This is a genomic window from Streptomyces sp. FXJ1.172, from assembly GCF_001636945.3.
Lineage (GTDB): Bacteria > Actinomycetota > Actinomycetes > Streptomycetales > Streptomycetaceae > Streptomyces.
On sequence record NZ_CP119133.2, the window covers coordinates 1,493,314 to 1,719,338 of the forward strand.

Below are 226,025 nucleotides of genomic sequence, written 5' to 3' on the forward strand. Positions count from 1 at the left end.
TCGGCGGCCCGCGTTCGTTTCCGGTCCGGTCGAACGTCTACAAATATGTAGTCAGAGGTAGTTGATGGAAGCCGCAGAAAGCCGAAGAAAGGGCGTACGGCGATGGCCACTCCCCCACACCTGGCGTCGCAGCTCGCGGTCAATGTGCTCGACGCCCACTCGCTGCTCGCCGCCTTCGGCGTGCTCGGCGTCGGCGTGGTGCTCTTCGCCGAGACCGGCCTGCTGATCGGGTTCTTCCTGCCCGGGGACTCGCTGCTGTTCACCGCGGGCCTGCTGTGCACGGGAGCAGCCGACCGCGGGGTGCGCCTCTCCCTCGGTCCGCTGCTCGTCGCGGCGGCCGTCGGCGCCCTGGCCGGCTCGCAGTGCGGATTCCTGCTCGGCCGGAAGGCGGGCGGCGCACTGCTGGCCCGGACCCGGTCGGCGAAACTGCGCGAGGGCGCACAGCGCGCCGAGGAACTCCTCGAGCGGTACGGCCACGCCAAGGCCATCGTGCTGGCCCGCTTCGTCCCCGTGGTGCGCACGGTGCTCAACCCGATGGCGGGCGCCCTCGGTGTGCCGGCGAGAACCTTCACCGTCTGGCAGACGGTGGGCGGCCTCGTGTGGAGCCTCGGCCTCACCCTCGCCGGTTACGCGCTCGGCTCCTCGATCCCGAACGTCGACAAGTACCTCCTGCCGGTCATCGCGCTGATCGTCGTCGTGTCCCTGCTCCCGCTCGCCGCCGAGCTGCTGCGCTCCCGCAGGACCGCCAGGGAGGGAGCCTGCGGATGAACCTCGCGCTGAGGGACCCGTCCGCCGGACGGCTCCGCACGGACGTACTGGAGCAGCCGGGCGCCGGGCCGCGCCCGCTGCAGGTGTCATGAACCGCGCGAGGTTCACGGAGCACGCGGGCACCGTCGCCCTGGGCGCCTGGATGGCGTTCGCGGCGCTGGCCGCCGTGCTGATCAGCGACCAGGGCGCCCCGCTGTACCTGGACCGGGCCCTGTTGCACTGGAGCGTCGGGCACCGCCCCCCGGTGGCGGTCGCGGTGGCGCGCGGCCTGACCGATACGGGCACGGGTGCCGTGCCGTACGTCCTGGCCCTGCTGGCCGCGGTCATCGCGGGGCGCACCGTACGGCAGCGGCTGCTGGCCGCACTCCTCGGCGTGGTCTGCCTGGGGGCCGCCCAGGCGGTGCGCTACGGCGTGATGGACCTGGTCGCCCGGGCCCGGCCGCCGCAGTACGACTGGCAGACGCACGCCTCCGGCTGGTCGTTCCCCTCCGGCCACACCACCACGAGCGCCCTGACGGCAGGGCTGCTGATCCTTGCCGTCGGCATACGCGCCCCGCGGGGCCGGACCGTGCTCGCCGCGCTGGTCGCCGTGTGGGGGGCCGCGGTCGGACTGACCCGCGTCTACCTGGGTGTGCACTGGTTCACCGATGTGATCGGCGGCTGGCTGTTCGCCGCCGGCTGGCTCGCCCTGTCCGTCTGCGCGGTGGCCCGGTGGCTGCCCGCGCGTCATCTGCCCGGTGCCCCGTGGCCGGGCAGATCCCGTCCCAGCGATCCGGCCACCGGGCCGGTGGAGAGTCATGCGCCCAAGGATCCTCATCGTCGAGGACGATCACGCCCTGCGTGACGTGCTGCGCCGTGGTCTGCACGACGAGGACTTCGACACGGTCACGGCGCCCGACGGCGCCACCGCCCTGCGACTGGCGACGCCGGACGTGTCCGCCGTCGTGCTCGATGTCGGCCTGCCCGACGCCGACGGCCGCGACGTCTGCCAGGCGATGCGCGCGGGCGGATTCCACGCCCCGGTCGTCTTCCTGACCGCGCGGCGCGGGCTGACCGACCGGCTGTCGGGCTTCTCGGCCGGCGGCGACGACTACCTGCCCAAGCCCTTCCATCTCGCCGAGCTGGCCGCCCGGCTGCGCGCCGCCCTGCGCCGGGCCGCACCCCCGGCCGCGCCCACCGCCGCGGGCGGTCTGGTGCTGGACGCCGTCCGGCACGGCGCCACCGTGGACGGCAGCCGCGTCGACCTCACCCCCACCGAGTTCCGGCTGCTGGCCGCGCTCACGGCGGCGGGCGGGGAGCTGGTGCGCCGCCGCGATCTGCTGCGCGCCGGCTGGCCGGAGGGGGCTCAGGTCAGCGACAACACGCTGGACCAGTATCTGACCCGGCTGCGCCGCAAGCTGCGCGCGGCCGGCAGCGAGCTGACCATCACCACGGCCCGCGGCATCGGTCACCGCCTGACATGAGGTCCCCCGCACCCGTCCGCCCGCTCCGCGCCCGGCTCGCGCCGCGCACCCTGCGCGGGCGGCTCTCCCTGGTCGCGCTGACCACGGCCGCGCTGTTGATGGTGATCCTCACCGTGGTGTTCAACACCGTGGTCCGCCACCGCCTCCAGCGGGAGGCGGACGACGAACTGCACGCCCGGGCGGCGGCCGTGGCCGCCACCGTCGACGCGCGGCACGACCGGGTGCGGGTGCTGGAGACCTCCGGCGACCGGCTCCTGGACACCAACGCCTGGATCTACGCCGGCGGCCGGCTGCTGGAGCAGCCCCCGTCCGGGGCCGGTGAACTCACCCGCGCCGCCGGCACTCTGGCCGCCCGGGGCGGGCGCGACTGCCGCACGGTGCACGGCCCCGACACGGTACGGCTGTGCGCGGAGCCGGTGCCCGGTGCCGCGGCGCGGGCCACCGTGGTCACGGCACTGGACCTCGCGCCGTACCGCAGCTCGGCCCGGACGCTGCTGCTGGGCTCGTTCGCGCTGGACGCGGTGATGCTCGCCTGCACCTACGCGCTGACCCGGCTGGCGGTGCGGCGGGCGCTGCGGCCGGTGCGCACCATGACGGACCAGGCGACGCAGTGGAGTGCCGTGGGGTCCCAGGAGCGTTTCGCGGGCCGGGGCCGGCCGGCCGAACTGGCCGCGCTCGGCGCCTCGTTGGACTCTCTGCTGGACCGCATCCGGGCGGTGCTGCGGCACGAGCGGCAGCTGACCGGAGAGCTGTCCCACGAACTGCGCACCCCGCTCAGCCGGATCGTGGCCGAACTGGACTGGTGGCGCGCCCGCCCCCGTTCCGACGCCGAGACGAAGGCCTGCCTCGACGTCGTCGCCGAGGCCGCGCAGTCGATGCGCACCATCTGCGACACCCTGCTGGACGAGGCCCGCGAGGGCGTGCCCACGGCTCCCGGCACCGCCGACGTGCCGACCGTGCTGCACCGGCTGGCCGCCCCCGCGGACGGCTCCGGCGCGGTGCGGGCCGTCGTCCGGCACGGGCCCGGCCCGCTGACGGCAGGAGTGCAGCCGGCGCTCCTCGAACGGATCGTCAGTCCGCTGCTGGCCAACGCGGTGCGCTACGCCCGTACGGCGGTCACGCTCGCCGCGTCCCGGTCGGACGACGGCATCCGGATCGAGGTCACGGACGACGGCCCAGGCGTACCGGCCGCCTTCACCGAGCTGCTCTTCCAGCCCGGCACGCGGGCCGAGCCCGGCGACGGGCACGGCGGCGCGGGCCTCGGGCTCTCGCTCGCCCGGCGGCTGGCCCGCTCGGCCGGCGGCGAGGTCTCCCACGACCCCGGGCACCGGCCCGGGGCACGGTTCGTGGTCACCCTGCCCGCGGGCTGACCCCGCTCGGGCCGGCCGGCCCGATCCGAACGACACCCCCTAGAAGGGTCATGAAGATCTTGGGGTTCTGGCCCCGCCGCGTGAGCGGCGGGGCCAGACTCGTTTCGTGGTGATGGGGGAATGGGCCGGGGAGACGGTCGGACCGGATGTGTGGGAGACCTGCCGGGAGTTGATCCCGGCAGGGAGTGTGTTCGCGTTTCTGGCCGAGCACCGTGGTGCGCTGTTTCCGGCTGAGATGTTCGCGGACATGTACCCGTCGGCGAACGGGCGGCCGAGCATGCCGCCGCAGATCCTGGCCGCGGCGATCACGCTGCAGGCCCTGCACGGGCTGTCGGACTTCGAGACGGTCCAGGAACTGCGGTGTGACCTGCGATGGAAGGCCGCCTGCGGACTCGGTCTGCATGACATGGCGTTCGATCCGTCGTTGCTGGCCTACTTCCGGCGCCGGCTATCGCGTTCGCCCCGGCCCAACCGGGTGTTCGAGGCCGTGCGCGAGGTCGTGAAGGCCACCGGCGTGCTGAAGGGCAAGCACCGGCGGGCGCTGGACTCCACCGTGCTGGACGACGCGGTCGCCACCCAGGACACCGTCACCCAGCTCATCGCCGCCGTCCGCGCGGTGATCCGCGAGGTCCCCGGCGCGGCCGAGGTGGCCGCGGTGCAGTGCACCGCGCACGACTACACCGATCCCGGCAAGCCCCGTATCGCCTGGAACGACGAACAGGCCCGCGCCGCCCTCGTCGACGCCCTGGTCACCGACGCACTCAGGCTGCTGGGCCACCTGCCCGAGCAGGAACTGGGCGAGAAGGCGGCCAACGCACTCGGCCTGCTGGCCCTGGTCGCCGGGCAGGATGTCGAGCCGGCCGAGGACTCCGACGGCCGCGACGGACGCTGGCGCATCACCCAGGGGACCGCTCCAGGCCGCGTCGTGTCCACCGTCGACCCCGAAGCCCGCCACATCCACAAGACCCGCACCCACCAGCAGGACGGATACAAAGCCCACCTGGCCATCGAGCCCGAGACCGGCTTATACACCGCCGTGGCTCTGCGGCCCGGCGCCGGAGCCGAGCACCACGAGGCCACCGTCGGCCTGGACCTGCTGGCCGACGAGGAGAACCCGGTGGACGCCTTCGGCGACACCGCCTACTCCGCCGGCGACACGCGCCAAGCCCTCCACCAGGCGGGACACCGGCTGTTCTTCAAACCCGCCCCGCTACGGCCCGCCGTCCCCGGCGGCTTCACCCTGGACGACTTCACCATCAACACCACCGCCGCCCTCGTGACCTGCCCCGCCGGGCACACGGTCCCCCTGTCGGACCCCGGCGGACAGCACCACCAGCGCAAGGCCGCCTTCAAGGACCTGTGCACCCGATGCCCGCTGCGTGAGCGGTGCACCAAGGCCAAGGCCGGCCGCATCCTGACCATCCGCCCCCACCACGACCTCCAGGCCGCGGCCCGCCACCAAGCCGCCACCGACCCGGACTGGCAAGCCGACTACCGGCGCTGGAGACCCCCGGTCGAACGCGCCGTCGCCTGGCTCGTCCAGCACGGCAACCGCCGCCTGCGCTACCGCGGAACCATCAACAACAACACCTGGCTCCACACCCGAGCCGCCGCCCTCAACCTCCGCCGACTGATCAACCTCGGACTCACCCACACCGGCGGCCGCTGGCAACTCGCCCCGCCAACCGCATAGCAACAGGGGCTGCCCGGCCTCCGGCCGGACAGCCCCCCACCAAGATCTTCATGAGCCTTCTAGCCTTCGACTTCGATCGTGACCCTCCACCTGCCTCCTGCCGCGGTCGTGCTGGTCAGTACGGCCGTGCCGTCCGCGGCACCGACGAACATCGCGGGGGTGACGCCCATCGGCGCGGTCATCACACCGGTGTTCGCGGGCGCCAGTACGCCGTTCCCGCTTGCCTGGACCGGCTGCCACCGGTCGCGATTCTGGGCGGTCAGGAAGACGTCCACCCGCCGGCCGCGTGGCAAGCAGTACAACCCGCTGTGTTCCTGGGTCAGTTGTCCGGCCGAGTGCGGCAGTACGGCGGCCGGGAGCTTTGCGCAGGCGGGCGGTGCCGACGCGGGTGAGGTGGGTGCCGGGGTCGCCGCCACCGGACGTGTGCCGGTGGTGCAGGCGGACAGCAGGGCGGCGGCCACGAGCGTCAAGGCGGGCAGGGCTCGGTTCACGATCGTGCTCCTCGGGTGAGGCCGCAGGCCGGGCCCGCCCCGCTGAGGGGACGGGCCCGGCCTCCGGAACAGGATGCGCTGTCAGTGCTGGTTGCTCGCGCTGGTGTAGGAGACGACGCAACCGCCCGCGCCGCCATTGAAGTTGTTGCTCCACAACGACTGCACGGCGAAGTTCGTGCCGTTCAGGCCGACGATGGAGGACGCGCCCTGCCCGCTGGAGATCCAGGCGCACTTGTCACCGGTCTCGTAGCCGGTGCTGTCCGTCCAGCCGCTGCTGGGTGCCGGGTCGGTGAGGGTCTCGGCGTACTCGTGGCCGCCGACGATGGTGATCCCCTCGGTGGCGCCGTTGACCCCGGACGAGCCCGTGGAGACGAAGTTGGCACCGCACCCCGAACCGGCGTCCGTGATGTAGGGCATGTTGGTGTAGGGCAGGTCGGCCCCGGATCCGGTGGTGGTGTGGTCGTGCCAGGCGCAGTACTGCGTCTTGAAGCCGTTGGGCACGACCCCGTGCGGCAGGTCCACGATGACCTCGGCGTTGTCGCCGGAGACCCCGAAGTGGGCGGCGGCCTTGACCGCCTCGGCGGCTATCGCGGCATCGCTCGGTCGGTTGGCGACCTTGGCCGAGCTGTCGAGCCAGGTTCCGCCGACGGGGTTGGCGGCCGGGTGGCCCACTGCCGTGCCGGCGCCGTTGCACTGGGTGGTACCGGTGGCCACGCCCTGGCAGTACTGGGTCTGCGAGTTGGACCAGGTGTCACCGCTGCCGTAGGCGTGCTGGAAGAAGTTCAGCTGCAGCGCGGCCTCGCCCGAGGGGTCGTTGGTGACCGTGGAGCCGGTGCCCCACTGATTGCCCCAGTAGACGACGTAGATCTTCGGGCTGGTGACGACGTTGCCGCCACCGTAGGAGAGGTTGCCGGCCACGGCGGCCGCAGCCTGTGTGCCATGAGCCTTCATCCCGTGGTGGGGGGCGAGTTCGCTGGCCCCGGCAGGTGCGGCGGCGGCAAGACCGACGACGGCGAGCGCGGTGGCGCAGCCGGCGGCACGTACAGAACGAAGCACGGTGGTGCCCTTCTCTGTCGGTTGGACTTGCGGGAGGGCTGTGCAACGCCGCTGGCCAGACGGCTCGTTGGTGTCACCACGGTGGATGGTGCCTTGCGCCGCGAGACGTTAGGTGATCTTTCACCTGTCGTTCAATACTGTTTCATCAGCCTCAGAGCGAACTCAGAGGTTCGGGCGACACATCCGACCCCCTGGATCCGCGAGAACCTGCTCCGACGGGCCGCCGGCGGACGTCCTGCTGTGGAAGTCTGAGTCTTACAGGACGTGCGACAAAGGGTGTGCGACAGTCCTGTCACAGCGGGGCGGACCAGGAGGAGGAGCTGATCATGCCGAGGCCGCAGGACCGGGGCGACCGCGAGGGCGCCCGGCCGGACAGTCGCTGCACGGCAGCCGTGCCCGCCACCGCGCCGGCCGCCGCGACCGCCCTGGCACTGGCCGGCGCCGCCGCGGCACTCGGCCGCTTCCTGGAAGTGCCGCACCCGTGACCGGACCCGACACCACACCCCCGCAGGCCGCCGGACGCGGTCCGGCATGGCTGACCCGCAACGTCAAGGTGCTGTGCGGGGTCTCCCTCCTCCAGGACGCCGCCAGCGAACTGCTCTATCCGATCCTGCCGATCTTCCTGACCACCGTGCTGGGCGCCCCGGCCGCCGCCGTCGGCGCCATCGAGGGACTCGCGGAGGGCGCCGCCTCGGTCACCAAGGTCGCCGCCGGACGCCTGGCCGACCGCTTCGCCCGCCGCCCGCTCATCGGCGCCGGCTACGGCCTCGCGGCTTTCGGCAAGCTGCTCATCGCGCTCGCCACCATGTGGCCGCTGGTCCTCGTCGCGCGCGTGGTCGACCGGCTCGGCAAGGGCCTGCGCGGCGCGCCCCGCGACGCCCTCCTCGTAGGCGGCATCCCCGACGGGCAGCGCGGCAAGGTCTTCGGGCTGCACCGGGCGGCCGACACCGCGGGCGCCGTGGTCGGCCCGCTCGTCGGCCTGGCCCTGTACGAGGCGCTGGACCACCGTCTGCGCCCACTGTTCTGGATCGCCCTCATCCCAGCCATCGCCTCCGTCGCCCTGGTCGCCGCCGTCCGCGACCCGCGCCACGCAGCGAGTTCGGGCACCGGCCGCGGATCGGCCGCCCGTGTGCCGTGGCGCGCCCTGCCCGGACCGTACTGGCGGGTGCTGACGGTGCTGACCGCGTTCAGCCTCGTCAACTTCCCCGACGCGCTGCTCCTGCTGCGCGCCCACGACCTCGGCCTGACCACCGCCGGGGTGGTCGGCGCGTACGCGGTCTACAACCTCGTCTACGCCGCCCTGTCCTACCCTGCCGGAGCCCTGTCCGACCGGCTGTCCCGTCCGCTCGTGTTCACGGCGGGCCTGGTCTTCTTCGCCGCCGGCTACCTCGGCCTCGGCCTGATCCACGCCCCGTGGGCGGTGTTCGTGGTGCTGCCGCTGTACGGCGGCTTCAACGCCTGCACCGACGGAGTCGGCAAAGCCTGGATCTCCACCCTCGTCCCCGATCACCAACAGGGCACCGCCCAGGGCCTCTACCAGGGCATCACCGGCGCCGCCGTTCTTCTTGCGGGCCTGTGGGCCGGGCTCGCCTGGGGCGCTGACGGGCACGTTCCGCTTCTGGTGTCCGGCGCAGCCGCCCTCGCTCTGGCCGTCGCCCTGCCCGTCCTCGGCCGCACTCGGCATGCCGGCGGGTGACCACCACGTCCGCCGGCACGACTGTTGCTCCGACGGCGGCACCCGGGGAGAGGCGGTGCGGGGTTCGCCGGCGGGTCCGGCCGCCTCGGTGCATGCGGGTTCAGGCCGTGGTGGTGCGCAGGTTTCCACTGGGACGGGGGCCGATGAGGACGCGGGACAACACGCGTGGGTCGGCCAGCGTCAGGGGTCCGGCGGTCATGTGGAAGAGGCTGGAGAAGGCGGTGTAGACCTTCGGGTCGTGGGGGACCGTGTCGATCAAGCGGTTCATGAACCAGTTGCCGGCCTTGACCGGCCAGGCGGGGTGCGACTGTGCCCAGGCCCGGTCCGGGATCGTTGCCATCAGCCATGAGAAGGCGGTGACGCGAGCCAGCCGCTTCTGGAAGGCATGTCCGTCCAGGGGGGTCCGGGTGCGCCGGCTGCGGAGCATCTGCTCCAGGAGCCGGGCCTCGAGGGCGGCGACGGTCATGCCCTGGCCATAGGCGGGGTTGAAGGTGCACACCGAGTCCCCCAGAGCGATCAGTCCGTCGGGCCAGCGGGGCAGGCGGTGGTAGGCGGTCTTCTGGTTGAGGGTGCGGGCGTAGCGGCGCACGGCGGAGGCGGGGGTGAGGGAGGTGATGGTGTCGGCGATGGGGCCGCGCAGGGTTTTGGCGAAGGCGAGGAAGTCGTCGTCGCCGTGCGGTGGTTGGGTTCCGCCGCCTGCGTGCAGGGTGACGTGCAGTAGGTCGTCCTCGATCCGGATCGCGTAGCAGCCCCTGGGGAAATCGGGTGCCCGCAGGGGCTCCAGCAGGCCCATCCAGGAGGGCAGGGACTGTCCTGCCGGACAGGAGTAGGTGCGTGAGGCGTAGCCGATCTGCGCATCGACGGTGGTCTTGCGGGGGTCGGGCAGGCCGAGGGCGGCGAGCCACCGCGGCAGGCGGGAGGAGCGGCCCGAGGCATCCACCACGAGGTCCGCGGCGATCTCGTCCTCGCTGTCGCCGTCCTTCACGCGCACACCGACGACCTTGCCGGGACCGGTCGTACGCAGGCCGGTCACGGTGAGGCCGTCCCGGACGGTGACGGGTTCCAACGCCCTCACCCGCCGGCGGAGCACGTGCTCCAACAGGGGCCGTGAGAACGTCTGGGTCGGCATGTCCATCGGTACGGGCGGCGGTGAACCGCCGGGCAGCACGGCACGCAGGCCTTCGCCCCAGTCCCACACCGGCGCGCCGGCCTGTTGCAGCTCGGCCCGCAGCCCGGGGAAGTATCCCTCGAACACCTCGGCACCGAGGGCCAGGAGGCCATGCACATGATGCCCCTGCGGCACCCCGGCCCTGGGCCCGGGCGCACTCGGAAGCGTGTCGCGTTCGACGACGGTGACGGCCTCGAAGCTGTCGGCCAGCACACGAGCGGCGGCGAGACCCGCCATGCCCGCCCCGATCACCACCGCGTGCCGGACACCCGTACCCATGGGCATGCCGCTCCCTCCCTGCCGCGGGCCGAATCCCGCTGTTCCCGGGCCCCTTCACTGCCCCGAGCGGGCGGCACGTATGCCACAGCGGGCAAGCCGACGAGCACATTGAGTCACCGGGGTGACATTCCCCCGGTATCCGGAAATCCTTGCGGTGAACGTGAGTTGACGGGAACTGCGCCCTTGCCCGGAAAGACGCCGGGAGGAACGACGTGCGGGCTCAGGTTCTCCGTTGGAGACTGGAGCAGGTACGGGGCTGCCGGTGTACGAGACCAGGGCGCGGTGGGCATGAATCACGGCACGACACACTCCCCCGATGGGACGGACCTCGTTTTCACCCATTCCGTGTTCGGTGCGCCGTGCTGGGTGAGCCTGACCAGCCGCGATCTCGAGGCGACGCAGGAGTTCTACGGCGCCGTGCTGGGCTGGCGCTGGCGTCCGGCCAGGCTCGGCGACCACTTCCGGATCGCGATGGCCGGCGCGGTACCGGTCGCCGGGATCGCCGCGGTCGCCGCCTTGTGGCAGATGGCGGTGGCCTGGACGCCCTACTTCGCGGTCCCCGACGCCGACCAGGCCGCCGCCCGGGCCCGGGAGCGCGGCGGAACGGCAGCCGTCGGGCCGCTGCGGTTGCCACCCGGGCGCGTGGCACTGCTCGCCGACCGGGACGGAGCCACCTTCGGCGTCTGGGAGGGGGAACTCGTCGGCCGCTGGGAGTGCCGGCGGCGAGCGGCACCGACCTTCATCACACTGCACACCCGCGACGCCTTCGACGCCGCCATCTTCTACAGCGGGATCCTCGACTGGGCCTCGGACCTCCCCGGCTGCTGCGAGGTCGAGTACGCGGGAGGCGCGGTGCTGCTGCGCAGCCGGGGCGACATCGTGGCCCGTATCGAATCGGGCTCGGTCGAGGCGCCACCCGATCCTTCCGTCCGGCCGCACTGGCAGGTCCACTTCGCGGTCGCCGACGTGACGGCGTGCGCCCGGGCCGCGGAGAAACACGGCGGCAGCGTCCTGGACGAAGGTGAGCACGAGGCCACACTGCGCGATCACGACGGCGCCCAGTTCACGGTCACCTCACGCCGGGAACGCTGACGTCCGGCCGGGTGCCGTACCGGGCCGCGCGTCCGTCCGGTCACCTGGCGTCGTCTCCCCGTCACCTGCCGGGTCTTCGTCCGCGGCCACCTGGCCCGGGCACCTGCTCGTCGGTGCCGGCCGGGACGAGATCGTCCGGCTTCCGGAGAAATGAGGGGATTAAACGGTGCGAGCCTGCTCACCCGGGAGGCATGGCCCGGTCCAACGACGAGATCGCCGCCCTGTTCGCCGAGTACGCGGACCTGATCTCGATCACCGGTGGAGACGCGTACAAGGCGCGCGTCTACGAGAAGGCCGCCCGGTCGGTGGGCGGCCACCACGCCGATGTGTCCACCCTCGACGCCAAGGCTCTGAAGGAGATCCCGAACGTCGGCAAGTCGATCGCCGAGAAGATCACCGAGTACTTCCGCACCGGCACGGTGTCCGCCGTCGAGGAACTGCGGGCGAAGATCCCCGCAGGTGTACGGCGGTTGACCGCCATCCCGACCCTCGGCCCGAAGAAGGCGTGCGTCCTGTACGAGGAACTGGGCATCTCCTCGGTCGAGGAACTGGCCGACGCCATCCACGAGGAGCGGCTGCGCGACCTGAAGGGCTTCGGCCCGAAGACGGAGGAAAACATCCTCCACGGCATCGAACTCCAGCAGTCCTCCGGGGGCCGCGTCCTGCTGGACGTCGCCATGGACCTCGCCGACGACGTCGTGGGCGAGCTGTCCCGTGTCACCGGCTGCCGCACGTGCGCGTACGCCGGATCGCTGCGGCGGATCCGCGAGACCATCGGCGACATCGACGTCCTCGTGGCCGCGCAGAAGCCGGCACCGATCATGCGGGCGTTCACCGAGCTGCCGTACGTCTCGGAGGTCATCGCGCACGGCGAGAAGAAGACCTCCATCCGCACCACCAAGGGTCTCGCCGTCGACCTGCGGGTCGTGCCGCCGGACTCCTGGGGTGCGGCCCTGCAGTACTTCACCGGTTCCAAGGCACACAACATCCGCACCCGGGAACTGGCCGTGCACCAGAAGCTCAAGCTGTCCGAGTACGGGCTGTTCGACGCCGAGAGCGGGAAGAAGATCGTCTCCGAGACGGAGGAGGAGGTCTACGACCGGATCGGCCTGCCGTGGATCCCGCCGACGCTGCGCGAGGACCGCGGGGAGATCGAGGCCGGGCTGCACGGTGAACTGCCCGACCTGATCGAGGAGTCGGACCTGCGGGGCGACCTGCACACCCACACCGACCTCACCGACGGCCTCGCCCCGCTGGAGGAGATGGTCGCGGCGGCCGCCGCGCGCGGCTACGCCTACTACGCGATCACCGACCACGGCCCGAACCTGTACATGCAGCGGATGACCGACGAGCGGATGCTGGCCCAGCGCGAGGAGGTGCGCGCTCTCGACGGCGTCTACGGCAGACGCGGCCGGCGCAGCCGCGGCGGCGGCATGCGGCTGCTGCACGGGGCGGAACTCAACATCGGCCCCGACGGCGAAGTGGACTGGCCGCAGGAGTTCCTGGCCGGCTTCGACCTGTGCGTCGCCTCCGTGCACTCGCACTTCAACCAGTCCCGCGAGGCGCTGACCCGGCGGATCGTACGGGCCTGCGAGAACCCGCACGTCAACATCATCGGCCACCCCACCGCTCGCATCATCGGCAAGCGGCCGCCCATCGACGCCGACCTCGACGAGATCTTCGCCGCGTGCGCGCGCACCGGCACCGCCCTGGAGATCAACGCGCACCCGGACCGGCTCGACCTGCGCGACGAGGACATCCTGCGGGCCAAGCGCCACGGGGTGAAGTTCGCCGTCGACAGTGACGCCCACTCCACGCTCCACCTGGCCAACATGCGCTACGGCGTGGGAACCGCCCAGCGCGGCTGGCTCGCCAAGGACGACGTGATCAACACCTGGACGCAGGCAAGGCTGCGGCGCTTCCTCGCCAAGAAGGACAACAAGGAGGTGAAGCGACGGTCCGCGGCCTGAACCGCGGATCACCGAGGCTTCGAGAGCCGGCCGTGTGCGGCTACCGCTGGGGGATGGCGAGTTCACCGCCGCGGTAGAGACCTTCCCGCTCCTCGACCACGTACGGGGCCATGCCGGCGCGTCGCTGCGCCTCGGGCTCGGAGGCCCGCCAGGAGTCGCAGGCCTGCCTGGAGTCCCAGAACGACACCCCGGTGATCTCCTGTCCGTCCTCGGACCAGTACGCGAAGGCGCGGCGCATGCCCGGGGGGTGGGTGGCCGGCCGCCACGCCTTCTCGAAGTCCTCCAGGGTGCCCGGCCGAATGCGGCGGGTCGTCACCCAGACGAAGTGCTCTTCCATCGCGGCCTCCTGCGCTGCGGCTTCCGGTTCGCCTCGTCGGCACACTCCTTCGACCACCGTAGATCCACAGCCCCGATGGCGCCTGCCCGGCGATCGCCGGCGGCGAACCCCGTCCAGCGCCATGCAACGGCCTCACCGCAGTGAAAGGATCGGTGCCATGGGCACCGAGATGGACTGGGTGTACCGGGTCGACGAGCCGCACGGCTCGGCCGGCTGGCGCCCCTACAGTGACGACCCCGACCGCTGGCAGGGGACCGTCACCACCGACGACCCCGCCGAGAATGCCGAGTACGTCGCCGCCCTCGTCATCACCCACCTGGTGACCGAATGGAGGATGAGCGGAACCGGCCAGCAGCACGTGCGCGTGATCGTCTGGGAGGACGAGGAGGGCGTCGGCCCCGAGGACGCGGCCCTCACGGTGGAGATCCGGCCCCATGTCGACGAGGAGTGAACTGACGCCCACCGGGATCAGGGCGCCGCGTGCGGGCCGTCCGGGCGGTCGGTGCGGCGCAGGATCATCTCCCGGGTCAGTTCCTCCGTCTCCGCCTCCGGCAGCCGCTCGAAGCCGTCCTCGGTGATCAGCGCCACGACGGGGAAGATCCGGCGGTTCAGGTCGGGGCCGCCGGTGGCGGAGTCGTCTTCCGCCGCGTCGTACAGCGCCTGGAGCGCGGCGAGGACGGCCTCGCGGCGGGTCAGGCCCGGCCGGTACAGCTTCTTCAGGGCGCCCCGGGCGTACGGTGAGCCGGAGCCCTCGGCGTAGAAGTCGGACTTCTCGTACAGGCCGCCGGCCGGGTCGAAGCCGAAGATGCGGCCGCGTCCGCCGTCGGGTCCGCCGACGTCGTACCCGGCGAGCAGCGGGACGACGGCGAGGCCCTGCATGGCCTGGGCGAGGTTCTGCCGGATCATGGCCGCGAGCCGGGTCGCCTTGCCCGCGAGGGTCATAGGGGTGCCCTCGATCTTCTCGAAATGCGTCAGCTCGACCTGGTACAGGCGCACCATGTCGACGGCGAGGCCGACGGTGCCGGCGAAGGCGACGGCCGTGTAGTCGTCGGCGGGGTGCACCTTCTCCAGGTCGCGCTGGGCGATCAGGTTGCCCATGGTGGCCCGGCGGTCGCCGGCGATGAGCACGCCGTCGCCGTAGGTCAGGGCCAGCACCGTGGTGCCGTGCGGGAAGCTGTCGGGGGCTGTCCGTACGCCCTCGGGCAGCCTGGGCCGGGTGGGCAGGAGGCCGGGGCGGTGGGCGGCCAGGAACTCGGTGAAGGACGACGTCCCCGGTGTGAAGAACGCCTCGCTCGGCAGCCCTGCCGTGTCGTTCCCCGCCATGGCTCTCCCCCTCCTGTACGGCATGTCGACACCCGACTCCTACCTGATGCGGGCCCGCGGGAAACTCCGCGTCGCTCACAGGGCCTTGCGCCGCACCAGCGCCCCGAGCACCAGCAGGCCCGGGAGCAGGGGCAGCCACACCGTCAGCAGCCGGTAGCCGAGCACGGCGGAGGCGGCGGCCGCGCCGGGGGCGCCGGAGACGGTGAGGGCGAGGGCGAGGGCCGCGTCCAGGGAGCCGAGGCCGCCGGGGGTGGGCAGCAGGGCGGCGGCGCTGCTGGCGGCGAGGTAGAGCAGGGCCACCTGGAGCGGGGGCAGCGGCAGTGCGACGGCCTGGCCGACGGCGATGAGGACCGCGGAGTGCAGCGCGGCGAAGGCGAGGGAGCCGCCCCACAGGGCCGCCGCGCGGGCGGGACAGGCGTGCAGCGCGCGGATGTCGGCGAGTACGGCCGTGAGGGCGCGGCGGCAGCGCGGCCACCAGGGGGTCGCGAGCAGGGCGGCCGGCAGGACGGCGGCGGCCGCTGCGACGGCGAGGACGGTGGGCGAGAGGTGCGGCAGGTGCAGCAGGCCCGGGCAGGCGGGGGCGAGCAGCGCGATCAGCGCGAGGCGGACGACGGCTCCGGCGGTGGCCTTGACGGCGAGGGCGCTGGCGCTGCGGCCCGCGGGCAGTCCGCAGCGCATCAGGAACCGCAGGTTGACGGCGCCCGCGCCGAGCCCGGCGGGCAGCAGATGGTTCGCGGCGGAGGCGGCGAACTGGGCGGCGACCAGCCGTGGTCCGGGCAGCCGCCGGACGACCGCGCCCTGCTGGGCCAGTGCCGAGGCCGCCCAGGTGCCCAGGGCCGCCGTCGCGCCGACCAGCATCCAGCCCTGGTCGGCCCCGGCCAGCCGCCCGGCCCCGCTCTCGAGGGCGGGCCAGTGCCGGCGGGCCAGGAACAGCCCGCCGAGCAGGACGGCGAGCAGGACGCCCGCGTGCCAGTAGGCGCGGCGCCGGACGGGCGGCGCGGCGAGTTCCGCATCCGGTGCCGTCTCGGCGCTTGGAGCCGTCTGCGTACCGTGGGAGGTCATCGGCCGCTTCCGGGCGGGGGGACGGACGGCCGCCGGCCGCAGGGGGGCCCGGAAGGCCGGCCGCCGGTGTGCCCGCAGCGCGCGGAGTCCACGGGTGCCTGCGGTGCGGCGGGCAGGAGAGGGGGGCGGTGGTGCCGCTGTGCGGCGAGTGTGGCGTACGCGCTGCCGGCCATCATCACCCCTCCTGTCCCCGCGCCGTGCGGGTTCGCCGTCACCCTACAGCCTGTAGGGCAAAGCGGGAGTCGGGAAAAGACCGCCGAAGCACGGTAAAAGCACCGCCGGACCCAGGGGGAAACACTGCCAAACTACCCCGTATCGCGGCCTCTTGTCGGGTGGACGGGGCCATCCGGCCTACGCACTACGCGCTGTAAGGTTGGGGCATGGCTGGCACAGAGTCCCGCAGCAGGGCGGAGCGGCGCAGCGCCGGGGAGCTGGAGAGCGAGGTGCTGGCGGCGCTGTGGGCGACCGAGCGGCCGCTGACCCCGGCGGAGATCCAGGCGGAGGTCGACGGGGCACTGGCCTACAACACGGTGCACACGATCCTCAAGCGCCTGTACGACAAGGGGCTGGTGCTGCGGGACGCCGACGGGCGGCGCGGCGCGTACCGGCCGGCGAAGAACGCGGCCGAGCTGACCGCCGAGGCGATGCACGAGGCCCTGGACCGGGGCCCGGACCCGATCGCCGCGCTCCAGCAGTTCGTCACGGGGCTGAGCCCGGAGGAGGAGCGGGCGCTGCGCGAACTGCTCGCCGGAGGCGGCGCATGATGTTCGACGTGTACGGCCCGCTGGTGCTGTCGCTGCTGCTGGCCGTCGTCGGCCCGCTGATCGCCCGCCGGGTCGCCCCGGCGCTCGCCGCGCGCGTCCTGGCCTCGGCGGCCGTGGTGACGGCGGCGGCCACCGCCTGGTCGCTGGTGCTGCTGACCACCGCGCTGCTCGGGCACGCGCCGCCGGTGATCCGCGAGGCCCGCGAGCAGGGGCACCCGATGCCGGATCCGGTGCCGGCGGCGATCGGGCTCGGCGCGGCCGTGGCGCTGCTGGCCGTCGCCGTACGGGTGCACCGGGCCGTGCGGGCCGAGCGGTCCACGCGGCGGGCGCTGCGGCGGCTGTGCGCGGGCCAGCCGGCCGGCACCGAACTGATCGTGGCCGCCTCCGAGGTGCCGCGGGCGTTCGCGATTCCGGGCCGGCCCGGCCGGATCCTGGTGACCTCGGCGATGCTGAGCGCGCTGGCACCGGCCGAACGGCGGGTGCTGCTCGCCCACGAGCGGGCGCACCTGGCGCACCGGCACGGGGCACTGGTCACCGCGGTGACACTCGCCGCCGCGGCCAATCCGCTGCTGACGCCGGTGTGCAGGGCCGTCGCCTTCCTCGTGGAGCGGTGGGCGGACGAGCAGGCCGCGGCCGCGGTCGGGGACCGGCGGGCCACCGCCCGCGCGCTGGCCCGGGCCGCGCTCACGGCGGGCCGCGCCCGGGCCGGCTGCGCCCTGGGCTTCACCGACCACGCCGTCACCCGCCGGATCGCGGCCCTCCAGACGAGTCCGCCGCCACACCTGTGGTCCGCGGCGGCGGCCGTCCTCACCCTGGGCGCCCTGCCCGCCCTGCTCGCCGCCGACGCGACGGGCGACCTGATGGCGCTGCTGTCCGGCGTGCTGACCTGAGCCCACCGCCTGGCGGCGGAAGGCCCCCCGAGTGACCGCCGGCCGCGAGGGTCACCGGGTCTGGCCTCTCATCTGCTCGGCCCCCGCCCGCAGCTTCCTGCGGTCGTCCGGGGTCGTGGCGTAGCCGAACCGGGGGCACAACGTGTGCTGCGGGCTGCCCGGCATCGGGGTACGCATCAGGGCCACGGCCCGGTACTTCAGCGCGTGCATGTCGTGGACGGCGAGCAGCAGCGGGTCCTTGGACTGCTTGCCGCCGGGCGCGGCCTTGTTGCCGACTTCCTTCTGTCCGCCCGAGAAGGCGAGGTACAGGTCGTCGACGAGCTGCGTGTACGCGAGGTCGAACTCGTTGAGCGCGGCACCCTCGGGACCTCCCGTGGTGGCGCCGTTGGGCTTGACGAACTCGGCCGGGTGGACGGCCTCGTAGTCGACCAGCAGCAATGCGCCCGCCGGGGTCTGTCCCGCCGTCTGGGTGCTGCGGAAGCGGCGGCCGGTCTGCAGCTCGCGGAAGCGGGCGTAGTGCGAGTACATCTGCCAGCCGTAGCCCAGCCTGTCCTCGGTGGTGACCGTCTTGGCCGGCTGCTTCAGGGACTTCTCGGGCAGGCCTTCGCCCTGGTCAACGATTCTGTGAATCGCCGCCAGCGCGCTCCCTCGGTCCTTCACCTCGACCACCTCGCCCGCGCCGCCGTAGTACTGGGTGGCCTTCACCTGGTTGACGGCCTTGAAATCCGCGTCCTTGCAGATCTTCTTGTTCTGCAGCGCGGCGCTGATCGCGTCGTAGAACTCGCCGATGGTGGGGTAGCCGCCTTCGGGGCACTTGATCTCGGCGGGGCTGCTCGCACCGTGGTGGGGGTGCTCGATCCTGACGAAGCAGTCCACGGCCTCGGGCGTGAGCGGGCGCAGCGCGAGTTCCCCGATGCCGGAGACCAGCGGGCTGGTGAACGGGTACGCGGGGACCGGGTTCACCTGCCTGCCCCGGAACTCGACGGGCCCGGTACTCGGTTTCTCGCCGAGGCAGTTGAGGACGTTGGCGGCGAGTGCCATGTGGAGCATCTCCTCCATGACCACGCTGCGGATCGTCTGCGCCGCGTCCGGGTTGGTGCCGTCCTTGATGGAGTAGAGCGCGGTGAGGTAGACGGGGATGGTGCTCAGCTCCAGGCCCACGGCCAGTTGCAGGGCGGCCTTCAGCTCCGTGAGGTTCTTGATCGGTTCCGGGTTCCGTGCGCTCACTTGCTCAGCTCCTCGGCGATCTTGTCGCCCGTGCGCAGCGCCAGGGCGGTCATGGTGAGCGTCGGGTTGGAGGTGCCGAGCGTCGGCATGCTGCCGCATCCGGCGACGAACAGGTTGCGCAGGTCATGGCTGCGCTGGTGGCTGTCGACGACGGAATCCGTGGGGTCATCGCCCATCCGGTGGGTGCCCACGACGTGCCCCGCGCCGCGCACCCAGTAGGTCTTGCCCTTGTAGCGCACCTGCGCCGCGTCGCCGGCGTCGTAGTGCGAGTAGTCGCCGGTCTCGTACGTGGGCCGCCGGCGTTTCTCCGTCATGCCGAGCCGCGCGAACAGCTGTCTGCTCGCCTCGGCCGCCCAGGGCAGCGACGCCTTCACGTACTCCGACAGGTCGTACTCGATGACCGGCCGGTGCTTGCCCAGCGCGTCCTTGTAACGGTCGTCGATGGTGACGCGGTTGCGTGCCTCCGGGTCCTGCTCCAGTTCCCAGGCGATCCGGAACTGGCGGGGCAGGATCCTGCCGAGTTCCTTGCGCAGCTGTCTGCCGTAGCACTTCGCCCTGCCGTCCTTGCTGCCGCCGACCAGGTCGAGGACGGTGTCGTAGGGGGAGTTCTCCGGGAAGTTCCAGCCCCAGTTGCCGATCTCCACGCGGAAGGCCGTGCGGGTGTCGCGGAAGCCGCCGTCGCGGAACGCGGGGATGCCGGAGGTGGATCCGGGGCCCCGGTAGGCGCCGACGTTCTCCGGGAGCAGGCCCCAGGTGAGCAGCAGCGGGTGGTCCATCAGGTTCCTGCCGACCTGGTCGCTGCTGTTGGCGGCGCTGCCGGAGGCGAGCAGCAAGGTGGCGTTCTCGATGGCGTTGGCGGCGAGCACGTAGGCGCGGGCGGTCACCGTGTGGTCCGTCGCCGGGGAGCCGTCGTCGTAGTACGTCTTGTACGTGAGGCCGGTGACCGCGCCCGTGCTGTGCAGCACCTGCGTGACGACGCACTGGCTGCGGATGTCGACCCTGGCCCGCCGCCCCGGCTTCTCCCCGTCCCCGAGGGCGTACGGGTACCTGACGATCAGCTCGTAGAGCGTCTTGAGCGCGTTGTACTTGGCCTGGACGGGACAGATCGGGATACAGCTCGAGTTGCCCTCGCAGCGCTGGCCCCGGTCGGCGTTCCCGGCGGCGCCCACGACCTTGTAGTCCGGCCTGGCCGGGGTGGAGTTGCGGGCGACCGGGGTGTTGCTGATCCGGATGGTGAACTTGTGCTCCTTCTCGCCCGGGTACCCGGCGGGCAGCGTGACCGTCATGTCGTCGACGTGCTTGGCCAGGTACTGGTCGAGGTAGCTGGAGGGGATCTCCTCCATGGGGAAGCTGTAGGTGCCGCCCGGGAACTTGTCCACGTTCGCGCTCTTGAAGAACTTCCTCGGATCGCCCTTCTCGATGCCCGGGTAGTACTGGTGGCCCACGTCCGCCGCGACGCCGATGATGTCCCATTCGGCCCGCTCGTAATAGGGCTTCAGCTCGTCGTAGCCGATCGGCCAGTTGACGGACCTGCGGTACTTCTCCCGCATCCGGAAGTCGTTGGGCAGCATCCGCAGGCAGGTGCCCAGCCAGTGCAGGGTGGTGCCGCCGAGCGAACGGGCGTAGTCGCTGCCGAAGGGCATCGGGCCCTTCTGGACGAAGTACCCCTGGTCGCTGACGGCCGGCCTGCCCTGCGCGTCCTGGAGCGGCCTGATGTCCAGCACATCCGGCTGCGGCGCCGAACTGCTCGCGGGATAGGGGGCGTTGGGCACCTTGACGAGCGCCTCGTGGTACGCCTCCACATACGTGTCGTACTTGTCGGCGCTCAGGGCCGTGGCCCGGCCGGCCTCCAGGATCAGGATGCGGGGGAACTTCTTCTTCCTGGCGCACTGCTCGACGACCGTCTTGGCGATGACGGCCCCGCAGATGCCGCCGCCGACGATGACGAGGTCGTAATCGGGGGTGCTCATGGTGCTACCTCGGGGTCACAGGGACTGGGGGTCGAGCAGGGACGGCGGCTGGGCCCAGGAGCCGAAGCCCGGCGGCTTGCCGCCCATCGGGTGCGCTCCGGCGGCGACCCAGACCAGGCCCTCGCGGTAGCCCTGGCTGGAGACGACGTGTTCGACGTCGTCCGCGGTCGACCCGAAGCGGTCGCGGTACGCACCGGAGAGCGGGTACCAGCGGCCGAGGTACCAGAGCTTGATCAGGCTGACGGCGACGGACCCGAAGCGCGGATTCTCGATCACCGCGGCCCTGAAGGCCGCGCCGTCGTTCCTCGCCCCTTTGTCCTGGTCCTTCGCGATCGCTTCGCTCGCGTAGCGCAAGAGCTGCCCGGCCTCGCGTTCGCCGATCATCCTGAGCAGCGTGTCGTAGTACGTGTCAATCATGCCCGTGCCGGCCAGCTCCGCCCGGTCGAAGCCGGTGAGCTGCACGGAGATGTCGGTGAAGATCTGTTTCGGGGTGCGGGGGGTGTCGTTGCTGCCCATACGACTCTCTCTCGCACCAAAGAGGCGAAAGTAACCCGAGGCCCCCCTCGTGCCCCCGGCCTGTGCGAGGGACCGGAGAGGGGCTGCGACGTGCACAGACCGGCGCTGCGGGAGACGGCGCGACGATGCCGAGTTTCACTCGCCCGTAGCAGCGGCGCTCACCCCCCGTTCGGCGCCCGGTGCAGCGGCTGCCCGGGAGCGGGGCGGCGGGGCGGCGGTGGTACGGCGCGGACGGCCGGGTCGGCGGCGGTCACCGTCAGTGGCTCGCCGTGGTGGCTCAGGGTCAGCGGGGGGCCGTCCAGGAGCGCGTACGTCGCCTTGTCCGCGCCGATGTCCACGCGCAGCGTGCGGCCCCGGAACTGGACGTTGAAGGCGAGCCGGCTCAGCCGCCCGGGCAGCCGGGGCGCGAACCGCAGGCTCTCGCCGGCCCGCCGCATCCCGCCGAAGCCCGCCACCAGCGCCATCCAGGTACCGGCGAGCGAGGCGATGTGCAGCCCGTCGCGGGTGTTGTGCTCCAGGTCCTGCAGATCCATCAGGGCCGCCTCGGCGGTGTAGTCGTAGGCGAGGTCCAGATGGCCCGTCCGGGCGGCCATGACCGCCTGGCAGCAGGCGGACAGCGAGGAGTCCCGGACGGTCAGCGGCTCGTAGTAGGCGAAGTTCCGGGCGATCTGCTCCTCGGCCGCCTCCCCGTCGCCCTGGTCGAAGTGGTCGCCGCAGGTGTACATGGCCAGCACCAGGTCGGCCTGTTTGACGACCTGTTTGCGGTAGAGGTCGAAGTAGGGGAAGTGCAGCAGCAGCGGGTACTGGTCGGCGCGGGTGCCGGCGAAGTCCCAGCGCTGGTAGCGGGTGAATCCGGCGTGCTGTTCGTGGACGCCGAGTTCGGAGTTGTAGGGGACGTACATCGCCTCGGCGGCGTCCCGCCAGGCGGCGCTCTCCTCCTCGTCCACGCCGAGCCGGGCCGCCTCGCGCGGGTGGCGTTCGACGGCGTCGGCCGCGGCGAGCAGGTTCTGCCGGGCCATCAGATTGGTGTACGTGTTGTCGTCGGCGACCGCGCTGTACTCGTCGGGGCCGGTGACGCCGTCGATGTGGAAGGCGCCGCCGGTGTCGTGGTGGCCCAGCGAGCGCCACAGCCGGGCCGTCTCCACCAGCAGTTCCATGCCCACCTCGCGCTCGAACGCGCTGTCGGCGGTGGCCTCGACGTAACGGACGACGGCGTCGGCTATGCCGGCGTTCACGTGGAAGGCCGCGGTGCCGGCCGGCCAGTACGCCGAGCCCTCCGGTCCGGCGATGGTCCGCCAGGGGAACGCGGCGCCGCCGAGCCCGAGCTGGGCCGCGCGTTCGCGGGCCTCGTCCAGGGTGTTGTACCGCCAGCGCAGCGCCTCGGCGACGGCCGCGGGCGCGGTGTGGGTGAGCACCGGCAGCACGAACATCTCGGTGTCCCAGAAGGCGTGCCCGTCGTACCCGGAGCCGGTCAGGCCCTTCGCCGGAATGGCGCGCTGCTCGGCGCGGGTGCCGGCCTGCAGGACGTGGAACAGGGCGAAGCGGACGGCCTGCTGGATCTCCTCGTCGCCCTCCACCTCGACGTCGGCGCGGTCCCAGAAGTCGTCCAGGCAGGCCCGCTGGTCCGCGAGCAGTCCCTCCCAGCCGTCGTGCGCGGCGGCGGCGAGCGCGGCGTCGACCTGGTCGGCCATCGCGGGCAGCGAGCGGGTGCCGGACCAGCCGTGCGCGACCAGTTTCTCCACGCGCAGCGTCTGTCCGGGCTCCAGTACGGAGGTGACGGTCAGCCGGGCCACGTCGGTGCCGCTCTCGCTGCGGACGGTGGTGCGCTCCGGGCCGCTGACCACGTGGTCGGCGGCCACCGCGACCCGGATGCCGCTGCGCCGGGTGCGGTGCACCAGGCGCAGCCGGCCGCCGGAGGCGAAGTGGTCCTCCTGCTCCAGCGGGGACTGCAGGGCCATGGCCGCGCGCGGGTCCCCGTCGGCCTGGGGCAGGGTCTCGTTGGTGACCAGCTCGGACTGGATCACCACGCGGCTGCGGCAGCCGACGGCCTCCACCTCGTAGCCGACCGCGGCGACCGCGCGCTGGGTCAGCGACACCAGCCGGGTGGAGCGCACCCGGACCGTGGAGCCGGCCGGCGAGGTCCATTCGCAGGTCCGCTCCAGCACCCCGCGGCGCAGGTCCAGGACCCGCTCGTGGGCGACGAGCCGGCCGTAGCGCAGGTCGAACGGCTCGTCGTCCACCAGCAGCCTCAGGATCTTGCCGTTGGTGACGTTGATGACCGTCTGGCCGGACTCCGGGTAGCCGTATCCGGCCTCGGCGTACGGCAGCGGGTGCACCTCGTGCACGCCGTTGAGGTAGCTGCCGGGCAGGCCGTGCGGTTCGCCCTCGTCGAGGTTGCCGCGCCAGCCGACGTGGCCGTTGGACAGCGCGAACACCGACTCGCTCTGGGCGAGGAGGCCGAGGTCGAGGGCGGTCTCCCGGACGGCCCAGGGCTCCACGGCGTACGACCGGTCGGTGATCACTCCTTGCCTCCCAGTTCGGCGAGGTCCTGCACGACCGTGCTCGCGCCGTGCGCGTACAGCGCGTCGGCCTGGCCGGCCCGGTCGACGCCGACGACGTATCCGAAGCCGCCCGCGCGGCCCGCGTCCATGCCGGCCAGCGCGTCCTCGAAGACGGCCGCGCGGGACGGCTCGACGCCCAGGTCGCGGGCCGCGGCGAGGAAGGTGTCGGGGTGCGGCTTGCCCGGCAGGTGCCGCTCGGCGGCCACGACGCCGTCGATCCGCACGTCGAAGAAGTGCTCGGCGCCCACGGCCCGCAGCACATCGCGGCAGTTGGCGCTGGAGGAGACGATCGCCGTGCGCAGCCCCTCGGCGCGCACCGCCTCCAGATAGCGCAGGGTGCCCTCGTAGGCCTCCACGCCGCCGGCGCGGATCTTCTGCAGGAGCAGGTCGTTCTTGCGGTTGCCGAGGCCGTGCACGGTGTCCGCCCCGGGTGGGTCGTCCGGGGTGCCTTCGGGCAGGTGGATGCCGCGTGAGTCGAGGAAGGCGCGCACGCCGTCGGCGCGGGGGCGTCCGTCGACGTACTCGTCGTACTCGGCGACCGCGTCGAACGGCCGCCCCTGCTCGCCGTCGTAGTCGCGCAGGAACCGGTCGAACGTCTCCTTCCAGGCGGCCGCGTGCACGACGGCCGTCTTGGTCACGACCCCGTCGAGATCGAACAGACAGGCTTGGATTGCGTCGGGCAGACCGAGCTGAGTCATACCGGCACTCTTCCCCAGGATCGGCGTTCGATGAGTGGCGCACGCCACACTGGAGCGTACTTCTCGGCAAAGCTTGCGGCGGGGACGCGCGGACCGGGCGGAACTCATCGGTGCCACACTGTCCCGCATGCCGCTGACCTTCGACGATCTGATCGCCCGTGCCCGTGCCCTCGCCGCGGGCGGCCGGCGTGCCGTGCTCGGCATCGCGGGCGGTCCGGGCGCGGGCAAGACGACCCTCGCCGAGCACCTGGTGCGCGCCCTGAACGGCGACGGGCCGCCCTGGGCGGCGCACGTGCCGATGGACGGCTTCCACCTGGCCGACGCCGAACTGGACCGTCTGGGCCGCCGCGGCCGCAAGGGCGCGCCGGACACCTTCGACGCGGCCGGGTACGCGGCGCTGCTGCGGCGGCTGCGCGAGGAGGCCGGCGAGGTGGTGTACGCGCCCGGGTTCGAGCGGGTCCTGGAGCAGCCCCTGGCGGGCGCGATCCCGGTCCCGCCGGCCGCCCGGCTGGTGGTGACCGAGGGCAACTACCTTCTGCTGGCCGAGGGTTCGTGGGTGCGGGTGCGGCCGTTGCTGGACGAGGTGTGGTTCTGCGAGATCGCCGAGGACGAGCGGATCCGCCGGCTGGTCGCCCGGCACGAGGAGTTCGGCAAGGACCACGAGACGGCCGTGGCCTGGGTGCTGGGCACGGACCAGCGCAACGCCGAGCTGGTGGCGGCGACCCGGGGGCGGGCGGACCTGGTGGTGCCGCCCGCCGCGCTGCCCGCCGCCGTACTGCCCGAGGGCTGACGGCCGGGCGGGCGGCGCCCGGACTCAGCCGTGCAGGGTGAGTGAGGGCTCTGCCCGGCCGTCCCCGGCCGGGGGACCGACGACCGCCGTGAACGCCTCCGTGCGCACGGTGAGCCCGCCGTCAGGGCCCTGATCGAAGACGGGCGCGAAGGCTTCGCCGGGCCCGTACCGCACGGCGAACACGTGCAGCCCGTCCGGGGCGCCCGGCGCCGGGTCGGCCTCCAGGGCGGTGGAGGAGACCAGGTGGCTCCAGCCCTCGTCGGGGTTTCCGTAGCCGCGCGGGTCGGCGGCGAGCGTGAACGCGGCCTGTTCCTGGGTGAGTTCGGCGCGGGCGTCGAAGTGGTCGTCGCCCGGCGCCGCGGGGTGGGTGAGCCGCAGGGCACCGGCCGCCGTGACCTCGCCCTCGGCGGTGCGGCGCACCCGGTCGCCGTCGTCGGCGGCGTACGGCAGCCCGGACAGCAGGTAGGGCGCCCCGTCGAGCCGCTCCACGGCGACCGTCACCCACAGGCGCGTGCCGTCGGTGACGTACAGCGAGCGGACGTGGCGCAGGACGTGGTCACGGCCGACGACGGGCTTGGTGACCAGCTTGGCGGCGAGGCCGTCGGCGCGGACGTCGCGGACCCGTACCTCGCCCATCGGGCGGCACAGCAGGAAGCCGTCGGTGACCGGGCCGAAGCCGTGCTGGCGGCGCACGGCGGCGGGCAGGTAGTAGGTGCCGGCGGCCTCGATCAGGGAGGGGGTCAGCCGGCTGTCGAAGGCCACGGAGACCGTGCCCGAGCGCAGTTGGTGGCGGGCGGGGTGCGGGGAGGGGGTGCGGTGCCAGCGGGTGGGGTCCTGGATCTGCCAGACCAGCATGAAGGCGAAGTGCCCGTCGATCCGGCCGTCGCGCTGGACCGCGTGCCGGCCCCAGCGCGTGTCGCCGCGGTAGCGGCCCAGGTCGGCGCCGATGCGCGCGCCGAAGTACCTGAGACCCAGGACGGATTCGAAGCCGGAGTGCTGTTCGCTGTAGCGCGGTCCTCCGCAGTCGTAGCCGCCGCCGGTCAGCCGGGCGTCCAGGTAGCGGGCGAGGGTGTCGCCGTCCTCGGCGAACACCTCCGCGCCGCTGACCCGGTGGGCCTGGGCGAGGAAGGACAGGGAGATGGGGCCGTAGTTGTTGTCGTAGGCGCCGCCGTGCTCGGGCGGCAGCAGGGCGCCCCGGTCGCGGACCCGGTGGGCGCGGATCTTGTCGGCGTACAGGCTCAGCGCCCGCTCCCGCACCGGCTTGCCCTGTTCTTCGGGGAGATGGCGGGCGAGCATGAGGCCGCCGACGACGCAGCCGATGGCCTGGTTGCCGGCCTCCTGCGGGTTGAAGAAGGTCGCCTCGGTCAGCCAGCGCCAGTAGCCGTGGGCCAACTGCCGCAGTTCCGTGCGCTGTTCGTCGTCCAGGAGGCCGTCGGCGGCGTCGAGGACGTTGACGGCCTGGAGCAGCGCCCAGACGGTGCTGGGCCAGTCCCCGATGGGGTGGGCGCCGGCTTCGAGGACGTAACGGGCATACGGAAGGCCGGAGTTGGCGGTGCGCAGGTTCGGGTAGCCGGGGTTGTCCCCGGTGTGGACGCGCTCGCGCAGGTGGAAGGCGAGGCTGCGGCGGACGGCCTCGGGCAGCCGGGGGTCCTTGCCGCGCTGCCAGGCGAGGGCGAGCAGGGAGGTGATGCCGAGCGAGGTGTCGCCGATGTCGTCGTGGGCGCCGGGGTGTTCGAGACTGCCCTCGGGCGTGAGCCGCGCGAGGGCCTGTTCGGTCACGTCGGCGAGCACCGCGTCGTACGCCTGCGGGGTGTCCGGCAGGTCGTGCAGCGGGCCGCGCTGGTGGGGCAGGTGCACGCTGGGGTCAGCCCTTCATTCCGGTGGTCGCCAGGCCTTCGACCAGTCTCTTCTGGAAGACGAGGAAGCAGATGAGCGTGGGGGCGAGCGCGAGTGTCGACATGGCGAACATGGCGCCGTAGGAGGAGCCGCTGGTCTTGTCCAGGAAGAGGGTGAGGCCGAGCGGGACGGTGAAGCGGGCGTTCTGCTGGAGGTAGACGAGCTGGCTGAGGAAGTCGTCGTAGGTCCAGATGAAGGTGAAGATGGTCGTGGTGACCAGGGCCGGCTTCATCAGCGGCAGGATGATCTTCCAGTAGATCTGCAGGGGGTTGGCGCCGTCCATCATGGCGGCCTGGTCCAGCTCCCGGGGGATGGAGCGGATGAACTGCACCATCAGGAAGATGAAGAAGGCGTCCGTGGCGAGGAACTTGGGGACGATCAGCGGCAGGAAGGTGTTGATCCAGGTGAGGTTGTAGAAGATCGTGTACTGCGGGATCAGTGTGGCCTGCATGGGCAGCATGAGCGTGCCGAGCATCAGGCCGAACCAGATCTTCTTGCCCCGGAACTCGAAGCGGGCGAAGGCGTAGGCGGCCAGCGAGCACGAGACGACGTTTCCGGTCACCGCGCCGATCGTGACGATCAGCGAGTTGGTGATGTAGAGCGAGAAGGAGTTGCCCGAACCGCTCCAGCCCTCGGCGTAGTTCCGCGGGTGCACCCTGGTGGGGATCAGGCCGGGGTGGGTGAAGATGTCGGTGTCGGGCTTGAGGGAGCTGCTGAGCATCCACAGCAGCGGGTAGAGCATGACGAGCGCGACGCCGATGAGCAGGGTGTGCAGGAGGATGCGGCGGGGGCCGGTGAGCGAACGGAGTTTCTGGAGCGGCGCGGCGCTCGGGGTGAGGGCGGACATGATCGGACGGACTCCTCGCTCAGTCGATGTCATCGTCGTAATGGACCCAGTAACGGCCGGCGATGAAGTTGACCGCCGTGAAGCCCGCGATGACCAGGAACAGCACCCAGGCCAGCGCCGAGGCGTATCCCATCTGCAGGTCGGTGAAGCCCTTCTTGTACAGGTAGAGGGAGTACAGCATGGTCGAGTCGAGCGGTCCGCCGGTGCCGTTGCTCACGACGTAGGCGGGGGTGAACGTCTTGAACCCGTCGATGATCTGCAGGACCAGGTTGAAGAAGACGATCGGGGTGAGCAGCGGGAGCGTGATGCGGAAGAACCGGGTGAGCGTTCCCGCGCCGTCGATCGCGGCGGCCTCGTACACGTCCTTCGGCAGCTGTTTCAGTCCGGCGAGGAAGATGACCATCGGGGTGCCGAACTGCCACACGGCGAGCAGGATGAGCGTGTAGATCGAGGTGTCCGGACTCGATATCCAGTCCTGGCCCTTGATCCCGAACCAGCCGAGGAAGTCGTTGAACAGGCCGTCCCCGCCGAACACCTGGCGCCAGACGATCGCGACGGCCACCGCGCCGCCGAGCAGCGAGGGCAGGTAGAAGGCGGCCCGGTAGACGCCGATGCCTTTCAGCGGCCGGTTGAGCAGGATGGCCACGCCGAGCGCGAGCGCCAGTTTCAGGGGGACGGAGACGAGGACGTACAGCAAGGTGGCGTGCACCGAGTCCCAGAAGACCGGGTCGTCGGAGAACATGTGCGTGTAGTTCTGCGCGCCGATCCACTTCGCGGGCGTCAGCAGGTCGAAGTCGGTGAACGACAGGTACAGCGAGTCCAGCATCGGGTAGACCGTCAGCCCGAACAGGCCGGCGAACCAGGGAGCCAGGAAGAGGTACGGCCACCATCCCCCGCCGCGCCGTCTGGCGGCCCGGCGGCGCATGCGTTCGCGCTCGCGCGGACCGGCGGGGGTCGCCGGGGCCGCCGGCCTCTCCCCCACGGCCCCGTCGGTCTTGGCGGTGGTCATGCTCATCGTCTCCCTGGCCCTCTCCGGTGCCGGACTGTGCTGGGCGGGCACTCAGCCCGCGAGGATGGACTGCGCCTGGTCGAAGAACTCGCTCGCTTGCGCCTTGATGGTCTTCTTGCCGAAGGCGACGGCCAGGTTGGACTGGAAGAGCAGGTCCCAGATCTGGTCGGCGCCCCCCGGCGGGGGCACGGGCGCGGGCAGCGCGTCGGTGGCCTTGGAGACCCGCTGGGAGATGTAGTCGGCCATCGCCATGTTCAGCTTGTCGGTCTCGTTCAGCCCGGCCGAGATGAGCGAACGGGCCTTCTCGGTCGGCGGGATGCCGCGCAGCAGCCGCATGTCCTTGATGGCGGTGGGGTCCTGGGCGAAGAAGTCCATGATCTTCACCGAGTCGGCGGCCTTCTTGCTGGCCTTGGTGGCGCTGAGCAGCACACCGCCGTTGACGAAGTTGCCCTCGCGGGCGCCCGACCAGTCGCCCTGCGGGGTGGGCAGGAAGTCCAGCTGGGCGTCGGTGATCGAGCCGCCGGCGCCGTAGACGCCGGAGTCGAAGGTGAACAGGGCCTTGCCGATGACGACGGCGTTCTTGGTGAGGTCGTTGTGCGCGGCGGAGGTGACCGCGGGCGGCGGCGAGGCGTTGTCCCGCCGCATGCCCGCCCAGAACTCCCACCACTCCTGGAGGGTGTCGGCGCTGAAGCCGAGCTTCTTGCCGTCGTCGGAGAAGAACGGCTGGCCCTTCTCGCGGGCGAAGATCTCGAAGCACTGCAGGGTGGAGCCGCCTCCGTCGTCGACGCCGTAGATCTTGCCGCCGCTCTTCTTGTGGACCTGGGTGGCGACGGCCTTCAGGTCGTTCCAGGTCCACTCGCGCTCGGGCAGCTTCAGGCCGAGCTTCTCCAGGCCGGTGCGGTTGACGGTGAGCTGGTTGACGCCGATGCCGGAGGGGACGCCGTACAGCTTGCCGTCGACGGTGCCGGCGGCCAGCAGGGTCTTGGAGAAGCCCGTCAGGTCCAGGGACTTGCCGACGTAGGAGTCCAGCGGGGCGAGGATGCCCTTGCGGGCGTACTGGGCGACCAGCGCGGTGTCCATCTGGAGCAGGTCGGGGGCGCTGCCGCCGGCGACCTGGGTGTTGAACTTGTCGAAGTAGCCGTCGTAGCCCGAGTACCGGGTCTCGATCTTGATCTTCGGGTTGTTCTTCTGGAACGTCGCGAGCGCCTTCTTGTAGGCGGCGTGGCGTTCGTCGCTGCCCCACCAGGTCATGGTCAGGTCGCCGCTGTCGCTGCCGGCTCCGGTGCCGCCGGCGCAGGCGGTGAGCGTGGCGCCGAGGGCGCCTGCGGCGGCGAGCCCGCCCGCGGTGCGGAAGAGGGTTCTGCGCGAGATCTGGTGACCCACCGGGTCCTCCCTGAGGGTGCGTGACGGATCCCCGGCCGGTCGTTGCGGCACGGGTGCATGGGTGGTGGAGGCGCGCCTCGCGGGGGCGGCCTCGCCCGGCCGCGCCGCCTGCTGCACGGGGGTCTCCCCGGCCGGCCGGGCCGGTGCCGCACGAGCACGCCCTCGTGCGCTCGCCGTACGTCGCTCGCATCGCTCACGTCGCTCACGTCGCGTACGGCCAGGAGGCCACCTCGAGCCGGTGTCCCGACCGGCTTAGAAAGCGCTTGTCCGGACATTGGCAGAACGAGCCGGAAGCCGTCAATGCCTCCATCGCGCGGGCTCGGTCACGGTTCGGACACCTCGGGCCACCGCGAGCCGGGCCGCGCCCACGACGGTGCCCAGGTCCCCGACCGTGCTGCTGACCACCTCGGTGGGCCAGCTCAGCCGGGCCAGTTCGGCCCGCACCCCGGGCAGGAGCTGCGGGTCGGATCCGGTGCTGCCCCCGAGCACGATCAGCCCCGGATCCAGTACGGCGGCCACGGCGGCGGCCAGCCGGCCCACGTCGGCGGCGTGCCGGGCGACGACCGCACGGGCCGGCTCCCGCCCCTGGCCGGCGAGGGCGAACAGGCGCTCGGTGGTCTTCGGGCCCGGCCCGTGCCCCGTGTCCCGCCAGGCCCCGGCGGCGCGGCGCAGCAGGGAGCGCGCGCCCATGTACTCCTCCAGTGCCTCCAGGCGCGGGGCGCGGCCCTCGTCCCACGGGTAGGGCAGCCGGGCCAGCTCGCCGGCGGCGCCGTTCGCCCCGCGCAGCACGTGTCCGCCGACGACGATGCCGAGGCCGACACCCACGCCGACGCGCAGATAGCCGAAGGTGCCGCGGCCCCGGGCGGCGCCCTCGTGCAGCTCGGCGAGCGCGGCGCAGTTGACGTTGTTCTCCAGGTGGACGGGGACGCCCGGGGGCAGCGCGACGGCCATGGCGTCGAAGACCGGGCCCGCCTTGGCGGTGGCCGGACGCATCCCGGAGCCCTGCGCGGCGGGTGCGGTGACATCGCCGACGGCGACGACGATGGCTCGCAGCGGGGCGGTGGCGGGCAGGGCGCCCAGGGCCTCGCGGACGGCGTCCGCGGCCGCGGCCCGGGGGCCGGTGGCCTCGGCGAGCCGGGTCCCGTCCAGGGCGCAGCCCCGGACCCGGGTGAGGTCCGGACCGAGGTCGACGGCCAGGACGGCACCGGCGTTTGGCCCGAGCCGGTAGACGGCGGCGGTGCGGCCGGTGCCGCTGGAGGCGGTGCCGGAGTGGGCGGCGAGCCCGGCGCTCTCCAGCTCCGCGACGGCGGAGGACACCGTCGGTTTGGACAGGCCGGCCAGGCTTGCCAGTTGCGGCCGGGTCGCGCTGCCCGCTCCGGCGAGCACGGCGAACACCGCGCTCGCGCTCTCGGACAGGCGGGGCGCCGCCACCACGTCGTGTTCCACGGTTCTCCCACGGGTCGCGAGGACTCTTGACGCACTGTACTTCGTTAGTTAATTTCCTAACGAAGTACACGGTACTCGCCTGCCGTACTCCGCCCGAGGCCCGTCCCGGGGCCTCCCGACCGCCTCAACTCCCCATTCCCTCATTTCCCCATTTTCCAGGCACGGTTCGCCCGCCGTCGCAGCACCGCGCGCCCGAAGAAGGAGCGCACACGACGAAAGAGGTCCCGTGCCGGACTCCCTGCCCGTCCTGGTCGGCATCGACGTGGGAGGCACCAAGACACACCTGCGCGCCGTGGCCGGGGACACCACGGTCGCCGACCACGTCCGCCCCAGCAGCGGCTGGCGGCCGCACCACCCGGTGGCCGCCGCCGGCTGGCTGGCACGGCTGGTCGCCGGTGCCCTGCCGGCCGGACTGCGCCCGTCGGCGCTGGCGGTGGGCGGCCACGCCTGCGAGACCCCGCGCCAGTGCGCGCAGATACGCACCGCGCTCCGCCTCCACTTCGACGCGCCCGCGCTGGTCGTGGGCGATGCGGAACTCCTCGTACCCGCCGCCGGGCTGGACCGGGGGGTCGGCCTGGTCGCCGGGACCGGTTCGGTGGCGGTGGGCCGGCAGGCCGACGGCACGCCCGTGCAGGTCGGCGGGTGGGGCGCGGTCCTCGGCGACGAGGGCGGCGCGGCCGGGCTGGTCCGGGAGGCGGTACGCGTCTGCTGGGCCGCCCACGACCGCGGCGAGCCGCCCGAGGCACTCACCTCGGCGCTCCTCAGCGCGTTCGACGTGCCCGAAGTGCCCGCGCTGGGCGCGGCGTTGGAGAGTGCCGCCGACCCGTCCGCCGCATGGGGCCGGGCCGCCCCGGCCGTCTTCGCCGCCGCCGAGGCGGGCTCGGCGCTCGCCCGCGAGGTGATCGCCACCGGGGGGCGCAGCCTGGCCGCGCTGGTCACCCTCCTCGCCCGGCGCGGCGCGGCGGCCTCGGACGTGGTGGTCGCGGGCAGCACGGTCCTCGCCCAGCCGCCGCTGTACGACGCCTTCACCGCCGCGCTCGCCGAGTCCCTGCCGTCGGCCCGGCCCCGGCCGCTGCGGGTGCCGCCGGTGGCCGGGGCGGTGGTGCTGGCGCGTGCGGCATCGTGAGCCCGCCACCGGAACTCCGGTGCGCCGCGCGCCGGTTCTCCGGTGAGCCGCCTGTGGGATTCCGTGTGCCCGTCTCCCCGCGTTCACCCACGGAACAGACGCAGATCACCCGGGTCTCCCCGACGGGTCACACCCCGGCCCTAGATATTCACCCGTTCAACTTCTTCCCCCTTCTTCTCCATGGGACCGCACAACTCGGCACATCGCGCCGGGATTTCCCCGTGGCCCATCCCTGAGAGGCACAGGCATGCCGTCATCTGCCGGGCACCACTCCTCCGTGCTGAACCGGCGCGGGTTCCTCACGACCTCGCTGGCCGCGTCCGCGGGCGTGCTCGCCGCCCCGGCCGTCGCCGTCTGGCTGCCGGCGGCCGACGCCAAGGCCGAGGCCGCGCCGGCCGCGTTCGTGGACGACTACAAGACCAATGTCACGGGCAACCTGACACCCGAGACCAACGCGGTGGTCCGGATCCTCGGCGGCTTCGCCCAGGTGTGGAAGACCGGCTCCGCCTGGAACACCGGCAGCGCGCTGCGCCCCGAGATCCTCCGCGCCGACCTGCGCTACTGCGCCCGGACCACGGCCGAGCGCACGGACGCCCAGGCCAGGGAGGCCTTCGTCTACGACCGTCAGCACCAGAGCTACGCGATGATCGCGGGCCTCGGCCCGCTGGCCGGTCTCTACCGCACCGGCGCCAAGGCGGTCACCTCGATCACCGGCGCCCCCGACGGCACCCCGGCCACGACCGTCAGCGACGCCGTGCCCGCCGGCGCCCCGGCCGGCTCGGCGCTCGGCGCGGGCGCCCACGACTCCGCGCTCGGCAAGGTCGCCGAACTGGTCGACACCGTGCGCGGCCCGTACGCCTCCGGCAACCCCGCCAAGTACGCCTACCAGTACCCGCGTCCGTGGCGGCTCACCGAGGACAGCGAGGTCGTCGACACCGGGCGGAGCGACGCGTTCGGCTTCCCGGTGTACGACTCCCCCGTGGCCGTCGCCCCGCAGCTGCTGCGCCAGCGCGGCACCTCCGCCACCGACGACGGCGGCTTCCCGAGCGGCCACACCAACGCCTTCCATCTGGCCGCGCTGGCCTACGCCTACGCCGTCCCGGAACGCTTCCAGGAGCTGGTGACCCGCGCGGTCGAGCTGAGCCACACCCGGATCGTGGCGGGCATGCACCACCCCGTCGACGTGATCGGCGGCCGGATCATGGCCACCGCCCTCGCCGCGGCCACCCTCGCCGACCCCGCGAACGCCCCGCTGAAGGCCGCCGCCCGCGCCCAGGCCCTCGCCTACTTCACCGCGCAGACCGGCACCACGGCCGACGCGCTCTACGCCTACGCGCACACCGGCGCCGACGCGTACGCCGACCGGGACGCCAACGCCCGCGCCCTGCGGCCCCGGCTGACGTACGTCCTCGCCCGGCAGGGCCGCCAGGTGCCGCTGACCGTGCCGAAGGGCGCGGAGGTGCTGCTGGAGACCCGGCTGCCCTACCTGAGCGCGGACCAGCGCCGCGAGGTGCTGCGCACCACCGCCCTGCCCTCCGGGTATGTGCTGCTCGACGGCCTCGAACAGTGGGGCCGGCTCGACCTGTTCGCCGCGGCCGACGGCTACGGCGCCTTCGACACGGACGTCACGGTCACGCTGGACGCGGCGGCGGGCGGCTTCTCGGCGGCCGACGCCTGGCGCAACGACATCGACGGGCGCGGCGCACTGGCCAAGCGCGGCACCGGCACGCTCACGCTGACCGGCCGCAACCGCTACACGGGCGGGACCGTCCTGGCCCAGGGCGCGCTGGTCGCCGGCTGCGAGGACGCGCTCGGCCACGGGGACGTACGGATCACGGACGGCACGCTGGGCGTCGCCGCGCGGCTGCGGGTGCGCGGCGCCTACGCGCAGGACGCGGGCACGCTCGAGGTCACCCTGCGGGCGGGCCGCAAGGCGCCGCTGACGGTCCGTCACCTCGCGGTGCTGGGCGGCTCGGCGGTGCTGTCGCTGCGGCTCGACGGCGAGCGGCCGCCGGCGGCGGGCAGCACCCTGCCGGTCCTCGACGCGCCCCGGCTGTGCGGCCGGTTCGCCCGGATCGAGGTGAACTCCGACCGGCTGCGGGCCGTACCCGTGTACACGGCAGAAGGTCTGTCGGTACGACTCGTGCAGCGGTGACACCCCCGGCGGCGGGAACGGTGCGACAGTAGGGCCATGATCCGGCCCACGCCCTCGCCCGCCGCCGTACGGCCGGTGCCGCCGCGGGGCGGATGATGGCGCGCGAACAGCACCTGGTCCTCAGCCGGACGGCTCCTGCCGAGGCACCCGCCCGCCCGTACGCCGGGGTGCGCCGGCACCGGCGGTGGCTGGTGCCGCTCCTGGTCGCGCTGCTGCTCGCCCAGATGGCCGCGGCCATGGTGACGACGGCCCTACGGCAGACGCCGACCATCGACGAGCCGGTGTACGTGGCGACGGCGACCGACTATCTGCACGAGCACCGGATCCGCTACAACCCCGAGCATCCGCCGCTCGGCAAGCTGCTGGTCGCGGCCGGGGTCGCGGTGGCGGGCCCGCACTACGACCCCTCGTACTCCGGCACGCAAGGGGATGTGGGCCGGCATCTGCTGTACGAGTCGGGCAACGACCCCGGGCGGCTGATGCTGTGGGCGCGGCTGCCGGTCATCGCGCTGACTCTGCTGTTCGGGCTGGTCGCCTTCGCGTTCGCCCGTGAACTGACCGGCACGGCGGGCGGTTTGGTGGCGCTCGCGCTGTACACCTTCTCGCCCGATGCGATCGCGCACGGTTCGCTGGCGACGCTGGACATGCCGATGACCGGCTTCGTGCTGACCTCGGCCTGGCTGGTGTGGCGGGCGCGCCGGCGGCCCGTGCCGTACCTCCCGGCGGCGGGCGCGGCGCTGGGGGCGGCCGTGGCGACGAAGATGAGCGCGCTGCCGGCGGTGCCAGTGCTGATGGGCCTCGCGGCGTTGTCGGTCCTCGGCGCGGGCCGGGACCGGGAGGTGACGCCGCCGGGCGAGCCGGGCGCGGGCACGGGCCGGTGGCGGCTCGTGCCGTCCGTGCGCCGGGACGCGCCCGGCGGTCCCCGGCGCATGAGGCTGGCCGGTCGTGCGGGCACGGTAGGCGGACGTCCGCGCCGGGGCCCCGCCCTGGTTCTGGGCACGGTAGGCGGCCGGTGGCACCGGCCGGCGGCGGCGCTCGGCGCGGCGGCCGTGGTGGCGCTGGCGGCCGTCGCCGTCGTGTGGGCCGCGTATCTGGCGGTCGACCCACGGCTGCGGTTCTCCCCCGCCGAACCGGTGCCGGCCCTGCACGGACTGCGCGGCCGGCTGGTGGACCTGCTGCCGCTGCCGCCCGCGTACCGGGCCGGGATGCGGGTGCAGTTCGCACTGGAGGACCAGCCGTGGCAGGGCTACCTGTTCGGGCACCTGTACACCGGCTCGCGCTGGTACTACCTGCCCGTCGCCCTGCTGGTGAAGACACCCCTCGGCCTGCTGGCGCTCGGTGCGGCCGGTGCCGTGGCGGTCGTCGCGCTGCGGCGGCTGCGGCCCGCGGCGCCGTATCTGCTGCTGCCGCCCGCCGTGCTGCTGGCGGCCGCGATGACGGGGTCGCGGGACTTCGGGACGCGGTACGCGCTGTTCGTGCCGGTGTTCCTGGCGGTGACGGCGGCCTGTGTACCCGCCTGCGTGCCGCGGCCCCGCCGGCGGTGGACGGTCGCCGTCACCGCCGCGCTGGTGCTGTGGACGGCGCTGAGTTCGCTGCGGACCTTCCCCTACTACCTGCCGTACGCCAACGAGGCGTTCGGCGGGCCGGCGAACACCCATCGGCTGCTGCACGACTCCAATGTGGACTGGGGCCAGGACCTGGGGCGGCTCGCCGAACGGCTGCGCAAGCGCCACCCGGGCGAACGGGTGTGGCTGGTGTACAAGGGCAGTGGCGTGCCGTCGTACTACGGCATCCACGCCGCCGATCCGCGTGCCGTGCCGCCGGACCGGGTGCACGGGCTGCTGGTGGTGTCGGACTCGGCGGTCGCCAAGGCACGGGGACGGCTCGCCGAACTGATCGCCTCCAGTCGTCCGATCGACGATGTGGGGCATTCGATCACTCTCTATCGCCGCTGAGCACGTGCGTTCAACCTGCTGGTCACAGCTTTGGGTGAGCTATGTTGAGTGCTTGTGGCAGACAAAGGAGGCGGACCGGTGCCCTCGCCGCAGCAGGCACGCGCCCAGGCATCAGCGATCACCTCGGGCAAGACCGTGCCCGAGGCCGAGGCCGCGCCGACCTCACGGCTCAGGGAACTGTTCGACGGTCCCCGTCTGTCACCGGGTCAGCGGCGCATCGCCCAGTACCTGATCGAGCACATCACCGAGGCCGCGTTCCTGTCGATCACCGAGCTGGCCGACCGGGTCGGGGTCAGCCAGCCCTCCGTCACCCGGTTCGCCGCCGCCGTCGGCTTCAGCGGCTATCCCGCGCTGCGCGAGAAGCTCCAGTCGATCGCGCTGAGCACGCTCGCGGGCGGGCCCGGCGAGGAGGACCGGGCCAACGAACTCCAGGCCGCCGTCGACGCCGAGATCCAGAACCTGGAGAACCTGCGGCGCGACTTCGCCGACCCCGACCGCATCATCCAGGTCGGCCGCGCACTGTCCCGCTCCACCCCGCTGACGGTCCTCGGCCTGCGCATCTCGGTGTCGCTGGCCGAGTACTTCGGGTACGCGGCCCGCCGGATCCACCCCGACGTACGGCTGGTCACCCGCGGGGGCAGCGTGGCCTACGACGCGCTGCTGCAGTCCCGCGAGGCCGGCGGCACCTGGGTGCTCGCCTTCGCCATGCCCCGGCACTCCCAGGAGACCCTCAACGCCGTCCGGGTGGCCCGCGGCGCGGGTCTGAAGGTCGCGCTCGTCACCGACCTGGCGCTCGGGCCGGTCGCCGACGAGGCCGACGTCGTCTTCGCCACGGGCACCGGCTCACGGATGGTGTTCGACTCCTACGCCGCGCCCGGTGTCCTCGCGGCCGCGCTGCTCCAGGCCATGACCGACGCCGATCCGGAGCGCACCCAGGCCCGCCTCGAGAAGTACGAGCACCTCTCCGAGCAGCACCAGTTCTTCCTGAAGGACTGAAGAACCACGGCTGCCCGCGCGCGCCGGGCACCCGTGAAGATCCTGCGGTCCCCCTCCGCCCCGTACCGGGATGATCCGCAACAAAGCACGCATGAATGTTTTCATACGTCTTGCAAACCGATCGGTATATATAAATACTGCTCGCACACCGCCCCGAGAAGACCGACGGACCAGCCATGCGCACGCACCTCTTCACGCAGCGGCGGCTCCGGATGGCCCGGGGCCCCCGCACGGACACCCCCAGCCGCCGTTCCCTACCCACGTCGGCGCCCGGGGTGTTCCGGGGCGCGCCCTCTGCACGACGCGCCCGTGGCGGCCCCGGCCATCCCCTAGGCCGGGGCCGCCCCGCACTCGTCGGACCACCCTCACGACGCCGCACACCGGAAGCGATGATCATGCCCCTGACCAGCACGCGCATCAGTCCCGACTGGCCCTGCCAGGTCAAGACGCCGGGCTCGTACGACTGGGAGCGCTCGGCGGCCAAATGGCTGCGGGAGCTGATCCCCGCGCGCTACGCCAGCTATCCGGCGCTCATCCGGCACCCCGTCCTGCTGGCCCGGCACGCGCAGCTCCAGGTCCAGCAGGAGATCCGGGTGGCCCGCACGGCCCTGCAGACCGCGCGGGCCGAACTGCCCATGCTGGGGCTGCCCGAATCGGTCATCGAGCACACGATCAAGCTGTACGCCGCCGAGATCCTGCAACTGCAGCACATCGCCCGCAGCGTGCGCGCGGTGAGCGAGGCCCTGGCGGGGCGCGGCGCGGGGCGCTGACCCCACCCCCGCCGGGCCGGTCTTCCCCGCCCGGCGGGGCGAGGCACCGGCATCACCGTCGGGTCAGATCGCGGCCGTTCGCCGTTCCCGTCCGGGGCGGGGGCGGCTTCACGAGGCGTCACCGGGGGTCGTGCGCGACTCCAGTGCGCTGCGGGTGTCGTTGCCGTAGACGCCGGTCTCGTCGCCGCGGATGCCGTACCAGAGCTGGAAGCGGGCCACGGCCGCGGTGAGCGTGGCGTCGTAGGTGCCGTCGGTGGAGCCGTCGCGGTAGACGTCCGGGATGCGCAGCAGGCGTTCCTGGAGTTCGGTGACCTCAGGGCCGGTGTCGCCCTGGCGGAGGGTGCCGGGGCCGTCGGGATCGGCGGCACCGGTGGCGGGGGCCGGGGCAGCGGCGGTCGGCGTGGCGGCGGGCGGTGCGGTGGTCGCGGGCCGGGACGGGCGCGCGGCCGCGGAGGCCTCCTGACGGGCGGGCAGCAGCAGGGCGCAGCCGAAGCCGGCGAGCGCGGCCGCCGCCACGGCTCCGGCGACGGCGGCCCGGCGCAGACGGAGTGCCGGGGCACGAACTCCGGGGGCGGGGCGGGCCGTTGGTACGGGCGGCAGTTCCTGGGTGTCGTCCTCGGCGGTGGGGACCGTACGCGCCGCAGCGGGCCGCTCGGCGGTGGGTGCCGTGCGCGCCGGGGCGGGGCGCGACCCGGCCGCCGGGGCGACGGGCTCGTAGGTGACCGGGTCGGGCCGGATCTCCCGCATCAGCTCCGCGAGGGCGTCGAACCGGCGGGGCCGCAGCACCCGGACGGGTTCCAGCACCGGGCCGGGCTGCGGGCGTTCGGGATCTGGCGGTGTCGGCACCTGGCTCTCCTTCCGTCCCCGGCCCGTCCCGGACGGGCGGGACCTGCGAGGTCCCCGTGCTCAGATACGGCCCGCACGACGACACCGTTCAGGCCACCGTCCGGCCGCCGTCAGGCCGGGTTCAGCGCTCCTCGCACGAACCGGCTCAGGGACGCCGTGAACGCGCCGACAAAGGCGTCCCTGGCCTCCTCCGGCAGTGCTGCCAGGGACAGATAGGGGTTCAGGTCCTCCAGTTCGACCAGCAGCAGGCCGCCGTCGCGGGTACGGCAGGCGTCCACGCGCTGGATGCCGTGGCCGAGGTCGTTCCAGTCGATGAAGCGCCGGGCGAACTCCAGGTCGGCGGCGGTGGCCGCATACGGCCGCAGTTCCCAGCGGCGCCGCGGGTCGGGGGCGTACAGGGCGTACTGGAAGTCGTCGTCGACGAAGTAGAAGGACACCTCGTGGACGAAGTCGACGCACGGCTGGATCAGCACCTCGCCGCCGGCCACCGCGGCGACCTGCCCCGCGGGCACGATCCGCAGGCCGACGGAGTCCGCGCCGAGCTTCGGCTTGACCACATACCGCTCGGCGGACGGCAGCAGGTGCAGATCCGCCGCGCCGGCGACGGTCGGTATCACCGGGAAGCCGGCGGCGCTCAGGTCGAGCAGATACTGCTTGCCGGCCATGTCCGCCTTGCCGGTGAGCGGGTTGTACACCCGGGCGCCGGAGGCGAGCGCCCGCGTGCGGAAGGCGTCGTAGGCGCTCTGGTGGCCGAGGACGGGACCGCTGTTGCGCACGACCACGGCGTCGAAGCCGCCCATGAGCGCGGCCGCGTCCAGCGGATGGCACAGCGCGAGGTCGAAGCGGTCCCGCAGCCGGGCGGTGAGGAAGATGTCCTCGTCGCAGTAACGGCGCCCGCGGGCCTGGTACGCCAGGTCGGTGACGTAGAGCAGGCGGGGGCGGGGGGCGGGCATGCGCGATCTCCTCGGACGGGCCGGTGCGGGGACGGCCGGTGCCCTGTCGCCGCAGGCGGGACCTGCCGGCTCGGGCCGGTCCCGGCACGGTGGAGAAAGGTTACGTCGCAGGGGCGCGGTGGTGTCCGGCGGGGCTGGTCGCAGCGCCGGATCCGGTGACCGGCCCCCCGGCCGTGGTGACGCCGGTGGGCGCATCCTTCACGGTGCGGCGGGCCCTCGGGTCGCACCCAGGGTGCGGGCGACAGTCGGGCGGCAGCACTCAGTTCCCTCACAAGGGTGCTCCATCTGCACTGAGTGTCATGACCCTCGTCCGGGTGCTACGTTCCCGTCCATGAGCTCCAGCAGCGCGGCGCCGGCCGCGAAGACGCCGATGCGGGAGGCCCTGGTCGCGGCGGCCTTCCGGCTCTTCGTGGAACGCGGGTACGAGCAGACCACCGTCGACGACATCGTGGCGCTGGCCGGGGTCGGCCGCCGTTCGTTCTTCCGCTACTTCCCCTCCAAGGAGGACGTGGTCTTCCCCGACCACGAGCGCTGTCTGGCCGACATGACCGCCTTTCTCGCGGCGAGCGGCGAGGAGCACGAACCGGTGCGGCGGGTGTGCGACGCGGCCCGGCTGGTGCTGCGGATGTACGCGGAGAACCCCGCGTTCTCCGTGCAGCGCTACCGCCTCACCAAACAGGTGCCGGGCCTGCGCGCCTACGAACTGTCGGTGGTGTGGCGCTACGAACGCGCGCTCGCCGAGTATCTGCGCGGGCGGTTTGCGGGACGCCCCGACGGGACGCTGCGGGCCGACGTGATCGCCGCGGCGGTCGTCGCCGCGCACAACAACGGCCTGCGCTCCTGGCTGCGGTCGGACGGCGAGGGCGACGCGGGCGCGGCGGTGGACCACGCGCTCGGTTTCGTGCAGCAGGCGTTCGGGCGGTCCGCCGAGGCCGTGGCGCCCGCCCGGGTCGGTCCGGTGCCGGCCGGCGGACCGGCGGAACACCCCGGCGACGTGGTGGTGCTGGCCTGCCGCCGGGACGCCCCGCTGTGGCGGGTGGTGCAGGAGCTGGAGTCGGTGCTCGGCCGGGCCTGAGACAGCTCGCGCACACACATTCAGGGTACCGAGTGCCTTTACGTCTGACACTCAGTGCCATACTCTGTCGGCGTGCGCGGCGGCACGGCCATCGCGCACACGTGTGCCCGGTGCGCGCCGGACACGCGGGATTCCGGCCGAGCGCAGGGAGTTGACCAGCGTGTACCACCACTCAGCAAACGCCACCCAGCCGGCGGCCGGCGCCGCGGCAGGCGTGCTCGATCCCGTCTCCGCGGACTCCAGGGACGCCATCGTCTTCCAGCGCTGCACCTGGTGCGGCACCGCGACGTACCACCGGCTGCTGTGTCCGGTGTGCCAGGGCAGCGAACTGCGCACGGAGCGCAGCGAGGGCGTCGGCACGGTCCGGCACTCCACCGTGCTGCACCGCAACACGCCCGCCGCGCGCAACTCGTCGCTGATCGAGATGGCCGAGGGGTTCGTCGTACGGGGCCGGGTCATGGGCCCGCCGGTCGGCATCCACAGCGGCGACCGGGTGCGGCTGTCCACCGCAAAGGACCCGGTGCGGGGCGAGCCGGTCTTCCAGCTCATCGACGAGCCGCTGCGGGCCTGGACCTGAGGGGACCGCGGGCCCGACCCGGCCCGGGCCCTCACCCCTGCCACACCCCCGGCAGCAACTCCCGTACGCCGACCGGCTGTCCGGTCTCGAACGCGCGGTTCACGCCGAGGCCGACGGCGAGGGCGAGCGCACCGTCGCGTTCGGTGGCCGTGGGCACCGGACCGGGGCCGGAGCCGGCAGCGGGAACAGGGTCCGTCCCGGGCGCGTGAGCCGGTCCGAACAGTGCGTCCAGCATGCGCTGGATGAGACGGTGGGCGCGCACACGGCGTGCGCGGCGCCGGCGTACCGCCGTGGCACGCCCCAAGTCACGGGAACGAGAGGGGATTTGACTGCCGATCGTCGTCGTGGGCGCGGGGCGTGTCGGGGCGTCGGTGGCACCGGGGGCCCTCACCGCTCTTGCTTCTCACTGCGTGAGGCTCACCCGGATCCCGACGGTGCCGTCCAGGCCGCGCCGCAGCCGGCTGCCCAGCAGGGTGAGGCGGCCGAGGATGCCGTACTTGCGGGCGATGAGGTCCCGGTAGCGGGCGGTGGTGGCGGCGTCGGCGATCACGGCGGTGGCCGGCAGCTGGTCGCCGGTGGGGTTGCCGCGCACGTCGCAGGGGCCGACGAGGACGTCCGCGCGGCGCCGGATCCGCTTGACCTTGAAGCTGTCGGCGGCCGTCCACACCCCGAGGGTGTCCCCGTCCCTGACCACCCACACCGGGGTGGCCACCGGCGTGCCGTTCTTGCGGTAGCTGGTCACCAGCAGGTATTTGCCGGAGCCGAGCGGGTCCAGCCGCGTGTCGTTCATGCCCGGCAGTCTAGGAGCCGGTCCCCGCTGCGGGCAGGGCCGCCGCCATGCGCCGTACGCCCTCGGTGAGGATCTCGGGCGAGGTCGCGAGGTTCAGCCGTACGTGGCCCGCGCCGCCGGTGCCGAAGGGCAGACCGGAGTTGACGGCGACCCGGCCGCGCTCGAGGAAGGCCCGTGCGGGGTCGTCGCCGAGGCCGAGGGGGCGGCAGTCGAGCCAGGCCAGATAGGTGGCCTCGGCCGGGTGGAGGCGGATCGCCGGCAGGTGCTCGGCGAGCAGGCGGGCGAGCAGGCTCCGGTTGGCTTCCAGCCCGGCCAGCAGGGCGTCCAGCCAGCCGGTGCCCTCGCGCAGGGCGGCCGTGTGGGCGATGACGCCGACATGGCTGGGGCCGTGGCCGACCTCCTCGGGCAGCCGGTCGAGGTCGGTGGCGGCTCCGGGCCCGGCGAGGGCGACGGCTGCCTTGAGTCCGGCCAGGTTCCAGCCCTTGGAGGCGGACATCAGGGACACGCCGCGCCGGGCGCCGGGCACGCTCAGATACGGCACGAAGGGGACGCCGGGGGCGACGAGCGGGGCGTGGATCTCGTCCGCGACGACCCGGACGCCGTAGCGCTCGGCGAGGGCGGCGACGGTGGCCAGTTCGGATGCGGTGTGGACGGTGCCGGTGGGGTTGTGCGGGCTGCACAGCAGGAAGGCGGCGCGGCCGGTGCCGGCGGTCGCCTGACGGAACGTCTCCTCCAGGGCGGCCGCGTCGAGGCGCAGGCCGGGGCCGAGCGGCGCTTCGACCACCTTGCGGTCCATGTGGCCGATGAACTGGAAGAACGGCGGATAGACGGGTGGGTTGACGATCACCGGGTCGCCCGGCCCGGTGACCAGTTTGAGCATCTCGACCACTCCGAGCATCACGTCCGGGACGATCGCCGTGCGCTCGATCGCGATCCCGTCCCAGCCCCAGCGGTCGGCGGCGAACGCGGCCAGCGCCTCGGCGTAGGCGGTGCCGGCGGGGTACCCGGTGTCACCGAGGGCGAGGGCGTCGGTGACGGCGCGGACGACCGCTTCGGCGAGGGGTACGTCCATCTCGGCGACCCACAGCGGCAGCACCTCCTCGGGGTAGGTGCGCCATTTCATGCTCGTACGACGTCGCAGCCGCTCCAGGCCGAGGGCGCGCAGCGGGTCCGGTTCACCGGGGGTGTCGTACGGGATGCCGGTCATGGGGCTCACGATAGGCGTCGGGGGGCAGTGGCGTGAACGACCCGGAAATCCGGAGTGCGGAGCGCTGATCAACTCGGCCGTCTGGATTGCGTCATGAACGAGTGACCGCACCGCTCGCCCGGCTTCCCTCAGGCATCCAGGAGCTGACCCACATGGCGCCTCGCTGAACGCCGGGGCCCCGGGCCGCGTATGGAGGTGCGGGCCCTCGACGAGCCGGGGGTCTCGCGCCGCCGGTACGGGCGGCGCGCGTTCGGGTTCGGCTTCGGGAGCCATGCATGCGGCACGCACGACGACGCATCGTCCGGCGAGTGACACGTCTGGCGGCGGTCGGCGGACTCCTCCTGGGGGGCGCGATGGTCACCCAGGCGGCCATGGCGAGCCAGACACCTCCGGCCGCCACGAGAACACTGTCCGCCGCCTCCGGCGCCCAGGACACCGGTGCCGCGCTGGTGGCGCGGCTCGGCACGGCCCGCACGGCCGGTGACTGGATCGGGGCCGACGGACGTCCGGTGGTGGCGGTGACCGACGACGCGGCGGCACGGACGGTGCGCGCCGCGGGGGCCACGGCGAAGGTCGTCGCGCACAGCATGAACGAGCTGAAGTCGGCTGTCGCCACGCTGCGTTCGGCGCCGCGTGTGGCGGGCACCGCGTGGGCGGTGGACTACCGGACCAACCGGGTGCTGGTGAGCGCGGACAGCACGGTCTCCAGGAGCGACTGGTCACGGATGAGCCGACTCGCCGCGAAAACAGGTGACTTCGTGCGGATGGAGCGGACGCGGGGCACCTTCACCACGCGGCTGAACGGGGCCCAGCCGATCCTGTCGACCGGCGGCCGCTGTTCGGCGGGGTTCAACGTGACCAACGGGCAGCGCGACTTCATCCTCACCGCCGGGCACTGCGGTCCGGCCGGGTCCACCTGGTTCGCCGACAACCAGGGCAACCAGCAGCTGGGGCAGACGGTGAGCAGCACCTTCCCCGGCAACGACTTCTCGCTCGTGCAGTACGCCTCCGGCAGGGCCGGCGACGGCGCCGACGTCGTCGCGATCGGCGGCGGCAACGGGGTGCGGATCACCGGGGCCGCCGATGCGACGGTGGGGCAGCGGGTGTTCCGCAGCGGCAGCACCAGCGGGTTCCACAACGGGACGGTCACCGCACTGAACGCGACCGTCAACTACCCCGAGGGGACGGTCACCGGGCTCATCCAGACCGATGTGTGCGCCGAACCGGGCGACAGCGGCGGCCCGATGTTCTCCGACGGGGTCGCGCTCGGTGTCACCTCGGGGGGCAGCGGCGACTGCACGACGGGCGGGACGACGTTCTTCCAGCCGGTGACGAAGGCGCTGGCGGCGCTGAACGTCAAGCTCATCGTGGCGGCCCAGAACGCCGGTGCGGCCGCCCAGAGCGCCGCCCCCTCCCCCGCGCCGTCCGCGGCTGCCACCCAGGCGGCGATCGCGCCGAACGCGGTCACACCGGGGTCGGCCGCGCCGGTGACCGGCGGGCAGACCCAGACGCTGCTGGCGCGGCTGACGGACACCCGGAACATCGGCCCCGGGCTGCTGGTCATCGCGGGCAGTCTGATCGCGCTCGTCGCGACCCGGTACATCCGGGCCGAGCAGGACCGCAAGGCCTATCAGCGGTACTACTCCGCCACCTGGGGATGACGGGACGCCGGTCACGGCGGGCAACAGAAGGGCACCCGTGCGCTCACGGGTGCCCTGGAGACGTTTTCGGCGCGGTCCGCGCGAGGCCGGTCAGGCCGCGCGCTGCGACCGGGGGGTCATGGCGGCCCACTCCATCACGAGGCGCTGGTACTGCGCGCGCTGCTCGGTGGTCAGTGTCCCGCCGGAGCGGCGCCACAGGGCCCTGATCTCCTCGTTGACCTCCGCGGCCGATCGCTCCGAGCGATCAAAAGCGGCTTCAACAGTGGTGGACATGCTGTGAAGCATATGCCGACCAGCGTGAAGGCGCTGTGAGTAAGTACACGTGATGCGGACATTCCGGACCGTGTTACTCATCACGTCAATGCGTCAAGCGCCAGAAGGGAGTTCACACCCTGCCCTCACTCAGCACCAGCACCTGGATGGCCAGCACGGCGGCGCCGCGCGCCCAGTCGTGGAAGTCGGAGACCTTCGTCTCCAGGTCGACCGGATCGGCGAGCGGATGCCGGTGGGCGCGGATGGTCTCGTGCACCGTGTTCCCGGCCACATCCATCAGGCCGACACCCTCGCCGGCGAGCAGGATCCGCTGCGGCAGGGCGAAGTTGGCGATCTGTGCGACCAGGACGCCGAGCGCCCGGGCGGCCTCGCCGACGACCCGGGAGGCCATGGGCTCGCCCGCGGCGGCGCCGGAGAGGATCTCCTCGTAGCCGACGTCGCGGCCCGTCGCGGCGCGGACCTGGTACTCGATGCCGGGGATGGTGAGCAACGACACAGCGCTGCCGCGCCGTCCGGTGGGGGTGAGCGGGCCGTGCGGGTCGATGATCCAGTGCAGGCCGGGGCCGCGGCCCTCCTCCGCGAAGGGCACGCGTCGGCCGCCGAGCACCAGCCCGTAGCCGATCCCCGCGCCGATGGTCAGGACGGCGAAGCGCTCGAGCCCCCGGCCCGCACCGAACCAGGTCTCCGCCTCGGCCAGGGCGGCCACGTCGTTCTCCACGACGACCGGCAGCCCGGTGCGCTCCTGGACCAGGGCGGCCAGCGGCACATCACGCCAGCCCAGGAACGGCGACTCCTCGACCACCGCGCGCTCGCGCACCAGGCCGCCGACGCCGATGCCGATGCCCGCCGGGGCCGGACGCCCCTTCGCCAGCCGGGCGGCCAGCTCCGCGACCGCGCCCGCGACGGCGGCCGGGTCATGGGTGGACAGCGGCCGGTCCAGGCGGCCGACGACGTCGCTGCGCAGGGTGGTGGCCACGCCGTAGACGGTGTCACCGGTGATCTTGAAGCCGAGGAAGCAGCAGGAGTCGGCGACGACGCCGAGCGGCCGGGAGGGACGTCCCTGCCGTGTCCCGGCCGCGCCGCCCGCCTCGGGCGCCTCGACCAGCAGCCCGGACTCGATCAGGGGCTTGGTCAGCCGGGTGAGGCTGCCCTGGGAGAGCCCGAGGCGCCGGGCCAGCTCGGTGCGGGACAGCGGTCCGTGCACGAGCACCTCGATGGCGACGGAACGCTCCGCGGGGCTCAGCGGCAGCCAGCCGGTCACGGCACCCCTCTTCTTCCTCGGTCTCTTCCTCGGCCTCTGGTTTCTTCTTGCTCAGAAGTAACCAGGTCCACCCCACTCGACGAAGCGTGCGCCCCAAAGGCCTTTCCCTGGCCCCCTTGACGATCCGATTCTTCCACAACAAAAGTAATCGGCATGACTTTCTCCCTCGGCATCGTCGGCGCCGGACAGTTCTCCGGTCAGTTCGCCGCGCTGTTCCAGGCCCATCCCGGCGTCCGTGACGTGTATGTCACCGATCTGCTGCCCGAGCGGGCCGAGCGGCTCGCCGCCGCGCAGGGCCTCGCCGGTACGTTCCCGTCGTACGAGGCCATGCTGGAGTCGAAGGCGGTCGACGCCGTCGCGGTCTTCACCCAGCGCTGGACGCACGGCCCGCTGGTGCTGCAGGGCCTTGGCGCCGGCAAGCACGTGTACTCCGCCGTCCCCATGGCGATCACCACGGACGAGATCGCCGCGATCATCGACACGGTCCGGGCGACCGGGCTGACGTACATGATGGGCGAGACCAGCCAGTACAACCCGGCGACCGTGCACGCCCGCAACCAGATCGCCGCGGGCGCCTTCGGCCGACTGTTCTACGCCGAGGGCGACTACGTCCACGACATGGACCTCGGCTTCTACGACGCCTACCGCTACAGCGGCGGCGAGAACTGGAAGGCGACCGCCAGCTATCCGCCGCTGCTGTATCCGACGCACTCGGTGGGCGGGGTCCTCGGGGCCTGGCAGACCCATGCGGTGAGCGTGTCGGCCATCGGAGTGCGCGACGACCGCGGCGACGGCGTCTTCGACCGTTCGGTCAGCCGGTTCGACAACGACGTGTCCAACGCGACCGCCCTGTTCGAGGTGGCGGGCGGCGGATCGTTCCGCACGAACGAGTTCCGGCGGGTCGGCTACCCCTCGCACATCCGCGAGTCCCGGTTCCGGTTCTTCGGCACCGAGGCCAGCATGGAACAGCTCGCGACGGTGGCGCTGTGGCAGGACAAGAACGGAGTGAAGGACATCAGCGAACTGCTGGAGCCCAAGGCGACGCTGTCCCCCGACGATCCCTCGCTGGCCCATGTCGCGCCCGAGCTGCGGGCCGCCTTCACCTCCGGTTCGGCCCCCGTGCACGACCGGTCGAGGCTGCCCAGGGAGTTCGACCACCTCCACAACGGCCACGAGGGCAGCCACCACTTCCTCGTGGACGACTTCGTCACCGCCGTGGGCACCCGCCGCCTGCCGTCGGTGAACGCGTGGACGGCCGCCCGCTACACCCTGCCGGGCATCATCGCGCACGAGTCCGCGCGGCAGGGCGGAACGCGGCTGGCGATCCCCGACTTCGGGGACGCGCCCGAGGAGTGAGGACCCGGGCGGCGACGGCCCGGAGCCGCTCAGGTCCCGCTCAGGTGCCCGGCTTGCGGCCGTAGACGAAGACGTCGTCGCCTGTCCTCAGCAGCGACCAGTACTTCTGGGCGTCCCTGGTGGTCATGTTGACGCAGCCGTGCGAGCCCGGCGGGTTCCACATGCTCAGGCCCACCGAGTGGAAGGCCTGGCCGCCGTCGAAGAACTGGCTGTAGGGCATCGGCACGTTGTAGACGGTCGAGACGTGGTGGAGGTCCCGCCAGTAGATCTTCTTCAGGCCGGTGCGGGTGGTGAAGCCCTTGCGGCCGGTGCGCACGGGCACCGGCCCGTAGACGACCTTCCTGCCGTCCTGGATCCAGCTGAGCTGGAGTGTGAGGTTCACACAGGCGATCCGGCCCTTGTTCACCGGGCACGCGCCGTCCCTGTTCGGGTTGTTCCCGACGGCCCGCTGCTTGGTGATCAGGTCCATCACACCCCAGGTGACGGGACCGGCGTAGCCGATGTCGGGCGTGATGCCGTTCCTGTCCTGGAAGGCCTTGATGGCCTTGCAGTCGGCGGCGGACTGCCTGCCGTCGACGGGCCTGCCGAGGAATTTCTCCACCTGCTTCTGGTACGGCCCCGCCTGCGTGGTGCAGCTCGTGGCCGCCTGGGCCGGCGCGGCGGTCAGGGCGAGTGCGAGCGGCGCCACCAGCCCCGTGACGCCCAGCGCGACGACACTCCGTCTCCGTACGCTCCGTATGTCCCCCATGAATCTCCCCTCTCCCCTTGCCGACCGGGACCTGCCCGGGGTGCTTTCTACGCGCTTCCCACGATCTCGGACTTCTAGACCTGCGCGGGGGCACGGGGGTTGTGGTTCCGGTCAGGCTGTGACGAAACGGTGAACTTCGTCGCCGCGCGGCCGGCCGGCGGGCAGCCTGCGGCCGTAGGCGACCGGCAGCAGATCCTGACCGCGGCCGGGAGCTTGTGGGGCGGCTGAGGACGAGGATGGCCCCGCGCTCCTAGGGAGTCGCGGTGCCTTCGGCCGCGTGGCGCCGTACCGCCGCGTGGAAGCCCGTGTTCACCGCCGTCAGGCCGCCGTCGACCACCAGTGCGGTGCCCGTGATCCAGGCGGCGTCGTGGGAGGCGAGGAAGGCGGCCGCGGCGGCGATGTCCTCGGGCTCTCCGATGCGGCCGAGCGGGTACAGGGGCCGGATGGCGTCGAGTTCGTCGTCGCGGCCCTCCCACGCCGAGGTGCGGACCGTGCCCGGCACCACGAGGTTCACCCGCACTCCCCGGGCCGCCGCGTGCCCGGCGAGGGTCCGGGTCAGCGAGGCGAGGCCGGCCTTGGCGGCGCTGTAGGCGTGGTTGCCGAAGTCCTGCGCGCCGTTCACGGAGCCGATGCTGACGATCGCCCCGCGGCCGGAGGCGGCCAGGTGCGGCAGTGCGGCCCGGCAGCAGCGGCGGACGCCGATGAGGGTGATGTCGAGGTCACGCGCCCACGCCTCGTCGGGGTCGTCCTCGAACAGCGGGGCGTCCGGGGTGCAGTGCGCCGCGCAGTTGACCAGCACGTCGAGCGAGCCGAACGCGGCGACGGTGTGCGCGACGGCCGCCTCCACGGACGCGCGGTCGGCGACGTCGCACGCCAACGCCTTTGCGGTGAACCCCTGTCGGCGCACCTGGGCGGCGGTGCGCTCGGCCGCGGGCAGGTCCTGGTCGGTCACCAGGACGCGGCCGCCCTCCTCGGCCAGCCTGCGGGCCACGGCCGCGCCGATACCGCGGGCCGCGCCCGTGACGAGTACTCCGTGTCCGGCGAAACGGGTGTGATCGGTCATGGGCCGACCGTACGGCTCGCGCGCCGCCGATTCACCGGGTGCGGCGGGACGGGATCACCGGTTCTGCCGGGGGTGCCCGGGGAGTCGGTGCCTACCCGCTGAGCCTCGCGTCCAGCCCCGCCTCGTCCGCGAGGAACCACAGCTGGTCGCCCTGGTTGGACTCGTGCACGAAGTCCCGCAGGGCGCTGCTCGCCCCGACGTGCGCCGAGATGTCGCCGAGGACCACGAGCCGCAGCCGGTAGTTCGCGAACTTCTGCACGACGGCGCCGGCCACGCCGGAGCGCAGCCGGAAGAACTCGTCCGCCACCCGTGCCACGGGCACCGCGACCAGCTCGGCGTCCTGGCCGAACGCGTCGCCGATCAGGTCCAGCGCCGCGCGCTCGCCGTCGAGGAGCGGTCCGTCGGATGCGCAGCGCAGGACTCGGGTGCCGTGCAGGGTCTCGAGCGTGTTCGTGGTCATGATCGCCAGCGTACGGGCGTACGGGCCTTCGGTGCCCGCGAATAACCGGCCTCAGTGGCCGCGGTCGATCCACTCCTGCAGGTGGGGCGCCTCGGCTCCGATCGTCGTGGACTCGCCGTGCCCGGTGAGGACCTTGGTCTCCGGCGGCAGGGTGAGGAGCTTGTCGCGGATGGAGTCGATGATCGTCGGGAAGTGGGAGTAGGAGCGGCCGGTGGCGCCGGGGCCGCCCTGGAAGAGGGTGTCGCCGGTGAAGACGGTGCCGAGCCCGGGGTCGTACAAGCAGACGGCGCCGGGGGCGTGGCCCGGGGTGTGGATCACGGTGAGGTCGGTCCCGGCCGTCTCGAGGACCTGGCCGTCGAGGAGGTGCCGGTCGGGGTCGCGGTCCGGGTGGGTCATCCTCCACAGCGGCAGGTCGTCGGGGTGCAGCCAGATGGTGGCGCCGGTGAGGTCGGCGAGTCGCGGTGCGGCGTTGACGTGGTCGTTGTGGGCGTGGGTGCACACGATGGCGGTCAGCCGCCGGTCGTCGACGGCTTGGACGATGGCCTCGGCGTCGTGGGCGGCGTCGATGACGATCACCTCCCGCTCGTCACCGACGATCCACACGTTGTTCTCGACGTCCCAGGTGCCGCCGTCGAGGCTGAACTTCCCGGAGGTGACGAGGCGTTCGATGCGCACGGTCATCAGAGCACCACCACCGAGCGCAGCACGTCACCGTGGTGCATCCGCTCGAACGCCTTCTCCACCTCGTCCAGTTGGATGGTCTCCGTGACGAAGGCGTCGAGCGGCAGCCGGCCCTGCAGATGCAGGTCGATCAGCATGGGGAAGTCGCGGGAGGGCAGGCAGTCGCCGTACCAGGAGGACTTCAGGGCGCCGCCGCGGCCGAAGACGTCGAGCAGGGGCAGTTCGAGCTTCATCTCGGGGGTGGGCACGCCGACGAGGACGACGGTGCCGGCGAGGTCTCGGGCGTAGAAGGCCTGCTTGTACGTCTCGGGGCGGCCGACGGCCTCGATGACGACGTCGGCGCCGAAGCCGCCGGTCAGCTCGCGGATCGCCTCGACCGGGTCCGTGTCCTTGGAGTTGACGGTGTGGGTGGCGCCCAGAGTGCGGGCCGTGTCGAGCTTGCGGTCGTCGATGTCCACGGCGATGATCTTCGCCGCGCCCGCCAGGTTCGCCCCGGCGACGGCCGCGTCACCGACGCCGCCGCAGCCGATGACGGCGACGCTGTCGCCCCGGCCGACGCCGCCCGTGTTGATGGCCGCGCCGATGCCGGCCATGACCCCGCAGCCCAGCAGTCCGGCGACCGCCGGGGAGACGGCCGGGTCGACCTTGGTGCACTGCCCGGCGGCGACGAGCGTCTTCTCGGCGAACGCGCCGATCCCGAGCGCCGGGGACAGCTCCCTGCCGTCGGTGAGGGTCATCTTCTGCGTCGCGTTGTGGGTGTTGAAGCAGTACCAGGGCCGGCCGCGCAGACACGCCCGGCAGTTCCCGCACACGGCACGCCAGTTGAGGATGACGAAGTCCCCGGGCGCGACGTCGGTGACGCCGGCGCCGACCGACTCCACGACACCGGCGGCCTCGTGGCCGAGCAGGAAGGGGAAGTCGTCCGAGATGCCGCCCTGCTTGTAGTGCAGATCGGTGTGGCAGACGCCGCAGGCCTGGACGCGTACGACGGCCTCGCCGGGACCCGGGTCCGGGATCACGATCGTCTCGACCCGTACGGGTGCGTCCTTCCCCGGTGCGATCACGCCGCGTACTTCCTGCGCCACGGTCTGGCCCCTTCCGTCGATTGCCTTCGCTGCCGACCCTACGTGTATCCGATCGGCTGCGGGGCGGGCCACGGCGGTGCACCTGGATCTTCCCTTTGCCATCGTTTCGCATCACATAGGAATGTGACCGGAAATGGTCATTCCATGATGACAATTTTTTTGCAGGGTGCGGGAGTTTGCCTGGTGTGTGCACTCGGCCCCGCCGTGCCTCAATGGGGGCATGCTCCCTGACGGCCGCACCGGACGTACGGCATTCCTGTTCTCGGCCGATGCCCCGCCACGGCCCGGAACCGGACGTGAACTGCGGGCGGAGTTCCCGGTGTTCGCCGAGGCGCTGGACGACATCTGCGCGCGCCTCGACCCGTATCTCGAACTCCCGCTGGGCTGCGTGATGTCCGCGGCCGACGGCACGCGCACGGCGGCACTGCTGGACCGGGCGCCGTTCGCCGGCCCGGCGCTCTTCGCGCTCCAGGCGGCGCAGTACCGGCTGCTGCGCAGCTGGGGTATCCGTCCGGACGTGGTCTACGGGCAGGCGGCCGGGCGGATGGCCGCCGCGTATGCCGCGGGTGTCTTCTCGCTGGCGGAGGCCTGCCACGCGGTCGGCACCCTGGCCCGGCTCCTCGGCGCCCTGCCCGACCCGGCACCCGGGTGCCCCGGCATGGACGGGATCCTCGGCGCGTACGGCCGGACGCTCGCCACACTGCACCCTCGGGCCCCGCGCCTCCCACTGGTCTGCGATGTCACCCCGTGCCCGGTGGGCACCGAGACCGCCGAGCCGGAGTTCTGGGTACGGCGCGCGCCACTGCCGTTCGCGGACACGGCCGGTGTGCTGCACCGCGACGGGGTCCGCACCTGGCTGGAACTGGGGCCGGGCGATCTGCTCGTCCGCCTCCTCCCCGGCTGCCTGCCGGACCGCACGCATTCGGTTTTCGCCCTCTCCCGGGACTGGGCGGCACTGCGGGCGAAGCCGGACGAGGACCCGGGCTCGGGGGGCGGGCAGGGCTGAGACCGTCCGGCAGGGAAGGGCACCGGGCCGTGCGGCCCGTCTGTCTCCCGCCCCTGGGGCCCCGGCCGTCCACCGGCCACGCCGCCATCGGGTCCGGGCAGCCGTGAGGGCCACCCCGCGCAGGGCGGCCCTCGTGGTGGCGCGGCGGTGCGGGCGGGGATGCCTGGGCGGGTCAGGACTCCACGGCCGGCACCAGGCCCGTCACGGGGGCCGCTAGGTCGGTGACCTGGTGCAGTTCGTTCAGCTTGTTCAGCTGATTGACCCTGTTCAGTGCCCGCATCTGCTCGGAGACCTTCGGGACCTGCTTCTTGTGCGCGGCCGGGATGTCGCTGACGGCGAGGGAGTCGAGCGTGGTCATGGGGTTGATCATCCCGGTGTGCGGTGCGCTCGCGGGGGCCGCGTTCGCCAGCGGGGCGGCAAGGCCCGTGACCCCGGCGGCAAGGCCGAGGACGGCGACGATACGTCGTGTTGAGATCATGCCTTCAGCAACGGCCCCGGGCCCCGGCCGGACACGGTCGGCGCAGCGCGCTCACCCGTGAGGCGGAGGCCGCCGGCCCGGGCCTGCCGTGACCGCCGGCTGTGCCTGCCCCGACCGCCGGCTGCGCTTGCCGTGGCCGCCGCGGCGGAGGAGCCTCGAAGAGTGGAGCCCGCGCGGTGCGCTGCGTGCCGGGCCGCGGGCGCCTGAAGGAGGTCACCATGGGCACCGCGACAGGTTCCGCCTTCGACATCGAGACACTGCGCCGGGCTGTGGAAGGCACCACCGGCAACTCCCTGCTCGCGCTCTACGCCGACGGGGCTCAGATCCGCATCGTCGACCACAACAACCAGCCCAGTCATCCCACCGTCCTGCACGGCCGGAGCCAGATCGCCGAGTTGCTGAACGACGTCTACAACCGCGACATGACGCACAAGCTCGAGCAGTGCGTCCTGCAGGGCGACCACCTCGCCTTCAGCGAGGTGTGCCAGTACGGCGACGGCGCCAAGGTCTTCGCCGAGTCGATGGTCACCCTGCGGGACGGCAAGATCGCCGACCAGCTGATCATCCAGGCCTGGGACGAGTAGGCGTACCCCGGTATGACGGCCATCGGAAGGAGAGGCGCGAGAGTCCAGGTCACCTCCCGGATGACCTGGACCTTCTCTGCCCGCGCGGCCCTGGGAGGGATACGCCTGCGGTCGGTTCAGCGCCGCGCGGCCACGCCCCCTGCCGCGCGGCCGGCGGGCCCGGCGCCGCTGAGCCGTACCCGGCCGGCACCCGGGCGCCGGCCGGTCAGGTACGGGACCACTTCTGGTTGTCCTGGCCGTTGCAGGTCCACAGGACCAGTGAAGTGCCGTTGCCGGTGGCCGCGTTGTAGGCGTCCAGGCACAGTCCCGCGTGCACGTTGGTGATCGTGCCGTCGGCGTTCGGCGTCCACTTCTGGTTGTCCTGGCCGTTGCAGTCCCAGATCACCACCTTGGTGCCGTCCGTGGTGCCGAGGTTGTAGGCGTCGAGGCACTTGTCGCCGTAGACCACCAGTTCCTTGCGGGAGGTGTACGTCCAGGCCTGGTTGGCGCCGCCGTTGCAGTCCCACAGCTCGGCCGGGGTGCCGTTGGTGATCGTGTTGTCGTAGACGTCGGCGCAGCGGCCGGACTGCTTGCCGGCGAGCAGCGTGCCGTCGGTGCCCGGGACGGGTCTGACGGTCAGGGCGCCCAGGGCCGGACCGCCGCTCAGGGTGAGGGAGTTGGCGGATCCCCTGGTGAGGCCGGCCTGGACGGAGACCGTGCCCTGGGACGAACCGGTCGGCGGGAAGGAGACCGTGGTGGCCGTCTGTCCGTTCACCCGCAGGGTGCCGGTGACGGGCGTGGAGCCGGTGTTGGTGTAGGCGATGTCGACCACGTTCAGGCCGGTGCTCGCGGCGCTCACACCGGTGTACGTGCCGGTGGAGGTGGCGCGGTAGCTGCCGCTCGCCGCCTCGGTGCCGCTCACCTTGAGCATGACCGAACCGCCTGCCGGGACGCTGGTGGTGTAGCTGGTGGCGTACGAGCCGAGGTCCTGGCGCGCCCACAGGTCACGCACCGTCGCGGTGGAGCCGGTCAGGCCGAGGTCGGACCAGCGGACGGTGATGTTCGCGGTGGCGGAGGTGCGGTTCAGCAGCACGACGGCCCGGTTGCCGGTGCCGCCGAGTACCTTGCCGTAGACCTGGAGCCCCGTGGTGTCCTCGGCGGCCTTGACGCCCTGCAGGCCGCGCGGGTCCTGGTCGACGGCGACGACTTCCGGGTTCTTCAGGATTCCGGCCGTCTCGCTCGTCATCGTGGTGAGGTCGTTGCCGGCCAGCAGCGGGGCGCCGGAGATCGCCCACAGCGCCATGTGGGTGCGGTTCTGCGCGGCGGTGAAGCCGGACATGCCGACCATCAGCATGTCGGGGTCGTTGTAGTAGCCGGTGTGCTGGGCGGCCGGGTGCTGGGCCTGGTCGAAGTTGGACAGCATGTTCGCCTGGGAGGGCGCGTTGCCGTAGTAGACGATGTCCGTGCTGGTGCGCCACATGGAACCGACGCCCGGCGCCCAGTTCCAGGGGTTCTGCTTGCCCCAGTTGCAGATCGAGAGGGTGAGCGGGCGGCCGGTGGCCGCGGTGGCCCTGGTGACGGCGGAGCTGATCGACTTGTACGCCGTCGCCGCGTCCAGGCCCTCGGCGTCGCCGCCGCACCAGTCGACCTTCACGAAGTCGAAGCCCCACTTGGAGAACTGGAGCATGTCCTGGTCGTAGTGGCCCTCGCTGCCGGTGTTCGGGGCGGCGGGGCGGCCGGTCGGGTAGTAGTAGCCGCAGCCGTTCTTGCCCGCGTCGGTGTAGATGCCGGCCTTCAGGCCCTTGCTGTGGATGTAGCCGGCGATGGTGCTCATGCCGCCGGGCCACTCACCGGTGTCGACGGTGATGTTGCCGTCGCCGTCCCGGGAGCCCTGCCACCAGCCCTCGTCGATGTTGATGTTCTTGTATCCGGCGCCGGGCAGTCCGGCGGCGACGAACGCGTCGACCTGCTGCTTGATGACGCTGTAGTCGATCTTCGAGGCGAAGCTGTTCCAGGAGGCCCAGCCCATCGGCGCGGCCGGCACGGCGACCTGACGGGCCGTCGCCGCCTGGGCCGGGCCCGGCTGGGCGAAGAGCAGGGCGGCGGCCGCGGTCAGGGCCAGGACGAGCGCCCGTACGGCGGCGGCTCTGCAACGGCGTATGAGGCCTTCGGCGGTGGGTCGGGGTGGGGGATACATCGGCGCCTCCGCGTGCGGACGGAATCCACGCTGATCGATACGCTGACCAGTCCTATGGTCGGCATGTCGAACATAGGTCGATGAACCGAACATGTCGCGCGCCGACCGTAGAGCCGTCCGGGGGTGAAGTCAACAGCTGCGACAGGGGTGAACCGGCCGCCGTTACTGGCCCGTAGGGCCCCGCGCGAGGCACCGTGCCGCCATACTGGGTCATCGTGCGCATTGCGATCATGACGGCCGGATCCCGGGGCGATGTGGCCCCCTACACCGGGCTGGGGCACCGCCTCGCGCTGGCCGGGCACGAGGTCACCCTGGTCACGCACGCCCGCTTCGAGCCGCTGGTGGCGGGGTCGGGCGTACGGTTCCACGCGCTGCCCGTCGATCCGCTGGCGGAGCTGGAGTCACCGCGCGGCCAGGGCCTGCACCGCAGCGCCAGCGACGCCGGGAAGCTGCTGCGGCTCGCGGACATGGCGCGCCGGCTGGTCGGGCGGATGACCGAGGATCTGCTCACGGCGGCCCGGGACAGCGAGGCACTGCTGCTGTCCGCGTCACTGGCCCCGCTCGGCCATACGATCGCCGAGGGCCTGCGACTGCCGAGCATGGGCGTCTATCTCCAACCGATCGCCGGAACACGGGAGTTCGCGCCTCCCGTGCTCGGCGGCGGCTCCTGGGGACCGGCGGCCAACCGGATGGCCGGGCACGGGGTGTGTCTCGCCACGGAGCACATCTTCACGGGTGCCCTGCCCGGGGTGCGCAGGCGGCTCGGGCTGCCCCCGCAGCGGGCCGGTGCCGCGCTGCGCGCCAGGGAGCAGCGGCTGTGGCCGGTGCACCACGGCTTCAGCCCGCTGGTGGTGCCCCGGCCCCGGGACTGGCGGCCGGGGCTGGCCGTGAGCGGCTACTGGTGGCCGTACGACACGCAGGAGCAACTCCCGCAGGACGTACGGGAGTTCCTTGCCGCAGGTGCGCCGCCGGTGTTCGTCGGGCTGGGCAGCGCCACCGTGCCGGACGCCGGCCGGCTCAGCGCCCGGGTGGTGGCGGCGCTGCGGCGGGCCGGGCTGCGCGGGGTGATCCAGCGCGGCTGGGGCGGGCTCGCGGCCGACGGCCCCGACATGCTGACCATCGGCGAGGTGCCGCACGCGCTGCTCTTCCCGCACATGGCGGCCGTGGTCCACCACGCGGGCGCGGGCACGACCGCGGCGGGGCTGCGCGCCGGGGTGCCGGCGGTGCCGGTCCCGGTCCAGTTCGACGCGGGCTTCTGGTCGGCCCGGCTGGTCGCGCTGGGCGTCGCCCCGGCCGCCGTACCGCTGCGCCGCCTCACCGTGGACGCCCTGGCCTCGGCCCTGGTACGAGCCACCCGCGAGCCCCCGTACCGGGACCGGGCACGCACCCTGGGCACCCGCATCCGCGAGGAGGACGGCACCGCCCCGGTCCTGAGGGCACTGGAGCGGCTGAGCGGCTGAGGCGCACACCTCGCCCGAGGACGGCCCCCACTCCGCAACCGACCGGGGGCGGGCACAGTCCGGCACGGACCGGACCGGCCGACGGCAGGCACCGACGTGAACGGACCGGACCGGCCGACGGCGCTCACCGGACCGTGGAACCGGAGCCGGCCATGAGCCGACACCGCCCCGGACTCGGTCCGCGGCGGGTGAGCACCGCAGGCGCGGGGGTCAGGCGTTGGTGAGGACCATCCGGAAGCGGGCCTTGCCCGCGAGCATCTTCTGGAAGGCGGCGTCCACTTCGTCCAGCGGTACGGTCTCGGTCATCGGGCGGATGCCGTGCAGGGCGCTGAACTCCATGGTGTCCGCCACGTCCTGCGCGGTGCCGGACGGGTGGCCGCGTACGACCCGGCCGCCCATGATCAGCTGGAACGGGCTGATGCCCAGCGCCTCGCTGTCCGCGCCGATGACCACCAGCTCACCGCGTGGCCCGAGGCCGTCCACTGTGGCCGCGATGGCCTCGGAGTTCCCCGCGGTGGCCAGGACGACGCTCACCCCTCCCAGGGACTGGAGGGACTCGGCGACCGGAGTGCCGGAGGTGCTGTCGACGTAGTGGTGGGCGCCCAGCTGCTTGGCGAAGTCGGCCTTCTCCGCGCCCCGCGCGATGGCCACGGTCTCGAAGCCCATCGCCACCGCGTACTGCACCCCGAGGTGGCCGAGGCCGCCGAGGCCGAGCACCGCGACCCGGTCGCCGGGCCGGGCGGGGCTGTGCCGCAGCCCGTTGAAGACGGTCACGCCCGCGCAGGCCATGGGCCCGGCGTCGCTCGCCGCGAGCGCGTCGGGGATCCGGGCCAGGGCGTCGACGGGCGCGATCACCTTCTCCGCGAAGCCTCCGTCGTAGGCCCAGCCGGGCACCTTCAGGTTGGCGCACACGATGAAGTCGCCCCGCCGGCAGGGCGTGCAGTGCCCGCAGCTGCCGCCGAACCAGCCGACCGCCACCCGGTCGCCGACCTGCCAGCCCCAGTCCTGCAGTCCCGGCCCGAGCACCTCGATCCGCCCGGCGATCTCGTGCCCGGGGACCTCCGGGAACGTCACGCCCGGCACCGCGGCGTGCACGAACATGGCGTCGCTGTGACAGATGCCGCACGCCTCGACGGCGATCCGCACCTGCCCGGAAGCGGGCTCCGGCACCTCCCGCTCGGCCAGCTCGAACGGGCCGCCCGCGGCCCTCACCTGCGCGACTCGATAGGTACTCATCCCTCTGTCTCCTGTGTCTCGCGGTGTCTTCCGGTCCGGGGCACGGCTACGACACCCCCCGCACCAGCAGACCAGCTCCGCGCCGATCCCGCGCGCCGAACCGCACGTACCGGCGCTGACCTGGGCCCACACACCGGACAGCGGTCCCCGCGGCCCGGGTCACGCGGACCCGGTCACACGGTCGCGGTCACGCGGTCGCGGGACGCCAGCCCTCCGGCCGGAGCATCCCCAGCAGCAGCCGCACCAGCTCGTCCACCACCTCGTCCAGCGTGGCGTCCACCCAGCCGGCGCTCCAGTCGTGCAGCAGGCCGTTGACGCTGCCGATGAAGGCCGTGGCGGCGAGCCGGTAGTCCCGGGGCGCCGCCTCCCCGCGCCGTACGGCCGCGTCCGCCTCGGCGCGGATGAGGTCGACCCAGCGGGCCCGGCGGGCCAGGCGCTGCTCCTCCAGGCGGGGGCTGACGCCGATGATCTCCACGAAGGCGATACGGATGCGGCGCGGATCGCGGGTGACACCGCGCGCGTAGGCCCGGAAGAGCACGGCGGCCCGCTCGGCCAGCGGCAGGCTCTGCGCCGTCGCGAGGGCGTCCAGCACCGCCTGCTCGGCCCAGCCGTTGACCTCCAGGTGCAGCGCGGCGAGGACGTCCTCCAGGGTGCGGAACTCCTCGTAGAACTGGCGCGTGGACAGCCCCGCGGCCTGGCTGAGCGCGGCGACCGTGGTCGCCCGGTAGCCGGGTGCGCCGCCGAACAGCTCCAGGGCCGCGTCGAGGAACCGGCGGCGGCGCTCGGCCTGCCGCTCCTCGGCGGACCTGCCGCCGTAGCGGCCCGTCGGCGCCCTGAGCCTGCCCGTCACGCTTCCCCCTCCGTCGCCCCACCGACCCCCAATCTTGTCGTGCACACCTCTTGTCGAGTACCCCGCCCCCTCCTTACTTTTCAGTAAGTTCACTGTGAATGCACGCGTGTTCAGACTTCCCGAGCAATCCCCCCGTCAGACACCTGTCGGATTCCCGTCAGACTCTCCGAGGAAGGAGAGCAGTCATGCCTGCCTCCAGAACCAGGCACCTGTGCTCCGTGGCCGCCGCCCTCGCCCTGACCGTCGCCGGACCGGCGACCGCCGCCTCCGCCGCCACGGCCGGCTCCGACGGCCTGCGCGAGGTGCTGTTCGTCGGCAACAACTGGGACGGCACCGCCGATGTCATCCGCTCCTCCGGTGACTTCGCGAAGATCGGCCGGATCAACGTCATTCCCGACAAGGCGGAGCGGCTGGCCGAGATCAACGCCGATCCGGTCAAGTGGATCTACTACACGTCGATCCGCAACGAGGTCGGCGAGGGACACGACCAGTACGCGGACGACATGTACTCCACGCCGGACGGGAAGTCGGTGGTCGTCTCCCGCCCGAGCTTCGCCGACGTGGTCTCCATCGACCTGGCCACCGACAAGGTCAACTGGCGCTTCCCGGTGGCCGGTTACCGCGCCGACCACATGGCGGTCTCCCCCGACGGCACCCGGGTCGCGGTCTCCGCCTCGACCGCGAACAAGGTGCAGGTGCTGGACATCGGTACCGGCAGGGAACTGGGTGAGTTCGCCACCGGCGACAAGCCGCACGAGAACTTCTTCACCAACGGCGGCAAGTACATCTGGAACATGTCCATCGGCGAGGTCACCACGTCCCTCGACGCCCCGGCGTGGGACTGGACCAAGGGCGACCGTCACATCACCGTCGTGGACGCGACCACGTTCAAGCAGGTCAAGACCATCGACATGCGACAGCGGCTGGACGCGATCGGGCTGAAGGACTTCTCCAGCGCGGTCCGGCCCGCCGCCTTCACGCCCGACTGGTCCAAGCTGTACTTCCAGGTGTCGTTCTTCAACGGCTTCCTGGAGTACGACGTGGCCGCCGACAAGATCACCCGGGTGGCGACGCTGCCGCAGAACCCGGCGACGAACCCGGACCGCACCACCTGGCTGCTGGACTCCCGCCACCACGGCATCTCGATGAACCCCGAGGGCACCAAGCTGTGTGTCGCCGGGACCATGGACAACTACGCCACCGTGGTCGACCGGGCCTCCTTCGACGTCGGCCCGCTCATCACCGCGTCGACGCCGTACTGGGCGACGGTGAGCGGCGACGGCAAGGACTGCATCATCTCCGAGGCCGGCGCCGACCAGGTCACGGCCATCGACTTCGCCACCGGACAGAAGGTGCTGTCGGTGCCGGTCGGCGACCATCCGCAGCGCGTCCGGCTGGGGCACGTCCAGGCCGACTGGACCAGCCCGAGCGGGAGTTGAGCGCCGGCGGTCTCCGGGGGGACCCCACTCTCCCCGGAGGCCGTACGGCTTTCGCCCGGCAGCTTCAGAAGTGTGCCGCCGCCCACGCGGCCAGCTCGGACCTGGCCGCGCTCAGCAGGTCCGCCGAGGGAGCTGTGGCCCCGTTGGTCACCAGCGCGTAGTGCAGGACGCCGAAGTCGCCGTCGGTGAGCAGCAGCCGGCGGCTGCCGGTGCCGCCCGGCTCCGGGGCGACGGCGACCGGGGCGGCGGAGGTGTAGGGGGGCGGGGCGTTCACCGTGCCGAGGTCGGAGACGACGGTGGTCGACGCGGTGGGGAAGGACGCCGGCAGGTGCAGTTCGGTGGGTGCGGTGCCGTTTCCGGAACGCCACACCAGCAGCCCGTACTGGCCGGAGCCCACCAGCTGGGCCACGTTCGGCAGGGAAGCGGGCACCGGGTTCCAGGTGAGGGTCGTGGAGCCGTCGCGGGAGCGGTCCTCGTAGGTGAAGGCCAGTGTCGTGCCGGCGGTGGCGCTCGGGTAGAGGCGGTCCAGCAGCCGGGCGTCCTGACGCAGGGTCACGTTCCCGGAGTCGTCCGTGTGCACGGCGGAGAGGTCCTCGTCGTTCCAGGCGTCGCCCGAGGTGAGCACCTTGTCGGGGTTGCCGTTCATCAGCTCGTGGTGCCGGCCGTTGTAGATGTCCCACTGCCACTGGGTGCCGGACAGGACCGGTCCCGAGGCCGAGGGGTCGGACCACCAACCGGCGCCCGGGAGGCGGGAGTCGAGGGCCTGGTACATGGCCTTGAGGACGGTGGGCGCCTTGTCGGACACCGTGCCGGACAGAGGATGCCCGAACTCGCTGACCACGGCCGCGGTGCCGGCGGAGGCGGCACGGTCGCGGACGGCGGCGAAGTCGGAGGCGTACTGGCCGTCGGCCGCCTTGCCCCACATCAGGATCCCGGAGATGGCCTTCTGGTCGTAGAAGTGGGTGTTGAGGACATAGCCCGGACCGAGGGTGCCCGCGTCCAGCAGGCCGCCCTCCTGCTTCTGGGTGGAGATGTTGGAGTTCCAGAAGAGGTTGGGCTCCACGAAGGCGGGCTTGTCCTGCCAGCCGGCCGCGTCCATCCGGGCCCGGAACCTCACGTAGAACGGCCACAGCAGATCCCGTTCCCAGGTGCGGGAGGTCTGCCCGGAGTCGTAGGAGCCGGCGTACGGCTCGTTGTACGGATCGAAGCCGGCTACGGCCGCGAACTCGTCACCGTTCAGGTGCTGCTGGAGGTAGGCCATGGTCGTCTGGGCGGTGGCGAGGAAGGCGTCCTGGAGTCCGTGGTTGTCGTGCCAGAAGTCGTACTGCGCCTTCTGCACGGCCGCGTTCTGGGTGATGTTCTGGCCCCAGAAGAGGCAGATGCCGCAGGACTCGGCCGGGTAACTCCCGGCGTCCACGGCCCATTTGGGGGCGCCGTCGCCGGTGTACCAGCTGCCGGTGGTGAACAGGTGGCGGGAGTACAGGTCCTGGTGGAAGTCGGGGAAGACGCGGATGCCCTCGTCGAGGAAGGCGCGCATCTGCTCGGTCACGGCGGCCAGGTAGCCGGTGTCGACCTGGCCGCGCACCGGCTCGGCGTGCGCCCAGGAGAGCAGGAAGCGGACCGCGTTGCCGCCGCCGAGGGCGCGCAGCGCGGACGCGGACCTGCGGGCGTCGGCGACGGAGGCGAACGGCAGGCCGCTGTTCTCCTCCAGCTTGGTCTCACCGGAGACGTTGTAGCCGCGCAGGACGATCTCGCGCCCCTGGCCGTCGGTGAAGCGGCCGCCCCGCACGGTGAGCGGGGCGCCGTCGAACCAGAGGGAGTCGGAGGGAGGAGCCGAGGTGGCGGCGGTGGCGGGCGGGGTGCCCGCCACTGTCAGGAATCCGCTGAGGACGACCAGGACAACGAGCAGACGTGCCCGGATGTTCGACATGTCCACCACAGTCCGGCCCGCCGAAAGCCACGTCAATACCACCTGACCCACAAGTAAGTTGACTCTCAGTCAGTCCGGTGGGTCAGGTTCAGCAGGTACTCCTTGCGGTTGAGCGGGTTGTGGTCGGTGCGCGGCCGCTCGGGGACGGCGCCCCGGGTGACCGGCGCGTAGTGGTCGAACGCCGTCTCCAGCTCGCCCTCGCCCCGGGTGAGCCCGGGCAGCCGCTGCTCCAGCTCGTGCACCCGGGCGGCGGGCACCGTGCCTTCCAGCACGGCGGCGGCCCCGGCCGCGGCGGTGCGCTCCGGTACGGCGCCGAGCCGGGCGAGCACCGGCAGCAGCGTGCCCAGCGAGTCCGCCGGGGCCTCGAGCCGGAAGCTGTGCACCGGCTCGTGCACGACGGTGCCCGCGCGGCGCAGCGCCTCGGCCAGCACCAGCGGGGTCAGAGCCCGGAAGTCGTAGCCCGTGCTCGACATGCTCTTGTCGAAGCCCTGGTGGGCGTGGCTCTGCCGGGGCGAGTAGCCGCAGTGGGTCATGGTCACCGTGCAGTCGGGGATCCGCCAGCCGTGCAGGCCCTGCCCGAGCGTCTCGCGGACGGTGTCCTCGACGGCCTTGAAGAAGGCGTACGGCATCGAACCCAGCTCCACCTCCAGCCGGAACGTCACGCCCGCGCCGGGCGGTGCGGGCTCGACACGCAGGCCCACGGTGGCCAGGAACGGGTTGGGGTCCTTCCTGTTGAACTCCACGGCGTGCCCGGTGCCGGCCGGCCGTTCGACGCACAGGGTCGTCGTCTCGCGGAAGGCGACGTCCAGGCCGTACTCCTCGGCGAGGGTGGCCTGCACGACCTCTTTCTGCACCTCGCCGTAGAGCGACACGGAGGTCTCCCCGCGCAGTTCGTCGTGGCGGACGCCGATCAGCGGGTCCTGCTCGGCGAGCTGGGTGAGCGCCAGGTGCAGCGAGCGCCGGTCCGCGCCGGGGCCGGGGACGACGACGCTCTCCAGGGTGGGCGGCGCGAAGTGGTGCTCGTACGCCCGCCCCGGTGTGCCGAGCGCGTCACCGATCCGGATGCCGCCGAGGCCCCGGATCTTGACGATCCGGCCGGCACCGGCGCTGTGCCGCGGGATGTCGCCGGCCCGCTCGAAGACGCTGAGCGCGGTGACGCGGCCCTCCTGCCGGCCCTCGCCGGTCCGGCCGGCCGTGCGGGAGCCGGCGGCCCGGCCGGCACCCGCACGGCGGCCGACGGCCCCGCCCTCCTCCCAGGCACCCGCGAAGTCGCCCTCCTCCCAGGCACCGGCGAAGTCGCCGCGCTCCCGGACACCCCCGAACGGGATCCGGTCACGGACGCGCAGGGTGCCCGAGAAGATGCGCGCGTAGGCGACCTTCTCCCCCGCCGGGCCCCGCTCGACCTTGAAGACCGTGGCCGACAGGGGCCCTGCGGGGTCGCCGCCGGCGGCGGGCAGCAGGCGTTCGATGCCGGTGACCAGCTCCGGGACGCCCGCCCCCGTGACGGCGGAGCCGAAGTACACGGGATGGACCAGGGACCGCCGGGCCTGGGCGACGAGCGCCGCGTACAGGCGGCTGCCGGGGACGCCGCCGTCCAGATAAGCGGCGAGCAGGTCGTCGTCGTGGCCGGCGAGTACCTCCGCCGCGGCCGGGCCGAGGCCGGGCTCGAAGCGGGCGGCGCGGGTGCCGGGCGAGACGGGGCCGCCCATCGGGACGAGCGGCACGCCCAGCCTGCGGGTCATCTGCTCGAGCACGGCGGAGCCGTTCGCGCCGCGCCGGTCGATCTTGTTGACGAAGATCAGAGTGGGGATGCCCAGCCGGCGCAGGGTACGCATCAGCACCCTGGTCTGCGCCTGGACCCCCTCGACGGCGGAGACGACCAGCACGGCGCCGTCGAGGATGCCGAGCACGCGCTCGACCTCGGCGATGAAGTCCGGGTGGCCGGGGGTGTCGATGAGGTTGACGGTGACGCCGTCGAGCGGGAACGAGACGACGGCGGACTTGATCGTGATGCCGCGCCGGCGCTCCAGCGCGAGGGTGTCGGTCCGGGTGTTTCCGTCGTCGACACTGCCGATCTCGTCGATGACCCCGGCCGTGTGCAGCAGCCGTTCGGTCAGGCTGGTCTTACCGGCGTCGACATGCGCGAGAATTCCGAGGTTGAGCAGATGCACTGAGCGTGATGTCCTTCGGCATGGGGTGGATTCCTTCCTGGGTGGACATGCACGCAGCGCGCATCGCCGGTCCTCTCTGTGCGACGTCGGATCCCGGGCAGTGCAGCAGACCGCGGCACCCGGCAGCAATGGATTAACGCTCAACGAAAGGCCCCGCACAGCGCTCGCCGCGGCCGAGGCGTGGTCGTAATGTGACCTACATCATCAATGGTCGCTTCTCTCCCTCTCCCAGACGGTTGGAGGGCATATGACCCGCATCTCGGTGGACGTGGACGGCACGACGTACGAGGACGAGGTGGAACCCCGCCTCCTCCTGGTCCATGGCCGGCCATCTCGTCCCGTCGGCGGCCGACCTGCCCGACTTCGTGACCGGCCTGACCGAGACGCCGGCGGCGTCGAACGCGCTCGGCGTCAAGGGCGTGGGCGAGGCGGGCACGATCGCCTCGACCCCGGCCGTGGTCAACGCCGTCGTGGACGCCCTGCGGCCGCTCGGCGTGCACGACGTGCGGATGCCCTGCGCACCTGAACGCGTGTGGCGCGCGGTGCGGGAGACCTCGGCATGATTCCCCCGGCATTCGAGTACGCCCGTCCCGAGAGCGTCGAGGAGGCGGTGCGCCTGCTCGCCGGCGCGGGCGAGGAGGCGAAGGTGCTGGTCGGCGGGCAGAGCCTGCTGCCCCTGCTGCGGCTGCGGCTGGCCTTCCCGGAGCTGGTCGTCGACGTCGGCCGGGTCCCCCGGCTGCGCGGGGTCCGCGACGACGGCGACACGCTCGTCATCGGGGCGACGACCACGCACCACGACGTGATCCGCGACCCGCTGGTCCGCCGGCACGCCGGCCTGCTGGCCGCCGCGACGGCCACGGTCGCCGACCCGGCGGTACGGCACCGGGGCACCCTCGGCGGCTCGCTCGCGCACGCCGACCCGGCCGGCGACCTGCCCGCGGTCGTACTGGCCCTGGACGGCGAACTGGTCGCCGCCGGCCCGGGCGGCAGGCGCACCGTCCCGGCGCGCGAGTTCTTCGTGGACTACCTGCAGTCGGCGCTCGCGCCCGACGAACTCCTCGTGGAGGTACGGGTGCCGAAGACGGACGGCTGGGACTTCCACTACGAGAAGTTCCACCGGGTCGCGCAGGCCTGGGCGATCGTCGGCGTGGCGGCGCTGGTGCGGCGGGACGGCGGGCGGGTGGCCGAGGCGCGCATCGGGCTGACCGACATGGGCACGACCCCGCTGCGGGCACCGGCGGCCGAGGCGGCACTGGCCGATGCGAGTGCCGAGCGGCTGTTCGCGTTCCTGCGGGCCGTGGCCGTGCTGCGGCCGGGGGTGCGCACGGACGTGTACGGGGCGGGGCGGGCGACGCTGTGCGGCGGGCACGACGATCTGGAGCGGTACGAGCGGGTGTTCGCCGCCTACTTCGGGCCCTCGGGCGAGCGGGCCGCGCCGCCGCCCCGCACCGCTCCTTCGCCCCGGCTCCGGCTGGTCCCACGGGAGACGGCCACGGGTGTGGCCGAGCCCGGCGAAGGTGAACCGCCGGGGCCGCCCCGCGGCGTGCTCGCCGGCTCCGCCGAGGTGCTGCGGCACCGCGACGTCGCCGCGCTCGACGCCGCCGAGCGGGCCCAACTGCACCGTCTGCTCGCCGCGTTCGCCCCGCGGGGGCAGGCACGCCGCTCGGCGCGGCGCCGGCCCGCCCGGCGCGGTGAGGTCGACCCGCGGCGCACCGTACGGGAGTTGCTGCGCCGCGGCGGGGAACCGGCCGGACTGCGGCGGCACGCGCGGGTGGCACGGCCCCGCCGGGTGGTACTGCTCGTCGATGTGAGCGGCTCGATGGCGCCGTACGCCGACGCGCTGTTGCGGTTCGCGCACGCGGCGGTGCGCGCGGGCCGTACGGAGGTGTTCACCGTCGGCACCCGGCTGACCCGGGTGACCGGCTCCCGGCTGACCCGGGTGACCCGTGAACTCGCCCGCCGCGACCCCGACTTGGCGATGGCGACCGTCGCGGCGGCGGTGCCCGACTGGCGCGGCGGCACCCGGCTCGGCGGGCTGCTGCGGGAGTTCCCGAACCGCTGGGGGCAGCGCGGGACGGCGCGGGGCGCGGTCGTCGTCCTGCTCTCGGACGGCTGGGAGCGCGGCGGTCCGGAGCTGCTCGGACAGCAGATGCGCCGACTGCACGCCCTGGCGCACCAGGTGGTCTGGGCGAACCCCCGTAAGGCCCGCCCCGGTTACGCGCCACTGGCCGCCGGGACGGCGGCGGCGCTGCCCAGCGTGGACGCCTTCGTCGAGGGGCACAGCCTCGCCGCGCTGGAACAGCTGGCCGCGGTGGTGCGCGGCGCGGATCCCCGAGCCGGCTCGGCACCCCGTGCGGCCCCGGTCGCCGGCCCGGACCCGGCGACCGGCACGAAGGCGGGGAAAGGAGTGGAGCGTGCGTGAGATCCTGCCGGGCCTGGCGCGGTGGTACGCGGCCGGGATCCCGTTCGGTCTGGCCACGGTCGTCGCGGTCAGCCGCAGCGCGCCGCGCGGGCCCGGTGCCGCGATGGCGGTGGGCCCGGACGACGAGGTCGTGGGGAGCGTGTCCGGGGGCTGTGTGGAGGGGGCGGTGTTCGAGCTGGCGCGGGAGGTCGTGGCGAGCGGCGAGGCGCGGCTGGAGACGTTCGGGTACAGCGACGCGGACGCGTTCGCGGTCGGCCTCACCTGCGGCGGCGAGATCACCCTGCTGGTACGGCCGGTGACCGCCGGTGCGGACCGGGCGTTCGGCGCGGTGGCCGCCTCCGTCGCCGCGGGCGAGCCGGTGACCGCGGCGACGGTGGTGGACGGGCCCGCCCCGCGCGGCGCGAGCCTCGCCGTCTGGCCGGACCGGGCGCACGGCACGCTCGGCGCGAGCGGCCTGGACGCGGCCGTCACCGCCGACGCGCGCGGCGAACTCGCCCTCGGCGCCTCGGCGCTCAGGCACTACGGGCCGCACGGCGAACGCCGTGCGGACACCGTCACGGTGTTCCTCCAGTCGTTCGCGCCACCACCGCGCATGCTGGTCTTCGGCGCGATCGACTACGCGGCCGCGGTGGCCCGCATCGGCGACTTCCTCGGCTACCGGGTCACCGTGTGCGACGCCCGCCCGGTCTTCGCCACGCCCAAGCGCTTCCCGGCGGCCGTCGAGGTGATCGTCGACTGGCCGCACCGCTACCTGGCCGGCACCGGGACCGACGAGCGCACGGTGATCTGCGTCCTGACCCACGACCCGAAGTTCGACGTACCGCTCCTCGAGGAGGCCCTGCGCCGGCCGGCCGCCTACATCGGGGCGATGGGCAGCCGGAAGACCCACGAGGAGCGGCGCGCACGGCTCACCGAGGCCGGGCTCACCGAGGCCGAGCTGTCCCGGCTGCGCTCGCCGCTCGGGCTCGACCTCGGGGCCCGTACCCCCGAGGAGGTCGCCGTCTCCGTCGCCGCCGAGATCGTCGCCCTGCGCTGGGGCGGCAGCGGCGCGCCCCTGACCACCACCGCCGGGGCCATCCACCCGCCCGCCGCCTGAGGGGGCCCGAGCCGTTCCGGAAGGAGCACGTCATGGAGTTGCACCACGAGTTCACCGTGCCGGTGCCGGTCGACGACGCCTGGCACGCGCTCCTGGACATCGAAGGGGTCGCGCCGTGTCTGCCGGGCGCGGTCGTGGAGGAGTACGACGGCACGACCGTGACCGGCTCGGTGAAGGTGAAGGTCGGCCCGGTCACGGTGGCCTACCGGGGCACGGCGGTCTTCGAGGAGCAGGACCCGGCGGCGCACCGGATGGCGCTCGTGGCCAGCGGCCGGGAGACCCAGGGGCAGGGCACGGCCCGGGCGACGCGGTCACCGGCACGCTGAGCGAACGCGACGGCGGTACGACGGTGTCCGTGCGGACCGATCTGACGGTGACCGGGCGGCCGGCCCAGTTCGGGCGCGGGATGCTGGCGGAGGTGGGCGACAAGCTGGTGGGACGGTTCGCGGACTGCCTGGCGGACAGGCTGGCCACGCGTCCCGGGCCCGCCGCCGGGGAGCCCCGGCGGCCGGCGGAGCCCGCGCCGCCGCCCCTCGGCCTCCTGCGTACGGCGGGGATGCCGGTGGCCAAACGGGCGGCGGCGGTGGCGGTGGCGATCGCCGTACTGGCAGGGGTCGCGGTACGGCTGCGGCGCAGCGGCCGGACCACGAGACGCCGGGGACGGGCGACTCCCTAAGGCCCAGGTGTCGCGGCCGCCGTAGCCCGCCGCTACCGCCGCGGCAGCCGGTGCAGGGTCACGTCGCTGAGCGCGCCGTCGGCGAGTGTGGCGGTGAGGTAGGTGCAGTGCGGCCGGCGGCGCCGGTCGGTCGGGGAACCGGGGTTGAGCAGCCGCAGGCCGGTCGGGGCGGTGGTGTCCCAGGGGATGTGGCTGTGCCCGAAGACCAGCACGTCGAGGCCGGGGAAGCGGGCGGCGCAGCGGGCCTCGCGCCCCTGGGCGGGGCCGGTCTCGTGCACGACGGCGAAGCGCAGGCCGCCCAGGTCCGCGTAGGCCACCTCGGGCAGGCGGGCGCGCAGCGCGGGGCCGTCGTTGTTGCCGTAGACCCCGATCAGCCGGCGGCTGCTGCTCTCCAGCAGGTCCAGGGTGGCGGTGTCGACCCAGTCCCCGGCATGGAACACCACATCCGCGCGCGGGAGTTCGGCCAGCAGCTGCTCCGGGAGCCGCTTGGCGCGCTTCGGCACGTGGGTGTCGGACACCATCAGCAGACGCACACCGCCAACCTAGCCGAGGCGGCAGACAGCGGGCATCCGGAATTCATCAGATACAACTGAACAGTCTGGACTGGACAGTTTTGGCTGCCCAGTCTAGGCTGCCGGGCATGGCTGACATCTCCGACTCCGCCGCCCGCACCGCGCGCGATCTGCGCGTGGTGTTCAGCCGGCTGCGGCGCCGTATCCGCGAGGTCGCGCAGAACACCGACCTCAGCCCGTCGCAGGAGTCCGCGCTCACCCTGGTCGGCAAGCACGGCGCCGCCACGGCCAGCGCGCTGGCCGCCGCCGAGGGCGTACGCCCGCAGTCGATGGCGACCACGCTGGCCGCCCTGGACCAGCACGGCCTGATCCGGCGTGCCCCCGACCCGGACGACGGCCGCCGCCAGCTGGTCACCCTGACCGACGCCGGGCGGGCCCGGATCGAAGGCAACCGGCAGGTCCGTGAGGAGTGGCTGGCCCGCGCCTTCCAGGACCGCTACACCGAGGAGGAGCGGCAGACCGTCCTGACGGCCCTGGAGTTGCTGGAACGGCTGTCGCGGCCGTGACACCGACGCTTGCCGCACGCCCCGGGAAGGACGCTCGCCCCGCCGTACCTCGGCGCGCTGGGCGCGTCCGCCGCCACCGCGGCGTTCCACCCGCACCGCGCCGACACGGCCGGGCTGCACAGCCTGCCCCCTGTCCATGCTCACCGGCTCCGCCCTGTTGCCGGCGACAACGGTGTCCGACCGATCCCTCGGCCGGCTCACCCCCGCACGTACCACCAACCCCGGAAAGGCCTGAGAGACTCATGTCGCTCACCACGCTCGACCCCCGGACCGCCCTCGTCGCGATCGACCTGCAGAACGGCATCGTGGGCATGCCCGTCCAGCCGCACGCGGCCTCGGACGTCGTCTCCCGCACCGCCGAACTGGCCGAGGCCTTCCGCTCCCGGAACCTGCCCGTCGTCCTCGTCCGCGTCTCCTTCGCGCCCGACTGGGCCGACGCCGTCCCCGGCCGCACCGAACGCCAGGCCCGCGGCCTCGCCTTCCCCGAGGGCTGGGACGTCATCGTCGACGAACTCCTGGGCCACGGCTCCGACATCCACGTCACGAAGCACAACTGGAGCGCCTTCCACGGCACCGGCCTGGACGTCCAGCTGCGCCGCCGCGGCATCACCCAGATCGTGCTGACGGGCATCGCCACCAGCATCGGCGTGGAGTCCACCGCCCGGGACGCGTACGCCCACGGCTACCACGTCACCCTCGCCACCGACGCGATGGCCGACGCCGACGCCGGGGCGCACGCGAACAGCGTCGAGCGGATCTTCCCGCGGCTCGGCGAGAGCGGCACCACCGCCGAGGTCCTGGAACTGCTGGCCAAGACCCACGCCTGACACCCGCTCGGCCGGTCCCCGGCGCACCCCGCGCCCGCGCCGGTGACCAGCCGTCTCACCGTGCACCGCGCCGCTTCAGCGGCTCCCACCAGCCGCGGTGCTCGCGGTACCAGGCGACGGTCTCGGCGAGCCCTTCGGTGCCGACGAAACCGGCGGCGCCGGTGACGAGGAGGTTCATGAGCGGATGTGCACCCTTGCTGTGGTCTGCGCGGTCCGCGTGGCGCGGCCGGTCGGCGGCCCCGGAGTGACCCCGGCGCCGCAAGGAGTGCGCCGGGCCGTGTGCAGGCGTGGCGCGGGCGGGCGGTCCGGTCCGCGGGAGTAGCGTCGCCCGGGATGACCGAACTACCACAGATGTCCGATGCCCGTGAGGCCGTCGAGCGCTATGCGGCCCCCGCCCCGCGGCCCGGCCGGACCCTGCTGCGCTGGGCCGCCACGACCGACCACAAGGTGATCGGCCGGCTGTACATGGTCACGGCGTTCTGCTTCTTCCTGTTCGCCGGGCTGCTGGCACTCGGCATGCGCGCCGAACTCGCCCGGCCGGGGCTGCAGTTCCTGAACGAGCACGGCTACGGCGAGTTCTTCACCATCCACGGCACGATCATGATGCTGCTGTTCGCGACGCCCATGTTCGCCGGGTTCGCCAATGCCGTGATGCCGCTGCAGATCGGCGCGCCGGACCTGGCGCTGCCCCGGCTGAACGCGCTGTCGTACTGGATGTACCTGTTCGGGGCGCTGATGGTGGTGTCCGGCTTCGTGGTGCCGGGCGGGGCCGCCTCGTTCGGCTGGTTCGCGTACGCGCCGCTGAACAGCGCCTACTTCTCGCCGGGCGCGGGCGGTGACCTGTGGGCGATGGGACTGGTGGTCACCGGTGTGTCGACGACGCTGACCGCGGTCAACTTCATCACCACGATCCTGTGCCTGCGCGCCCCGGGCATGACCATGTTCCGGATGCCGATGTTCACCTGGAACGTGCTGTTCACCTCGATCCTGGTCCTGCCCGCCTTCCCGGTGTTCGCGGCGGCGCTGCTGGCGCTGGAGGCGGGCCGCAAGTTCGGGGCGCATGTCTTCGACGCGGCGAACGGGGGCGCGCTCCTGTGGCAGCACCTGTTCTGGTTCTTCGGGCATCCGGAGGTCTACATCGTGGCCCTGCCGTTCTTCGGGATCATCTCGGAGATCATCCCGGTGTTCTCCCGCAAGCCGCAGTTCGGCTATCTGCCGATGATCGGCGCGACCATCGCGATCACGATGCTGTCGGCAGTGGTGTGGGCGCACCACATGTTCGCCACCGGCGCGGTGCTGCTGCCGTTCTTCTCCCTGATGTCGTTCCTGATCGCGGTGCCCACGGGCATCAAGTTCTTCGCGTGGATCGGGACGATGGTGAACGGGTCGGTGTCGTTCGAGACCCCGATGCTGTGGGCCATGGGCTTCCTGGTGTCGTTCCTGCTCGGCGGGCTGAGCGGGGTGCTGATCGCCTCCCCGCCGCTGGACTTCCACGTGACCGACAGCTACTTCATCGTGGCGCACCTTCACTACGTGCTGTTCGGCACCGTCGTGTTCGCGATGTTCGCCGGGTTCTACTTCTGGTGGCCCAAGTTCACCGGCAAGATGCTGGACGAGCGGCTCGGCAAGCTGCACTTCTGGCTGCTGTTCCCGGCGTTCCAGCTGACCTTCCTGGTGCAGCACTGGCTCGGCGCGGCCGGGATGCCGCGCCGGTACGCCGACTACCTCCCGGCGGACGGCTTCACCCTGCTCAACACCCTGTCCTCGGCGGGCGCGTTCCTGCTGGGCGTCTCCACGCTGCCGTTCCTCTACAACGTCTGGCGCACCGCCGCCAAGGGCGAGAAAGTCACCCTGGACGACCCGTGGGGCTGGGGCCGGGGCCTGGAGTGGGCCACCTCCTGTCCGCCGCCGCGGCACAACTTCGTCGCCCTGCCCCGGATCCGCTCGGAGTCGCCCGCGTTCGACCTGCACCATCCCGAGGCCGGGCAGACCGGGCAGACCGGTGCCGAGGGCGCGCGATGAAGACCGAGTCGATGCTGTTCGGCGGGGTGGCGCTGTTCTTCGGCTCCTCCGCCGCGCTGTACGGGATGTGGTCCGGGGACGAGACGGGCACGGTCGCGCTGGTCGTCGCGTGCGGGATGGCGGCACTGGTGTCGTTCTTCTGCCTGATCCAGTACCGGCGGCGGGGCACCCGCGCACAGGACCGCACCGGGGCGGAGGTGGCCGACGGAGCGGGGCCGGTGGCGTTCTTCCCGGACGAGAGCATGTGGCCGGTCGTCACCGCGCTGGGTGCCGCGGTGACGGCGACCGGCGTCGTCTACGGCCTGTGGCTGTTCCTCATCGGTCTGGGAGTTCTGGTGCGCGGGGTGTTCGGGATGGTGTTCCAGTACCCGCAGCGGTGAGCGGCCTGCGCGGCGCGCCGGGCCGGAAGGACTCGACGGGCTCGTGGGCACTCTCGTAGCCGCCGGTGACGCTCTGCCGGATCTCGCCGGTGGACACGCCTTCCTCGAGCCGGGCGCGTTCGGCCTCGGTGAGGGCCCGGCACAGCCACCGGGTCACGACGAAGGCCACGACGGGCGCCGCGATCAGGGCGGCCCGCAGGATCCAGGTGAGGGCGTTGACGGAGATCCGGAAGGTCTGCGCGATGACGTCGTTGCCGCCGGCCAGCAGCAGCACGCCGTAGAACACGGTGCCGGCGACCCCGAGGCCGGTGCGGACGGGACGCTCGCGGGGCCGGTCGCAGAAGTGCCGCTCGGTGCGCCACTCCTCCGTGAGGCGCTGCTCCACGAACGGATAGGCGTACAGCACCGCGAACAGCAGGCCGGGCAGCACGATGGCGGGCAGCAGGACGTTCCACATCACGGTGTGCCCGGCGACGTGCGTCTCCCACGCCGGCACCAGCCGGAGCGCGCCCTCCAGGAAGCCGACGTACCAGTCCGGCTGGGAGCCGGTGGAGACCTGGTCGGGCCGGTAGGGGCCGTACTTCCACACCGGGTTGACCTGGGCGATCGCGGCCAGCAGCACCAGGACGCCGGCGACGATGACGGACAGTCCGCCCGAAGAAGCCGTGAACTGCGGGAAGAAGGGCTTGCCGACGGCGTTGCGCACGGTGTGGCCCGGGCCGCGCCACTGGGTGTGCTTGAGGTGGAACACCAGCATCAGATGCACGCTGACCAGGGCGATCAGGGCGCCCGGGAGCAGCAGGATGTGCACCGGGTACAGGCGGGTGACGATGTCGTGCGCCGGGTAGGGGCCGCCGAAGACGAGGAAGCCGGCGTACGTGCCGAGCACCGGGACCGACGTCATGATGCCCTGGGCGATGCGCAGTCCGGTCCCGGAGAGCAGGTCGTCGGGGAGCGAGTAGCCGGCGAAGCCCTCGGCGAGCGAGACCACGAACAGGGTCAGCCCGACCGCCCAGTTCAGCTCGCGGGGCCGGCGGAAGGCCCCGGTGAAGAAGATCCGCAGCAGGTGCAGGCCGATCGCGGCCACGAAGACCAGCGCGGCCCAGTGGTGGGTCTGCCGCATCAGCAGTCCGCCGCGCACGTCGAAGCTGATGTTCAGGGTGGAGTCGAAGGCGGCCGACATGCGCACCCCGCGCAGCGGCGCATAGGGGCCCGCGTAGACGACCTCGCGCATCTCCGGCGTGAAGAACAGCGTCAGCCAGACCCCGGTCAGGATCAGCACCAGCAGGCTGTACAGCGCGAGTTCGCCGAGCAGGAACGACCAGTGGTCGGGGAACGCCTTGCGCAGCAGCGGGCCGCCCTCGAGGACGGGCAGCCGGGCGTCCGCGGCCTCGACGATCCTTGCGGCGCGGCGGCCGGCCCGGCCCCTGTCCCGCGCGCCCGCGCCCGCGCTCATGTGTCCTGCGGCTCCGCCGCGGCGCGTGCCACCTCGGCCTCGATGTCCGCGCGGGGCCGGCCGGTCTGCCTGGCGTACTCGCTGAGCGCGGTCTGCGCCTCGCGGGCCAGGTCCCGCCAAGCGCGCAGGGCGGTCTCGTAGGTGCCCGACTGGGCACCGGTCATCCCGCGCTCGGCCGGCGGACCGTAGGTGTCCCGCAGTTCCTCGACCGTCTGCTGCGCCGCGTCTGCGGCACGCTGCTTCTCCACCAGCTCTTCGAAGGTGTCTGCCACGCCGATCGACCCTAGGCACGGCGGGCGGGCGGACCCCTTCGACCTGCCGGACCAGGCCGCACGCGCACCCGAGTGGCGGGTCAGCGGTCGGGGACGAGGTCGGCCCACACCTGTTTGCCGCCGCTGACCGGGACCGTACCCCAGGCCACGGAGACCGCCTCCACCAGCAGGATGCCCCGCCCGCCGGTGGCCTCCCAGCCGATGCTGGTGGGCTTGACGGGGCTGCGCGGCGAGGAGTCGGTGACGGCGAGCCGGAGGCGGTGGTTGATCAGGCTGAGGTCGAGGCGCACCTGGCCGTCGGTGTGCACGAGGGCGTTGGTGACGAGTTCGGAGACCACCAGCAGGGCCGTGTCCATGGTGCCCGGCGAGACGCCCCAGGCGCGCAGCGTGCGCCGGGTGAAGCGGCGGGCGTGCCCGACCGCCTGCGGCACCCGCCACACCGTCCAGCTCTCCCGCAGCGGGCGTACGGCCATGCCGTCGTAGCGCACCAGCAGCAGGGCGACGTCGTCGGTGCGGTGGGCGCCGGTGAGCAGCGCGTCGGCGACCAGGCCGAGGTGTGCGGGGTCGGCGGCGGACAGCTCGCGGGCGAGGCGCTCCATGCCCTCGTCGAGGTCGGAGTCCGCGGACTCCACCAGGCCGTCGGTGGTCAGCGCGACCACCGTGCCGGGCTGGAGCCGCAGCGGGGTGATCGGGAACTGTGCCTGGCCGAGCACCCCGAGCGGCGGTCCGCCCTCGGCGCGGACGATCTCGGCGGTGCCGTCCGGGTGGCGCAGCACGGGCTCCAGATGACCGGCGCGCACGCACCAGGCGGTGCCCTCCTCCATGTCGACGTCGACGTAGGCGCAGGTGGCGAAGAGGTCGGTCTCCATCTCCAGCAGCAGCCGGTTGGCGTGCGCGACGACCACGTCGGGGGCGTGGCCCTCGGCGGCGTAGGCGCGCAGCGCGGTGCGCATCTGGCCCATCACGGTGGCGGCGCCCGCGTTGTGGCCCTGGACGTCGCCGATGACGAAGGCCACGTGGTTGTCGGCGAGCGGGATCACGTCGTACCAGTCGCCGCCGACCTCGAGTCCCGCGGTGGTGGGCAGGTAACGGGCGACGGCGACCGCGCCGGGCAGCCGGGGCAGGCGGCGCGGCAGCAGGGTGCGCTGGAGCATGCCGACGAGTTCGTGCTCGGCGTCGAAGGCGTGCGCGCGCAGCAGGGCCTGGCCGGTCAGGCCGGCGCAGGCGGTGAGCAGGGCACGCTCGTCGGGGCCGAAGTCGTGCGGGTCGTCCCAGCCGATCAGGCAGGCGCCGGCCATACGGCCGCCGGCCGGCAGCGGCAGCACGGCGAGGCCGCCGGGGCCGACGCCGGCGAGGGCGGGCTCCAGGGCGCTGCCGGCGGGCCAGATCCGGGCGCGGCCCTCGCGCAGCGCGGCAGCCAGGGTGGGCATGGCGCGCACCGGCGCGTCGGGCCACTCGGTGCGCCATTCGGTGCGCCACAGCTCGGGCCAGGCCTCGGGCTCGGGCGGGTCGAGGACGGTGACGACGAGGCGGTCGTTCTCCAGTTCGGCGAGGGCGATCCGGTCGGCGCGCAGCGGTTCGCGCAGGGCGGCCACGACGGCCCCGCCGACGTCCTTGACCGTGCCGGCGGTGGCCAGGGCGGCGGCCAGGCGCTGCACCCGGGCCACGTCGGTGACGTCGGAGCGCAGGGTGGAGGCGTCCGCGACCGTGCCGACCAGCCGGGCCGGGCGGCCCTTCGCGGCGGGCAGCAGCCGCCCGCACAGCCGCAGCCACCGGGGAGCGCCGGAGGGCTGGAGGATGCGGAACTCCAGCTCGCGCTCGCCGATGGACATGTGGTCGGCCTCGACCACGGACATCAGCGCGGGCACGTCCTCGGGCACGGCGCGCCCGAGCAGGGTCTCCACCCGGCCGTCGAAGTCGTCGCGGCTCAGTCCGAACAGCCGCAGGATGCCGTCGCCGACCTCGACCCGGCCGCTGTCCACGGCAAGGCTGAAGGCGTCCTCGGGCAGCTCGCCGGTGTCCCCCGGTACGGCGGACGGGGCGGGTACGGCGACGGCGCGGGCGATCAGCTCCAGGCAGGCGCGGTCGTCCGTGCCGAAGCCGCCGGGACGCTCGCTGACGGCCAGCAGGCAGCCGGTGCCCGCCGGCCCGAGGGGCAGCACGGCCAGGGAGAACTCCGGGGACGGGGTGCGCCGGGCCTCGGGACAGCCGGCCAGCTCCTCGGGGCCGAGCCAGAGCGGCTGCCCGGTGCGGTGGGCCTCGGCGATCGGGGAGCCGCCGTCGGCCGGGTAGCCGTCCCGCAGGCCGTACAGGGTGCGCGGCAGGCCCGCCGACTCGGCGAGTGAGAGGTGTGCGGGATCGTCGCCGGGCGTGTACACCCCGGCGAAGGACGCGCCGGCGAAGACCAGGGCCTGTTCCAGGACCCGGCGGAGCCGGTCGGGCATGCCGGGCGGCGCGCCGAGCGTGCCGAGGGCGGCTTCGGCACGCTCCGGCCCCGTCCTCGTCCCGCCGACCGCAGCGCGCTCGCTCACCACGTTCGCCATTACAGCGCGTGTGAGCGTCCCGCGCAGCCCCTGTGGACGCTTCGAGTGCCCCGTGCGCCCGGTCGGGTCGAAAGCCGCCGAACACATCTTGACCCGTGAGTTCCGCACGGTGACCTCGTGACAGACGTGACTGTCCACAGCCACGTGGTGCCTGCGAGTGTCTTCTCCGGTCACCGGAAGACGAGGGCGGGAGGGGCATGGACAAGCGCTACGAGGTGTACGCGCTCGCCGACGGGCACTTCTACGACACGCCCGACCGGCTGGGGCCGGCGGTGAGTCCGCGCCGCTGTTCGCGACGGCGCGTCGCACCGTCCCCGACGGCTGGCGCGCGGCACGCTCCGGCGACTGGCTGACCCTGACCCCGCTCGGCGCGGACGGCGCGCCGCTGCCGGCGCCGGCCCAGGGCTGGAAGATCCACTCCTCGGCGACCGCCGCGAACGCGGAACGGATCGCACAGCTCGTGTGGGACTACTGCGTGCCGCGCCGCATCCCGTTCAAGTTCGTGCCCGGGCCGCAGCTGCTGCACCTGCGCAACGCCAAGTACGCGGGCCGCGACACCAGCGGCAAGTTCGTCACCGTCTACCCGGCGGACGAGTCGCAGCTGCACGAGGTCCTGCGCGAACTGGGCGCGCTGCTCGAGGGGTTCGAGGGGCCGTACATGCGGGAGGCGGACCCGGGCGCGCTGTCCGGGCTCACCCAGCAGGTGGAGCTGGCCCGGGACACGCTGGCGGGCGTGGTGATGGTGTCGCGTTCGTTCCTGTTCACCGCCGCCGGCGCGCTGATCGGCCTGTTCTCGCTGGCGCCGCTGCTGCTGACGGTCGTCCTGCCGCCGCTGCTGGCCGCGGTGGCCCTGTTCGCGGCGACGCTGCGGCCGCTGGCCCGCCGTCAGGAGGCGTTCCTCGCCGCCGACGAGGCGCTGGCCGCGGAGCTGGGCGCGCTGTGCCCGGGACTGCGGGACGTGACGGCCGCCGGTGCCGAGGAGCGCGCCGCGGCGGACGTCGGGGAACGGATCGACGCCGAGCTGCGTGCCGCCCGTGCCCTGGCCCGCACGGCCGCGCTGGCCGTGGGCGGTGAACTGCCCGTGGTCCTGCTGCTGCTCACCACACCCTGGCTGCTGCGCCACGGCGTCACCCCCGGCGCCCTGGTGGGCGCCCTGGCCTACATCACCCAGTCCCTGCTCCCCTGCCTGCAGAACCTGGTGCACGGCCAGGGCACGAGCGGCTCCCGCCTGACGGTCGTACTGCGCAGACTGACGTACGGCTCCGCACACCGGACGGCGCGACCGTCCCGACCGTCTGATGGGCGCGGGACCGTCTGCGCCGGCGGCTCCGCCGCGGGCCGCGACCGGCCACGGGCGATCCACGACCAGCGACGGGCATCGGCCGCCCCCGCCCTCACGCTCGCCTGCGTCACCTTCGCCTACGGCCCCGCGAGCGAGCCGGTCCTCGACGGCCTCGACCTCACCCTCCCCGCTGGGGCCCACCTGGCAGTCGTAGGCCCCAGCGGAATCGGAAAGTCAACGCTCACCGGGCTGATCGCCGGTCTGCTCACCCCGCGGTGCGGCACGATCCACGTGTGCGGAATCCCCGCGCCCGCGCCGCAGGCAACCGTGCTGATCGCGCAGGAGGCCTACGTCCACGGCGGCACCCTCGCCGAGAACCTGTCCCTGTTCCGCCCGCATCCCGTGCCGGAGGCGGAGCTGCCGGCCGCCGCCGACGCGGTCGGGCTGACCCCGGTGCTGCGGACGCTGGGCGGGCCCGGTGCCCAGGTCGATCCGGCGGCGCTGTCGGCCGGCGAGCGCCAGCTGATCGCGCTGACCAGGGCCTGTCGCTCCCCGGCCCCGCTCGCCCTGCTGGACGAGGCGACCTGCCATCTCGACCCGGCGGCGGAGGCGCGCGCCGGGCGGGCCTTCGCCGGGCGCCCCGGCGGCACCCTCGTGATCGTCGCCCACCGTCTCAGCTCCGCCCGCCGTGCCGAGCGGATCCTGGTGATGGACGGCGCGCGCACCACCTGTGGCACTCACGACGAGCTGCTGCGCACCTCCGCCCTCTACCGTCGGCTGACCGCCGGCTGGACACCGCACCAGGCGCCGCTGCCTCTCTAGTCGGGCGGTCACACCCACCCTTCCCCACGCGATATGCGAATGGCGTCGATCCGGTTGCGGGCGCCGGTCTTGCGGGTGATCGACGCCATGTAGTTGCGGACCGTGCCGTTGGACAGGTGCAGGCTCCCGGCGATCTCCGCTATGGACGCGGCACCGGCCGCCAGGGACAGCACGCTCAGCTCGCGTCCGGTCAGCGGCGTCTGGGCCGCCTTGAGGAATCCGAAGCCGAGCGAGGCATCGACGAAACGTTCCCTCGACGCGACGCTGCGGCTGGCGCGCAGCAGCCGGTCCGGTGAGCCAGCCTTGTCGACGAAGCCGAGGACGCCCGCCTCGGCGGCCCGTTTCAGCAGGCCCGGCCGGTGGCGGTGCCGCTGCGGGCGTGCCTCGGTGCCTGAGGCATGCGAGAGGTCCGGCCCTCCCGCCGGAGGGCCGGACCGTGTCCCCGCCGGCCGGGAACCGCGGGTGAGGCCGGGCGGGGAGTGGGCGTGAGCCGGTCGGCTCAGCGCGTGGCGGTCAGGGACGATCCGTCGCCGGCGGAGCCGCTGCCGGAGGCGGAGCTGCCGCTGCCGGACGGATCGCCGGTCCCGGTGCCGGACTGGTCACCGGCGCCGCTCCCGGACTGGTTGCCGGCTCCGCTGCCGGACGGGTCGGTGGCCGAGGCGGACGGGTCGGTGGCCGAAGCCGACGGGTCGGCGGAGCTGCCGGACTGGCCGCCTGCGCCGGACGGATCGCTCGCCGAGGCCGACGGGGCGGCGGAGCTGCTGGACTGGCCGCCCGCGCCGCCGCCGTTGCCGCCGTTGCCGAGCGTCGCGCCGGTGGCCTGCAGGGCGGCGGTGACCGGCTGGAAGAAGGTCTCGCCCCCGCTGGTGCAGTCGCCGCTGCCGCCGGAGGTCAGGCCGACCGCGCTGCCGTCCTGGGTGAACAGGGAGCCGCCGCTGTCACCGGCCTCGGCGCACACATTGGTCTGGATGAGGCCGTTGACGGTGTCGGTACCGCCCGGGACGGTCTCGCTCGCGAAGTTCACGGTGGCGTCGAGGCCGGTGACCTGCCCGTTGTGCAGGCCGGTGGTGGAGCCCATGCGGAAGACGGTCTCGCCGACGGTGGCATCCGCGGCCTTGGTGATCTGCACGGTCTGGCCGTTGCCGGCGTTGACCGTGCTGGACGTCTGCGTGGTCTTGTCGTTGTACTTGACGAGCGAGAAATCGTTGCCGGGGAACTTGGCCTGGTCGACGGTGGCGATGGGCTGGCCGTTCTGCGAGTCGGACCAGGCCTTGGCGGCGACTCCGCAGTGACCGGCCGTCAGGAAGGCGGGGCTGCCGTCGGAGGCGGTGACGTTGAAGCCGAGGGAGCAGCGGACACCGCCCTGCTGCGTCTGGGCGAAGATGGCGTCGCCGCCCGCGACGAAGGTGCTGAACTTGCCGGCGGACTTCTTCAGGGTCGCCATGCCGGAGCCGAGGCTCTGGACGGTGGACTGCAGTCTGTTCCACTTGGCGCCGGTGACGGTGGAGTCGGCGCTGACGAGGATCTTGTCGGTGCGCGGGTCGACGGCCCAGGAGGTGCCGGGGATCGTCGCCTTGGTCTTCAGCGTCGCGGCGGCGGACTTGAGCGCCTTGGTGCTGTTGTTCACCTGGCGGACGACCGCGCCCGCGTTCTTGGCCTGGACGATGGTGTTGCTGTCGCCGTTGACCACGTTCACGACCAGCTGCTGCTTGGCGCTGTCGTAGTACGACCCGGCGAAGGTGTCGCCGAGGATCTTCTGCACCTGGGCGGCGAGGCCGGAGGCGTCCGAGGCCTTCAGGGTCCGCGCGGTGCCGAGGGTGCCCGCGGCGTTCGTGCCGCTCTTGTCCTGGGACGCCATGGCGTTGGGCAGCAGGAGAGCCGCCGCTCCGAGCGCCGCGACACCGCCCACCGCTATCGCGGCTTTGCGCTTGGGCATTCGCTTGTGACTCAAACTTCTCGACCTCCTGGGGACGGGGGTCTGCCGCTCTCGGGCAGTTCGTATCGGGGCGCCTGGATGGCCGTACGTACGCACCCGGCGCGCGCTGTGTTCAAAGCCGGGTCGCAACTGCCGTGCGGGGCGGGTGAATCGGCCATGGTGCGCGTGCCGGCGCGCGGCGCCGGGAACAATCGCCCATATGACGATGACCACCGCCGAAGCCGACAAGATCATCTCTGCCCACTTCGCGCCCTGGGTGCGCGATCTCGGGCTCCGGGCCGAGGGCCTCGGCGAGGACCGGGCCGTGCTGCGTCTTCCCTGGTCCGAGCGGCTGGCACGGGAGGGCGGCGGACTGTCGGGGCAGGCACTGATGGCGGCGGCCGACACGGCGACGGTCATCGCGGTCTCGGCCGCGCGGGGGGCCTTCGTGCCGATGACGACGGTGCAGCAGTCAACGTCGTTCCAGCGGCCGGTGACCGGTTCGGATGTCCTGATCGAAGCGGTCCTGACGAAGCTGGGCCGCAGGATGGCGTTCGCGGACGTCATGCTGACCGATGCCGACTCGGGCGCGCTCGCCGCCCGGGCGAGCACGGTGTACGCGATTCTGGGCTGACACGGTCCGCTACCGATCAGTAACGGTCCGTTCCGGGCGCGTAGCGGAATCCCGGCTTCAGGGAATCTGCACATCGAATACCCAAGCGGGTCACCGACGCCAGCGGATCTGCACATCCGCGCGCCCCCGGACACACGTTTGGACCGGAGTGCCGGATTCGCCTCCGGCGAGACAAGACACCGGATGCGACGATGCGGCGCGGCTTGTGAAGGAGTCGCCGACAAGCCGTGCGCGCACCTGCACGGATGAGCCCGTTCCCCGGCCAAGTGCCCTGGTGAGCGCATTGGTTGATTGGAAGCGCGCCCCGCGCGCGTGCTTTGATCCATCGCACCGCGGGGGTCGCTGCGGGCTCCCGGGGACGGGGGCCCGGCGCCCGCGGCCGCGGCGTCCCGTCTGTCCCCAGAGGGGGCCGCTCCCCCCTTGTGAAATATCCATTAGGAAGGGAAGTTCCATCATGAACTCCACCCCCCAGGTTGAGACCGTCGAGATCTCGGACGCCGAGCTGGACAACGTCTCCGGCGGTCTGTCCGTGAACGCCCTCAACACCGTGACGGGTGCCGTCAACGGCATCGCCCCGGTTTCCGGCCTGGTCAACACCGGCATCAGCACTGTCGAGGGCGTCACCGGCCTGAACGTTCAGCCGGTCACCGACCTGGTTGCCGGTCTCTGACCGCACCACGGTGTCGCCGAAGTCCCGGAGCCGTCTCCCGGCTCCGGGGCTCTCGGGTGCCCGCGTACGGGCGGACCGCGTCCGCCGTGACGGGTGCCCGCATCTTTGTCGTCACGCTGTCTCTCCTCGGGTGAGGGAAGTTCCGTGCAGTTCCGCCAACAGGCCCTCGCCAAGCTCCAGTCGCCGGAAGAGCTGGACCTTCCGGTGCGGCTGGCCCGCCCCCAGGGATGGCTCGCGCTGGGCGTCACCGTCGTCGTCATGGCGGCGGCCTCCGTCTGGGCGGTGACCGGTTCGGTCGCCTCCACCGTCGGCGCGCCCGCCATCCTCACCCATGGGCAGGGCAGCTATCTGCTGCAGAGCCCGGTGTCCGGCCAGGTCACGGCCGTCCTCGCGCAGCAGGGCGAACAACTGCCCGCGAACGCGCCGGTCCTGAAGGTCCGTACCGCCCAGGGCGATTCGCTCGTGCGTGCCGTCGCCGCGGGCCGCGTCACCGCGCTCGCCGCGACCATCGGGCAGATCATCCAGACCGGCACCGACGTCGCCGCCGTGGAGAAGGTCGCCCACGCCTCCGACCCGCTGTACGCGACCGTGTACGTTCCCGCCGAGAACGCCGCCTCCATCCCGGCGCACGCCTCGGTGGACCTCACCGTGTCCTCGGTGCCCACGCAGACCTACGGCGTCCTGCGCGGCGAGGTGAAGTCCGTGGACCGCGAGGCGCAGTCCGCCCAGTCGATCTCCGCGTTCCTCGGCGACAGCCAGCTCGGCCAGCAGTTCACCCGCAAGGGCCGCCCGGTGGCGGTCACGGTCGTCCTGGACAAGTCGGCGACGAAGAGCGGCTACCGCTGGTCCACCTCCGACGGGCCGCCGTTCGGGCTCGACTCGATGACCCTCGCCTCCGCCTCGGTCAAGCTGACCGACCAGCGCCCGATCGATTGGCTGCTGCCGTGAGCCCTCAGACAGGAAGCGGCCAGGACACCCGCGGCCGCAGACGGGCCGCCCCGGCCAAGCGGCCGGTCCCGAAGCCCCGCGGCGGCACGGTCCGCACCCCCACCGTGCTGCAGATGGAGGCCGTCGAGTGCGGCGCCGCCTCCCTCGCGATGGTCCTCGGCCACTACGGCCGGCACGTCCCGCTGGAGGAGCTGCGCATCGCCTGCGGTGTCTCCCGCGACGGCTCACGCGCCTCCAACCTGCTGAAGGCGGCCCGCAGTTACGGTCTGACCGCCAAGGGCATGCAGATGGACCTGGCGGCACTCGCCGAGGTCGCGGCCCCGGCCATCCTGTTCTGGGAGTTCAACCACTACGTCGTCTTCGACGGCATGGGCCGGCGGTTCGGCCGGCGCGGGGTGTACATCAACGACCCCGCCAAGGGCCGCCGGTTCGTGCCCATGGAGGAGTTCGACGGCAGCTTCACCGGCGTGGTGCTGGTGCTGGAGCCGGGCGACGGCTTCAGCAAGGGCGGGCGCAAGGCGGGCGTGCTCGGAGCGATGCCGGCCCGGCTGCGCGGCACCGCGGGCACCCTGCCCGCCGCCGTCCTCGCCAGCCTGCTGCTGGTCGCGGTCGGCGCCGCGGTGCCCGCGCTCAGCCGTACCTACATCGACAAGTTCCTCATCGGCGGCCAGACGTCCCTGCTGGGCGTGCTGTTCGCCTCGATGGCCACCTGTGTGCTGCTCACCCTGGTGCTGACCTGGCTCCAGCAGGCGAACCTGCTGCACGGCCGGATCATCTCCTCCACCCTGTCCAGCGCCCGCTTCCTGCGCCATCTGCTGCGGCTGCCGGTCACGTTCTTCGCCCAGCGCTCCCCCGCCGACCTGGTGCAGCGCCTGCAGTCCAACGACCAGGTCGCCGAGACCCTGGCCCGCGACCTCGCGGCGGCCGGCGTGGACGCGATCGTCGTCGTGCTGTACGCGGTGCTGCTCTACACCTACGACCCGCAGCTGACGTTCGTGGGCATCGGCGTGGCGCTGCTCAACGTGGTGGCCATGCGCCTCGTCGTACGGCTGCGGGCGACCCGGACGGCGAAGCTGCGCGCGGACACGGCACGGCTGACCAACACCTCGTACACCGGCCTCCAGCTGATCGAGACGATGAAGGCGACCGGCGGCGAGGACGGCTACTTCCGCAAGTGGGCCGGGCAGCACGCCACCACGCTGGAGGAGCAGCAGCGGCTCGGCGTGCCGAGCGCGTGGCTCGGGGTGGTCGCGCCGACGCTGGCCACGTTCAACAGCGCGCTGATCCTGTGGATCGGCGGCATGAGGGCCGTCGAGGGGCACATCTCGGTCGGTCTGCTGGTCGCCTTCCAGTCTCTGGTGACCCGCTTCACCGCCCCGCTCACCCGGCTCAACGGCGTGGCGGGCCGCATCCAGGACTTCGCGGCCGACGTGGCCCGGCTGAAGGACGTGGAGAACTTCCAGGCCGACCCGCTCTACGCCCGCCCCGGCTCCGGCGACTCCGCGCGCCGGCTGCACGGGCACGTCGAGCTGGAGAACATCACCTTCGGCTACAGCCCGCTCGACAAGCCGCTGCTGAGCGGCTTCCACCTGACCGTGGGCCCGGGCCGGCAGGTGGCGCTGGTCGGCGGCTCCGGCAGCGGCAAGTCGACGGTGTCCCGGCTGATCTCGGGCCTGTACGCCCCGTGGGACGGCGTGATCCGCATCGACGGCCGCCGCCTGGAGGACATTCCGCGCGGGGCGCTCGCCTCGTCCGTCTCCTTCGTCGACCAGGACGTGTTCCTCTTCGAGGGCTCGGTCCGCGACAACGTGGCCCTGTGGGACCCGTCGATCCCGGACGAGGCCGTGGTGGAGGCGCTGAAGGACGCGGCCCTGTACGACGTCGTCATGCGCCGGCCCGGCGGCATCCACAGCAGGGTCGAGCAGGACGGCCACAACTTCTCCGGCGGCCAGCGCCAGCGCCTGGAGATCGCGCGGGCGCTGGTGCGCCGGCCGAGCATCCTGGTGCTGGACGAGGTGACCAGCGCGCTGGACGCGGAGACCGAGCTGGTCGTGATGGACAACCTGCGCCGGCGCGGCTGCGCCTGCGTGGTGATCGCGCACCGGCTCAGCACGGTCCGCGACAGCGACGAGATCGTGGTGCTCCAGCACGGCACGGTCGTCGAGCGCGGGCGGCACGAGGAGCTGGTGGCGAGCGGCGGCACGTACGCGGCACTGGTCAGGGAGCGGTGAGATGACGACTGTTCAGGAGGGGTACGACGGCGACCTCGTCCTCGGCGCGCTCGGCTCGCTCGGCACGCGCGTGGACTGCGCCGGCTTCAACCGCGTCGACCTCGAGGGCCCGCAGGTGCTCTGGCTGGTCGCGGCGGGTGCGCTGGACCTGTTCGCGGTGGACGCGGCCCAGCAGGGCCACTGGCACCACCTCGGCCGGGTGGAGGCGGGCACGCTGCTGCTCGGCCCGGTCGCCGGACCCCAGCACACCCTCGTGGCACGCCCGGTGCGCGACTGCGTGGTGCACCGCATCAGCCTGCGCGAGCTGTACCAGCCGGCGAACACCCAGACCTGGTCGTACGACGAGTACGGCAACCCGCAGTACGTCCCGCCCGCCACCAGCCCGCTGGAGTACGCGGTCGCGCTGGGCGTCGGGCGCGGGCTGTCCGTCCTCTTCCAGGCCCCGATGGCCGAGGAGCGCCCGGCGACGCCCACCGACGACGACGTGTTCTGGATGCAGGTGCCGCCCGGCAGCGTGCAGTACGGCTCGCTGTACGGCGCGGAGGCCGCGGCCGATCTGCTGATGGACCCGGCGCTGTGGCAGTCCATGGTGGACCAGCAGTACCGGCTGCTGACCGCGCTGGACCGCTGGATCGAGCAGCTGGAGCGGACCCACGAGACGCGTGCCGCCGCCGGCATCAAGGCCGGTGAGGAGGTCCGCGCCCAGGCCGACCGGACGCTGCTCGCCGCCATCGGCAAGCGCTCGGCCCGCCGGACGACGGCCGCGGACGCCGACGCCGGTTACGCGGCCTGCAAGCTGGTCGCCGAGGCGGCCGGGATCACCCTCGCCGAGCCCGCGCAGAGCGGCACCGAGAGCGAACGCCTCGATCCGGTGGAGCGGGTCGCCCTCGCCTCCCGGGTGCGCACCCGGACCGTACGGCTCCAGGGGCGCTGGTGGCGGGAGAACGCGGGCCCGCTGGTCGGGCACCGGGCGCTGTCCGGGGCGCCGGTCGCGCTGCTGTGGCGGCGCGGCGGCTATGTGGCCGTGCACCCGGGCACCGGACGCGAGACGCCGATCGAGAAGGCGAACGCGGAGGAGTTCGAGCCGCGCGCGGTCATGTTCTACCGGCCGCTGCCCGACAAGGCGCTCTCACCGCTCGGTCTGCTGCGGTTCAGCCTCCAGGGCACCCGCGGCGACCTGCTCGGCCTGCTGCTCGCCGGACTGGTGACGGTGGCGATCGGCGCGCTGGTGCCGGTCGCGACCGGCAAGGTGCTCGGCGAGTACGTGCCGACGGCGCAGTCGGGCTTGATCGTCCAGGTGTGCCTTGCCGTGATGGTGAGCGGGGTGGTGGCGGCGGCCTTCACCCTGCTGGAGAACCTCTCCATCCTGCGGCTGGAGGGCCGGATCGAGGCCGCGCTCCAGCCCGCCGTGTGGGACAGGCTGCTCCGGCTGCCCACCCGGTTCTTCACCCAGCGCTCCACCGGTGAGCTGGCCAGCGCCGCCATGGGCATCAGCGCGATCCGCCGGCTGCTGGCGGGCGTCGGCCCGGTGGTCGCGCAGTCGGTGACGGTCGGCGCGATGAACCTGGGGATGCTGTTCTGGTACAGCCCGTCGATGGCCATGGCGGCGCTCGGCATGCTCGTCGTCATCGCGGCCGTGTTCCTGGGCCTCGGGCTGTGGCAGGTGCGCTGGCAGCGGCGGCTGGTGTCGCTCGGCAACAAGCTGAACAACCAGGCCTTCCAGACCCTGCGCGGCCTGCCCAAGCTGCGGGTGGCGGCGGCCGAGAACTACGCGTACGCCGCCTGGGCGCGGGAGTTCGCGCGCAGCCGGGAGCTGCAGCAGAAGGTCGGCCGGATCAAGAACCTCACGTCGGTGCTGGGCTCGGTCTATCTGCCGGTGTGCACGCTGCTGATGTTCATGCTGCTGGCGGGCCCGGCGAGGGGCGCGATGTCGGCTGCCGACTTCCTCACCTTCAACACCTCGGTGACGATGGTGCTGACCTCGGTCACCCAGCTGACCGGCTCCTTCGTCTCGGCGGTGGCCGCGCTGCCGCTGTTCGAGGAGATCAAGCCGGTCTTCGAGGCGACGCCCGAGGTGCGGGAGGCGAGCACCCGGCCGGGCCCGCTGTCGGGTGCGATCGAGGCCCGCCGGCTGTCCTTCCGGTACGCCGACGACGGCCCGCTCGTGCTGGACGACGTGTCCTTCGCCATCCGGCCGGGCGAGTTCGTCGCGGTGGTCGGCCCGAGCGGCTGCGGCAAGTCCACCCTGCTGAGGCTGCTCATCGGCTTCGACAAGCCGGTCTCCGGCAGCGTTCTGTACGACGGCCAGGACCTCGCGGCGCTCGACCAGTCGGCCGTCCGCCGCCAGTGCGGGGTCGTGCTCCAGCACGCGCAGCCGTTCACCGGTTCCATCCTGGACGTCATCTGCGGCACCGAGCCGTACACGCCGGAGGAGGCGATGGCGGCGGCCGAGATGGCGGGGCTCGCGGAGGACATCAAGCGGATGCCGATGGGTCTGCACACGATCGTGGCGGGCAACGGGGCGATATCCGGCGGCCAGCGGCAGCGCCTGATGATCGCCCAGGCCCTGATCCGGCGCCCGCGCATCCTGTTCTTCGATGAGGCCACCAGCGCGCTGGACAACGACACCCAGCGGATCGTCATCGACAGCACCCGCAAGCTGAACGCCACCCGGATCGTCATCGCCCACCGGCTGTCGACGGTCCTGGACGCCGACCGGGTGATCGTGATGGAGGACGGCAAGGTGGTCCAGCAGGGCACCCCGGCCGAGCTGCTCGCCGACACGGGGGGCCGGCTGCACGAGCTGGTGCGCAGGCAGCTGACCTAGGGCTCGTCCGGCTCGTCCGGCTCGTCCCCGGCCCGGTGGTGGTGCGACGGCGTCCAGTGGTGCTCGCAGATCCAGCGGCCCAGCAGGGCGCCGCCGTAGATGACGAACCCGACGCCGATCAGCCAGGACTCGACCACGAGGACGGTGCCGACGGCGCCGTAGCTGAGTGCGTTGGTGACGATCAGCGGGGTGAAGACGAGGTAGGAGAAGGCCCGCAGGCCGATCAGGCCGAGGACGGTGGCGACGGCGCCGGGCAGCAGGGAGCGCCAGTGGATCTGGCCGCCCAGCAGGAAGCTCTGCCCCCACCAGAAGAACAGCACACCGGTCACCGCGGACACCACGATCCGCTGGCCGGCGGACAGCGCCGTCTTGGTGGCCGCCTCCTGGTAGAGGTAGGCGGTGAGCACCACCAGCCAGGTCGCCTGCCGCCACACCCGGTGCCAGGGTCCCGAGGCCAGGCCCCAGATCCGTTCGTAGGCGTTCTGCACGCTGCCGCCGAAGGTCACGCCGAAGGCGCCGAGCAGGACCAGGCCCCAGACGCTGGTCGTGCCGATGACCTTGCGCGGCGGGCTGATGACATCGGTGAGCGCGTGGGCGGAGGGGCCGGACAGGCCCATGCCGTCGGTGAGCCACGAGGCGAAGCCGCCCCGTACCAGGGGGTCGGCGGCGGCGACCACGATCAGCAGCGGGGCCAGTGTCACCAGAGCGAGGGTGGCGAAGCCCATGGCCCGGTGCAGCAGTTCCAGCTCCCGGCCGTGATCGAACAGGGCCCGCACCCTCAGCCACGCCCAAGCACGGTGCAGGCCGCGCCGCCACCGTTCCACGGCTCCTCCCGCACTCGCCGCCGCCACGCACTCCTGTGCCGATTCATCCATCCTGACGCGCCGCGGGCAACTCGCACCCGGCCGGTCAGTCCAGGCCCGGCACCGGGGCGCCCGAGGGCACACCGGCGTCCAGGTAACCGGCGTAGAACTCCTTCCAGGGCGCGCTCGGCCCCGCGTGCGGCCCCTCGAAGCGCTCGCCGCGCGCCTGGGCGTCGAGGGCGGCGAGGCACACCTCCCAGCCCGCGCCGTTGCGGGCGGCGGTGTCGGCCTCGCCGAGGACGTCGGTGAGCGTGAACCGGGTCTGCCGGTCGCCGACCGCTTCCAGGTCGAAGCGGAGTTCGTCGGCGCCCCACTCGAAGGACAGGTGCCGGGGCGGGTCGAGGGCGAGCATCCGGCCGCTGAAATCGGGCACGTTCGGGTCGCCGCCGAAGCGGATGGTGCCGCCGGGACGCAGCTCCATCTCGGCGCGGAAGGGGAACCACTGCTCGAGTTCGCCGGGATCGGTGACGAACCGCCAGACGCGCTCCACCGGGTGGTCGTAGGTGCGGGTGAAACGGACGGCGGGGCGGCCGTCGTCCAAGGTCAGATAGGTGCCGGTGAGGTCGACGGGCATGGTGTTCCAGTCCTTCGGTGGTGGGGGCGTCAGGTGTCGTCCGACGTCTCGTCCAGGCGCCGGCCCAGGGCGTCCGGATGCCTGTCAAGGAATACAAGCCCGGCCCACCCACGGAGTCCAGCGAAACGTTGCCGTTTCGCTGAATGTGTTCTAACCTCACCGAGTACGAAACCGTTTCGTTTAGGTGCCACCTCTTTCCGTACCCGGACGACTTCCCTGGAGTGGTTCATGTCCCAGAAGACCCTGGCCGACGGCTCCCGAGCCGCCACGGCCGCGATCGACGCGGCCGGGGCGAGCGCGGCCTCGCCGAAGCGGTGGTGGATCCTCGCGGTCGTCGCCGTCGCCCAGCTGATGGTCGTCCTCGACGCCACGATCGTGAACATCGCCCTGCCCTCAGCCCAGACCGACCTCGGCTTCTCCGACGGCAGCCGGCAGTGGATCGTGACGGCGTACGCCCTCGCGTTCGCCTCCCTGCTGCTGCTTGGCGGCCGCATCGCCGACCTCTTCGGCCGCAAGCCCGCCTTCCTCGTCGGCGTCGTCGGCTTCGCCGGAGCCTCGGCGCTCGGCGGCGCCGCGAACGGCTTCACCATGCTGGTGACCGCCCGCGCCCTGCAGGGTGCCTTCGGCGCGCTGCTCGCGCCGGCCGCCCTGTCGCTGCTCAACACCACCTTCACCGACGCCCGCGAGCGGGCCCGTGCCTTCAGCGTGTACGGCGCGATCGCCGGCGCCGGCGGTGCGGTGGGCCTGCTGCTCGGCGGTGTGCTGACCGACACCCTCGACTGGCGCTGGACCCTGTACGTGAACGTGGCCATCGCGGTCGTCGCCTTCGCGGGCGGCTGGATCCTGCTGGACAACCACCGCGACGCGGCGAACGCCAGGCTCGACGTGCCCGGTACCGTGCTGGTCGCCGCCGGGCTGTTCTCCCTGGTCTACGGCTTCTCCAACGCCGAGACGCACGACTGGGAATCGCCGCTGACCTGGGGCTTCCTGATCGCGGGCGGTGTGCTGCTCGCGGCCTTCGCCTGGTGGCAGACCCGGGCCGCGCACCCGCTGCTGCCGCTGCGCATCCTGCTCGACCGCAACCGCGCCGCCTCCTACCTCGCGGTGCTGATCAGCGGCGCCGGCATGTTCGGCGTGTTCCTCTTCCTGACCTACTACCTCCAGCTCAACCTCGGCTTCAGCCCCACGAAGACCGGTGTGGCGTTCCTGCCGATGGTCGGCGCGCTGATGGTGACCGCGCAGGCCGGTACCACGGTGCTGCTGCCCCGGATCGGACCGAAGGCCGTCATCCCGCTGGGCTTCGCGATCGCCACGGCGGGCATGGCCTGGCTGACCGGCATCGGCCTCGGCTCGCACTACGCCGCTGCCGTGCTGCCCCAGCTGATCGTGATCGGTGTCGGCCTCGGCCTGGTGATGCCGACGGCCATGCAGCTGGCCACCGGCGGGGTCGCGGCACAGGACGCGGGCGTGGCCTCCGCGACCGTCAACGCCATGCAGCAGGTGGGCGGTTCGATCGGTACGGCGCTGCTGAACACCCTCGCCGCGACCGCCGCCACCAACTACCTGTCCGGCCGGGACGCCACCAGCAAACTGGTGCGGGCGCAGGCGACCATCGAGAGCTACACGACCGCCTTCTGGTGGTCCGCGGGGCTCTTCGCCGCGGGCACGGTGATCGCGTTCCTGCTCTACCGGCGCGGGGTGCCGCAGCAGGACGCCGATGCCGCTCCGGTCGTCCACATGTGACCGCCGGGAGCCAAGAGCCCGAGGGGCCGCCGTCCGCAGGGAGACGGCGGCCCCTCGGCCTGTCATGGTGACGGCGCATGCAAGGCGGCGGCCGGCGGAGCCGCTCGACGCCCGCATCGTGTCGCTCCGTGACCTGCCGCGCCGGTCGACGCGACACGAGTCAGTGATTCCGGGCCGGCGGCTCGGTTGAAACCAGTGTTTTTTCGCCGCTCCCCGGAAGGTCCCCCACGGACCTGCCCGGGGAGCGGCTCTGTGCCCGGAAGCCGGCGGGCGGCCCCACTCCGCCCGTCGGCTCCGGTGCGAGATCGCAGGTTCCCCGCTCCAGGGGCCGCACTCCCCAGTTGCGGACCTGATCCGGTGTGTACGGAGAGCCGTGCGATCCCGGTCTTGGACGGCGTAGCGCCTAGAAGGCGAAGACGCCGCCGACGATGGAGTCCTTCTCGCACGCGTTGCCGAAGGTCCGCTCGTAGGAGACGCGTTGCCCCTGCCAGACGCCCTGGACGGTGACGACCACCGGGTCGTACAGCTTGTTGCACCACACGTTCCCAGCGGCCTTGAGCGCGCTGAAGTCGCCGCCGGTGCCGCGCAGTTCGGCGCAGGCCCGGACCGCGTCCGGGTGGGTGCCGGAGGCCGTGGGGGCGCAGGAGAGGGTGACGGCGCGCTCCGGGGTGGCCGTGGCCGCTTGGTCGCCGTGGCCGGTGGTGAGAACCAGCGCAGAGGGGGCGTACAGCGACGACGGGGTGGCGCCCGGCGCAGCGACGGCGGCCCCGGTCAAGGGTCCGCAAACGGCGGCGGCCGTGAGGCCGAGGGCCGCTGCCCAGCGCGCGGTGTTCCGCATTGTGTGCATCCTTCCGCTCGAACAGACGTGGTGCCGGCCCGGGCCCGGTTCGGACCCCGGGGCGGCGAGCGCCACTCTGCCGAGTCCCCCGCCGAAACACACATCGCACGCATGGGTTTCGGTAACCTTTCGTGTTGAAGCAGTGGCGTGATGTCACGGAATTCGCACAGCGTGACCCAGGAACGAAGCGGGTTCCGATCTCTCGAAGCGATTCAATGGCCGAAAATCAGCGCTTCGTTAATCGTCCTGAAACATTCCGACTCCGACCCCCTCAAGCCCCTTCATGACTCCTCGTGTTCATGAAGTGATCACCATCCCGGGGGCATCCCGGGTGCTGACGCCTCGGTGGGCCGGCCGGGCGCGTGCGGCTTGCGGACGCCCGCCCGCGACGCGCCGGCTACCCGCCAGTAGCGTCGGGCCGCACGCGTCCCCATCTCCTCGACGACGAGAGGCGGACGGCCGGATGGCGCAGCACTGGGCCGACTTCCAGTACGAGATCTATCTGAACGGGATGACGGGTGCCGTGCCCCGGCTGCCCACCGATCTGAGCCGGCTCGAGGAAATGGCCGTACACCGGCTCGCCCTGGGCCCGGTGGGGTACGTGGCGGGCAGCGCGGGCGACGGCAGCACGGCCCTCGCCAACCGGGCCGCGCTCGCCCGGCGCCGGATCGTGCCGCGCGTGCTGCGGGACGTGGCCGAGCGCGATCTGTCGACCGAGGTGCTCGGCCGGTCCCTGCCGGCGCCGCTGGCCCTGGCGCCCGTCGGCGTACTGGAGATCATGCATCCGGACGCCGAGCCGGCGGCCGCCCGGGCCGCCGCCGCGCGGGGCGTGCCGTACATCCTCTCGTCGGCCGCCAGCACGTCCATGGAGCAGGTGGCCGAGGCGATGGGGGACGGCGAGCGGTGGTTCCAGCTGTACTGGGGCAAGGACCGCGAGGTCACCCGGAGTTTCCTCGGGCGGGCGAAGGCCGCCGGGTTCTCGGTGCTGGTGGTCACCCTCGACACCCAGTTGCTGGCGTGGCGGCCCCGCGATCTGGACCAGGCGTACCTGCCGTTCCTGCACGGGATCGGCACCGCCAACTACTTCACCGACCCGGCGTTCCGGGCAGGGCTCGACAAGCCCGTGCACGAGGACCCGAAGGCGGCGGTGCTGCATTTCCTCGGCCTGTTCGGGGATCCGGGCAAGTCCTGGCCGGACCTGGCCTTCCTGCGGGAGCACTGGGACGGCCCGATCGTCCTCAAGGGCGTCCTGCACCCGGACGACGCCCGGCTGGCCGCCGACGCCGGGATGGACGGCGTGGTGGTCTCCAACCACGGCGGCCGGCAGGTGGCCGGCTCGGTCGCCGCGGCCGACGCGCTGCCCCGTGTCGCGGACGCGGTCGGCGACCGGCTGACGGTGCTGTTCGACAGCGGGGTGCGCACCGGTGACGACGTGTTCAAGGCGCTGGCCCTGGGCGCGCGGGCGGTGCTGCTCGGCCGGCCGTACGTCTACGGGCTCGGCCTGGACGGGCAGGCGGGCGTCGAGCATGTGATCCGGTGCCTGCTGGCCGAGTTCGACCTCACGCTCGCTCTGTCCGGGCACGCCCGCCCGGGGACGGTGTCGGCCGCCGACCTCGTCGAGGACCCCGTCTGACGACGCGCCGATGCCGGTGGCGGACCTCCCGCCACCGGCGCTGTCTCAGGTGTCCTGCCCGGGCAGCCGGGCCGGCTGCGCGGAGGGTCCGCCGGTCCCGGCGATGGACAGGGAGCCGGGGGTCGCCGACGGCACGTCGGTGACCCAGCGCTGGCCGGCGGAGCGGTCCCGGGCCTTGACGACGAGATCGGCGCCCGGGGTCCCGCCCGCGCCGGCGAGGGCGAGGGTGCGGTCCCAGCGGGGCAGCAACTCGCCCTGCGCGGTGAGGTCGTAGCGCACGTCCGCGGCCCGCTGCGAGTCCTGCTCGGCGCAGGTGCCGAGGATCACCACGCCGGCGTCGGCGTGCGAGTCCAGGCACAGAGCAGGGCCGGCCGCGCTGCGCAGCAGGCCGTCGGTGCCGTACGTCCACTGCTGGGTGAGGGCCGGGGAACAGACGGCCAGGACCGCGCCCGCCCCGGCCTTCGGCGTGCCCTTGATGTCGAGGCACAGGCCGGCACCGGCATTGCGCAGCCGTGCGGACCGGCCGGCCGTGGGCAGGCCGGCGGTGCCGGGCGCGGTGGCGGAACCGGGCGCGGCCGGACCGCCGGTGCCGGGGGCCGCGCTGGTGGAGGCGACCGGGTCGGTGCCGTCGCCGCCGTCCGGCCACATGCTGATCACGAGGACGGTCGCGAGCAGCACGGCCGAGGCGGCCCCGACTCCGGTGAGCAGCGTCCGGGAGGAGAACACGGCGCCGGGCGCCCGCAGTACGGCCGCCGGCATCCGGGCGAGCGGTCCCGTCTCGTCGCCGCGCCGCCGGCCGCGGGACACCCGGGTGCGGGCGCGCGGTGCGGACGGATCGCCGTCGGCTGCCCCGCGTACGCCGGACAGGGCGGCGCGGGCGAGCAGCCAGGCCCGCCCCGCCGCGCCGGCGTCCGCCCGAGCGCCGGGAGCCGCCGCGGGCGGGCGGGCGGCGGCCGGGGCGGGAGTCGAGGTAGCGGCGGGCGCCCCAGCCGAGCACGGCCTCGGCGAGCAGCACACCGGGCGCGGCGTCGGCGTGGCCGAGTTGCTCGGCGGCGTGCCGGCAGAAGGAGCAGGCGGACAGGTGCTCCTGGACATCGGGCAGCAGGGCGCCGCCGCGGCGGATCGGGACGTCGAGCAGCCGGTTGTAGTAGCGGCAGTCCTTGCCCGGCGCGAGTTCCCGGTGGGCGCGCACCAGGCCCTCGCGGAATTTCTCCCGGGCCTGCTGCAGCGCGGCCGTCGCGCTGTCGGTGTCGATACCGAGCAGCGCGGCGGGAGCGGATATCGGCTCGGCCTCGACCTCGGTGTGCCACAGCAGCGTCTGCTCCAGCCGGGGAAGTGCGTGGAAAGAGCGGTCGGACAGGGCGCGGTTTTCCGGTATCAGCGTCTTGGCGGCGCGCATACCGCGGCCCCCGGCGGGCTTTCCGAGGCCGGGCAGTACGGCGGTGATGCGGTCGGTGCCGGACCAGTTGACGACCGTGTCCCGCACTGCCACGAGCAGCCGGGGCCGCAGCGCCTCGGCGGGTTCGCCGAGCGCGAGCCTGCCGAGGACCTGGTGGAAGGCGGTGGCGGTGACCATGTGGGCGAGCGGCCCGGACAGGGCCAGGCAGATGACGGCGTACTCCTGCGCCGGCTGCCAGTGCCGGGCCATCAGCAGCGCGGTGGACCGGGAGCCTTCCGCGTCGGAACCGGCCCGCAGCGGGCCGGCGAGCAACTCGTCCGGTTCCCCGGCGTCTTTGCCCGGTGGCGGATAGGGCGGACGAGGAGGGTGGGGGGTGGGCACTGAGCGGATTCCTTTGGTGCGAGATTGGTGCCTGATGCGTCGATGCGTACCTCTGGCACGCGCGGGGAGGCGAATGCACCGGCGTTCGGCCGGCGAAGGATCCGCAACTGCCGGAAGAACCCCGGACTTTACCCCCCGCACGGGCGTGTCAACCCTTGCACAACTTCCACACGAGCAACAAGGCACCCGCACAATATCGACAGTTTGAAAGAAAGTCAGAAATGAAGCGGTCCCGCCTGTTCGTGTGCGGCCGCATTCGGTATTGCGAGCGCCCCGTGTGAAGGGTACGCACGCACCGGCCGGCCGCGCTCGCTGCCGGGCGGCGCGGCCCGGGTGGTGGACTGGGTCCGGCCCTCTCGGAAGGCCCCGCTCCGCCTGCCCCGCCGGCGGCCCCGGCAGCTTCCCCCGCCGGTCCGGGCAGGCCGGACCGGCGCGGGTCCGCGCGCCGGTCCCGGCGCTCAGATCTGCCAGGAACGCAGCCGGTCGGCGGCGCCGTAGACGTCCGCCTTGCCGGAGATCAGGTCGCGGGCGAGGTCGACGAGGGCGCCGTAGGGCGGGTCGATGCCGACGCCGCTGACGAACATGTAGGCCACGGCGGTGGCGCAGGCGAAGCGGGCGTTGGCCGCGGGCAGCGGCTTGAGCACGGCGAGGGTGTGCAGCAGGGCCGCGGCCCGCCAGGCGGGGTCGGAGTCCACGCCGAGCCGGGGCGGGTCGACGCGGTGCCGGGCGACGGCGGCGACCAGCGCGGAGAAGTCGTCGACCGAGGGCTGGTCGGGCAGGACCTCCTCATGGCGCTGGAGCAGCCAGGGGACGTCGATATGGATGACGGAGGGCATCGATCAGGCGGCCTCGTCCTTGGCGGGGGGCTCGTCGTCGGGGAAGGCCGCCGCGAATTCCTGGGCGTGCGCGGCGAAGAACTGGCGGAAGGCCTCGGCGCCCTCCTGCAGCGCCCGGTGCCGGGCGATGTCGGCGGCGGCGGCCTCACGCACGAGGGCCTTCATCGACGTACCGCGCTCCTTGGCGATCTGCCGCAGGTCCTCAAGTTCCCGGTCGCTGAACTCCACGTTGAGAGCTGGCATGCCCCTCACGGTACCGTGCGGGTACTTACCCGTAAATAGCACCAGGTCAGAGGCTATCCGGCACGGTACCTGAAAGATGAGAGGGTCATGTCCGATTTCCGCCGGTCCCGGGGTGGCGGGCGCAGCAGACTCGGCAGCACGGAAACGGAAAGACGACCGGATCACCACGGGACACCAGGAGTACCGATGACCACCCGCACCGTGCACACCGTCCACCCGAGCCCGCTGGGCGACCTGCTGCTGACCGGCACGGTCTCGGCGGCCGGCCTCACGCTCACCTCGCTCACCCTGCCCGGGCAGCGCGGCGCGCCCGCCGTCCGCGCCGAGGACCGCGACGACGCGCCGTTCGCCGATGCGCACTGCCGCCTGGAGGCCTACTTCGCGGGCCGCCCGGTCCGCTTCGACCTGCCGCTCGCGCCCGCCGGCACCGCCTTCCAGCAGGCGGTCTGGCAGGCCCTGGACAGCGTCCCCCACGGCACGACGACCACGTACGGCGCTCTGGCCGCCCGGCTGGGCGTGCCGCGCACCGAACTGCGCGCGGTGGGCCGGGCCCTGGGAGCCAACCCGCTCCTGCTCGTCCGCCCCTGCCACCGGGTGATCGGTGCGGACGGTTCGATGCGCGGGTACGCGGGCGGCGTCGCACGCAAGGTGTGGCTGCTGACGCACGAGGGCGCGCTGCAGCCGGCGCTGGTGTGAGGGAGGCCGTGATGCCGTTGACCCCGGCCGAGGCACGCCGGCGCGTGGCCGGCACCGACTGGGCCGGGCTCGCCGCCGAGTTGGACGAGCAGGGCTGTGCGCCCACCGGTCCGCTGCTGACGCCCGCCGAGTGCGCCGGCATGGCCGCGCTGTACGACGAGCCGGAGCTGTTCCGGACGACGGTCGACCTGGCCCGGCACCGGTTCGGCTCCGGACAGTACCGCTATTTCACCCATGACCTGCCCGCCCCGGTGGCCGCGTTGCGTGCCGCGCTCTATCCCCGGCTGCTGCCGGTCGCCCGGGACTGGGCGGCCCGCCTGGACCGCCCGGCGCCCTGGCCCGACTCGCTCGAGGCGTGGCTGGAGCACTGCCACGCCGCGGGCCAGGACCGCTCGGCGCAGATCCTGCTCAGCTACGGGCCCGGCGACTGGAACGCCCTGCACCGGGACGTGTTCGGCGAGCTGGTCTTCCCGCTCCAGGTGGTGATCGGGCTGGACGTGTACGGCACGGACTACACCGGCGGCGAGTTCCTCGTGGTCGAGCAGCGCCCGCGTGCCCAGTCCCGGGGTACGGCGCAGATCCTGCGGCAGGGGCACGGCCTGGTGTTCACGACCCGGGACCACCCCGTGCGCACCCGTCGCGGCTGGTCGGCCGGGGCGATGCGGCACGGGGTGAGCACCGTGCGTTCGGGCCGGCGGCGCACACTGGGGCTGGTGTTCCACGACGCCGCGTGAGCGAGCCCCCGGGCCGGGCCCCGGCCGGCCGCGCAGGACGCCGTCCCGGCGCCGCACGCCCCGCTACACCTCCAGCCGGCTGATCCGCACCGCCCCCTTCGCCTGACCCGGGTACGCGCTGGTGAGCGTCAGGCGCAGCCGGGAGCCGCGCACCGCGTCGAAGGTGATCACCGTCGGGCTGTCCGAGGCGGTGGCCCAGTCCGTCCTCGCGCCCGTCACCGGCGCATAGGCCCGCCCGTCCCACACCGCCACCTCGGCGCGCGCGGGCAGCGTGTGACCGGCGTCCACCGTGAAGGAGACCGCCACCCGGTCGAAGGTCCGGGTGCGCCCGGCGTCGAGGCACACCCAGTCCGTCGCGCGGGCTCCGCTGAAGGCGGGCAGCAGCGCGGTGGCCGGCTTCACGAAGGCGTTGGACCAGCCGGTGGCCGGATCGCCGTCCAGCATCGCGGCGGGCGGGGTGTCCTCGGTAGCTACGCCCGTCGGTGGTCCGCTTCACGTCGAACACCCTTGTGCCCAGCGACGTTCCGTTGAGGAACAGCTCGACGGAGGGCACGTTGGAGTACGCCCACACTTCGACCGTGGCGCCCTCCCCGAGGTCCTCGTGGTTCCAGGTCATGGGGAGCAGGTGGACCATGGGCTCGCTCGTCCACTGGCTCTTGAACAGGTGGTACATGTCCTTGGGGAATCCGGCCGTGTCGACCGCGCCGATGAAGGACGTCTTGACCGGGAAGACGTCGTACGGGGTGGGCTCGCCGATGTAGTCGATGCCGGACCACAGGAACTGGCCGGCGAACCACTTCCGGTCCCCGTCCTTCTTGTGGCCGTACTCGCCGCTCATCGTCCAGGAGGCGAGGTTGTTCTCGTAGGAGGAGGTGGCCCGTCTGCCCGGGGTGTGGTTCTCGCCGGTGTTGAGGTGCCGCGGCTCCCGCGAAGGCCTCGACCATCATCACGATGCCCAGCTCCTCGCAGGCCTGGATCATCTGCGGCGAGGGCGGGTTGTGCGAGGTGCGCAGGGCGTTCACACCCATCGACTTCATGATCCGCATCTGTCTGCGCACCGCGTCGAGGCTGATCGCCGCGCCGAGGGCGCCCTGGTCGTGGTGGAGGTCGACGCCCTTGACCTTGGTGTGGGTGCCGTTGAGGGAGAAGCCCTCGTCCGGGTCGAAGCGGCAGCCGCGGATGCCGAAGAGGGTGCTGCAGGTGTCGGTGGTGCGGCCGCCGGCGCGCAGTTCGGTGTGCAGGGTGTAGCGGTTGCCGGGGGCGCTGAAGTCCCACAGCCGCGGTTCGGGCACGGTCAGTTCATGGGTCTCGGTGGCCTGCTCGGAGACCGCGACGGTGGTGGCGGCGCGGGCGACCGTCCGGCCGTCGGGTCCGGTGATCCGGGACAGGACCGTCACGTCCGTGCCGGTGCCGGACTCGTTCACGACGCTCGTCGCGACCCGGACCAGGGCGCTGCCGGCCGAGACCCGCGGGGTGGTGACGTACGTGCCCCAGCGGGCCACGTGCACCGGTTCGGTGATCACCAGCCGTGCCCCGCGGTGGATGCCGCTGCCGGAGTACCAGCGGCTGCTCGGCAGCCGGTTCTGCACCTTGACCGCGAGGACGTTCGGCGTGCTGCCGTCGGTGTGCACCAGGCCGGTGAGGTCGAGGGCGAAGCCGGTGTAGCCGTAGGGGTGGCGGCCCAGCTCGGTGCCGTTGCAGTAGACGTAGGAGTCCATGTAGACCCCGTCGAACTCGACCGAGACGCGCTTGCCCGCGTACGCGGGCGGCAGCAAGCGTGAAGGCGACCCGGTACCAGCCGAGGCCGCCCGGCAGGAAGCCGGTGCCGCTGGTGGTGCCGTGGTCGGTGGTGGGGGTCTGCTCGATGCTCCAGTCGTGCGGGACGGTGACCTCGCGCCAGGCGGAGTCGTCGTAGCCGGGGTCGGCGGCCCGGTCGTAGGCGCCGGTCGGGTCGGTGATGCCACCGGGGTTGACCAGCGCGAAGCGCCAGCCGTCCCGCAGGGGCACGGTGTGGCGTCCGCCGGCGCCCGCGGGCTCGTCGGCGGCGAGGGCGGCCGGGGCCGCCGCGGTGCTCAGCAGTGCTCCGGCCGCGGGCGTTGCCGTGGCTGCGACCAGTACCGATCGGCGAGTGACCGTCATGGCGGCTCTTACTCATCAGGGCCCATAAGTACTCACCTGATCGAGAACCAAACAGATTCTGACGGCCTGCCATACACGATCGTCAAGGGTCCGGAACCCGGTGTCCGCCGCTTGCGGCACATCGGCCTGAAGTCCCCCTTGACCCTGTTCGACGGACCGGCCGGGCAGCCGGGGGCCACGGTTCACGGGAGGGTGCGAAGCACTACGCTGGAACGGAAGCGGTGCCACCTGTTCACTGTGAGTGTGCGCTTGGGAGCGGCGACGATGAGCCGGGTCTATCCGTTCGACGAGGCGGCGACGGCCCGGGCTGTCATCGACGGCGACGGGACGCTGGTGGAGTGGAACGAGGGCGCGCGGCGTCTGCTCGGCCACCCGGCCGAGGCCGTCCTGGGCCGCCCCGCCGCCCGGCTGCTGGCGGGGGGCGGCACCCCGGCCGTCCCCACGGGCGCCCGCTGGCAGGGCACGGTCGGATTGCGCCACCTGGACGGCCGAACGGTCCCGGTCTGGCTGCTCGCCCACCGCCGGCCGCCCCGCGACGGACACGGCGGCGGCTGGCTCGTGGTCACCCCGCTGACCGGCCGTGAGCCGCCCGCCGCCGACGACCCGCTCGCCGAGGCGGGCCTCGTCCAGTCACCGTGCGCGCTCGCCGTGTACGACGAGAAGCTGCGGCTGCGCCGGATGAACGACGCCATGGCCGAGGTCGTCGGCCTGTCCGAGGAGCGGGTCCGGGGCCTCAGAGTCGCGGAGATCGGCGGCAGACCGCAGAGCGAGGAGCTGGAGCAGGCCATGCTCCAGGTGCTGATCAGCGGCACAGCGCAGGACGTGCAGACCTTCACCCGCACCGGCGGCGAGGACCGCGCCCACGCCTGGCTCGCCCGGATGGCCCCGGTCAACGACCGCGAGGGCCGGGTGCGGGGCGTGTGCCTGGCCGCGCACGACATCACCGACAACTACCGCGCCCGGCAGCGGCTGCAGCTGGTGAACGAGGCGAGCGTGCGCATCGGCAGCACCCTCGACGTCACCCGTACGGCCCAGGAACTGGCCGACGTGTGCGTGCCCGCCCTCGCCGACTTCGTCACCGTCGACCTGCTGGACCCGCACGAGCACGGCGGCGAGCCCCCGGCCGGCATCACGGCGCCGGTGCTCCTGCGCCGCATCGCCCACCGGTCGGTGCACCCGCAGGTGCCGGAGGCGGTGATCGGTCCCGGACAGGCCGAGGAGTACCCGGCCGGCTCGCCGCAGGCCGACTCGCTGACCGCGGGCCACGCGATCGTCGCCTCCGTGGCCGAGGGGGACATGGACGCCTGGCTGACCTGGCACACCGCGCGCGCCCGGCGGGTCAGGGAGTTCGGCATGCACTCCTCGATGTCGGTACCGATCCGGGCGCGCGGGCTGACCCTCGGCGTCGCGGTGTTCACCCGGCACCAGCGCCCGGAGGCGTTCACCGCGGACGACGTGCTGCTGGCCGAGGAGATCACCGCCCGCGCCGCCGTCTGCATCGACAACGCCCGCCGCTACTCCCGCGAGCGGGAGACCGCCCTCGCCCTCCAGCGCAGCCTGCTGCCCCGCACCCTGCCGCGCACGGCCGCGCTGGAGGTCGCCTCCCGCTACCTGCCGGCCGCGCGGGCTGCCGGGGTCGGCGGCGACTGGTTCGATGTGATCCCGCTGTCCGGGATGCGGGTCGCGATGGTCGTCGGGGACGTCGTCGGCCACGGCGTCGAGGCCTCGGCCACCATGGGCCGGCTGCGCACGGCCGTACGCACCCTCGCCGACATCGACCTCGCCCCGGACGAGCTGCTCACCCACCTGAACGACCTGGTGGTCCGGCTGTCGGAGGAGTCCGGCGTCGACGGCGGCCCCGGTGAGGTCGGCGCGACCTGCCTGTACGCCGTCTACGACCCGGTGTCCCGGTGCTGCACCCTGGCCCGCGCCGGGCATCCGCCGCCCGTGCTGCTGCAGCCGGGCGGCGCGCCCCGGGCCGTGGACCTGCCCGCCGGTCCCCCGCTGGGTCTGGGCGGGCTGCCGTTCGAGTCCACCGAGGTCGAACTGCCCGAGGGCGCCGTCCTCGCCCTGTACACGGACGGACTGGTGTGGTCCCGGCAGCGGGAGGATCCGGACACGATCCGTGCACGGCTGTACGCGGCGCTCGGGGCCTGCGCGGACCCCCTGGACGCGACCTGCGACCGCGTCCTGCGCACCCTGCTGCCACCGGGCGGTGCCGCCGACGACGTGGCGCTGCTGCTCGCCCGCACCCGGGGCCTGCCCGCCTCGCAGGTGGCGACCTGGAACATCCCGGCCGACCCGGCGCTCGTCGCACCGATCCGCAAGCAGGTCGTGGAGCAGCTGGACACCTGGAGGCTGAGCGAGGCGTCGTTCACGGCGGAGCTGGTGGTCAGCGAGCTGGTCACCAACGCCATCCGGTACGGCGCCCACCCCATACGGCTGCGGCTGATCCACGACGCGGCCACGCTGATCTGCGAGGTGTCCGACACCAACCACACGGCCCCGCACCTGCGCCGGGCCAAGACCTTCGACGAGGGCGGCAGGGGCCTGCTGCTGGTCGCCCAGCTCACCCAGCGCTGGGGCAGCCGGCACACCCCCGAGGGCAAGACGATCTGGGCGGAGCTGTCCCTCCTCGAGGCGGACCAGTAGGGCTCAGGAGCCCGCGAGCCAGGGCCGTACCTGCTTGCGGGCCTCGTGCAGACGGGACTTGAGGGTGCCGAGCGGGATGCCGACGCGCTCGGCGACCTCGGCGTAGTCCAGCTGGCAGATGTCCCGGTAGACCAGCGGCGCGACCAGATGCGGATGTGTCCGCTCCAGCCGGTCCAGCGCCTCCAGCAGGTCCACCCGGGAGCCGGCGATGACGCTGGTGGTGCGCGGGTCGACGGCGGACGCGGGCTCGATGGCCGCCGGCTGCTCGGCGGCCCGCCGCTTCAGCTCGCGGTACTTCTGCCGGCAGCAGTTGGCCACCACGGTGTACAGCCAGGTGCCGAAGCGGCTGCGGCCCTCGAACGCGGTGATGTGCCGGGCCACCTGGAGCAGCACGTCCTGGGCGGCCTCCTCGGCGTCCTCCCGGCAGGGCAGGAAACGCGCGCTGCGGCGCACGACCTCCGGCCGGATCTCGGCCAGCAGCCGGTCCAGTGCGGCGCTGTCGCCGGCGGCCGCCCGCCGGGCGAGTTCTTCCATCGGCGCCTGGTCCTGCACGGACGGGCCCTCCTTCGAGTCGATCTCAGGGCAGGCATGATAGTCGTATGCACTCCCTGGAGCGGATCGGCCGCTACCGCCTCGAACGGCCGCTGGGCAGCGGCGCCTTCGCCACGGTGTGGCTCGCCCGTGACGAAGAACTCCAGGCCCCGGTCGCGGTGAAGGTCCTCGCCGAGAACTGGACGCACCGGCTCGACATCAGGGAGCGCTTCCTGTCCGAGGCCCGGCTGCTGCGCCGGGCCGGCTCCAGCCGGATCGTGCAGGTCTACGACATCGGCCAACTCCCGGACGGCAGGCCGTACTTCGTGATGGAGTACGCCGACGGCGGCACCCTCGCCGATCTGCTGGCCGGCGGCCCGCTGCCGGTGCCCGACGCGCTGGCGCTGACCGCGGAGGCCGCGCGCAGTGCCGCCGCGCTGCACGAGGCGGGCATCGTGCACCGCGACATCAAGCCGACCAACGTGCTGCTGCACACCGCCCCGGACGGCACCCGGCGGCTGCTGCTGGCCGACCTGGGCCTGGCCAAGAGCCTCGCGCAGGCCTCGGTGCTCACGCTGGCCGCGGGCTCGGCGGGCTATCAGCCGCCCGAGCAGGCCGAGCCCGGCGAGGGCATCGACGAGCGGGCCGACGTCTACAGCCTGGGCGCGGTCGGCTACGAGCTGGTCACCGGGACCGTGCCGGGCGCCCCGGGCCGGGTCGTACCGCCCCGGCGGCTGCGCCCGGACCTCGGCGAGGACGTGGAGCGGGCGCTGCTGCGTGCGCTGGAGCCGGACCGGGCCCGGCGCTGGCCCGGCGCGCAGGCGTTCGCGCAGGAGCTGGACCGGCTGGCGGCGGCCCCGCAGGCGGCAGGGTCCGCCGGCCGGCGGCTGGACGGCGTGCGCGGGCGGCTGAACGTCCTCACGCTGACGCTGGCGGCGGTCGCGGCCGCCGCGGCTGCCGCGGTCGCGGTGACCGTGCTCCTCCACCACGGCAGCGGAGCGGACGGGACGCGGGTGACGGACGCGACGGGGCGGGTGGTCGTACAGGTGCCCGTCGGCTGGGGCCATGAGCTGCGCAACTCCGGCTGGGACCCGAGCGCGCTGGGCCTCGGCAAGGGGCACGAACCGGGGCTGGTGGTCGCCGACGACCTGACCCGGTGGTCAGATCTGGGCAAGCCCGTGGACGGCGTGTTCATCGGGCTGAGCGAGCACGGCGACGTCACGGCGAAGGTGAAGGCGCTCGCCCACTCCGGCTGCAGCTACTCCGGCAGCCGCACGTTCGCCGACAGCGCCTTCCACGGTCTGGTGCGGGCCTGGAGCGGCTGCCCGGACGGCGGCTCGGTCACGGAGTCCGCGCTGACCCCGGCGGACGGCTCCGGTCAGCCCGAGGTGTACGTACAGGTGCGCGAGCAGGGAACCGGCGACGCCACGGACGCCGTACTCCGTTCGCTGCGGGTGGGCTGAGGGACGCCTGCCCGGGGCCGGGGCGGGGAAAGTACCCTGCGTGTGCCGAACTTTTCGGGCGCTGCGCGCATCGGAGTGGGGTGACGGCGCACTCGGCGCCGCAGGCACGCGTCCCTCGCGTGCCGTGATCATCCAGGAGTGTTGAGCGACATGGTGTACGCACCCCGGTCCGCGCGGCACGGGGCCCTGCTCGTCGGTTCGTTCGCCGTGCTGGGCCTCCTGACCGCCTGTGGCAGCAGCAGCCACGACGTCCACAGCAGCCCCCCTCTCACCTCGTCCGGCACGGCCGCGCCCGCGACGGGCGGCACCCAGAGCCCGGTGTCCGCCACGTCCGTCCCGTCCGCCGCCACCACCGGCCCGGGCGCCGCCGCGTCGTCCGCCCCCCGGGCGACGACCTCCGCGGGCGGCGCTGCGACCACCTCGGCAGCGTCGGGTTCCCGCTGCCACACCTCTGAGCTGCGCGCCTCCGTGGGCCGCAACGACCCCGGCGCCGGCCAGGAGAACTTCCCGGTCGTGCTCACCAACGCCTCCGCCCGCACCTGCACCCTGCACGGCTATCCGGGCGCCGCGTTCGTGAACGCCTCCGGCACCCAGCTCGGCCCGGACCCCAAGCGGGAGTCGGGTTCCCCGGTCACGATCACGCTCAAGCCCGGGCAGAGCGCCTGGGCCGGGCTGACCTTCTCCAACCCCGGCGTCAGCGGCGCCAAGACGGCCACCCCGGCCGCGCTGGTGGTCACGCCGCCGGACGAGCGCGACTCCCTGAAGGTCGCGTGGGCGGGCGGAGCGGTCCCCGTGGGCGGGAACTCCTCGTCCGTCTTCCTGTCGGTGTTCGCCCCTGGCACCGCTCCCTGACCTGCGCAGAAGCTCTCCACGAAACCCCGCTGCCCCGAGCCAGGGCAGCGGGGTTCGTCATGAGCGCGCCACAACTGTCACAGGACGGCAACAGCAGCTCCTTGCCGCGATCTTTCTTCCTGTTCCGGCGATCGAACCCGTCGACCGCACGGCGAGCAGGCCCCGCGGGGGGCCGAGAGAAGGAAATCGGGGTCAAGATGAGCGGGATCTCACGCAGGCGGGTGCTGACGGCGGGCGCGGCCGCGGGCGCCCTGGGCACGCTGGCCGCGTGCTCCTCCGGCACCGGCCTGTCGGTCGGCGGCCCGGGCTCCGGCGGCAAGGACACCGCCCAGGCCCGGCCGGCGAGGCTGATCGGCGACGGCTCCACCGCCGACACCGGCGCCCAGCCGCACCAGCCGACGCCCGAGCGGCTGAAGCCGGGCCAGAAGCCGCCGCAGTTCGTGGTGTTCTCCTGGGACGGCGCGGGCGAGCTGAGCAACGGACTGTTCTCCCGGTTCCGCAAGGTGGCCGCCGACCACGGCGCCAAGATGACGTTCTTCCTCAGCGGCATCTACGCCCTGCCCGAGTCCAAGAAGCACCTGTACCGCCCGCCGCAGCACCCGGTCGGCGCCTCGGCCATCGGCTACCTCGCCGACCGGCACATCCACGCCACCCTCCAGGAGGTCCGGTCGGCCTGGCTGGCGGGCCATGAGATAGGCACGCACTTCAACGGGCACTTCTGCGGCGCGGGCGGCGTGCGCAACTGGTCCCCGGCCGAGTGGCGCAGCGAGATCGAGCAGGCCAAGAGCTTTGTGACGCAGTGGAAGACCAACACCGGCTTCACGGACCTGGACCCGCTGCCCTTCGACTACGACAAGGAGCTGATCGGCGGCCGCACTCCCTGTCTGGAGGGCCAGTCCAACCTGCTGCCCACGGCCGCGGCCCTCGGCTGGAAGTACGACGCCAGCTCCCCCGGCGGGCTGCAGATCTGGCCGGGCAAGGTGCAGGGCGGAAAGATCTGGGACTTCCCGCTGCAGTCCATACCCTTCCCCGGGCACTCCTTCCAGGTGCTGTCGATGGACTACAACATGATGTTCAACCAGTCCGGCGGCAACCCGACCGGCGACCGCGCCCAGTACGACGCCTGGCGCACCCAGGCCCGGGACGCCTACGTCGCGGGCTTCCAGCGCGCCTACACGACCAACCGCGCCCCCTTCTTCATCGGCAACCACTTCGAACGCTGGAACGGCGGCATCTACATGGACGCCGTCGAGGAGGCGATCGGCAAGATGGCGGCGTACGGCGACGACGTGCGCTTCGTGTCGTTCCAGCAGCTCGTGCACTGGCTGGAGGCACAGGACCCGGCGGTGCTGCGCAAGCTGCGCACCCTGGTGCCCGGGCAGTCCCCGGCGGGCGACTGGGCCGAGTTCCTGGGTACGGCGGGCAGCCGGTCCTCCTGAGCGCGTGCACGGTCGTCTGTTTTCATGGGCGGGCACCGCATGATCGATCTGGATCGCCCGGAGAGGTACCCGCCCTGAACACCCCGCTCGCCGAAGCACTGTCCGCCGTACTGCTCGCCGCCGTTCTCGCCTGGGCCGTGGTACGGCCCTTCGGCTGGCCGGAGGCGGCCATGGCCGTCCCGGCCGCCGGGATCGCGGTCGCCACCGGCGCCATCTCCCTCGGTCACGCCCGGGCCGAGGCGGAACGGCTCGGCCCGGTGGTCGGGTTCCTGGCGGCCGTGCTGGTGCTCGCCCACTTCTGCGACGTGGAGGGGCTGTTCCAGGCATGCGGGGCCTGGACGGCCCGGTGGGCGGCGGGCCGGCCGGTGCGGCTGCTGACGGCGGTCTTCGCACTGGCCTCCGCCATCACGGCCGTCCTCAGCCTGGACGCCACGATCGTGCTGCTCACCCCGGTGGTCTTCGCCACGGCCGCGCGCACCGGCGTACGGCCCAAACCGCACGTCTACGCCTGTACGCATCTGTCGAACACCGCGTCGCTGCTGCTGCCGGTGTCCAACCTGACGAACCTGCTGGCGTTCGCGGCCAGCGGGCTGAGTTTCACCCGGTTCGCCGCGCTGATGGCACTGCCGTGGCTGGCGGCGATCGGGGCCGAGTACGTCGTGTTCCGCAAGTTCTTCGCCCAGGATCTCGCCGCGGCCGCCCCCGTGGGCGAGGACACCGGCGAGCCTTACCCCCTCCCGCTGTTCGCCCTGGCCACCGTCGGCTGCACGCTGGCGGGGTTCGTGGTGGCCTCGGCGTTCGGGGTCGAGCCGGCCTGGGTCGCGGCGGCGGGCGCCCTGGTGCTGGCGGGCCGGGCGCTGGTGCGCCGCAGGGCGACCCCGCTGACCGTGGTACGGGCGGCCGCCCCCTCCTTCCTCGCGTTCGTTCTGGCGCTCGGGATCGTGGTGCGGGCGGTCGTCGACAACGGGCTCGCGGACGTCCTCGGGCATGTGGTGCCGGGTGGCACGGGGCTGCCCGCACTGCTCGGGATCGCCGCGCTGGCCGGCGTCCTGGCGAACCTGATCAACAACCTTCCCGCGGTACTGGTGCTCCTGCCGCCGGCCGTGCCGAGCGGGCCGGGGGCGGTGCTGGCGGTACTGCTCGGGGTGAACATCGGCCCGAACCTGACCTACGCCGGATCGCTGGCGACGCTGCTGTGGCGGCGGATCGTGCACCAGCACGAGCACGGTGTGGATCTCAAGGAGTTCACCCGGCTGGGCCTGATCGCCGTGCCGTCCTCGCTCGCGGTCGCGGTGGTGGCACTGTGGGGGGCGCTGCAGATCTTCTGAGGGTTGTCCGAGATCCGGGAGGCCGACCGGATGCGTGTGATCGCCTGGCTCGTCGAGGGCACCTGGCCCGCCTGCGTGGACGCCGTGGGGGCCCACGCGCCGGAGGATGCCGAGGTGGTGCTGCTGCACGTGAGCGACGCCGGGGCGGCGGGCCTCGCGCACGGGGCGTTCGCCGGGCTGCTCGGACGGGGGCACCCGTTGGGGCACCTCCCGGCCGAAGGGTGGCAGAGGGATCCGGGCGACCGGCTGGAGGCGCTCGGCGGGAGTTCGGCGGCCGCGCTGCTCGACGCGGCGGCCCGGCGGCTGGGCCGGCCGTGTGCGCGAGCGGAGCGGACGGGCCGGCCCGAGCGGGAGGTGGTGGCCGCCTGCGAGGGCGCCGGTCTGCTGGTGCTGGCCCGCGACGGCGACCGGTCCCGGCTCGGGCCGCACAGCCTCGGCCCGGCGGTCCGCTTCGCCGTCGACCACGCGCCCTGCCCGGTCCTGCTGGTGTGGCCGGAACCCGCCCCGCCCCTGGGCACGATCCCGCCACCGCCGCCGCACCGTCCCTGAGTCAGCGGCGGTGCCACCCGCCGCCTCCCCCGTAACCTCCGCCGCCCCAGCCGCAGTAGTACGGGGAGGCGGAGCAGGGATCGGGTGTGGGCGTCGGTGCGGCGGTGGTGTGCGGGAGAGCCGGGGCCGGCGGCGAAGGGGCCCTGGACGCCCGGGGGGCGGGCGTCGCCCCGGGGGTCGTGGGGCGGGGGGTGACGGCCGGCGAAGGGGCGCTGCGGCTGTCCCAGTTGACGATCTGCATCTGCAGCTCGGGCTTCGCGGTGTCGACGGACCAGCGCTGGTCGGCGCCGGTGGCGCGGTCCTTGGTGACCAGGGCGCCGGAGCCGTCGGTGGCGGCCGGGGTGAGCGCCAGCTCCTGGTTCCAGCGGGGTACGAGGACGCCCTGGAGCGTGAAGTCGTAGCGGATGTTCCGGGCGGCGCTGCCGGTGGCCGAACAGGGGGCGAGGCGGACCGAGTAGCCGAGGCTGGAGTCCAGGCACAGGTCGGGCGCGGCGGAGTTGCGCAGCCGTCCGTCGGTCTCGTACGTCCACTGCTCGCCCGGGCTCGCTCCGCAGGGCGCGAGTTGGGTCTCGGCGCCCTTGACGGCCTTGCCGCCGACGACGCCGACGCACAGTCCGGAGGCGAGGTTGTGCAGCCGGCCGTGCAGCGCGCCCTGTCCGGCCGCGCTCGCGCCGGCCCAGGACGCGCCGGGACTCGGGGCGCCCTTGCCGGGCGCCGGCGAGGACGCGCCGGACCCGCGCGGGGCCGGGCCGTCACCGGAGCCGAGCACCGACCACAGCACCAGGGGCAGCACTACCAGGGCGCTGACGGTGCCGACGGCCAGGGCGAGGTTACGGCGCCGGGCGCGGCGGGCGGCGCGCAGGGCCGAACGGCGGGAGGGGGCGCTCCCGTCGGGGTCGGCCGGAGTGCCGGGGGTGGCGGATCCGGTGCGGGCGGCAACGCGGCGCCTGCGCGCCGGCCCGGTGGAGTCATGGGGGCGCGTGGCCCCGGTGTCGCCGGGGCCGGGCCGGCGTGCGGACCGGAGGGACTCGCGGCGGCGCGTGGCCTCGGCGAAGCGCCGCCGGCGCGCGGCCTCGGCCGGGTCGTCGCCGTCCGTGGGCTCGGTGGACAGGAAGGCCTCGCCGGACGGGGGCGGTGTCATGGACGCGGGGTCCGGGGCCGGTGCGGCGGGCTCCTCGGCGCGGCGCGCGCGGGACTCCACATAGGCGCGGGCGCCCCAGCCGAGCACCGCCTCGGCCAGCGGCAGGCCCAATCCCGTGTTGAACGCGTCGAGTTGGCCGGCGGTCCGGCGGCAGTGGGTGCAGCGGTCCAGGTGCCCGCGCAGGTCCGGGTCCATCTCGATGCCACCGCGGCGGAACGTCACGTCGAGCAGGCGCAGATAGCGCTGGCACTCGGCCTCGGGGGCGAGTTCGCGGTGGGCCTGGAGGCATTCCTCGCGCAGCCGCTCCCGGGCCCGGCCCAGTTCGACGCGGGCTTCCTCCTCGTCCAGGCCGAGCAGGGCCGCGGGCACGGCGAGCGGCTCGGCCTCGACCAGCGTGTGCCACAGCACGGCGCGGGAGATCTGGGGCACCCGCTGGAAGGCGCGGGACAGCAGCCGCCGGGCGGGCGGCGGCAGCAGCCGGGCGGCGGCCCGCTCACCGGTGGCGGCGGACCGCAGCGCCGGGTGGAGGAGTTCCTGGCGGCCGTCGGTGTCCCACTCGGCGGCGATCCGGCGGACGGCGACCAGCACGGGGGGCCGCCAGGCGGCGGTCGGGCCGGCCTGCCGGAGCGAGGCGCCGAAGAGCCGGGTGAAGGCGGCGGTGGTGAGCATGCCGGCGGCACGCGGGCCGTCCGTGCACAACCGGGCGTAGGCGAAGGCCGCTTCCCAGTGCCGGTCGAGCAGTTCGCCGACGGGATGGAGCGCGGGGGTCACGCCCGTCCACTTCTTCAGTTCGGCGCTGAGTTGCTCGTCCGACAGGCCTGCCTCATTCACGGCCGCATTCCTCCAGACGCGATTCGGGATTTAGTCCATACCAACGAGTATGGGGAGGTCATGGGCGGCTCGAACGTCCACCTGAGGCGGCTCTTTTGAAGCGTGGGGGTGTACGAGGAGCAGCCTGACGCATGCAGCGGGGAATGTAATTGTCTGCACGCGGACAGCGCACACTTTCGCACAGCGCGGCGCTTTTGAACAAGGGATCCCACACTTTTCTGCATTCCCTGCGGCGGCCCGCCTATTGACGTTTTGTCAAAGGCAGTTCGCCGACGGAATCCAATTCCTCCCGTTGGCGCCGTTCACCCGCCCGGTAGGCGCCCGGCGGCACCCCGTGGCGCGCCCGGAAGACCCGGCTGAAGTGGAAGGGGCTCGGGAATCCGGAGGCGGCCGCCACCCGCTCCACCGTCAGGTCGGTGGCCTCGAGGAGCCGGGCCGCATGCCGCAGCCGGGCCTCGCGCACGGCCCGCATCGGGGACCGGCCGGTGCACAGCGTGAACAGGTGCGCGAAGCGGGACGGCGACAGCGCGACACCTTCGGCGAGCGAACGGACGGTGTGCGGGGCGCCCGGCGCGGCGGCGATCAGCTCCTCGGCGCGCCGCACCCGGGCATCGCCCTCCGGCGCCGGAACGCCGGCCCGGCTGCCGAAGGCGGCGAGCAGGACGACCTCCTCCAGCGCGCAGAGCGCCAGCTCCCGCTCCAGGCGGGCCTCGGCCACGGCGACCGGCTCCGGACCGCGGGCACCGGCGAGCATCCGGTCGAAGGCCGCCCCGATCCGGTCGTGCAGGGCGGCGGGGACGCACGGCACGGTATACAGACCGTCGGCCGCTTCGTACGGCGCGAGCCAGGGCGTCCAGGACGGGCGGGCCCGGCAGTGTGTCCACCAGAACCGCCAGCGCCCGGCGCCGGGCGCGACCGGAGAGCGAGGGTGCGGGTCCGTGCGGCACCCCGTTCGCGCCGCACGGACCCCATTGATCCGGCGCGGGCTCAGTGGCCGCTGATCGCCCGTGCCGTGTACGGCTGCTCCAGTTCCTCGATCTCCTTCTCGCTCAGGTCCAGTTCCACGGACGCCACCGCGTCCTCGATGTGGTGGGGCTTGGCAGCGCCCACGATCGGGGCCGCCACCGTGTTCTGGTGCAGCAGCCAGGCGAGGGCCACCTGGGCGCGGGGTACGCCGCGTGCCTGGGCGATCCGGGTGACGGCTTCGACGATCGAGCGGTCGCTGTCCAGGTACAGCCGGCTGCCGAAGTTGTCGCCCGCGCTGCGCTCGGTGACGGTGCCCCAGTCGCGGGTGAGCCGGCCCCGGGCGAGCGGGCTCCACGGCAGCACGCCGACGCCCTGGTCCGCGCAGAGCGGCAGCATCTCCCGCTCCTCCTCGCGGTAGAGCAGGTTGTAGTGGTTCTGCATGGACACGAACTTCGTCCAGCCGTGCCGCTCGGCGGTGTACTGCAGCTTGGAGAACTCCCACGCGTACATCGAACTCGCCCCGATGTAGCGGACCTTGCCCGCCTTGACCAGGTCGTGCAGCGCCTCCATCGTCTCCTCGGCCCCGGTGGCGTGGTCGTAGCGGTGGATCTTGTAGAGGTCCACGTAGTCGGTGCCCAGGCGGCGCAGGCTGTGGTCGATCTCGGCCATGACGGCCTTGCGGGACAGCCCGGCCCCGTTGGGGCCCGGGCGCATCCGGCCGTTCACCTTGGTGGCCAGCACGATCTCGTCGCGGTTCGCGAAGTCGCGCAGGGCCCTGCCGACGATCTCCTCGCTGGTGCCGTCGGAGTAGACGTTGGCGGTGTCGAAGAAGTTGATGCCCGCCTCCAACGCCTGCCGGATGAGCGGGCGGGAAGCCTCCTCGTCGAGGGTCCACTCGTGGACACCGCGGTCGGGCAGACCGTAGGTCATGCAGCCCAGACAGATCCGCGACACGTCCAGGCCGGTGGAACCGAGCTTCACGTACTGCATCGATGCTGCTCCCGCCGTCGGAAACGATGGTCACGACCGAGCGTACGACCTGACCGGGCGCCGACTTGACTATGAGAACGCGCGGGCGATTTGATCCTGACACGTGCCGCGCCGCCCGGCGTGGGCAGGATGGAGCGGACGTGCCCCCCACGGGTGTTCTCCGCGCCGCGGCTTCCCGAAGGACCGCAGGCGCCCTGGCAGCGGCCCTGATCGTCACCGCCGCGGCCCTGGCCGGCTGTTCCGCCCGTGACACCGGCGACGGCCGCGACGGGGGTGTCTCACCACGCCCGGCCGCGGTGCGCCTGCCACCGCGCCACGCCGGGTTCGACTACCAGATCGGCGGGGCCTATCCCCCGCCCGAGGGGGTGCGGATCGTCAGCCGCGACCGCTCCGACTCCCCCGCGCCGGGCCTGTACAACATCTGCTACGTCAACGCCTTCCAGGTCCAGCCCGAGGAACGCTCCTCCTGGCCGCCCGACCTGCTGCTGCGCGACGCGCACGGCAACGTCGTCATCGACGAGGACTGGAACGAGCCGCTGCTCGACATCGGCAGCCCGGCCAAGCGCGAGCGGGTGGCCGAGCGGGTGAACGGGTGGATCGACGGCTGTGCGGACAAGGGCTTCGACGCCGTCGAGCCGGACAACTACGACAGCTACACCCGCTCCCGCCACCTGCTCACCGCGTCCGACGCGACCGCGTACACGGCCCTGCTGTCCCGGCACGCGCACGCCCGGCACCTGGCCGTCGCCCAGAAGAACACCGCCGAACTGGCCGGTGAGCGCGGGCGGGCCGGGCTGGACTTCGCGGTGACGGAGGAGTGCGGACAGTACGACGAGTGCGGCGTGTACGCGAAGGCGTTCGCCGACCGCGTCGTGGACATCGAGTACACCGACAGCGGCCTGCGCAAGGCGCTCGCCCGCTGGGGCGACCGGATCAGCATCGTGCGCCGGGACCGGAACGTGACGACGCCGGGGAGCGCGCAATACGTCCGAAAGACGCGGTAGCGCTCCGCCGGGGGCCCTTGGGGCCGCTGATGCTTCGGGGCTCTCGCATTGGTGCCCTCAGGTGACCGTCCGGCGTGGGAAACGGCGGATCTTCGTACTGTCCGCACATTCTCAGCGGCAGACGACCGGCGTCCGGCCGGTCACGGCCGCCTCGGAGGAAACGCGGTGCCGACACGTTCCACCACGCTCAGAACCCTGGCCGGGGCAGCGCTGCTGCCGATGGCCCTAGTCACCCCTGCCTGCGGGCAGTTCACAGCCGCAGCGGCAGCCGAGACGCCCGGCACGCTGTGCGCGGCCGCGGGCACCCTGCACGGTGCCCACGGCGAGCAGGCCCAGGTCAGCCTGTGCGCGGACACCGGCTCCCCGAGACTGAACATCACGGCTCCAGCCAGTTGTCAGGGCACCGACACCAAGGTCCGGTACGTCTGCCGTACCGAGGGCACCTGGACGGTGCGCCGGGCGGGCAAGACGCTGGGCACCGGCGCGCTGCCCGGCTCTCGGCTGTACGCGGGTCCGGGTGCGTACGAGATCTCCGCCACCGTGCGGGTGAAGTCGGCGCCCGCCGGGGTCGACCTGAAGGGCTCGGTGCGGGCCACGCTGTCGATGACCGCGCCGATGGCGAAGGCCACGCACGTCGTCTCCGTCGACAAGAGCGAGCTGCGCGCCAACTCCACGACGACGGTGACGTACACGATCCGCCGCGACAGCGACGAGGGTGACGGCAACGCGCGGCTGGGGATGATCGGCGAGGAGGGCAAGGGCCTGCAGATCCGCAGCGCCGACAGCCGCTGTGTCAACCCGCTGGTCGGCCGGTACCCGTCGAAGACCCGGCTGGCGCACGCCCTGGACTGCACCGTGACCGAGCTGCAGCCCGGCCACCCGGAGCAGATCAAGGTCCGGATCACCGTAGGGGCGAAGTGCTCCACGGTGGTCTCGAAGCTCGGCTACTGGATTCCGCAGGGCCAGAGCATGTACACCGGGGCCATGCTGGAGGGCCCCAAGCTGACCTGCCACTAGGCCCGGGCCTGGTGCGGCTCGAGCAGATCCAGTGCCCGCTCCCACGCGAAGTCCGGCCGGCTGCCGTCCGGCCGGACTTCGCCGTTGTACGGCTCGCCGAAGCGGACGCCCATCGCGCCCAGCCGGGCCAGGCTGTCCCGGTAGGCGGGGTGTGCGGCCAGGGCGTCGGCGACGCAGGGCAGGACCGCCACAGGTATGTCCAGGCCCGCCGCCTCGCACAGGGTGCCGAGCGCGAGCGTGTCCGAGATGCCGGCCGCCCACTTGTTGACGGTGTTGAAGGTGGCGGGTGCCACCGCCACGGCGTCCGGCGGCGGGAAGGGGCGCGGGTCTGCCGGGGTGCGCCAGGCCGAGCGGACGGGACGGCCCGTCTGCGCCGCCACGGCCTCGGTGTCGAAGAAACCGCTCATCGCGACCGGTGTCGCGATGACACCGACCTCCCACCCCCTCTCCTGCGCGGCGGCGATCAGCCGGCCGGCACCGGAGGCGATGCCGGCCGCGCAGACGACGACGTAGAGGAAGGGTTTCTCGGCCTGTCGGGTCATCCGGGCACCCTACTGAAGCGGGCCCGCCGCGCTGACCGGCCCCCCGGCCCGGCCGGGGTCAGCCGGTGGCCTCCGACACCGTGATCGCGCCGACCGGGCAGGCGCGGACCGCCTCCCTGGCCATCGAGTCGTCCGTGCCGTCCTCGAGGCCGGGGAGCAGCGTGCTGAAGCCGTCGTCGTCCTGGGTGAAGACGTTCGGGGCGGCGAGCGCGCACTGCCCCGCGCCGATGCAGACGTCTGTGTCGATGCTGACCTTGATGTGCATGAGCTGAGCCTCTTACCAGGTCACGGGGAGTTCCAGCATCCCCTGGATCGTGTCGCCGCGTTTGAAGGGGATTTCCTCGGCCGGCACGGCGAGGCGCAGGCGGGGCAGCCGGTCCAGCAGGCTGCCGAGGGCGATCTCCAGCTCGGCGCGGGCCAGGTTCTGCCCCAGGCACTGGTGGATGCCGAAGCCGAACGCCACGTGGTGCCGGGTGGCGCGATGGAAGTCCAGGGTGTCGGGGTCCTCGTACTGGACCGGGTCACGGTTGATCACCGAGGTGGAGAAGAGCACGCCCTCCCCGGCCCGGATCGTGTGGCCGGCGATCTCGATGTCCTCCAGCGCCACCCGCTGCAGCCCCTCCGCGATGGAGAGCATCCGCATCAGCTCCTCGACGGCCGCCGGCAGCAGCGCCGGGTCGGCGCGCAGCTCGGCCAGCCGGTCGGGGTGCTGGAGCAGGGTGAAGGTGCCCAGCGAGATCATGTTGGCGGTGGTCTCGTGGCCGGCGACCAGCAGGATGAGGGCCAGGGAGACGACGTCCGCGCGCCCCAGGGTGCCGTCGCGCAGCTGGTGGTGGACGAGGTCGTCGAGGATGCCGTCGCCGGGCTCGGCCGCCTTCGCCTTGTCCTCGATCAGCCCGCCGAGGTACTCGTCCAGGCGCGCCCGGGCGGCCACGCTGTCGGCCGCCTTCGGGCCGCGCAGCAGCCTGCGGGACTGCTCCTCGAAGAACTCGTGGTCGGCGTACGGCACACCGAGCAGGCCGCAGATCACCGTCGACGGCACGGGCAGTGCGAAGGCGGAGACCAGCTCGGCGGGCGGGCCCTCGGCGATCATCCTGTCCAGCAGCCCGTCCACGACCTGCTGGATCCAGGGCCGCAGCTCGGCGGCGCGCCGGACGGTGAACTCCGGGATCATCATCCGCCGCTGCCGGTTGTGCTCGGGGTCGTCCAGCCCGAGCAGGGCCACCCGGCGGTCCCGGATGCCCTGGAAGCGTTCGGCCGGGATGGGGAACTCGGGCCGGCGGCGGTCGGAGGACAGCCGGGGGTCGGAGAGCAGGGCGCGCGCGGCGGCGTGCCCGGTGACCGCCCAGACCTCGCGGCCGTCGAAGAGGGTGACGCGGGCAAGGGCTCGCCCGTCGCGCATCGGCTCGTATCCGGTGGGGGGGTGGTAGGGGCAGGTGCGGTCCTGCGGGAAGGCGACGGGCTCGGCCGGGGTCGCCGGGACGGTGGTGTCCGTCAGTTCCGTCATGGAAAGACCTCGCAGACGAAGAGGTGCGTGGTACCGATCTTCATTAGATGCCCGAGGCACCTATAGGTCCACGGCAAGTTCGGCCACTTCGGTGAATCGTGGGATCTGGCCGAAGAGGAGGGGTGCGAGGAAGGAGGACCGGCCTGATCCGGCGGCCTGGGGCCGTGGCCCGGCCTTCGGGGGTCCGCCCGGATGGCCGGTCATGACTCCAGAGTACGACTCCGTTTCGGCCCGAAGGCGCGCGCCACGGCGAGGCTGTCCGCACCGCGGCGCCGGCGCCGGGACGCGATCGCCTGTGAGGCGGGGGCCGTGCGGGGGAAGACATCCGCGGTACGGATGATCCGTGCGGCCACCGGTGTTGGAGCCGGTGACGGACAGCCGTTGGACCGACGAAGGAGACGGATCCCATGCCTCTCGAGGGTGAGTACGAGCCCAGCCCGACGCAGTGGGTGCGCGAACAGGTCGAGCTGTACGAGGGCTCGGGCGGGACGAAGGGGACGACGCTCATGGACACCGGGCTTCCGGTGATCATCCTGACGACCCGGGGCGCGAAGAGCGGGAAGATCCGCAAGACGCCGTTGATGCGGGTGGAGCACGCGGGGACGTACGCGGTGGTCGCCTCCCAGGGCGGCGCGCCCAGGCACCCGGTCTGGTACTTCAACATCACCTCCGATCCGCATGTCGAGCTGCAGGACGGCCCGGCCAGGCAGGACATGCGGGCCCGTGAGGTCACCGGCGAGGAGAAGGCGCTGTGGTGGGAGCGGGCGGTCGACGCCTACCCGCCCTACGCCGACTACCAGAAGAAGACCTCGCGGGAGATCCCGGTGTTCGTGCTGGAGCCCCTCGACGGGAGCTGATTCGCGCCGGGAACCGGCGGGAATTAGAAAAATCTACGCCGGACAGGTGTGAGGCCGTCCCGCAGCGGGCACTGGTGCCACAGGCCCCGCCGCGTTCCCCCGTCGCGGCGGGGCCCTTTCCTGCGCTCACGGCGCGCTGTACCACTCCCCGTCCCTCATCAGCTCGCGGCCCTCCAGCTCGTTCTCCTCGCGCCAGGCCTGGACGCGCTGCGGGAGGACCCTGAAGTAGAGGTAGCGCGTGCTGAGCCGGCGGGGGTCGAAGCCGGTCTTGCCGGCGAAGACCTCCGCGTCCTCCTCGGGGAGGTCCTGCGGGGTCACCGCCTGGACGGTGCCCTCGATCATGACGACGTCCCGCGTCGGGCCGAGACCGAGGCGGGCCCGGCCCGTGGCCACGAGGTTGCGGCCGGTGGGGCTCCCGGCCGGGGTGGCGATCAGCAGGGTGGCGCCGTCCCACACGAAGGACAGCGGCACGAGATGGGGAGCGCCGCCGTCGGGACCGGCCGTGGCCACCCAGAGGTCGACGTCGTGCTCCAGCCGGTGCAGGGTGTCCTTCGTGCGCTCCGCGGTGGTGCGGGCGGGCGGTGGGGTCATGGCGTACGGCCTCCTCGGGATGCGGATCCCGCCCAGTGTGACCGTCAGCCCGCCCGGTCCGCACGGACGTGGTCGAGGCGTGTCCGCGCCGCCGTCAGGAACAGGTCGAGGGCGGCCGGGTAGGAGCTGGCGCGCATGGTGGCGACGAGGTGGCGGGACATGGCCGCGATGTGCGGATGCGTGCCGGCGGGCAGCCGTCCGTAGGTGCTGCGCCACACCTCCGCCTCGGCCTCGCGCGCGGCCCGTGGCAGGGCGGTGCCCGCGGAGTCCAGGGCGCCGAAGGCGAGGGCCTGGTCGACGAACGCGTGGTAGAGCCGCACCGCCTCCGGGTCCGGGAACCCGGCCTCCCGCAGCACGCCGAGGATGCTCTCCACGGCCTGGATCTCATACGCCCGGCCGGTGACACGGTGGGCGCTGAGCACCGCCGCCCGGGGGTGCGCGAGGGCACCGGCGTGCATGCGCAGCCCGAGGTCGCGCAGGTCGGCCAGCCAGTCCCCGGTCGGCCGCCAGGAGCGCATGGTGCGGCCGATCAGCTCGTCGGCGACGGCAAGCATCAGGTCGTCGGTGTGCCGGAAGTACCGGTACAGGGAACTGGGATCGGCGCCCAGGGCCCGGCCGAGGCGGCGCACGGACAGGGCGTCGGCGCCGTGCTCCTCGATCAGCCGCAGGGCGGTCGCGACGATCAGCTCCTCGGAGAGGACGACGCCCTGTTTGGTGGGGCGCCGGCGCTGCCGGCCGGCCGCCGGTACGACGCGTTCGCTCATGCTGGGCCTCCCTCTGATGTGCCCGGCACCTTATGACAACACCGTTGACCTGTGAAGTGCACGGGCGGTTTCATCTCCGGTCACCGGGGCCGACCAGGCCCCCCGGTGCGAGCGGAGATGCGGCGATGAGCGAGACCCCCTTCGGTGTGGATCCCCCCGCGCGGCCCGAACTGCGCAAGTCCCTGGGCGTACTGGACGGCGTCGCCGTCGCCGCCTCCAGTACGGCCGCGACCACGAGCATCGGCATCGGTCTCGGGGTGACGGCCGGTGTCGTCGGCCTGCATCTGCCGGCGATCATGCTGCTGGCGTTCCTGCCGGTCCTCGGCATCGCCGGGGCCTACTCCCGGCTCAACCGGGTGGAGCCGAACGCGGGCAACGGCTATGTCTGGGTGGGCCGTTCGCTCAGCCCCTGGCTCGGCTTCACGGTCGGCTGGGTGAACTGCGTGGCGAGCGTCGCCTTCCTCGCCTACACCACGGCGGTGACCGGATCGGCACTGCTCCAGCTGGCCGGGGAGGCGGGAGTGCACCGGATCGGATCGCTCGCGCTCGACCCCGGCTCGACGGCGCAGACGACGGCGGTCGGCATCGTGGTGCTGGTCGCCGTCACCCTGACGGCCGTGACCGGCGTGCGCACGGCGGCCCGGCTGCAGACCTGGCTGCTGGCCTTCGAGTACGCCGTCCTGCTGGGCTTTTGCGGATACGGCCTCGTCATGGGCACGCACCCGTTCCGGCTCTCCTGGTTCGACCCCTTCGCGATCCCCTCGGCGTCCGCCCTGGCGCAGGGGCTGCTGCTGTCGGTGTTCTGCTACTGGGGGTTCGAGGCCGCGTTCACCGTCAACGAGGAGGTCCGCGATCCGCGTGACGCCTCACGGGCCGGGACGATCACCCTGGTGACCATGCTCGGACTCTTCCTGCTGGGTTCGGTCGCCTTCCAACGGGTTCTGTCCGAGCGGGAGTTGGCCGGGCACGGCGCCGAGGGGCTGGCGTACTTCGGGGACCGGCTGGCCCATCAGCCACTGGCCGCGCTGCCGCTGGTGGCGCTGATGTTCTCGGCGGTGGCCTCGCTCCAGGCGGGGGTCATCCCGACGGCGCGCGGGATGTTCGCGATGAGCCGGGACCGTACGCTCGGGCCGGTGTGGTCCAGGATCAGCCCCCGGTACGGGACGCCGTCGGCCGGGACGCTGCTGATCGGGGCGCTGTCCGTGGCGGTGGCGCTGCTCGCGCTGGTGATCCCGCGTGTCGCTGACATGATCGACGCGATCGTGAACGCCGTCGGCATCGTCGTCGCCCTGTCCTACGCGCTCACCGCACTCGCCGCGGCCGTACGGTTCCGGGCCCTGCTGCGGGAGGGCGTGGGCCAGGGCGTACGGGCGGTGGTGCTGCCCACGCTGAGCGCGCTCGCGCTCCTGGGGCTCGGCGGATATCTGGGCTGGTCCTTCTACCACTCCGCCGACCACCTGGAACTGCGCGCGGACAACGGCTGGTTCCTGTTGCTCATGCCGTTCGCGATGATCGCGTCCGGGTTCGCCGTGGCCGCGTGGGCGAAGTGGGTGCGCAAGTCGCCGTACTTCCGCACCGGCACGGGCACCGACGCCGACTCCCGGCGGCTGCTCACGCCCTCCAACTGACCTGATACGAAAGACGACTGCAGGAAAGGCATCATGCACACCGATCTCCTCTTCACCGGCGGTCCCGTCCTCACCCCCGAGGGCCGTACGGCGTCCGCCGTGGCCGTCACCGGTGACCGGATCACCGCCGTCGGGCACGACGAGGTGCGCGAACTGGCCGGGCCCCGCACCGAGGTGGTGGACCTCGCCGGGCGGCTGCTGCTGCCCGGCTTCCAGGACGCGCACGTCCATCCGGTGCCGGCCGGGCTGGAGCTGGCCCAGTGCGATCTGACGGGCGCGACGACGGCCGAGGAGTCCGTGGCCGCCGTACGCGCCTACGCCGAGGCTCATCCCGAGCAGGAGTGGATCCTCGGCGGCGGCTGGTCGATGGAGGCGTTTGCCGGCGGGACACCGACGAAGGAGCTGCTGGACGCCGTCGTTGCGGACCGGCCGGTGTACCTGCCCAACCGGGACCACCACGGCGCCTGGGTGAACAGCCGGGCGCTCCAGCTGGCCGGGATCGGCCGGGACACACCCGATCCGGCCGACGGCCGGATCGAGCGGGACGCCTCCGGGGAGCCGGCCGGCACGCTGCAGGAGGGGGCGATGCAGCTGGTGGGCCGGCTGACCCCGCCCGCGACGGCGGCCGACCGGCTGGCCGCCCTGCTGCGCGCCCAGCGGCATCTGCACGCGCTCGGCATCACCGCCTGGCAGGACGCACTGGTCGGCGACTTCCTCGGCATGGACGACCCGGCCGAGGCGTACCGCACGGCCGCCCGGGAGGGGACGCTCACCGCGCGGGTGCGGGGCGCACTGTGGTGGGACCGGGAGCGCGGCGCCGAGCAGATCCACGAACTGGCCGAGAAGCGACGGGAGTTGAGCCACGGCCGGTTCCAGGCGGGCACGGTGAAGCTGATGCTGGACGGCGTCGCCGAGAACGGCACGGCCGCGCTCCTCGAGCCCTATCTGGACCGGTGCGGGTGCGCCACCGCCAACCGCGGCAAGACCTTCCTCGACCCGTCCCGGCTTCCGGAATACGTCACCGAGCTGGACGCGCTCGGCTTCCAGTGCCACTTCCACGCCCTCGGCGACCGTGCCGTACGGGACGCGCTGGACGCCGTCGAGGCCGCGCGCGCCGCGAACGGGCCGAGCGGCACCCGGCCGCATCTCGCGCACCTCCAGGTCGTGCACCCCGACGACGTACCACGCTTCGCGCGGCTCGGCGCGACCGCGAACATCCAGCCGCTGTGGGCCGCGCACGAACCGCAGATGGACGAGCTGACGATCCCGTTCCTCGGGGCCGAACGGGCCTCCTGGCAGTACCCGTTCGGGGCGCTGCTGCGGTCCGGGGCGCGGCTCGCGGCGGGCAGTGACTGGCCGGTGAGCAGCCCCGATCCGCTGCAGGGCATCCATGTCGCGGTCAACCGGGTCGAACCGGGCGGCGCCGGACCGGTGTTCCTGCCCGGGGAGCGGCTGGACCTCACGGACGCGCTGACGGCGTACACGGCCGGGTCGGCGTACGTGAACCATCTGGACGACACCGGCCGGGTGGCCGTCGGGGCGCTCGCCGATCTGGTGGTGCTCGACCGGGACCCGTTCGCCGGACCGCCGCAGGAGATCGCGCGGACGGCGGTGGCGCTCACCTATGTGGGCGGGGAGCGGGTGTACGGCGCGCCGTGATTCAGCGGGCCCGCTGGAACGTCCGGCGGTAGGCCTGCGGGGACACCCCGATGGCCGTGTGCAGGTGCTGGCGCAGCGAGGCGCCGGTGGCGAAGCCGACCTCGGCGGCGATCCGGTCCACCGGCAGGTCGCTGGACTCCAGCAGGTGCCGGGCGCGGGCGACGCGCTGCTGGATCAGCCAGCGGCCGGGGCTGAGGCCGACCTCGTCGTTGAAGCGGCGGGCGAAGGTGCGCAGGCTCATCCGGGCGTGGCCGGCGAGGTCGCTCAGGGTGAGCGGCTCGCCGAGCCGCTCCAGGGCCCACAGGCGGGTCCCGGCCGTGCTCGCCGCGCCGCTCTGCGGGACGGGCTGCTCGATGTACTGGGCCTGGCCGCCGTCCCGGAAGGGCGGGACGACACAGCAGCGGGCGACGAAGTTGGCCAGCTCGCTGCCGTGGTCGGTGCGCACCATGTGCAGGCAGACGTCGACCCCGGCGGCGGCGCCGGCCGAGGTGAGGATGCGGCCGTCGGCGACGAAGAGGACGTCCGGGTCGAGGTCGACCTGCGGGAAGCGGCGCCGGAACGGCTCCGTCATGTGCCAGTGGGTGGTGGCGCTGCGGCCGTCGAGCAGGCCGGCCTCGGCGAGGACGAACGCGGCCGTGCAGATAGAGACGATCCGGGCGTCCGGGCGGATGCGGGCGAGCGCGGCGGCGACCTCGGTGGGCAGTTCGTCGGGGATGTACGCCGGGGGCATGGAGGCGACGACCACCGTGTCCGCCGTGTCCAGGATCTCGGGGCCGTGCTGGACGCCGATCGTGAAGTCGGCGCTGCTGCGCACCGGCCGGCCGTCGACCGAGCAGGTCAGCACCTCGTAGTGGCCGTCGGCCGCGCCGAGGATGCGGCTGGGGATGCCCAGCTCGAAGGGGTAGACGCCGTCCAGGGCCAGCACGGCCACCCGCTCGGGGCGCCGGGTGCGCAGCGGTGCATCAGGCATGGCAGGATCCTATCGGAAGGTGGCTGTCATGCCATTTCCCGGCCGCGCGAATCCGGGCAGGCTGGGTGACCATGAACGATGTGAACACGATGCGAGCCATCAGCCAGGACGTCCTCGGCGGTCCCGAGGTACTGAAGGAAGTGCGGGTGGAGCGGCCCGAGCCGGGGCCGAACCAGGTGCTGGTCCGGGTGCGCGCCGCCGGGGTCAACCCCACCGACTGGAAGCACCGGTCCGGGGGCCTGTTCCTCGGCGAACCGCCGTTCGTCCTCGGCTGGGACGTCTCCGGCGAGGTCGCCGCGACCGGGATCGGCGTTGCCGCCTTCAAGCCCGGCGACGAGGTCTTCGGCATGCTGCCCTACCCCTACGGCGCCGGCTCGCACGCCGAGTACGTGCTCGCCCCGGTGCGCGCCCTCACGCACAAGCCGGCCTCGGTCGACCACGTCCAGGCGGGCGCGCTGCCGCTGGTGTCCCTGACCGCCTGGCAGGCGCTGACCGAGCACGCGGACGTACGGCCGGGTCAGCGGGTGCTGATCCACGCGGCGGCAGGCGGGGTCGGGCACGTGGCGGTGCAGATCGCCAAGGCGCGCGGCGCGTATGTGATCGGCACGGCGAGCGCGGGCAAACACGGCTTCCTGCGGGAGATCGGCGTGGACGAGCCGGTCGACTACCGCACGACCGATGTCACCGAGGCGGTGCGGGACGTGGACGTCGTCCTGGACACGCTCGGCGGGGACACCTCCGTGGACTCCCTGAAGGTGCTGCGGCCGGGCGGTGTCGTGGTGTCGATCCTGCCCGTCGGCTCCGGGGAGTTCTACGACGAGGCCGAGCGGCTCGGCGTACGGGCCGTGCGGATGCTGGTGGACGCCGACCGGGCCGGGATGGAGGCGATCGCGGAGCTGGCGCGGTCGGGGAAGCTGAAGGCGACGATCGCCGGGACGTTCCCGCTGGCCGACGCGGCGAAGGCGCACGCGCTGGGCGAGACCGGCCGGACGACGGGGAAGCTGGTGCTGCTGGCGGACTGACCGACCGGGCACAGCCGCCTCACAGCCGCCGTCAAACTCGATGACATATGTCATTCGAACATGCTCAAATTCCCTCTGTCGAGGGTAACTTGACGGTCAGAAGGGGGACCGTCCGAGCATGGTCCGCCGGGAGGCGGGCGGTCGGGCGCGAGCGGGAGGTGAGGCGGTCGTGCGGGACGAACGTGCACCGTTCCACCGGCACGTACGCGTGTACCAGCACCGGGCCTACACGGTGCTGGAGCTGCGGGGCGAGATCGACCTCGTCTCGGCGACGGAGATCGGCCCGGTGCTGGACCGGTTCACCGGCAGGCGCCAGGCCCGGGTCGTGATCGATCTGCGGCCGGTGGAGTTCTTCGACTGCTCGGGGCTGCGGCTGCTGTACCGGGCGCGCACCCGGGTGCTGGGCGGCGGCGGGCGGCTGCTCCTGGTGTGCACGCATCCGCTGACCCTGCGCGTGATGAGGGTCACCGGGCTGTCCCGGCTGCTGCCCGCGCACCCGAGCCTGGACGCGGCCCTGGCCCGCTCCGAGGCCGCGTCCGGCTCACTGTAGACACACAGGGGTTCCAGGGCCGCTACGAGTGCTCGAACAGGGCGCTCACCGACTCACCGTTGTGGATGCGCCGGACCGCCTCGGCCAGGGCGGGGGCGATGGACAACACCCGGAGTTTGCCGGTGTGTTCGGCGGCGGCGACCGGCACCGTGTTGGTGCAGACGATCTCCAGCACGTCCGGCTGCTCGCTGAGCCGCTTGACGGCGCCGCCCGCGAACACCCCGTGGGTGCACGCCACCCGGATCGAGCGTGGCTCCAACTCCCGGAGTTTATCGAGGAGTTCGATGACGGTGCTGCCCTTGGCGATCTCGTCGTCCAGCACGATGACATCGCGGCCGGTGACATCTCCGATGACGGAGCTGATGCTCACCCGGTCGTCCGCGTACCGCTGTTTGGCGCCGGCCGCCACCTGCGCCCCGATCAGCCGGGCGAAGGCGGCGGCCTGCTTGGCGTTGCCGAGGTCCGGCGAGACGACCGTCGTGCGTGTCAGGTCGTACTGCCCGAAGTGCGCGGCCAGTTCGCGCAGCGCGTGCAGGTGGTCCACCGGCACCGAGAAGAAGCCGTGCACCTGGGGGGCGTGCAGGGTCATGGCGAGGACCCGGCGGGCGCCGGCCGCCACCAGCAGGTCGGCGACCAGGCGCCCGCCCAGCGAGATGCGCGGCGCGTCCTTCTTGTCCGAGCGGGCGTAGGAGTAGTGCGGCATGACCACCGTGATCCGGGCCGCGGAGGCGCCCCGGGCGGCGTCGCACATCAGCAGCAGCTCCACCAGGTGCTCCTGCACCGGCCGGACCAGCGGCTGGATGAGGAAGACGTCCCGCTCCCGGCAGTTGGCCTGAAGCTGCACCTCCAGGCAGTCGTTGGCGAACCGGCTGACCCGTGTCGGTCTGAGCGGCACCCCGAGGTGGGCGCAGACCTCCTGGGCCAGTTCGGGATGGGCACTGCCGCTGAAGACGGCGATGTCTCGCACGATCCGCTCCTCGCACGATCGGCACGGGCTGCCGGGCTCATGCTACTGGCCCGGCCCGCACCGGTAGAGCACTTGCGCGGCGGCCGTGTTCCCGGCCCGGCCCGGCAGGGACGGCACCACGGCGGAGTCCGTGCCGCCGTAGGCCGAGGCCGGGACCGGGGTGCAGGCGGCCTGCACCCAGGCGGTGATCTGTGCGGCGGCGGTCTGGCCGGTGGCCGTCCGGTCCGTGCCCGTCTGCGCGGTGCGCGCGGCCGCCGGCCCGGTGCCCTGGGCCATGGCGCCCATGCCCCGGCCGCCGCCCAGCAGCACGTACCGAACCGTGCCGGCGTCGACCAGCTGCCGGAACCGGGCCTCGGTCGGGTACGGCACCCGGCCGCTGAAGCCGCCGATCGGCAGGACATCGGCGCCGGTCGCGAGGATGTACGGCGCCGCCGTGCTCCAGCTGCTCGTGGCGAACACATAGGCGGCGGAGCCCTGGTGCGCACGGGTGTAGTCGAGCAGCCGGCGCTGGGCCGCGGTCAGCGCGCCGCCCGGGGCGGCGCCACCGAAGCCGCCGGCCCCGCCCCGTTCCATGCCGCGCAGGCCGCCCTGGCCCATCCGCCCGGGCATCGCACCGCCGGCCCAGGCCGTGCGCCCGAACCGTCCGGAGCCCGAACGTGCCGCGCCCTGGCCGCGGTTCGCGCCGGCCGGGCCGACCGCGCCCATGGTGTTGGTGCGGTACGAGGGAGCGAAGACCTGCACCGCCCACGCGCTCGGGGCGACGAGCAGGGCTGCCAGGGAGGCGGCGAGACCGGCGAGCGCGAGCCGTCCGCCGGCCCGCGGCCGGCCCGGCCGGGCCAGGACCAGCAGCACGACGGCGGCCAGGCCGAGCACGGCCACGGCGGGCACCAGGCCCGGCCGGAACGCCGGGAACTGGCCGGCGAGGTACGCCGCCCAGGCCGCCGTCGCCGCCACGGCGCCCGGCAGCGCCCAGGCGCGGGGCCCGCCGGTCCGGTAGGCGCGCCACATCAGCACGGTCCCGGCGCCGGTGAGCGCGGCCAGCGGCACCGCGACCACACCCATGTAGTACGTGTGCCCGGCGACGCTGCCCGCGCTGAAGACCAGGAAGTAGAGGGCGAGCCAGGTGGTCCACAGGACGTACCCGGCGCGCAGCCGGTCGGTGCGCGGCCGTCCCCGGCACCACAGCAGTCCGCACACCGCGGCCAGGGCGGCGATCGGGTAGAACCAGCCGGTCTGGGAGGCGAGCGACGCACCGAACATCTTCGACCAGCCGTTCTGGTCGTCGCCGAAGCCGCCGACGGCCTGGGAGCGGGCGGCCGGTGCCCCGGCGGCCGTCGAGCCGCGGGTGCCCCGCACCGGCCCGGCTCCCTGCCCACCGCCCGCACCGAAGGCCCGGCCACGGCCGTACGCACCGGCACCGCCGAACGCGCCCGCGCCACGGGAGCCGAGGCCCCCGGTGCCCGTGCCCGCCGCCGGGCCGGCGGCTCCGCCGAACCCACGGCCGGTTCCCTGACCGGCACCGGCAGCGCCGTGGCCGCCTCCGCCGCCCTGGGTCGCGCTGATGCTGCCGGTGGAGGCCGCGCTGATACCGAGCGAGGAGAAACGGGTCAGGAAGTTGTAGCCGACCACCATGCTGAACACCGAGTTGTTGGTGGTGCCGTCCACATAGGGGCGGTCCTTGGCCGGGGTGAGGGTGACGGCGAGCATCCACGACACCGACACCGCGGTCATCACCAGGGCGGACACCCCGAGATGCACCAGCCGCCGGCGCAGCGCGAGCGGCGCCGAGATCAGATAGACCAGGGCGAGCGCGGGCAGGACGACCCAGGCCTCCAGCATCTTGGCCTGGAAGCCGACGCCGACCCAGACACCGGCCATGACGAGCGGGCGCAGCCGGCCGGCCACGGCGGCGCGCTGGGTGGCCTCGGCCGCCAGCAGCAGGCACAGCGTGAACGCGGGGTCCTCGACCGAGGTACGGAACAGCCCGACCGCGACGGGGGTCACCAGGAACGCCGCACCGGCGATCAGCGCCGCGTGCACCCCGGCCCAGCGGCGCACCACACGGTGCAGCACCAGCAGGCTGGCCACGCCTTCGAGGGCCTGGGGCAGGGACAGCGACCACGGATGGAACCCGAAGAGCCGCGCAGAAAGCGCCTGCGGCCACAGGAATCCCGGCAATTTATCGAGCGTGATGGAATTCCCGGGATCGAAAGAGCCGTAGAAGAAGGCCTTCCAGCTCTCCGTCATGCTGCGGACGGCACTCGCGTAGAACGTGTGGTACTCGCTGCGCTCGATGCCCCAGACATAGAGCACGGCGGCGAGCACGACGAGGAGCAGCAGCGCAGGTCGGGCGTATTCGGGCTCGCCCTGTGGTGATCTCCACGGGGGGCGGCGGACGGCACCGGTGGGGGCGGTTGCGTCGAGGACTTTCGTGGCCATGCGCAGCAGTCTTCGTCACCGCGTCGGCCCGCGGCACCGACGAGGCTCCCTTTCAAGGATTTTCTCACCGCCCCGAGGGCGACTCTTTAACCGCATGAGATGGCGATTACGCCGGTCAAGTGAATTCCTTACCGGGGTCGCCACCCGCACTCACCTGACGGGCCGTCAGAAACAGGTCCGTACCAGAGTATTGACGCCCACTTATCTCACTCCTTAAATCAAGAGGCATCCAACCCCCCACGCCGAACGGAGAGCCATGGCCTCCCCGCGCCTGCTGCGCAGATGCCTCTTCGCCGCCCTGTCCGCCGTCCTGGTCGGCTCCGCCGCCGTCGGCCCGGCACGGGCCCAGACCGCCGCTCCGGCGGCCGCCACCACCACCTTCTCCGACACCTTCGACGGGCCGGCCGGGTCCCCGGTCGACTCCTCGAAGTGGACGACGGAGACCGGCGACAACGTCAACAACCACGAGCGGGAGTACTACACCTCCGGGACGGACAACGCGGCCCTGGACGGCCAGGGCCACCTGGTGATCACGGCCCGCAAGGAGAACCCGGCTGGCTACCAGTGCTGGTACGGCACCTGCCAGTACACCTCCGCCCGGCTGAACACGGCCGGCAAGTTCAACGCCCGGTACGGGCACGTCGAGGCGCGGATGAAGATCCCGCGCGGGCAGGGCATGTGGCCGGCGTTCTGGATGCTCGGCACACCGGTCAACTGGCCGGACTCGGGCGAGATCGACGTGATGGAGAACGTCGGGTTCGAGCCCTCGACCGTGCACGGCACCATCCACGGCCCCGGCTACTCCGGCTCCGGCGGCATAGGTGCCGCCTACACCCTGCCGGGCGGCCAGGCCTTCGCGGACGCCTTCCACACCTTCGCCGTCGACTGGGCGCCCGACTCCATCACCTGGTCGGTGGACGGCACCGTCTACGAGCGCCGCACGCCCGCCGACCTGGGCGGGAAGACCTGGGTGTTCAACAACAAGCCCTTCTTCCTGATCCTGAACCTGGCGGTGGGCGGCTACTGGCCCGGCGACCCCGACGGCACCACCCAGTTCCCGCAGCAACTGGTGGTGGACTCGGTGTCGGTGACGACGAGTGACAGCGCGGCCGGGCTCCCGATCCGGGGCCTGGCCGGCAAGTGCGTGGACGTGGCGGGCGCGAACTCCGCGAACGGCACCCCGGTCCAGCTCTACGACTGCAACGGCACGGCGGCGCAGAACTGGACGGTCGGCTCCGACGGCACGATCCGGGCGCTCGGCAAGTGCCTCGACGTCACGGGCAACGGCACGGCGGACGGCTCGACCGTCCAGCTGTGGGACTGCACCGGCGGCCCGAACCAGAAGTGGACCGTCACCGGGGCGCACGACATCGTCAACCCACAGGCGGACAAATGCCTGGACGTGACCGGGAACAACGCGGCCGACGGCACCCGGCTGCAGATCTGGACGTGCACGGGCGGCGCGAACCAGAAGTGGACGGTCGGCTGAGCCGCGCCCGTCTCAGTGCAGCGTCCAGGTGTACTTGTCCCCGCCGACCCAGCGGACCGCATCGGGGTCGTCCAGGTCGTGGATGGTGATGCCGTGCGCGGCGGCGATCTCCAGTACGTCGGTGACGGTCCGGACCTCACCGATCACCTGACCGTCGATCTCCATGATCCTGAAGGGCCGGTGGCCCGGCCGGCCCGGGCACACCCCGAGCACCATGACCCGAGGATGGGAGATGTGGGGAGCTGCTTGTTCGGTCATGCAATAGAGCCTAAGACTCATCCGGCCCAGGGGTGATCCGGAGCGGTTTCGGATGCGGCCGCAGGCGGCCACCCTGGTGTGTATGGACCCCCTCGCCGCCCTCGACCGGATCGCCTTCCTGCTGGAGCGGCAGCTCGCGCCCACCTACCGGGTGAAGGCCTTCCGCACCGCCGCCCGGACGCTCGCGGCCCTGCCCGAGGGCGAGGTCGCCGAGCGTGCGGCGGCGGGGACGCTGGAGGCGCTCAAGGGGGTCGGGCCGAAGACCGCGCAGGTGGTGCGTCAGGCGCTGGCCGGGGAGGTGCCCGGGTATCTGCGCGCACTGGAGGAGGAGGGCGGTCCCGCGGCCCCCGGGGGTGCCGGCGCCGGGCTGCGGGCGCTGATCCGGGGGGACTGCCACACGCACTCGGACTGGTCCGACGGGGGCAGCCCGATCGAGGAGATGGGCCGGGCGGCGGCCGCGCTCGGGCACGAGTGGACGGCCCTCACCGATCACTCCCCGCGGCTGACCGTGGCCCGCGGGCTGTCGCCGCAGCGGCTGCGCGAGCAGCTGGACGTGGTGGCCGGACTCAATGCGCGCTGGGCGCCGTTCCGGCTGCTCACCGGCATCGAGTGCGACATCCTCGAGGACGGCTCGCTGGACCAGGAGCCGGAGCTGCTGCGGCGGCTGGACGTGGTCGTGGTGTCCGTGCACTCCAAGCTGCGGATGGACGCCCGCTCCATGACCCGGCGGATGGTGGCCGCGGTCCGCGATCCGCACGCGGATGTGCTCGGGCACTGCACCGGGCGCCTGGTCACGGGGCGGGGGCGGCCGGAGTCGCAGTTCGACGCCGACGCGGTGTTCGCCGCCTGCGCCGAGTCCGGTACGGCGGTGGAGATCAACAGCCGGCCGGAACGGCTGGATCCGCCCCGGCGGCTGCTGCGCAAGGCCGTGGCCGCCGGGGTGCTCTTCTCGGTCGACACCGACGCGCACGCCCCCGGCCAGCTGGACTGGCAGATCCTCGGCTGCGCACGGGCCGAGGAGTGCGGGGTGCCCCCCGAACGGGTGGTGACGACCTGGTCCGCCGAGGAACTGCTGGCCTGGACCCGGGGCGATCGTCACCCTGCGTGAGGCAGGTCACATACGGGGCCGGAACACCCGCGGGTAGTTGCCCGTTGAACCAACTGTGGGTGCGCCCACCTCCTGACCGCCCCGGCCGTGATTCCCCCGTCACGGCCGGGGCTTTCCACTGTCCTACCGCGCGCCCGCCCGGGCCGGCTCGGCACTCCGGGCGGCCCCGGCCCCGACGAACTCCCGGAGGTCCGCCGTGAGCCGGGCCGCGTGCGTGGCGAACAGGCCGTGGCCGGCGTGCTCGTACACCTTCAGGGTGCCGTCCGGCACCAGCCGGGCCGCCCGCTCACCGGTGAGGGCCAGGGGCGCGGAGGTGTCGTGCGTGCCGTGCACGACCAGCACCGGGAGTTCCAGCCCGGGCAGTTCGCCCGCGACGTCCAGCTCGGCGACGACGGCCCGGATCCCGGTCGCGGCGCGGGGCCCGGCGGACAGGCAGAGGTCGACCAGGTAGCGGACGTAGGCCGGGGAGACCTCGTTCTCGGGGAACTGGACGGCGAAGAAGTCGTCCGCGAGCCGGGTGTAGTAGGCGGCCCGGTCGCGCCGGAACAGCTCCTCGTCGGCACGGATGTCCGCGGGGTCGATGCCCTCGGGGAACTCCGCCGAGCGGACGACTCCGGGACTGACCCCGGCGACCAGGGCGACGCGGTCCACGCGTGCGGTGCCGTGCCGGGTCACACAGCGGATCACCTCGGCGGTGCCGACGGAGTGCCCGACGAGGGTGACCCCGCGCAGGTCGAGGTGGTCGAGCAGGCCGTTCAGATCGCCGGCGAGGGTGTCGAGGTCGAAGCCGGACCAGACGTCGTCGGAGCGCCCGTGGCCCCGCCGGTCCAGCGCCACGCAGCGGAATCCGGCCTCCGCGAGCGGCAGGGCCTGGTACTCCCACATCTCGTGGCCGACGTAGGCGCTGGCGACGAAGACGACGACGGGGCCGGTCGCGGGGCCGTGGTCGGTGTAGTGCAGTCGGGTACCGTCGACGGGGCTCTCGTAGTACGGCATGGGATGCCTCCTCGGCTGTCCGGACCAGGTGCGGCCCGCTCGGTCGCGCTGACGTCCCCGATACTTCCCGGATCCCCCGCACGGGTCGATTACCCCTCAGGTCATGGCCCCCGCCCACCCGCCGGGTGCGGCGCGCGGCGCCGGCTTCTCAGCGGGGGGTGCGTTCGCGCAGGGCGGCGCGCCAGGCCGGCAGGCGGTCCTCGGCGACCGGTTCGGGACGCCGGCCGCCGCTGGCGAAGAAGTCGGCCAGCGGCAGGATCGCGGCGCCGACGGTGACGGCGTCGGGGCCGAGCCGGCCGAGGTCGATGCTCACCCGGTCGGCCGGGTGGCGCAGCGCGTACGTGGTCGCGTGGCGGCGTACGGAGGGCAGGAAACGGGTGCCGAGCTGGAGCCCGGCCCAGCCGCCGACGATGATCCGCTCGGGCTGGAAGAGGTTGATCAGGTCGGACAGGCCCGCGCCGAGATACTCGGCGGTCTCCTCCAGGACGGCGAGGGCCACCGGGTCGGGCGCGGTGCCCTCGGGCGGGTAGGCGGCGGCGAGCATCGCGGTGAGCCGGGTCTCCTCGTCGGTGCCCTCGGGCGGCCGGCCGCCCTCCTCGCGCCAGCGGGCGAGCAGCGACTCGGCGCCCGCGTAGGCCTCCAGGCAGCCCGGCGCACCGCACCGGCAGCGACGCCCGCGGACCCGCACGGTCAGATGCCCCCATTCGACGGCCCGGCCATGCTCCACCTCGGGGGTGACGAGGCAGGCGCCGACGCCGGAGCCGAAGAGCACGACCACCGCGTTACGGGCACCGCGTCCGGCGCCGAACCACATCTCCGCCTGGCCCAGGGTCTTGGCGCCGTTGTCGATGAAGTACGGGATCTCGTCCGGGAGCTGGGAGGCCGAGCGGAGCAGCCGCTCCAGCGGGACCGCGTCCCAGCCGATGGTCTGCCCGTGGACGACGGCGCCCCGGTCCACAGTGTGCTCGACGATCCCGGGGACGCCGACACCGACACCGAGCAGCCGCTCGGGCGCGGCCTGTTCGGCGCCGAGTACCTCGGCGATGCCGTCGCGGACATGGCCGGTGATCACCTCGACGTCGTAGCCCTGCGGAGTCAACGGGCGTTCGGTGCGGGCCAGTTCGGTCAGCGCCAGGTCGAACAGCTCGACGCGGACGCGGGTCTCGCCGACGTCGACGCCGATCATCTGCCCGCTGTGCGGCGCGACGCGCAGCAGGGTGCGCGGCCGGCCGCCGTCGGAGTCGACGCTGCCGGCCTCCTCGACCAGGCCGTCGGCGATCAGGTCGGCGACCACGTTGCTGACCGAGCCGGAGCTGAGGCCGGTTGCCGGGCCCAGCTCGAACCGGCTGAGGGGGCCGTCGAAGTACAGCTTCTGCAGCACGGCCGTGCGGTTGCCCCGCCTGAGGTCACGTACCGTGCGCCCGTTCCGCTCCGCCATGCGGCTCCCTTCACGAACCCTGCCCGACCTGCAATGTACCCCTTCGGGTAGCCGGAAGGCGACTTTCTCCCCGTCTTAGTTCACGCTATGAGCTAAGACGGTCGTGCCCCGGTTCGGCCACGCCCGCTCCCCGGCCGGGCGGCGGGCGTCCGCCACCACTGGGTCCGCCACCGTGCGCCCCTCCCCCGCGGCTCAGCCGGCCGCGTACACGTCTTCCACGTAACGCCCTTCCGCCACCAGCGAGTTCAGCCAGTGTTCGGCGGCCGCCTCGTCGACGCCGTGGGAGCGTTCCCGGTACAGGGTACGGAACGCCTGGCGGACTCCGGGTGCCATCCGGGCGCCGTCGCCGCAGACGTACACCCGGGCGCCGGAGTTCAGCAGGTCCCAGACCTCGTCGGCCTCGGCGGTGATGCGGTGCTGGACGAACAGGGCGCCGTGCACGGGGGCGGCGCTGAAGGCCGGGCGCAGCGAGACGGCGCCGGCGGCCTCGGCGGCCCGCAGCTCGTCGGCGTGCAGGAAGTCGGCGTCGGGGGCGTCGCAGCCGAAGTACAGCAGTGCGGGCGGGAGTTCGGCTCCGGTGGCGCGGGCCGCCATGCGGTCGGCGACGGCGCCGCGGAACGGGGCGAGTCCGGTGCCCGCGGCGATCATCACGACCGGCGCCGAGCCGTCGATGCGGAAGGCCTCACGGCAGGGCTGGACGCGGGCGTACACGGTGTCGCCGGGCTTCAGGGCGGCGAGGTGGCCGGAGCCGGTGCCCCGGTAGCGGCCCCTGCCCGAGCGGGCGGGGGCGTCGAGCACGGAGACCATGAGGTCCACGTGGCCGGGATCGACGGCCGGCGAGGAGGACACCGAGTAGTGGCGCGGCCTCAGCGGGGTCAGCAGGTCGAGCAGGAGCGGCCAGTCGAGGGCACCGCGCAGGGCGGGGTTGTCCTCGACGAGTTCGAGGAGGGTGCGCGGGTCGTCGGCGGTGACGGCGGCGAGGGCGGCACGCTCGGGCGGGCAGGGGTTGGCCTCGGCGAGCAGGGACAGCTGCCGGCCGGTCGGGTGGTCCTGCAACTCGACGTGGTACGTGAGCAGTTGACGCACCGTCAACGGACGGTCCACGGCGAGGCCGTCGCGGCGCGGCCGGGTGGAGCGGATGTCCAGGACGGCGTCGGGATCGAGGCCGAACGCGGCGACGGCGCGGTCCACCAGGTCCGGGGCGCCCGCGGGCAGCACGGTCAGGTGGTCGGCGGTGCGGTAGGTGACGCCCTCGGGCAGGGCGACGCGCAGGAACCGCTTGGTGCGCGGGTGTCCGGGGGCGGTGAGGTCGTGGGCCTCGGTCACCGTCATGGGGACCAGCTCGTGCCGCTCGGCGAGGGCGTCCAGAGCGCCGCCCGTCAGGGTGCGGACCTCGTAGGCGTGCGCGGGCTCACCGGCGGCCTGTCCCACGGCGTCGGGGTCGCCGTACCCGGTCAGCAGGGCGGTGCGCAGCCGGGCGGTGAACTCCCGTACGGTGCCGGTGAGATCGCCGGAGGCGTCGGCGGCGGCCCGGTCGGTCAGGCGGGTGGCGCCGAGTTCGGCGAGGCGGGCGTCGATGCGGGTGGGGACCTGCTGGTAGGTGGCGGCCCAGTTGCGGTCGCCGACGCCGAGGACGGCGTAGGTCACGCCGGTCAGGTCGGGGGTGCCCTCCAGCCATGCGGTGAAGGCGCCGGCGTCGTCGGTGGGGCGGCCGTTGTAGGAGGCGGCGGTGATGACGACGGGCCGGTCGGTGGGCAGCGCGTCCGCGTAGGCGTCCAGCGCTGCGACCTCGGTGGCGCAGCCGACGGCGGCGGCCTCGTCGGCGAGCTGGGCGGCGAAGGCCCGGCAGGTGCCGTAGTTGCTGCCGTGCAGGAACAGGACGCCGGTGCCGGGGCGGACCCGGGCGGGGAGCGCGTCCGGGGCCGGGGTGCCGTCCTCCTGCGGGCGCGCGGCGCCGGGCAGCGGGGCGTGCACCCGGTCCGCGTCGGTGCGTGGGGTGAGCGTGAGGGTGAAGCCCTCGGGCTTGAGGGTGAGGGTCTCCTTGACCTGGAGCCGGTAGTCGGCGTGGTCGTGCAGCCGGTAGCGGTGGACCAGCATGGCGAGCAGCATGGTGGCCTCGTGCAACGCGAACTGCCGCCCGATGCAGGCGCGTTCACCGGTACCGAAGGGCTTGAAGGCGTGCACGGGACGGGCCGCCTCCGCCTCGGCGGTGAACCGCTCGGGGTCGAAGTGCTCCGGGTTGTCGCCCCACACCGGCTGGCGGTGCAGCATCGGCGCGAGCACGGTGACGGCCTGTCCGGCGCGCATCGGGATCCGGCCGCCGAGCAGGGTGTCCTCGCGTGCCTTGCGGCTGAAGGCGGCGGCCGTCGGCCACAGCCGCAGCGCCTCGTTCAGGACCTGGCGGGTGTAGGTGAGCCGGCCGATCTCGTCGTACGTCGGCTCCGGGTCGGCGGCGCCGCCCCACAGCGCGTCGGCCTCACGCTGCACCAGCCGGAGCACGGCCGGATTCCTGGCGAGGTAGTACAGGGCGAAGGACATCGCCCCGGAGGTCGTCTCGTGGCCGGCGATCAGGAAGGTGATGACCTGGTTGCGGATGTTGGCCAGGTCCAAGGTGGTGCCGTCGGCCGGGTGCCGGGCACTCAGCATCAGGCCGAGCAGGTCCTCGGCGCCGCTCTGGTCGGTGCCGGCGCGGGAGGCGATGACGTCGTCGACGACCTGGGCGAGATGGCCGGCGTCCCGCCGGAAGGCCACGTCGAGGGCGGAGCAGTCCTCGCCGGGGGTGCGGGCGAGCCGGTTCATGCTCCACTCCAGGCAGCGGACCATGGACTCCACGAAGGGGTGCGGCTCGTCGCGCTCGAAGGAGCCGAAGTCGTAGCCGAACCCGGCGAGCCCGATGGTGTCGAGGGTCATCCGGGTCATGTCGTCGGGCACGTTCACGGCCTGCCCGCCCCGGGCGGCGCGGTCCCAGGCATCGATGAGCCGGCGGGCCACCTTCAGCATCACCGGGTGGTAGGTGCGCATCGAGCCGAGCGCGAAGGCGGGCATCAGGATGTCGTGCGCCTTGGCCCAGTTGGGCTCGTCGTTGTAGGCGGTGAACAGGCCGTCGGCGGCGAATTCCCGTACGTTCTCCAGGGCGGGCCCGATGTGCTTGGCGAACCGCTCCTCGTCGGCGAGGTCCGCGACCAGGTCGGCGTCGGCGACGAACATCGCGTCACGGCCGTGCAGCCGGCGCACCAGCACCGGGCCGTGGGTGCGCATCAGCTCCATGACCTGCTGGATGGGAGTGTGGCCGGGACCGGTTGCGGTGATGTCGACGACGGGGACGCCGGGCAGGGCCGCGGCCAGGTCGGGGTGCGGTGCGGTGGGGGGCATGACGCGACAACTGCCTTTCGCCGTAGCGGAGTACTCGCGGTAACCGAGCACTGGATCCAGCGTGGGCGACCGGTGGCACGTGCCAGCGCCGTGGCACTACACGATCGCGCAGTCAAAACTCGGTTGCGGGGCTTGCGCCGGCCCCGGCTGCAGGACTCGGCATGCGCCCCGGGACCCGCGCGGTTTGCCGCTGACCTGGATCTTCGTCTTGGATGAGCGGGGATCGAGAGGTGGCTCGGACACGTCGGGAGGCGGGCATGGACCTGGGGCGGGCCGATGCGGTCGTCTGGCGCAACCGGGCCCTGCTGGTCTTCGACCGGGTGTCGGTGCCGGTCGCGGTGTGCGATGTGTACGGCCAGGTGGTGCTGGCCAATCCCGCGATGGCCGCGGAGTGCGGTACGACCCCGGGGCGGCTGCGCGGCCGGGACGTGCTGGAGCTGTTCCGCCCGCAGGAGGCCGGTCAGGTCGAGCGGATCGCCGAGGCGCTGCGGCTGCGGCACCGCTCGCGCTACCAGGTGTCGGTGCGCTGGCGCGCGCCCGGCGGCGCCGAGCGGTTCGGGGAGCTGACGGCGGACCCGGTGAGCGACACCGTGGACGAGACACCGGCCCTGCTGGTGATGCTGCGCGTGCTCGGCGACTGCGCACCGGCCGGGCCGGAGCCGCCCGCGGTCACCCCGGTCGAGGCCCGGGTCCTCGCGCTGCTGGCGGGCGGCGCCGGCACGGCGGCCGCCGCCCGCGAACTGGGCCTCAGCAAGGACGGCGTCACCTACCACCTGCGCCGCCTGTCGGCCCGCTGGAACGCCGCCAACCGGACCGAACTCGTCGCCCGCGCCTATGCGTTGGGCGTCCTCAGGCCGGGGGTGTGGCCACCGGAGGCGGGGGTGCCGGAGGGGGGATAGCGCCGGGGGGAGCGGGCCGTCGTCACCGGGTGCGGGTGCACGGGGAGATGTGCTCGCGGGTGCACGGGGGAGATGTCCGCGGACGCACGGGAGAGATGTCCCCGGGTGCACGGCGGAAGGTGTTCGCGCCCGCGCTCTCAGCCGGCCGCCCCGGAACCGGCCACCGGCGCGTCACCCGGCGCCGGCCCGGCCGTCGCCGGGTACGCCGTACCCGCGCCCTCCGGTGCCCCGAAGCGGGCCAGGGTGTGCCAGACCATCTTCAGGTCCTGGAGTGCGTAGCGTCCGCTGCGGGCCGCGTCGCCGAGGACGCGGGGGGTGAGCAGTCCGCGCTCGGCGATGGCCGCGCCGAGGTCGGCGTACTGCGGACCCCGGTAGCCGGCATGGCGGCGCAGTGCGGTGACGGTGAGCCGGTAGCCGGGGTGCCAGACGAGCGGGACGGGCAGGCGCCGGGCCGCCGTCTCCACCGGGGTGCCCCGGTAGCCGGCGTCGAGGACGAGTGCTTCGACGTCTCTGGCCAGCAGGACACCGGCGTGCACATGGCTCTCTATGTAGTCGTCGAGCGGGTCCTGCTCGTCGGCCTCGGCGAGCGTGATCAGCGGCATCGCCGTGGCCACCCCGAAGTGGGCGGGCTCGGCCGCGCTGTCCGGATAGCAGAAGGTGGCCCGCTCGAGGACCGCCCCGGTGAGCCGGAGGTGCGAGGAGCCGAAGCGCGGGGCGGCACCGACCACCTGGCGGCGGAAGTCCAGCGCGCCGTACACCGGGCGCTCGACCGGGGGCGCGTCGTCGTACGCGCCCCCGAAGATCCGGCTCTCCCAGCGCGTCCGGTCGCCGCCCGGGTGCGCGGTGAGGCCGCCGTTGCTGGTGCCCGTGACGTACTGCGAGTGGTACGCGCCGTCCCGGGCGAGCGCCGCCAGGACCGGCACTCCGGTGGACATCCGGTCGGGGTGGAAGTTCAGGGTGATGCGCAGGGCAGGGTCGAGCGGCGGGCCGGACACCCCGGCCGCGACATGGTCCAGCGCCCGCCGGGCGCGCGGCGACAGCTCATCCCGGAAATCCATTGGCCCACCCTCCCCTGGCTACGTACGCTAGTCGTGTACCTAGACCTCCTAGGTACGGTCGGCTACGCAGCCGGTCGATTCTCCGACGCATCCCGAAGGACTCCCCCATGAGACCGCTCACCGAGCAGGACATCCGCAACTCCTTTGTCAACTGCTCGAAGGGTGAGGCCAAGCGGCTGGCGGTCCCGCGCGACCTCGGTGAACGCCCGTGGGACGACCTGGACTTCCTCGGCTGGCGGGATCCGGGCGCGCCCGACCGCAGCTATCTGGTCACCGAGCGGGGCGACCGGCTCGTGGGCGTCACCCTGCGTTCCCAGGCCTCGCAGCGCGGGTTCCTGCACCGCAGCATGTGCTCGGTGTGCCTTACCACGCATCCGCGCGGCGGAGTGACGCTGATGACCGCACGGAAGGCGGGACCGGCGGGCCGCGAGGGCAACTCGGCCGGCCTGTACATGTGCACCGACCTGGCGTGTTCGCTGTACGTACGGGGCCGGAAGATCCCGGAGTCCGGCATCCGGATCGAGGAGAGCCTGACCCTGGAGGAGCAGATCACGCGCGCGAGGGGCAACCTGAACGCGTTCCTGGACAAACTGGACGCCTGAAACCGCGGGGGAACGGGAACAGGCCAAGGGATGCACGTCGTACGGAAGTGGTCCGCGGGGCTGCCGCGTCTGCTGGAGCGTCGCCGGGAGCCGGTGGTCGTCCAGACGCTGCGGTCGGCCACGGCTGCGACGATCGCCTATGTCATCGCCCTGCGGCTGAGCCCCGAGCCGGCGCCCCTCACCGCGCCGCTGACCGCCCTGCTGGTCGTCCAGGTGACCTTCTACGCCACGCTCACCAACGGCATCCGGCGGGTGAACTCGGTGGTGGCCGGCGTGCTGGTCGCCATCGCGTTCAGCGTGCTGGTGGGCCTGACCTGGTGGAGCCTCGCGCTGCTGATCGTGGCCGCGCTGGCGGTCGGGCACCTGGTGCGGGTCGACGAGTACGTCGCCGAGGTGGCGATCAGCGCCATGCTGGTGCTCGGGGTCACCACCGTCGGGTTCACCGCCTGGGCGCGCATCGTGGAGACGCTGATCGGCGCGGTCGTCGGAACGGCCTGCAACCTGCTGCTGCCGCCCCCGGTGTGGGTGGAGGAGGCGGGCCGCTCGATCGAGGACCTGGCCCGCCGGCTGCGGCAGCTGATGCTGCGGATGGGCGAGGAGGCCGGCGGCGGGACCCCGTGGCAGCGGGCGGCCGAGCGGCTGCACGAGGCGCGGCTGCTGGACCAGCACATCGCCCAGGTGGACGCGTCGCTGCGGCAGGCCGAGGACAGCCTGCGGCTCAATCCGCGTGTCAAGGAGGGGCTGCTGCACCGGGTCGTGCTGCGCACCGGCCTCGACACGCTGGAGATCTGCACGGTGGTCCTGCGGGTGCTGGCCCGTTCCTTCACGGATCTGGCGAAGGCCCGCGGGCCGCAGGAGCAGTTCCCGTCCGGGATCGGGCCGACCGTGGGACAGCTGCTGTCCGAGATCGGCGACGCCGTCGTCAGCTTCGCGGTCCTCGTCACCACCCATCTCAGTGACAGCGCCGAGTCGGCGGAGGCGCGTCTGACGGCCGAGCTGCACACGGCGGCCGGGACCCGGGACCGGCTCGCCGAGCTGCTCCAGGAGGAGATCCGCCGGGACTGGGCGAACTGGCAGCTGCTCGGCGCCGTGCTGACCGAGGCGACCCGGATCATCGACGAGCTGAACACCGAGCACCGCACCCGCCGCCTGCTGGAGGAACTGGACCGGGTCTCCCGGGAGACGCGGGCCAAGCTGCCGCGCATGACCCGGCTGCGCGAGCGGCTCGGCGTCCAGGAGGAGCTGTGGCGGAACCGTGCGGGGTTCGGCGGGCGTTCTTGGTGAAAGGGCACGGAGAACACTGCGAGGGGGACGACCGGATGACCGGTGCCGGAGTACGGATCGACGGGAACACGCTGCGACTGCCGGGCGAGGTGGCGGTGCGGTTCATCCGCACGCTGCGGCTGCCCGAGACGGGCACGCATCCACTCCCGCCCGGGCTGGGCGAGTTCCCCCTCCGGCGGGTCGCCGACTACGCCGACCGGGTGCCCGAGCGGTGGCGGGCGCGCGGCGGTGTGATGCTGCCGATGTACCTGCGCGAGGCGATGTGGCTGAGCTTCTCCGGCACGCGGGAGCCGGCCGCGCTCCAGGTCGGCGTCGGCAAGGTGTGCGCGGTGTCCGGCAAGCCCTTCAGCGCCCGCCTGACCCGGGATCCGCAGAACTACGCGGTATTGCCCCGCCAGCCCTGGCTGGACGGTGTGAACTCCGGCAAGGGGAGCGTCCGGCAGTTCGTCGCCGTGCCGCTGGGGCTCGGCGCGACGGTGGAGGGGCAGGTCACCGGCGAGGAGGTGTGGGGCGGGGTGCAGCTCCAGTCGTTCCCGCTGCGGGCGGACCTGCTCGCCGAGTGGCGGCGCCGTGAGCAGGAGAACGCGGAGGCGCGGCGCAGGTCCCTGGCGGCCGGGCCGTCGGGCGGGTACGGCGCGCCGATGACGATGTCCGCGCCGGGAGCGGCGCCCGCACCCGGTGCTCCCGGGGCCGCGGCCCTGGGCCTCGGCGTCGGCGGTTCGATGCGCCAGGAGGTCTACCGGGACGACCGGCCGCTCACCGACTGGTCCGAGGAGCCCGCGGGCCGCGTGTTCGTCCACCTGGTCACGCCGCCCGACTGGCGGCGCATCACCGGCGAGGCACCCCCGCCGTCACCGGTCGACCGGGCGGCGTACACGAGCGCGGGCCTGCCCTGGTACGACTACTACGACACCGGCGCCGAGGACCTGGCCCCGGCCGGCCCCCTCCAGGACGTCAAACCGGTCGGTGACTGGCTCGGGGACGACCTCGACCCCTGGAAGGCGCCGTCCGCCGGACAGGTGAAGCCGCTGAAGGACGCTCCGGGCAAGCCGGTCGAGGACGGCGAGTGGTAGTTCCCGTTGCATTCGTTGCATTGTGTGCAACACCCGTTGCCGTACTTGCCCTTGACGGCCGCCAGGCGCCAAGGTGGCTGACACGACCGGGGCGAGCGACGACCTGAGGTGCGGCATGGACACGCGGGCGCGGGCGGGCGGCGGGCGCTGGAGCAGGCGCCGGTTCGCCGGAGCCGTGGCGGGCACGGCGGCCGTGGTGGTGGTGCCGTCCCCGGCGGCCCCGGCGCCCGGCTCCCCGCCCCGGGCCGCCGCGTCCCCGGCGGCCACGCCGCCCCGTGACGAGTCCGGCCCGCGCCCGCTGTACGTGGGCACCTACACCTCTGTCGACGGCGGCGGCACCGGCATCGGGCTGGCCTCGTACGACCCGGCGACCGGCCGGATCTCCGGTTCCGGCACGCTCACCGGGGTCGCCGACCCCTCGTATCTCGCCGTGCATCCGGACGGGCGCACGCTGTACGCGGTGGACGAGCGGGACGACGGCGGTGTGACGGCCGTACGCCGTGCGGACCGCCGGATCCTCAGCACCCGGAGCGCGGGCGGCGCGGGCCCCTGCCATCTGTCGGTGCATCCCTCCGGGCGCTGGCTGCTGAGCGCCGATTACGGCTCGGGCTCTGTCGCCGTGCATCCGATCGACGCCTCCGGCGCCCTCGGCGAGCGCACCGATCTGGTCACGCACACCTCCCCGGCTCCCGGGCCGGGTCAACAGGGGCCGCACGCCCACCAGTTCATCACCGCTCCGGACGGCGGCCATGTCCTCGCGGTCGACCTCGGCACCGACACCGTCTACACCTACCGCCTGGACGGGGCGAAGGGCACGCTCACGGAGGTGGCGCAGGCGCACACCCGGCCCGGGGCGGGCCCGCGTCATCTGGCCTTCCATCCCGGCGGGCGGTACGCGTATCTGGCCAACGAGGTGGACGACACGGCGGCCGTCTGCGCCTACGACCCCGCGTCCGGGCGCCTGACGATCGGCGCACCGCAGTCCACGGGCTCGGCCGGCGGCACGACCAACTACCCGGCGCAGTTCGTGGTGACGGCGGACGGCCGGTACGCGTTCCTGGCCAACCGGGGTGACAACAGCCTCGCGCGGTACGCGGTCGAGGCCGGCGGATCCCGGCTGCGGCTGCTCGGCACGGTGCCGGTGGGCGGGGACTTCCCGCGGCAGATCGCTCTCTCGCCGGACGGCGCCCTGCTGTTCGCGGCGAACCAGCGCTCGGGTACGGTCACCGTCTTCCACGTCGACGCCTCGACCGGCGAACTGGCGTCGGCGGGCGAGCCGTTCGCCTCACCCGTCGCCGTCTGCGCGCTGCTGCTGTAGGGCCCGGGGGCAGCCGGCGGCGCCCGCCTGGGCGAGCAGGGCGTGCATGCGCTCGGTGAGCTGGGCGACGTCGTCGGCGGGGGTGTGGAAGGGCAGGCGTACGTCGCCGTGGGCGCGGGTGCGCTCGATGCGCAGGGTCAGTCCGTGCCGGTCGACGGCGAGGGGCAGCACGCGGGTCGCGGTGTGCAGGCTCTCGGGGCGCACGAGGCGGGTGAGGCGCTCGACGGCGTCCGGGTGGGCCTCGGCGAGGTGGGTCAGCAGCCGGGCCTCGGCGGTGGCGAGGGGGTCGGGCCGGGCGGCGGCGAACTCGTCGAGGCCGACGACGACGGCCCCGGAGGACTGCCGCAGCACCACCCGGGTGGGCCGGAACAGCAACTCACCGGCGTCCGCGGCGAACCAGCCGGCGAGGTGGAGCCGGGCCCGGATCCGGCCCCGCACGGGTACGGGGGCGACGTCGGCGAACTCCAGGACGGCGGACGGCTCCTGGCGCGGGGCGCAGACGGCCGCGGTGAGCAGGGCGCTGTCGTCGGGCACCGCGAGCCGCACCGCGCCGTCCTCGGTCACGGTGTGCGCGCCGACGTACTCCTCGCGGGCGCCGTCCGCGGTCACCGCGCACGACCACGCGACGGCGAGCACCGACCGCGCACGCTCCGCCGCGCCGGGTGCGGCCGTCCAGTCCTGCGTGTCACCCATCCCGAACCTCCTTAGGTAAGCCTTGCCTAACCTATCGGAGATCGGGGCGCACGCCAACCACGCCCCGCACCGGACGGCTACGCGATGGCGCCCAGCAGCGCCCGGGCGCACAGATCGCGCACCTGCTCCTGGCTCAACTCCCCTTCGCGCAGCCACTCCAGGCACACGGCCGTGGTGAAGGCGAGCCAGCCGCGCACGGCCAGCCGCACCTGCGGCGAGGTCTCGAGCACGGGCCCGAACTCGGGGTCGGCGGCCAGCGCGGCGAGGATCTGCTTCTCCTGGGCGGCCAGCGCCCGTTGATAGACCCGGCGCACGGCCCGGTCGCCGGCCGCGTCGGCACGGTGGAAGGCGCGGAAGCCATGGGCGTGGGCCCGGACATAGCCGAGGTAGGTGTCGAGGCCGGCACCGAGCTGCTCGCGCACCGGCACGCCCGGGACGGCCGCCGTCATCCGCAGCATCCGCTCGCTCTCGCGCTCCACGACCGCCGCGAAGAAGTCCCGCTTGGTCGGGAAGTAGTGGTACAGCAGCCCGCGGGAGACCCCGGCGATCTCGGCCACCTGCTCGATCCACACCTCGTCGTAGGGGCTCTCCGAGAACAGTCTGGCGCCGACCGACAGCAGCTGCTCACGGCGCTCCCCGGTGCTGAGTCGGCGCCGGGCTCGCTCCCCCTGGTTCGCGGGCATGCCCTCACTTTACTGGACACGGGTTCAACAAGTCTTGACGCCGGTTCGAGGGGCGGATCACACTGGGAGCGGTTATTGAACCCACGTACAACAGGTGCGCGGTACAGGCTCAACGGTCCGCTGGATCAAGGGAGATCGGCGTCATGGCGGAGACGACTCGGATGCCGCAGACCACGCAAACCACCCGGACCGGCCCGCCGAAGGGTTTCCGCAGTGCCGAGCCGGGCTGGCCGGAACTGGACCGCATCCCGCATCCGCCACACCGGGTGCCGCTGCTCGGCGATGTGCTCGGGGTGAACCGGCGCAAGCCCGTACAGGAGTCCATGCGCCTCGCGCGCGAGCTGGGCCCGATCTTCCGGCGCGGGGCGTTCGGCAAGGAGTTCGTGTTCGTCTGGGGAGCGCCGCTCGCCGCCGACCTCGCCGACGAGTCCCGGTTCGCCAAGCACGTCGGGCTCGGGGTGGCCAATCTGCGGCCGGTCGCCGGGGACGGGCTGTTCACCGCCTACAACCACGAGCCCAACTGGCAGCTGGCGCACGACGTCCTGGCGCCCGGCTTCAGCCGGGAGGCCATGGAGGGGTACCACGGGATGATGCTGGCGGTCGCCGAGCGGCTGACCGGCCACTGGGACCGTGAGGCGGCGGCCGGGCGCACGGTGGACGTGCCCGGAGACATGACCAAGCTGACCCTTGAGACGATCGCGCGCACGGGGTTCGGGCACGACTTCGGCTCCTTCGAGCGGGACCGGCCGCACCCCTTCGTCACCGCGATGGTCGGCACCCTCACCTACGCCCAGCGCCTGAACAGCGTGCCCGCACCGCTCGCCCCGCTGATGCTGCGCGCCGCCGCCCGGCGCAACGCGGCCGACATGGCCCACCTCAACCGCACGGTCGACGACCTGGTCGCGGCCCGGCGCCGCTCCGGCCGCGGCGAGGGCGACCTGCTGGACCGGATGCTGGAGACGGCGCATCCGCGGACCGGCGAGAGGCTGTCGGCCGAGAACGTCCGCAGGCAGGTGATCACGTTCCTGGTGGCGGGCCACGAGACCACCTCGGGTGCGCTCTCCTTCGCGCTGTACTACCTCGCCCGGCACCCCGAGGTCGCCGCCCGGGCCCGCGCCGAGGTGGACCGCGTCTGGGGCGACACGGAGCGGCCCGGCTACGACCAGGTCGCCAAGCTGCGCTACGTCCGCCGGGTGCTGGACGAGTCGCTGCGGCTGTGGCCGACCGCACCGGCCTTCGCCCGCGAGGCCGTGCGGGACACGGTGCTCGCCGGCGACCATCCGATGCGCCGGGGCGCGTGGGCGCTGGTCCTGACACCGATGCTGCACCGCGATCCGGACGTGTGGGGCGAGGACGCCGAGCGGTTCGACCCGGACCGCTTCGACGCGGGAGCCGTAAGGGCCCGCCCGCCGCACACCTTCAAGCCGTTCGGGACCGGGGCGCGGGCCTGCATCGGCCGCCAGTTCGCCCTGCACGAGGCGACTTTGGTCCTCGGCCTGCTGCTGCGCCGCTACGACCTGAAGCCCGACCCCGCCTACCGGCTGAGGGTCACTGAGCGGCTGACACTGATGCCGGAGGGACTGAGGCTGGGGCTGGAAAAGCACCCCGAAGGGGCGCGGGGTGCTGCGCGGGCGACCAGGACGGCGCAGCAGCCGGACGACGACACATCGCGGCACTCACCCCTTGGCTGCCCAGTGCACCGGCCGGCTGACTGACCGCGGCAGCCGGGTACCGGCGCTGCCCCGCGCGGCGTTGAGCTGCGGCTGGGTGAGGAAGAACGCGCCGGTGAGGTCCGCGTCGCTCAGGTCGGCGTCACGCAGGTCCGCGCCGATCATGTCCGCGTCGCGCAGATCCGCGCCGGTGAGGTCGGCGGCGATGAGATACGCGCCGCGCAGGCTCGCCCAGCGCAGATCGGCACCGCGCAGCCGGGCCCCGATGAGATCCGCGCCCCGCCGGTCCTTCCCGCCCCCCTTTCCCTTCTTGCCACCCTTGTTGCCCTTGCCCCCCTTGCCGCCGTTGCCGCCGTTGCTCTCGGCGACGCCGGCCCGGGCCAGTTCGCTGGTGCGCAGCAGGAGGACGTTGACCTGCTGCCGGTGCGCGGCCACGTCCAGCGCGGCCAGTTCCGCGGGGCTCTGCCGGGTCAGTAGCCCGGTCTCCTCCAGCGCGCGCCGCAGCTCGGCGTGGACCGGCCGGGCGGCGGGCAGGCCGAGCGCCTCGGTCAGGTACCACAGCAGCTCGTGCAGCTGCCGTACGACCGGGAACACCTCGGACATCCGCCGGGCGTGATCCTTGGACCCGGTCCGCCAGTCCTGCCCGCCGAAGGTGAGCTGCGAGACCTTCTGGCCGGCACCGAAGCAGTCGTAGACCGTGCAGCCGGTGAAGCCCTTCGTCCGCAGATCCGCGTGGATCCCGCAGCGGTGGTCGCCCCTCAGGTTCGGACAGGGCTTGCCGGCGGGCTTGTTCAGCGCGAAGTCGGCGGACGCGGCGAAGGGCAGGGCGACACAGCACAGCCCGAAGCACTGGGCGCAGTCGCCGCGCAGGTCGGAGAGGTCGGCTATCTGTTCCGGCATGGCCGCCAGCCTACTGACCTGCGACAGCGCCCGGGAATGAGGAGGGCACGGGGCGGCCGCGGCGGGCGGCGGTGGTCCGCGTGGTCAGGAGGTCCCGGGCGTGCGTCTCGGCGTCCTGACCGGTCGACGCCTCGATGCGGGTGCGGTGTCTGCGCGCAGCCGCCTCACACCTCGTCCCGGGTGAGCGCCAGCAGCCGGTCCAGTACCCGCGGAGCACCGGCGCGCAGCCCGTCGTGCTCGAACTCGTCGGTGACCCAGGTACGCAGACCGCGGACGGCACGCGCGGTCTCCAGGGCGTGAGCGGTGTCGACGTACATGTCGTCGTGGTAGACCGCCGCGGCGACCGGCACCTCGTTGGCGGCGAGGCGGGCGGGTTCGTACAGCGGTTCCCAGTCGGTGCGGGCGGCGAGCAGTGCGGCCGTGTCGCGCAGGGGGCGCAGGGCGGGGTCGGTGTCGAACATCCAGGGGTGGACCGTCTCACCGGTGAAGAGCACCGGGGTGTCACCCGCGAGCGCCTTCGCCGCGTCGAACTGCGGGAACTCGGCGCGGATCCGCTCGGCGGCCCAGGCGGTGGGGCGGGCGCCCTGGCCGTAGATCGACTCGTGGACGAGCGCGTACAGCGGGTACTGGGCGTGCGACAGCAGGCTCTGGGCCTGCTCCTGGAAGGCGTCCGACAGCTCCTGGCCGGCCGGGGTGCGCACGAAGGCGTCCTCCAGGAGGTGGTGCAGCCGATGGCTGCCGTCGCTCGCGCCGAGCATCCGGCCGAGGGACTGGAAGGCCTCGGCGGTGAACCGGTAGCCGTTCGGGAGGACCACGTCGTGGGACAGCAGGTGGTCGGCGATCCGGCGGGCCCGGTCCACGTCCTGGGGGTAGCGGGCGTAGTGCGCGGTGACCTTGCGTTCGATGCGCGGGTAGGCGGCGCGGTAGACGTCGTCGGCGTGGGCGTGCAGGGAGGGCAGGCCTCCGGTGATCACGGCGGTGGCGAGGCCCTCGGGGGCGAGGGAGAGGTACGAGACCGTGCAGAAGCCGCCGAAGCTCTGGCCGAGTACGGTCCAGGGGGCGCCGCCGGTGACCTCGGGGCGGATGGCCTCGCAGTCCCGGACGATGGAGTCGGCGCGGAAGCGGGCGAGGTAGGCGGCCTGCTCGGCGGGGCCGCCGCGCAGCGGGAGGGTCTGCCGGGTGGCGGGCGTGGAGCTGCCGGTGCCGCGCTGGTCGAGCAGCAGCACGCGGTACTCCTTCAGCGCCCGGTCGAGCCAGGACTGACGCCCGACGAAACGATTCGCCCCGAAGCCGGGGCCGCCCTGGAGATACAGCAGCCAGGGCAGGTCCTGCCGCGCCTTGTCGCTCGCGACCACCTCGCGGGCGTACAGCTCGATGGTCTCGCCGCCCGGGTCGGCGTGGTCGAGGGGCACGGTGAAGCGGCGGTCGGTGAGGACGGCACCAGGCTGGCGGTAGCTGAGGCTCAACGGGGCTCCCGGGGCGGACGGGTCGGATGTGACCCAGTTCAGCACATGAGCGGCCGTCGGCCGACCCCGGGGATCATGGTTTTTTACTGAACTTCCGGTCAGCGTGCGGCAAGGCTGGAGCGGCGCACCACCAGCTCCGGCTGGAGCACCACCCGGCGGTGCTCGTGCGTCTGCCCGCCCTCGCCCTGCTCGGTCTCCTCGAGGAGCAGTTCGGCGGCGAGCGCGCCCATGGTGACGGCCGGCTGCCGTACGGAGGTGAGCGGTACGGCGGCCGCCGCCGCGAACTCGATGTCGTCGTAGCCGACGATCGCCAGGTCGTCCGGGACTCTCACGCCCGCCGCGTACATGGCCTGCAGGACGCCGAGGGCGAGCAGGTCGTTGGCGCAGAACACGGCGGTGGGGCGGTCGGCGAGGCCCAGCAGGCGGGCGCCCGCGTCCCGGCCTGCGGCGACGTCGAGGCGCTCGGTGGGCAGCTCGCGCAGCACGTCCGGCCCGAGCCCCGCCTCGGCGAGCGCGTTCAGCGCGCCGGTACGGCGGTCGCGGACCTGGTTGAGGCCGGGCGGTCCGCTGACGTAGGCGATCGAGCGGTGGCCCGCGTCCGCCAGGTGGCGCACCGCGAGGGCGCCGCCGGCGACGTCGTCCACGGAGACGGAGCACTCGGTGGTGCCCTCGGCGACCCTGTCGACCAGGACGAACGGAATGCCGTGCCGGCGGAAGGTCTCGATGTTGCGGCCGGTGGCGTCGGCCGGGGTCAGCAGCACGCCGCGCACCCGCTGCTCGGCGAACAGGGACAGGTACTCGGCCTCCTCGGCGGCGTTCTGCGCGCTGTTGCAGACCATCACGCCGAGCCCCGCCTCCCGGGCGGCCCGCTCGGCGCCGCGCGCCACGTCCACGAAGAAGGGGTTGCCCATGTCGAGCACGAGCAGGCCCATGATCCGGCTGCGGCCCGCCCGCAGCTGGCGCGCGGACTCGCTGCGGACGTAGCCGAGCCGGTCGATCGCGGACTGCACCCGGGCTCGGGTCTCACTGGCGACGGTGTCCGGGCGGTTGATGACGTTCGACACCGTGCCCACCGACACTCCGGCGGCGCGGGCGACGTCCTTGATACCCACCGACTGGGTCATCGGGCGAGGACCTCCAGGGACGAGAACGGGACGGCGGGCGGTCCTTCACAGTACCGTCATGCCGGCAGGGCGAAGTCGGCCACGTACAGGGGCGAGGGCGTCGTACCGGTGGACTTCTCCTGGTACATGAACGACAGGACGCCGTCCGAGCGGGCCCGCGTCCCGTCGATCACCACCTCGCCGAAGGCGTTCAGGCCGCCGCCGTCGTACAGGAGTGTCCAGTCGGTGTGGCCGGAGGCCTTCGAGGCGGCGGCGACACGGCCGAACGGAAGGACCGCGTAGGCGTTGTCGTACCGGTCGAGGACGAGCCCGGTGCGCTGGCTGGAGTTCAGCGGGACGGGGATCTCGGTCTTGTGCCAGCTGCCGGAGGCGTTCTTGCGCAGGTGGAAGGCGCGTCCGTGGGCGACGCGGTCGGCGGCGTAGTCGGTGGTGCACTGCCCGAAGCGGCCCGGTACGTAGCTGATGATCGCGTGCGGCAGGCCGGCGGAGTCGGTGGCCTGGCTCTCCTGGTTCATCAGCGCGTGGCCGGGTCCGAGCCGGTCCACGACCAGGCCGGGGCCGGTGACGGCGACGGTGTCCCGGCCGCCGGTGGTGCCGACGACCGCACCGGCGTCGTTGCGCCAGGTCCGGCCGCGGTCGTCGGAACGGACGTACCCCGTGTCGTGATTGGTCAGAGCGCCACCGCCGCACATGACGGCGGCGTTCTGCTCGCGCCAGGTGAACAGGGCGTGCAGCCGGCCGTGGACGTCGTAGTCGATGCCGTGCAGATACATGTTCCGGGCGGTGCTGGAGCCGTGCGCGCTGGTGTAGGTACCGGTGGAGCCGGTCCACTCCCCCAGCGCGGTCCAGCCCGAACGGCCGTACTCGGCAAGGGCGTTGCGGCCGTCACCGGAGATGCCGGCGCGGTAGCAGAGCTGGAGCCCGCCCTCGGGTGTCGCGATGAACTGCGGATAGGTGAACCGCGCGGTGAGGGCGAGTCCGTCGAGGCTGGTCCGTACGGGGCCGAAGACGGACGGCGTCCAGGGCATGGCCGCGGGGCGGTCGAGCAGCCCGGCGACGGACTTCACGTAGCTGAAACCGTCGCTGTGCGCGTCCATGACCACGTGCAGCCGGCCGTCGGCCCGCGAGAAGCCCATGGAGATCACGTTGTGCGAGTCGTCGCTCTTGAGCCGGTGCCCGAGGGCGAGGGCGGACCAGTGGCCGGTGCCCGGTGTGCGGCGTGCGACGGTCGCGCTGCGGTCGGCGGAGTACCAGGCCGCGTACTGCCGGCCCCCGTAGGTGAACAGGCCGTTCTTCTGGAAGGAGTTGTTGTTGACGAGGCCGTCGTACGACACGAAGTACAGGGCCCGGGGGTCCAGGAGGGTGCGGCCGAGGGGGGTGATCCGGGGCGCCGCGGGCCTGCTTGCGGCGGCGGTCATGACAGGTGGAACACCTCCGTCAGCGGCTTCATCGCCGCGTCGGGCCGGGCGCCGTCCAGCGACTCGAAGAACGGCGCCATGTCCGCCTGCCAGCGGGCGTTGACGCCGGTGGCCGCCATGCCGGCCCGGGCGGCGGCGAAGTCCTCCGTCTCCAGGTAGCCGACGAGCAGGCCGTCCTCGCGCAGGAACAGCGAGTAGTTGCGCCAGCCGGTCGCCCTCAGGGCGTCGAGCATCTCCGGCCAGACGGCGGCATGCCGCTCCCGGTACTCGTCGAGCCGGTCCGCCCGGACCTTCAGCAGGAAGCACACACGCTGCATCAACAGCCCTCCCTCCGCTAGAAGTTGAACTGGTCGACGTTCTTCGCGTCGAACACGGTCGGCTTGCCCAGGTTGATCACGCCGTCCTCGCCGATCGTGTACGTCGTCCCGTCCGCCTGGAAGGTCTCGCCCGCCTTGCCGGTGATCTGCCCCGAGGCCAGCGCGACCGTGGTCCGCGCGGCCAGGTCCCCGAGCCTCGCCGGGTCCCACAGCTCGAAGGCGTCGACGGTGCCGTTCTTGACGTACGTGCGCATGTCGTTCGGCGTACCGAGACCGGTCAGCTTGACCTTGCCCTTGTACTTGGAACCGGACAGGTACTGGGCGGCGGCCTTGATGCCGACGGTGGTCGGGGAGATGATCCCCTTCAGGTCCGGGTGCTCCTGGAGCAGGCCCTGGGTCTGCTGGAAGGACTGCTGGGCGTCGTCGTTCCCGTAGGCGATCTTGACGAGCTTGACGTTCTTGTACTTGGGGTCCTTCAGCTCGTCCTTCATGTACCCGATCCAGGTGTTCTGGTTGGTCGCGGTCTGCGCGGCCGACAGGATCGCGATCTCGCCCTTGTACCCGATCTGCTGCGCGAGCAACCGCACCTCGGTACGGCCCAGGTCCTCCGCGGACGCCTGCGAGACGAAGGCGTTGCGGCAGCCGGGACTGGTGTCGGAGTCGTAGGTGACGACCTTGATGCCGTTCTTCATCGCCTGCTTCAGCGCGGTGCACAGCGCCCCCGGGTCCTGCGCGGACACGGCGATCCCGTTCACCTGCTGCTGGGTGAGCGTATTGACGTAACTCACCTGGCCCGCGGTGTCGGTGGCGCTGGAGGGGCCCACCTCCTTGTACTTCGACCCGAGTTCGGTGAGCGCCTTCTCGCCGCCCTGGTCGGCGGTGGTGAAGTAGGGGTTGTTCACCTGCTTGGGCAGAAAGCCGACCGTGAGCCCCTTCTTGGTGGCGGCGTGCGGATCGGCCTTGCCGGCGGTGGCGGCCGAGTTGTTGTCGCTGCTGTCGTTCTTGACGTCGTTCTTGGTGGTGCCGCCGCAGGCGGTGAGGGCGAGCGCGAGGGAGGTGCCGGCGGCGAGGGCGGCACAGGCACGGCGGAGGGATGGCTTGCGCATGGCGGAGGGTCCTTTGCGAAGGAGGTGACGGGCTACGAGGCCGGAGCCGAGGCAGGCGTTCGACGGAGAGCACCAGTTGCGTGCCGGCTCGGGGTGACGGGCTACGAGGCCGGAGCCGAGGCGGCGGTGCGGCGCGCCCTCACGGCGGAGATCTGACGTGCGACCCGGGGGCCGAGCACGGAGACGACCAGCAGCACACCGGTGACGACGATCTGGGACTGCGCGGAGACGTTCAGCAGACTCATCACGTTCTGCAGCGCACCCAGCAGGAACACCCCGGCGATCGCACCGCCCAGTGTCCCCTTGCCGCCGTCGAAGTCGATCCCGCCGAGCAGCACGGCGGCCACGACGGAGAGTTCGAGTCCGGTGGCGTTGTCGTACCGGGCGCTGGCGTAGTGCAGCGCCCAGAAGACACCGGTGAGCGCCGACATGAACCCGGTGACGACGAACAGGATCAGCTTGGTCCGCTTCACCCGGATCCCGGCGAAGCGCGCCGCTTCCTCGTTCGCGCCGACGGCGAACAGCGACCGGCCGAACGGGGTGGCGTGCAGGACGACCACGGCGACGGCGAACAGCACCAGGAAGGGCCAGAACGCCTGCGGCAGGAAGGTGTTGCCGAGCCGGCCGGAGGCGAAGTCCAGGTACTGGGAGGGGAAGTCGGTGACCGCGTCGGAGCCGAGCACGATCTGGGCGACGCCCCGGTAGGCGGCGAGGGTGCCGATGGTGACGGCGAGGGACGGCAGGCCGAGCCGGGTGACGAGCAGGCCGTTGACCAGCCCGCACACCACGCCGAGCAGCAGGCACAGCGGGATGATCGTCTCGATGGCCATGCCCTCGTTCCAGAGCTTGCCCATCACCGCCCCGGACAGCCCGGCCGTGGACGCCACCGACAGGTCGATCTCGCCGCAGACCACGAGCAGGGTCATCGGCAGCGCGATCAGCGCGATCGGCAGGGTGTTGCCGATCAGGAACGACAGGTTCAGCGCGTTTGCGAAACCGTCCACGCAGCCGGACGACAGCAGCAACAGGACGACGAGCAGTGCGCCGACGACCGTGTCCCAGCGGACGGCGCGGGTCAGTGACTCAGGCACCGGCGTTCTCCTTCGGCAGGGCGGTCTTGTGCCGGTCCGGCTTCTTCTTCAGGGCGGCGGCCACGCGTACCGCGACGATCCGGTCGACGGCGATCGCGAGGAGCAGCAGGACGCCGTTGATGGCGAGCACCCACACGGAGCTGACGCCGAGCGCGGGCAGCACGCTGTTGACGGAGGTGAGCAGGAGGGCGCCGAGGGCCGCGCCGTAGACGCTGCCCGAGCCGCCGGTGAAGACGACACCGCCGACCACGACCGCGCTGACGACGGTGAGTTCGTAGCCGTTTCCGGTGCCGGAGTCGACGTTGCCGAACCGGGCCAGGTACATGGCCCCGGCGAGTCCGGCGAGCGCACCGCAGAAGGTGTAGGCGGCCAGGATCCGCCTGCGCACCGGGATGCCGGCCAGCCGGGCGGCCTCGGGGTTGGAGCCGAGGGCGTACAACTCCCGTCCGCCGCCGAAGTGTTTGAGGTAGTAGGCGGTGGCGACGAGGACCACGAGGGCGATGACGGCGAGCCAGGGGATCGCCAGGACGCCGCCGGAGCCGAAGTCGACGAATCCGCCGGGCAGGCCGGCCGCCGTGATCTGGCGGGAGCCGACCCAGATGGAGTCGACGCCGCGGATGATGTACAGGGTGCCGAGCGTGACGACCAGTGCGGGCACCTGGCCGAGGCTGACCAGCAGCCCGTTGAGCAGCCCGAGGCCGATGCCGAGCAGCACCGCGAGGAGGATCGCGACGACGGCGTTCCCGCCGCCCTGGAGGTAGGTGCCGGCGGCGAAGGCGGTGATGCCCAGGGTGGAGCCGACGGACAGATCGACGTTTCGGGTGATGACGACGAGGGACTGGCCGGTGGCGACCAGCACCAGGATCGTGGCGTTCAGCAGCAGGTCCTTGATGCCCTGCTGGGACAGGAACTGGCTGTTGCCGGCCTGGGTGAGCGCGATCATCACCAGGAAGACGACGAGGATGGCGAGTTCGCGCATCCTGAAGACGCGGTCGACCAGCCTGGTCCCGCCGGACCGGCGGTCCTCGGCGACGGGGGTCCGGTCAGGAGTGGTGACCGTCATGCGGCCCTCCCGGTGGCTGCGGCCATCACGGTCTCCTCGGTGGCTTCGGCGCGGGGGATCTCGGCGGTGATCCGGCCCTCGTGCATCACCAGCACCCGGTCGGCCATGCCGAGGATCTCGGGCAGGTCCGAGGAGATCATCAGCACCGCCACCCCGTCGGCGGCGAGCTGGGACAGCAGCCGGTGCACCTCCGCCTTGGTGCCGACGTCGATCCCGCGCGTCGGCTCGTCCACGATGAGCACCTTCGGGCCGGTGGACAGCCATTTGGCGAGGACGACCTTCTGCTGGTTGCCGCCCGAGAGGGTGGCGACGGCGTCGGCGATCCGGGCGTACTTCACCTGGAGCTTCACCGCCCAGTCCAGGGACCGGCTGCGTTCGGCGCCCCGGTCCACCAGCCCGGCCTTCACGGTCGTACGCAGCCCGGTCAGGGCGATGTTCCGCTCGATGGACATGTCCATCACCAGGCCTTGGGCGCGGCGGTCCTCGGGGACGAGGGCCAGGCCCGCGGCCATCGCCGTGGAGGGCGCGCCGCCGGTGAGCCGGCACCCGTCGATCTCGACCTCGCCCGCGTCCCACCGGTCGACGCCGAACACGGCGCGGGCCACCTCGCTGCGGCCGGCGCCCACCAGCCCGGCAAGACCGACGATCTCACCGCGCCGCACCTCGAAGGAGACGTCGGTGAAGACGCCCTCGCGGGTCAGCCTCCGTACGCTGAGCGCGACTTGGCCGGGCCTCACCTCCTGCTTGGGGTACAGCTCGTCCAGGTCGCGGCCGACCATCCGGCGGACCAGGTCGTCCTCGGTCATGCCCTCGAGGAGCTCGCCGGCGATCCGGGCGCCGTCCCGCAGGGTGGTCACCCGGTGGCAGATCCGGAAGATCTCCTCCAGGCGGTGGGAGATGAACAGCACGGCGGCGCCCTGCTCGCTCAGGGTGCGCACGACCCCGAAGAGCCGGGCGACCTCGCTGCCGGTCAGGGCGGCCGTCGGCTCGTCCATGATCAGGACCCGGGCGTCGAAGGAGAGGGCCTTGGCGATCTCCACGATCTGCTGGTCGGCGATCGACAGCCCCCGGGCGGGCCGGGCGGGGTCGAGGTCGACGCCGAGCCGTTTCATCAGGGCGACCGTGGCCGCGCGGGTGGCCTTGTGGTCGATGCGGCCGAGGGCCCGCCGGGGCTGGCGGCCCATGTAGATGTTCTCGGCGATGGACAGGTCGGGAAAGAGCGTGGGCTCCTGGTAGATGACGGCGATCCCGGCGTCGCGGGCGTCGCCGGGGCCGTGGAAGACGACGGGCCCGCCGTCGAGCAGTACCTGGCCGGTGTCCGGCCGGTGCACCCCGGCGAGGGTCTTGATCAGCGTCGACTTGCCCGCGCCGTTCTCGCCGGCAAGGGCATGCACCTCGCCGGGCAGCAGCTCCAGGGAGACGTCCCTGAGAGCGCGTACGGCACCGAAGGACTTGGAGACGCCCTTCAGCGCCAGCACCGGCGCCTGTCCCGTGTCGGGCGGGTGGGTCATGTCAGGCTCCTCGACGACACCGGCGGAACGGCCGCGAGGCCGCCACGGCGCCGTGAAAGGTTTCAACTGGATTGCCGGGACCGTAGACACCGCAGCCATGGCACGTCAATGGGTCCGTATCGAAAAAGTTTCGATAGCTCAAGGTCACAGCGGGATCACGGAAAGCCGGGTCGGTCGGAGTGGTTGACACCCCCGCGAAGGGCCCTTAGCTTGCGGTTCCTGAATCGTTTCACATCGTTTCTCGTCGTTTCACATCGGTTCTCGTCGTATCCCATGCATCGCCGTTCCGCCGTTCCGGCCGACACACCACCAGGAGCCCTGCAGTGACCGACCTCGCCGCGGTGAAGGCCGCGCTCAAGACCCAGGCCGTCGAGACGCCGTCGTGGGCGTACGGGAACTCGGGCACCCGCTTCAAGGTGTTCGCCCAGGCCGGCGTGCCCCGCGATCCGTGGGAGAAGCTCCAGGACGCGGCGAAGGTGCACGAGTTCACCGGTGTCGCCCCGACCGTCGCCCTGCACATTCCCTGGGACAGCGTCGAGGGCCCCGACGGATACGCGGAGCTGGCGAAGTACGCCGAGGAGCGCGGGCTGCGGCTGGGCGCGATCAACTCCAACACCTTCCAGGACGACGCCTACAAGCTGGGCAGCATCTGTCATCCGGACGCGGCCGTGCGGCGCAAGGCGGTCGGGCATCTGCTGGAGTGCGTCGACATCATGGACGCGACCGGGTCCCGGGACCTGAAGCTGTGGTTCGCCGACGGCACCAACTATCCCGGGCAGGACGACATCCGCGCCCGGCAGGACCGGCTCGCCGAGGGGCTGGCCGAGGTGTACGAGCGGCTCGGCGAGGGACATCGGATGCTGCTGGAGTACAAGCTCTTCGAGCCGTCGTTCTACACGACCGACGTGCCGGACTGGGGAACCGCCTACGCGCACTGTCTCAAGCTCGGCGACAAGGCCCGGGTGGTCGTCGACACCGGGCACCACGCTCCGGGGACCAACATCGAGTTCATCGTGGCGACGCTGCTGCGGGAGGGGAAGCTCGGCGGGTTCGACTTCAACTCCCGGTTCTACGCCGACGACGATCTGATGGTGGGGGCGGCCGATCCGTTCCAGCTGTTCCGGATCATGTGCGAGGTGCTGCGCGGGGGCGGGTTCCCGGCCGACGTCGCGTTCATGCTCGATCAGTGTCACAACATCGAGGCGAAGATTCCGGCGATCATCCGCTCGGTGATGAATGTCCAGGAGGCCACGGGCAAGGCACTGCTCGTCGACTGGCCGGCGTTGGCCGAGGCGCAGGCTGCGGGGGATGTGCTGGGCGCGAATGCCGTGTTGATGGACGCGTACGGCACGGATGTGCGGCCGTTGCTGCGTGAGGTGCGGGAGGAGATGGGGCTGGACCCGGATCCGCTTGCCGCGTACGCCCGGTCCGGGTGGGCCGAGAGGATCGTCGCCGAGCGCGTCGGGGGGCAGCAGGCCGGCTGGGGGGCGTGATGCGTCCTTCTGGTGAGCGCCGTTGCGGAGTGCGGGTTCGTCGTGGTTTCCCGCGCAGCTCCCCGCGCCCCTGTATGTCCCCCTCCCTCCTGGAAAAGGAACCGCACTCATGACCACCAACCCCCAAGCCGCCGCTCTCCTCTCCCGCTCCCACCGCCTCGGCTCCGACCCCCGTAACACCAACTACGCCGGCGGCAACGCCTCCGCGAAGGGCGTCGAAACCGATCCGGTGACCGGTGGTGACGTCGAGCTGATGTGGGTCAAGGGGTCGGGCGGTGATCTGGGCACCCTCACCGAATCCGGCCTGGCCGTACTGCGGCTGGACCGGCTGCGGGCGCTTGCCGATGTCTATCCCGGGGTCGAACGGGAGGACGAGATGGTCGCCGCGTTCGACTACTGCCTGCACGGCAGGGGCGGGGCGGCACCGTCCATCGACACCGCGATGCACGCGCTGGTGGACGCCCCGCACGTCGATCATCTGCATCCGGACTCCGGTATCGCGCTCGCCTGTGCGGCCGACGGGGAGAAGCTGACCGCCGAGTGTTTCGGGGACCGCGTGGTGTGGGTGCCGTGGCGGCGGCCCGGGTTCCAGCTGGGGCTCGACATCGCCGCGCTCAAGGCCGCCCACCCGCAGGCCGTCGGATGCGTCCTCGGCGGACACGGCATCACCGCCTGGGGCGACAGCTCCGAGGAGTGCGAGCGCAATTCGCTGCACATCATCCGCACGGCCGAGGAGTTCCTCGCCGAGCGCGGGAAGGCGGAGCCCTTCGGGCCCGCCATCGAGGGGTACGCGGCGCTGCCCGCGGCCGAGCGGCGGGAGCGGGCGGCGGCGCTCGCGCCGTACGTGCGCGCCCTCGCCTCCCGGGACAAGGCTCAGGTCGGGCACTTCGACGACTGCGACGTCGTCCTGGACTTCCTCGCCCGCGCCGGACATCCCCGGCTGGCCGCGCTCGGCACCTCCTGCCCCGATCACTTCCTGCGGACGAAGATACGGCCGCTGGTGCTCGACCTGCCCCCGGCCGCTCCCCTCGAGGACGCCGTCGCCCGGCTGAAGGAGCTGCACGCCGCGTACCGGGAGGAGTACGCCGCCTATTACGCGCGCCACGCCCGGCCCGGCTCCCCCGCGATGCGCGGTGCCGATCCGGCGATCGTGCTGATCCCCGGCGTGGGGATGTTCTCCTTCGGCAAGGACAAGCAGACCGCCCGGGTGGCCGGTGAGTTCTACGTCAACGCCATCAACGTGATGCGGGGCGCGGAGGCGGTTTCCACGTATGCGCCGATCGAGGAGGCCGAGAAGTTCCGGATCGAGTACTGGGCGCTGGAGGAGGCCAAGCTGCAGCGGATGCCGCCGCCGAGGCCCCTGGCGACCCGGGTGGCGCTGGTGACGGGGGCCGGCAGCGGGATCGGGAAGGCCGTCGCGCACCGGCTCGCGGCCGAGGGGGCGTGTGTCGTGGTCGCCGACCTCGATGCCGACCGTGCCGCGGCCGTCGCCGAGGAGCTGGGCGGGTCCGACAAGGCCGTCGCCGTCACCGTGGACGTCACCGACGAGGAGCAGATCGCCGCCGCGTTCCGGGCGGCCGTGCTCGCCTTCGGCGGGGTCGACCTCGTCGTGAACAACGCCGGGATCTCCATCTCCAAGCCCCTGCTGGAGACTTCGGTGCGGGACTGGGACCTCCAGCACGACATCATGGCCCGCGGGTCCTTCCTCGTGTCGCGGGAGGCGGCCCGCGTGATGATCGCCCAGGGGCTGGGCGGGGACATCGTCTGCATCGCCTCCAAGAACGCCGTCTTCGCCGGTCCCAACAACATCGCCTACTCCGCCGCCAAGGCCGACCAGGCTCATCAAGTCCGGCTGCTGGCCGCCGAGCTGGGCGAACACGGGATCCGGGTCAACGGCGTCAACCCGGACGGGGTGGTGCGCGGTTCCGGGATCTTCGCGGGCGGCTGGGGTGCGCAACGGGCGGCGGTGTACGGGGTGCCGGAGGAGAAACTGGGCGAGTTCTACGCGCAGCGGACGATCCTCAAGCGGGAGGTGCTGCCCGAGCATGTCGCGGGCGCCGTCTTCGCGCTCACGGGCGGGGACCTCACGCACACCACCGGGTTGCACATCCCGGTCGACGCGGGTGTGGCGGCCGCGTTCCTGCGATGAGCGCGGGCGTGAAGTCGTACGCCGCCGTCGATCTGGGCGCGTCCAGCGGGCGGGTGATGGTCGGCCGCGTGGGGCCCCACTCGCTGGAGGTCGGCGAGGCGCACCGGTTCCCCAACCGGCCGGTGCGCGTCCCGGAGGGGCTGCGCTGGGACGTGCTCGCGCTGTACGGCGGTGTGCTGGAGGGGCTGCGGGCGGCGGGTCCGGTGGATTCCGTGGGCATCGACAGCTGGGCCGTCGACTACGGCCTGCTGGACGCCGACGGGGCCCTGCTGGGCAACCCGGTCCACTACCGCGACGCCCGCACGGAGGGCGTCGCCGAGAAGGTGTGGGCGACCGTGCCGGCCGCGGAACTGTACGCGGCGACCGGGCTCCAGTACGCCCGCTTCAACACCGTGTACCAGCTCGTCGCCGCCCGGGGCACGGAGCAGTTCGCCCGCGCCACCCGGCTGTTGCTCATCCCGGATCTGCTGACGTACTGGCTCACCGGTGAGCAGGGCACCGAGCTGACCAACGCCTCCACCACACAGCTCGTCGATCCGCGGACGCGGACCTGGTCGTACGAGGTGGCCGAGCGGCTCGGCATCGACCTAGGCCTGTTCGCTCCGCTGCGGGCGCCGGGGGATCCGGCGGGCGTGCTGCGGCCCGAGGTGCTGGCGGAGACCGGGCTGGCCGGGCCGGTCCCGGTGACGGCCGTGGGCTCGCACGACACCGCCTCCGCGGTGGCCGCCGTCCCGGCGGCCGGTGAGCGCTTCGCCTACATCTGCACCGGCACCTGGTCCCTGGCGGGGCTGGAGCTGACCGCTCCGGTGCTCACCGAGGAGTCCCGGGCGGCGAACTTCACCAACGAGCTGGGGCTGGACGGCACCGTCCGGTATCTGCGCAACATCATGGGGCTGTGGCTGCTCCAGGAGTGCCAACGCACCTGGGGCGAGCCGGACTTGGGGCTGCTGCTGCGCGAGGCCGGGACCGTGCCGGCGCTGCGGTCGGTGGTGGACGCCGGGGACGAGGCGTTCCTGGCGCCGGGGCGGATGCCGGAGCGGATCGCCGCCGCGTGCCGGGCCTCGGGGCAGCCGGCGCCCAGGACCCGGGCCGAGACCACCCGCTGCATCCTCGACTCCCTCGCCCTCGCCCACCGGCGGGCCGTCGCCGACGCGCAGCGCCTCGCCGACCATCCGGTGGACGTGGTGTACGTCGTCGGCGGCGGCACCCGCAACGCGCTGCTGTGCCAGCTGACGGCGGACGCCTGCGGGCTGCCCGTGGTGGCCGGCGCGACGGAGGCGGCGGCCCTCGGCAACGTCCTCGTCCAGGCCCGCGCCCACGGGCAGGGCGGTGACCTGGCCGCGATGCGCCGGCTGCTCACCCGTACCCAGCCGCTGACCCGGTACGCACCGCGCGGCGGCGGTGCCCGCTGGCGGGCGGCCGAGGCACGGCTCGCCCCGCGGTGACCCCCGCCGCTCGGCCCGCCCGCCGCACAGTGCGCCTGTCCCGCAGTGGGCCCGCGGCTCGGCGCGCCCGCCCGGCGGCGAGTCGCCCTCTCCCCTCGGCGGGTATGCGCCTACTACCCTGCACTCGTCCGATGACCGACCCCGAGGAGCCGCGATGCGTGTCGCCCTGTTCCTGACCTGTATCAACGACACGCTCTATCCGGACACCGGCCGTGCCGTGGTGAAACTGCTGACCAGACTGGGCGTCGAGGTCGACTTCCCGCTGGGCCAGACGTGTTGCGGGCAGGCGCACTACAACACCGGTTACCGGCACGAGACGGAGCCGCTGGCCCGGCACTTCTCCGATGTCTTCGGCGACTACGAGGCGATCGTGACCCCGTCCGGATCGTGTGCGGCGATGGTGCGGGAGCTGTATCCCCGGCTGGGCGAGCGGGCGCGGGCCGAGGGGCGCGGGGACTCGCTGGCCCGGGCACTGGCCCCGGTGGTGCCGAAGACGTACGAACTGACGGAGTTCCTGGTGGACGTGGTCGGGGCGTTGGACGTGGGCGCGTACTACCCGCACAAGGTCACCTACCATCCCACCTGCCACGGCCTGCGCGGTCTCGGGCTCGGCGACCGGCCCCGGCGGCTGCTGGAGGCCGTCAAGGGGCTGGAACTGGTCGAGCTGCCGGGCGCCGAGGAGTGCTGCGGGTTCGGCGGCACCTTCGCGCTGAAGAACGCCGAGGTGTCGGCGGCGATGGGCACGGACAAGGTGCGCGCCGCCGAGTCGACGGGCGCGCAGGTGCTGTGCGCGGCCGACAACTCGTGTCTGATGCACATCGGCGGCACGATGAGCCGGCTGCGGTCGGGCCTGCGGCCGGTGCACATCGCGGAGATCCTGGCGAGCACGGAGGAGGAACCGGCCCTATGAGCGGGACGTTCGTAGGCATGCCCGTACACCCGGCGTTCCCCGAGGCGGCCCGCGAAGCCGTCCACGACCCGACCCTGCGCGGTAATCTGCGGCACGCCACCCACACCATCCGCGCCAAGCGGGCCAAGGCGGTCGCGGAGGTCTCCGACTGGGCGGAGCTGAGGGAGGCGGGCCGGCGCATCAAGGACCACACGCTGCGCCATCTCGACCGGTATCTGGAGCAGTTGGAGGAGTCGGTCACGCGGGCAGGCGGTACGGTCCACTGGGCGGCCGACGCCGCGGAGGCCAACCGGATCGTGACCGGCCTCGTCAAGGCGACCGGCGAGTCGGAGGTCGTCAAGGTCAAGTCGATGGCCACGCAGGAGATCGGGCTCAACGAGGCCCTCGAGGCAGCGGGCATCCGGGCCTACGAGACCGATCTCGCCGAGCTGATCGTGCAGTTGGGCAAGGACCGGCCCTCGCACATCCTGGTCCCGGCCATCCACCGCAACCGGGGCGAGATCCGGGACATCTTCCGCGCCGAGATGGGCGCGTGGGGCCGCCCGGCTCCCGAGGGACTGACGGACACGCCCGCCGAACTCGCCGAGGCGGCACGGCTGCACCTGCGGGAGAAGTTCCTGCGGGCCAAGGTCGGCGTCTCCGGCGCCAACTTCATGGTCGCCGAGACCGGCACGCTGGTGGTGGTGGAGTCCGAGGGGAACGGCCGGATGTGCCTGACCCTCCCCGAGACGCTGATCTCGGTCGTCGGCATCGAGAAGGTGGTGCCGACCTGGCGGGACCTGGAGGTCTTCCTGCAGACACTCCCCCGCTCCTCCACGGCCGAGCGCATGAACCCGTACACCAGCATGTGGACCGGCACGACGGACTCCGAAACGGCCGACGGGCCCCGGGCCTTCCATCTGGTGCTGCTCGACAACGGCCGCACCGACGCGCTCGCCGACCAGGTCGGCCGCCAGGCCCTGCGCTGCATCCGCTGCTCGGCCTGTCTCAATGTCTGCCCCGTCTACGAGCGCGCGGGCGGGCACGCCTACGGCTCGGTCTACCCGGGCCCGATCGGCGCGATTCTGAGTCCTCAACTGCGGGGCACGGCAAGCGAGATCGACGCCTCGCTGCCGTACGCGTCGAGTCTGTGCGGGGCGTGCTACGACGTCTGCCCGGTCGCCATCGACATCCCGGAGGTGCTGGTGCACCTGCGGGAGCGGGTGGCCGAGGGCGGTCCGGCGGTGCGGGCGGGCAACCGGGTGCTGCTGAAACCGGCCAAGGGGCACGCGGCCGAGCGTGCGGCCATGCGCGCGGCCCGCTGGGCGCTGGCCCGGCCGGGCGCCCTGCGCACCGGCCAGCGGTTCGCCTCCCGCACTCGCCGGCTGCACCCCCGCACCCTGCCGGGCCCGGGCCGGGCCTGGTCCGGCACCCGGGATCTGCCGCCGGTGCCGGCGGAGCCGTTCCGGGACTGGTGGCAGCGCACCCGCGGTGCCGGCGACGACAAGGGAGGCGCCAAGTGAGCAGCAGGGAAAGGGTGCTGGGCCGGGTACGGCGGGCGCTCGCCGATGTGGTCCCGGACGAACGGCCGTACGAGGAGGCCGTGGGCCGGGACTATCTGCGCGTGCACGGGCGGCGCAGCACCGAGGAAACGGTGGAGCTGCTGGCCGAGAACCTGGCGGACTACCGGGCGATCGTGCACCGCGCCGCCGCCGAGGACGTGCGGATGCTCATCATGCGGCTGCTGGCCAGGCGCGGCTCGCAGGAAATGCTCGTGCCGCCCGGACTGCCGCCGGACTGGCTGGCCGCCGCCGACCCGGTGTGGATCCACGACCGGGCAGCCGGTACTCCGCAGCGGCTGGACCGGGTGGGCAGTGTGGTGACGGGGTGTGCGGTGGCGATCGCCGAGACGGGCACGATCGTCCTGGACGGCTCCCCCGACCAGGGCCGGCGCCGCATCACCCTGATCCCCGATCACCACATCTGTGTCGTCCGGGTCCCGGACCAGGTCGTCTCCTCCGTGCCCGAGGCCCTCGAACGCCTCGATCCGGCACGGCCGTTGACGTGGATCTCGGGCCCCTCGGCGACGAGCGACATCGAGCTGGACCGGGTCGAGGGCGTGCACGGACCGCGCACGCTGGAGGTGATCCTGCTCGGCTGACCGGTGCCCCGTTGCGCCACGCCGGCGGGCAGGGCGCGCACGGCCCCGTTAGCGTGAGGGAATGATCCGGTTCGAGCAGGTCACCAAGCGGTATCCGGACGGGACGACGGCCGTGGACGACCTCTCCTTCGAGGTCGCCGAGGGCGAGTTGGTCACGCTCGTCGGGCCGTCCGGCTGCGGCAAGACGACGACCATGATGATGGTGAACCGGCTCATCGAGCCGACCTCGGGCCGGATCCTCGTCGACGGCGAGGACGTCGCCCGCGTCGACCCCGTGCGGCTGCGCCGCCGGATCGGGTACGTCATCCAGCAGGTGGGCCTCTTCCCGCACCGCACCGTCCTCGACAACACCGCGACCGTGCCCGCGCTGCTCGGCTGGAAGCGGGCGAAGGCCCGGGCGCGGGCGGCCGAGCTGCTCGACCTGGTCGGGCTCGATCCGAAGACGTACGGCCCGCGCTACCCGGAACAGCTGTCCGGCGGGCAGCGGCAGCGGGTCGGGGTGGCGCGGGCGCTCGCCGCGGATCCGCCGGTGCTGCTGATGGACGAGCCGTTCGGCGCGGTCGACCCGGTGGTGCGCGAGCAGTTGCAGGACGAGTTCCTGCGCATGCAGGCCGCGGTGCGCAAGACGGTGCTGCTGGTCACGCACGACATCGAGGAGGCCGTCCGGCTCGGTGACCGGATCGCCGTGTACGGGCAGGGCCGGATCGAGCAGTTCGACACGCCCGGCGCGGTGCTCGGCGCGCCCGCCACGCCGTACGTCGCCTCCTTCGTGGGCGCCGACCGGGGGCTCAAGCGGCTGTCGGTCACCGAGATCGAGCCGGACGACCTGGAACAGCCTCCCGTGGCCCGGCTGGACGAGCGCGCCGAGCGGGCCCGGGAGCGGCTGCGGGCCGAGGGCGCGCGCTGGGCGGTCGTCCTGGACGCGGACGGCGACCTGCACGGCTGGGTCGGCATCGACGCCCTGGCGGCGGGCGGCACGGTCGGGGACGGCACCCACCGGATGACCGCGTGGGTGCCGGTGGGCGCGCCTCTCAAGCAGGCGTTCGGGGTGATGCTTCAGCACGACGCCGGGTGGGTCGCGGTGCTGGACGGGGCGCGCTTCCTCGGCGTGCTCACCCCGGCGAAGCTGCACGAGGCGCTGCGCCGCTCGGTGGACGCGGACGCGCGGGGCGTGGCGCGCGGGCAGGTGCCGTTCGACTCGGTGTCGGACGCCTGAGCCGGGCAGGGCCGATCGGCCTACTTCAGCAGGCCCTTGTCCGTGAGATAGGTGCGGGCGACGTCGGCGGGCAGCCGGCGCCAGCTGTCGACCTGCTGGTTCATGGACGCCAGGTCGGCCGTCGTCAGGACGTCGTTGAGCCTGCCGAGCGCCTTGGTCACGCCCTCGCCGCCCGCGCGGGAGCGGTTGACGACCGGGACGATGTAGTCGGCGTTCTGGAGGTGCTTGTCGTCGGCGAGGAGCACCAGGCCGAACTGGTCCAGCGTGGCGTCCGTGGTGGTGGTCAGCACCATCTGGTCCCGGCCCGCCTGCACGGCCCGCTTGGCCTGGGTGGTACCGACGCCCTTGGGGTCGACGCCCGTGACGTCGATGCCGTAGACCTTCTTCAACCCCGGTTCGCAGTACGGCCGTCGGACGCACTCGTCGCCCGCCGCGAGGCGCACCTTCAGCCCCGAGGCGCCCAGGTCGCTGAGGTTCTTGAGACGGTGTTCGCGGGCGTAGTCGGCGCGTACGGCGAAGGCGTTCTGGTCGACGGCGCGGCCGGGCGCGAGGACGGTGAGGCCGCGCGGGGCGGCGAGCCCGCGCAGGGCCCGCATCGTCGCGTCGAGGTCGGGTGAGCCGACGGGCTTCGCGCCGGCGCCGTGGGTCCTGGCGTTCAGCCAGTCGGCGAGGGTGGCCGCGTACTCGGGCACGACGTCGATCTGGCCGGACTCCAGGGCCGGTTCGTACAGCTCCCGGTTGGCGACCGTGAGCATCGAGGTCCGGTAGCCGGCCTGGTTCAGCAACTGGGCGTACATCTGGGCGAGCAGGTCGCTCTCGGTGAAGCCGGCCGAGCCGATGGTGAGGTGGTGGCTGTCGCCGGGCGGGGCGGTGACCTCGCCGCGGTTCTCCAGGGAGGGTCCGGTGGTGCAGGCGGCGAGGGCGAGGAGCGCGGCGACGGCGGCCGTACGGAGCCTCATCCGGGCCCTCGTGCCCAGCGCGGGGCGAGCCGTTCGGCGATCGCGAAGACGGCCTCGACGATCAGCGCGAACACGGCGACCAGGACCGCGCCGGCGACCACCTGGGGCGTACTGGCCAGGTTGAAGCCGGCGGTGATGATCCGGCCGAGGCCGCCGCCGCCCGCGAGCGCGGCGATGGTGGCGGTGGCGACCAGCTGGACGGCGGCGATCCGGACCCCGGTCATGACCAGCGGGAGGGCGAGGGGCAGTTCCACGTGCAGCAGCATCTGCCGTCCGGTCATCCCCATGCCCCGAGCCGCCTGGACGATGCCGCGGTCGACCTCGCGCATGCCGACGTAGGCGTTGGTGAGCAGCGGCGGCACGGCGAACAGCACCAGCGCCACCACGGTGGGCCCCTCGCCCCACCTCCCGACCGGGGTCAGGAGCAGCAGCACCAGGACGGCGAAGGTGGGGACGGCCCGGCCGGCGTTGGAGATGTTCACGGCGAGCGCACCGCCCTTGCCGAGGTGGCCGAGGACCAGGGCGAGCGGGAGCGCGATCACACAGCTGGCGGCGAGACACACGACGGTGAGGACGAGGTGCTGGAGCAGCCGGCTGCGGATGCCGTCGTCGCCGGACCAGTGCGCGGGGTCGGTGAGCCAGTGCCAGCTCGCGGTGAGGGTGCTCATCCGCGGCCCGCTCCGGCCCCGAGGAGCCTCGTGCGCGGCCGGCCTCGCCCGGTGGGCGCACGCGCCCGCCCGGCCCTCGTCCACGGTGTGATCAGCCACTGCACGCCGAGCAGCAGCACATCGGCCGCGACGGCGATCAGCACGCACAGCACGGACGCGGTGAGCACCTGGGCCTTGAAGTAGGTGTTCATGCCCGCGTAGATCAGGTTGCCGAGGCCGCCGAAGCCGACGATCGCGCCGACCGTGACCAGGGAGACCGCCGAGACGGTGGCGATGCGCAGTCCGGCCATCGCGGCGGGCAGCGCGAGGGGCAGCTCCACGGTGAGCAGCAGCCGGACCGGGCCGTAGCCGAGGCCGCGCGCGGCCTGCCGGGTCTCCTCGGGCACCGCCCGCAGGCCCGCGAGGATGTTCCGGACGAGCAGGGTGAGCGAGTAGAGCACCAGCCCGGCGACGACGAGGGTGGCCGACAGACCGTACAGCGGCAGGAGCAGGGAGAACATGGCGAGCGAGGGGATGGTGTAGAGGACGGTCGTCACGGCGAGGACCGGTCCGGCCGCCCAGCGCCAGCGGCGGGCCAGTACCGCGAGCGGCACGGCGACGACCAGGCCGATGAGGACCGACAGGGCGGTCAGCCGGAGGTGCTGTACGACCGCGTCGAGCAGGATGTGCCGGCGCGTGCTGAGGTAGGCGCCGCAGATCCAGTCATTGCGCGCGAGGCAGTCGTGCGGGGGCGCGGTCACGGTTCCATTGGACAGGGCGGGCGAGGGGTGCGGCGCGGTGGGCTGGCCCGTACGAGCGAAGCCGGGCATGTCCGCGTCGAGCAGGCCGGTGCGGGTGGTGCCGTCCACCGGCGCGACCACCGTCCGCCCCGGTGGACGTGGACGCAGGCTCCCGGGTCAGGCCATCCCCGCCGCGTCCAGCAGGGCGGTCGCCGTCGTGGTGGCGAGGCCGTCGTCCAGGCGTTCCACCCTCGCGCCGGCCCGGGCGCTGGCGCCGTCGAAGACCAGGACCAGCTGGCGGGCGAGCAGTTCGGGGTCGCGGGCGCCGCCGCGTTCCGCCTCGGCGCGGAAGGCCTGCGTCAGACGCTCCTTGACGGTGCGGGCGACCACGCTCGCCGGGTGCTGCGGGTCCTTCAGCTCGACCAGGACGGCCAGGTAGGGGCAGCCGTGGTAGTCGGGGTCCGCGGCGGACTTCGTCACCTGCTCGAAGATGTGGAGGATGCGCTCGCGCGGGGTGGCACGCTGCGGGTCGGGGTGCGCGAGGCGGGCCTCGTAGCGCGGGATCCGCCGCTCCAGGCTCGCGGCCAGCATCGCGTCCTTGCTGTCGAAGAGCTGGTACATCGACCGCTTGGAGACACCGGCCTCCCGGCACAGGGCCTCGATGCCGATGCCGACGCCGTCTCGGTAGGAGAGCCTGGCGGCCGCGTCGAGCAGCCGGTCGCGGGAGGACGCCTTGTCGGGGGTGGTGGGCATACGCTGAGGTTACCTCGGCACGGGCAGCGGGGAAACCGATCGGTGTATCCCCGTGACACGGCGGGTGAACAAGCGCTTAGATAGGAGCCGGATCCTGTTCCCGACCCGCCGGAGGCCCCGTTGTTCACGTCCGTCGACGACGTCTCCGCCCGCCTCGCCGAGACCGGCTACCTCGCCTCGCCCGCGGTCGCCACAACCGTGTTCCTCGCCGGCCGGCTGGGCAAGCCGCTGCTGGTGGAGGGACCCGCCGGGGTGGGCAAGACCGAGCTGGCCAAGGCCGTCGCCCAGGTGGCCGGGGCCCGGCTGGTCCGGCTGCAGTGCTACGAGGGCGTGGACGAGTCCCGGGCCCTGTACGAGTGGAACCACGCCAAGCAGCTGCTGCGCATCAGCGCGGGCCGCGACGAGAGCTGGGACGAGACCCGCACCGACATCTTCAGCGAGGAGTTCCTGCTGCCCCGCCCACTGCTCACCGCGATCCGCGGGGACGAGCCGACGGTGCTGCTGATCGACGAGACCGACAAGGCCGACGTGGAGATGGAGGGGCTGCTGCTTGAGGTGCTCAGCGACTTCCAGATCACGGTCCCGGAGCTGGGCACGGTCACCGCGACCCGCCGCCCGTTCGTCGTCCTCACCTCCAACGCCGGCCGGGAGCTGTCCGAGGCGCTGCGCCGGCGGTGCCTGTTCCTGCACATCGGCTTCCCCGAACAGGAGCTGGAGCGGCGGATCGTCCGGCTGAAGGTGCCGGGCCTTCCCGAGGCGCTGGCCGAGTCGGTGGTCCGGGTGGTCGGGGCGCTGCGCGCGATGGACCTGCGCAAGGCGCCGTCCGTCGCCGAGACCGTCGACTGGGCGCGGACCCTGCTGGCCCTGGGCGCCGGCACGCTGGACGAGACGGTCGTACGCGACAGTCTCGGGGTGATCCTCAAGCACCAGGACGACATCCAGAAGGCGGCGGCGAAGCTCGACCTGGACGCGCTGTGACCGAGGTCGCCGAGCGGGTCACCGGCCTGGTCGGGGCGCTGCGCGCGCACGGGATGCGGATCGGCACCGGCGAGAGCGTGGACGCGGCCCGCGCGGTCGAGGCGCTGGGGCTCGCGGACCGGGAGCTGCTGCGGGAGGGGCTGGCCGCGACGCTGCTGCACGGCCCGGGTCAGCGGGCGGTGTTCGACCCGGTCTTCGACCTGTACTTCCCGCGCACGGTCGGGGGCCTGCACGGCGCCGGCGCCGGCGCGGACCGCGACGAGCTGCGCGACCGGCTGGCCGAGGCACTTGCCGCGGGCGACCAGGCTCAGATGGCCCGGCTGGCGGCCGAGGCGGTCGACGGCATGGGCGGATACGGCAGTTCACCGGGCTCCGACGGCTTCTCGGCGTACCAGACCCTCGAACGGCTGCGCCCGCAGACCCTGTTGGCCCGGGTGCGGGCGGATCTCCGGGGCCGGAACGGGCGCGGGGACGGGAGCGGGAACGGGGACAGTGGCGGGGACGGCTTCGCCGACCGGCTGCTGGACGACGAGATCCGGCGCAGGATCGAGCAGTTCCGGCGGATGGTCGGGACGGAGGCACGGCGCCGGGTCGCGGAGCGGCGCGGGCGGGACGAGATCGCCCGGCGCGGTGTCCTGCCGACCGCGGACCGGGTGGACTTCCTGTTCGCGGGCCGGGACCAACTCGCCGAACTGCGCAGGGCGGTTCAGCCGCTCGCACGCAAGCTGGCCACCCGGCTGGCCGCGCGCCGGCGCCGCGCCGCGCGCGGCACGGTCGACCTGCGGCGCACGCTGCGCTCCTCGCTGTCCACCGGCGGCGTGCCGATGCGGCCGGTGCTGCGCAGGCGCCGCCCGGTCCGCCCCGAACTGGTCCTGCTGTGCGATGTGTCCGGCTCGGTGTCGGGCTTCTCGGACTTCACGATGCTGCTGGTCCAGGCGCTGCACGACCAGTTCAGCAAGATCCGGGTGTTCGCCTTCGTCAACCGGCTCGACGAGGTGACCGCACTGCTCGAGCACGGCCGCGCCGACCCCGAAGGGCTCGGTGCCCGCATCCGCGCCGAGGCCACGCTCACCGGCTGGCACGGCAGCAGCGACTACGGCGTGGCACTGGGCGAGTTCACCGGGCGGTACGGCGACGCGGTCGGCCCGCGCACGACCGTGTTCGTCCTCGGCGACGCGCGCACGAACATGAGCGACCCGAACCTGGCCGCCGTACGTGAGGTCGCCCGGCGGGCCCGGCGCGTGTACTGGCTGAACCCGGAGCCGAAGGACCGCTGGGGCACCGGCGACTCGGCCGCGCCCGCCTACGCCGGCCTGGTCGAGATGCACGAGTGCCGTACGGCCCGTCAGCTCAGCGCGCTGATCGCCCGGCTGCTGCCGGTGTGATCGACTGGTCCCGAACGGCCGCGGTCCGCGCCTGATCCGCACCTGGTCCGCACCTGGTCTGCCCCTGATCCGCTCCGAAGGACGTACGTCATGAGCCACTCCCCCGTACCGCTCGGCACCTTCCCCACGCCCGTCGAACCGGCGCCCCGGCTGGCCGCCGCGCTCGGGCTCGGGCCGGAGGACCTGTGGATCAAGCGGGACGACCTGACCGGTCTGGGCGGCGGCGGGAACAAGATCCGCAAGCTGGAGTGGACGGTGGGCGCGGCCCTCGCCGAGGGCGCGGACACGCTCGTGACCACGGGCGCCCCGCAGAGCAACCACGCCCGGCTGACCGCCGCCGCGGCCGCCCGGCTGGGTCTGGCCGCCGTGCTCGTGCTGCGCGGCGCGCCCGGCCTCTCGCGCTCCGGGAACCTCGCGCTGGACGGGCTGTTCGGCGCGCGGCTCGCCTGGGCGGGCGACGTGGACCAGGCGGGGCTGGACCTGGCCGCGGCCGAGGTGTGTGCGCTGCTGCGGGCGGACGGTGCGCGGCCGGCGCTGATCCCGTTCGGCGGGTCGGGCGTGCCGGGCGCGCGGGGCTATGTGCGCTGCGGCGAGGAGCTGGACGAGCAGGTGCCCGAGATGCGGACGGTGGTGGTCGCGCTCGGCTCCGGCGGCACCATGGCCGGGCTGGTCGCGGCCCTCGGCCCGGGCTCGGTGCTCGGTGTCGACGTGGGCGCGCTGGCGGACCCGGCCGCGGCGGTGGCCCGGTTCGCGGCACCGCTCGCGACACAGGAGATCACGGCCGAGGGGCTGCGGGTGCGCCGGGATCAGGTGGGCGGCGGGTACGCGACGCTGACCGGCCCGGCGAGCGAGGCACTCCGGCTCGCCGCCCGTACCGAGGGTCTGGTCCTCGACCCCGTGTACACCGGCCGGGCCCTGGCGGGTCTGCGCGCGGCCGTCGCCGAGGGGGACGTCCGGCCGGGCGAGAAGACGGTGTTCGTCCACACCGGCGGGCTGCCCGGCCTGTTCGGTCATCCGGACGCGGTGGCGTTCGCGGAGGAGGGGGCGGCCGAGTTCACCGACGAAGTGAACTGACCGCGGCGACCCGTACGGATCACCGGGCCGCGCCCTGGGCGGCCCGGAGATCCGTCCTCCAATGATGTGACCGGCCCGCCGCCCTCGGCGGATCAGCTCTTCGCGTACTGGTTGGCCATGGTTCCGGCGAAGTCGAGGACCACGCACTGCTCGTCCCCCACGGTCCAGGCGTCATGGCCGGGCGGGATCACGAAGACGTCGCCGGGGCCGACCTCGCCCTCGCCACCGTCGTCCATCACCAGATGCATCCGCCCCTGCAGCACATAACCGCTGTGCGCGACCATGCAGCTCTTCGTGCCCGCGATCGGGGCCACGCACTGCGACCAGCGCCAGCCGGGCTCGAAGGTGCCCACCGCGAAGTCGAGGCCGGTCAGGTGCAGGGCTTCGATGTGGCCGCGGGGGAAGTCGCGCCGTTCGTCCGGCTTCTCGACCGTCTTCACTTCCAGCATGACGGCGTCCTCCTTCCGGCCGCTGACCGCGGCCGGGGCCGGCCACCGTCCCCCGGCGGCCTCGGACGGCACCGGCGCTGCGGCGACGGCCGTACCCCACGCCTCCATCGTCGGCCCCGCGCCGGGGCGCCGCCATCCGGCCCCGGGACACCACGGGCGCCGGTCACGAGATCACCCCGCTCGCGGAGACGACCGAGCTGCGCTCGAGGAGCGGCCGCGGGCCACCCTGGCCGCGCGGGCGCACCGCGCCGTACCGCGCCGTACCGCGGCCGCCGCGTCCGCCGGCCGGCACGGTACGGCCCCGCCGGGTGCTGCTGCGCCGGGTGCTGCTCGGCGCAGGGCCGTGCACGGGCGCGCCGAACCGTGACGAGCGCCCGGGCCGACTACGCCGCCGGATGGGCGAGTTCTATGTCGTGGCCCTCGACTCCCGCGCCGCGGACGGTCACTCCCGCGGCCCGGGGCGGGTAACCGGCCGCGATCAGGGTGTACTGGCCGCCGTCCAGGTCGGAGAACGCGTACGCCCCGTCGTCGCCGGTGGTGGTCGAGGCGACGACGTTGCCCACGGCGTCCACCAGGGTCACCCGGGCGTCGCCGAGCGGTCCGCCCGCGCCCCGCACCGTGCCGTGCACCTGCGCGCCGGAGCGCAGCTCGGCCTCGACGCGGGTGACACCGGTGGCGGGGATCTCCGCGGGCAGCGCGAGCGGGCGGTGCCCGGGTGAGCTGATCGCGAGGGTGACCGTGCCCGGCACAAGACCGGTGAAGGCGAACTCGCCCGTCCCGTCGGTCCGTTGCTTCGCCAGCACCTCCCCGCGCACATCGGTGACGATCACGGCCGCCCCGGCGACCGGCGCCCCGCCGTCCGCGGCCCGCACCACGCCGGCCAGCCCGCTGGTGCCGTCGAGCAGCAGGTCGTACGCGACCGGCTGGGCGCCGACGACGACGGTGCGGGCCTGCGGACGACGGCCACCGGCGGAGGCGACGAGTACATAGCTTCCCTCGCCGGGCGCCGTCACGGCGTACCCGCCGTCGGCCCCGGCGACGCACCGGCCCACCTGCCGTCCGTCCAGCGCCACGAGCGTGACCGCGGCCCGCGCGACGCCGGTCCCGTCGGCTTCCCGCACGAACCCGCGCACGGGCGTACCCCCGGCGCCGCGCGCGCCGGCCGTGCGAACCGGCGCCCGCCCGGCTCCCTTGCGCCGGCCCCGCCTGCGGCCTCCGCCTCGGCACCGGCCCGCACCGGCGCGCCGCCGCCCACCGCTGCCCCCTGCGCCCGCGCCTGTGCCTGCGGCACCGCCCGCGCCACCGGTACCGCCCGGCGCGGAATGAACACGGCGACCAGCAGCGCGAGGATCGCGGCGCCGGACCCGACCGCCATGACCACCTTGAAGCCGTTCTCGGAGGGCAGCGCCGTCGCGCCGAAGGCGGTGGTCATCTGCGCGAGGATCACGCCCGCGACAGCGCTGGCGGTGGAGGTGCCGATGGACCGCATGAGGGTGTTGAGGCTGTTCGCCGCGGCGGTCTCGGCCGGGTCGACGGCGCCCATGATCAGCGCGGGCATCGCGCCGTAGGCGAAGCCGATGCCGGCGCCGATGACGCAGGAGGCCACCAGCAGCTCCCATACGGCGTGCATCAGCACGACGTTGAGCCCGTACCCGGCGGCGACGATCACCGCGCCGCACATCAGCGTCACCTTCGGGCCCCAGGCACGGGAGATGAGGGCGGACACGGGCGCCACCGCCATCATCACCAGGCCGGTCGGCGCCATCACCAGACCGGCGTCGAGCAACGACTTGCCGAGGCCGTATCCAGTCGCCTTGGGCAGCTGCAGGAGCTGCGGAAGCACGAGGGACATCGCGAACATGGAGAAGCCGAAGGCGACCGAGGCGAGGTTGGTGAACAGCACCTGGCGGCGGGCCGTGGTACGCAGGTCCACCAGGGGCTGTCCGGTGCGCAGTTCGAACAGGCCCCAGACCAGCAGGACGACGACGGCCGCCCCGAACAGAGCGAGCGTCGTACCGCTCCGCCACCCCCAGTCCGCGCCCTTGGAGACGGCCAGCAGCAGGCAGCTCAGGCCGGCGGCCATGCCGAGCGCGCCGGGCAGGTCGAAGCGGCCGCCGGTGCGCACCCTGGACTCGGGGACGAGCAGCAGCACGAGCACGCCGGCGACGGCGCCGAGTGCGCCCGAGGTCCAGAACAGCACGTGCCAGTCGTAGTGGTCGGCGATCAGCGCGGCGGCGGGCAGGCCGAGCGCGCCGCCGACACCGAGCGAGGCGCTCATCAGGGCGGTGGCGGAGGCGAGCCGTCCGGCGGGCAGTTCGTCGCGCATGATGCTGATGCCGAGCGGGATGACTCCGGAGGCCAGGCCCTGCAGCGCCCGTCCTGCGATCATCGGGGCGAGACCGTCGCTGAGCGCGGCCGTCACCGAGCCCGCGACCAGCATCGCCAGGCTGGTCAGCAGCATCAGCCGTTTGCCGTACATGTCGCCGAGCCGCCCCATGACGGGCGTGGCGACGGCCGCCGCGAGCAGGGTCGCGGTGACCGCCCAGGCCGCGTCGGAGGCGGAGGCGTGCAGCAGCCTGGGCAGTTCGGGCACGATCGGGATGACCAGGGTCTGCATCAGCGAGACCACGATCCCGCCGAGGGCCAGCACCGCGACTACGACGTTCGTCCGCGCTGCGGCGGGCTCCCCCGCCTCGGCGTGCCGGGGATGCGCTGAGGACATGGGCGGGCCTCCATCGGGGACACGGTGGGCGTGCTCCATCCGAAGGTAAGTCAGTTGATTGACTTAACCAAGCATTGTCACCGATCCCGCACATCCGCCCGCGACGCGGACCGGACTCCGTTCGCGGGTCCGGCGGCCCGTCCGCCCGGCAACCCGGACCGCCGGCCGCTAGGTTGGGCGGCATGAGCAACCTTGACCGCGCGCCCGTGCCCAGTGTCTGCGGTGGCCGCGGGTTCGTCGTCGCCGAACCCGTGCGCGAGCTGCTGAGCCCCCGTCATGTGAAGCTGGGCGAGTCGACCGAGGTGCGCCGGCTGCTGCCCAACCTCGGCCGGCGCATGATCGGCGCGTGGGCCTTCGTCGACCATTACGGCCCCGACGACATCGCCGACGAGCCCGGTATGCAGGTCCCGCCGCATCCGCACATCGGCCTGCAGACGGTGAGCTGGCTGCACGAGGGCGAGGTGCTGCACCGCGACTCCACGGGCAGCCTGCGCACGATCCTCCCCCGCCAACTGGGCCTGATGACGTCGGGCCGCGGGATCAGCCACTCCGAGGAGAGCCCGCGCCCGCACGCCCGCTTCCTGCACGGCGCCCAGCTGTGGGTCGCGCTGCCGGACGAACACCGCCACACCGACCCGGCGTTCGAGTACCACCCGGACCTGCCCACGGTCACCGCGCCCGGCCTGACCGCCACGGTGATCCTGGGCGACCTCGACGGCTCGCTCTCCCCCGGTACGACGTACACCCCGATCGTCGGCGCGGACCTGACCCTGACCCGGGGCGCCGACGTCCGGCTGCCCCTGGAACCGGACTTCGAGTACGGCGTGCTGGCGATGTCCGGCGAGGTGCACGTGGACGGCGTACCGGTGCTGCCCGGCTCGATGCTCTACCTCGGCTGCGGCCGCACCGAACTGCCGCTGCGCGCCGAGTCGGACGCCGGGATCATGCTGCTGGGCGGCGAACCGTTCGCCGAGGAGCTGATCATGTGGTGGAACTTCGTGGCGCGTACCCAGACGGAGATCGAACAGGCCCGCACGGACTGGATGAACGCGTCGAGATTCGGGGAGGTGAAGGGGTACGACGGCAACCCGCTGCCTGCACCCGAGCTGCCGGCCGTGCCACTGAAGCCGCGGGGTCGGGTGCGCTGAGCGGGTAATTTCTGCCAATTCGCCTCCTCCGAGGCAACAGCCGGCTCTTCCGAGGAGGCCGGGAACGCCGGTCCGGCCGGCCCGAGGGCGACCGGATACAGTGCGCGGGACGGCAGCGTGGTCAGGGAGGGGAAGCGTGACCGACACCAGCAGCACTCGGCCCGCCGAGGGTGAAGCACAAGCTCCGCGGCAGAGCCGACTGCACCGCCTCATGCGTTACATCCCCCTGATCGCCCCCGTCCTGCTGTGGGCCGTGCCCTGCTGGGTGCTCCTGTACACCGGCCAGCACTGGCCGCTGCCCGTCACGCCGGCCGGCACCGCCCTGTTCGCCCTCGGCCTCATATGTATGCCGGTCGCGATGGGGCGCGGCCACGGCCGGCGCCAGCAGGACCGGGCGGCGATCGTCGGCGACACCCTGCTGGGCGCCAGCTGGGTCCTGTTCACCTGGTCCGTTCTGCTCGGCGTCCTCTTGCGGCTCGCCCTGAGCGTGGCCGGCGTCGGCGGGAGTCAGGACCGGGCCCGCATCGTCACGTGGGCCGTCCTCGGCACAACCGCCGTACTGCTCGCCTGGGGCTACGCCGAGGCCCGCCGCGTACCACGCGTGCGCCGACTCGACGTGCAACTCCCCCGACTGGGCGCCGGTTTGGACGGCATCCGCGTCGTTCTCATTACCGACACCCACTACGGCCCGCTCGACCGCGCCCGCTGGTCGGCACGGGTGTGCGAGACGGTGAACACCCTGGAAGCCGACCTGGTCTGCCACACCGGCGACATCGCGGACGGCACGGCCGAACGCCGCCGCGCCCAGGCCGCCCCGCTCGGAACCGTGCGGGCCACCCGGGCCCGGGTCTACGTCACCGGAAACCACGAGTACTACAGCGAGGCCCAGGGCTGGGTCGACCTGATGGACGAGCTGGGCTGGGAGCCGCTGCGCAACCGCCACCTGCTGCTCGAACGCGGAGGCGACACCCTCGTGGTCGCCGGCGTGGACGACGTCACCGCCGAGTCCTCCGGCCTGGCGGGCCACCGCGCCCACCTCGCCGGAGCCCTGAACGGCGCCGACCCCGACCTGCCCGTCCTGCTCCTGGCGCACCAGCCCAAGTTCGTCGACCGGGCGGCAGCCGCGGGCGTCGACCTCCAGCTCTCCGGCCACACCCACGGCGGCCAGATCTGGCCCTTCCACCACCTCGTCGGCATCGACCAGCCCGCCCTCGCCGGCCTCAGCCACCACGGCACCCGCACCCTCCTCTACACCAGCCGCGGCACCGGCTTCTGGGGCCCGCCGTTCCGCGTCTTCGCCCCCAGCGAGATCACCCTGCTCGTACTCCGCTCCCCGCACCCGCCCACCTCGCCGTAACACGGAGCGGGCCCGCGATCTCTTCGACGCCCCGCGTCGTACGGTCGTTTCGCGGGTGAGCCCCACTCAGTCGGGGCAACAGCCTTCACGCCGTGCAGGTGCACGCACGTGCGTGGCCGTCCTGCTGTGGGACGGCCACGCGGCGCGGGCCTGCTGGATCCGTCGTCCGTCAGCCCTTGCCGACCAGCCGCCAGACCTGGTTCTTCTTGGTGGCGAGGGCGCTCGCCGGGTCGCACGTCCACTGGTGGATCGGGGCGCCGGCCGTGGTGGATACATTGCTGACGTCCACGCACTTGCCGCTGTGGACGGCGACCAGCTGGTAGTCCTCGCCGTTGCCCAGTGCGGTGACTCGGTTGAGGGTGAACTGCTGGTTGGTGCCGCCGTTGCAGGCGTACTGGATGACGGCGGCACCGTCGGCGGTGGAGGCCCCGGAGACGTCGAGGCACTTGCCGCTCAGTTCATTGACCACGGTGTACGTGTTGGGCTTGCCGCTCACCTGCTTGAGGTCGAGCATCTGCTGGTAGCCGCCCTCGCAGTAGTACTGCTGGTACTGGGTGCCGTTGGCCGTGCTGAGGTCGGTGTCGTCCAGGCACTGGCCGCTGTTCTCGCTCACCGCCACGGTGGAGACGGTGGTGTCGGAAGGCGGGAGCAGGGTGATCGTGTAGCCGTCCTTGGCGTCGGTGTAGGGGACGGTCAGCGAGGCGGCGTTGCCGGTGACGGCCAGGGTGGTGTCGGAGACGGTGACGGGGCCGGTGACGGCGGCGCCGTTGTTGTAGGGGATGCGCTGGACGACGGCGCGGACCTGGTTGTTCTCCACGACCGAGGTGGTGTTCAGGCCGGTGAGGTGGACGGTGACGTTGCCGGTGTTGCCGTTGCTGCCGATGAGGACCTTGGCGTTCTGGGCGGTGTTGTCCTTGGTGGCCAGGCCGTCGGTGTTGCTGCCGGGGATGTAGTTGACGATGTTGCCGGTCTGCGAGCCGTAGTAGCGGTACATGAACCACTCGCCCAGCGGCAGGTATTGGCCGACGCTGTTCTTGGTGAGCAGATTGGCCTCGTCGTCGTGCAGGCCCGTACCGGAGGCCCAGTTGCCGCGCAGACCGTCGGCGCCGGCGCGCTCCAGGCGGCCGATGAACCAGGCTCCACCGCCCGGGGACTGCATGGACAAGGTGGCGTACTCGTTGATCTGGTACGGGCGGGTCCGGGTCAGGCCGGCCGCGGCGAGGGCGGAGTCGGCACGGCTGACGTCGGTCGCGGGATCACCCGGTTCGTCGTGCCAGCTGTAGATGTCCGGCGCGACCTTGTTGGCCTTGACGTAGTTCAGGTACGTGGTCCACCAGGTGTTGGACGCGTTCGGCTGGCTCGCGGTGCTGGGGCCGACGATGAGCTGGTCCGGGAAGGCGGCCCGGACCCGGGCGTAGAAGCGCGACCACATCTGCAGGTACTGCGCCTGCGGAGGCTTCCAGAAGCCGCTGCCGTCGGGCTCGTTCCACAGATCCCACTCGACGGTCATGTTGTTGGCCTTGACGTCGCTGATGAGCTGGGTGACGAAGTTGTCGAACTGCGTCCAGTCACCGTTGTCGCCCGGCCAGCCCTGGTTGGTGGTGCCGTCCGCGCCCCACAGGTCGTGCGGCAGCAGGACGAAGGTGCCGCCGAGGGCAACGGTGCGCTTGTACTGGGCCAGGGTGGAGTTCCAGCGGGTCTGGTAGTCGGCGAGGCTGGTGGCGTAGCCGCCGCTGTTGAGCTGGGCTCCGCCGGCCCGCATGAAGTGCCACTTGATGTCCTTGAAGAAGTGGTCCTGCGGGAGTGAGCCGTTCGGCGTCATTCCGTAGATCATGCCGGAGGCGTGGTAGGTGGGGGCACCTCCGGCGGTGGCGAAGTCGACGGTGACGCCGGTGTCCGCGGCCTGGGAAGGGGCGGCGGGCGCCAGGGTCGAGGCCAGGGCTGCCATGAGGACGGCGACGGACGAGACCGCTCGGCGCCTGGTGCGCGTCGTGGGCCTGCGAAGGGTCATGGGCGAGTTCATTGTGCGGCTCCTGGGGGCGGAGGACGGCCGGGGCTCGTACGGCACCGGGGCTGTGCGGGAGACGGCCGGTCAGCGGCCGGCCCGGTGTGCGTGTGCTTCGGCCAGCAGGAGGTAGCTGCTGGCGGTCCAGGTGTATGCGCGGTCGCGCAGACCCGTTCCGGTGAGGGCGTCGAAGTTCTCGGCGAAGCCATGTGTCTCGCACAGGGTGCGGAAGCGGGCGCTGATGTCGTCGGCCAGCCGGTGGTGGCCGGCGCGGCGCAGGCCGTCTTCGACGAGGACGGTGGCGGGGGCCCAGATCGGGCCGCGCCAGTAGCCGTCGGCGAGGTAGTGCGGTGAGGTGGTCAGTTCGGTGGCCAGGCCGTACGGCGTCAGGTGGGCCTTGATGTGATGGGCCAGCGCGTTGCTGACGTCGCCGGGCAGGTGCTCGCCGAGCACGATGGGCATCAGGTCGAGGAGGCCGGCGCTGCTCCAGCTTTCCCCGGTGGCGACTCCCCGGGCGACGAACCGGTCGCCGGTCCAGAGCTGGTCGAGCAGCGCCGCCTGTGTCTTCTCCGCTGCGGCCCTCCACCGGCGCGCCGCATCCACTTTGCCCAACACCTCGGCCAGTTCGGCGAGTTCGCGCTGCTGGAGGGCGAGGAAGGCGGCGAGGTCAGCGGTGACGACGGCTCGCTCGGGGTCGAAGGTGGTGGCGTTGTCCCAGCCGCTGTCGTTGCCGTGCTGGTAGTGGGCGAGTTCGGCGTCGGGGCCTCGTCGTGCGGTGAGCCAGAAGTCGGTCCAGCGCTCCAACCGGTCGTAGTTCTTGGCGAGTTCGGCCTGGGTGAGAGGCGTCGGCAGCCGACGGCGCAGGTGGCCGAAGGCCCAGCCGTGGATGGGTGGCTTGACGAAGTTGTACAGGACTTCGGCGTGGGTGACGGAGTCGGGCAGGGCGCCGCTGTCGTCCTGGTGGTCGAAGGGGAGGGCGAACTGGTCCAGGGCCAGTTCGGGGCAACCGGGTGCCAGGGCGAGGGCGTTGAAGCAGTGGTCCCAGCTCCAGACCTTGTCCATCCAGTGCTTGGACATCAGCACGGCGGGCCGGGTGACCAGGCCCGCCGGGCGTACGGTCGCCGACCAGACGACGTAGGCCGCGAGTTCGGCGGCCGGTGTGGCTGCCGAGCGCCAGGGGGCCACCGCGTCGGCAAAGTCCGCGAACGCGCCCCGCGCAGATTCCACGACGTCCTCGAAGCTCGCCGAGTTCGTGTACGGGGGACGGGAGGTGCCGAGTTCCTCGATCGCGATCTCCCAGGCGCCGTCCCCCTCCGCGGTCACGGCGAGTCCACGCTCGGCGCTGCCCAGCGCCTGGGCTCCCGCCGCCTCGGCGACGGTGCCGGCGAGCAGGGTGACGCGGTACCGGCGCCCGGTCTCGTACGACGTGAAGACGTACGCGTCCGCGGCCGGGTCGTGGAAGAAGTATGTTCCGCTGAAAGGGGTCAGGGCGTGCGCGGCGGCGAGGACACCGAAGCCCAGGCCGCTCCCCCGCAGGCGTACGGTGTCCGGCGACTCGTAGGCGAGGTCGATGTGCCCGCTCGCTCCGAGCCAGCTGAGCAGGCCCGGTGTCGCCTCGACGCGGGTCTCGGCGCGGTCGCCCTTTGTGGTGTTCCGGGGGACCAGGCGCAGCACGGCGTGCATGCCGTTCTGGTGCGAGACGAGGTGGAGGTCCTCGGCGTACGTCTTCTCCGCCACGACGGGCGAGATGTCGAACCAGGAACCGTACGTACTGAACGGGATGTCGCGGACGGAGAAGGCCGGGCCGGGTCGGGCGGCGGTCATGTGGCGTGACTCGTTTCTGGAGCAGGGGGCAGCGGCCGGCTGACGCGTGGGGTCAGCCGTCGCACACCGGGGCTGGGGGACTCAGTCCTTGACGGCACCGGCGGTCACGCCGGCGGCGACGTAGCGCTGGGCGAGGACGAGGATGACCGCAGTCGGCAGGGAGGCGACGACGGCGGTGGCCATGATGGCGTTCCACTGCTGGTCGTTGTTGCCGATGTAGTGGTAGATGCCCAGGCTGATCGGCTCGTGGGCGCCGCCGTTGACCAGGGTGGCGGCGAAGACGAAGTCGGACCAGGACCACAGGAACGCGAACAGGGACACGGTGACGACGGCGTTGCGGCTGATCGGCAGGACGATGGACCAGAAGGTGCGCAGCGGTCCGGCGCCGTCGGTCCTGGCGGCCTGGAGCAGTTCGCCGGGGATGCCGGACATGAACGCGGTGAAGATGAGGACGCCGAAGGGGACGGCCAGGGTGGAGTCGGCGAGGATCAGGCCGGGGACGGACTGGAGCAGGCCGAGCTGGAGGTAGATGGCGTAGAAGCCCATCGCCATGATGATGCCGGGGATCATCTGGGCGGCGAGCAGGACGAAGTTCAGGATGCCGGCGCCGCGCGGGCGCAGCTTGGCCAGGGCGTAGCCTGCGGGTGCGGACAGGGCGACGGTCAGGACGACGGTGCCCAGGCCGATGACGAGGCTGGTACCGAGGTAGGGCAGCTGCTCGTCGAGGACGGTGCGGTAGCCGGCCAGGGTGCCGTGGAGGGGCAGCAGGTCCGGCGGGCTCTTGCGCATGAACTGGTCACGGGTCAGGGAGACGTTGAGCATCCAGTAGACCGGGAAGAGCATGATCCCGGTCAGTACGACACCGATCGTGGTCTTCGCCCACGTACGCCTGCGGCTTCGGCTCATGACAGGGCCTGCTTTCTCTGGGCCCGGACGTAGACCAGGCCGAAGACCAGGGCGGCGACCACGAGCAGGTTGCCCACGGCCGCGCCGGGGCCGAAGGCCGGCAGGAGGTTGCCGAAGCCGAGCTGGTACGACCAGGTGGCGAAGGTGGTGGACGAGTCCGCCGGGCCGCCCTTGGTCATGATCCAGATGATGTCGAAGACCTTGAGCGTGTAGACCAGCCCCAGGAGCAGGGTGATCGCGGACACCGGGCGCAGCAACGGGAAGGTGACGCGCCAGAAGCGCTGCCAGGCGTTCGCACCGTCGAGGGCAGCGGCCTCGTACAGGCTCGCGGGGATGGACTGCAGGCCGCTGTAGAGCACGACCAGGTTGAACGGGACACCGATCCAGATGTTCGCGATGATCACCGAGGTCAGCGACCACGAGGGCGAGGTCAGCCAGTTCACCGGCCCGACGCCGAGGGCGTGCAGGGCCGCGTTGACGACGCCCGACTCGCTGCCCAGCATCCACGACCAGGTGGAGGCCGAGACGATCAGCGGCAGCAGCCAGGGCACGAGGAACAGGGCGCGCAGAGTGGCCGACAGCCTGAAGTTCTGGTTGAAGAAGACCGCGAGGGCCAGGCCGATGGCGTACTGGAAGACCAGGCACACGGCGGTGAAGAGCGCAGTGTGGAGCAGGGCCGGGGCGAAGGTCGGGTCGTCGAAGACCGTGCGGTAGTTCGCCAGGCCCGTGAACGGGGCGTCGCCCTGGACGAAGGAGCGGACGGTGTAGTTGCGCAGGCTCAGGTCGAGGTTGCGGTAGAGCGGATAGGCGTAGAAGAGGGCGAGGTAGAGGGTCACCGGGGCGAGGAAGCCCCAGGCGGCCCACTGCGTGGAGGTGGGCCGGCGGCGTTTCCCGCTGCGGGCCGGGGGCGGAGCAGCGGTGGCCGCCCCGTTGCGGACGCCCGCGGTCCGGTGGGCCGGCGGATGTGTCGTCTGCTTCATCGGGCTCATGTCACTTGGCCTCGGCCTGTGCCGAAGTGAGCGCGTCCTTGGGTGACTTGGACCCGCTGAGGGCGGATTGGACGGCCTTCCACATCTGCTCGGAGATCTTGGGGTACTTGATGCCCAGGTCGTCGCTGGTGCGGCCCTTGGCTGCCTTCACCGCGTCCACCCATGGCTTCAACTCGGCGTTCCCCGCCACCTGCTTGTCCTGGACCTCACTGGTGGGGGCCACGTAGGACAGGGTGCTGTCGGTGTCGTGGAGATTGTCGGTGCTGGTCAGGCACGTCACCAGCTTCTGGGAGGTGGTGTAGCGGCCGGTGTCCTTCTGGACCGGGATGGTCACGAACTCGCCGCCGGTCGGGGCCGCGGCGTTGCCTCCATTCGCGCCGGGGATGGGCAATACGCCGTAGTCGAGGCCTGCCTTCTTGGCATTGGAGAGCTGCCAGGTGCCGTTCTCACTGAACGCGAAGTCACCGCCGGCGAACTCCTGCCAGCTGGTCGTCTGGGTGTTGTTGAGCACCGAGTTCGGGGCGTAGCCGTTCTTCAGCCAGTCCTTCCACAGGGAGAGGGCGGACACGGCCTGGGCGGAGTCGAGTGCGGTCAGCTTGGCGCCCGCGCCCCAGAACCACGGCAGGAACTGGAAACTGCCCTCCTCCGTGCCGATCGCCGAGAACGTGATGCCCTTCTTCCCCGCCTTCTTGACCTTCGCCAGCACCGCCGTCAGCGACGTCCAGTCCTTGACCGAGGCGATGTCGACGCCGGCCTCCTTGAGCACCTTCTTGTTGTAGTAGAGGGCAAGGGTGTTGGCGCCGATGGGCGTGCCGTAGGTCTTGCCGCCCGACTGGCCGGCCGCGAGCAGGTTGGGGTCGACTTTCGAGGTGTCCAGCTTGGTGTCGTCGGTCGTGGTGAGCACGCCCGCCTCGGCCAGGGTCGACACCACGGGGTTGTCGACGATGAGGACGTCCGGCGAGTTGCCCTGCTGGGCCGCGAGCAGCGTCTTGTTGCCCAGGTCGCTGGTGTCGAAGGTGGTCCGCTTGATCTTCACGCCTGCCTTGGTGCCGCACTGGTCCAGCAACTTCGCCCAGGCCGAGCCCTTGTCGAACTGCGGGTACGGGTCCCAGACGGTGTACGTGCCGCTGCCGGCGCCGTTGGCGCCGCTGCTGCCCGAGCCGGAGGAGCAGGCGGTGGCGGTGACGGCCACGGCCAGGGCGGTCACGGCCGCGGCGGTCAGACGGAGCTGTCTGGTGGATCTGTCCATGACAGGAGTTCCTTTGTTCGGGACGTGCGGGTGCCGAGGGCATGGGGTGATCCGGAAAAACGGGCACGGCGAACCGCGCTGCCGGGCAGTTCGTGCGTCCGGTGTGGTGAGGCGATCCAGAGGTGAGGAGAGCTACGTGACGTGAGGCGGGATTACGCCGATGCGGTCAGGACGCCGTACCGGCTCCGGCGGGCCCGGTGCTGGCCCGCAGGGAGACGGGCGGTGCGAGGAGGTGGTGCCGGGGCGGCGCGTCGGGGTGGTCGAGCCGCTCCACCAGCAGGTCGACGGCCCGCCGGCCCATTTCCTCCGCCGGTACGTCGGCCGCGGTGAGCTGCGGGGTCACCGTCTCCGCCCATCGGCTGGCGACGACCCCGGTGACGGAGAAGTCACGCGGCACATGGCGGCCCGCCTGGGCGAGCCCCCGGTAGAGGCCACCGAGGGCGGCCTCGTTCAGCGTGACCAGAGCCGTGGTGGCCGGGTCGTCGTGCAGGATCCGCTCCAGACAGGCCTGGCCCGATGCCGCGTCGTCCCCGCAGCAGTACGTCCGCACCGTCAGCCCGCGCTCGGCGGCGGCCTTGGTGAATCCGTCCAGGCCGCGGTGCGCGGACTCGTACCCGGCCCGCAGCAGCTGCTCGGGACGGTTGACGAAGGCGATCCTGCGGTGGCCGAGGTCCGCCAGGTGGTGCACGCAGGCCGCCGCCAGTGCGGTGTGGTCCAGGCCGACCCACCAGCCGCCCTCCGGATGGGCGGTACGCCCGATGGCGACGGAGGGGAAGTCCAGGGCGGCCAGGTGATCGACCCGGTCGTCCTCCAGTCTGATCTCCATCAGGATCGCGCCGTCGACCCGCCGCTCGCCCAGCAGCCGCTGGAACGAGCGGTCACTGTCCACCCCGCTCGGGGACAGCAGTACGTCGTAGTCGTAGGCCGCGGCGGCCTCCACCACACTGCCGATGAAGTCCAGCTGCATGCCGGTGTAGTGGTTCCCGGCCGGCGGGAACACCAGACCGATCGTGCTGGTCCGGCCGTTGGCCAAGGCTCGCGCACTGGCGTTCGGCCGGTAGCCCAGCTCGTCGATGACCTCCTGGATCTTCCGCCGGGTGTCGTCCGACACCGGGCGCTTGCCGCTCAACGCGTAGGACACGGTGCTCCGCGAGACACCGGCCCGCCGGGCGATCTCACCGATGTTCACGGACGGCTCCTTGCTCGAACCGGTTCGACTCCTTGATGGAGTACTCACCGGAAGTGAGAGTGGCGGGGTGGAACGCGAAACGAAGCCAGTTGTCGAACCGGTTCGCGTGAAGCGAAGGTAGGAAGTGTCCCTACGCCTGTCAACACCTCCGGCGGGACTTTTCCGACCCGCGAGGAGGCCGGGAAGACCTTGGGCCGAAGGGATTGCTGGTCAGATGACCCGGTGCTAGCTTCCCGGAACCGGTTCGAAGAAGCGATCCACCCGACGCCCTGGCACCCAACCCCCGGGATTGCAGGCCGCCGTGCCGCCCCCCGGGAAAGCCCCTCCGTTGACACGACACCACGATCGAACCGGTTCGACATCTGCCGAAACCGAGGTTCGAGGACGGCGGGGCACCTTCACCGTGGCGGGAACGGCGGTCGGGCGTGCCGTGAAGACGACCGTCACCGTGGTCCGCGAGGGGCGGCTCATCGCTCACGCATGACGCGTGTGGCGGATGCGGACCAGGTGGGATGCCGACCTCGTGCGTACGCCGCCGGCGGCCGCCGCCGGCCGGCCGGTACGCCTTCTCCGGCTCGGACGGCCTGCAGATGCTGTGCTACCTGCTTCCGGGCCTTGACGGCGAGCTGACGGAGGGTTTCGGACGGGTCAACCGTGTGTGTTACACGAACGTGCCCCGAGCGCGATCTGCCGAGGCTGCTGCGGTGCCGAACACATGCGTCGAGGACGTACGGATGTCGATGGCGACGGGACCGGTGCGTCACGCCCCGCGTCCCGGGTCGCTGCGCGTGGACGACTCGGTCGCGGCACGCGTGATCGCCCGCCGGATGGGTTCGTACCCGGTACAGCGGCAGATGTTGGACTCGACGAGGCCGTGGACGCGTTCCGGGTCCTCCCCGATCGCGGGGTCGGCCTCCAGGACGCCCGCGGCCACCATGAGGAAGCCGGGCGTGCAGAAGCCGCACTGCAACGCGTGCTCGGCGGAGAAGGACCCGCTGGAGCGGGTGGGGCTCGCCGTCGGGTCCGGCCAGTCCTTCCACGGTCCGTACCGAGCTGCCCTCGCACTGCACGGCCAGCATGAGGCAGGACCGGACGGCCTCGCCGTCCACCAGCACCGTGCAGGCCCCGCGGACGCCGTGTTCGCGGCGCATGCGGTCCGCGTCCCGGTCACCCCGGTAGTGTGTACCCCTGCACCTGCGCCCCCTCCCCCGGCGGCCGGCGTCCGGCCCTGGGCGCCCTTGGGGTACGAGGTCGGCCGGCTGGTCGACCACGGAGGGGCCGGCGGTACCGAGGTGCGGGACGACGACGTTCACCCCGCCGGTGGTGGTGCTTCAGGTCACTGACCGCCGTTCACCGACCGGTGTCCACCGGCTGCCGTCGGTCCGCGGGAACGCTCCCCGCTCGCCGTTCGTCTACAGTTCGTAAATCGTCTACATGCCTGTAGTCATTCTTGGGAAGGCCCGGCGCCAATGACCACACCGCTGCATCTCGCCTCGCAGCTGGCCGTCAACGTGCTGGACGCACGATCGCTGCTCACCGCGTTCGGCGTCCTGGGCGTGGGCGTGGTGATGTTCGCCGAGACCGGACTGCTGGTGGGCTTCTTCCTCCCCGGGGACTCGCTGCTGTTCACGGCGGGGCTGCTGTGCACGGGGTCGGCCGGCCAGCCCGTCCACCTGTCGCTGGGACCGTTGCTGGTCGCGGCCGCCTTCGGTGCGCTGGCCGGTGCGCAGTGCGGGTATGTGCTCGGCCGGAAGGCGGGCGGGGCACTGCTCGCCCGCAGCCGTTCGGCACGGCTGCGTGAGGGGGCGCAGCGGGCCGAGGAGTTGCTGGAGCGGTACGGATACGAGAAGGCCGTGGTCCTGGCCCGCTTCGTGCCGGTGGTGCGGACCGTCCTCAATCCGATGGCGGGCGCGCTCGGCGTGCCGGTCCGGACGTTCACCGTCTGGCAGGTGATCGGCGGGCTGGTGTGGAGCCTCGGCCTGACTCTCGCCGGCTACGCACTCGGATCCTCGATACCGAACATCGACCGCTACCTGCTGCCGCTGGTCGCATTGATCGTTCTCGTGTCGCTGATCCCTGTGCTGAGCGAGGTCCTCCGGTCCCGCCGGACGGCCAAGGCGCGGGAGGAGCGCGGATGATCATGGCCTTCGACGGGTCCTCGGTCGACGGATCCGCTTACCTGGACGTCGTTCGCCTGGCCCGGCACTCGCCCGGCTGGCTGGACGCTCTGGTGTCGTTCTGGTCGACGTACGGACTCGCGCTGTTCGCTCTTCTGGCGGCCGTCGGCTGGTGGCGCGCCCGGCGGGTGGGGCCCGCGGCCGCTGTGGCGGCACTGGCGGTACCGGTGGTCGTCATCGCCGCGTACGGCGTCGACTCCGCGCTCAAGCTGGTGGTCCGCGAGGACCGCCCGTGCCAGAGCCTGCACGTGAAGGTTCTGGAGGCGTGCCCCGCCCCCGGCGACTGGTCCTTCCCCAGCAACCACGCGGCGATCGCGGCGGCCGCCGCGGTGGCGCTCCTGTTCGTCTCACGGCGGCTGGGCGCGCTCGGGGCCGCGGCCGCCCTGGCGATGGCGGCCTCACGCGTCTGGGTGGGTGCACACTATCCGCACGACGTCGTCGCCGGACTCGCCGTCGGCGCCCTCGCCGCGCTGCTGCCGATGACCGTGCTGCACAGACATGCGCACACGCTGGCCCGGCGGATCGCATCCGGGCGGCTGCGTCCCCTGCTCGTCGCCGCGTGAACCGACAGCCCGTCGCCGACCCGACCCGCCATGTGACCGAGAAGACCTCTGGAGGATCATGCGCCACAAGATCCTCGTCGTCGAGGACGATCACGCCCTGCGCGACGTACTGCGCCGGGGCCTGACCGAGGAGGGCTTCGAACCCGTCCTCGCCCCCGACGGCGCGACGGCCCTGCGGCTGGCCACCGCCGATGTCGCGGCGGCCGTCCTGGACATCGGACTGCCCGACGCGGACGGACGGGACGTGTGCCAGGCCATGCGCGCGAGCGGCTTCCTCGCTCCCGTGATCTTCCTGACCGCCCGGCACCGGCTCACCGACCGGCTGTCCGGCTTCTCCGCAGGTGGCGACGACTATCTGCCCAAGCCCTTCCACCTCGTCGAACTCGCCGCACGGCTGAGAGCCGCTCTCAAACGAGGCGCGCCGGCTTCGACGGCCACGGTCGGGGACCTCGTCCTGGACCCGGTCGGACACAGCGCCACTGTGCACGGTGTCCGCGTCGCCCTGACCCCGACGGAGTTCCGGCTGCTCGGGCCCCTCGTCGCCGCGGCGGGCTCCCATGTGCCGCGGCGCGAGCTGATCAGGGCGGCCTGGCCCGAAGGAGCGCAGGTGAGTGACAACGCCCTGGACCAGTACCTGACGCGGCTGCGCCGTAAGCTGCGCGAGGCCGGCAGCTCGCTGACGATCGGCACGGCACGCGGGATCGGACACCGCCTGTCATGAATCCCGAACGCGTCCTGCGCCGTCTGGCGCCCCGCACCCTGCGCGGCCGGCTCTCCCTCGTGGCACTGACCACGGCCGCCCTGTTGATCGCCGTCCTGACCGTGGTGTTCAACGTCGTGATGGACAGGCACCTGCAACATCAGGCGGACGACGAACTGCGCAACAGGGCCGCCGCCGTCGCCACGACCGTCGATACCAGGGGCTCGCGGGTGCGCGTCCTGGAGACCTCCAACGACGGTCTCCTCGACGCGAACGTGTGGATCTACGCCGGCCCCAGACTTCTGGAAAAGCCCGCGTCGGCGGTGGCCGGCAGCCCGCTGACGCAGGCCGCCGACCGGCTGGCCGCACGGCGCACCCCGGCGTGCACCGCCGTCGACGGCGAGGGGCACCAGCCCGTCCGCCTGTGCTCCAGGCCCCTGCACGGCCGGCACACCGCCGCAACGGTCGTCACCGCCCTGGACCTGGGCCCCTACCGCAGTTCGGCCGACACCCTGCTGCTGGGATCGGTGATCCTGGACGCGATCATGCTGGCGTGCACCTACGTGCTCACGCGTCTGGCCGTCGGACGGGCACTTCGCCCGGTGCGGACGATGACCGACCAGGCCACCCAGTGGAGTGCCGTGGGCTCCGACGACCGCTTCCGGGCCGAGGAACACCCGGCTGAACTCGCCCGCCTGGGCGCCTCCCTGGACGCACTGCTCGACCGCATCCGCACCGTGCTGCGCCACGAACGGCAGCTCACCGGCGAGCTGTCCCACGAACTGCGCACCCCCCTCACCCGGATCGTCATCGAACTCGACTGGTGGCGCACCCGCCCCCGCTCGGAAGCGGAGACGCGCGCCACCCACGAAGTGATCGCCGAGGCCGCGCAGTCGATGCGCACGATCTGCGACACGCTCCTCGACGACGCCCGTGACAACACGCTGAACCAGCCCACGGCCCCCGGAACGACCGACGTCGTCCCCGTCCTCGACCGCATGATCCAGCGCCTCGACACACCGGACGACGTCAAGGCCACCGTCGTGCCCGGGGCAACGGGGCTTGAGGCAGGGGTCGCCCCCGCCCTCCTGGAACGCATCGTCAGCCCGTTGCTCGCCAACGCCCTGCGTTACGCCCGCTCCGGCGTGAGCGTCGCCGCACGGCGCGTGTCCGGCACCGTACGCATCGACGTGGTCGACGACGGCCCGGGCGTGCCCGAGTCGTTCGCCGGCGAGCTGTTCCAGCCCGGCCGGCGCGCCGACGAGCAGGACGGCCACGACGGCGCCGGCCTCGGGCTGCCGCTCGCGCGACGCCTGGCCCGCGCCGTCGGCGGCGACGTGTCGTACGACCCCGCGCACACGCCCGGGACACGGTTCACGGTGAGTCTGCCGGCCGCCTGACCGCTTCCTCGCGGGTGGCGGAGAGGTGGACGACCAGCCCGAGAACGACCGCCAGGAACAGGGCGCCGGTGACGACGGAGCCGAGGCCGAGGCCGCCGTCGCCGGTGGGCCGGGAGAGGTAGTCACCGATGGAGGCGCCGAGGGGGCGGGTGAGGATGTAGGCGATCCAGAAGCTCCACACCGCGTCCAGGTCCAGCGCGAAGTGCGCGATGGCCAGCGCTGCGATGGCGGCCGCGAACAGGACGGCGGACAGCCAGTACCCGAGGCCCGTCTTCTCGGCGGCCAGGTCGCCGGCGGAGGTGCCGAGGGCGAAGGCGAACAGGACGGCCGGCCAGTAGAACGCCTCGCGGCGGGTGGTGTCGATGTGACGGACCGACAGGGTGCGCTCGGTGCGGTACCAGGCGGCGAGGACGATCACCAGGGCGATCGCGAAGACCGTGGTGGTGGTCTCGAGCGCCAGGCCCATGGTGTCGGTGAGGTTGTCGCTGACCAGGGTGCCGACGACGCCGATCAGCGCGACGGCGAGCCAGTAGACGCCCGGGCGGTGACCCCTGGAACGGAACTGGACCACCAGGACGACGGCCAGCAGGGCGCTCATCAGCAGCGACACACCGGTCAGCCCCAGACCGGCCTTCTCGCTCAGCAGGCCGGCCGCGGTCCCCCCGACCGTCGTGCACAGCACCTTGATGATCCAGAAGTGGACGGTGACTTCCGGCACCTTGTTCCAGCGCGGCCGGTGACGGGCGAGCCCTGCCTGGCCTGCCTCCGGAACCACCTGGCTCTCAGACGTTTCATGGGTCATGCTGCCCGACCGTGCCACCCGGCACCTGAACACATCCTGACCGCCGCCGGCCGCCGCGATCTCCCGGACCAGGGCGAGCGGGGGTCGGGTCCGTCGTCGAAGGCCGGGGCGGTGTCCGGGCGATGGTCACGAGTGCTGATCCCCCTGCCGGTGGGCGTGGTGCCCGGCGAAGCCGTCCACAAGGCCGTTGCCGATGGCACGCATCAGGTCCGGACCGTCGTGCGCCGTCGCCATCCCCGTGCCGACGGCGCACGCCCACACGGCGGTGGCCACCGCGGCGGTCGCGGCCGGCCGGCGCGGTCGCCTCCGCCGCGGCAGCGGGGGCTCTTGATTCCCCTCGGGCAGACCCGTCCGGTGCACGCGCGCGATCTCGGCCGCCGGACCACCGTCCGGGGTCCGGGCGAACAAGGCGAGTCCCGTCGCGCGCTGTTGTGCCCCGAGCGGACCGTCGATCAGGTCGCACAGCGCCGCCTTGAGACCGGCCAGGTCACGAATCCACACGGCCGCGCCTGCTTCGTCCAGGGCGGCCGCGTTGGTCAGCCCGTGCCCCGGTATGCAGCGGTAACTGGCGACGGGCAGCCCCGAGGCGAACGCCTCCAGTGACGTGAGTCCGCCGGCGTTCTGGACGAGGACGTCCGCGGCGTGCATCAGGCCGGGCATGTCCTCGACCCAGCCGTAGGCGTGCTCGATGCCGTCCGCGCGCAGTTGCTCGGCCAGGGTCTCGTTCCGGCCGCACACGACGACCGGAACGGCGGCCCCGCAGTCGCGCAGTTCGCGCGCGACCTTGCGGACCGGTCCGACGCCCCACGACCCCGCGACCAGAAGGGCGAGCGGGGCCCGCTGCGGCAGCCCGAACTCCGCGCGCGCACGGGTGCGTTGCCCGGTGTCGCAGGGGCGGAACCGGGGGTCGGCGACCGGGCCGCACACCCGCACGTCCCGTGCCCCTGCCGCCCGCGCCTGGGCGGCGGGTACGGCGTGGGCGGCCAGGTGGACGTCGACGCCGTCCGCCACCCACAGGGGATGCACCGAGAAATCGGTCAGATACGTCAGGACGGGAACGCTCAGACGCCTCTTCAGGCGCAGGCTGCCCAGGACCCGGCTGGCCCCCGGGTAGGTGGAGACCACCGCTCCTGTGCCCTGGGGAAGGGCACGCAACACCCGGTCCTCGGCCGTGCGGAGCAGTGCGCGCGCGATCGGGCCGCCGCCTCCGGCGCGCTCGGTGCTGGAGTAGATCCGCTGATAGACCCATGGCGCGCGAACGAGCATGCGGTGGTAACCCTCTTGGACGGCACGGCCCAGCTGGGCGGGCAGGAGATCCAGCAGGTCGAACCGGTCGACCGTGAAGCCGTCCGCCGTGAGGCGCCGGGCGAGTTCGGCGGCCGCACCGTCGTGACCGGCTCCGACGCTCGCGGAGACGACGGCGATCCGGCCTGAGTGACGCGTCGTGGCCCGCTGCGGCGGAATCGCGCCCGCGAGGGCGAGTCCGGGCGCCGTGTTTCCGGCGTGGGGCATGGGCTTTCCTCCGCAGCATGAAGGGAGCGACGGAACTCTACGAGATGTAGTAGTCCGAGGTTTGAAGCCGGAGCATACCTCCTACAAGTAGTAGTTGGCCGCCGGTAGCCTGTACGGAAGCGAACGAAGGAAGGCGGACGGTGGAGGACCGAAGGCGCGGGGACACCCGGGGAGCAGCCGGCAGGCGGGCCCGCGGTGAGCTGGAGAGCGATGTGCTCGCCGCGCTCTGGGCCGCCGACGAGCCCCTCGCCGCACGGCAGGTCCGGGAGCGGCTGCCGGGCGACCTGGCCTACACGACCGTGTTGACGATCCTGACCCGGCTTCATGAGAAGGGCATGCTCGTGCGGCACCGTGAGGGGCGCGGCTACGCCTACGAGCCGGCCCGTGACGAGGCGTCCCACACCGCCCAGCGCATGCACTCCCTGCTCGTGGGCGGCGCCGACCGCGAGGCCGTGCTGGCCAGCTTCGTGTCGGAACTGTCGGCGCAGGACGAGCACCTGCTGCAGCAGTTGCTGTCCGGGCAAGAGGAGACACCCGCCGAGAGTGAGCGCTCCCGCCGGAAGCGGTGAGCCGGATGCTGGTCGGCGTCTACGTCCCGTTCGCCGTCACGGCCGTGCCGGCATCGTCTCGCCGGCCGGGGCCGCCGTACGGCAGCTCCGTCATCTCGTGCGGGCGCGGCGGGAGTGCGTCCGCCTGCCCGGAGACACGGAGTTGGCGGTGGTGGACGACGACGTCCCGCCGGCCTTCGCGACGGGTGGCGTGCTGCCGGCGTTCTGCTGTGCCGGCTTGGCCGACGCCGCGTCCGACAGCGATCACATGGTGGACAGCGCGCCGCTCTCGCATCGGCCGGGACGCCGTCCGGCTCCTGCCGCGGCGGTCATGAGCGGCAGAAGCGCAAGGAGCACCGCCCGTAACGGTGCTCCTTGCGGGCAGTCCGCCACCACAGGCCGGCAGGGACGCCGGAGAACCATGAGCGTCCCGCCGTCCCGCTACGGATGCCGGCGTTGGCCGCCGAAGGTGGGTGTGGGCGAGGTGCCCCCGGTGGTGCCGCCGCCGTTGGTGCCTCCGCCGTTGGTGCCTCCGCCGGTTGTGCCGGTGGTGGTGCCGCCGTTGCCGGTGGTGCCGCCGAGGAGTCCGCCGCCGGTCGTGCCGCCGGTCGTGCCGCCGGTGGTGCCGGTGGTGTCGGTCGGGCTCGGGGCGGGGCACTGTTTCTTGTGGTGGCGGCAGGCTCCGGTGGAGGGGCTGGGTTTGGCGGGTGTGCTCGGGTGGGGGTGGGTGTGCTGCGGGTGGCGGTGGGGTGGGCTGGGGGGCGCCGGGTTCGTTGCTGCCGTGGCCGAGCGGGGGTGCGGGCGGGAACTGCTGGACGGGCTGTCCCTGGAGGGCGGCGGTCATGTAGGCGGTCCACACCTCGGTGGGCATGTCGGCGCCGAAGACCTTGGAGAACCCGCCGACGCCCTTCATCGACTGCAGGCCGGAGTTCTTCGGGTCCTCCTTGAACATGGCGACGGAGGTGACCAGTTGCGGGGTGTAGCCGATGAACCAGGCGGACTTGTAGTCGTCGGTGGTGCCGGTCTTGCCGGCCGCCGGGCGGTTCAGGGCTTGCGCGTTGGTGCCCGTTCCGCTCTTGACGACGCCCTGCAGGACGTCGGTGACGGTGCCGGCGGTGGAGGCGGGCATGGCCGTGGTGCCTTTGGGTTTGTCGAAGCCGGGCAGTGGCTGGCCGCCGGCGATGACCTTGGTCACCGAGTACGGCTCGTGCTGGACGCCGTTGTCGTCGAAGGTGGCGTACGCGTCGGCCATGCGGATCGCGGAGGGGGTGGAGGTGCCGATGTAGAAGCCGGGGGTGTCGTACTGCAGGCTCTTGCGCAGCAGGCCCGCCTTGAGGGCCTCGCCCTCCACGTTGTCGTAGCCGACGTACTCGCCGAGCTGGACGTAGGGGGTGTTGACGGACTGTTCCATGGCCTTGCGCAGGGTGATGTAACCCCATTTCGTGGGGACGTCGTTGCGCTGGTGGAGCAGGCCCGAGGGGTCGGAGGGATCCGGCATCTGCCGGCCCTGCTGGTCCTTGACGGTGATGCCGTCGTCGCCGTCGAACTTGGAGTCGGGGGTGATGGGCTGGGGCGCCTGGCCCGGGGAGAGCACGGCGCCGTGGTCGAGGGCGGCCGCCAGGTCCAGGGGCTTGAAGGTGGAGCCGACCGGCACACCGGTGGCGTCCGCGTTGTCGGTCCAGTGGCCCTTGTCCCAGCCCGCCCCGCCGTACAGGGCCACGACCGCGCCGCTGGACGGGTCCAGCGAGGCGGCACCGACCTGGACGTCCTTGTCGGCCGCGCGGCGGCGGGGTCGAGGTGCTTCTTCTGCATCGCCGCGACGGACGCCGCCAGCGCGTTCACCTTCTTCTTGTCGAAGGTGGTGTAGATCTGGTAGCCGCCGTGGCCCAGCTGCTGGTCGGTGAGCGAGGAGTGGGCCTGGACGTACTTCTTCGCGGTGTCCACCAGGTAGCCGGTCTGCCCGGACATCCCCGCCGAGGGGGTGTACGCCTTGGGCGTGGGAAACCGGCGGCCAGGTACTGCTGCTCCTGCGCCTGGCTGATCTTGTTGATGGTGGCCATGCGGTCCAGGACGTACTTCCAGCGGGCCTGGGCCTGGGCCCTGGCCTGGGGGTCGGTGTCGGCGTGCATCAGCAGGCTCGGCTCGTTGACCGCGGCGGCGATGAACGCGCCCTGGCTGACGGTCAGTTCGGAGGCGTGCTCGTGGTAGTAGGCGCGGGCCGCGGCCTCGATGCCGTAGGCGTCGCGGCCGTAGTAGCAGCTGTTGAGGTAGCCCTGCAGGATCTGCTGCTTGGACATCTGGCCACCGATCTTCAGGGAGATCATGATCTCCCTGAGCTTGCGGGTGACCGACTGGTTCTGGGAGAGGTAGGTGTTCTTCACGAACTGCTGGGTGATGGTGGACCCGGACTGCACCTCGCCGCCGGTGGCCATGTGGTAGACGGCGCGGAGCATGCCCTGCGTGTCGACGCCGGGATCGGTGTAGAAGGTGGCGTTCTCCGCGGCGAGGAAGTCCCACTGCACCAGCTTCGGCACCTGGGCCAGGTCCACGTTCTGCCGGTTGGTCGAGCCCTGCGTGGCCATCACCGAGCCGTCGGACCAGTAGTAGGTGTTGCTCTGCTGCTGGGTACTGGGATTGGCACTCGGGATCGTCGTCGTCGCATAGGCGTACCCGAACAGGCCCAGCAGGCCGCCGAAGAACACCAGGAAGGCGCAGGTCACCTGCTTCCACGAGGGCAGCCACCGCCGAAGGCCCTGCCGGCCGGCCCGCGGGTAGTCGATGAGACCGCGCCGGCCACCGCGCCCGGTGTCCGGACGCCGGTCGTCCGCCCTCCGGCGTCCCGCCCGTCCGCCATCGACAGGGGCGGCCCGGACGCCGTGCCGCGAGCCGTCGGGGCCGGACGGCCCCGTCCTGCCAGACGGTTTGCGCCGGTGTCCGCCCATCTTCGCCACTCCTCGACCAGGTTCGAGCCCGTACGCCGCCGCGAAGCCGAACTCGCCGCACCGCTGTGGTCGGCGACGGATGCCCTGGCCCGGGGCGCACTGATGCTCTAACTTCCTACAAAATGTAAGACTAACTGGTGCCCGGACCGCGCCCGCAACCGCCTCTGGGCAAAGCCCCACGACGCGTAGGATCGATCGTGGGGCGCGTACGGGAGGCACAGGAGGGGTCGGGCATGGCTCACGACATCGGTGGCGAGCACGCCGACCGCCGGGCGAGCGGGGCTTTGGAGGCCGAGATCATGGCCGTGCTCTGGAGCGCCGGAAAGCCACTGACCGCCGGAGCCGTCCAGGCTGCCCTCACACCGGCGCTCGCCTACAAGACCGTGCTCACCGTGCTGGGGCGACTGCACGCCAAAGGGATGCTCGAACGCGAGCGCGTCGGCCGGGCCCACGCCTACCTCCCGCACCGGGAAGCGGCCGAGGCTTCCGCCGAGCAGATGAAGACCGCGCTGGAGCGCGGCCACGACCGCACCGCCGTGCTGCAGCGCTTCGTCGAGACCCTCGACCCCGCGGACGAGGCCGCGCTGCGCGCCCTGCTCGGCTCTGGCGAGTGACGCGACCTGCGCTCGAGGTCAGAACAGCCGCAGAGCGTGCAGGCAACGGGCGAAATCCCACGTGACCTCGGCGAAGGCCAGACCGGTCAGGGCGGTGACCGCCAGGGCGGGCGAGAGCGCCACCCAGTGACTGGTCGGACGTTCGGCCTGCAGAGCGCCGACGCGCGCGGTGACCTTGTGCCGCAGATAGGCGAGGGCGCCTTGCGGCTCATGCGCTCGAGTGGCGTCGGCCATCGCGAGTGCGGCCCGGGCCAGGGAACGGGCGGCGAGCAGGCGGCTGCCGGTCGCCCGCGCGGCTTCCTCGTCCGCCCAGCGTTCGATGTGGAAGGTGATGAGGTCGCGCACCGGCCGCAACAGGGGGTTGCAGGCGGCCGTTGTCTCGGCGACCGCCGCGTAGCGGTGGTGCCGGTGGAGCAGATGGGCCCGTTCGTGGGCGAGCAGCACCGCCTGTTCGTCGGCGGGCAGGGCGCGCAGCATGGCGGAGGTCACGACGACTCGCCGTGACCGGCCCGGCAGCGCGTAGGCGTCCGGCCCCTCCGCCTCGATCACGACGAGGTCACCGGCCGCCGGCTGTTGTCTGAGCGGGGCGAGCGCACGTAGCGCGGACCACCGGCGCCTTGTCACCGTGAGTGCCCTGACCATCGACACCGCGAGCAGTCCGGCCGCCAGCGCGCCCAGGGCGCCGGGGACCGGGTCGTCACTGGCCAGGGCGGCCGGGCTGCTGTGCGCCTGGTCCTGGAAGGCGTCGGTGCGTCCCAGCCCGCCCACCGTGACGGCGGTCAGACCCCACACCAGGGCGGCCGTCGCGACGAGGCTCAGCAGGGTCAGTGCGCGCACCGCGGCAGCGGGGGCCAGCCGGCGTCCCAGCTGCGGGCCGAGCATGGCCAGGGCGACCGAGGCCAGGAGAAGCAGGTAGACGGTGATGCGCACAGCGGCTCCGGTCGTCCGCCGGGTATTGAGCACACCGCGACTCGTGCACGCGATCGTGGGGCTGCACGCGCTTGCGGTGTTCAACGCCCATTCCTTACATGTGGCGCCCCAGTAGAGCACGGGTTGGTCACTCGTTCGACCTGCGCCGGGTAAGACCCCCGTGAGTTCTTCTGTCTCACATAATGTGGGAGTTCATCGGGCTCCGCCCACGCCGGGCCCTGTGCTCCACGGCCGGCCGGGGTGCCTGTCATGGCTGCACGAAGGGGAGCAGAGGTGTCCAGCGTGGAACATGGCGTCGTGACGGTGGTGGTCATCACCTACAACGACGCCGGACGAGTCTCGGAGGCGGTCGCCTCGGCTCTCGCACAGGGCGATGCGGTCGGCGAGGTCGTCGTGGTCGACGACGCGTCCACCGACGACACGCCCCGCCTGCTGGAACGGCTCGCAGCCGCCGACCCCCGGGTACGCGTCGTACGCCGGGCCGGCAACAGCGGCGGGTGCGGAACCCCGCGCAACGACGGTGTCGACGCGGCCCGCTTCCCGTGGCTCGTCTTCCTGGACAGCGACGACGTGCTTGCGCCGAAGGCCGTGGACGCGCTGCTCGCCGTCGCACGACGGCATGACGCCGATGTGACGGCGGGTCTGTGTGTACGGCGCGAGCTGCCCGGTGGACGTGAGATCCCCTGGCAGCAACAGCTGTTCACCGCGGAGTCGGTGCACGACGGGGTGGCCCGGCGCCCCGAGACGCTGTGGGACACGCTGTCGGTGAACAAGCTGTACCGCCGGGAGTTCCTGGTGTCCCGGCGGATCCGTTTCCCCGACGGCGCGGCGCACTACGAGGACTTCGTCTTCACCGCGCGTGTCTACGCGGCCCGTCCGCGCCTCGCCGTCACCCCCGAGACCGTGTACGTCTGGCATGTGCGCTACGGCACCGGTCAGGCCTCGATCTCGCTGCGCCGGGACCGGATCCGGAACTGGCAGGACAGGGTCAGCGCCCATCAGCAGGTGCTGGAGATCATGCGGGACAGCGGTGAACGGGATCTGCTGGTCGCCGCGCAGACCAAGTTCCTGGAGTTCGATCTCGCCGTCTACCTGCGCGAGCTGCCTCAGCGTGCGCCGGAGTACCAGGACGCCTGGTGGCGCATCTCCCGCGAGCATGTACGCGCCTTCGAGGAGGAGGCCGTGTCCCGGGCCACGCCCGCGGCCCGCTGGCGCACCGCGGTGCTGCTCGGACGCGAGCGGCAGGCCGCGGACCTGCGACGGCTGGCCGAGCTGGCGGCCGACCCGCCGCGGCTGCCGCCCCCGTACGCCGGTGACGCGCGAAAGCCGCTGTGGGACGAGGTGCGTTCCGCCCCGGACGAAGCGGGCGAGATCGTGCTCGACGGCCTCGCCGAGGCCCCGGTCGCACAGCTGCCGTTCTACGTCACCGCGGATGTGGACGCGGGCCGCCGGCTCCTGCTCGAACTGCGGTTGCCCGAACTCTACGGCAGGACCACACAGGCCGGCCCGCAGCGCGCGACCGTCGAGTTCCGGCACCGGGTGACGGACACGGCACACCGGTGCGAGGGGACGTGGGAGACCTTGCCCGGCGGCGAGGGCCGGCGTGCCGTCGTGGCCGTCGACGCGGCGGCGCTGTGTGAACACGGCACGATCACCACGTGGGACGCCTGGGTGACGCTGGCCTTCCGGGACGGCCGGCCGGTCACCCGGCCGCTGCGCGCCGGATCAGGCCTCAGACGGCTGGTGCGGCTCGGCCGGCGAGGACGGCCGCTGCTGCTGCAGCCGTATGCCACCAACAGCGGCTGTCTCGCCCTGCGCGTCGCCGACGGCGTCGTCGGAATGCGCACCGTTGTCGCCGGGCGCCTCGCCCGCCGCGTGCGGCGCTGACCGGCGACGGGTTCAACCACCGGACGGCGTCGGGTTGTCCGGGTCGGCCGGCTCCCCCAGGAAGACGCTGCGCACGACGCGTTCGGCCGCGCGTCCGTCGTCGTGGGGGCAGAAGCGGTCCCGGAACCGGGCGAGCCGCTCCGCCGCCTCGGGCCCCGTGTGCTCGCCGCTGCGGAACACCTCGGCGAGCGCTTCCTGCGTGGTGGCGACCGCGCCGGGCCCCTCGGCGAGGACGTCGACGTAGACCCCGCGTGAGCGCCGGTACGTCTCCCAGTCGGGCGCGTAGATCACGATCGGCCGGTCCAGGACGGCGTAGTCGAACATCACGGAGGAGTAGTCGGTGACCAGGACGTCGGAGGCGATGCACAGGTCTTCGACGGACGGGTGGGAGGAGACGTCCACGACGCCCCGGGACGAGGAGGTCCTCGGGAGGTCGAAGTAGTGCGAGCGCACCAGCAGGACATGGTCGTCGCCGAGCTGGTCGGCGAACCGCTGCACGTCCAGTACGGGCGCCCTCTCGCCTTGGTGGTCGCGGTGGGTGGGGGCGTAGAGGACGGCGGTCTGCCCGGGCGCGATGCCGAGTTCGCCACGCACCCGGTTCGCTTCGTCGAGGGAGGCGTTGACCAGCCGGTCGACGCGCGGATAGCCCGTCTCGAGCACCTGGTAGCCGCCGGGGTAGACCCTGGTGAACACCTCGGTGGTGTGCGGGTTAGGCGAGACCAGGACGTCCCACCTGCCGCACTGCTCCACCAGCCGGTCGAAGTTCATACCGCGTGCGGCGGCGGGATGGTCCCGCAGGTCCGTCCCCATCTTCTTCACAGGGGTGCCGTGCTGTGTCTGCACCAGCACCGCGCCACGCCGTTTGGGCAGGTCGTACGGGAAGTTGACGTTGTTGACCAGGTACTTGGCCCGTGCCATGGTGCGCAGGAAGCGGGGGGTTCCCTCCACCACGTACTCGACCCCCGGCGGGACGGACGCCGTCCGGTCCTTGGCGACCACCCACACTCCGCGGATGCCGGGCGCCAGTTCGCGGGCCTTCTCGAAGATGGCCGCGGGGTTGCAGGCGTAGCCGCGGTTCCAGTAGGCGGCGTAGACGGCCAGGGTGTCGTCGGCGGGAAGCCGCAGGCAGGCGCGGTAGTAGGCCCGCCGCAGCGCCGTCGCCGCGAGCCGGGGTGCCCGGCGGGCCGCACCGCGCGCCCGGCCGGGGGCGGTGCGCAGTGCGAGCCGAAGCCGGTTCACCGGCTCCAGCGCCGCGTACGCGGGATAGGCCCCTCGCTCCACCAGGCGGTACTGCAGTCCGCGCAGCCCGGACGGGTGGGAGTGGTCAAGCGGCCGGAACCGCCGGAAGTGCTCCGACGTCCGCCCGAAGAATTCGCGTCGCAGATTCTCCGGCACCAGGCCGGGAGTGGCGAGCACGGTCGTCGCATGGCGCACGGTGCGGTCGAAGACCGCCTTGCGGAACGGCTCGGCGGTCGTGGTCTCGCGGTCGATGAAGGCGAAGATCTGCTCGTACTGGCCGAAGAGATCGAAGTGTTTCGGGCTGGCGGTGCTCGTGATCGCGCCCTCACGTCCGCGCCGGTAGTGGTAGCAGACCCGGTCGAGCATGCTGATCCGGCGCGCTGCGAGCAGCGTGGGATAGGTGACCGAGATGTCTTCGTAGTACCCGTGCCCGAACTCCAGGTCCAGGCCGAGCAGGAAGTCCCGGCGCAGCACTCTGCTCCACGCGGTCATGATGAGGTCCAGGGTGCTGGGCCGCTCCCCCAGCGTGAACGTCTCGGGAGCGTCCCGGAACAGATGGGCGCGCACGTTGCGCTGCACGCTTCCGTCCGGGTTGACGAGAGCATGGTCGACGAGAAGCACATCCGGACTGGTCCGCCGCAGCCGCTCGGCGACCGCGGCCAGCGCCCCGGCCGTCAGCCGGTCGTCGCTGTCGACGAACCAGACGTACTCGCCCTTGGCCCGGGCCAGGCCCTCGTCGCGCGCCCGGCCGAGCCCGACGTTCTCCGGCAGGTGCACGACGCGCAGCCGGGAATCCCCGGCCGCGTACTCGTCGAGCAGGGCACCGCTGTCGTCGGGGGAACAGTCGTCCACCGCCACCACCTCGACGCCCCTGAAGGATTGCGACGCTCCGAGCAGGGAGTCCAGGCATTCCGGCAGGAATTCCTGCACCTGGTAGACCGGCAGGACGACGCTGATGAGCACCTCCTCCTCGGACGGCTGGGCGGCTGGGCTGTCGCTTGTTGCCATATGTCCTCCAGGCGAGTGTCGGTGGCTGCCGTGCGCGACCGGACCTGTGACTGACCAATGCCCGGACGATTCTCCCCGCAGGTCCCGCGAAGGCCGTGGGATGCGCGTACCGGGCGGAACGTCATACCGGTCGCGCCGGCCCGACGCGATCCATCGGCTCGGGTCGCCGGACGCACGTGTGCCCCGGGAAACACGGCGGTCCCGGACCCAGACTAGTCCTACAACATGTAGGACTACCAGCGGAAAGCCGGCGTCCGACGGGGGCGGCAGCCGGCTCAGGGATACCCGGAAGAGTGACCACCGCAGCAGCCGGCGACCGCGAGCCGGGTGAAGCCCCGGATGCCGACTGCCCCGGCGCAGGGAATGTGCCGGGGCAGTCCGTCGTCCCGGTCGGTCAGCCGAGTGAGGTGAGGAGCGTGTCGAGTGCCTTGACCTCGGTGGCCTTGTCGGGGTTCGGGGCGCGCAGTGACGTCAGGACCTGGTCGATCTCGCCGTCGAGGAAGTGCCACGCCTTCTCGCTCTTGGGCTCGAGAGTGGGCTGGTCGTCGTCCCAAGCGGACTCCAGGTCGGTCACCCGGGTGGTCGCGGCCCGCTGGTCGCCCGAGTTGAGCTTCGCCAGAGTGTCGGCCGTGATCGTGCGGAACTTCGCGATCTCAGTCGCCGGGAACGGTGACGTCGCCTGCTTCGGGGTGAGATGGGTGGTGACAGGCGCGGGCGCGTCATCGCCGGCCGCCGCCGCGTGGGGCTGGTTGTGTGCCCAGACGAGAAGCGCCGCGGTCGCGACCGCCACGACGGCGTAGTAGCCGAGCATGACCCGCTCACGTGCCGGGTTCGGCGCCTGGGGGGTGTCGGCCGGGTCCTGGGTTTCGATGACGTCGCTCCGGCTGAGCGTGAGGTACACGACCGTGGCAAGGATGGCGGCCAGGAAGATCACGCTGGTCACCGCGGTGCCGAGGCCCAGGCCGCCGTCGCCGCCGGGCGAGCCGAGCCAGTCGCCGAGGTTGGCGCCGAGCGGGCGCGTGAGGATGTAGGCCAGCCAGAAGGAGAGCACCGCGTTGGCACCGAGGCGCCATCCGAGGACGATCGCGACGATCAACCCGAGCGGCAGGAACACGGAGACGCCCGGGCTCCAGCCGGTCAGGTCCAGGGTCCAGTCGCCGGTGGCGGTGCCGAGGGCGAACGTGACGAGGACCGCGAGCCAGTAGAAGAGTTCGCGGGGACGGGTGGTGATGCTGTGGACCGACAGGGTCCGCTCGCGTGCGTACCAGATGCCGAAGACGACGGCGAGGACACCGGCGAACACACTGCTGCTCAGGGCGAGGGGAACGCCCTGGCTGTCGGTGAGGATGTCGGTGTAGAGGGTGCCGGTCACACTCACCACCACGACGGTGAGCCAGTACACGAACGGGATGTAGCGTTTGGTGCCGAGTTGCCAGGCCATGACGCCGGCCAGCACGACGGTGAAGATCAACGCGGTGTTGATCAGGCCGACACCGAGGTTCATGTTGATCCAGTCGGCGAAGCTCTCGCCGACCGTGGTGCACAGGATCTTGATGATCCAGAACCAGATCGTGACCTCGGGCACCTTGTTCAGCATCTGCCGGCCAGGCGTCCGAAGACTCTCGGAGGAGCGGCGGTGAGAGGCCGCCCCGGCCCGCTGCCGGTCTCCTTGCTGGGTGCCTGCCCCTGGAACCACAGGACTCTCAGACGTTTCGTAGGTCATGCCGCCCGACTGTGCCATCGGGTACCTGAACGCATCCTGACTGCCGTCCCCGCCCGTCCCGCCCGTGCCGCACGGGCAGTATGGCGGCCGTCGGCCCTCGTGCGCGGGCGGCCGGGCGCACAATGAGTCCATGGCGGGTCGCTGGCAGTTCTGGATCGATCGCGGCGGCACCTTCACCGATGTCGTGGCGGTGACGCCGGGGGCCGGGGTGGTCAGCCGCAAGCTGCTGTCCGAGCGCCCGGAGTCGTACCGCGACGCGGCGGTCGCCGGGATCCGGCAGGTGCTGGAGCTGGAGCCCGACGAGCCGGTCCCGGCCGACCGGATCGAGGTGGTGAAGATGGGCACCACCGTCGCCACCAACGCGCTGCTGACCCACACGGGCGAGCCGACCGTCCTCGTCACCACCCGGGGATTCGCAGACGCCCTGCGCATCGCCTACCAGAACCGGCCGCGCATCTTCGACCGCCGCATCCTGCTTCCGCAGGCCCTGTACGACCGTGTGATCGAGGTGGAGGAGCGGATCGACGCGCACGGCGGGCCGGTCCGGCCGCTCGACCTGGACGCCGCTCGCGAGGCGCTGCGGGCGGCGTACGAGGACGGGTTCCGCAGCGCCGCGGTCGTCCTCCTGCACGGCTACCGTCATCCCGGCCATGAGGCCGCCGTCGCCGAGGCCGCCCGCGCGATCGGCTTTTCGCAGGTCAGCTGCTCGCACGAGGTGAGCCCGCTGATCAAGCTGGTGCCGCGCGGTGACACCACGGTGGTGGACGCCTACCTCTCGCCGATCCTGCGCCGCTACGTCGACCAGGTGGCCGGCGAGCTGCACGGCGTGCGGCTGATGTTCATGCAGTCCGGGGGCGGTCTGCGTGAGGCCGGGCATTTCCGGGGCAAGGACGCCGTGCTGTCCGGCCCGGCCGGCGGCGTCGTCGGCATGGCACGGGCCGCGACCCGGGCCGGCCTCGGCAGGGCGATCGGGTTCGACATGGGCGGCACCTCGACCGACGTCTCCCACTTCGCCGGCGAGATCGAGCGGGTACTGGGCACGCAGGTGGCCGGGGTGCGGATGACCACGCCGATGACCGACATCCACACCGTCGCCGCCGGCGGCGGCTCGATCCTGCACTTCGACGGCATGCGCTACCGCGTCGGGCCCGACTCCGCCGGCGCCGACCCCGGCCCGGTCTGCTACCGGCGGGGCGGGCCGCTGACCGTCACCGACGCCAACGTCATGCTCGGCCGCATCCAACCCGCCTTCTTCCCGCGGGTGTTCGGCAAGACGGGCGACCGGGCGCTGGACGACGAGGCGGTCCGCGCACGCTTCACGGAACTTGCCCGGCAGACCGCGACCGCGACCGGTGAGCACCGCAGTCCGCAGGAGGTCGCGGCGGGCTTCCTCGACATCGCCGTCCTCAACATCGCGGGCGCCGTCAAGAAGATCTCCGTCCAGCGCGGCCGGGACATCACCCACTACGCGCTGGTCAGCTTCGGCGGTGCGGGCGGCCAGGTGGCGTGCGCGGTCGCCGACCGGCTCGGCATCGACACCGTCCTGGTCCCGCCGCTGGCGGGAGTGCTGTCCGCGTACGGCATCGGCATGGCCGACGCGGTCGCGCTGCGCGAACGCTCCGTCGAGGCCCCGCTCGACGCGCCTGAGACGGCCGCGCGCGTCACGGCCGTACGCGCCGAACTCGAGGAACAGGCCCGCGCGCAGCTGCACGAGGACGGAGTGCCGCCGGAGACGGTGCGCACCACCGCTCGCGCGCTGCTGCGCTACGAGGGCACCGACTTCTCCCTGCCCGTGGCGCTCGGCACGGCCGGCCGGATGCGGGCCGCCTTCGAGCGCGACCACCGGGACCGCTACGGCTTCACCATGGACAAGCCCCTGGTCGTCGAGGCCGTCGCCACCGAGGCCACCGGTTCCTCGGGCCCGCCCGCCACCGGCACAGGGACGCTCGCCGAGGACACGGTGGCCGCCCCGCCCGCACGGCACGGCCCGCTGCGCCCGGCCGCCACGGTGGAGATGTTCACACAGGGCCGCCGGCAGCCCACCCGCCTGTTCCGCCGCGAGGACCTCCGCCCCGGCGACGGCGTCGACGGCCCGGCCATCATCGCCGAACCGGACGCGACCACCGTCGTCGACCCCGACTGGCGGGCCACCGCCGACGCCCACGGCCACCTCCTCCTGGCCCGCACCAGGCCCCGCCCGTCCCGCGTCGCGGTCGGCACCAGCGTCGACCCGGTGCTGCTGGAGGTCTTCAACAACCTCTTCATGTCCGTCGCCGAGCAGATGGGCGTCCGGCTGCAGAGCACCGCCCACTCCGTCAACATCAAGGAACGCCTCGACTTCTCCTGCGCCCTGTTCGACCCGGAGGGCAACCTCATCGCCAACGCGCCCCACATCCCCGTACACCTGGGATCGATGGGCGAGTCCATCAAGGAGGTGCTGCGCCGCAACACCGGCACCCTGCGGCCCGGCGACGTGTACGCCATCAACGACCCCTACCACGGCGGCACCCACCTGCCCGACATCACCGTCGTCACCCCGGTCTTCGACGAGCCGGGGGAACATCTGCTCTTCCTCGTCGCCTCGCGCGGCCACCACGCCGAGATCGGCGGCATCAGCCCCGGTTCCATGCCCGCCTTCAGCACCACCATCGACGAGGAGGGCGTGCTGTTCGACAACTGGCTGCTAGTGCGCGACGGCAGCTTCCGCGAGACCGGGACCCGCGACCTGCTGACCGGCGCCCGGTACCCGTCACGCGACCCGGACACCAACCTCGCCGACCTGCGGGCCCAGATCGCCGCCAACAACAAGGGCATCCGCGAACTGCGCGCGATGATCGACCAGTTCGGGCTCGACGTCGTCCACGCCTACATGCGGCACGTCCAGGACAACGCCGAGGAGTCCGTGCGCCGCATCATCGCCACCCTCCACGACGGCGAGCACCGCTACGAGACGGACAACGGCGCCGTCATCCAGGTCGCCCTGCGCGTCGACCGCGAAACCCGCGGCGCCGTACTGGACTTCACCGGAACCTCACCCCAGCAGCCCGGCAACACCAACGCCCCGACGTCCGTCGTCATGGCGGCCGTGCTGTATGTCTTCCGCACCCTGGTCGCCGACGACATCCCCCTCAACAGCGGCTGCCTGAAACCCCTCGACGTCCGCATCCCCGACGGCTGCATGCTCGCGCCCGCCCACCCGGCCGCCACCGTCGCCGGCAACGTCGAGACCTCCCAGGCCGTCACCGGCGCCCTGTACGCCGTGCTCGGCGCCCAGGCCGAGGGCTCCGGCACCATGAACAACCTCTCCTTCGGCAACGACCACGTGCAGTACTACGAGACCATCGCCTCCGGTTCCGGCGCCGGCGACGGCTTCGACGGCGCGGACGCCGTACAGACACACATGACCAACTCCCGCCTCACCGACCCCGAAGTCCTCGAATGGCGCTACCCGGTACGGGTGGACGACTTCCGCATCCGCGAGGGCAGCGGGGGCGCGGGCCGCTGGCACGGCGGGTGCGGCGTGGAGCGCCGGATCCGTTTCCAGGAACCGATGACCGTCGCGGTCGTCTCCGGCCACCGCCGTATCCCGCCCTACGGCATGGCCGGCGGCCGGCCCGGCGCCCTCGGCGAGAACCTCGTCGAACGCGCCGACGGCACCGTCACGCCGCTGCGCGGCTGCGACACGGCAGACGTCGCCGCCGGAGACGTGCTCGTCATTCGCACCCCCGGCGGAGGCGGATACGGCCGCCCCGAGGAGGAGGAAGAAGAGGAGACGGCGGAGAGTCCGTGATGAGATCTCGGTGACCGTGGCCGACGACCTCCCGCTCGCCGTCCGCCTGGTGCATGGCGTCGAGGGTGTGGTGGGCGTGGGCTGCCGGATCACCGCGACCTGATCGACATCGCTGGGCCGGCGGCTCTGCCTCAGGCCGTGCGGGCCCGGGCGGCGTCGGGGAAGCCCGCTTCGGGGTCCGGGGGGCCCGGCGGGCCGGTCAGGGCGCACTGCACGTCGACGACGCCCGGCACCGCCCGGGCGAGCCGGGCGGCCGGCATGATCAGGATGGGCTCGCGGACCTGCCCGGAGAGTGTGACGACGCCGTCGTGCACCTCGACCCGGATCGCGTCGGCGTGCGGGCCGAAGAGCCGGACGACGATCTCGCGCCGCACCTCCTCGGCGATGTCGGCGTCGTCCCGCAGGAAGACCTTCAGCAGGTCGCAGCGGCTGACGATGCCCTTCAGGGTGCCGTCGCGGCCGACGACCGGCAGTCGTTTCACCCCGGTGCGGGCCATGATGCGGGCGGCGTGGGCGAGGGGGGCGCCGGCCCTCACGGTGACGGCGGGCGCGGTCATCAGCTCGCCCGCGGTCACCGCGTCCGCCTTGTGCAGGTCGCGTACACCGGCGAGGTGCGCCGACTGACCGTACCCTCCGATGTCGTCGCCGCCGTACTCCTGCCTGGACAGCAGATCGGCCTCGGAGACGATGCCCACGACCACTCCGGTGCCGTCCAGCACGGGCAGGGCGCTCACCTGCCACTCGCGCATGGTCTTCACGATGTCCTTGAAGCCCGCCCCGGTGCGCAGGGCGACGACCCGGCGGGTCATCACGTCGTTCACTGCCGTCGGGGTGCCGTTCATGGCATCCTCCACGGGCTCGGCTGCCGACATCGGACACCTTCAGAGTGTGGCCTGCGTCATGGGCCGAGTGAGCCCGGGACACCGCCCCCGTCGGCCCCGCGTCGACCTCGAGAGCGGCGTAAGGGTCGGCTTCCGGCCGGACTTCTGGCCGGACTTCTCGTCGGACTTCTCGTCACCATGGATCAGTCGTGCGCGACCACGACGGCGGGCCCGCCCGGGGCCCGCCGCGGACAGATGCGTCCTCATCCGCCGTGCCGGATCTCCACGTGCCTGGCCTCCGCCTTCTCGGCGCCCAGACCCACGCTGATGGTGAGCATGCCATCGGTGTAATCGGCCTTGACGTCGTTCTCGTCGGCGCCGGGCGGCAGCGTCACGCTGCGGCTCATCTCGCCGTACCGGATCTCGCTGTGGTTCTTGTCGACCTCCCGCTCGGTGCGCTCGGCCTGGACCGTCAGCACTCCGTCGCTGATCATGACGTCGATGTCCCCGGGGGCCATGCCCGGAAGCTCGGCGCGCATGACGTAGCGGTCGTCCTCCGTGTAGTCCTCGATGTGGACCGCGGGCATGGTGAGCCTGCTGGGCAACGTCTCGAACCAGTCCGGGATATCCGGGAACGGGAACCTCTGCCTGCGTGCCAGTGTGGCCATCGCCGCACCTCCTCGGTCGTCGTCTGCCGACACCTTCAGTGCAGCGCGCCCGACGCTGTCGTACTGAGGCCGAACGGCCCACGCCCGGTTCCCCTTTGTCCCTTTTTTCACGGCCCCGGTGCCAGGGCCGACGGGTCCGGTGCGGGGACCAATGGCCCATGTCGGGCCGGCCGCAGCGGGGCCTTCCATGGAATCGGCGGCGGCGCTCGTCCGCGCCACCGCAGGGAAGAGGCGAGGGCGATGCCCGCTCCCGCACCGTTCGAGGAGGATGACCGGACCGTACCTGCTGCCGGCCCCGAACAGGTCCTGGCTCCCGACGAGTTGACGGCCGGAGCGGGCCATGTCCCGGCCCGGTGACCCCCGGCCGGTCGTCGTCGGCGTCGATCCCGATCCGGCCCGCAGGACGGCGCTGGCCTGGGCAGCCGACGAGGCCGTCCGCCGCCGGCTTCCGTTGCGTACGGTCCATGCCGAGGGCGTTCCGACCAGGGGTTATCGCAGACGCGAGGTGCCGCCGTCCTGGGAGGAGTGGAACGAGGCGCTGCACGGCGCCGGGAAGCAGGTGCTGGAGGAGGCCGCGGGCTTCGTCACGGCCCGGCACCCGCAGCTCGAGGCGGACGTCCGGGGGCGGCAGTGTCACAGGGGCCCTGTCGGAGCGACCGCGCCAGGCCGTCACCCCAGCTCTCACCGGACTTGCACGATCACCATCCCAGGTGCCGCAGGAAAGAAGGTGCCCTAATGACCCGGGCCCCGCGCGCAGCCCCGGCCGGCAGACAGGAGGAACCGGATGAAGGTCTCCGAGCTGATGACCGCTCCGCCGGTGTGCGTCACGCCCGACGCCTCCGTGGCCGAGGTGACCCGGCGGATGGCGACGTACGCGGTCGGCTCCGTCCTCGTGGTCGAGGACGGAGCGCTGCACGGCATCGTCACCGACCGCGACCTCGTCCTGCGCGGCATCGGCGGTGGCCTGGACCAGACGGCGCGGGCGGACGCGGTGATGTCGGCGAAGGCGTTCACGGTCAAGGCCGACGACGACCTCCAGGCGGCCTACCGGACGTTCCGCCGTACCGGGGTCCGGCGCCTGCCGGTCCTGGACGCGGGCCGGGTGGTGGGCGTGCTCACGATCGACGACCTGTTCCTCGACATCTTCCGGCGGCTGGCCGACCTGCTGGGTCCGGTCGGCTGGAGCGTCCTGCAGGAACCGCCGGGGCCGTCCGGTCAGTCCCAGGGCCCGGCACGGTCCGGGCCCCCAGTCACTGCTTCGGGGCGCGGACGATCACGACCGGGCAGCTCGCGTGCTGCGCCACGTGCTGGCTGACGGAACCGAGCAGGGCGGCGGCGAACCCGCCCCTGCCCCGGCTGCCGACGACCAGGATCTCGGCTCCGTCGGCGGCCCGCAGCAGCACGTCGGTGGCGTTGCCGTGCACCACATGGGTACGGACCGAGCCCGCCGCGTCCGCGCCGAGCACGTCGGTCAGTTCCTTCCGCATGGCCTGCCGGGTCTCGTTCTCGTCGACGTCCATGTCCACGGCGGGCGCCGACCAGCCGTACAGGCCCGGCAGCTCCCACACCGCGACGGCGTCCACGGTGCCGTCGACCAGACCGGCGTAGCGCACGGCCCAGCGCAGCGCCTCGTACGAGGACGGTGACCCGTCGACGCCGACCACCACCCGGCGCTCGGAGACATCCCTGTCCATGCGTGCCACCTCTTTCGGTGTGTGCGCCCTGCGACCGGTCCGGCTCTCTCCTCCACGCTGCAAGACGTACCGCCGCACCGCCAGAGAAGAGCATCCGGCGGCATGACGCGGAGCACTCGGCCCTGCGCTCCGGAGTCGTCGCTCGACGGGGCCCGGAGTCATGCTGGGGAGTGTCGCCGACGCCATGGCGACGGAGCTGAGGACGGAGGGGCGATGAGCGAACGCGTCGGATCCGGCCCGCGCGCGGAACCCGGCTGCTGCGGTGCTCCGCTGCCGTCGGCCCGGAAGGCACGGCGACGGGCGGGGCGGCCGTCGGCCGGCACCGCCGGCTCGAGCCCCCGCGGCCCGAACGGCGACCGGCTGCTGCTGCCCGACGGCACGTGGCGCCACGTCGAGACGCTCCGGGTGCCGAGTCTGTTCGGCTGAGCGCGATCCCTGCGGCCCCGGGCCCTCGGCCGCGCCGTCAGTGCCGCTGGGGGACGACCGCGACTGGGCACTGGGCATGGTGCAGGAGCGCGTGGCTCACCCGGCCCAGCTGAAGCCCGAAGTGGCCCGCCCTGCGCCGGGCCCCGACGATCACGAGATCCGCGGCCGCCGACCGGTCCACGAGAACCTTGCCGGCCGGCCCCTCGGCCGCCGCCCGGCGCATCCGGACCTGCGGGTGCTCGGCCGTCGCGGCTTCGAGCAGGGCGTCGATGAGAGCGCAGGCCCGCTTCTCGGCCGTGTCCGCCGGTCCCGCGGGCGGTGTCCGGTCGCCGCTGCGGTCGTAGGCGGGCCTGCGCCAGGCGTGCACCACGTCCAGTACACAGCCGCGCGCCTCGGCCTCGCGGAAGGCGAACCGCACGGCTTCCGCACTCGTGTCGGCCTCCCCCAGGCCGAGCAGGATCCGCTCGTGCGCACCCGCCAGGCCCGCCCGGTCCCCGCGCACCACGACCACCGGGCAGTGCGCGCGGGCCGCCACGGCCAGACCGACCGACCCGAGCAGCAGGCCCTTGAGCAGACCACGGCCATGTGACCCCGTCACGAGAGCGAAGGCATGGTTGCCCTCACGCAGGAGGGCGTCCGCCGCGTCCTCCGGGATGATGTCGGTCGTGACCTTCACATCGGTGCTGCGCCGCGCGGCACGGTCGGCCGCGGAGGCCACGATGCGCTCGGCCAGCACCTGCTCGAAGGGGCGTTCGTGCCCCGTGGAGGGAACCCCGCCCTCGTAGCGCTCCCAGAGGGAGGCGTACACCAGCCTGAGCGGAAGACCGTGGCGGACGGCCTCGTCGACGGCCCAGTCGACCGCGAGCAGACACGAGTCCGATCCGTCGACGCCCACCACCACGGGGAGTGTCATGGTCCCCACCGCCTTTCCTGGGGCCGCCGCAGCAGGCGGCGCAGAGGGTGGACTTCACCGTCGCACCGTCGTGGCCGGGTCACGAGGGCGCTTCGGCCCGCGCCGCAGGCCCTTCGGCCCCATGCCGCCCGGCACGCGGAACCTCATCGGCGCCGGCAGGGCACCTGTGCTCCGAGGCCCGTGGCGACCGCTGGTTGCGTGGCAGCCGCTTCCGTCTCGTAAGAAGCTGGACGTGACGGTGAACCGCCCGGCCGAGAGGCTCCCTGGAGGACCTGGCGGGGAATCCGGCACGAGAGGAGACCTGGGCGGTGACGATTCCCCTGGTGGTGGGTGTCGACGGATCCGAGGCGAGCCTCGGTGCGGTCGACTGGGCGGCCGCCGAGGCGGCCCGGCACGCAGTCCCGCTCCAGCTCGTGCACTCGGCGGCCGGCGCGGGCGAGAGCGAGGCCACCGCAGTGATCAGGGCCGCCTCGGCCCGGGCCAGGAAGCGGGCTCCCGCGGTCCCGCTGTCCAGCGAGGTGTCGCACGGGGACGCGGCCTCCGCCCTGCTCGGCATCGGGCACAACGCCTTCGCGCTGGTCCTGGGGTCCAGGGGGTGCGGGGACCTCGACAGCATGCTCCTGGGCTCGGTCGGCCTGGCTGTGGCGGCCCGCGCGGACTGCCCGGTCGTCGTGGTGCGCGGCACCGCGGAGCACCGCGACGCCCGGTTCGGGAGCGTCGTCGTGGGCGTCGAGGACGGGGAGGGCAGCGGTACGGCCGTGGACTTCGCGTTCCGCGAGGCCCGTGTGCGGGACTGCCGGCTCGTGGCGGTGCACGCCTGGACCGCACCGTCCGGCGCGTGCACGACATCGCGAGCCCCGTCGTGGTTCCTGGAGGCCCACCGGCGCCCGCCGGCACAGGTGCTCGATGACGCCCTGCGCCACCCCGCGGACCGGTACCGCGACACCCCGGTGAACCGGCAGCTGATCGAAAAGCCGGCGCGCCGGGCACTGCTGGAAGCCGCGTCGACGGCAGATCTGCTGGTCGTCGGCGCCCGCCGGCGGCTCGGGCATCCGGGTCTGCAACTGGGTCTGATCAATCATGCGCTGCTGCATCACGCGCCGTGTCCCGTCGCGGTCGTTCCCCAGCGGTGACGGGAGCAACGGCCCGCAGGGAAGCGACGGCCCGCAGAGATAGCGAGGAGAGAACGATGTCGCACACAGCACAGTGGACGGTACGTCTGGACCTCTTCGAGGACGACGACGGAACCACGAAGGCACATGTGGTGCTGGACACCGGCACCACGGCGCTCACCGGCCACGGCACGGCGCACTGCAATCCGGCCGACACGAACGTGCCGGAGATCGGCGACGAGCTGGCGGCGGGCAGGGCCATGGAGGACCTCGCCCACCAGCTGCTGAACATCGCCGAACGCGACGTCCAGGGCATGGCGGCGTCCCAGTCCCGTCACATCGTCGGACGGCAGGTGTGAACCCACGCCGGTGCGGCGACCTCGGCGATGTCCGCTGCGTCGGCCCGGGGCCGCGGTCGTGGCGCCCGGCCGGGAAGGCGGACGCCGCGACCGCTCACGTCAGGCCGGTGAGGCGGCCGCCCGGCCGAGGTGCCGGGCGAAGAACCGGACCCCGCTGTCGGCCTCGAACCTGGGCAGTTCCTTGTGCCTGCCCGAGTTGGCGTGCAGCGACTTCTCCTTCGAGGCGAAGGCGTCGAACAGCGCGAGAGCGGACTCGCGCGGGATGTGCTCGTCGTCCCACTGCATGTCGAACTCTATCGGGATGGTGATCTGCTTCGCCTTCTCGGCCAGGACGTCGGGCCAGTGCTGGCCGAAGACCGCGGCCGTGATCCGGGGTTCGGTCGCGACGAACGGCACGCCGATCGCAGTGCCCATGTTGATGCCCCAGTAGCCGACCGGCCCGGCGGTGCCGATCTCCGGGAGTTCCTGGAGGGCGTCCAGGGTCGCCCGCCACTCGGGCACGGCGAGTTCCGCGAGGTGGGCGTTGTAGCGGACGACGATCGGCCCTTCCGGCTCGCCCGCCGCCCTCGCCCGGAACAGCTCGGCGATTTCCTCCTCGTCGTGTGCCGTTCGCGGCCGGTCGCCGTGACCGGGCGCGTCGATGACCGCGACATGGAAGCCGCAGCCGGTCACGAGGAGGCGTGCGCGGCCGGCCATCGCAGGATGCTTCTTGTGGTTGCCGCCCCCGTGCCCCATCAGGACCAGGGGAGCGCGATCCGCGCCGGAAGCCGGCGACCAGAGGACGCCGGGGACCTCACCCACGGTGAAGTCGCGCTCGAGCATGCCGTTCGACGACGACTCGGCGGTGAACTGCAAAGAGTGCACAGGTGTTGCCTTTCGGGAGTGCCTGGGTGTCGGGCGCTCCCGGCGACACCTACGTCAGTCGCCGGGCCGTGACGGCAAGGGGGAGCACCCACGTCGATACAGCGTTCACGGGTCTCACCTCCTTGGACGGTGTCACGGTCAACGCCAGACTACCCACGCGATGATCACCCGCCAACTCCTTTTCCCCGCCACGTGATCAGTGGGTGCGGGTTCCCGGGACGGCGGCCCGGAGCCCATGATGCGGGCATGAAGATTCCCGACCGACGGATCGAACTGTTCACCGGTGCCGGCAGCGAGGACCGGTTCGGCGGCCCCGCGACCGGTGACGAACGGAGCATGCTCGTGGCCATGCTGGACGCCCAGCGCGCCACCCTGAAGCTGAAGTGCTCCGGGCTGGGCCCGGAGTTGGCCCTGCGGTCCGTGTCCCCCTCCTCGCTCTCCCTGCTCGGCCTCGTCCGGCACCTCGCCGACGTGGAGCGCCGCTGGTTCCGGGCCGTGCTCGCCGGGTACGACGTCGAACTGCGCTTCTCCTCCGCGGACGTCCCCGAGGGCGACTTCGACGGCGCCGGGCCCGGCCCCGAGGTCGTGGCGGCGTCCTGGGCGGCCTGGCACGCCGAAGTCGCCTTCGCGCAGGCGTTCGTCGCCGAGGCGCCGCATCTCGACATCGAGGGGCACGATCCCTGGCGGGGCACGGTCTGTCTGCGCTGGGTGCTCATCCACATGATCGAGGAGTACGCCCGTCACAACGGGCACGCCGACCTGATCCGCGAACGAATCGACGGAGCGGTCGGGGTGTGACCCCGAGCGGCTCGCGCACCTGCGCCGCCCTTCCCTCGTTCCGGCCGGGTCAGGCCTGCGCGATCGTCGCCGTCACCGGTGTTCCCGTCTCCACCGTACGGCTGACCGTGCAGAGGCGGTCGTGGGAGGCCTTCACCGCCCGGGGCAGGATCGCCCGGGCCCGCTCGGCACCCTCGCCGTCCGGGAACGTGACGTGGAAGGTCACCGCGAGGCCGGTGAGGCGGTTGCCGAGCTCGTCTTCGGTCTTGGTGCCCTGTACGGCGACGGTGAAGGCCGTGGGCTCGGCGTGCCGGCCGGTCGCGAGGTCCACGTCCACGGCCGTGCAGCCGCCGAGCGCCGCGAGCAGCAGCTCGACGGGGCTGAACTCGGTGTCTCCTTCGGCGCCGGTGCCGAAGGAGACCGTGCCGCCGCGTGCGTTCGTCGCCACGTAGTGGCCGGTACTGGTGCGCTCGACGGTGACAGATCGCAGGGAGGTGTCGGTCATGCCGGCGACCCTAACGCCACCGGCCGTCTCAACGGCCGATCGCCTTGCCGCGGCTGAGCAGGCCACGGGGTCGAGGGCGCCGGCTCGCCGACCACACCGGCCTGGAGGCTCTCTACGTCTCCAAACACAGGGAAGGCCATCGACGTCGTCCAGGGGCTGCTGCTGCGGCGGCTGGACCCGCTCGGCGGACCGGACAGCGCGCGCCCGCGAGTTCACCCGTGAGCTGACTGGCCGCCCGGGCACACGGAACGGTTAGTGGAATATTGAACGACCGGGTTCCGTTGTGGCCGCCGAAGGAGGTCGTCAGTGGAGACGCGAGTGGAGACCACGTACTACGAGCACGGCACGCCCGCCGAGCGCTGGGAGCGGGCGCAGCAGTTCTTCGACGCCAAGGACTACACGGGCGCGGCACAGGTGCTGGCCGGGCTGGTCGAGGAGGTGCCGGAGCAGACCGGACCCCGGCTGCTGCTGGCCCGCGCCTACTACCACTCGGCCCAACTGAGCCGCGCCGAAGCCGAGTTGCGTGTCATCGTCGAGCGCGACCCAGTGGAGCACTACGCCCGGCTGCTGCTGGGCCGCACCCTCGAGCGGCAGTCCCGGCACGAGGAGGCCGGGCGGCATCTGCGGATCGCCTCGGCGCTCGCGGGTGACTTCCCGCAGGAGTGACCGGCACGTCGTGGGCCCGGTTCCGGTGCGGGGACCGGGCCCACGGCATGCGGACACGCACCGGGAGCGGCGCGGGGGCATGGCATCCTGGCGCGATGGCACCCTCCCGTGATCACGCGCAACTCACCGAGCGGGTCGAGGAACTCCTCGCCGCCGGCGGCCCCTTGCCCATCGTCGCCGCCGGACAGCCGGTGCTGCGGCACGGCGCCGAGCCGTACGACGGCCAGCTCGGTCCCGCCCTGCTCGCCCGCTTCGTCGAGGCCCTGCGCGTCACCATGCACGCCGCTCCCGGCGTGGGCCTGGCCGCGCCGCAGGTCGGTGTACCGCTCAGGATCGCGGTCATCGAGGACCCGGCGCCGGTGCCCGAGGAGGTCGCGGCGGCCCGGGGCCGCGTCCCGCAGCCGTTCCGGGTCCTGGTCAACCCCGTGTACGAGCCCGTGGGCACCGCGCGCGCCGCGTTCTTCGAGGGCTGCCTGAGCGTGCCGGGCTGGCAGGCGGTGGTGGCCCGGCACACCGAGGTACGGCTGCGGGGTGCGGACGAGCAGGGGAGGGCGCTGGACGAGGTGGTCACCGGCTGGCCGGCCCGGATCGTCCAGCACGAGACCGACCACCTCGACGGCACCCTCTACCTGGACCGCGCCGAACTGCGCTCCCTGTCCACGCACGAGGCCGTGGCGGCCCTGTGGGCCCAGCCGACGCCGGACGCGGCGGCCGAGGCCCTCGGTTTCGAACTCCCCTGACTCCGGGCTCAGTTGTCGCGGTACGCCTCCAGCAGCCGCAGCCACACCTCGCTCAGCGTCGGGTACGAGGGGACCGCGTGCCACAGGCGGCCGACCGGGACACCGCCCGCGACGGCGACGGTCGCCGAGTGGATGAGCTCACCGACACCGGGGCCCACGAAGGTGACACCGCGCAGGCTCTCGTCCTCCAGGTCGACCACCATCCGGGCGCGGCCCTTGTAGCCGTCGCCGTACAGGCCCGCCCCGGCGACCGAGGAGAACTCGACGTCGACGGCGCGCACACGGTGGCCGGCCTGTTCCGCCTCGGCGAGCGAGAGGCCGACCGCGGCGGCCTCGGGGTCGGTGAAGACGACCTGCGGTACGGCGTGGTGGTCGGCGGTGGCGGCGTGCGCGCCCCAGGGCTCCTCCAGCGGGGTGCTGCCCGCCGCGCGGGCGGCGATGGCCGCGCCCGCGATCCGGGCCTGGTACTTGCCCTGGTGGGTGAGGAGGGCACGGTGGTTGACGTCGCCGACGGCGTACAGCCAGTCGGTGCCGGTGACGCGCAGGCTGTCGTCCACGTCCAGCCAGGAGCCCGGTTCCAGGCCGACGGTGTCCAGGCCGATGTCGTCGGTGTGCGGGACGCGGCCGGTGGCGAAGAGGATCTCGTCGGCCTCCAGCCGCTCGCCCGCGTCGGTGACCACCACGGCGGTGCCGTTCTCGCGGGTGACGGAGGCGACGGAGACACCGGTGCGGACGTCGGCACCCGCCTCGGTGAGCGCCTCGGCGACCAGTTCCCCGGCGAACGGCTCCATCCGGTTCAGCAGGCCCTTGCCCCGCACCAGCAGGGTGACCCGCGAGCCGAGGGCCTGCCATGCGGTGGCCATCTCGGTGGCGACGACACCGCCGCCGACGACGATCAGCCGGGCGGGCGCCGCCTCGGCGCTGGTCGCCTCCCGGCTGGTCCAGGGCTTCACCTCGGCGAGGCCGGGCAGGTCGGGCAGCTGGGCGCGGGTGCCGGTGGCGACGGCGACGGCGTGCCGGGCTGTGAGGGTCGTGACCGTGCCGTCCGGGGCGGTCACGGTGACCGTGCGAGGGCCGGCGAGCCGGCCGTGGCCGCGGTACAGGTCGGCGCCGATGCCGCGCACCCAGGCGGCCTGGCCGTCGTCCTTCCAGTGCGAGGTGTACTCGTCGCGGCGGGCGAGGACCGCCGGGGTGTCGAGCGGGCCCTGGACCGCCCCGTCGAGGCCGGGCAGGCGGCGGGCGTCCGCCTGGGCGATCACTGGCCTGAGCAGGGCCTTGCTGGGCATGCAGGCCCAGTACGAGCACTCGCCGCCGACCAGCTCGCTCTCCACGATCGCGGTGGTGAGGCCGGCCGCGCGCGTGCGGTCGGCGACGTTCTCCCCCACGGGTCCGGCCCCGAGCACCACGACGTCGTACGCGATGACTTCCGTTTCCGTCATGGACCCAGTCTGGTGGGTGGTGTGCGCGGCGGCCACACGGGTACGTGCGCGGAATGCGGTCGTGCACAGGTGGAATAGGCGACCGCACGGCCGTGTTTGCGCCGACGGCACACCCCACACCGGGAAGTAGGGATTCACACGATGAGCAGCACCGTGGAGCTGACCAAGGACAACTTCGACCAGACGGTCACCGAGAACGAGTTCGTTCTCATCGACTTCTGGGCGTCCTGGTGCGGGCCGTGCCGGCAGTTCGCGCCGGTCTACGAGAAGGCCGCCGAGGACAACCCCGACCTGGTCTTCGGCAAGGTGGACACCGAGGCCCAGCCGGAGCTGGCGGCGGCCTTCAACATCCAGTCGATCCCTACGCTGATGATCGTCCGTGACAAGATCGCCGTGTACGCCCAGCCGGGCGCGCTGCCCGCGCCCGCGCTGACGGACATCATCGGGCAGGCCCGGAAGCTGGACATGGACGAGGTCCGCAAGAGCGTCGCCGCCCAGCAGGACGGCGCGCAGTAACGCGACCGGACGGGACCCGCGGGCCGGGGCCCCGGCGGCGCGATCAGCTGGACTCGCGCGGGATCACCGAGGCCCCCAGTACGGTGCGCACCTCCGGCTCACCGCCGGGGTCGCGCACCGCGCGGTCGACCAGTTCGGCCAGATCGCGGCCCGAGGGCAGGTCGATGTGGACGGTGCTGAGCCGGGGGCGCAGCAGCCGGCCGAGCATCAGGTCGTCGGCGCCGATCACGGCCACGTCCTCGGGGACGCGCAGCCCCTCGTCCTGGAGGGCGCGCATGAGCAGCATCGCGTACTCGTCGTTGTAGGCGAACACCGCGTCCAGCCCCCACTCCCGCCAGCGGGCCGCGAGCCGGGCGGCCGACTGCTCCGAGTACGCGAGCGGCAGCTCCGTCACGGCCGCGTCCGCGGCGCGCGCGGCCTCGCGCACACCGGCGAGCCGGGGCCGGGAGTAGAACTCCAGGCCGGGCTCCTCCGGCACCACGACACCGATCCGGCGGCGGCCCCGGGCCAGCAGGTGCTCACCCGCGCAGTGGCCGACCGCGTCGTGGTCCATCAGCAGGGCGTACGCGCCCTCGACGCGCACGGGGCCGAGGGTGACCACGGCCCGGGCACCGGAGCGCTTGAGGACCTCCACGCCCCGCGGTCCGAGTTCCGCGCCGGGCACCAGGACGGCGACCGGCCGCAACTCGGCCCAGGCGCGGGCGGCCTCGTCGGCGTGCAGGCCGACCGTGCCGTACTGCACGACGGTGTAGTCGAGGCGGCCGAGCGCCTGCTGGAGATCGTTGAGGAACCTGCTGTAGAGGGGTCCCGCCGGGATCGCGGGGGCGGGCATGAGGACCATGCGGCTGTGTCCGGCACGCAGGCTGCGGGCGGCGGCGTGGGGCACGTACCCCAGTTCCCGCGCGGCCTCGTGGACGCGCCGGCGCGTCGGTTCGCTGATCCGTACGGCGCTGGTGTTGTTGAGGACGTAGGACACGGTCGCGCGTGAGACTCCGGCCAGGCGGGCGACGTCGGCGCTCGTGGGCGTGTTCGGTATCTGCACCATGACAGACCGCATCTTGGCAGAGCGGCGGGCGCCGGGAGCGGGCGGGGCGATGTGGTTCACCGTTCGACCAGTTCTCCCGGACCGGAACGCCCTCGCGGACAGCAGAGGGCGGGCCCGGCCGGACGCTCGCGGCGGCAGCTGCTCCCGGCCGATGCCCCGCAGGGGCCGGCCGCGATGGTCACGCAGGACGCCCGAGCGGCCGTCAGCGCGGCGGCGGTTCGGTGCCGGTCACCCGGGCGACCAGGTCGGTCCAGCCGGCCTCGAGGCGTTCCATGGGCATACCGCACTGCCGGGTCTGGTGGTGGATCAGGGCCGGGTCGAGCGAGGCCAGCAGGGTCTGGGCCAGCAGGTCGCAGTCGGCGTGCGGCACGATCTGCCGCAGCAGCATCGTGATGTGCGTGCGCCGCGCCGCGATCGCCGGATGGGAGAAGCGACGGCTGGGCTCCGGCTGGGCGGCCAGCTGGAGGTCGAGCTGCTCGGCGGACCGGTACAGCACCGCCACACCGAACGCGCGCAGCCGGTCCAGGGGCGGCGCCCCGGGGCCCAGCGGCGGCGGCCCGCCCAGGAAGTCGGCCTGGAGCCGCCGGTCGGAGTGGTCGAGCAGGGCCATCAGCAGCCCCGTGCGGTCACCGAAGCGGCGGAACACCGTGCCCTTGCCGACCTTGGCCGCCGCGGCCACCGCCTCCATGGTGACCCCGGCCACCCCGTGTTCGGCGATCAGGCGGGCGGCGGCCTCGAGGAGCCGGGCCCGGTTGCGGGCCGCGTCGGCGCGCAGGCACGGCTCCTCGGAGACAGGGGCGACCTGCAGCAGCTGAGGCGCGTCGAAGGGCTCCTCAGGCATCGGGAAGGGGGGCGGCGCGGCGGACATGACGCCAGCGTAAAGCATCGGGAAGAAAACTGGACCGCGGTCCGCTTAGAGTGGTACACACTAAACGGACCTCGGTCCGGATCATCACCGCGATGTTTCAGCCCCTTGGAGTTCCCATGTCTGTCCGTATCCTCGCGTTCGTCGGCAGCCTCCGCGCCGGTTCCCACAACCGCCAGCTCGCCGAGGCGGCCGTCAAGCTCGCTCCCGAGGGCGCCGAGGTGGTGCTCTTCGAGGGCCTGGCCGACGTCCCGTTCTACAACGAGGACATCGACACCGAGGGCAGCGTCCCGGCCGCCGCCGCGAAGCTGCGCGAGGCCGCCCAGGCCGCCGACGCCTTCCTGCTGTTCTCCCCCGAGTACAACGGCACCATCCCGGCCGTGCTGAAGAACGCCATCGACTGGCTGTCCCGCCCGTACGGCGCCGGCGCCTTCGGCGGCAAGCCCGTGGCCGTGATCGGCACCGCCTTCGGCCAGTACGGCGGCGTATGGGCGCAGGACGAGGCCCGCAAGGCCGTGGGCATCGCCGGCGGCAAGGTGATCGAGGACATCAAGCTCTCCATCCCGGGCTCCGTGACCCGTTTCGCCGAGACCCACCCGGTGGACGACGCCGAGGTCGCCGCCCAGCTGACCGAGGTCGTCGCCCGGCTGCACGGCAACGTGGGTGAGACCGCGGCCGCCTGAGCCGCCGCACACCCCAAAGGGGGCCGGAGTCGCACACTCCGGCCCCCTTTCGCGTGCGCGGGCGGCTCGGTCGAGCCCGCCTGACCGAAACCCGTAGGGCAGCCCCCGCCCGGGCGTTACCGTTCGGTAGACATCGTGCCCGGAGCCTCCCGGAGGTACTCCCCATGACGCCCGACCGCGCCCCAGGCCTCGCCGAGAGCCGACGTGCCCTCGCCGGCGGGGAGGTGACCTCCGTCGCGCTGGTGGAGCGGGCACTGGCCCGGATCCAGGCCACGCAGCCGACGCTGAACGCGTTCCGGATCGTGCGGGCCGAGGCCGCGCTCGCCGAGGCGGAGGCCGCCGACCGGGAGCTGGCCGCCGGGGTGCGGCGCCCGCTGCTCGGGGTGCCGGTGGCGGTGAAGGACGACATGGACGTGGCCGGCGAGCCGACCGCGTTCGGCTGCCGCGGCGACTTCCCGCCGGCCGCAGCGGACGGCGAGGCGGTACGGCGGCTGCGCGCGGCCGGTGCCGTGATCATCGGCAAGACGAACACCTGTGAGCTGGGTCAGTGGCCCTTCACCGAGGGGCCGGCGTTCGGGGACACCCGCAATCCGTGGCACACCGGGCACACGCCCGGCGGCTCGTCCGGAGGTTCCGCCGCCGCCGTCGCCGCCGGGCTCGTGCCCGCCGCGCTCGGCTCCGACGGCGCCGGTTCGGTCCGGATCCCGGCCTCCTGGACCCATCTGATCGGCATCAAACCGCAGCGCGGGCGCATCTCGACCTGGCCGCACGGAGAGTCCTTCCAGGGCATCACGGTCAACGGCACCCTCGCCCGCACGGTCGCCGACGCGGCCCTGCTGCTGGACGCGGCGAGCGGCAACCACGCCCGCGACCCGCACCGGCCGTCCGCCCTCACGGTGGCGGACGCCGTCGGACGCGACCTGGGCCGACTGCGCGTCGCCGTGTCGCTGAAGCCTCCGTTCACCGCCCTGCCGGCCCGGCTGCACCCGCAGATACGCGCCCGGGTCGTCGAAGTCGCCGGGCAACTGGCCGCGTTGGGGCACGACGTCGAAGAGGCCGATCCGCCGTACGGGCCGATCGGGCTGACCTTCGTACCGCGCGCCACGGCCGGTATCGCCGAGCGGGTCCGCGACGTGCCCGACCCGGCGCTGCTCGATCCGCGCACCCTGGGCGCGGCCCGGATGGGCCGGCTGCTCGGCGGGGCGCCGCTGCGGGCGGCCCGGCGCGCGGAGACGGTGCTGCACCGCCGCATCGGCCGGTTCTTCGCTTCCTACGACGTGATCCTCGCGCCCACGACGGCCGCTCCCCCGCCCCGGACAGGCACCCTGTCCCGGCTGGGCGGACTCGCCACGGACCGCGCGATGATCGCCGCCTGTCCCTATGCCTGGCCGTGGAACGTGCTGGGCTGGCCGGGCGTGAACGTGCCCGCCGGCTTCGTCGACGGCGGCCTGCCAGTCGGCGCCCAGCTGCTCGGCCCGGCCGGCAGCGAGCCCCGGCTGGTCTGCCTCGCCGCACAGTTGGAGTCGGAGCTGCACTGGCACGAGCTGTGGCCACCGGAGCCGGCGGTGGATTCCCAGCCCGTGTGAGGGCGTACGTCCCGGTGGTCCGCGGCAGTTGAGCCGGGCCGACGGCGGTGCGTGGCCCGCACCACCGGCGGCGCCTGCGGACCGAGGGGCCACGGCCCCTGCGGGCCCCGGCGGACGGCAGCCGTCACACCGTGAGCAGGGCGATGCCCAAGCCGATCAGTGCGGCGACCTTGAGGAGTTCGAGGGCCACGTACCACAGGTGGCTGCGGGAGCGGGGCAGGTCCTCGCCGGCGAGGACGCGGTCGGAGCGGCGGTTCAGCATGGGCCGGACGACG

General features: G+C 72.8%; 200 protein-coding genes and 10 pseudogenes (1 of these 210 running past the window's edge). 102 read left to right on the forward strand and 108 right to left on the reverse strand.

Going from position 1 to position 226,025, the window contains the following annotated elements; genetic code table 11:
- Positions 1-102: 102 nt before the first annotated feature.
- The 5 genes from A6P39_RS06685 (at position 103) to A6P39_RS06705 (ending at position 5,294) form a co-directional block, all read left to right on the forward strand.
- The gene (locus A6P39_RS06685) at positions 103-768 is read left to right on the forward strand and encodes a DedA family protein (protein WP_067042442.1); all 666 of its coding nucleotides are present in this window, start codon (positions 103-105) and stop codon (positions 766-768) included.
- A gap of 88 nt (positions 769-856) precedes the next feature.
- Positions 857-1,612 carry a phosphatase PAP2 family protein gene (locus A6P39_RS06690; protein WP_067042445.1) on the forward strand — a complete coding sequence of 252 codons (756 nt, stop codon included), beginning with the start codon at positions 857-859 and terminating at the stop codon, positions 1,610-1,612.
- Positions 1,566-2,231 carry a response regulator transcription factor gene (locus A6P39_RS06695; protein ID WP_067042448.1) on the forward strand — a complete coding sequence of 222 codons (666 nt, stop codon included), beginning with the start codon at positions 1,566-1,568 and terminating at the stop codon, positions 2,229-2,231. The genes A6P39_RS06690 and A6P39_RS06695 overlap by 47 nt, the downstream gene beginning before the upstream one ends.
- Entirely contained in the window at positions 2,228-3,601 is a 1,374-nt protein-coding gene (locus A6P39_RS06700) for a sensor histidine kinase (RefSeq protein WP_067042450.1), read from the forward strand. Before A6P39_RS06695 ends, A6P39_RS06700 begins: the two co-directional genes overlap by 4 nt.
- Positions 3,602-3,713: 112 nt before the next feature.
- Positions 3,714-5,294, forward strand: a complete 1,581-nt coding sequence (locus A6P39_RS06705) for an IS1182 family transposase (RefSeq protein WP_275883982.1) — start codon at positions 3,714-3,716, stop codon at positions 5,292-5,294.
- 59 nt (positions 5,295-5,353) lie between these two features.
- Here the strand turns inward: A6P39_RS06705 and A6P39_RS06710 are convergent, their stop codons facing one another.
- Positions 5,354-5,785 (reverse strand): hypothetical protein, encoded by a 432-nt coding sequence (locus A6P39_RS06710; RefSeq protein WP_067043947.1) that lies wholly within the window; start codon positions 5,783-5,785, stop codon positions 5,354-5,356.
- Between the two features lie 81 nt (positions 5,786-5,866).
- Positions 5,867-6,841, reverse strand: a complete 975-nt coding sequence (locus A6P39_RS06715; protein WP_107304312.1) for a hypothetical protein — start codon at positions 6,839-6,841, stop codon at positions 5,867-5,869.
- Positions 6,842-7,167: 326 nt separating this feature from the next.
- Between A6P39_RS06715 and A6P39_RS06720 the strand changes: the two genes are divergently transcribed.
- Together A6P39_RS06720 and A6P39_RS06725 are read left to right on the forward strand one after the other, a co-directional pair.
- A complete protein-coding gene (locus tag A6P39_RS06720; RefSeq protein ID WP_159395994.1) occupies positions 7,168-7,326 on the forward strand; it encodes a hypothetical protein in 159 nt (52 codons plus the stop codon).
- Positions 7,323-8,537: an MFS transporter gene (locus tag A6P39_RS06725; protein ID WP_067043956.1), complete on the forward strand. Its 1,215-nt coding sequence runs from the start codon at positions 7,323-7,325 to the stop codon at positions 8,535-8,537. The genes A6P39_RS06720 and A6P39_RS06725 overlap by 4 nt, the downstream gene beginning before the upstream one ends.
- A gap of 100 nt (positions 8,538-8,637) precedes the next feature.
- On the opposite strand, the gene A6P39_RS06730 is transcribed toward A6P39_RS06725, so the two are convergent.
- Positions 8,638-9,990 (reverse strand): NAD(P)/FAD-dependent oxidoreductase, encoded by a 1,353-nt coding sequence (locus A6P39_RS06730; RefSeq protein ID WP_107304313.1) that lies wholly within the window; start codon positions 9,988-9,990, stop codon positions 8,638-8,640.
- Positions 9,991-10,272: 282 nt separating this feature from the next.
- Between A6P39_RS06730 and A6P39_RS06735 the strand changes: the two genes are divergently transcribed.
- Both A6P39_RS06735 and polX read left to right on the forward strand, forming a co-directional pair.
- Positions 10,273-11,076, forward strand: coding sequence for a VOC family protein (locus A6P39_RS06735; protein WP_067044275.1), 804 nt, complete (start codon positions 10,273-10,275; stop codon positions 11,074-11,076).
- A gap of 191 nt (positions 11,077-11,267) precedes the next feature.
- Positions 11,268-13,046, forward strand: a complete 1,779-nt coding sequence (polX, locus tag A6P39_RS06740) for a DNA polymerase/3'-5' exonuclease PolX (protein WP_067043964.1) — start codon at positions 11,268-11,270, stop codon at positions 13,044-13,046.
- A gap of 40 nt (positions 13,047-13,086) precedes the next feature.
- Here polX and A6P39_RS06745 read toward each other — a convergent pair whose 3' ends face one another.
- Complete coding sequence (locus A6P39_RS06745; RefSeq protein ID WP_067043967.1) at positions 13,087-13,383, reverse strand: antibiotic biosynthesis monooxygenase; 297 nt, start codon at positions 13,381-13,383, stop codon at positions 13,087-13,089.
- Positions 13,384-13,540: 157 nt separating this feature from the next.
- Between A6P39_RS06745 and A6P39_RS06750 the strand changes: the two genes are divergently transcribed.
- The gene (locus A6P39_RS06750; protein WP_067043970.1) at positions 13,541-13,834 is read left to right on the forward strand and encodes a hypothetical protein; all 294 of its coding nucleotides are present in this window, start codon (positions 13,541-13,543) and stop codon (positions 13,832-13,834) included.
- A gap of 17 nt (positions 13,835-13,851) precedes the next feature.
- Here A6P39_RS06750 and prcB read toward each other — a convergent pair whose 3' ends face one another.
- Both prcB and A6P39_RS06760 read right to left on the reverse strand, forming a co-directional pair.
- The gene (prcB, locus tag A6P39_RS06755; protein WP_067043972.1) at positions 13,852-14,706 is read right to left on the reverse strand and encodes a proteasome subunit beta; all 855 of its coding nucleotides are present in this window, start codon (positions 14,704-14,706) and stop codon (positions 13,852-13,854) included.
- 75 nt (positions 14,707-14,781) lie between these two features.
- Positions 14,782-15,768, reverse strand: a complete 987-nt coding sequence (locus A6P39_RS06760; protein ID WP_067043975.1) for a lysylphosphatidylglycerol synthase domain-containing protein — start codon at positions 15,766-15,768, stop codon at positions 14,782-14,784.
- 380 nt (positions 15,769-16,148) lie between these two features.
- Between A6P39_RS06760 and A6P39_RS06765 the strand changes: the two genes are divergently transcribed.
- Entirely contained in the window at positions 16,149-16,532 is a 384-nt protein-coding gene (locus A6P39_RS06765) for a BlaI/MecI/CopY family transcriptional regulator (protein WP_067043979.1), read from the forward strand.
- Positions 16,529-17,422: a M56 family metallopeptidase gene (locus A6P39_RS06770; protein WP_067043983.1), complete on the forward strand. Its 894-nt coding sequence runs from the start codon at positions 16,529-16,531 to the stop codon at positions 17,420-17,422. Before A6P39_RS06765 ends, A6P39_RS06770 begins: the two co-directional genes overlap by 4 nt.
- 51 nt (positions 17,423-17,473) lie before the next feature.
- On the opposite strand, the gene A6P39_RS06775 is transcribed toward A6P39_RS06770, so the two are convergent.
- The 5 genes from A6P39_RS06775 to A6P39_RS06795 form a co-directional block, all read right to left on the reverse strand.
- Entirely contained in the window at positions 17,474-18,649 is a 1,176-nt protein-coding gene (locus tag A6P39_RS06775) for a ferritin-like domain-containing protein (RefSeq protein ID WP_067043986.1), read from the reverse strand.
- Positions 18,646-20,619: a GMC family oxidoreductase gene (locus A6P39_RS06780; RefSeq protein WP_067043989.1), complete on the reverse strand. Its 1,974-nt coding sequence runs from the start codon at positions 20,617-20,619 to the stop codon at positions 18,646-18,648. Before A6P39_RS06780 ends, A6P39_RS06775 begins: the two co-directional genes overlap by 4 nt.
- 15 nt (positions 20,620-20,634) lie before the next feature.
- Positions 20,635-21,135, reverse strand: coding sequence for a hypothetical protein (locus A6P39_RS06785; protein WP_067043992.1), 501 nt, complete (start codon positions 21,133-21,135; stop codon positions 20,635-20,637).
- Between the two features lie 158 nt (positions 21,136-21,293).
- Complete coding sequence (locus tag A6P39_RS06790; RefSeq protein ID WP_067043995.1) at positions 21,294-23,657, reverse strand: glycoside hydrolase family 65 protein; 2,364 nt, start codon at positions 23,655-23,657, stop codon at positions 21,294-21,296.
- A complete protein-coding gene (locus A6P39_RS06795) occupies positions 23,654-24,394 on the reverse strand; it encodes an HAD family hydrolase (RefSeq protein WP_067043998.1) in 741 nt (246 codons plus the stop codon). Before A6P39_RS06795 ends, A6P39_RS06790 begins: the two co-directional genes overlap by 4 nt.
- A 127-nt stretch (positions 24,395-24,521) precedes the next feature.
- On the opposite strand from A6P39_RS06795, the gene A6P39_RS06800 reads away from it, so the two are divergent.
- Positions 24,522-25,184 carry a nucleoside/nucleotide kinase family protein gene (locus A6P39_RS06800; protein WP_067044278.1) on the forward strand — a complete coding sequence of 221 codons (663 nt, stop codon included), beginning with the start codon at positions 24,522-24,524 and terminating at the stop codon, positions 25,182-25,184.
- Positions 25,185-25,208: 24 nt separating this feature from the next.
- Here A6P39_RS06800 and A6P39_RS06805 read toward each other — a convergent pair whose 3' ends face one another.
- The 5 genes from A6P39_RS06805 to A6P39_RS06825 all read right to left on the reverse strand — a co-directional run bounded on the left by A6P39_RS06805 (position 25,209) and on the right by A6P39_RS06825 (position 31,765).
- A complete protein-coding gene (locus A6P39_RS06805) occupies positions 25,209-27,041 on the reverse strand; it encodes a hypothetical protein (RefSeq protein ID WP_067044001.1) in 1,833 nt (610 codons plus the stop codon).
- 7 nt (positions 27,042-27,048) lie between these two features.
- Positions 27,049-27,927, reverse strand: coding sequence for a carbohydrate ABC transporter permease (locus A6P39_RS06810; protein WP_067044003.1), 879 nt, complete (start codon positions 27,925-27,927; stop codon positions 27,049-27,051).
- 19 nt (positions 27,928-27,946) lie between these two features.
- Complete coding sequence (locus A6P39_RS06815) at positions 27,947-28,936, reverse strand: carbohydrate ABC transporter permease (protein WP_067044007.1); 990 nt, start codon at positions 28,934-28,936, stop codon at positions 27,947-27,949.
- Positions 28,937-28,987: 51 nt separating this feature from the next.
- A complete protein-coding gene (locus A6P39_RS06820; RefSeq protein WP_275883823.1) occupies positions 28,988-30,436 on the reverse strand; it encodes an ABC transporter substrate-binding protein in 1,449 nt (482 codons plus the stop codon).
- A gap of 180 nt (positions 30,437-30,616) precedes the next feature.
- Entirely contained in the window at positions 30,617-31,765 is a 1,149-nt protein-coding gene (locus A6P39_RS06825; protein WP_067044013.1) for an ROK family transcriptional regulator, read from the reverse strand.
- A gap of 226 nt (positions 31,766-31,991) precedes the next feature.
- On the opposite strand from A6P39_RS06825, the gene A6P39_RS06830 reads away from it, so the two are divergent.
- The 5 genes from A6P39_RS06830 to A6P39_RS06850 all read left to right on the forward strand — a co-directional run bounded on the left by A6P39_RS06830 (position 31,992) and on the right by A6P39_RS06850 (position 38,767).
- Positions 31,992-32,891, forward strand: a complete 900-nt coding sequence (locus A6P39_RS06830) for an N-acetylglucosamine kinase (RefSeq protein WP_067044016.1) — start codon at positions 31,992-31,994, stop codon at positions 32,889-32,891.
- 247 nt (positions 32,892-33,138) lie between these two features.
- The gene (locus A6P39_RS06835) at positions 33,139-35,046 is read left to right on the forward strand and encodes a phosphatase PAP2 family protein (RefSeq protein ID WP_067044019.1); all 1,908 of its coding nucleotides are present in this window, start codon (positions 33,139-33,141) and stop codon (positions 35,044-35,046) included.
- A 92-nt stretch (positions 35,047-35,138) separates the two neighbouring features.
- Positions 35,139-37,001 carry an ArnT family glycosyltransferase gene (locus A6P39_RS06840; RefSeq protein WP_275883824.1) on the forward strand — a complete coding sequence of 621 codons (1,863 nt, stop codon included), beginning with the start codon at positions 35,139-35,141 and terminating at the stop codon, positions 36,999-37,001.
- 78 nt (positions 37,002-37,079) lie between these two features.
- Complete coding sequence (locus A6P39_RS06845; protein ID WP_067044022.1) at positions 37,080-37,997, forward strand: MurR/RpiR family transcriptional regulator; 918 nt, start codon at positions 37,080-37,082, stop codon at positions 37,995-37,997.
- 389 nt (positions 37,998-38,386) lie between these two features.
- A complete protein-coding gene (locus A6P39_RS06850; protein ID WP_079133286.1) occupies positions 38,387-38,767 on the forward strand; it encodes a hypothetical protein in 381 nt (126 codons plus the stop codon).
- A gap of 108 nt (positions 38,768-38,875) precedes the next feature.
- On the opposite strand, the gene A6P39_RS06855 is transcribed toward A6P39_RS06850, so the two are convergent.
- Positions 38,876-39,613 (reverse strand): peptidoglycan-binding domain-containing protein, encoded by a 738-nt coding sequence (locus A6P39_RS06855; RefSeq protein WP_067044026.1) that lies wholly within the window; start codon positions 39,611-39,613, stop codon positions 38,876-38,878.
- Between the two features lie 110 nt (positions 39,614-39,723).
- Entirely contained in the window at positions 39,724-40,566 is an 843-nt protein-coding gene (locus A6P39_RS06860) for a hypothetical protein (RefSeq protein ID WP_067044029.1), read from the reverse strand.
- A gap of 331 nt (positions 40,567-40,897) precedes the next feature.
- Between A6P39_RS06860 and A6P39_RS06865 the strand changes: the two genes are divergently transcribed.
- Both A6P39_RS06865 and A6P39_RS06870 read left to right on the forward strand, forming a co-directional pair.
- Complete coding sequence (locus A6P39_RS06865) at positions 40,898-41,641, forward strand: TetR family transcriptional regulator (RefSeq protein WP_067044032.1); 744 nt, start codon at positions 40,898-40,900, stop codon at positions 41,639-41,641.
- Between the two features lie 160 nt (positions 41,642-41,801).
- The gene (locus A6P39_RS06870; RefSeq protein WP_067044036.1) at positions 41,802-42,218 is read left to right on the forward strand and encodes a Zn-ribbon domain-containing OB-fold protein; all 417 of its coding nucleotides are present in this window, start codon (positions 41,802-41,804) and stop codon (positions 42,216-42,218) included.
- A 31-nt stretch (positions 42,219-42,249) separates the two neighbouring features.
- Here A6P39_RS06870 and A6P39_RS06875 read toward each other — a convergent pair whose 3' ends face one another.
- The 3 genes from A6P39_RS06875 to A6P39_RS06885 all read right to left on the reverse strand — a co-directional run bounded on the left by A6P39_RS06875 (position 42,250) and on the right by A6P39_RS06885 (position 44,215).
- The gene (locus tag A6P39_RS06875) at positions 42,250-42,453 is read right to left on the reverse strand and encodes a hypothetical protein (RefSeq protein WP_159395995.1); all 204 of its coding nucleotides are present in this window, start codon (positions 42,451-42,453) and stop codon (positions 42,250-42,252) included.
- 168 nt (positions 42,454-42,621) lie between these two features.
- On the reverse strand, positions 42,622-43,008 hold the full coding sequence (locus A6P39_RS06880) for a PPOX class F420-dependent oxidoreductase (RefSeq protein ID WP_067044042.1): 387 nt from the start codon (positions 43,006-43,008) through the stop codon (positions 42,622-42,624).
- A 10-nt stretch (positions 43,009-43,018) separates the two neighbouring features.
- A complete protein-coding gene (locus A6P39_RS06885; protein ID WP_067044045.1) occupies positions 43,019-44,215 on the reverse strand; it encodes a MalY/PatB family protein in 1,197 nt (398 codons plus the stop codon).
- 275 nt (positions 44,216-44,490) lie between these two features.
- Between A6P39_RS06885 and A6P39_RS06890 the strand changes: the two genes are divergently transcribed.
- Complete coding sequence (locus A6P39_RS06890; protein WP_067044048.1) at positions 44,491-45,876, forward strand: S1 family peptidase; 1,386 nt, start codon at positions 44,491-44,493, stop codon at positions 45,874-45,876.
- A 90-nt stretch (positions 45,877-45,966) separates the two neighbouring features.
- Here A6P39_RS06890 and A6P39_RS06895 read toward each other — a convergent pair whose 3' ends face one another.
- Together A6P39_RS06895 and A6P39_RS06900 are read right to left on the reverse strand one after the other, a co-directional pair.
- Positions 45,967-46,161 carry a hypothetical protein gene (locus A6P39_RS06895; RefSeq protein WP_067044051.1) on the reverse strand — a complete coding sequence of 65 codons (195 nt, stop codon included), beginning with the start codon at positions 46,159-46,161 and terminating at the stop codon, positions 45,967-45,969.
- 100 nt (positions 46,162-46,261) lie between these two features.
- Positions 46,262-47,410, reverse strand: coding sequence for an ROK family transcriptional regulator (locus A6P39_RS06900; protein ID WP_067044054.1), 1,149 nt, complete (start codon positions 47,408-47,410; stop codon positions 46,262-46,264).
- A 153-nt stretch (positions 47,411-47,563) separates the two neighbouring features.
- Here A6P39_RS06900 and A6P39_RS06905 point away from each other — a divergent pair, with 153 nt between their 5' ends.
- Positions 47,564-48,766 (forward strand): Gfo/Idh/MocA family protein, encoded by a 1,203-nt coding sequence (locus tag A6P39_RS06905; RefSeq protein ID WP_067044057.1) that lies wholly within the window; start codon positions 47,564-47,566, stop codon positions 48,764-48,766.
- A 40-nt stretch (positions 48,767-48,806) separates the two neighbouring features.
- On the opposite strand, the gene A6P39_RS06910 is transcribed toward A6P39_RS06905, so the two are convergent.
- The 5 genes from A6P39_RS06910 to A6P39_RS06930 form a co-directional block, all read right to left on the reverse strand.
- A complete protein-coding gene (locus A6P39_RS06910; RefSeq protein ID WP_067044059.1) occupies positions 48,807-49,514 on the reverse strand; it encodes a L,D-transpeptidase family protein in 708 nt (235 codons plus the stop codon).
- A gap of 250 nt (positions 49,515-49,764) precedes the next feature.
- Positions 49,765-50,577: an SDR family NAD(P)-dependent oxidoreductase gene (locus A6P39_RS06915; protein WP_067044062.1), complete on the reverse strand. Its 813-nt coding sequence runs from the start codon at positions 50,575-50,577 to the stop codon at positions 49,765-49,767.
- A 91-nt stretch (positions 50,578-50,668) separates the two neighbouring features.
- The gene (locus tag A6P39_RS06920) at positions 50,669-51,037 is read right to left on the reverse strand and encodes a DUF4180 domain-containing protein (RefSeq protein WP_067044065.1); all 369 of its coding nucleotides are present in this window, start codon (positions 51,035-51,037) and stop codon (positions 50,669-50,671) included.
- 51 nt (positions 51,038-51,088) lie between these two features.
- Positions 51,089-51,718, reverse strand: a complete 630-nt coding sequence (locus A6P39_RS06925) for an MBL fold metallo-hydrolase (RefSeq protein ID WP_067044078.1) — start codon at positions 51,716-51,718, stop codon at positions 51,089-51,091.
- Positions 51,718-52,803, reverse strand: coding sequence for an S-(hydroxymethyl)mycothiol dehydrogenase (locus A6P39_RS06930; protein ID WP_079133287.1), 1,086 nt, complete (start codon positions 52,801-52,803; stop codon positions 51,718-51,720). Before A6P39_RS06930 ends, A6P39_RS06925 begins: the two co-directional genes overlap by 1 nt.
- Before the next feature lie 220 nt (positions 52,804-53,023).
- On the opposite strand from A6P39_RS06930, the gene A6P39_RS06935 reads away from it, so the two are divergent.
- Positions 53,024-53,809, forward strand: coding sequence for an acyltransferase domain-containing protein (locus tag A6P39_RS06935; protein ID WP_067044084.1), 786 nt, complete (start codon positions 53,024-53,026; stop codon positions 53,807-53,809).
- Between the two features lie 172 nt (positions 53,810-53,981).
- Here A6P39_RS06935 and A6P39_RS06940 read toward each other — a convergent pair whose 3' ends face one another.
- Complete coding sequence (locus A6P39_RS06940) at positions 53,982-54,287, reverse strand: hypothetical protein (RefSeq protein ID WP_067044087.1); 306 nt, start codon at positions 54,285-54,287, stop codon at positions 53,982-53,984.
- 218 nt (positions 54,288-54,505) lie between these two features.
- Between A6P39_RS06940 and A6P39_RS06945 the strand changes: the two genes are divergently transcribed.
- Entirely contained in the window at positions 54,506-54,871 is a 366-nt protein-coding gene (locus A6P39_RS06945) for a nuclear transport factor 2 family protein (protein ID WP_067044286.1), read from the forward strand.
- 205 nt (positions 54,872-55,076) lie between these two features.
- On the opposite strand, the gene A6P39_RS06950 is transcribed toward A6P39_RS06945, so the two are convergent.
- A complete protein-coding gene (locus tag A6P39_RS06950) occupies positions 55,077-57,047 on the reverse strand; it encodes a ricin-type beta-trefoil lectin domain protein (RefSeq protein WP_079133288.1) in 1,971 nt (656 codons plus the stop codon).
- A 230-nt stretch (positions 57,048-57,277) separates the two neighbouring features.
- On the opposite strand from A6P39_RS06950, the gene A6P39_RS06955 reads away from it, so the two are divergent.
- Complete coding sequence (locus A6P39_RS06955) at positions 57,278-58,507, forward strand: glycosyltransferase (protein WP_067044293.1); 1,230 nt, start codon at positions 57,278-57,280, stop codon at positions 58,505-58,507.
- A 210-nt stretch (positions 58,508-58,717) separates the two neighbouring features.
- On the opposite strand, the gene A6P39_RS06960 is transcribed toward A6P39_RS06955, so the two are convergent.
- On the reverse strand, positions 58,718-59,743 hold the full coding sequence (locus tag A6P39_RS06960) for an alcohol dehydrogenase (RefSeq protein ID WP_067044091.1): 1,026 nt from the start codon (positions 59,741-59,743) through the stop codon (positions 58,718-58,720).
- A 187-nt stretch (positions 59,744-59,930) separates the two neighbouring features.
- Complete coding sequence (locus tag A6P39_RS06965) at positions 59,931-60,593, reverse strand: TetR/AcrR family transcriptional regulator (RefSeq protein ID WP_067044093.1); 663 nt, start codon at positions 60,591-60,593, stop codon at positions 59,931-59,933.
- A 185-nt stretch (positions 60,594-60,778) separates the two neighbouring features.
- Between A6P39_RS06965 and A6P39_RS06970 the strand changes: the two genes are divergently transcribed.
- On the forward strand, positions 60,779-62,032 hold the full coding sequence (locus tag A6P39_RS06970; protein WP_067044096.1) for a YncE family protein: 1,254 nt from the start codon (positions 60,779-60,781) through the stop codon (positions 62,030-62,032).
- Between the two features lie 64 nt (positions 62,033-62,096).
- On the opposite strand, the gene A6P39_RS06975 is transcribed toward A6P39_RS06970, so the two are convergent.
- On the reverse strand, positions 62,097-63,962 hold the full coding sequence (locus A6P39_RS06975) for a cellulase family glycosylhydrolase (protein ID WP_067044296.1): 1,866 nt from the start codon (positions 63,960-63,962) through the stop codon (positions 62,097-62,099).
- Between the two features lie 65 nt (positions 63,963-64,027).
- Entirely contained in the window at positions 64,028-66,133 is a 2,106-nt protein-coding gene (locus A6P39_RS06980; RefSeq protein ID WP_067044099.1) for an elongation factor G, read from the reverse strand.
- Between the two features lie 247 nt (positions 66,134-66,380).
- Between A6P39_RS06980 and A6P39_RS06985 the strand changes: the two are divergent.
- From A6P39_RS06985 to A6P39_RS07010, 6 genes and pseudogenes are all read left to right on the forward strand, one after another.
- Positions 66,381-66,479: pseudogene (locus A6P39_RS06985) on the forward strand ((2Fe-2S)-binding protein); the annotation flags it as partial.
- Positions 66,460-66,696 (forward strand): annotated as a pseudogene (locus tag A6P39_RS06990) (hypothetical protein); the annotation flags it as partial. The pseudogenes A6P39_RS06985 and A6P39_RS06990, both read left to right, overlap by 20 nt.
- Positions 66,693-67,403: pseudogene (locus A6P39_RS06995) on the forward strand (FAD binding domain-containing protein); the annotation flags it as partial. The pseudogenes A6P39_RS06990 and A6P39_RS06995, both read left to right, overlap by 4 nt.
- A gap of 417 nt (positions 67,404-67,820) precedes the next feature.
- Positions 67,821-68,555: pseudogene (locus A6P39_RS45435) on the forward strand (VWA domain-containing protein); the annotation flags it as partial.
- Positions 68,548-69,651 carry an XdhC family protein gene (locus A6P39_RS07005; protein WP_067044105.1) on the forward strand — a complete coding sequence of 368 codons (1,104 nt, stop codon included), beginning with the start codon at positions 68,548-68,550 and terminating at the stop codon, positions 69,649-69,651. The pseudogene A6P39_RS45435 and the gene A6P39_RS07005, both read left to right, overlap by 8 nt.
- 32 nt (positions 69,652-69,683) lie before the next feature.
- Positions 69,684-70,327, forward strand: a pseudogene (locus A6P39_RS07010) (SRPBCC family protein).
- Between the two features lie 32 nt (positions 70,328-70,359).
- Here the strand turns inward: A6P39_RS07010 and A6P39_RS07015 are convergent.
- Positions 70,360-70,860 carry a metallophosphoesterase family protein gene (locus A6P39_RS07015; protein WP_067044108.1) on the reverse strand — a complete coding sequence of 167 codons (501 nt, stop codon included), beginning with the start codon at positions 70,858-70,860 and terminating at the stop codon, positions 70,360-70,362.
- Between the two features lie 107 nt (positions 70,861-70,967).
- On the opposite strand from A6P39_RS07015, the gene A6P39_RS07020 reads away from it, so the two are divergent.
- Entirely contained in the window at positions 70,968-71,405 is a 438-nt protein-coding gene (locus A6P39_RS07020; RefSeq protein WP_067044111.1) for a MarR family winged helix-turn-helix transcriptional regulator, read from the forward strand.
- A gap of 242 nt (positions 71,406-71,647) precedes the next feature.
- Entirely contained in the window at positions 71,648-72,232 is a 585-nt protein-coding gene (locus A6P39_RS07025; RefSeq protein ID WP_067044114.1) for a hydrolase, read from the forward strand.
- Between the two features lie 55 nt (positions 72,233-72,287).
- Here A6P39_RS07025 and A6P39_RS07030 read toward each other — a convergent pair whose 3' ends face one another.
- The gene (locus tag A6P39_RS07030; protein ID WP_267893300.1) at positions 72,288-72,410 is read right to left on the reverse strand and encodes a hypothetical protein; all 123 of its coding nucleotides are present in this window, start codon (positions 72,408-72,410) and stop codon (positions 72,288-72,290) included.
- 155 nt (positions 72,411-72,565) lie between these two features.
- Between A6P39_RS07030 and ctaD the strand changes: the two genes are divergently transcribed.
- Together ctaD and ctaF are read left to right on the forward strand one after the other, a co-directional pair.
- Positions 72,566-74,254 (forward strand): aa3-type cytochrome oxidase subunit I, encoded by a 1,689-nt coding sequence (gene ctaD, locus A6P39_RS07035; protein WP_079133289.1) that lies wholly within the window; start codon positions 72,566-72,568, stop codon positions 74,252-74,254.
- On the forward strand, positions 74,251-74,634 hold the full coding sequence (gene ctaF / locus A6P39_RS07040) for an aa3-type cytochrome oxidase subunit IV (protein WP_067044121.1): 384 nt from the start codon (positions 74,251-74,253) through the stop codon (positions 74,632-74,634). Before ctaD ends, ctaF begins: the two co-directional genes overlap by 4 nt.
- On the opposite strand, the gene qcrB is transcribed toward ctaF, so the two are convergent.
- From qcrB to A6P39_RS07055, 3 genes are all read right to left on the reverse strand, one after another.
- Positions 74,570-76,090, reverse strand: a complete 1,521-nt coding sequence (gene qcrB, locus A6P39_RS07045) for a cytochrome bc1 complex cytochrome b subunit (protein WP_079133290.1) — start codon at positions 76,088-76,090, stop codon at positions 74,570-74,572. The two genes, ctaF and qcrB, sit on opposite strands and share 65 nt — an antisense overlap.
- A complete protein-coding gene (locus tag A6P39_RS07050; protein ID WP_067044124.1) occupies positions 76,087-76,362 on the reverse strand; it encodes a hypothetical protein in 276 nt (91 codons plus the stop codon). Before A6P39_RS07050 ends, qcrB begins: the two co-directional genes overlap by 4 nt.
- 80 nt (positions 76,363-76,442) lie before the next feature.
- On the reverse strand, positions 76,443-78,905 hold the full coding sequence (locus A6P39_RS07055) for a SpoIIE family protein phosphatase (protein ID WP_199840762.1): 2,463 nt from the start codon (positions 78,903-78,905) through the stop codon (positions 76,443-76,445).
- A 197-nt stretch (positions 78,906-79,102) separates the two neighbouring features.
- Here A6P39_RS07055 and A6P39_RS07060 point away from each other — a divergent pair.
- A pseudogene (locus A6P39_RS07060) lies at positions 79,103-81,009 on the forward strand (class III lanthionine synthetase LanKC N-terminal domain-containing protein).
- Positions 81,010-81,017: 8 nt separating this feature from the next.
- On the opposite strand, the gene A6P39_RS07065 reads toward A6P39_RS07060, so the two are convergent.
- Complete coding sequence (locus A6P39_RS07065; RefSeq protein ID WP_079133291.1) at positions 81,018-81,533, reverse strand: response regulator transcription factor; 516 nt, start codon at positions 81,531-81,533, stop codon at positions 81,018-81,020.
- Positions 81,509-82,960, reverse strand: coding sequence for a S1 family peptidase (locus A6P39_RS07070; protein ID WP_234378825.1), 1,452 nt, complete (start codon positions 82,958-82,960; stop codon positions 81,509-81,511). The genes A6P39_RS07065 and A6P39_RS07070 overlap by 25 nt, the downstream gene beginning before the upstream one ends.
- A gap of 184 nt (positions 82,961-83,144) precedes the next feature.
- On the opposite strand from A6P39_RS07070, the gene A6P39_RS07075 reads away from it, so the two are divergent.
- The 5 genes from A6P39_RS07075 (at position 83,145) to A6P39_RS07095 (ending at position 90,234) form a co-directional block, all read left to right on the forward strand.
- The gene (locus A6P39_RS07075; protein WP_067044130.1) at positions 83,145-83,558 is read left to right on the forward strand and encodes a PaaI family thioesterase; all 414 of its coding nucleotides are present in this window, start codon (positions 83,145-83,147) and stop codon (positions 83,556-83,558) included.
- A 454-nt stretch (positions 83,559-84,012) separates the two neighbouring features.
- Complete coding sequence (locus A6P39_RS07080) at positions 84,013-84,228, forward strand: hypothetical protein (RefSeq protein ID WP_067044133.1); 216 nt, start codon at positions 84,013-84,015, stop codon at positions 84,226-84,228.
- Between the two features lie 144 nt (positions 84,229-84,372).
- Complete coding sequence (locus A6P39_RS07085; protein WP_067044136.1) at positions 84,373-85,176, forward strand: HlyD family efflux transporter periplasmic adaptor subunit; 804 nt, start codon at positions 84,373-84,375, stop codon at positions 85,174-85,176.
- Positions 85,173-87,407, forward strand: a complete 2,235-nt coding sequence (locus A6P39_RS07090; protein WP_067044139.1) for an NHLP family bacteriocin export ABC transporter peptidase/permease/ATPase subunit — start codon at positions 85,173-85,175, stop codon at positions 87,405-87,407. The genes A6P39_RS07085 and A6P39_RS07090 overlap by 4 nt, the downstream gene beginning before the upstream one ends.
- Before the next feature lies 1 nt (position 87,408).
- Positions 87,409-90,234, forward strand: a complete 2,826-nt coding sequence (locus A6P39_RS07095) for an NHLP bacteriocin export ABC transporter permease/ATPase subunit (RefSeq protein ID WP_067044142.1) — start codon at positions 87,409-87,411, stop codon at positions 90,232-90,234.
- Here A6P39_RS07095 and A6P39_RS07100 read toward each other — a convergent pair.
- Together A6P39_RS07100 and A6P39_RS07105 are read right to left on the reverse strand one after the other, a co-directional pair.
- Positions 90,231-91,058 carry a ribonuclease BN gene (locus A6P39_RS07100; RefSeq protein ID WP_067044146.1) on the reverse strand — a complete coding sequence of 276 codons (828 nt, stop codon included), beginning with the start codon at positions 91,056-91,058 and terminating at the stop codon, positions 90,231-90,233. The two genes, A6P39_RS07095 and A6P39_RS07100, sit on opposite strands and share 4 nt — an antisense overlap.
- Before the next feature lie 85 nt (positions 91,059-91,143).
- Positions 91,144-91,671, reverse strand: coding sequence for an SRPBCC family protein (locus A6P39_RS07105; RefSeq protein ID WP_067044148.1), 528 nt, complete (start codon positions 91,669-91,671; stop codon positions 91,144-91,146).
- A gap of 228 nt (positions 91,672-91,899) precedes the next feature.
- On the opposite strand from A6P39_RS07105, the gene A6P39_RS07110 reads away from it, so the two are divergent.
- Entirely contained in the window at positions 91,900-93,414 is a 1,515-nt protein-coding gene (locus tag A6P39_RS07110; protein WP_067044151.1) for an MFS transporter, read from the forward strand.
- Positions 93,415-93,817: 403 nt separating this feature from the next.
- Here the strand turns inward: A6P39_RS07110 and A6P39_RS07115 are convergent, their stop codons facing one another.
- A complete protein-coding gene (locus tag A6P39_RS07115) occupies positions 93,818-94,252 on the reverse strand; it encodes a subtilase-type protease inhibitor (RefSeq protein ID WP_067044154.1) in 435 nt (144 codons plus the stop codon).
- A 463-nt stretch (positions 94,253-94,715) separates the two neighbouring features.
- Here A6P39_RS07115 and A6P39_RS07120 point away from each other — a divergent pair, with 463 nt between their 5' ends.
- On the forward strand, positions 94,716-95,885 hold the full coding sequence (locus A6P39_RS07120; RefSeq protein WP_067044156.1) for a lactate 2-monooxygenase: 1,170 nt from the start codon (positions 94,716-94,718) through the stop codon (positions 95,883-95,885).
- A gap of 45 nt (positions 95,886-95,930) precedes the next feature.
- Here the strand turns inward: A6P39_RS07120 and A6P39_RS45440 are convergent, their stop codons facing one another.
- Positions 95,931-96,980 (reverse strand): RICIN domain-containing protein, encoded by a 1,050-nt coding sequence (locus tag A6P39_RS45440; protein WP_443052829.1) that lies wholly within the window; start codon positions 96,978-96,980, stop codon positions 95,931-95,933.
- On the opposite strand from A6P39_RS45440, the gene A6P39_RS45445 reads away from it, so the two are divergent.
- Positions 96,967-97,668 carry a hypothetical protein gene (locus tag A6P39_RS45445; protein ID WP_443052830.1) on the forward strand — a complete coding sequence of 234 codons (702 nt, stop codon included), beginning with the start codon at positions 96,967-96,969 and terminating at the stop codon, positions 97,666-97,668. The two genes, A6P39_RS45440 and A6P39_RS45445, sit on opposite strands and share 14 nt — an antisense overlap.
- Before the next feature lie 455 nt (positions 97,669-98,123).
- Here A6P39_RS45445 and A6P39_RS07130 read toward each other — a convergent pair whose 3' ends face one another.
- Together A6P39_RS07130 and A6P39_RS07135 are read right to left on the reverse strand one after the other, a co-directional pair.
- Positions 98,124-98,501 (reverse strand): toxin Doc, encoded by a 378-nt coding sequence (locus tag A6P39_RS07130; protein WP_067044164.1) that lies wholly within the window; start codon positions 98,499-98,501, stop codon positions 98,124-98,126.
- 3 nt (positions 98,502-98,504) lie between these two features.
- Positions 98,505-98,744: a hypothetical protein gene (locus tag A6P39_RS07135; protein ID WP_067044165.1), complete on the reverse strand. Its 240-nt coding sequence runs from the start codon at positions 98,742-98,744 to the stop codon at positions 98,505-98,507.
- A gap of 186 nt (positions 98,745-98,930) precedes the next feature.
- Between A6P39_RS07135 and A6P39_RS07140 the strand changes: the two genes are divergently transcribed.
- The gene (locus A6P39_RS07140; protein WP_067044168.1) at positions 98,931-99,440 is read left to right on the forward strand and encodes a methylated-DNA--[protein]-cysteine S-methyltransferase; all 510 of its coding nucleotides are present in this window, start codon (positions 98,931-98,933) and stop codon (positions 99,438-99,440) included.
- 11 nt (positions 99,441-99,451) lie between these two features.
- Entirely contained in the window at positions 99,452-100,174 is a 723-nt protein-coding gene (locus A6P39_RS07145; protein ID WP_067044170.1) for a 2OG-Fe(II) oxygenase, read from the forward strand.
- 63 nt (positions 100,175-100,237) lie between these two features.
- On the opposite strand, the pseudogene A6P39_RS45450 reads toward A6P39_RS07145, so the two are convergent.
- A pseudogene (locus A6P39_RS45450) lies at positions 100,238-100,627 on the reverse strand (discoidin domain-containing protein); the annotation flags it as partial.
- 13 nt (positions 100,628-100,640) lie between these two features.
- Positions 100,641-102,313, reverse strand: a pseudogene (locus A6P39_RS07150) (sugar-binding domain-containing protein); the annotation flags it as partial.
- 264 nt (positions 102,314-102,577) lie between these two features.
- Here A6P39_RS07150 and A6P39_RS07155 point away from each other — a divergent pair.
- Positions 102,578-104,965, forward strand: a complete 2,388-nt coding sequence (locus tag A6P39_RS07155) for a SpoIIE family protein phosphatase (RefSeq protein WP_067044173.1) — start codon at positions 102,578-102,580, stop codon at positions 104,963-104,965.
- A 3-nt stretch (positions 104,966-104,968) separates the two neighbouring features.
- On the opposite strand, the gene A6P39_RS07160 is transcribed toward A6P39_RS07155, so the two are convergent.
- Complete coding sequence (locus A6P39_RS07160; protein WP_067044176.1) at positions 104,969-105,517, reverse strand: RNA polymerase sigma factor; 549 nt, start codon at positions 105,515-105,517, stop codon at positions 104,969-104,971.
- A gap of 47 nt (positions 105,518-105,564) precedes the next feature.
- Here A6P39_RS07160 and A6P39_RS07165 point away from each other — a divergent pair, with 47 nt between their 5' ends.
- From A6P39_RS07165 to A6P39_RS07185, 5 genes are all read left to right on the forward strand, one after another.
- Complete coding sequence (locus A6P39_RS07165) at positions 105,565-106,959, forward strand: serine/threonine-protein kinase (RefSeq protein WP_067044180.1); 1,395 nt, start codon at positions 105,565-105,567, stop codon at positions 106,957-106,959.
- A gap of 150 nt (positions 106,960-107,109) precedes the next feature.
- The gene (locus tag A6P39_RS07170; protein ID WP_067044183.1) at positions 107,110-107,811 is read left to right on the forward strand and encodes a DUF4232 domain-containing protein; all 702 of its coding nucleotides are present in this window, start codon (positions 107,110-107,112) and stop codon (positions 107,809-107,811) included.
- Positions 107,812-108,008: 197 nt separating this feature from the next.
- The gene (locus A6P39_RS07175) at positions 108,009-109,250 is read left to right on the forward strand and encodes a hypothetical protein (RefSeq protein ID WP_067044186.1); all 1,242 of its coding nucleotides are present in this window, start codon (positions 108,009-108,011) and stop codon (positions 109,248-109,250) included.
- Between the two features lie 74 nt (positions 109,251-109,324).
- Entirely contained in the window at positions 109,325-110,578 is a 1,254-nt protein-coding gene (locus A6P39_RS07180) for an arsenic transporter (RefSeq protein WP_067044301.1), read from the forward strand.
- A 30-nt stretch (positions 110,579-110,608) separates the two neighbouring features.
- Positions 110,609-111,127, forward strand: a complete 519-nt coding sequence (locus A6P39_RS07185) for a universal stress protein (RefSeq protein WP_067044305.1) — start codon at positions 110,609-110,611, stop codon at positions 111,125-111,127.
- 1 nt (position 111,128) lies between these two features.
- Here the strand turns inward: A6P39_RS07185 and A6P39_RS07190 are convergent, their stop codons facing one another.
- The 3 genes and pseudogenes from A6P39_RS07190 to A6P39_RS07200 all read right to left on the reverse strand — a co-directional run bounded on the left by A6P39_RS07190 (position 111,129) and on the right by A6P39_RS07200 (position 115,055).
- On the reverse strand, positions 111,129-113,099 hold the full coding sequence (locus A6P39_RS07190; protein ID WP_079133293.1) for a ricin-type beta-trefoil lectin domain protein: 1,971 nt from the start codon (positions 113,097-113,099) through the stop codon (positions 111,129-111,131).
- Between the two features lie 241 nt (positions 113,100-113,340).
- Positions 113,341-114,015 (reverse strand): annotated as a pseudogene (locus A6P39_RS07195) (helix-turn-helix domain-containing protein); the annotation flags it as partial.
- A gap of 71 nt (positions 114,016-114,086) precedes the next feature.
- Entirely contained in the window at positions 114,087-115,055 is a 969-nt protein-coding gene (locus A6P39_RS07200; protein ID WP_067044191.1) for an aldo/keto reductase, read from the reverse strand.
- Positions 115,056-115,195: 140 nt separating this feature from the next.
- Between A6P39_RS07200 and A6P39_RS07205 the strand changes: the two genes are divergently transcribed.
- The gene (locus A6P39_RS07205; protein ID WP_067044194.1) at positions 115,196-116,059 is read left to right on the forward strand and encodes an endo alpha-1,4 polygalactosaminidase; all 864 of its coding nucleotides are present in this window, start codon (positions 115,196-115,198) and stop codon (positions 116,057-116,059) included.
- Between the two features lie 165 nt (positions 116,060-116,224).
- Positions 116,225-117,076, forward strand: a complete 852-nt coding sequence (locus A6P39_RS07210; protein ID WP_234378826.1) for a hypothetical protein — start codon at positions 116,225-116,227, stop codon at positions 117,074-117,076.
- Here A6P39_RS07210 and A6P39_RS07215 read toward each other — a convergent pair.
- The 3 genes from A6P39_RS07215 to A6P39_RS07225 are packed head-to-tail and all read right to left on the reverse strand — an operon-like array spanning position 117,073 to position 119,125.
- Complete coding sequence (locus A6P39_RS07215) at positions 117,073-117,618, reverse strand: flavoprotein (RefSeq protein WP_067044197.1); 546 nt, start codon at positions 117,616-117,618, stop codon at positions 117,073-117,075. The two genes, A6P39_RS07210 and A6P39_RS07215, sit on opposite strands and share 4 nt — an antisense overlap.
- A gap of 58 nt (positions 117,619-117,676) precedes the next feature.
- The gene (locus A6P39_RS07220; RefSeq protein WP_067044200.1) at positions 117,677-117,883 is read right to left on the reverse strand and encodes a ferredoxin; all 207 of its coding nucleotides are present in this window, start codon (positions 117,881-117,883) and stop codon (positions 117,677-117,679) included.
- A gap of 12 nt (positions 117,884-117,895) precedes the next feature.
- A complete protein-coding gene (locus tag A6P39_RS07225; protein WP_067044203.1) occupies positions 117,896-119,125 on the reverse strand; it encodes a cytochrome P450 in 1,230 nt (409 codons plus the stop codon).
- A 407-nt stretch (positions 119,126-119,532) separates the two neighbouring features.
- Here A6P39_RS07225 and A6P39_RS07230 point away from each other — a divergent pair, with 407 nt between their 5' ends.
- Positions 119,533-119,982, forward strand: coding sequence for a nitroreductase family deazaflavin-dependent oxidoreductase (locus tag A6P39_RS07230; protein WP_067044206.1), 450 nt, complete (start codon positions 119,533-119,535; stop codon positions 119,980-119,982).
- 126 nt (positions 119,983-120,108) lie between these two features.
- On the opposite strand, the gene A6P39_RS07235 is transcribed toward A6P39_RS07230, so the two are convergent.
- Positions 120,109-120,573: a pyridoxamine 5'-phosphate oxidase family protein gene (locus tag A6P39_RS07235; protein ID WP_067044210.1), complete on the reverse strand. Its 465-nt coding sequence runs from the start codon at positions 120,571-120,573 to the stop codon at positions 120,109-120,111.
- Positions 120,574-120,617: 44 nt separating this feature from the next.
- The gene (locus A6P39_RS07240) at positions 120,618-121,337 is read right to left on the reverse strand and encodes a TetR/AcrR family transcriptional regulator (protein ID WP_067044213.1); all 720 of its coding nucleotides are present in this window, start codon (positions 121,335-121,337) and stop codon (positions 120,618-120,620) included.
- 125 nt (positions 121,338-121,462) lie between these two features.
- Between A6P39_RS07240 and A6P39_RS07245 the strand changes: the two genes are divergently transcribed.
- Together A6P39_RS07245 and A6P39_RS07250 are read left to right on the forward strand one after the other, a co-directional pair.
- Positions 121,463-122,965 carry an APC family permease gene (locus A6P39_RS07245; protein ID WP_067044215.1) on the forward strand — a complete coding sequence of 501 codons (1,503 nt, stop codon included), beginning with the start codon at positions 121,463-121,465 and terminating at the stop codon, positions 122,963-122,965.
- 33 nt (positions 122,966-122,998) lie between these two features.
- On the forward strand, positions 122,999-124,624 hold the full coding sequence (locus A6P39_RS07250) for an amidohydrolase (protein WP_067044219.1): 1,626 nt from the start codon (positions 122,999-123,001) through the stop codon (positions 124,622-124,624).
- 1 nt (position 124,625) lies between these two features.
- Here the strand turns inward: A6P39_RS07250 and A6P39_RS07255 are convergent, their stop codons facing one another.
- On the reverse strand, positions 124,626-125,594 hold the full coding sequence (locus A6P39_RS07255) for a GlxA family transcriptional regulator (protein ID WP_199840763.1): 969 nt from the start codon (positions 125,592-125,594) through the stop codon (positions 124,626-124,628).
- Positions 125,595-125,665: 71 nt separating this feature from the next.
- Between A6P39_RS07255 and A6P39_RS07260 the strand changes: the two genes are divergently transcribed.
- Together A6P39_RS07260 and A6P39_RS07265 are read left to right on the forward strand one after the other, a co-directional pair.
- On the forward strand, positions 125,666-126,616 hold the full coding sequence (locus A6P39_RS07260) for an NADP-dependent oxidoreductase (RefSeq protein ID WP_199840764.1): 951 nt from the start codon (positions 125,666-125,668) through the stop codon (positions 126,614-126,616).
- A gap of 169 nt (positions 126,617-126,785) precedes the next feature.
- On the forward strand, positions 126,786-127,166 hold the full coding sequence (locus A6P39_RS07265) for an anti-sigma factor antagonist (RefSeq protein ID WP_234378827.1): 381 nt from the start codon (positions 126,786-126,788) through the stop codon (positions 127,164-127,166).
- 22 nt (positions 127,167-127,188) lie between these two features.
- Here A6P39_RS07265 and A6P39_RS07270 read toward each other — a convergent pair whose 3' ends face one another.
- Complete coding sequence (locus tag A6P39_RS07270) at positions 127,189-128,133, reverse strand: ribose-phosphate diphosphokinase (protein ID WP_067044227.1); 945 nt, start codon at positions 128,131-128,133, stop codon at positions 127,189-127,191.
- Positions 128,134-128,175: 42 nt separating this feature from the next.
- A complete protein-coding gene (locus A6P39_RS07275; protein ID WP_067044230.1) occupies positions 128,176-130,572 on the reverse strand; it encodes an ArnT family glycosyltransferase in 2,397 nt (798 codons plus the stop codon).
- Between the two features lie 256 nt (positions 130,573-130,828).
- Between A6P39_RS07275 and A6P39_RS07280 the strand changes: the two genes are divergently transcribed.
- A complete protein-coding gene (locus A6P39_RS07280) occupies positions 130,829-132,061 on the forward strand; it encodes a lectin (protein WP_067044233.1) in 1,233 nt (410 codons plus the stop codon).
- 12 nt (positions 132,062-132,073) lie between these two features.
- Here the strand turns inward: A6P39_RS07280 and A6P39_RS07285 are convergent, their stop codons facing one another.
- Positions 132,074-132,319: a hypothetical protein gene (locus A6P39_RS07285; protein WP_067044236.1), complete on the reverse strand. Its 246-nt coding sequence runs from the start codon at positions 132,317-132,319 to the stop codon at positions 132,074-132,076.
- Between the two features lie 82 nt (positions 132,320-132,401).
- Between A6P39_RS07285 and A6P39_RS07290 the strand changes: the two genes are divergently transcribed.
- Positions 132,402-133,427, forward strand: a complete 1,026-nt coding sequence (locus tag A6P39_RS07290) for a PHP domain-containing protein (protein WP_067044318.1) — start codon at positions 132,402-132,404, stop codon at positions 133,425-133,427.
- Between the two features lie 123 nt (positions 133,428-133,550).
- Here the strand turns inward: A6P39_RS07290 and A6P39_RS07295 are convergent, their stop codons facing one another.
- The 3 genes from A6P39_RS07295 to A6P39_RS07305 all read right to left on the reverse strand — a co-directional run bounded on the left by A6P39_RS07295 (position 133,551) and on the right by A6P39_RS07305 (position 139,233).
- Positions 133,551-134,423: an alpha/beta fold hydrolase gene (locus A6P39_RS07295; RefSeq protein ID WP_067044239.1), complete on the reverse strand. Its 873-nt coding sequence runs from the start codon at positions 134,421-134,423 to the stop codon at positions 133,551-133,553.
- Positions 134,424-134,571: 148 nt separating this feature from the next.
- Positions 134,572-135,861, reverse strand: a complete 1,290-nt coding sequence (locus tag A6P39_RS07300; protein WP_067044241.1) for an ROK family transcriptional regulator — start codon at positions 135,859-135,861, stop codon at positions 134,572-134,574.
- A 192-nt stretch (positions 135,862-136,053) separates the two neighbouring features.
- Positions 136,054-139,233 carry a cytochrome P450 gene (locus A6P39_RS07305; protein ID WP_067044244.1) on the reverse strand — a complete coding sequence of 1,060 codons (3,180 nt, stop codon included), beginning with the start codon at positions 139,231-139,233 and terminating at the stop codon, positions 136,054-136,056.
- A 257-nt stretch (positions 139,234-139,490) separates the two neighbouring features.
- Between A6P39_RS07305 and A6P39_RS07310 the strand changes: the two genes are divergently transcribed.
- Positions 139,491-140,132 carry a PAS domain-containing protein gene (locus tag A6P39_RS07310; RefSeq protein WP_067044247.1) on the forward strand — a complete coding sequence of 214 codons (642 nt, stop codon included), beginning with the start codon at positions 139,491-139,493 and terminating at the stop codon, positions 140,130-140,132.
- A 137-nt stretch (positions 140,133-140,269) separates the two neighbouring features.
- Here the strand turns inward: A6P39_RS07310 and A6P39_RS07315 are convergent, their stop codons facing one another.
- The gene (locus A6P39_RS07315; RefSeq protein WP_067044251.1) at positions 140,270-141,190 is read right to left on the reverse strand and encodes a DUF3626 domain-containing protein; all 921 of its coding nucleotides are present in this window, start codon (positions 141,188-141,190) and stop codon (positions 140,270-140,272) included.
- 107 nt (positions 141,191-141,297) lie between these two features.
- Between A6P39_RS07315 and A6P39_RS07320 the strand changes: the two genes are divergently transcribed.
- The 4 genes from A6P39_RS07320 (at position 141,298) to A6P39_RS07335 (ending at position 145,467) form a co-directional block, all read left to right on the forward strand.
- A complete protein-coding gene (locus tag A6P39_RS07320) occupies positions 141,298-141,792 on the forward strand; it encodes an FBP domain-containing protein (RefSeq protein ID WP_067044254.1) in 495 nt (164 codons plus the stop codon).
- Positions 141,793-141,822: 30 nt separating this feature from the next.
- The gene (locus A6P39_RS07325) at positions 141,823-143,076 is read left to right on the forward strand and encodes an FUSC family protein (RefSeq protein WP_199840765.1); all 1,254 of its coding nucleotides are present in this window, start codon (positions 141,823-141,825) and stop codon (positions 143,074-143,076) included.
- Positions 143,077-143,111: 35 nt separating this feature from the next.
- A complete protein-coding gene (locus tag A6P39_RS07330; RefSeq protein WP_067044257.1) occupies positions 143,112-144,149 on the forward strand; it encodes a hypothetical protein in 1,038 nt (345 codons plus the stop codon).
- A gap of 115 nt (positions 144,150-144,264) precedes the next feature.
- Complete coding sequence (locus A6P39_RS07335) at positions 144,265-145,467, forward strand: lactonase family protein (protein ID WP_199840769.1); 1,203 nt, start codon at positions 144,265-144,267, stop codon at positions 145,465-145,467.
- Here A6P39_RS07335 and A6P39_RS07340 read toward each other — a convergent pair.
- Positions 145,435-146,160 (reverse strand): DUF2470 domain-containing protein, encoded by a 726-nt coding sequence (locus A6P39_RS07340; protein ID WP_067044260.1) that lies wholly within the window; start codon positions 146,158-146,160, stop codon positions 145,435-145,437. The genes A6P39_RS07335 and A6P39_RS07340 overlap by 33 nt on opposite strands.
- A 77-nt stretch (positions 146,161-146,237) precedes the next feature.
- Positions 146,238-146,843, reverse strand: a complete 606-nt coding sequence (locus A6P39_RS07345) for a TetR/AcrR family transcriptional regulator (RefSeq protein ID WP_067044263.1) — start codon at positions 146,841-146,843, stop codon at positions 146,238-146,240.
- Between the two features lie 143 nt (positions 146,844-146,986).
- On the opposite strand from A6P39_RS07345, the gene A6P39_RS07350 reads away from it, so the two are divergent.
- Positions 146,987-148,558 (forward strand): cytochrome P450, encoded by a 1,572-nt coding sequence (locus A6P39_RS07350; protein WP_107304315.1) that lies wholly within the window; start codon positions 146,987-146,989, stop codon positions 148,556-148,558.
- Here A6P39_RS07350 and A6P39_RS07355 read toward each other — a convergent pair.
- The 9 genes from A6P39_RS07355 to A6P39_RS07395 all read right to left on the reverse strand — a co-directional run bounded on the left by A6P39_RS07355 (position 148,520) and on the right by A6P39_RS07395 (position 158,509).
- Positions 148,520-149,413 carry a pentapeptide repeat-containing protein gene (locus A6P39_RS07355; protein WP_067044266.1) on the reverse strand — a complete coding sequence of 298 codons (894 nt, stop codon included), beginning with the start codon at positions 149,411-149,413 and terminating at the stop codon, positions 148,520-148,522. The genes A6P39_RS07350 and A6P39_RS07355 overlap by 39 nt on opposite strands.
- A gap of 164 nt (positions 149,414-149,577) precedes the next feature.
- Entirely contained in the window at positions 149,578-150,879 is a 1,302-nt protein-coding gene (locus tag A6P39_RS07360) for an alpha/beta fold hydrolase (RefSeq protein ID WP_067044327.1), read from the reverse strand.
- Between the two features lie 98 nt (positions 150,880-150,977).
- Positions 150,978-152,003, reverse strand: a complete 1,026-nt coding sequence (locus A6P39_RS07365; protein WP_067044269.1) for a LacI family DNA-binding transcriptional regulator — start codon at positions 152,001-152,003, stop codon at positions 150,978-150,980.
- A 56-nt stretch (positions 152,004-152,059) separates the two neighbouring features.
- A complete protein-coding gene (locus tag A6P39_RS07370; RefSeq protein WP_067044272.1) occupies positions 152,060-153,421 on the reverse strand; it encodes a BNR repeat-containing protein in 1,362 nt (453 codons plus the stop codon).
- Entirely contained in the window at positions 153,418-153,738 is a 321-nt protein-coding gene (locus A6P39_RS07375; protein WP_275883825.1) for an L-rhamnose mutarotase, read from the reverse strand. Before A6P39_RS07375 ends, A6P39_RS07370 begins: the two co-directional genes overlap by 4 nt.
- A gap of 17 nt (positions 153,739-153,755) precedes the next feature.
- Positions 153,756-154,844 carry a rhamnose ABC transporter substrate-binding protein gene (gene rhaS / locus A6P39_RS07380; protein ID WP_067044425.1) on the reverse strand — a complete coding sequence of 363 codons (1,089 nt, stop codon included), beginning with the start codon at positions 154,842-154,844 and terminating at the stop codon, positions 153,756-153,758.
- Positions 154,845-154,945: 101 nt separating this feature from the next.
- A complete protein-coding gene (locus A6P39_RS07385; protein ID WP_067044424.1) occupies positions 154,946-155,935 on the reverse strand; it encodes an ABC transporter permease in 990 nt (329 codons plus the stop codon).
- Positions 155,928-156,998, reverse strand: coding sequence for an ABC transporter permease (locus A6P39_RS07390; protein WP_067044418.1), 1,071 nt, complete (start codon positions 156,996-156,998; stop codon positions 155,928-155,930). The genes A6P39_RS07385 and A6P39_RS07390 overlap by 8 nt, the downstream gene beginning before the upstream one ends.
- Positions 156,995-158,509: a sugar ABC transporter ATP-binding protein gene (locus A6P39_RS07395; RefSeq protein ID WP_067044416.1), complete on the reverse strand. Its 1,515-nt coding sequence runs from the start codon at positions 158,507-158,509 to the stop codon at positions 156,995-156,997. Before A6P39_RS07395 ends, A6P39_RS07390 begins: the two co-directional genes overlap by 4 nt.
- A gap of 323 nt (positions 158,510-158,832) precedes the next feature.
- On the opposite strand from A6P39_RS07395, the gene rhaI reads away from it, so the two are divergent.
- The 7 genes from rhaI (at position 158,833) to A6P39_RS07430 (ending at position 167,862) form a co-directional block, all read left to right on the forward strand.
- Positions 158,833-160,002, forward strand: coding sequence for an L-rhamnose isomerase (gene rhaI / locus A6P39_RS07400; RefSeq protein WP_067044414.1), 1,170 nt, complete (start codon positions 158,833-158,835; stop codon positions 160,000-160,002).
- 109 nt (positions 160,003-160,111) lie between these two features.
- A complete protein-coding gene (locus tag A6P39_RS07405; RefSeq protein ID WP_067044412.1) occupies positions 160,112-162,151 on the forward strand; it encodes a bifunctional rhamnulose-1-phosphate aldolase/short-chain dehydrogenase in 2,040 nt (679 codons plus the stop codon).
- A complete protein-coding gene (locus A6P39_RS07410) occupies positions 162,148-163,596 on the forward strand; it encodes a rhamnulokinase (RefSeq protein WP_199840770.1) in 1,449 nt (482 codons plus the stop codon). Before A6P39_RS07405 ends, A6P39_RS07410 begins: the two co-directional genes overlap by 4 nt.
- A gap of 154 nt (positions 163,597-163,750) precedes the next feature.
- Positions 163,751-164,506, forward strand: coding sequence for a (Fe-S)-binding protein (locus tag A6P39_RS07415; protein ID WP_067044401.1), 756 nt, complete (start codon positions 163,751-163,753; stop codon positions 164,504-164,506).
- The gene (locus A6P39_RS07420; protein WP_067044398.1) at positions 164,503-166,008 is read left to right on the forward strand and encodes a LutB/LldF family L-lactate oxidation iron-sulfur protein; all 1,506 of its coding nucleotides are present in this window, start codon (positions 164,503-164,505) and stop codon (positions 166,006-166,008) included. Before A6P39_RS07415 ends, A6P39_RS07420 begins: the two co-directional genes overlap by 4 nt.
- A complete protein-coding gene (locus A6P39_RS07425) occupies positions 166,005-166,646 on the forward strand; it encodes a LutC/YkgG family protein (RefSeq protein ID WP_067044395.1) in 642 nt (213 codons plus the stop codon). The genes A6P39_RS07420 and A6P39_RS07425 overlap by 4 nt, the downstream gene beginning before the upstream one ends.
- Positions 166,647-166,707: 61 nt before the next feature.
- Positions 166,708-167,862 (forward strand): ABC transporter ATP-binding protein, encoded by a 1,155-nt coding sequence (locus tag A6P39_RS07430; RefSeq protein ID WP_067044392.1) that lies wholly within the window; start codon positions 166,708-166,710, stop codon positions 167,860-167,862.
- Positions 167,863-167,882: 20 nt separating this feature from the next.
- Here A6P39_RS07430 and A6P39_RS07435 read toward each other — a convergent pair whose 3' ends face one another.
- From A6P39_RS07435 to A6P39_RS07450, 4 genes are all read right to left on the reverse strand, one after another.
- The gene (locus A6P39_RS07435) at positions 167,883-168,821 is read right to left on the reverse strand and encodes an ABC transporter substrate-binding protein (RefSeq protein ID WP_067044389.1); all 939 of its coding nucleotides are present in this window, start codon (positions 168,819-168,821) and stop codon (positions 167,883-167,885) included.
- Positions 168,818-169,489 carry an ABC transporter permease gene (locus A6P39_RS07440; RefSeq protein ID WP_067044386.1) on the reverse strand — a complete coding sequence of 224 codons (672 nt, stop codon included), beginning with the start codon at positions 169,487-169,489 and terminating at the stop codon, positions 168,818-168,820. Before A6P39_RS07440 ends, A6P39_RS07435 begins: the two co-directional genes overlap by 4 nt.
- On the reverse strand, positions 169,486-170,229 hold the full coding sequence (locus A6P39_RS07445) for an ABC transporter permease (RefSeq protein ID WP_079133300.1): 744 nt from the start codon (positions 170,227-170,229) through the stop codon (positions 169,486-169,488). Before A6P39_RS07445 ends, A6P39_RS07440 begins: the two co-directional genes overlap by 4 nt.
- A 156-nt stretch (positions 170,230-170,385) precedes the next feature.
- Entirely contained in the window at positions 170,386-170,961 is a 576-nt protein-coding gene (locus tag A6P39_RS07450) for a TetR/AcrR family transcriptional regulator (RefSeq protein WP_067044384.1), read from the reverse strand.
- Between the two features lie 120 nt (positions 170,962-171,081).
- Here A6P39_RS07450 and A6P39_RS07455 point away from each other — a divergent pair, with 120 nt between their 5' ends.
- The 3 genes from A6P39_RS07455 to A6P39_RS07465 all read left to right on the forward strand — a co-directional run bounded on the left by A6P39_RS07455 (position 171,082) and on the right by A6P39_RS07465 (position 174,398).
- On the forward strand, positions 171,082-171,939 hold the full coding sequence (locus A6P39_RS07455; RefSeq protein ID WP_067044380.1) for an AAA family ATPase: 858 nt from the start codon (positions 171,082-171,084) through the stop codon (positions 171,937-171,939).
- 53 nt (positions 171,940-171,992) lie between these two features.
- Entirely contained in the window at positions 171,993-173,324 is a 1,332-nt protein-coding gene (locus tag A6P39_RS07460) for a VWA domain-containing protein (RefSeq protein ID WP_079133299.1), read from the forward strand.
- A 90-nt stretch (positions 173,325-173,414) separates the two neighbouring features.
- Positions 173,415-174,398, forward strand: a complete 984-nt coding sequence (locus A6P39_RS07465) for a pyridoxal-phosphate dependent enzyme (RefSeq protein ID WP_067044374.1) — start codon at positions 173,415-173,417, stop codon at positions 174,396-174,398.
- 92 nt (positions 174,399-174,490) lie between these two features.
- Here A6P39_RS07465 and A6P39_RS07470 read toward each other — a convergent pair whose 3' ends face one another.
- Complete coding sequence (locus A6P39_RS07470) at positions 174,491-174,847, reverse strand: cupin domain-containing protein (RefSeq protein ID WP_067044428.1); 357 nt, start codon at positions 174,845-174,847, stop codon at positions 174,491-174,493.
- Here A6P39_RS07470 and A6P39_RS07475 point away from each other — a divergent pair.
- On the forward strand, positions 174,846-175,214 hold the full coding sequence (locus tag A6P39_RS07475) for a hypothetical protein (RefSeq protein WP_159395998.1): 369 nt from the start codon (positions 174,846-174,848) through the stop codon (positions 175,212-175,214). The genes A6P39_RS07470 and A6P39_RS07475 overlap by 2 nt on opposite strands.
- Positions 175,215-175,230: 16 nt before the next feature.
- Here A6P39_RS07475 and A6P39_RS07480 read toward each other — a convergent pair whose 3' ends face one another.
- Together A6P39_RS07480 and A6P39_RS07485 are read right to left on the reverse strand one after the other, a co-directional pair.
- Positions 175,231-175,920 (reverse strand): MSCRAMM family protein, encoded by a 690-nt coding sequence (locus tag A6P39_RS07480; protein ID WP_275883826.1) that lies wholly within the window; start codon positions 175,918-175,920, stop codon positions 175,231-175,233.
- 179 nt (positions 175,921-176,099) lie between these two features.
- Positions 176,100-177,569: pseudogene (locus A6P39_RS07485) on the reverse strand (MFS transporter); the annotation flags it as partial.
- Between the two features lie 182 nt (positions 177,570-177,751).
- Here A6P39_RS07485 and A6P39_RS07490 point away from each other — a divergent pair.
- Both A6P39_RS07490 and A6P39_RS07495 read left to right on the forward strand, forming a co-directional pair.
- Positions 177,752-178,717: a pirin family protein gene (locus A6P39_RS07490; RefSeq protein ID WP_067044369.1), complete on the forward strand. Its 966-nt coding sequence runs from the start codon at positions 177,752-177,754 to the stop codon at positions 178,715-178,717.
- Positions 178,718-178,853: 136 nt separating this feature from the next.
- Positions 178,854-180,074, forward strand: a complete 1,221-nt coding sequence (locus A6P39_RS07495) for a metallophosphoesterase (RefSeq protein WP_067044366.1) — start codon at positions 178,854-178,856, stop codon at positions 180,072-180,074.
- A 169-nt stretch (positions 180,075-180,243) separates the two neighbouring features.
- Here A6P39_RS07495 and A6P39_RS07500 read toward each other — a convergent pair whose 3' ends face one another.
- The 7 genes from A6P39_RS07500 to A6P39_RS07530 all read right to left on the reverse strand — a co-directional run bounded on the left by A6P39_RS07500 (position 180,244) and on the right by A6P39_RS07530 (position 189,173).
- Complete coding sequence (locus A6P39_RS07500) at positions 180,244-182,085, reverse strand: RICIN domain-containing protein (RefSeq protein WP_234378831.1); 1,842 nt, start codon at positions 182,083-182,085, stop codon at positions 180,244-180,246.
- Positions 182,086-182,166: 81 nt separating this feature from the next.
- The gene (locus A6P39_RS07505; RefSeq protein WP_067044363.1) at positions 182,167-183,903 is read right to left on the reverse strand and encodes an amylo-alpha-1,6-glucosidase; all 1,737 of its coding nucleotides are present in this window, start codon (positions 183,901-183,903) and stop codon (positions 182,167-182,169) included.
- Between the two features lie 81 nt (positions 183,904-183,984).
- Entirely contained in the window at positions 183,985-184,809 is an 825-nt protein-coding gene (locus A6P39_RS07510; RefSeq protein ID WP_067044360.1) for a carbohydrate ABC transporter permease, read from the reverse strand.
- Positions 184,806-185,789 (reverse strand): carbohydrate ABC transporter permease, encoded by a 984-nt coding sequence (locus A6P39_RS07515; RefSeq protein ID WP_067044426.1) that lies wholly within the window; start codon positions 185,787-185,789, stop codon positions 184,806-184,808. The genes A6P39_RS07510 and A6P39_RS07515 overlap by 4 nt, the downstream gene beginning before the upstream one ends.
- Before the next feature lie 10 nt (positions 185,790-185,799).
- A complete protein-coding gene (locus A6P39_RS07520) occupies positions 185,800-187,047 on the reverse strand; it encodes a sugar ABC transporter substrate-binding protein (RefSeq protein WP_067044356.1) in 1,248 nt (415 codons plus the stop codon).
- 166 nt (positions 187,048-187,213) lie between these two features.
- Positions 187,214-188,236, reverse strand: coding sequence for a LacI family DNA-binding transcriptional regulator (locus A6P39_RS07525; RefSeq protein ID WP_067044353.1), 1,023 nt, complete (start codon positions 188,234-188,236; stop codon positions 187,214-187,216).
- A 760-nt stretch (positions 188,237-188,996) separates the two neighbouring features.
- Positions 188,997-189,173, reverse strand: a complete 177-nt coding sequence (locus tag A6P39_RS07530) for a 2Fe-2S iron-sulfur cluster-binding protein (RefSeq protein WP_234378830.1) — start codon at positions 189,171-189,173, stop codon at positions 188,997-188,999.
- Positions 189,174-189,186: 13 nt separating this feature from the next.
- Here A6P39_RS07530 and A6P39_RS07535 point away from each other — a divergent pair, with 13 nt between their 5' ends.
- The 5 genes from A6P39_RS07535 (at position 189,187) to A6P39_RS07555 (ending at position 193,076) form a co-directional block, all read left to right on the forward strand.
- On the forward strand, positions 189,187-189,579 hold the full coding sequence (locus tag A6P39_RS07535) for a hypothetical protein (RefSeq protein WP_275883828.1): 393 nt from the start codon (positions 189,187-189,189) through the stop codon (positions 189,577-189,579).
- A gap of 126 nt (positions 189,580-189,705) precedes the next feature.
- Positions 189,706-190,374, forward strand: coding sequence for a DedA family protein (locus A6P39_RS07540; protein ID WP_067044350.1), 669 nt, complete (start codon positions 189,706-189,708; stop codon positions 190,372-190,374).
- Positions 190,371-190,976 (forward strand): phosphatase PAP2 family protein, encoded by a 606-nt coding sequence (locus A6P39_RS07545; RefSeq protein ID WP_067044348.1) that lies wholly within the window; start codon positions 190,371-190,373, stop codon positions 190,974-190,976. Before A6P39_RS07540 ends, A6P39_RS07545 begins: the two co-directional genes overlap by 4 nt.
- Positions 190,977-191,034: 58 nt before the next feature.
- A complete protein-coding gene (locus A6P39_RS07550) occupies positions 191,035-191,697 on the forward strand; it encodes a response regulator transcription factor (protein WP_067044345.1) in 663 nt (220 codons plus the stop codon).
- Positions 191,694-193,076, forward strand: coding sequence for a sensor histidine kinase (locus A6P39_RS07555; protein WP_067044342.1), 1,383 nt, complete (start codon positions 191,694-191,696; stop codon positions 193,074-193,076). The genes A6P39_RS07550 and A6P39_RS07555 overlap by 4 nt, the downstream gene beginning before the upstream one ends.
- Here the strand turns inward: A6P39_RS07555 and A6P39_RS07560 are convergent.
- Together A6P39_RS07560 and A6P39_RS07565 are read right to left on the reverse strand one after the other, a co-directional pair.
- Entirely contained in the window at positions 193,051-193,878 is an 828-nt protein-coding gene (locus A6P39_RS07560) for a COG4705 family protein (RefSeq protein ID WP_067044339.1), read from the reverse strand. The two genes, A6P39_RS07555 and A6P39_RS07560, sit on opposite strands and share 26 nt — an antisense overlap.
- Before the next feature lie 126 nt (positions 193,879-194,004).
- Positions 194,005-195,390 carry an MGDG synthase family glycosyltransferase gene (locus A6P39_RS07565; protein ID WP_067044336.1) on the reverse strand — a complete coding sequence of 462 codons (1,386 nt, stop codon included), beginning with the start codon at positions 195,388-195,390 and terminating at the stop codon, positions 194,005-194,007.
- A gap of 140 nt (positions 195,391-195,530) precedes the next feature.
- Here A6P39_RS07565 and A6P39_RS07570 point away from each other — a divergent pair, with 140 nt between their 5' ends.
- On the forward strand, positions 195,531-195,959 hold the full coding sequence (locus A6P39_RS07570) for a BlaI/MecI/CopY family transcriptional regulator (protein ID WP_067044333.1): 429 nt from the start codon (positions 195,531-195,533) through the stop codon (positions 195,957-195,959).
- 19 nt (positions 195,960-195,978) lie between these two features.
- Here the strand turns inward: A6P39_RS07570 and A6P39_RS07575 are convergent, their stop codons facing one another.
- On the reverse strand, positions 195,979-197,658 hold the full coding sequence (locus A6P39_RS07575; RefSeq protein WP_275883829.1) for a penicillin-binding transpeptidase domain-containing protein: 1,680 nt from the start codon (positions 197,656-197,658) through the stop codon (positions 195,979-195,981).
- Positions 197,659-197,776: 118 nt separating this feature from the next.
- Positions 197,777-198,658 (reverse strand): biosynthetic peptidoglycan transglycosylase, encoded by an 882-nt coding sequence (locus A6P39_RS07580; protein ID WP_275883830.1) that lies wholly within the window; start codon positions 198,656-198,658, stop codon positions 197,777-197,779.
- Between the two features lie 210 nt (positions 198,659-198,868).
- Between A6P39_RS07580 and A6P39_RS07585 the strand changes: the two genes are divergently transcribed.
- Together A6P39_RS07585 and A6P39_RS07590 are read left to right on the forward strand one after the other, a co-directional pair.
- Positions 198,869-198,991, forward strand: coding sequence for a hypothetical protein (locus A6P39_RS07585; RefSeq protein ID WP_267893296.1), 123 nt, complete (start codon positions 198,869-198,871; stop codon positions 198,989-198,991).
- Positions 198,992-199,113: 122 nt separating this feature from the next.
- Complete coding sequence (locus tag A6P39_RS07590) at positions 199,114-199,494, forward strand: BlaI/MecI/CopY family transcriptional regulator (RefSeq protein WP_067043391.1); 381 nt, start codon at positions 199,114-199,116, stop codon at positions 199,492-199,494.
- An 18-nt stretch (positions 199,495-199,512) separates the two neighbouring features.
- Here the strand turns inward: A6P39_RS07590 and A6P39_RS07595 are convergent, their stop codons facing one another.
- On the reverse strand, positions 199,513-200,424 hold the full coding sequence (locus A6P39_RS07595; protein ID WP_067043388.1) for a M56 family metallopeptidase: 912 nt from the start codon (positions 200,422-200,424) through the stop codon (positions 199,513-199,515).
- A gap of 282 nt (positions 200,425-200,706) precedes the next feature.
- Here A6P39_RS07595 and A6P39_RS07600 point away from each other — a divergent pair, with 282 nt between their 5' ends.
- On the forward strand, positions 200,707-202,311 hold the full coding sequence (locus tag A6P39_RS07600; protein WP_234378809.1) for a glycosyltransferase family 2 protein: 1,605 nt from the start codon (positions 200,707-200,709) through the stop codon (positions 202,309-202,311).
- Positions 202,312-202,323: 12 nt separating this feature from the next.
- On the opposite strand, the gene A6P39_RS07605 is transcribed toward A6P39_RS07600, so the two are convergent.
- Positions 202,324-204,558: a bifunctional glycosyltransferase/CDP-glycerol:glycerophosphate glycerophosphotransferase gene (locus A6P39_RS07605; RefSeq protein ID WP_067043382.1), complete on the reverse strand. Its 2,235-nt coding sequence runs from the start codon at positions 204,556-204,558 to the stop codon at positions 202,324-202,326.
- 394 nt (positions 204,559-204,952) lie between these two features.
- Positions 204,953-206,143 carry a COG4705 family protein gene (locus tag A6P39_RS07610; protein WP_234378808.1) on the reverse strand — a complete coding sequence of 397 codons (1,191 nt, stop codon included), beginning with the start codon at positions 206,141-206,143 and terminating at the stop codon, positions 204,953-204,955.
- Between the two features lie 268 nt (positions 206,144-206,411).
- On the opposite strand from A6P39_RS07610, the gene A6P39_RS07615 reads away from it, so the two are divergent.
- Complete coding sequence (locus tag A6P39_RS07615; protein WP_067043376.1) at positions 206,412-210,071, forward strand: hydantoinase B/oxoprolinase family protein; 3,660 nt, start codon at positions 206,412-206,414, stop codon at positions 210,069-210,071.
- 131 nt (positions 210,072-210,202) lie between these two features.
- On the opposite strand, the gene A6P39_RS07620 is transcribed toward A6P39_RS07615, so the two are convergent.
- Positions 210,203-210,913, reverse strand: coding sequence for a CBS domain-containing protein (locus tag A6P39_RS07620; RefSeq protein ID WP_067043412.1), 711 nt, complete (start codon positions 210,911-210,913; stop codon positions 210,203-210,205).
- Between the two features lie 242 nt (positions 210,914-211,155).
- Positions 211,156-211,560 (reverse strand): Hsp20/alpha crystallin family protein, encoded by a 405-nt coding sequence (locus A6P39_RS07625; protein ID WP_067043373.1) that lies wholly within the window; start codon positions 211,558-211,560, stop codon positions 211,156-211,158.
- 340 nt (positions 211,561-211,900) lie between these two features.
- Here A6P39_RS07625 and A6P39_RS07630 point away from each other — a divergent pair, with 340 nt between their 5' ends.
- Both A6P39_RS07630 and A6P39_RS07635 read left to right on the forward strand, forming a co-directional pair.
- Positions 211,901-212,296, forward strand: a complete 396-nt coding sequence (locus A6P39_RS07630; protein WP_067043370.1) for a universal stress protein — start codon at positions 211,901-211,903, stop codon at positions 212,294-212,296.
- Positions 212,297-212,344: 48 nt separating this feature from the next.
- Complete coding sequence (locus A6P39_RS07635) at positions 212,345-212,875, forward strand: CBS domain-containing protein (RefSeq protein WP_079133264.1); 531 nt, start codon at positions 212,345-212,347, stop codon at positions 212,873-212,875.
- Here A6P39_RS07635 and A6P39_RS07640 read toward each other — a convergent pair.
- The gene (locus A6P39_RS07640) at positions 212,811-213,254 is read right to left on the reverse strand and encodes a universal stress protein (RefSeq protein ID WP_067043367.1); all 444 of its coding nucleotides are present in this window, start codon (positions 213,252-213,254) and stop codon (positions 212,811-212,813) included. The genes A6P39_RS07635 and A6P39_RS07640 overlap by 65 nt on opposite strands.
- A gap of 213 nt (positions 213,255-213,467) precedes the next feature.
- Between A6P39_RS07640 and A6P39_RS07645 the strand changes: the two genes are divergently transcribed.
- Positions 213,468-213,680, forward strand: a complete 213-nt coding sequence (locus A6P39_RS07645) for a hypothetical protein (protein ID WP_067043364.1) — start codon at positions 213,468-213,470, stop codon at positions 213,678-213,680.
- 37 nt (positions 213,681-213,717) lie between these two features.
- Here the strand turns inward: A6P39_RS07645 and A6P39_RS07650 are convergent, their stop codons facing one another.
- On the reverse strand, positions 213,718-214,593 hold the full coding sequence (locus A6P39_RS07650; RefSeq protein ID WP_079133265.1) for a universal stress protein: 876 nt from the start codon (positions 214,591-214,593) through the stop codon (positions 213,718-213,720).
- A gap of 308 nt (positions 214,594-214,901) precedes the next feature.
- Between A6P39_RS07650 and A6P39_RS07655 the strand changes: the two genes are divergently transcribed.
- Both A6P39_RS07655 and A6P39_RS07660 read left to right on the forward strand, forming a co-directional pair.
- Positions 214,902-215,726 (forward strand): universal stress protein, encoded by an 825-nt coding sequence (locus A6P39_RS07655; RefSeq protein WP_067043358.1) that lies wholly within the window; start codon positions 214,902-214,904, stop codon positions 215,724-215,726.
- A gap of 56 nt (positions 215,727-215,782) precedes the next feature.
- Entirely contained in the window at positions 215,783-216,064 is a 282-nt protein-coding gene (locus tag A6P39_RS07660; protein WP_067043354.1) for a DUF1876 domain-containing protein, read from the forward strand.
- A 99-nt stretch (positions 216,065-216,163) separates the two neighbouring features.
- Here A6P39_RS07660 and A6P39_RS07665 read toward each other — a convergent pair whose 3' ends face one another.
- Positions 216,164-216,928, reverse strand: a complete 765-nt coding sequence (locus A6P39_RS07665) for an alpha/beta hydrolase (protein WP_067043351.1) — start codon at positions 216,926-216,928, stop codon at positions 216,164-216,166.
- Between the two features lie 246 nt (positions 216,929-217,174).
- Here A6P39_RS07665 and A6P39_RS07670 point away from each other — a divergent pair, with 246 nt between their 5' ends.
- Positions 217,175-217,726, forward strand: a complete 552-nt coding sequence (locus A6P39_RS07670; protein ID WP_067043346.1) for a DinB family protein — start codon at positions 217,175-217,177, stop codon at positions 217,724-217,726.
- 49 nt (positions 217,727-217,775) lie between these two features.
- Here A6P39_RS07670 and A6P39_RS07675 read toward each other — a convergent pair whose 3' ends face one another.
- Positions 217,776-218,210: an OsmC family protein gene (locus A6P39_RS07675; RefSeq protein WP_067043343.1), complete on the reverse strand. Its 435-nt coding sequence runs from the start codon at positions 218,208-218,210 to the stop codon at positions 217,776-217,778.
- 318 nt (positions 218,211-218,528) lie between these two features.
- On the opposite strand from A6P39_RS07675, the gene A6P39_RS07680 reads away from it, so the two are divergent.
- Both A6P39_RS07680 and A6P39_RS07685 read left to right on the forward strand, forming a co-directional pair.
- Positions 218,529-218,876 carry a tetratricopeptide repeat protein gene (locus A6P39_RS07680; RefSeq protein ID WP_067043339.1) on the forward strand — a complete coding sequence of 116 codons (348 nt, stop codon included), beginning with the start codon at positions 218,529-218,531 and terminating at the stop codon, positions 218,874-218,876.
- 95 nt (positions 218,877-218,971) lie between these two features.
- Entirely contained in the window at positions 218,972-219,616 is a 645-nt protein-coding gene (locus A6P39_RS07685) for a peptide deformylase (protein WP_067043336.1), read from the forward strand.
- Between the two features lie 8 nt (positions 219,617-219,624).
- Here A6P39_RS07685 and A6P39_RS07690 read toward each other — a convergent pair whose 3' ends face one another.
- Positions 219,625-221,055: a dihydrolipoyl dehydrogenase family protein gene (locus A6P39_RS07690; RefSeq protein ID WP_067043409.1), complete on the reverse strand. Its 1,431-nt coding sequence runs from the start codon at positions 221,053-221,055 to the stop codon at positions 219,625-219,627.
- Between the two features lie 141 nt (positions 221,056-221,196).
- On the opposite strand from A6P39_RS07690, the gene trxA reads away from it, so the two are divergent.
- Positions 221,197-221,571 (forward strand): thioredoxin, encoded by a 375-nt coding sequence (gene trxA / locus A6P39_RS07695; protein ID WP_067043333.1) that lies wholly within the window; start codon positions 221,197-221,199, stop codon positions 221,569-221,571.
- Positions 221,572-221,614: 43 nt separating this feature from the next.
- Here trxA and A6P39_RS07700 read toward each other — a convergent pair whose 3' ends face one another.
- Positions 221,615-222,628, reverse strand: a complete 1,014-nt coding sequence (locus A6P39_RS07700; RefSeq protein ID WP_199840756.1) for a LacI family DNA-binding transcriptional regulator — start codon at positions 222,626-222,628, stop codon at positions 221,615-221,617.
- Between the two features lie 190 nt (positions 222,629-222,818).
- A complete protein-coding gene (locus A6P39_RS07705; RefSeq protein WP_199840754.1) occupies positions 222,819-223,502 on the reverse strand; it encodes a TetR/AcrR family transcriptional regulator in 684 nt (227 codons plus the stop codon).
- Positions 223,503-223,600: 98 nt separating this feature from the next.
- Here A6P39_RS07705 and A6P39_RS07710 point away from each other — a divergent pair, with 98 nt between their 5' ends.
- Together A6P39_RS07710 and A6P39_RS07715 are read left to right on the forward strand one after the other, a co-directional pair.
- Positions 223,601-224,164 (forward strand): NADPH-dependent FMN reductase, encoded by a 564-nt coding sequence (locus A6P39_RS07710; protein ID WP_067043327.1) that lies wholly within the window; start codon positions 223,601-223,603, stop codon positions 224,162-224,164.
- 164 nt (positions 224,165-224,328) lie between these two features.
- Positions 224,329-225,750 carry an amidase gene (locus A6P39_RS07715; RefSeq protein ID WP_067043324.1) on the forward strand — a complete coding sequence of 474 codons (1,422 nt, stop codon included), beginning with the start codon at positions 224,329-224,331 and terminating at the stop codon, positions 225,748-225,750.
- Between the two features lie 124 nt (positions 225,751-225,874).
- On the opposite strand, the gene A6P39_RS07720 is transcribed toward A6P39_RS07715, so the two are convergent.
- On the reverse strand, positions 225,875-226,025 hold the final stretch of the coding sequence (locus A6P39_RS07720) for a hypothetical protein (RefSeq protein ID WP_067043321.1). Its footprint extends 278 nt past the window's final position; 151 of the gene's 429 nt are visible here — the last part of the coding sequence; the start codon falls outside the window, past its right edge; it ends in the stop codon at positions 225,875-225,877.

Bases quoted from the DNA above. Each gene is read 5' to 3' on its own strand.
- A6P39_RS06685 (WP_067042442.1), top strand. From the start codon at position 103: ATGGCCACTCCCCCACACCTGGCGTCGCAGCTCGCGGTCAATGTGCTC.
- A6P39_RS06690 (WP_067042445.1), top strand. From the start codon at position 857: ATGAACCGCGCGAGGTTCACGGAGCACGCGGGCACCGTCGCCCTGGGC.
- A6P39_RS06695 (WP_067042448.1), top strand. From the start codon at position 1,566: ATGCGCCCAAGGATCCTCATCGTCGAGGACGATCACGCCCTGCGTGAC.
- A6P39_RS06700 (WP_067042450.1), top strand. From the start codon at position 2,228: ATGAGGTCCCCCGCACCCGTCCGCCCGCTCCGCGCCCGGCTCGCGCCG.
- A6P39_RS06705 (WP_275883982.1), top strand. From the start codon at position 3,714: ATGGGGGAATGGGCCGGGGAGACGGTCGGACCGGATGTGTGGGAGACC.
- A6P39_RS06720 (WP_159395994.1), top strand. From the start codon at position 7,168: ATGCCGAGGCCGCAGGACCGGGGCGACCGCGAGGGCGCCCGGCCGGAC.
- A6P39_RS06730 (WP_107304313.1), bottom strand. From the start codon at position 9,990: ATGCCCATGGGTACGGGTGTCCGGCACGCGGTGGTGATCGGGGCGGGC.
- A6P39_RS06735 (WP_067044275.1), top strand. From the start codon at position 10,273: ATGAATCACGGCACGACACACTCCCCCGATGGGACGGACCTCGTTTTC.
- polX (WP_067043964.1), top strand. From the start codon at position 11,268: ATGGCCCGGTCCAACGACGAGATCGCCGCCCTGTTCGCCGAGTACGCG.
- A6P39_RS06745 (WP_067043967.1), bottom strand. From the start codon at position 13,383: ATGGAAGAGCACTTCGTCTGGGTGACGACCCGCCGCATTCGGCCGGGC.
- A6P39_RS06750 (WP_067043970.1), top strand. From the start codon at position 13,541: ATGGGCACCGAGATGGACTGGGTGTACCGGGTCGACGAGCCGCACGGC.
- prcB (WP_067043972.1), bottom strand. From the start codon at position 14,706: ATGGCGGGGAACGACACGGCAGGGCTGCCGAGCGAGGCGTTCTTCACA.
- A6P39_RS06760 (WP_067043975.1), bottom strand. From the start codon at position 15,768: ATGACCTCCCACGGTACGCAGACGGCTCCAAGCGCCGAGACGGCACCG.
- A6P39_RS06765 (WP_067043979.1), top strand. From the start codon at position 16,149: ATGGCTGGCACAGAGTCCCGCAGCAGGGCGGAGCGGCGCAGCGCCGGG.
- A6P39_RS06770 (WP_067043983.1), top strand. From the start codon at position 16,529: ATGATGTTCGACGTGTACGGCCCGCTGGTGCTGTCGCTGCTGCTGGCC.
- A6P39_RS06780 (WP_067043989.1), bottom strand. From the start codon at position 20,619: ATGAGCACCCCCGATTACGACCTCGTCATCGTCGGCGGCGGCATCTGC.
- A6P39_RS06785 (WP_067043992.1), bottom strand. From the start codon at position 21,135: ATGGGCAGCAACGACACCCCCCGCACCCCGAAACAGATCTTCACCGAC.
- A6P39_RS06795 (WP_067043998.1), bottom strand. From the start codon at position 24,394: ATGACTCAGCTCGGTCTGCCCGACGCAATCCAAGCCTGTCTGTTCGAT.
- A6P39_RS06800 (WP_067044278.1), top strand. From the start codon at position 24,522: ATGCCGCTGACCTTCGACGATCTGATCGCCCGTGCCCGTGCCCTCGCC.
- A6P39_RS06810 (WP_067044003.1), bottom strand. From the start codon at position 27,927: ATGTCCGCCCTCACCCCGAGCGCCGCGCCGCTCCAGAAACTCCGTTCG.
- A6P39_RS06815 (WP_067044007.1), bottom strand. From the start codon at position 28,936: ATGACCACCGCCAAGACCGACGGGGCCGTGGGGGAGAGGCCGGCGGCC.
- A6P39_RS06835 (WP_067044019.1), top strand. From the start codon at position 33,139: ATGCCGTCATCTGCCGGGCACCACTCCTCCGTGCTGAACCGGCGCGGG.
- A6P39_RS06840 (WP_275883824.1), top strand. From the start codon at position 35,139: ATGATGGCGCGCGAACAGCACCTGGTCCTCAGCCGGACGGCTCCTGCC.
- A6P39_RS06850 (WP_079133286.1), top strand. From the start codon at position 38,387: ATGATCATGCCCCTGACCAGCACGCGCATCAGTCCCGACTGGCCCTGC.
- A6P39_RS06860 (WP_067044029.1), bottom strand. From the start codon at position 40,566: ATGCCCGCCCCCCGCCCCCGCCTGCTCTACGTCACCGACCTGGCGTAC.
- A6P39_RS06865 (WP_067044032.1), top strand. From the start codon at position 40,898: ATGAGCTCCAGCAGCGCGGCGCCGGCCGCGAAGACGCCGATGCGGGAG.
- A6P39_RS06875 (WP_159395995.1), bottom strand. From the start codon at position 42,453: ATGCTGGACGCACTGTTCGGACCGGCTCACGCGCCCGGGACGGACCCT.
- A6P39_RS06880 (WP_067044042.1), bottom strand. From the start codon at position 43,008: ATGAACGACACGCGGCTGGACCCGCTCGGCTCCGGCAAATACCTGCTG.
- A6P39_RS06885 (WP_067044045.1), bottom strand. From the start codon at position 44,215: ATGACCGGCATCCCGTACGACACCCCCGGTGAACCGGACCCGCTGCGC.
- A6P39_RS06890 (WP_067044048.1), top strand. From the start codon at position 44,491: ATGCGGCACGCACGACGACGCATCGTCCGGCGAGTGACACGTCTGGCG.
- A6P39_RS06895 (WP_067044051.1), bottom strand. From the start codon at position 46,161: ATGCTTCACAGCATGTCCACCACTGTTGAAGCCGCTTTTGATCGCTCG.
- A6P39_RS06905 (WP_067044057.1), top strand. From the start codon at position 47,564: ATGACTTTCTCCCTCGGCATCGTCGGCGCCGGACAGTTCTCCGGTCAG.
- A6P39_RS06910 (WP_067044059.1), bottom strand. From the start codon at position 49,514: ATGGGGGACATACGGAGCGTACGGAGACGGAGTGTCGTCGCGCTGGGC.
- A6P39_RS06915 (WP_067044062.1), bottom strand. From the start codon at position 50,577: ATGACCGATCACACCCGTTTCGCCGGACACGGAGTACTCGTCACGGGC.
- A6P39_RS06920 (WP_067044065.1), bottom strand. From the start codon at position 51,037: ATGACCACGAACACGCTCGAGACCCTGCACGGCACCCGAGTCCTGCGC.
- A6P39_RS06925 (WP_067044078.1), bottom strand. From the start codon at position 51,718: ATGACCGTGCGCATCGAACGCCTCGTCACCTCCGGGAAGTTCAGCCTC.
- A6P39_RS06935 (WP_067044084.1), top strand. From the start codon at position 53,024: ATGCTCCCTGACGGCCGCACCGGACGTACGGCATTCCTGTTCTCGGCC.
- A6P39_RS06940 (WP_067044087.1), bottom strand. From the start codon at position 54,287: ATGATCTCAACACGACGTATCGTCGCCGTCCTCGGCCTTGCCGCCGGG.
- A6P39_RS06945 (WP_067044286.1), top strand. From the start codon at position 54,506: ATGGGCACCGCGACAGGTTCCGCCTTCGACATCGAGACACTGCGCCGG.
- A6P39_RS06950 (WP_079133288.1), bottom strand. From the start codon at position 57,047: ATGTATCCCCCACCCCGACCCACCGCCGAAGGCCTCATACGCCGTTGC.
- A6P39_RS06955 (WP_067044293.1), top strand. From the start codon at position 57,278: ATGACGGCCGGATCCCGGGGCGATGTGGCCCCCTACACCGGGCTGGGG.
- A6P39_RS06960 (WP_067044091.1), bottom strand. From the start codon at position 59,743: ATGAGTACCTATCGAGTCGCGCAGGTGAGGGCCGCGGGCGGCCCGTTC.
- A6P39_RS06970 (WP_067044096.1), top strand. From the start codon at position 60,779: ATGCCTGCCTCCAGAACCAGGCACCTGTGCTCCGTGGCCGCCGCCCTC.
- A6P39_RS06975 (WP_067044296.1), bottom strand. From the start codon at position 63,962: ATGTCGAACATCCGGGCACGTCTGCTCGTTGTCCTGGTCGTCCTCAGC.
- A6P39_RS07020 (WP_067044111.1), top strand. From the start codon at position 70,968: ATGGCTGACATCTCCGACTCCGCCGCCCGCACCGCGCGCGATCTGCGC.
- A6P39_RS07025 (WP_067044114.1), top strand. From the start codon at position 71,648: ATGTCGCTCACCACGCTCGACCCCCGGACCGCCCTCGTCGCGATCGAC.
- A6P39_RS07030 (WP_267893300.1), bottom strand. From the start codon at position 72,410: ATGAACCTCCTCGTCACCGGCGCCGCCGGTTTCGTCGGCACCGAAGGG.
- ctaD (WP_079133289.1), top strand. From the start codon at position 72,566: ATGACCGAACTACCACAGATGTCCGATGCCCGTGAGGCCGTCGAGCGC.
- ctaF (WP_067044121.1), top strand. From the start codon at position 74,251: ATGAAGACCGAGTCGATGCTGTTCGGCGGGGTGGCGCTGTTCTTCGGC.
- qcrB (WP_079133290.1), bottom strand. From the start codon at position 76,090: ATGAGCGCGGGCGCGGGCGCGCGGGACAGGGGCCGGGCCGGCCGCCGC.
- A6P39_RS07055 (WP_199840762.1), bottom strand. From the start codon at position 78,905: ATGGCGAACGTGGTGAGCGAGCGCGCTGCGGTCGGCGGGACGAGGACG.
- A6P39_RS07075 (WP_067044130.1), top strand. From the start codon at position 83,145: ATGACGATGACCACCGCCGAAGCCGACAAGATCATCTCTGCCCACTTC.
- A6P39_RS07080 (WP_067044133.1), top strand. From the start codon at position 84,013: ATGAACTCCACCCCCCAGGTTGAGACCGTCGAGATCTCGGACGCCGAG.
- A6P39_RS07095 (WP_067044142.1), top strand. From the start codon at position 87,409: ATGACGACTGTTCAGGAGGGGTACGACGGCGACCTCGTCCTCGGCGCG.
- A6P39_RS07105 (WP_067044148.1), bottom strand. From the start codon at position 91,671: ATGCCCGTCGACCTCACCGGCACCTATCTGACCTTGGACGACGGCCGC.
- A6P39_RS07110 (WP_067044151.1), top strand. From the start codon at position 91,900: ATGTCCCAGAAGACCCTGGCCGACGGCTCCCGAGCCGCCACGGCCGCG.
- A6P39_RS07115 (WP_067044154.1), bottom strand. From the start codon at position 94,252: ATGCGGAACACCGCGCGCTGGGCAGCGGCCCTCGGCCTCACGGCCGCC.
- A6P39_RS07120 (WP_067044156.1), top strand. From the start codon at position 94,716: ATGGCGCAGCACTGGGCCGACTTCCAGTACGAGATCTATCTGAACGGG.
- A6P39_RS45440 (WP_443052829.1), bottom strand. From the start codon at position 96,980: ATGTCCAGGAGCACCTGTCCGCCTGCTCCTTCTGCCGGCACGCCGCCG.
- A6P39_RS07130 (WP_067044164.1), bottom strand. From the start codon at position 98,501: ATGCCCTCCGTCATCCATATCGACGTCCCCTGGCTGCTCCAGCGCCAT.
- A6P39_RS07135 (WP_067044165.1), bottom strand. From the start codon at position 98,744: ATGCCAGCTCTCAACGTGGAGTTCAGCGACCGGGAACTTGAGGACCTG.
- A6P39_RS07140 (WP_067044168.1), top strand. From the start codon at position 98,931: ATGACCACCCGCACCGTGCACACCGTCCACCCGAGCCCGCTGGGCGAC.
- A6P39_RS07145 (WP_067044170.1), top strand. From the start codon at position 99,452: ATGCCGTTGACCCCGGCCGAGGCACGCCGGCGCGTGGCCGGCACCGAC.
- A6P39_RS07155 (WP_067044173.1), top strand. From the start codon at position 102,578: ATGAGCCGGGTCTATCCGTTCGACGAGGCGGCGACGGCCCGGGCTGTC.
- A6P39_RS07165 (WP_067044180.1), top strand. From the start codon at position 105,565: ATGCACTCCCTGGAGCGGATCGGCCGCTACCGCCTCGAACGGCCGCTG.
- A6P39_RS07170 (WP_067044183.1), top strand. From the start codon at position 107,110: ATGGTGTACGCACCCCGGTCCGCGCGGCACGGGGCCCTGCTCGTCGGT.
- A6P39_RS07175 (WP_067044186.1), top strand. From the start codon at position 108,009: ATGAGCGGGATCTCACGCAGGCGGGTGCTGACGGCGGGCGCGGCCGCG.
- A6P39_RS07185 (WP_067044305.1), top strand. From the start codon at position 110,609: ATGCGTGTGATCGCCTGGCTCGTCGAGGGCACCTGGCCCGCCTGCGTG.
- A6P39_RS07200 (WP_067044191.1), bottom strand. From the start codon at position 115,055: ATGCAGTACGTGAAGCTCGGTTCCACCGGCCTGGACGTGTCGCGGATC.
- A6P39_RS07215 (WP_067044197.1), bottom strand. From the start codon at position 117,618: ATGACCCGACAGGCCGAGAAACCCTTCCTCTACGTCGTCGTCTGCGCG.
- A6P39_RS07220 (WP_067044200.1), bottom strand. From the start codon at position 117,883: ATGCACATCAAGGTCAGCATCGACACAGACGTCTGCATCGGCGCGGGG.
- A6P39_RS07225 (WP_067044203.1), bottom strand. From the start codon at position 119,125: ATGACGGAACTGACGGACACCACCGTCCCGGCGACCCCGGCCGAGCCC.
- A6P39_RS07230 (WP_067044206.1), top strand. From the start codon at position 119,533: ATGCCTCTCGAGGGTGAGTACGAGCCCAGCCCGACGCAGTGGGTGCGC.
- A6P39_RS07235 (WP_067044210.1), bottom strand. From the start codon at position 120,573: ATGACCCCACCGCCCGCCCGCACCACCGCGGAGCGCACGAAGGACACC.
- A6P39_RS07240 (WP_067044213.1), bottom strand. From the start codon at position 121,337: ATGAGCGAACGCGTCGTACCGGCGGCCGGCCGGCAGCGCCGGCGCCCC.
- A6P39_RS07245 (WP_067044215.1), top strand. From the start codon at position 121,463: ATGAGCGAGACCCCCTTCGGTGTGGATCCCCCCGCGCGGCCCGAACTG.
- A6P39_RS07250 (WP_067044219.1), top strand. From the start codon at position 122,999: ATGCACACCGATCTCCTCTTCACCGGCGGTCCCGTCCTCACCCCCGAG.
- A6P39_RS07255 (WP_199840763.1), bottom strand. From the start codon at position 125,594: ATGCCTGATGCACCGCTGCGCACCCGGCGCCCCGAGCGGGTGGCCGTG.
- A6P39_RS07260 (WP_199840764.1), top strand. From the start codon at position 125,666: ATGAACGATGTGAACACGATGCGAGCCATCAGCCAGGACGTCCTCGGC.
- A6P39_RS07275 (WP_067044230.1), bottom strand. From the start codon at position 130,572: ATGGCCACGAAAGTCCTCGACGCAACCGCCCCCACCGGTGCCGTCCGC.
- A6P39_RS07280 (WP_067044233.1), top strand. From the start codon at position 130,829: ATGGCCTCCCCGCGCCTGCTGCGCAGATGCCTCTTCGCCGCCCTGTCC.
- A6P39_RS07285 (WP_067044236.1), bottom strand. From the start codon at position 132,319: ATGACCGAACAAGCAGCTCCCCACATCTCCCATCCTCGGGTCATGGTG.
- A6P39_RS07290 (WP_067044318.1), top strand. From the start codon at position 132,402: ATGGACCCCCTCGCCGCCCTCGACCGGATCGCCTTCCTGCTGGAGCGG.
- A6P39_RS07295 (WP_067044239.1), bottom strand. From the start codon at position 134,423: ATGCCGTACTACGAGAGCCCCGTCGACGGTACCCGACTGCACTACACC.
- A6P39_RS07300 (WP_067044241.1), bottom strand. From the start codon at position 135,861: ATGGCGGAGCGGAACGGGCGCACGGTACGTGACCTCAGGCGGGGCAAC.
- A6P39_RS07305 (WP_067044244.1), bottom strand. From the start codon at position 139,233: ATGCCCCCCACCGCACCGCACCCCGACCTGGCCGCGGCCCTGCCCGGC.
- A6P39_RS07310 (WP_067044247.1), top strand. From the start codon at position 139,491: ATGGACCTGGGGCGGGCCGATGCGGTCGTCTGGCGCAACCGGGCCCTG.
- A6P39_RS07315 (WP_067044251.1), bottom strand. From the start codon at position 141,190: ATGGATTTCCGGGATGAGCTGTCGCCGCGCGCCCGGCGGGCGCTGGAC.
- A6P39_RS07320 (WP_067044254.1), top strand. From the start codon at position 141,298: ATGAGACCGCTCACCGAGCAGGACATCCGCAACTCCTTTGTCAACTGC.
- A6P39_RS07325 (WP_199840765.1), top strand. From the start codon at position 141,823: ATGCACGTCGTACGGAAGTGGTCCGCGGGGCTGCCGCGTCTGCTGGAG.
- A6P39_RS07330 (WP_067044257.1), top strand. From the start codon at position 143,112: ATGACCGGTGCCGGAGTACGGATCGACGGGAACACGCTGCGACTGCCG.
- A6P39_RS07335 (WP_199840769.1), top strand. From the start codon at position 144,265: ATGGACACGCGGGCGCGGGCGGGCGGCGGGCGCTGGAGCAGGCGCCGG.
- A6P39_RS07340 (WP_067044260.1), bottom strand. From the start codon at position 146,160: ATGGGTGACACGCAGGACTGGACGGCCGCACCCGGCGCGGCGGAGCGT.
- A6P39_RS07345 (WP_067044263.1), bottom strand. From the start codon at position 146,843: ATGCCCGCGAACCAGGGGGAGCGAGCCCGGCGCCGACTCAGCACCGGG.
- A6P39_RS07350 (WP_107304315.1), top strand. From the start codon at position 146,987: ATGGCGGAGACGACTCGGATGCCGCAGACCACGCAAACCACCCGGACC.
- A6P39_RS07355 (WP_067044266.1), bottom strand. From the start codon at position 149,413: ATGCCGGAACAGATAGCCGACCTCTCCGACCTGCGCGGCGACTGCGCC.
- A6P39_RS07365 (WP_067044269.1), bottom strand. From the start codon at position 152,003: ATGACCCAGTCGGTGGGTATCAAGGACGTCGCCCGCGCCGCCGGAGTG.
- A6P39_RS07370 (WP_067044272.1), bottom strand. From the start codon at position 153,421: ATGACCGCCGCCGCAAGCAGGCCCGCGGCGCCCCGGATCACCCCCCTC.
- A6P39_RS07375 (WP_275883825.1), bottom strand. From the start codon at position 153,738: ATGCAGCGTGTGTGCTTCCTGCTGAAGGTCCGGGCGGACCGGCTCGAC.
- rhaS (WP_067044425.1), bottom strand. From the start codon at position 154,844: ATGCGCAAGCCATCCCTCCGCCGTGCCTGTGCCGCCCTCGCCGCCGGC.
- A6P39_RS07390 (WP_067044418.1), bottom strand. From the start codon at position 156,998: ATGACGGTCACCACTCCTGACCGGACCCCCGTCGCCGAGGACCGCCGG.
- A6P39_RS07395 (WP_067044416.1), bottom strand. From the start codon at position 158,509: ATGACCCACCCGCCCGACACGGGACAGGCGCCGGTGCTGGCGCTGAAG.
- A6P39_RS07405 (WP_067044412.1), top strand. From the start codon at position 160,112: ATGACCACCAACCCCCAAGCCGCCGCTCTCCTCTCCCGCTCCCACCGC.
- A6P39_RS07410 (WP_199840770.1), top strand. From the start codon at position 162,148: ATGAGCGCGGGCGTGAAGTCGTACGCCGCCGTCGATCTGGGCGCGTCC.
- A6P39_RS07415 (WP_067044401.1), top strand. From the start codon at position 163,751: ATGCGTGTCGCCCTGTTCCTGACCTGTATCAACGACACGCTCTATCCG.
- A6P39_RS07420 (WP_067044398.1), top strand. From the start codon at position 164,503: ATGAGCGGGACGTTCGTAGGCATGCCCGTACACCCGGCGTTCCCCGAG.
- A6P39_RS07430 (WP_067044392.1), top strand. From the start codon at position 166,708: ATGATCCGGTTCGAGCAGGTCACCAAGCGGTATCCGGACGGGACGACG.
- A6P39_RS07435 (WP_067044389.1), bottom strand. From the start codon at position 168,821: ATGAGGCTCCGTACGGCCGCCGTCGCCGCGCTCCTCGCCCTCGCCGCC.
- A6P39_RS07440 (WP_067044386.1), bottom strand. From the start codon at position 169,489: ATGAGCACCCTCACCGCGAGCTGGCACTGGCTCACCGACCCCGCGCAC.
- A6P39_RS07450 (WP_067044384.1), bottom strand. From the start codon at position 170,961: ATGCCCACCACCCCCGACAAGGCGTCCTCCCGCGACCGGCTGCTCGAC.
- A6P39_RS07460 (WP_079133299.1), top strand. From the start codon at position 171,993: ATGCGGATCGGCACCGGCGAGAGCGTGGACGCGGCCCGCGCGGTCGAG.
- A6P39_RS07465 (WP_067044374.1), top strand. From the start codon at position 173,415: ATGAGCCACTCCCCCGTACCGCTCGGCACCTTCCCCACGCCCGTCGAA.
- A6P39_RS07475 (WP_159395998.1), top strand. From the start codon at position 174,846: ATGACGGCGTCCTCCTTCCGGCCGCTGACCGCGGCCGGGGCCGGCCAC.
- A6P39_RS07470 (WP_067044428.1), bottom strand. From the start codon at position 174,847: ATGCTGGAAGTGAAGACGGTCGAGAAGCCGGACGAACGGCGCGACTTC.
- A6P39_RS07490 (WP_067044369.1), top strand. From the start codon at position 177,752: ATGAGCAACCTTGACCGCGCGCCCGTGCCCAGTGTCTGCGGTGGCCGC.
- A6P39_RS07500 (WP_234378831.1), bottom strand. From the start codon at position 182,085: ATGACCCTTCGCAGGCCCACGACGCGCACCAGGCGCCGAGCGGTCTCG.
- A6P39_RS07505 (WP_067044363.1), bottom strand. From the start codon at position 183,903: ATGACCGCCGCCCGACCCGGCCCGGCCTTCTCCGTCCGCGACATCCCG.
- A6P39_RS07510 (WP_067044360.1), bottom strand. From the start codon at position 184,809: ATGAGCCGAAGCCGCAGGCGTACGTGGGCGAAGACCACGATCGGTGTC.
- A6P39_RS07515 (WP_067044426.1), bottom strand. From the start codon at position 185,789: ATGAAGCAGACGACACATCCGCCGGCCCACCGGACCGCGGGCGTCCGC.
- A6P39_RS07520 (WP_067044356.1), bottom strand. From the start codon at position 187,047: ATGGACAGATCCACCAGACAGCTCCGTCTGACCGCCGCGGCCGTGACC.
- A6P39_RS07530 (WP_234378830.1), bottom strand. From the start codon at position 189,173: ATGGTGGCCGCGGGCGTCCTGGAGGCCGACCCCGCGATCGGGGAGGAC.
- A6P39_RS07540 (WP_067044350.1), top strand. From the start codon at position 189,706: ATGACCACACCGCTGCATCTCGCCTCGCAGCTGGCCGTCAACGTGCTG.
- A6P39_RS07545 (WP_067044348.1), top strand. From the start codon at position 190,371: ATGATCATGGCCTTCGACGGGTCCTCGGTCGACGGATCCGCTTACCTG.
- A6P39_RS07550 (WP_067044345.1), top strand. From the start codon at position 191,035: ATGCGCCACAAGATCCTCGTCGTCGAGGACGATCACGCCCTGCGCGAC.
- A6P39_RS07555 (WP_067044342.1), top strand. From the start codon at position 191,694: ATGAATCCCGAACGCGTCCTGCGCCGTCTGGCGCCCCGCACCCTGCGC.
- A6P39_RS07560 (WP_067044339.1), bottom strand. From the start codon at position 193,878: ATGACCCATGAAACGTCTGAGAGCCAGGTGGTTCCGGAGGCAGGCCAG.
- A6P39_RS07565 (WP_067044336.1), bottom strand. From the start codon at position 195,390: ATGCCCCACGCCGGAAACACGGCGCCCGGACTCGCCCTCGCGGGCGCG.
- A6P39_RS07590 (WP_067043391.1), top strand. From the start codon at position 199,114: ATGGCTCACGACATCGGTGGCGAGCACGCCGACCGCCGGGCGAGCGGG.
- A6P39_RS07605 (WP_067043382.1), bottom strand. From the start codon at position 204,558: ATGGCAACAAGCGACAGCCCAGCCGCCCAGCCGTCCGAGGAGGAGGTG.
- A6P39_RS07615 (WP_067043376.1), top strand. From the start codon at position 206,412: ATGGCGGGTCGCTGGCAGTTCTGGATCGATCGCGGCGGCACCTTCACC.
- A6P39_RS07620 (WP_067043412.1), bottom strand. From the start codon at position 210,913: ATGAACGGCACCCCGACGGCAGTGAACGACGTGATGACCCGCCGGGTC.
- A6P39_RS07625 (WP_067043373.1), bottom strand. From the start codon at position 211,560: ATGGCCACACTGGCACGCAGGCAGAGGTTCCCGTTCCCGGATATCCCG.
- A6P39_RS07630 (WP_067043370.1), top strand. From the start codon at position 211,901: ATGTCCCGGCCCGGTGACCCCCGGCCGGTCGTCGTCGGCGTCGATCCC.
- A6P39_RS07635 (WP_079133264.1), top strand. From the start codon at position 212,345: ATGAAGGTCTCCGAGCTGATGACCGCTCCGCCGGTGTGCGTCACGCCC.
- A6P39_RS07640 (WP_067043367.1), bottom strand. From the start codon at position 213,254: ATGGACAGGGATGTCTCCGAGCGCCGGGTGGTGGTCGGCGTCGACGGG.
- A6P39_RS07645 (WP_067043364.1), top strand. From the start codon at position 213,468: ATGAGCGAACGCGTCGGATCCGGCCCGCGCGCGGAACCCGGCTGCTGC.
- A6P39_RS07650 (WP_079133265.1), bottom strand. From the start codon at position 214,593: ATGACACTCCCCGTGGTGGTGGGCGTCGACGGATCGGACTCGTGTCTG.
- A6P39_RS07660 (WP_067043354.1), top strand. From the start codon at position 215,783: ATGTCGCACACAGCACAGTGGACGGTACGTCTGGACCTCTTCGAGGAC.
- A6P39_RS07670 (WP_067043346.1), top strand. From the start codon at position 217,175: ATGAAGATTCCCGACCGACGGATCGAACTGTTCACCGGTGCCGGCAGC.
- A6P39_RS07675 (WP_067043343.1), bottom strand. From the start codon at position 218,210: ATGACCGACACCTCCCTGCGATCTGTCACCGTCGAGCGCACCAGTACC.
- A6P39_RS07685 (WP_067043336.1), top strand. From the start codon at position 218,972: ATGGCACCCTCCCGTGATCACGCGCAACTCACCGAGCGGGTCGAGGAA.
- A6P39_RS07690 (WP_067043409.1), bottom strand. From the start codon at position 221,055: ATGACGGAAACGGAAGTCATCGCGTACGACGTCGTGGTGCTCGGGGCC.
- trxA (WP_067043333.1), top strand. From the start codon at position 221,197: ATGAGCAGCACCGTGGAGCTGACCAAGGACAACTTCGACCAGACGGTC.
- A6P39_RS07700 (WP_199840756.1), bottom strand. From the start codon at position 222,628: ATGCGGTCTGTCATGGTGCAGATACCGAACACGCCCACGAGCGCCGAC.
- A6P39_RS07705 (WP_199840754.1), bottom strand. From the start codon at position 223,502: ATGCTTTACGCTGGCGTCATGTCCGCCGCGCCGCCCCCCTTCCCGATG.
- A6P39_RS07710 (WP_067043327.1), top strand. From the start codon at position 223,601: ATGTCTGTCCGTATCCTCGCGTTCGTCGGCAGCCTCCGCGCCGGTTCC.
- A6P39_RS07715 (WP_067043324.1), top strand. From the start codon at position 224,329: ATGACGCCCGACCGCGCCCCAGGCCTCGCCGAGAGCCGACGTGCCCTC.